We start from the raw sequence: 227,209 nt of genomic DNA, 5'->3' as shown, positions 1-227,209 counted from the left end.
TGCAGCTCGTCGGCACCGCGCCGACGGTGTTCGTCGATGCGGCGCACAACCCGCACGGCGCGCGGGCCCTGGTCGCCGCCCTCGACGAGTCGTTCGACATCGACGAGTGGGGCGCGGTGGTCGGCATCCTCGACGGGAAGGACGCTGTCGGCATCATGTCGGCGCTCGTGCCCGCCGTGGCCCGGGTGTTCGCGACGGCGCCCGACAGCGACCGCGCGACCGACCCCGACGTGATCGCCGACGTGGCCGAGGCCGCCGACCTTCCCGTGACGGTGCACCCGACCCTTGAAGACGCCGCCGACGCGGCGCGCGCGTGGGCCGCGGAGTCCGACCGCCGTGCGGTGGTCATCGCCGGATCCGTCGTCCTCGCCGGTGAGGCCCTGCGCTTGTCGGAGCTCGAGGACTGGAAGTCGGGGTGGCAGGCGTGAGCCCGCGCGAACCCCGTGCTCCCCGCGTTCGTCGTCAGCGCGGTGCGCAGGAGTCGCTCGGTGCCGTCGTCCTCGGCTTCGAGTCGATCATCGTGTTCCTCGGCGGTCTCGTCGTCTACGGCCTCAAGGTGCTCCCCGCGGGCATCGAGCCGTGGTGGGGGATCGTCGGCGGTGTCGTCATGGCGATCGCGATGGTGGCGGTGTCGGGATCGCTCCGGCACCGGTGGGCGTTGTTCGCCGGGTGGGCTCTGCAGGTGATCCTGCTGCTCGGCGGTCTGCTCGTTCCGGCCCTCGCCGTGGTCGCCGTCATTTTCGGTGGCATGTGGGCGTATGCGACGATCAAGGGAGCGGCGCTCGATCGGCAGAACGCACGACGCGCCGCTTCCCCCGACCTCTCGAACGGAGAATGACCCATGGCTACCGAAGAGACCCTCGTCCTGGTCAAGCCCGACGGCGTCGCCCGCGGCCTGACCGGCGCCATCCTGGCCCGTATCGAGGCTAAGGGCTACGCCCTCGTCGACATCCGCCTCGTCGAGCCCGACCGCGAGACCCTCGCCCAGCACTACGCCGAGCACGAGGGAAAGCCGTTCTACGAGCCGCTGCTCGAGTTCATGATGTCGGGCCCCTCCGTCGCGATCCGCCTCGCCGGCAACCGCGTCATCGAGGGCTTCCGCTCGCTCGCGGGCACGACCGATCCCACCGCCGCCGCCCCCGGCACGATCCGCGGCGACTTCGGCCGCGACTGGGGCCTCAAGGTGCAGCAGAACCTCGTCCACGGATCCGACAGCGTCGAGTCGGCCGAACGCGAGCTCGCGATCTGGTTCGCCTGATCCCGGATGCCGTGAAGGCCGCCGCCCCGCGAGGGTGGCGGCCTTCGTCGTTCGAGGGCGAGGTGGCTGAGCACCGCGAGGTCGCCGAGCCGGTCAGAGCAACGGGCCCCCGCGGGGCAGGTCCGTCAGGAGCGCGAGACGCGTGCCCGGCGTCCCGCCGCCAACCATGACACCGGTCCGAGTACGGGGACCACCGAGATCACCAGCGCCCACATGAGCACGACCGTCGACGGGAGGTGTCTCGCGCGCCGGGAGAGGCTCCCGATGGCCGACACGGCAAAACCGAATGCCACGAGCGCGACCGCCGACCAGACGAGATCGTACGCGGCGGGCATCAGTGGGTTCACGGCATCCATCCCTCGACGCGAGGACACGAGGGGCCGCGCCCACCAGGTCAGAGCTGGGCGAGAACGTTCAGCCGCACCTGCGCGATCACTGCGACCACTGCGAACGCCACGATCGTCATGAGCGGCACCCATGCCATGAGCCGGTCGGCGATCTCGCGGACCCGCTCTCGAGGGATCACGCCCTCGCGCAGCACGTGCAGCGTCACGACGAAGAACGACGGGATCACGACAGACCACGTCACCATGCACCAGGGGCACAGCGTCGACAGGACGAAGAGGCTCTGCGAGATGAGCCAGATGACGAAGGTCAGCGCGAAGGCGAAACCGACCCAGAACAGCGCCCAGAACCACTGCGCGAACCGCGCGCCGGCCAGCAGCGCCATTCCGACGACGATGGGCGCGATCCACGCGGCGAGTCCGATGATCGGGTTGGGGAAGCCGAACACGCTGCCCTGTGACGACTGCAGATTCGTCGAGCACTGGACCAGCACGCTGAAGTCACAGGATGCCGCGCTGCCCGGGTTCTCGAGCTGGTGGAAGCGCTCCATGGTGAGGGAGAACGCCGCCCACCAGCCCACGACCCCCGCGAAGATCAGCCAGATCGCGACCACGACCGGACGGCGGGGGGTGACGGTTTCACTCATGCCGCGATTCTCTCACCGACGCCCTATGGGGTCGCTTTGAAGGCGGTCGCTCCACCTTGGTTCGTCTGACGATGGACTCGCGCCGTCGCGGGGCCGGCAGGCGATGTCGCGTCCGAGCGCAGCAACGGTCCAGGAGCGCTCACTCATGAGTGCGGTAAACGATGTGGTCTACCACCTGCCCCGTGAATACGTCCATGTTGGGTGGTGGGCCGCCGAAGACCTCCGCATAACGCTCTTCCCATCTTTTGACTGAGGAGGTATACGCCGCGTTGTCATGCGCCGCTATCGGGCTGGCTGGCCCCTCGAGCAGGACGCGCTGAACGTTTTCGGGGGTCGATCCGTAGGGGTTGCCGTCGAGCATCGGAACGACGTCCGTCATGTGTTGAAACGCGTAGACAGGTATGTGCGACGGGATGTCGAAACTATCGCTAGGGGTTCCGTTGGTGACGATTCCGACCGTGTTGTATGGAAACTGCGAGTCGGACGCGAGACTAGCCGCCGTGATTCCTCCTTGGCTGAATCCCGCGAGGACGACATTGCTCCCCTGCGGGATCCCAGCATCCTGCATTGCTTCCAATACGGCACGTTCGTAGACAGTGCGCATGTCCGGGTCGTGCATGATCAGTGCAACGTTTGAGTCCCGGTCGTTGAGAGCGCCCGTGTCTGAGAACAATTGCCAGTCCTGCGTTGACGGTAGGGATACGAACCACTTCTCGGTGCCGTCAGGCCCAACGACCTTCTTGATGTCGATGACGGTGGCGTCCTCACCGCCCATCAGATCCGTCGTGCCGTTGACGCTTACGAGATCCGACAGCGACGTGATCTCCGTCACGTTCTGAGCTCGATCCCACGCGTCGCGTCTTGGTCCTGAGAGCAGCGATGGGTCGAGTTCCTCGACATCGGTAGACGGCTGTAGATAATTCTTGCCAGCGCCGCCGACCATTGAACCGACAACGCCGAGCGTCGGCCCGCCCAGAGCGGTCATTAGCAAAGCGCCGGCCGATGGCAACATTTCTGCGAGAACACGAGAAATCTCATCCTGACCCTTTCGCACAAGAGGGCCAAGCTCGGACATCAGCGCTCCGAGCGCGCACATTGCCTCAAGCAGTTCGATGACGAGTCGGCTAGCGGACTGCACGAGGTCAGCCGCAGCACGTGCAAACTGCTCGACTCTGTCCGCCAGATCGAAGGGGTTGAGCGTCCAAGAGAAGAGTTTCTCGGAGAACTGTACGAGTGAAACAAGGGCGTCGCAGACAAAAGATCGCGTTGCTTCTACAACGCGCGACGCAAGTCTCAGGGCTGCCGCGGTTGATGCCGTCCATTCCACAGCGTCAAGGGTCAAACGCTGCAGATCCTCACATCGTTCGCGTGAGGCGCGGACGGTTCTCCCGTCGAGTTCGTTTACGGACGTACGTGCCAGCTCAACGAGGTCGGAGGTCCTGGCGAGGGCTGCCGAAACGTCTTCCCAGGATGAAGCGGTCGCCGCGACAACTCCGGGCTCGCCCACGAGTTGGTCAAGCCAGTCGCGCAACGGCTGGACGTACTGCAACACGAGTCCAGAGATTCCGGGGAGCTGGGCACAGGCATCCCCACCTGTCCCGACAGTCGGCAAATTCGCGGCCCAGGTGCCTTCGGCGATTCGCGCCGCGAGAATCGTCGTCCCGCTCACAGGTCTGCTCTCGCGAAGTTCTCGACAGCTTGCTCTTCGACAGTGGCGAACAATTCGGCGGCTTTCTGGACACCCTCGGCTGAGCGTTCGGCCAGCGCCGCAGCCTTAGATAGTAGGCCGCGAGCCTCCGTCGCCAGGGCGGTCGCGAGGGGAGAGACCAGCCCACGGTTCAGCGCGCCGAATGCGTCGCCGGGTAAATCCGCGCGAACCTTAACGACGGACGCTTCTAAGACAGTCGCAGCCTCCTGCAATAACGCGGCTTGCTTTTTCAGTAGGCGCCCGTCTATTTCGATGTGTTGATTTGCCGCGGTCATCGGTGTTCGTCCTTTGCAATGCTCTTGGCGTCTTCCATCGAGATGGAGCCATCGCCTCTTACCGCCACGTCGAGTTCTTGGAATGTTGAGCTCAGATCGATGAGCGTGTCCTTCGAGTCTCGGAACGACAGCTGCAGGTAAGTGGAAGGAGGTGGCGTGTTGCTGAGCACGACGTCGATGACTTCGCCTACCAACTTGGTCGAGACGGCTTTGTTCGACTCCTCGGTGATCTCGAGGGTCCCTCCGACGTAAAGCGTTTCCACGAAACCCGATAGACCGACCTCAGCCCACGCTGCGGAGATTCCTAGCTCAGCTTCCTGCAGCGCGTCAGGGATCCGTGCCCTGTAGGACTCGTCGTGAAAAGGGAGTTGGCTACACCCTGCTACGGCGGCGCCGACCGTGAACAGGATTGCTGCGGCCACGATCATGCGCGCACGACGCCTCATGCGCTCACCCCCAAGCCGCGAGCGCCCGTCAGGTCTGCGTCGCTATAAGCGGTCGCGAGGTCATCGAGTTCTCCGCAGATCCGGGCGAGGAGTGTCGTGTGACCTGCAAGAAGAACGCTGAACTGGACCTGAGCTAATGCGTAGGCCCGCTGGGCTTCACCGCTCCACATCGTGCTCAGTACAGCGGTCTCACGCGTCAGTGTCTCGACGAGAGCGTCAATCTGAGCGCTGGCGGCCCTGATGCTCTGCGACGTAGTCGCTAACCGAGCTGGAACTACTTCCAGATGCTCCATCATGAGCGCCTCGTTTCCGAGGTCGGACCCGCGTTCTCATCGTCAATCCTCTGACGCGTAGCAGCAACGAGCAGCGATGTCTCGCCGAGGCATTCTGACATCCGGTGGAGAGCTGCGTCCGCCGCGTCACGCTGGGCCTCGCGGACGGTGTTGGTGACGATACGAGACAACGTCGCCGCGTCGAGGTTCATCGCATTCGATGAGATGTCGATGCGCTGTACTCGCCCTCCGGCTGATGCAGACACGCTCACCTCTCGGCGGGCCGAGCTTCGCGACGCGGTGGCGGTGCGGACATCGGCCGCCATCCGCGCGGTTTCCTCCGACATCGCGCGCACCTCAGCGGTCTGAGATTGAACGCGCGCACGCGCTCGCTCCAGAGCAGTGATCGAGTCATCAAATAAGGTCACGTTGGCCCCCTCGCCGGAGCTTCGAACATATCGATTGGGTCGGACGCACCAAAACCCCCTGTGGATAACATCGCGCCGACGTGCTTCGTGGGCGTTCTCGGCGGTTCGTGCGATAATGAAGGCTGATGTGACCGCGGCCGCGCCGCAGGAACATCACCCAGAAGACTTCGGGCGATGACCGCCCTTCGCAGCACGAGCCGCAGGCCGGCTGCAGACCGAGTGAGTTCGCGGCCCCGCCGGGTGCGGCGCTGCATGAGATTTCGTCGGACGACGCGCGGTGTCGTCCGCCAGGGAGTACCCCGACATGGCCGATGTGACAGACGAACAGAACCCCACCGACGAGACGCCGATCTCTCCGGACACCGCCACCTCCGACGCCACCCCCGCGGTCGACGAAGAAGAGGCGGCGGTCCAGGATGCCGAAGACGCGGCCGCCGACGACACCGAGGCGCCCGCGGTGCTCGACGTGGAGGACATCCCCGCCGCCACGGACGACCCGTCCGAGGTGGACGCGTCGGAGCTGTCCCCACCGGCCGCGGACAAGGTCGAGTCGATCGCGGAGGCCGAGGTGCCGGCATCCGGTTCCGTTTCGGATGAGTCCGCGTCCGCCGAGGCGGCGACGGAGCAGCCCGAGGTCAATCCCGCCGAGCCCGAGACTCCGGCTCAGCTCAAGACCCCTGCCGAGCCCGAGAAGCCCGCCCGTCCGACCGCCGTGTCGCTCGGCCTGCTCCCCGAGAACTTCGTGTCCGCCGTCTCGACGGCCCTGCACTTCTACGCGCCCGCGCTTCCGCCCGTCGTAATCCGCGATGACTTCGATGACCGCGACGACGAGGGCCCCAGCGAGCGCGTCTCGGCGAACGCCCGCCGTCGCAACCGCCGCCGCGGGGGACCGAACGACAACCGTGACGATGCCCCCGAGGCTCCCGCCGCGCCCCCCGTGCGTCAGCGCGCGGTCGAGGTCATCACCGAGCCCCAGCGGATCAAGGGTTCCACGCGCCTCGAGGCGAAGAAGCAGCGTCGCCGCGACGGTCGCGAGGCCGGGCGCCGTCGCCCCGTCGTCACCGAGGCCGAGTTCCTCGCCCGCCGCGAGGCCGTTGACCGCGTCATGGTCGTACGGTCCAAGGCCGGTCGCATCCAGATCGCGGTGCTCGAAGACAACGTGCTCGTCGAGCACTACGTCGCCCGCAACCAGGACGCCTCGCTCATCGGCAATGTCTACCTCGGCCGCGTGCAGAACGTGCTGCCCAGCATGGAGGCCGCGTTCGTCGACATCGGTCGCGGCCGCAACGCCGTGCTGTACTCCGGCGAGGTCGACTGGGACGGCGTGGAGACCAACAACCAGCCGCGTCGCATCGAGCTCGCCCTCAAGTCGGGCGACCGCGTTCTCGTGCAGGTCACGAAGGACCCCGTGGGCCACAAGGGCGCGCGTCTGACGAGCCAGATCTCGCTCCCCGGCCGCTACCTGGTCTACGTGCCCAACGGCACGATGAACGGCATCTCGCGCAAGCTCCCCGACACCGAGCGAGCGCGCCTGAAGAAGATCCTCAAGGAGGTGCTCCCCGAGTCGTCGGGCGTGATCGTGCGCACGGCCGCCGAGGGCGCCACCGAAGAGCAGCTGACCCTCGACGTGCAGCGCCTCACCTCGCAGTGGGAGCACGTCTCGAGCCAGGTCAAGACGATCCAGGCGCCCGCCCTGCTGCACTCCGAGCCCGATCTGCTGGTCAAAATCGTGCGCGATGTCTTCAACGAGGACTTCACCCGCATGCTCATCCAGGGCGACGAGGCGCTGCAGACGATCTCGTCGTACCTGCAGGGCGTCGCCCCCGACCTGCTCGAGCGGGTCGAGAAGTACGAGGGCGAGCAGGACCCGTTCGACGCGTTCCGCGTGACCGAGCAGATCGAGAAGGCGCTCGACCGCAAGGTCTGGCTGCCCTCGGGCGGCTCGCTCGTGATCGACCGCACCGAGGCCATGACGGTCGTCGACGTCAACACCGGCAAGTTCGTCGGCTCGGGCGGAAACCTCGAAGAGACCGTCACCAAGAACAACCTCGAAGCGGCCGAAGAGATCGTGCGCCAGCTGCGCCTGCGCGACATCGGCGGCATCATCGTCGTCGACTTCATCGACATGGTGCTCGAGTCCAACCGCGACCTCGTGCTGCGCCGCCTCATCGAGTGCCTGAGCCGCGACCGCACGAAGCACCAGGTCGCCGAGGTGACCTCGCTGGGGCTCGTGCAGATGACCCGCAAGAAGCTCGGTCTCGGCCTGCTCGAAACCTTCAGCGAGGCGTGCGAGGTCTGCGCCGGTCGCGGCGTCATCGTGCACCACGACCCGGTCGTCAAGCACCGTCCCGCGGGTTCGTCGAGCAACGGTGGCGGCAACGCGAACGGCGGATCGTCGAACCGTCGCGGACGCGGCGGCAACGGCGGCTCGAACGGCAACGCGTCGACCGGTGGCGCCAACGGCGTTAGCGCCGCGCAGGGCAACGGCGGGGCGAACGGCAACGGGGGAGCGGCGGCGCAGGTCGGCGGCACCCACGTCATCACCGAGGGCGTCAAGTCCGCTCTCGCGCAGATCGCCGCGTCGACCGTCAAGCCCACCATCGACGACCCGGCCCTCGTCGAGGCGGCGGTCGTGGCATCGGTCGAGGCCGTCCTCGAGGCGAAGACCGAGTCGGCGTCGGAGGCGCCCGCCCCGGCTCGCGAGAAGCGCCCCCGCAAGAAGCGCGAGCCCAAGGCGCCCCGCACCGAGAAGGACGCCCTGCTCGAGTCGGTCCTCGAGGCTCTGCCCGAGCCCAAGGCGCCCGGCCAGGGACGCTCGCGTCGTCGCGTCACCACCGCGGCCCTCACCGGCACCCCGGTGAACGCTCAGCCTTCGTCGGAGGCCTGAGCCCCGCTCATCCCGCGTGAGGGGTCGTTCTCCGTCGCCGAGCATCTCTCCCGGCGACGGAGATCGGCCCCTCACGCGTGTGTGCGAACGGGGACGGATGCCGCGGACTCGCTCCCGTCGTCAGGGATGAAGCCCGTGGAGCCGGACGCTCAGGGGTGAGGGCGGCGCTCACGTGCGGTGATCCGCAGTCCCGAGGCGCGCAGGCGCCGCACGAGCTCCTTGCCGCCGACGTACTCCGCCCCCGCGCGGATGAGGTCGGCGTGGCGCTCGTCGGGCACGTCATAATGGTCGAGGTCGAACGCACGGCGCGGGATTCCGGCCGCTGCGGCGAAGTCGTGCAGTTCGTCGAGATCGCTGTCGCTGACCAGGTGAGCCCACAAACGTCCGTGCGCGGGCCACTGGGGATCATCGATCAGGATTGCCATTCCGCGATCCTACGGTCGACACGCGGGTCGAATGCTTTTGCCGGATGCCTCCGGGTGAGCTAAACTTGACCCTTGGTGCGTCGCGTCCACTCCTGACAGGAGCGTGACCCCGCGGGCTCTGCTCGCCGGATCGCACCGAGACTTGGGTCGTCAGACCCTCCCGACGTCATCAGACAACCGGAGCTCCGCGCTCCCGAACGAAAACAGGTGTGAAGTGGTTTACGCAGTTGTGCGCGCCGGCGGCCGCCAGGAGAAGGTCCAGGTCGGCACGGTCGTCGTGCTCGACCGCCAGAAGGCGAAGATCGGCGAGAGCATCCAGCTGCCCGCCGTCCTGTTCGTCGACGGCGACGCGGTCACGACCGACGCCGACAAGCTCGCGAAGGTCTCGGTCACGGCCGAGGTGCTCGGCGAGGAGCGCGGTCCGAAGATCGTGATCCAGAAGTTCAAGAACAAGACCGGCTACAAGAAGCGCCAGGGCCACCGTCAGGACCTCACGCGCGTCAAGATCACCGGCATCAAGTAAGAGCCAGGAGACGCAGAGATGGCACACAAAAAGGGCGCAAGCTCCACCCGTAACGGTCGTGATTCCAACGCACAGCGCCTCGGCGTGAAGCGTTTCGGCGGCCAGGTCGTCCTCGCCGGCGAGATCATCGTCCGCCAGCGCGGCACGCACTTCCACCCCGGCGCCAACGTCGGCCGTGGTGGCGACGACACGCTGTTCGCCCTGGCACCCGGTGCGGTCCAGTTCGGCGCGAAGGGCGGCCGCAAGGTCGTCAACATCGTCACCGCAGCAGCGGAGTAATTCCCGCGCTTCGGCGCACGAGGGGGTGGGCGGCTGCCCACCCCCTCTTCTTTTTTCGAGTCGGCTTCGCCGGCCACACCCGGAAGGACCCGCCATGGTCACCTTCGTCGACCGCGTGACCCTGCACCTGCGTGCAGGAAAGGGCGGCAACGGCTGCGTCTCGGTGCGCCGTGAGAAGTTCAAGCCGCTGGCCGGTCCCGACGGCGGCAACGGAGGTAGCGGCGGCGACGTCGTGCTCGTCGCCGACCCGCAGACCACGACCCTGCTGTCGTACCACCACTCGCCGCACCGCTCCGCGGGCAACGGCGGGTTTGGCATGGGCGACCACCGCTCCGGTGCGCTCGGCGAGGACCAGGAGCTTCCGGTGCCGCTCGGCACGGTTGTCAAGGACGTGGACGGAAACGTGCTCGTCGACATGCTCACCCCTGGGATGCGCTTCGTTGCCGCTCCGGGCGGCCTGGGCGGCCTGGGCAACGCGGCGCTGTCGTCTCCGAAGCGCAAGGCACCCGGTTTCGCCCTGCTCGGAACCCCGGGATACGAGGGCGACATCGTCCTCGAGCTGAAGACCGTCGCCGACGTGGCGCTGGTCGGTTTCCCTTCCGCGGGCAAGTCGAGTCTGATCGCCGCGGTCTCTGCCGCGCGCCCCAAGATCGCCGACTATCCGTTCACGACGCTGCACCCGAACCTCGGTGTCGTGCAGGCGGGCGACGCGCGCTTCACGATCGCCGACGTGCCCGGACTCATCGAGGGCGCCAGCGAGGGCAAGGGCCTGGGCCTGGAGTTCCTGCGCCACGTCGAGCGGTGCACCGCTCTTGTGCACGTCCTCGACTGCGCCACTCTCGATCCCGGCCGCGACCCGCTGAGCGACCTCGACATCATCCTCGCCGAGCTGGCGGCTTACCCGGTTCCCGAGGGCCAGGTTCCGCTGCTCGACCGCCCGCAGATCATCGCCCTGAACAAGGTCGACGTCCCCGAGGCGCACGAGCTCGCCGACTTCGTGCGTCCGGATCTCGAGGCCCGCGGTTTCCGCGTGTTCGAGATCTCGACCGTCAGCCGCGCGGGCCTGCGCGAACTCACGTTCGCTCTCGGTGAGATCGTCGAGGAGCACCGCCTCGCCACGATCGATCAGACGCCGCCCGAGCGCGTCGTCATCCGCCCCCGCGGCGCCGAGAAGGACTTCACCATCAAGGTCGAGGGCGGCACGTACGGGCCGGTCTACCGGATCCTCGGCGACAAGCCCGTCAAATGGGTGCAGCAGACCGACTTCCAGAACGAAGAGGCCGTCGGCTACCTCGCCGATCGTCTCGCCCGTCTGGGCGTCGAGGATGGACTGTTCCGCGCCGGGGCGGTCGCGGGTGCGACCGTCGTCATCGGCCCCGGCGACGGCATCGTCTTCGACTGGGAGCCCACGCTCACCTCGGCCGCCGAGCTCATGACCGCGCCGCGCGGCACCGACCCGCGTCTCGTGCAGAACCCGCGCCGCACCTCGTCGGAGCGTCGCGAGCAGTACCACGAGCGGATGGATGCCAAGGCCGATGCCCGCGCCGAGCTCGAGGCCGAGCGCCGCGCGGCGCGTGCCGCAGGCATCACCCCCGACGGCGACTCCTCCCGGCTCGAGTTCGAGGACGAGGAGCGGTGACCGCGACGACGCGCGCCGACATCCCCGGCGCGGCCCGCGTCGTGGTGAAGGTCGGTTCGTCGTCGATCAGCGGCGACGGTGCCCACCGCATCGACACGATCGTCGAGGCCCTGTCGCGTGCGCACGGCGCGGGCACCGAGGTCGTGCTCGTGTCGTCGGGTGCCATCGCCACCGCACTGCCCCTGCTCGATCTCGAGGGCCGTCCGAACGACCTTGCAACGCAGCAGGCTGCGGCGGCGGTCGGTCAGAACGTCCTCATGTGGCGCTACCAGACCTCGCTCGACCGCTTCGGTCTGCTCGCGGGTCAGGTGCTGCTGACGGCGGGCGACCTCGAGAACGCCACGCACCGCTCCAACGCGCGCCGCGCGATGGAACGCCTGCTGGGTCTCGGCATCCTGCCCATCGTGAACGAGAACGACACCGTCGCCACCCACGAGATCCGTTTCGGCGACAACGACCGACTGGCCGCCCTCGTCGCCCAGTTGATCGGTGCCGACGTCCTCGTGCTCCTCAGCGACATCGAGACGCTCTTCACGCTCCCGCCCAGCGAGCCCGGCGCCCGACCCATCACCGACGTCGCGTGGGGCGATGACCTGTCGCAGTTCGAGTTCGGCGCGGGAGTGGTCAACGGCGTCGGCACCGGGGGAGCGGCGACCAAGGCGTCCGCGGCCAAGCTCGCCTCGACCGCGGGGGTGGGCGTACTCGTCACGAGCGCCGACCTCGTGGCATCCGCTCTCTCGGGCGAGGGTGTCGGCACCTGGTTCGCTCCCAATCCTGACCCCGTCACCCTGGCGACCGGCCCCGTGGGCGCCGTGACCCGCGCCGGTACACTGAGCGCATGACCGTGATCGCCGCCTCCGTCGACGAGCGCCTGCGTCTGGCCAAGGACGCGGCGCGAGAGATCGGTCTGCTCGATTCCGCGCGCAAGACGGCGCTCCTGCACGCGGTCGCCGACGCGCTCGAGACCTCTTCGTCGGAGATCGTCGCGGCCAACGCCGAGGATCTCGACAGAGGGCGCCACGATGCCATCGGCGAGGCGCTCCTCGACAGGCTGCGTCTCGACGACACGCGCGTGACCGCCCTCGCCGCGGCGGTCCGCGATGTCGCGGAGCTTCCCGATCCGGTCGGCCGCGTGCTCGACCGCCGGACCCTGCCCAACGGCCTGCAACTCGAGAAGGTCGCGGTGCCCTTCGGTGTGGTCGGGTCGATCTACGAGGCCCGACCCAACGTGACCGTCGACATCGCCTCGCTCGCCCTGCGTTCCGGCAACGCCGTGGTCCTGCGCGGAGGATCGGCGGCGCAGAGCAGCAATGCCACGCTCGTCCGGGTCATGCGCGACGCGCTCTCGCAACACGGGGTGAGCCCCGAGGCCATCCAGAGCGTCGACGACTTCGGTCGAGACGGGGCGAAGGCCCTGATGAACGCGCGCGGGCTCGTCGACGTGCTCGTGCCGCGGGGGAGCGCCGGTCTCATCGAGACCGTCGTCACCGAGTCGACCGTGCCGGTGATCGAGACCGGCGCCGGGGTGGTCCACGTCTACCTCGACGCCACGGCCCGCGACGACTGGGCCCGCGACATCGTCCTCAACGCCAAGACGCAGCGGCCGAGCGTCTGCAACGCCGTCGAGACCGTGCTCGTACACCGCGACGCCGCCGACCGGTTGCTGCCCGAGCTCCTGGCATCCCTCGTCGACGCCGGCGTCACGGTGCACGGCGACGCCGACACGCGCGCGCACGATGCGCGGGTCGTGCCGGCCACCGACGAGGACTGGTCGCTCGAGTACGGCACCCTCGACCTCGCCGTCCGCGTGGTGGACGACCTCGATGACGCCCTCGCGCACATCCGTCGCTACTCGACCCACCACACCGAGTCGATCATCACCGACGATTCCGCGGCCGCCGATCGTTTCCTCGCTGAGGTCGACTCCGCCGTGGTCCTGGTGAACGCCTCGACGCGCTTCACCGACGGAGGCGAGTTCGGCTTCGGGGCCGAGGTCGGCATCTCCACCCAGAAACTTCACGCCCGCGGACCCATGGGCCTCGCCGAGCTGACGAGCACCAAGTGGCTCGGGCGCGGCGACGGCCAGGTACGCGCCTGACCGCCTAAAATGAGACGCGCGCCTCGCGCAGACCTCTGATCGGAGCACTGATGACTTTCGTCGCACTTCTGGCCCAAGCCGCAGAAGAAGGCGCCCACCACGGTGGCAACGTGCAGGCCCAGACCTTCTGGTACGGCGCCGTCGCGTTCCTCACCTTCGTGGCCCTGAGCCTCGTGACGCTGTCGTACCGCAACGTGTCGAACCGTCACGCGCACAAGGCGGCGGCGTACACCCAGAAGCACGGGACGCCCACCCCCGAGGCGCACGGCCACTGAGGCCCACCGTATGTCGGTGACGCGCGCCCCTCGCATCGGGGTCATGGGTGGGACGTTCGATCCCATCCATCACGGTCACCTGGTCGCCGCCAGCGAGGTCGCCCAATCGTTCGATCTCGATGAGGTCGTCTTCGTGCCGACGGGGCGTCCGTGGCAGAAGGACGACGTCACCGAGAGCGAGCACCGCTACCTGATGACGGTGATTGCCACGGCATCCAATCCCCAGTTCACGGTGAGCCGCGTCGACGTCGATCGCGCGGGGCCCACGTACACGATCGACACCTTGCGCGACCTGCAGGAGCAGCGTCCCGGTGCGGAGCTGTTCTTCATCACCGGCGCAGACGCGGTCGCGCAGATCCTCAGCTGGCGCAACCACCAGGAGCTCTGGGATCTGGCGCACTTCGTGGCGGTGTCCCGGCCGGGTCACGTCCTCACGACCGAGGGGCTCCCATCCCAGAACGTGAGCCAGTTGGAGATCCCCGCCCTGTCGATCTCGTCCACAGACTGCCGCGCCCGTGTGCGCCGAGGCCACCCCGTGTGGTACCTCGTGCCCGACGGCGTCGTGCAGTACATCGCGAAGCACCACCTCTACCGGAGCACAGCATGAGCACTCCCGAGAACCCCGAGACTCCCGCGCTGACCCGCCGTCAGTTGCGCGAGCTCCGCCAGACCGGCGCGACGCCCATCATCGTTCCGCAGCCCGAGGGCGAGACTCCGGATGCCGAGACCCCGGCCGCTCCGATCGAGTCGGCCGAGGCGCCGATCGTCGATCGCGTGCCCGAGCGCGGCGCCGACGAGAGCGCGGGCGAGGAGCACGCCGCGTCGGACCACGCCGAGGCCGAGCCCGCGACGCCAGAGCACGAGCCCGCCGTGTCCGAGGAGCCCGCGCCCGTCGAGCAGCGCGACGAACCCTTCGCGCCCGCTCTGCGCCCCGACGCGTTTGACGGGTCCTTGGGCGACGGCGACTTCGGTGTCACCGGTCTCACGCGTCGACAGGTCCGTGCGCAGGAGAAGATCCGCACGGCCGCGGTCCCCGTCATCAGCTCCGACCTCGAGTCGTCGATGTCGCGCCAGAACACCGCTCCGGCACCGCAGGCCGAAGAAGAGTCCGCTCTGCCCGCCATCTTCCGTCCCGCCGCCCCCGACACCGCCGAGAGCCCGATCTCGTCGGACGAGACCGGACCCGGCGCCTCGGTCGTCAACCCCGCGCTCGGCTCCGAGCTGCTGGACGGGGCAAACCCCGAGGTCTCGCTCCCCGCGTCGTTCGATCAGCTCATCTCGCGCAACGCCGCAGCGAGCGGCGCCGTGTCGACCCCGAACGCGCTGATCCTGTCGCAGACCCCCGCCGGCGTTCCTCTGGTCGGTCCCGTCACGGCGACCGGTGAGGTCATGATCACGGGCACGTTCGAGCTGCCCGAGGGTCTGGGCTCGGTCGGTCACGCTCCCGGCACCACCGACGGCCGCGACGCCGACGCCGTGCTCCTCGACGGCGAGCTTCCGCCCGCCTCGTCCCCCACCCCGATTGCGGCGAGTGCCGCGATCAGCACCGTCAAGCAGCCCGGCGAGATCATCCGCCCGCCGGCGCCCGAGAAGGGGAGCAAGCTCCTCATCGGGCTCATCATCACGACCGGTGCTCTCTTCCTGGCGGTGGCCGTCACCCTCGGCCTCGCCTTCACGACAGGAGTCTTCCGATGACAGCCACCGACAACGGTCGCGAGATGGCGCAGATCGCCGCTCTCGCCGCCGACGCGAAGGGCGGCGACGACATCGTCGCGCTCGACGTGTCCGAACCCCTCCCGCTCGTCGACATCTTCCTCCTCGTCACCGGTCGCAACGAGCGCAACGTCGCCGCGATCGCCGACGAGGTCGAAGAGAAGCTCCTCGAGCACGGCCACAAGCGCGTGCGTCGCGAGGGCCGACAGGAGTCCCGCTGGGTCCTGCTCGACTTCGGAGACCTTGTCGTCCACGTCTTCCACGAGGAAGAGCGTGTCTACTACGGCCTCGAGCGGCTCTGGAAGGACTGCCCGGTCGTCCCGATCGAGCTGCCGACCCCGGCGAACGCCACCGACTGACGATCCTGCCGTCGACGCCCTCTGCCCCCGCGGCAGGGGGCGTTCTCGTTCGTACGCCGGATTCATAGACGCGACAGCGCATGCTGGGTCGGTGTCACCGACCTCGCACCGCGTCCGCCGCAACCGGCGTCGGCTCCTGCTCATCGTCGCCGCCGTCGTCACCACGGCCGTCGTGGGCGCCGTGGCCTTCGTCGCGGTCAATCTCGCCGGCGCGGCCAACGGCATCCATCATTCCGATGCCGAGCTGCCCACCGCCGCTCCGGGAGTCGCCCAAGACGAGGGCGAGCAGAACATCCTCATCATGGGCCTAGACAGTCGGGTCGACGAGGACGGCAAGCCGTACCCCCAGGAGATCTACGACGCGATCCACGCCGAGGACGCATCGGTGGGCGGCTACAACACCAACGTGCTGATGTACGTGCACATCCCCGCCGGCGGCGGGCAAGCGGTCGCCGTGTCGATCCCGCGCGACGACTACGTCGACTACGCGGGCGCTCCGGGTGGGACGAAGAAGGGCAAGATCAAAGAGGCGTACGGGCGGGCTTTCGCCGCGAAGAACGACGAGCTCCGCGCGGCGGGCGTCTCGGAGGACGACGCCTATCAGCAGGCCCGCGACGCCGCACGCACCGAAGAGATGCAGACCGTGTCGCAATTCTTGGGCGGCGTCCCGATCGACCACTTCGTCGAGGTGACGATGGCGGCGTTCTACCGGGTCGCACAGGCCGTCCAGCCGATCTCGGTGTGCCTCAACCACGCGACCGCCGACACCTACTCGGGAGCGGACTTCGTCGCGGGGGAGCAGCAGATCGACGCCGCACAGGCGATGGCGTTCGTCCGCCAGCGTCGCGACACGAAGTACGACGACGTCTTCCTCACCGACCTCGACCGCACGCGCCGTCAGCAGGCGTTCATGGTGTCGCTCGCGTTGAAGCTGCGCGACGCGCAGACCTTCACCGACTTCGGGCGCCTGCAGGACCTGCTCGACACCGCGAAGCAGTACGTGGCCGTCGACAAGGGCTTCGACCTGCTCAGCCTCGCCTCGACGGCCCAGCGCCTCGCCGGGGGAGACGTGACGTTCCAGACGCTCCCGGTCGAGCGCTTCGGCACGGTCGACGGCGAGAGCGTGAACATCGTCGACCAGAAGGCCATCGCGGCTCAGGTCGGTGCCCTGCTCCACCCGGCTCCCGCGGCGACGACGGATTCCGGGACGGATGCCACCCCGGACCCGACCGATGCGCCCGCGACGAGCGCTCCCGCGGCGTCTCCTTCCCCGACGTCGTCGGTGTACACCGACTCGCAGCAGCCGATGCGCGCGGGGTCGGTGCCCTGCGTGAACTGAGGCGTGCTCAGCCGTACCGCTCGCGGTACCGGAGCTCGGCGGCCGGGTGCAGGGCGATCGGCGAGGTGTCGATGAGACTCGCCGGCGTCAGATATTGGATGCCGAGCGCATCGGGCGCAACGAGCTCGGGGGCGTCGTCGATGAGTGCGTCGACGAGGGCGCGAGCGAGCGAATCGGCGAGGTCGGCGCGCGCGAGCAGGAGGTTCGCGACGCCGATTGTGGGGACGGCCCTGGTGGCGCCGTAGACGCCGGAGGGGATCGTCGTGGCGGCGTACACGTCCGGGAACCGCGCGCTGAGCGCCGCGAGAGCGGGGGTCGTGTCGATCACCGAGACCGGGACCTGCTCGGCGAGGGCGGCGATCTGCGGGGTCGGCACCCCGCCCGACCAGAAGAACGCGTCGATCCGTCCCGCGGCGAGATCGTCGACGGCACCGCGGAACGTGCGTTCCACCGTCCGGGGCCCCGCGCCGCTCGACGGGTCGAGTCCGGAGGCGTCGAGCACCCGTCTCGCCGTCGCCGCAGCGCCCGACCCCGGGGCGCCGAGCGACACCGTGCGCCCCGCCAGGTCGGCGAGCCGCGAGATCCCCGCGTCCGCGCGCACGATGCACTGCAGGTAGTTCTGGTAGACGCGTCCGATCGCGACGATGTCGTCCGCGGCATCCGCTGCCGAATCCACCAGCGAGAGCCCGAGGTCCACGCGGCGCTCCCGCAGAAGACGGAGGTTGTCGATGCTGCCCTCGCTCTGCAGCGGCGAGACCGAGACCGCGGTCGACGACGCGGTCGCGGCCGCGAGCAGTTGACCGAACTCGAGGTAGCTGCCGCCCGGCTCGCCGCAGCCGAGGACGAGGGGCGTCGATGCGGGCGTGGAGCACGCGGCGAGCGAGAGGGCGCCGGCACCCGCGACGACCGAGAAGAATGCGCGTCGGGTCAGAGCCGTCACCGCCGCCTCCACTCGAGTCGCGCGGCGAGGCCGCCCCTGGCCGAGCGCTCGAGGTGCAGGGTGCCGCCGGCCGCCCGCATCAGCTCGGCGACGATCGCCAGGCCCAGGCCGGTCCCCGGTGTCGACCGGTGGGCGCCCGCGCGCCAGAACCGGGTGCCCATGCTCTCGAGGTCGGCGTCGGCGAGATGCGCGCCCGAATCGTCGACGCGCAGTGTCACGCCCTCACCGTCGTCGTCCAGGGTCAGACCCACACGGGCTCCTCGCCCGGCGTAGTTGGCGGCGTTGTCGAGCAGTACCTGCACCATCTCGTCGAGGTCCGCTCGGCCGCACGGCACCGCGACGACCGTGTCGTCCGCGTCCTCCAGCGTCACGCCCGCCTCGTCGAGCCGCCACCGGTGCAGATCCCCGAGCTCGGATGCCGACACCCGGCACTCGCGCTCCGCCCCCTCGTCGCGCGCGGCGTCGTACCCCTGCCGCGAGGCCGAGGCCCGGTGCTCGGCGTTCGCGAGTGTCAGCATGCGTTCGACGGTGTGCTCCAGCCGATCGAGGTCGTGGTCGACCGCGGCAAGGTCGTCAGCGGCATCCGGATCCCGGGGGAGCGAGTCCACGCGCAAGCGGATGGCGGCCAGGGGAGTGCGCAACTGGTGCGACGCGTCGGCCACGAAGCCGCGCTGCTGCTCGAGTGTGTTCTCGACCTCGTCGGTCATGGTCGTGAACGCCCGGCTGAGCCGGCGGAGCTCGGGCGGCCCGGTCGGACGAAGGGGAACGGGCTCGCGGTGGGCGGTGAGCGCCGCGACCGCCGAATCGAGGGCGCGCACCGGCCGCAGGATCCACCGCGTCCACAGCAACGATGCCCCCATGAGCGCGGAGAGCAGGAGGAAGCCGACGACCGCCACGAGCGCCCACGCGGCACCGACATCGGCCTTCGCGCGTGCGAGGTCGACCTCGATCACCACCACACCGGTCGACAGATCGCCCGCGGCGATGACGGGGACGGCGACCAGTGCGGTGTCCGGCGCCCACGGGGTGACGCGCGGAAGAGACACCTGCGGGATGGCCCGCGACGCCGCCCCGGCGATGGAGCGCACATCGACGTCGGGCGAGAGGCCCCCGGCCGAGGCCACCGCGTCACCGCTCTCGTCGAGCACGAGCACGGCCTCGCCGTACACCGCGTGGAACCGGTCGACGTAGGTCTGCAGGCTCGATGTCCCGCCCTGCACGAGAGCCGTTCGGGCGCGCTGCACGACCTGATCGAGCGACGCCTGGCGCTGCAGGGCGACCTGCTGCGTCCGCGAGTCGGCGATCGACTGGGCGACGGGGATGAGCACCGCGATCACGGCGATGAGCCCGAAGACCAGCAACGGGAGCAGGACGCGCAGCTTCACCCGGCATCCTCGAGGCGGTATCCGAACCCGCGGACCGTCGTGATCGTGACCTCGGGGAGCTTCTGCCGCACCTGGCCCATGTGCACGTCGAACGATCGCGACGACGCCGCGTACGCGTCGCCCCACACCTCGTCGAGGATGACCCGGCGACTCACCACGGTCCCCGCGCGACGGGCGAGGGACAGCAGGATGCCGAATTCGTTGGGCGTGAGCGACACCTCGCGGTGTGCGACGCGGACGCGGCGGGCGTCGACGTCGATCGACACCTGGGAGGTCTCGACGCGCATCGGCTCCTCGGGCGGGCTGTACCGGCGTGTGACGGCAATCAGTCGGGCGAGGAGTTCGTGCAGACGCACGGGCTTGACCAGGTAGTCGTCGGCGCCGAGTGACAGCGCGCGGACCGTCGAGCGTTCGTCGCCTCTCGCTGTCACGACGATCACCGGGATCTGGGTGACCTCGCGCAGGTCGCGGAGCACATCGAGTCCATCGCGATCCTCGAGACCGAGGTCGAGGAGCACCGCCTGTGCGTCTCGGTGACGGAGGAGCACATCGCTGCCGCGTGACACCCGGGTGCACGTGTGACCGGCGCGGCCGAGGGCCGAGACGAGGGCCGCGGCGACGGAGCCGTCGTCCTCGGCGACGAGTACGTGCATGCTCCATCGTAGGCACAGGCTCCGCGGCCTCGCGGCCCACGAATGTAAGGCGACTGTAAGGATCTCGCCCGGCGGCGCCGGCGGCAGCAACGATGGCCGATACGCCTCGTCACCGCTGCCGGAGGCCTCTTCCGCCAGCGGTGACGAGACGACCAACGTCCCTCGACCGATCGGATTCCTCATGTCAACGACGACGACGATCCCCACGAGTCTGCGGCGTTCGATCTCGAACACGCTCAAAGGCTCGGCCGGCAACCTCGTGGAGTGGTACGACGTCTACGTCTACTCCGTGTTCGCGGTGTACTTCGAGTCGCAGTTCTTCAGTTCCGACGACAAGAACTCCACCATCTACGTGTGGGCGATCTTCGCCGTCACCTTCCTCATGCGGCCGATCGGCTCGTGGTTCTTCGGCCGCTTCGCCGACCGGCACGGTCGCCGTCTGTCGTTGACGGTGTCGGTGTCGCTCATGGCGTTCTGTTCGCTGGTGATCGCTTTCGCCCCCACGGCCGAGATGATCGGCGTCGGTGCCGTCATCATCCTCGTCTTCGCCCGTCTCGTTCAGGGCTTCGCGACCGGAGGCGAGTACGGCACGAGCGCGACCTACATGTCCGAGGCCGCCATGCCCGGTCGCCGCGGCTTCCTGTCGTCGTTCCACTACGTCACCCTCGTCGGCGGTCACGTGCTCGCACAGACCACGCTGCTGATCATGGTGCTCACCCTCGATGACGAGGCCATCACCGCGTGGGGCTGGCGCGTCGCCTTCGCGATCGGCGGTGTCGCCGCCGTGGCCGTGTTCTGGATGCGCCGCACGATGGACGAATCCCTCGAGAAGCACGTGCTCGACGACAACAAGGCGGGCCGCGCGAAGGACTCGGGCTCGATGCGCGATCTGCTCGTCAACAACTGGCGCCCGCTCCTGCTGTGCTTCGCGGTCACGGCCGGCGGCACCGTCGCTTTCTACACGTACTCGGTCACGGGGCCGAACATCGTCAAGACCGCGTTCTCGGGCGGCGATGTCGTCACCGGTACCGTGATCAATCTCATCGCGCTGACGGCCCTCATGCTCATGCAGCCGCTGGGCGGCTGGCTGTCCGACAAGGTCGGTCGCAAGTCCCTGCTCGTCTTCTTCGGCGTCGGCGGCGTGCTCTACACGTGGTTCCTCATCACGATGCTCCCGCAGCAGACCAACGAGTTCGCCGCCTTCGCGATCCTGCTCGGCGGCTTCGTCATCCTGACCGGCTACACCTCGATCAACGCGCTCGTGAAGGCGCAGCTCTTCCCAACGCACGTGCGAGCCCTGGGCGTCGGCCTCGGGTACGCGCTGGCCAACTCGCTCTTCGGCGGCACGGCGCCCCTGCTGTACGCCGGAGCGCAGTCGACCTCGCAGGTGCCGATGTTCATCGTGTACGTCACGGTCATCATCGCGGCGTCGCTCGCGGTCTACATCTTCGCCCTTCGCAACAAGGCGCCCAACTGGCTCGACGACGAGCTGGTCATGCGCGAGACGCACGAGGCGAAGTCCCGCGAGACGGTGTCGTCCCGCTGACACCTCCATGAGGGGCGCCTTCTCCGTCGAGGGGAGGCGCCCTTCTCCGTGCGCGTGCCCGGTGAGGCGGTTGTCGAGGGATGCCGCGTGCCCGGCGCACGGCGTGACCTCAGCGATCCGCGCAGAATCGGTGGCATCCCTCGCCTTCGGGCTGAGGGTGTGCGAATCGCCGAAGTTGTGCGGAGGGGAAGGATGCCGTGAGCTCCGCCCACCGGGACAGGCCGTCTCCGGAAAAGACGAAAGCCCCCGCCGAAGCGGAGGCTTTCTCTCGTGGTGGACCTGAGGGGACTCGAACCCCTGACCCCCTGCATGCCATGCAGGTGCGCTACCAGCTGCGCCACAGGCCCGTTTTTTGTTTTCCGCCCCGTTTGAGGCAACTCCATGAGCTTACAACACAGATCGCGGAGGCAAGAAATCGGCGCCGTCGGGCGTGTCGCCCGCTTCTGTTGCCGCGAAAACGACCGCCCGTCGAAGGGCCTGCCCGCGCTCGCTCAACGCGCGTTGGCGCACGACGTACTCGGCTTTACCCTCGGGGGTCTCGATCGCCACCGGCGCGTACCCCCAGTCGGTCAGGTCGTAGGGCGAGGCCTGCATGTCGAGCGCGCGGATGTCGCGCGCGAGCTCGAACGCGTCGAGCAGCACCGACCCAGGGACCAGGGGCCCGAGCTTCACCGCCCACTTGTAGACGTCCATCCCCGCGTGCAGACAGCCCGGCTGCTCCCTCGCCACCTGGTCGTCGCGACTGAGGGAGGTGCGGTTGAGCGGGACGGCCTCGGGCGTGAAGAAGCGGAACGCGTCGAAGTGCGTGCACGTGAGGTCGTGGGCGTCGACCACCGCGTCGGTGCCGTCGCGACCAAGGCGCAGGGGCACGGCGTGCCGCACCTCGTCGGCGCGGTAGGCCATCGCCCACTCGTGCAGACCGAAGCACCTGAACTTCGCGGGTCGATCGAGGGTGGCGCGCAGCAAGTTGACGATGCCGCGGTACATCGAACCCTTCTCGGTACGGAAGCGTTCGGCATCCACTCGCATGCCCTCGGGCTCGGCCCGATACCACCTCCACGCGGCGCGTTCGTCGGCCCCTTCGAGCACGACCCCGGGACCCGGGTGCCACCGCCGCAGGATGGCGGGCTTGTACGAGTAGTACGTGAAGAGGAAGTCTTCGACGGGATGCTTCTGCGCGCGGCTCGCGCGGGCGCGGTGATCGGCGGTGAGCGCGTCAGCGCGATGCGCGTGCTGTTCGGCGGCGTCCGTCCACTCCGCGCGCGTCAGGACGGTTCGGGTCGCGACCAGGGTCACTCGACCGGCTCGATGAGGTCGGGGGAGTCGTTGCGGACGTTGCCCACCGCCGCCGAGACCACGTGGTCGTCGAGCGTCTCGGCCATGTCGGGCGCGGCGTCGATGGCCGCGTCGAGGACGTCTCCGACGTTCTCGGTCGTGGGGTCGAGCCAGGCGTCGGCGAAGTCGGGATCCATGAACAGCGGCATGCGATCGTGGATGGAGCCCAGTCGTCCGATCGCATCGCGCGTGAGGATCGTGCAGCTCAGCACCCAGCGGGCGGGGTCGTCGTCGGCGAGGGCGGGGTTCTTCCACCACTCGTAGAGCGCCGCGAAGAAGAGCGGCGAACCGTCGGCGGGGTGGATGTAGTGGGGCGTCTTGCCCTCGTCGGTGGTCTTCCACTCGTAGTAGCCGGATGCCGGGATCACGGCGCGTCGCTTGATGAGGGCGTTACGGAACATGGGCTTGTCTTCGACCTCTTCGGACCGCGCGTTGAAGGCCCGTGCGCCGATCTTGACGTCTTTCGCCCACCCCGGGATGAGCCCCCAGCGCGCGACCTCGAGCCGGCGGACCGGGGGCTCGCTCTTGATCGAGTCGAGCACGATGCCGACCTGCGACGTCGGGGCGATGTTGTACGAAGGCCGGGGCAGCTCGTCGGCCTCGACGTCGACGCGCAGCACCCCCACGAGCTCGGAGGCCACATTGGCTACGACGAAACGACCGCACATGCTTCCACCGTACGCGCCACCTCCGACATCGGGCCTCGCGCTCGATGGCCTCCGCGCACATCCTCAGCGTTCCGCGCATCCTCAGCCGTGAGGCGCGGGATGCCGCTGACTTTGCGCGAATCGCTGACGTTACGCCGGACGCACCGAGGCCGCGGCATCCGGGATCAGGCCTCGTTGGATATGACGCCCGTGCTGCGCAGCCGCTCGAGGAGACCCGCGCCGTCCGAGGCCGTCACCCAGGGCACTTCGGCGGCGGAGTGGTCGTCGACGACCGTCCGCCCACCCGCGAGCACCGCTTCGGCGGGGAGCAGTCGCCGGATCGCGACGGCCGCGACGTTCTCGGGGTGCTCGATCGCGAAGCCGGTGTAGATCGCGTCGTCGTGCTGGCCGTCGTCGCCGACCAGGAGCCACTTCACGTCGGGGAACTCCGCGGCCAGGCGTCGGAGGTTCTGCTCCTTGTGCTCTCGGCCGCTGCGGAACCACCGGTCGTGGGTCGGCCCCCAGTCGGTGAGCAGGAACGACCCGGCGGGGAAGAGGTGGCGGCGCATGAAGCGGGTGAGCGTGGGCGCGACGTTCCAGGCACCGGTCGACAGGTAGACCACGGGTGTTCCCGGGTGTTCGCGCGTGAGGCGCTCGAGCATGACCGCCATCCCGGGGACGGGCTGTCGCGCGTGCTCGTCGACGACGAAGGAGTTCCACGCGGCGAGCAGGGGGCGGGGGAGCAGCGTCACCATGACGGTGTCGTCGATGTCGCTCACCACGCCGAAGCGCACGTCGGACCCCACGATGAACACGCGCGTCTCGGCCGGCTCGCTGCCTTCGACCGACATCGTGATGCTCTGCCAGCCGGGGCTGAGCGTCGCGGGGAGCTTGGCGTCGATCACTCCACCGCGGTCGGCGACCACACGATGCGTGACGCCGTCGATCGTGACGTCGACCTGTCCGAAGCCGACCGGCACGGCCGCGAAGCTTCGCCACCCGCGCAAGCTCGCGAACTCACCCGTCGACGTGCGCTTGATCGGCGGGGCGATGAGCACGCGGCCCAGCACGCGGACCCATTCCTCGGTCCCGTACCCCGGGAAACCCGTGACGGCGGGACGCAGTCCGCGGGCGCGCGCTCGACGTTCGCGCCAGCGGTGGAAACGGCGCTCGAGTCGGGCGAACCAGAGCACTTTGGCGCGAGGGGAACGAGGCATCGCCCTCAGTCTTTCACGTCACCGTCCACCGGTTCGAGAGGAGCGGTCTCGTCCGCGAGATGGCGACGTTCGAGCCGCTCGATGATCTTCTTGCCGACGAAGACCAGAACGATGAAGGCGACGAGGATGCCGACGAAGATGTACCCCGCACCGTGGATGCGGTCGGACAGCTCGCGGTACGTCCCCGCAGCGGATGCTGCGACCGTGACGTACAGGCTCGCCCACACGACGCACGCGGGGGTGGTCCAGGCGAGGAAGCGGCGATAGCTGTAGCCGCTCATTCCGACCGTGAGAGGAACGAGCGAGTGCAGCACGGGGAGGAAGCGCGACAGGAAGATCGCGGGTCCGCCGCGACGACGGAGGTACCGGTCGGCCCGCTCCCAGTTGCGTTCGCCGAGCTTCTGCCCGAGGCGCGAGGCGCGGATACGCGGACCGAAGTAGCGACCGAGCCAGAACCCGAGGCTCTCACCGAGCAGCGCGCCCACCACGATCGCCGCGGCCAGCACGACCCCTTCGACCGGGGAGGCGACGGCGGTGCCGGCCACGATGACCATCGTGTCGCCCGGGACGACCAGCCCCACGAGCACGCTGGTCTCGAGCATGACCGCGATCCCGGCGATGATCGTGCGCAGCACGGGGTCGACGTTCTGGACGACGTCGAGCAACCAGGTGAGGATCTCGTTCACCTCCGTCAGCCTAGGGCCGGATCCCCGCTCTAGCCTGAGAGCGTGCCCCACTCCGCCCCTCCGTTCACCCTGCCGCGGTGGGTCGACCCCGAGGCGGCTTTCCTGCACGTGTTCGCGACGGGCGGGGACGCGTTCTGGCTGGACGCCGGACGCGAGGCGCCGACGGGGTGGAGCTGGATGGGCTCGGGTCGCCTCGACGACGCGTCAGCACCCCTGCAGAGGGATGCCGCACCCGCCGGCGGACCCACGGATGACAGCGGCCCGTTCCGTGGCGGCTGGGTCGGCTGGCGCTCGTACGAAGGACGGGACGCCTGGCTGCGCGTCGCGGCCCTCGTCGCATTCGACCACGCCCGCCGCCGCGTCCACGTTTTCGGCGACGCCGACCTCGCCGCGCGGGTCGCGGGCGCACCGCCCCCGGTGACCGTGGGCGCGGCGGAGCCCCGGGGCATGGCATCCGGCCGAGTGGAGCCCGAGCGGTACGCCGACCTCATCGGCGCCTGTCGCGAGCGGATCCGCGAGGGCGACGCGTACCAACTGTGCCTCACCACCCGCTTCACCGTGCCCGGGCGGCACGACGCGGTCGCCGTGTTCCGCCGGCTGCGGCAGGCCTCGGCCTCGCACCACGCGGGTCTCATCCGCATCGGCGGCACCACCCTGGTCAGCTCGTCTCCCGAGCGCTTCCTCGAGGTGCGCGACGGTCGCGTGCACACCCACCCCATCAAGGGCACGCGTCCTCGCTCGACCGACCCGGACCGCGACCGGGCGCTCGCCGAGCACCTGCGAGCGGACCCCAAGGAGCAGGCCGAGAACGTCATGATCGTCGACCTCATGCGCAACGACCTCTCCCGGGTGTGCGACCCCTCGACGGTCGGGGTCGACCGGCTGCTCGAGGTCGAGACGTATCCCACCGTGCACCAACTGCTGAGCGAGGTGTCGGGGCGGCTCGTGCCGGGCACCACGATCGGCGGGCTGCTCGATGCCGCGTTCCCCGCCGGGAGCATGACGGGCGCGCCCAAGCAGTCCGCGATGCACATCCTCGCCGGGCTCGAAGGGGAGGAACGGGGGATCTATTCGGGAGCCTTCGGCTGGATCGGCGACGACGGGGCGGCGGATCTCGCGATGGTCATCCGGAGCGTCGTCGTGGAGCAGGATGCCGCCTGGGTCGGGGCGGGAGGCGGCATTACGTGGCGCTCGGTCGCGGCATCCGAAGTCGCCGAAGTGGGGATCAAGGCCCGGGCTCCGTTGGCGGCCCTGGGAGCCGAGGTCCCGCCCGGGTGGTGACCTGCGCGTCCGATAGCCTGGAGGTTGGCCCCCGCGGCCTCCCGACCTTCACGATTGGCTTCATCCGTGTCTCAGAACTCCGCACCAGACCCCCGCGAGGGGGGCTTCGACACCCACGCCATCCAGGCGAAGTGGCAGCAGGCTTGGGCCGAGAAAGACCCGTTCCGCGCCGGTGGCGACGACGACACGCGCCCTCGCAAGTACGTGCTCGCGATGTTCCCGTACCCCTCGGGCGACCTGCACATGGGTCACGCCGAGAACTACCTCTACTCCGACATCGTGGCGCGCTTCTGGCGCCACCGCGGGTACAACGTGCTCAACCCCATCGGGTGGGACTCGTTCGGCCTGCCCGCCGAGAACGCCGCCATCAAGCGCGGCGCCGACCCCGTCGAGTGGACCTACGCGAACATCGCCCAGCAGAAGGCGAGCCTGAAGGACTACGGCGTCTCGTTCGACTGGAGCCGCGTCCTGCACACGAGCGACCCCGAGTACTACCGCTGGAACCAGTGGCTGTTCCAGAAGCTGTACGAGAAGGGCCTCGCCTACCGCAAGGACGCCCTGGTCAACTGGGACCCGGTGGACCAGACCGTGCTCGCCAACGAGCAGGTGCTGCCCGACGGCACCAGCGAGCGCAGCGGCGCCGTCGTCGTCAAGAAGAAGCTGACGCAGTGGTTCCTGCGCATCACCGACTACGCCGACCGCCTGCTCGACGACCTCAACCAGCTCGAAGGCTTCTGGCCGAGCAAGGTCATCCAGATGCAGCGAAACTGGATCGGCCGTTCCGTCGGCGCCGACATCGCGTTCGAGATCGAAGGTCGCGACGAGAAGATCACGGTCTTCTCCACGCGCCCCGACACCCTGCACGGCGCAACGTTCTTCGTCGTGGCCCCCGAGTCCGACCTGGCCGCCGAGCTCGCGGCATCCGCTGATCAGGGTCTGCGCGAGAGCTTCGAGGCCTACCTCGCTCAGGTGCAGCGCGCGACCGACATCGAGCGCCAGGCGACCGACCGCCCGAAGACCGGCGTGTTCCTGGGCCACTACGCGATCAACCCGGTCAACGGCGAGAAGCTGCCCATCTGGGCCGCCGACTATGTGCTCGCCGACTATGGTCACGGCGCGGTCATGGCCGTACCCGCGCACGACCAGCGCGACCTCGACTTCGCCCGCGCCTTCGACCTGCCCGTCAAGGTGGTCGTCGACACGACCGCGCCGATCACCGGCGCGATCCCGGTGATCGAGCTCGACGACGAGGGCGTGCCGATCGACCCGCTCGGCGACATCGACGACCTGGATCCCGTCAAGACCGGCATCGCGCTCACCGGAGACGGTCGCATGATGAACTCGGGCTCGCTCAACGGGCTCTCGAAGCGTCACGCGATCGCCCGCATGATCGAGGAGCTCGAGGCCAAGGGCGTCGGCCGCGCCGCCAAGACGTACCGCCTGCGCGACTGGCTCATCTCGCGTCAGCGCTACTGGGGGACGCCCATTCCGATGCTGCACGGCGAGGACGGCTCGATCACGCCCGTTCCCGCCGACCAGCTGCCGGTGACGCTGCCCTCGGTCGAGGGGCTCGACCTGAAGCCCAAGGGAACCTCGCCCCTCGGCGCGGCCACCGACTGGGTGCAGGTGACCGACCCCGAGACGGGCCAGACGCTGCTGCGCGACCCCGACACGATGGACACGTTCGTCGACAGCTCGTGGTACTACCTCCGCTTCCTCTCGCCGAACAGCGAGACCGAGGCGTTCTCGGCCCGCGAGGCGAACAAGTGGGGCCCCGTCGACTTCTACATCGGCGGCGTCGAGCACGCGATCCTGCACCTGCTGTACGCGCGCTTCATCACCAAAGCGCTGTTCGACATGGGTCTGGTGGAGTTCACCGAGCCGTTCTCGAGCCTCATCAACCAGGGCATGGTCATCCTCGACGGCACGAAGATGTCGAAGAGCAAGGGCAACCTGGTGCTGTTCCAGGAGGAGCTCGACGCCCACGGCGCCGACGCCCTGCGCGTGGCCCTGGCGTTCGCGGGCCCGGTGGAGGACGACAAGGACTGGAACGACGTCTCGACCACCGGTGCGGCGAAGTTCCTCGCCCGTGCCCTGCGCATCGCGCACGACGTCGACAGCGAGACCGACGTGGTCTGGGCCGAGGGCGACGCGTCGCTGCGCCGAGTGACGCACCGCCTGCTGGCCGATGCCGCGAACCTCGTCGAGCAGACGAAGTTCAACGTCGTCGTCGCGCGCCTGATGGAGCTGGTCAACGCCACCCGCAAGGCCATCGACGGCAAGCCCGGTGCGAGCGACCCCGCCGTGCGCGAGGCCGCCGAGGTCATCGCGATGACCCTCGACCTGTTCGCCCCGCACACCGCCGAGGAGATGTGGGCGACGCTCGGCTACGACGGATTCGTCGGGCTCGCGACCTGGCGCCAGGCCGACCCCACGCTGCTCGTCGAGGACACCGTCACCGCGGTCGTTCAGATCGATGGCAAGGTGCGCGGCACGCTCGAGGTCTCGGCCAAGATCGGCGCCGACGAACTCGAGGCCATGGCCCGCGCCGACGAGAAGGTGCTGCGCGCGCTCGGCGACCGCGAGATCGTGCGCGCGGTCGTGCGCCCGCCGAAGGTGGTCAGCTTCTCGACGAAGTAGGTTCTCTGATTCCGGATGCCACGCCACCGGCGCTCTGCGGAGTGCGGGGGCGTGGCATCCGGCGTCTTCTGACCGTGTGGAGGCGCGGCGCTCGAAGAGACGTGCGCCTCGCCGAAACGTTGCGAGGTGAGTGCGCGCGGAGCGGTCAGCGGGCGCGAGAGTAGGCGCCGCCGTCGCGGGAGCGCTCGAGGAGCCCGGCGTCGACCAGATACCGGCGCATCGCCGCGACGTCGTCGACGATCGCCGCCAACCGGTCGTTGACCGCCCGTTCGGTGAGGATCTCGCCCGGCTCGCTCATTCGCCCGACGATGTGGAGGAGCACGGCGTCGCGGTCGGCGGCTCGAGAGGGGTAGACCGTGAGGCGGCCGTCGACGAAGAAGCGGTCGACGCCCGCCGCGCGGGGCGCGGCCGGTGCGGAGCGGAGGGCGTCGCGGAATACCTCGGGCTCGGTTCGCCATCCTGCGCCGTCAGGGGAGATGAGCCCTGCCGAGAGCAGCGTGTCGAGGACGCGTCGACGCTTTCCGGGTGACAGGGCGTCGAGGGCTTCATCGACCGGCTGGGCGAGCACGATCCGCGCGTACACGTCGCGTGCGCGATCGTCGGCGAGGGCTGAGATCACGGCGCGCCACGTGTTCGTAGACATCGCTCCAGGGTAGATGCGGGTTCTGCACAGCGCGGGGATCCTTCCGGCTGTCCACGAAAGAGCGATCTCGCGCCGCGCGACGGCAGCCTCGGTGCCTAGCGTCGTGGCGTGACCGAACCGTCCTCTTCCTCCCATCGCGAGGAGTCGCAGCGCACGGTGATGCGGGGAGCGTCGATGAAGCAGTCCCGTTCCCCGTCGAACGCGGGTGGCACGGAACCGGAGGAGCGCGACGCTGCGAATCCACTCCCGAGCGCTCTTCCCCCGCGAGCGCGCCTCGGCATCGGCGCGGTCATCGTCCTGGTGCTGCTCGCCTTCGCCGTGACGATCGGCATCGGCATGCTGCGGGGCGCCACCGGTGCCGAGATCGTCGACGAAACGGCATCCCCCTCCACGTCTTCCGCCGCCCTGCCCGCAGAGGCGGGACTGTACGTCCACGTCGCGGGAGCGGTGCGCGAGCCCGGGCTGTACCGGCTCGATGCCGGTGACAGGGTCGCCGACGCGATCGCCCGGGCGGGAGGCTTCGCCGACGACGCGCAACGCGACGGGGTCAACCTCGCCAGGCCCGTGGCCGACGGTGAACAGATCGTCGTCCCGGTGGTCGGGGCAGAGGCTGCTTCACCCGCCTCGGGCGGCGGCGGCAGCACGGGTGGCGCGCTCGACCTGAACACCGCGACGCGCGAGCAGCTCGACGAGCTCCCGCGCATCGGGCCGGCGATGGCCGACCGCATCCTCGCGTGGCGCGAAGCGAACGGTCGTTTCACGAGCGTGGACGATCTGCTTTCGGTGCCGGGGATCGGGGAGAAGATGCTCGCGGGCATCCGAGACCTGGTGCGCGTGTGAGGGGGCGTCCCGGCGCGCGCCGCCGATCCCTTCGGGCGGTCTCGGTCGCCGCGGCGACCTGGGCGACCGCGGGTGCGAGCACGATGATTTCGGATCCCACCCCGCTCGCGGTGGTCCTCGCCCTCGCTGCGTGCGCGACCACCGCGCTCGCGTGGCGGCGGTCGGCGGTGCTCGCGATCGTCGCGGTCGCGCTCGCCTGCTCGGCCGCGGCGGCGGGGACCGTGGCGACGGCGGGATCGACGCGGGCGCAGATCGCCGCCCTCGAGGCCGACGGAGGGCGCCACCTCGAGCTGGAGGTCACCGTCACCGGGCGCATCGACGGCTCTCCTGACGGCGGCGCGTGGTTCGACGCCGTCGCCACGCGGGTGCGCGCGGGCGCTCTCGCCGTCACGGGGAGGGTCCCCGCGCGGATCCTCGTCGATGCCGAGGGACGGTCGGCGCTGGAAGCGGCGAGCATGGGCAGCGAGGTGCGGCTGAGGGGGCGAGCCGTCCTCTCCGACCCGGGGGAGCGCGCCGCCCTCGTCGTCCGGACGAGTTCCGTCGAGTCGGCTTCGACCCCGGCGGGCGTGTGGGCGTTCTTCGAGGGACTGCGCGACGGCCTCGTCGCCTCGACCCGCGGCCTGCCCCAGCCGGGAGCGGGTCTGGTGCCGGGGCTCGCCGTGGGTGACACGACGAGCCTCGACCCCGACACAGAGGCCGCGATGAACGCCTCGTCGCTGTCGCATCTCACGGCCGTGTCGGGGGCGAACTGCGCGATCGTCGTGGGTGCGGCGTTCGCCCTGCTGGCGCTGTGCGGTGCGTCCCGCGGCGGGAGGGTGATGGGGGCGATGCTGGTGCTGGCGGCGTTCGTCGCGCTGGTGACCCCCGAGCCGAGCGTCATCCGCGCGGCCGCGATGGCGGCAGTGGCGATGCTCGCGCTCGCACTCGGGCGACCGGCGATCGGCGTGGCCGTCCTGTCCCTCGCGGTGACGATTCTGCTGATGGTGGACCCGTGGCTCTCCCGCTCGCTCGGCTTCGCCCTCTCGGCCGCAGCGACCGGGGCCCTCCTCGTGCTCGCGCGCCCCCTGGCCGGCGGATTGGAGCGATGGATGCCGCGCGCCCTCGCCCTCGCCCTCGCGGTGCCCACGTCGGCCCAGCTCGTCTGCGGCCCGCTGATCGTCCTCATCGACCCGCACGTTCCCCTTCTCGGTGTCGCGGCCAACCTCGTCGCCGACCCCGCTGCGGCGCCCGCCACGATCGCGGGAGCCCTCGCCTGCATCGCCCCGTTTCCCTGGCTGAGGGACGGTCTGACGGCCCTCGCCTGGGTGCCGGCCGCGTGGATCGCGGCTGTCGCGCACACGACCACGGCGGTGTCGGCCCAGAACCTGCCGTGGCCCGACGGTCTTGTCGGGGCGGCGTTGCTCGCCGGCGTCGGCGCGGCGGTCAGCATCGCCGTCGTCAGACCGCGCCGGTTGCCCCGGATCACCGCGATTTCATCCGCCGCCGTCGCCGTGGTCGTCGGCCTCGTCCTGGGGCAGACGGCGGTACGCACCGTCGCGGGGCCCCTCACCGTGCCCGCGGCGTGGCAGGTGGCCATGTGCGATGTCGGTCAGGGCGACGCGACGCTCTGGCGGTCCGGAGACGCCGTGGCGCTGGTCGACACGGGACCCGAACCCGAGGCACTGACCCGGTGCCTGCAGACGTTCGGGGTGGACCATCTCGCCCTCGTCGTCCTGACGCACTTCGACCTCGACCACGTCGGCGGGTCCGCGGCGGTGATGGGGCGGGTCGATCTCGTGGTGCACGGGCCGCCCGATGAGGCGGCCGACCGACGACTCCTAGACCGGTTCTCGAACGCCGGAGCGCACCTGCAGAAGGCGACGATCGGCATGACGGGCACACTCGGCGGCACGCGGTGGCAGGCGCTCGGTCCCGCCCCGAACGCCGAGGCCGGAAACGACGCCTCCGTCGCCCTCGACGTCGCCGGCGCGAGCTTTCCTCGCACGGTGCTACTCGGCGACCTCGGCGAGCAGGCGCAGTCCGCCCTCCGACGGCGGATCGATGTTCCGCGTGTGCAGGTCGTGAAGGTCTCCCACCACGGCAGTGCCGACCAGGATGCCGCGTTGTACCGGGCGCTGCACCCGGCGGTCGGGCTCATCGGGGTCGGTGCCGACAACGACTACGGGCATCCGACCGCGACGCTCCTCGACATCCTGGCGGCTCTGGGAAGCACTGCGGCGCGCACCGATCGGGACGGTGCGCTGGCGGTCTGGCTCGACGAAGAGGGGAGACTCACCCTGTGGCGCGAGCGCGCGGGGACGGGGGAAGGGGCTCGCGACCCGACCGGCGATGTCGGAGCCGGTCGGTAGGCTGGGGGAGTGACTCCGGTTCCCCGACGCTCCGCCCCCGCCAAGGCGAAGTCGGCCATTCCGCAGGTGTCGTGGCGTTCCCCTCAGCCCGCGCCGATCGTTCTGGTCTCGGGCCCCGAAGAGGTCTGCGCCGAGCGCGCGATCGCAGGCATCCGATCGATGCTCAAGAGCGAGGACCCGAGCCTCGAGGTCACCGACATCCGGGCCGACGACTACGCCGCCGGCACCTTGCTCAGCGTCACGTCGCCATCGTTGTTCGGCGAGCCCCGACTCGTCCGCGTCAGCGGCGTCGAGAAATGCAGCGACACCTTCCTCACCGAGGCGGTGTCGTACCTCGCCCACCCGCAGGACGGCGCGACGGTCGTCCTGCGCCACACCGGAGCGAGCGTTCGCGGCAAGAAGCTGCTCGACGGCATCCGCGCGGGTCAGGGCAGCGGCATCGAAATCGCCTGCCCCGCGGTCAAACGCGACTCCGACCGATTCGATTTCGCGGTCGGCGAGTTCAAGGCCGCGCAGAAGCGCATCGCCCCCGTCGCCCTCAGGTCGCTGGTCTCGGCCTTCGCCGACGACCTCACCGAGCTGGCCGCGGCATGCCAGCAGCTCATCTCCGACGTCCCCGGCGACATCGACGAGCGGATCGTCGAGCGCTACTACGGGGGGCGCGTCGAGACCTCTGCCTTCACCGTGGCCGACACCGCCATCGCCGGGCAGTACGGCCCCGCCCTGCTCGCGTTGCGACACGCGCTGGCATCCGGGGCCGATCCCGTGCCTCTCGTCGCCGCGGTCGCCATGAAGCTCCGCACCATGGCGCGCGTGGCGGGCACCCGCGAGTCGTCGTCGATGCTCGCTCAGCGCCTGGGCATGAAGGACTGGCAGGTCGACCGCGCCCGCCGCGACCTCGTCGGCTGGACCGGCAACACGCTCGGCATGGCGATCCATGCCACGGCTCGAGCCGACGCCGAGGTCAAGGGCGCGTCGAGAGACCCCGTGTTCGCCCTCGAGCGCATGATCACCATCATCGCCACCCGCGCGCCCTACGGGGGCTGAGCGGCAACCGAAGAGGCTTCGCTTGCCGCGCCGGTTGCGCACGCGGACCGTGCGCAGAGGTCACCCCACTCCGAGAACGACGAAGCCCGCCCCGCGATGCGGGACGGGCTGTCGAGAAGAGCTGCGGCTCAGAGAGCGGCGACCGACTTCGCGATGGCCGACTTGCGGTTCGCGGCCTGGTTCTGGTGGATGACACCCTTGCTCACGGCCTTGTCGAGCTTCTTGGTCGCGGTGGCGAGCGCCTTGAGGGCCGCTTCCTTGTCACCGGCCACGACGGCCTCCTTGGTGCGACGCACGTGCGTGCGGAGCTCGCTCTTGACGGCCTTGTTGCGCTCGCGCGCCTTCTCGTTGGTCTTGTTGCGCTTGATCTGCGACTTGATGTTCGCCACGTCGACGGTCTTTCGTTTGAGTGAGTATGGGATGTGCCGGGCGAGCGGTAGAGGGGCGCTGCACCGGCGATCGTGGAGGTCGGGAAAAACCCCACACGCAAGCCAAGGACCGAGTCTATCAGGTCGATGCCTCGATCGTGGTGAGCGCCACCTCCAGCAGCGCGTTGAAAACTCGCGGACGCATCGCCGTGACGAGATGCGTCGTGCGCGGAACCACGATGAGCTCCGCGTGCGGGGCGACGGCGAGGAACATCCGCTCGTTCATGCGGAGCTGATCCCACTGCCCGTTCACGAACCACAGGGGCACATCGATCCGGCGAAGCGATGCCACGATGTCGAGCTCCGCGAGAGACGACAGGGCCGTGTCCTGCGCGTCGAAGGCGTAGCCGCCGGCGCCGAAGTCGGGCCGCGTCTCGGGAGGGAGGGTGCGGTCGAGCACGCGGTTCGTGAGTCCCAGACCGCGATCGGGGAGGCTATCGAAACGCCGCGTGAAGAAGCGGTAGGCCGCCAGCCCGATGCCGCGGGGCAGCGACGTGCACGATGCCGCGACGAACCCGGCGACCGGGGGACGAGGCGCGGCGCCGACGTACTCGATCGACAACAGCCCGCCCATGGAGTGCCCCACCAGCAGCACGGGACCGCGGGTCGCGGCATCCTGTACCGCGTCATCGATCGTCACGAACGCCCCGTCGAGCGTGAAGGCCTGGTCGCGGCGCGTTCCGTGCCCCGGCAGGTCGACCGCGGTGACCGGGGTGCCTCGCTGTCGCAGATGCGCGACCTGCGCCCGCCACATCGTGGCGGACGTGCGGATGCCGTGCACGAGCACGACCTGGACCGCCATGGCATCCACTGTAAAAGCCTCCGGATGCCGTGGTGCCGAGCCTCCGGGGACGGCGATGTCGGCGCACCACCGTAGAATCGACGGAACATGTCACCGCGCGCCCTGAAGCCCCTCGAGCCGTCTGCCACTCCGCCGGAGCAGATCCGCAACTTCTGCATCATCGCTCACATCGACCACGGCAAGTCAACGTTGGCCGACCGCATGCTGCAGATCACCGGCGTCGTCAGCGACCGCGATATGCGGGCGCAGTACCTCGACCGCATGGACATCGAGCGCGAGCGCGGTATCACGATCAAGTCGCAGGCGGTGCGGATGCCGTGGGGCACCGGTGACGGCACGTTCGCCCTGAACATGATCGACACGCCCGGTCACGTCGACTTCACGTACGAGGTCAGCCGATCGCTGGCGGCGTGCGAGGGAGCGATCCTGCTCGTCGACGCGGCTCAGGGCATCGAGGCGCAGACCCTCGCCAACCTCTACCTCGCGCTCGAGAACGATCTGACGATCATCCCGGTGCTGAACAAGATCGACCTTCCCGCCGCCGACCCCGACAAGTACGCGGCCGAGCTCGCCGGTCTCATCGGCGGCGACCCCGCCGACGTGCTGCGCGTCAGCGGCAAGACCGGCATGGGCGTCGAAGAGCTGCTCGACCTGATCGTCGAGAAGATCCCCGCCCCCGTCGGCAGGGCCGACGCTCCGGCCCGCGCGATGATCTTCGACTCCGTGTACGACGCCTACCGCGGCGTGGTCACCTACGTCCGCATGATCGACGGTGCCCTGCAGCCGCGCGAGCGCCTGCAGATGATGTCGACCGGCGCGACGCACGAGGCCCTCGAGATCGGCGTCTCGAGCCCCGAGCCCGTCCCCACCAAGGGTCTCGGCGTGGGCGAGGTCGGCTACCTCATCACCGGCGTGAAAGACGTGCGCCAGTCGAAGGTCGGCGACACGATCACCACGCACCGCAAGCCCGCGACCGACGCGCTGCCGGGCTACACCGACCCGAAGCCCATGGTCTTCTCGGGCATCTACCCGATCGACGGCAGCGACTACGCCGAGCTGCGCGAGGCTCTCGACAAGCTCAAGCTCTCCGACGCCTCGCTGCAGTACGAGCCCGAGACCTCGGTCGCCCTCGGCTTCGGCTTCCGTTGCGGTTTCCTCGGCCTTCTGCACCTCGAGATCATCACCGAGCGCCTCTCGCGCGAGTTCGGTCTCGATCTCATCACCACCGCTCCGTCCGTGACGTACGAGGTCACGACCGACACCGGCGAGACGGTGTCCGTCACCAACCCGAGCGAGTACCCCGACGGCCGCGTCGCCTCGGTGTCGGAGCCGATCGTCAAGGTCGGCATCCTGCTGCCCAAGGACTACGTTGGCACGGTCATGGAGCTCTGCCAGACGCGCCGCGGCACGCTGCTCGGCATGGAGTACCTCAGCGAAGACCGCGTCGAGCTGCGCTACCACATGCCCCTCGGCGAGATCGTGTTCGACTTCTTCGACCACCTCAAGAGCCGCACGCAGGGCTACGCGAGTCTCGACTACGAGCCCGCCGGCCAGCAGACCGCCGATCTGGTCAAGGTCGACATCCTGCTGCAGGGCGACAAGGTCGACGCGTTCAGCTCGATCGTGCACCGCGAGAAGGCGTACGCCTACGGCACGCTCATGGCCGAGCGCCTGCGCAAGCTCATCCCGCGCCAGCAGTTCGAGGTTCCCATCCAGGCCGCGATCGGTGCGCGCATCATCGCGCGCGAGACGATCCGCGCCATCCGCAAGGACGTCCTCGCCAAGTGCTACGGCGGTGACATCACCCGAAAGCGCAAGCTCCTCGAAAAGCAGAAAGAGGGCAAGAAGCGCATGAAGATGGTGGGCCGCGTGGAGGTTCCGCAGGAGGCGTTCATCGCCGCCCTGTCGGGAGACGTCGAGACCAAGAAGTAACGCACCACACCGAGAGGGGTGAACCATGCGCAGGCAGAACTTCACCGATGACACGGTCGACTACGCGGCTGTCGGAGCCACTCAGGCGCACGATCTGATGCAGTACCCGCCCGAGAACTCGCTGCCGGCAGAAGACGCCTGGCGCATCGGCAGCGGCGAGGAGCGTTTCGCCGCGGCCGGAGAGCTCCTGCTGTCGTGGGCGCCCCTGCGCACCGGCGAACTGAGCATCAGCGACGTGCGCCCGGCGTCGGGTGAGGGCTACTCGGGCGTCGGCTTCGACGCCGACGGTGCTCCCGTCGCGCCCAGCAGCCTCGAGGCCGAGCAGCGCTTCGCCGCCGACGGAACGCCGTTCGTCAGCCCCGGCACCGGCGTGCGCCTGCACGGCAAGGTCGACGGCCACCGCGCCGACGCCGAGCTGCGCGTGATCTCGGTCTTTGAAGAGCCCCGTCGCGTGGGCTTCATCCTCGGCACCGTCGGACATTCGATCGTCAGCGGTGAAGAGCTGTTCGCGGTGGAGTGGCGCGACAACGACGAGGTGTGGTTCGTCGTGCGCGCCTTCGACCGCCCGACGGCCCCGTCGTACCGCCTGTTCTCGAGCCGCGTGCGCCGTCGGCGCAAGGCGCTATTCGCCCGCTACCTGCGCGCGATCTCGCCGCTGTACTCGTCCTGATGGGTGGTCCGCTCCCGCTCGGAGACCCGGCCCCCGCCGACGGACACCTGCCCGCCGACCTCGAGATCGACCCGACCGCCGATTTCGGTGTCTACCTGCACGTGCCGTTCTGCCGGGTGCGGTGCGGCTATTGCGACTTCAACACCTACACCGCCAGCGAGTTGCGCGGCGCCCGCCAAGACGACTTCGCCGACACGCTGGCCGCCGAGGTGCGTCTGGCGGGGGGAGTGATGGATGCCGCGGGTGGCCGCCGCGCGGCATCCACCGTCTTCTTCGGCGGAGGAACGCCCACCCTGCTGCCGCCGGGCGACCTGGCGCGCATGCTCGACGCGGTCCGCTCGGACTTCGGGATCGCCGACGGGGCCGAGGTCACCGTCGAGGCCAACCCCGACACCGTCGACGACACGGTCGCCCGCACTCTCGCCGACGCCGGTGTCACCCGCCTGTCGATCGGCATGCAGTCGGCCCGGCCGCACGTGCTCGCCGCCCTCGACCGCACCCACGATCCCGCGAACGTCGCCACGGCCGTCACCGCGGCCCGCCGCGCGGGTCTCGACGTCTCGGTCGACCTCATCTACGGCGCGCCGGGAGAATCGCTCGACGATTGGCGTGCCTCCCTCGAGGCCGCTGTGGCCCTCGAACCCGACCACATCTCGGCGTACGCCCTGATCGTCGAAGACGGCACGAAGCTCGCACGCCAAATCCGCTCCGGGGTCGTGGCCGAGCCCTCCGACGACCTGCAAGCCGACATGTACGAGCTGGCCGATGACCTGCTCGCCGCCGCCGGATACGACTGGTACGAGGTGTCGAACTGGTCGCGCGACGTCGCGCACCGCTCGCGTCACAACCTCGCCTACTGGCGGGGGACCGACTGGTGGGGCTTCGGGCCGGGCGCGCACAGCCACGTCGCGGGGCTCCGCTGGTGGAACGTGAAGCACCCCGCCGCGTACGCCCAACGCCTGGCCGCGATCGAATCGCCCGCGGCCGCGCGCGAGCGGCCCGACGAGACCGCGCGCCGGCTGGAGTCGGTGCTGCTGCGCAGCCGCATCCGCGAGGGTCTGGCCGTGTCCGAGATCCTCGGCGAAGGGCGGAAGGCCGTGGCATCCCTCATCGCCGACGGTCTGATCGAGGGCCGGGATGCCGTTCACGGGCGCATCGTGCTGACGCTGCGGGGACGACTCCTGGCGGATGCCGTGGTCCGGGCGCTCACGGTCTGACCGGCGACGCGGCCGGCGGACGAGTTCGTTCCGGTGCTCGCGTGCCGACCTCGATGAGGGGCTCTCGGGCGTTGAACGACGCGCCGCAGGGCGACTCCGCGAGCCGCCCGGCACCGTGCCGAGGCGATCCCGTAGAATTGGCACTCCGCAGATGCGAGTGCCAGACGGGAGGAGCAGCTCATGGTGTCGGAACGTGGCCTTCAGGTGCTCCGTGCGATCGTGCAGGACTACGTCGACACGCGCGAACCCGTCGGCAGCAAGGCGATCGTCGATCGACACGCCTTCGGGGTGTCGGCGGCGACCATCCGCAACGACATGGCCCTGCTCGAGGACGAAGAGCTCATCGTCGCCCCGCACACCTCGTCGGGGCGCGTCCCCACCGACAAGGGATACCGCGTCTTCGTCGATCACCTCGCCGAGCTCCGCCCGCTCTCGGGAGCACAGCGCAGCGCCATCACGTCGTTCCTCGACGAAGCGGGCGACCTCGACGACCTGCTCGCCCGCACCGTCCGCGCGCTCACGCAGCTGACCGGACAGGTCGCGATCGTGCAGTACCCGTCGTTCGCCCGCGCCAATGTCAGTCACGTCGAACTGGTCGCCCTCGGCGGCCCGCGCGTGCTGGTGATCCTGGTGACCGACACGGGCCGGGTCTCGCAGCGCATCGCCCTCGTGCCCGCAGAACCCGGCGAGACCGACATCGTGCAGCTGCGCGCTCGCGTCGGCGCGCTGCTCGTCGGGCGCAGCGTCGCCGACAGTTCGCAGCAGGTGCAAGCCGTGCTGACCGACGGGCCGCGCCCGGGTGTCACGCTGGACGTGCTCGCCGACGCGGTGCTGCGCATCGTGGGGGAGGAGCTCGAGGAGTTCCGTCAGGATCGCCTCGTCATGGCCGGCGCCGCGACCCTCGCCAAGCGCGAGTCCGACTTCCGCGGGAGCATCTACCCGCTGCTCGAGGCGATCGAAGAGCAGGTGACGCTCCTGCGTCTCATGAGCGAGATGGTGGCCGACGAGAAGGGGCTGTCAGCGAGCATCGGTCGTGAGAACGAGCCGTTCGGACTCATCGAGGCCTCGGTGCTCGCCAGCCGCTACGACGGATCCACCGGCGGGGCCCGCGTCGGGCTGCTCGGTCCCACCCGCATGGACTACTCCTCCAACCTCGCGGCGGTCCGTGCCGTCGCGCACTATCTGACCCGGATGCTCGAAGACGACGACGCGTCTCGCTGACGTCGAATCCCGCGAGCACCCCACCCGAGAACGACCCCGCGCAAGCGGACAGGAAGGCGATTGTGGCTGACCACTACGAGGTCCTGGGCGTCGAACGCGATGCCAGCCCCGAAGACATCAAGAAGGCGTACCGCCGACTGGCACGCCAGCTGCACCCCGACGTGAACCCCGGAGAAGACGCCTCCGAGCGCTTCAAGCTGGTCACTCACGCCTACGACGTGCTGAGCGACCCCGAGCAGCGCCGCCGGTACGACATGGGCGGCGACCAGAACCCCTTCGGCGGCGGGGGAGCGGCCGGCTTCGGCGGGTTCAGCGACATCTTCGAGACGTTCTTCGGTGGGGGCGGCCAGGGCGGCGGCGGACGGGGTCCGCGTCCGCGGTCGCGTCGAGAGCGGGGCCAAGACGCCCTGGTCCGCGTGACCCTCGACCTCGGCGACGTCGTGTTCGGCACCCACCGCGACCTCGAGGTCGACACCGCCGTGCTGTGCGAGACGTGCCAGGGCGCGTGCACGCAGCCCGGGACCAGCGAGGTCACGTGCGACATCTGCCACGGCTCCGGCCACGTGCAGCGCACGGTCCGCAGCCTGCTCGGGAACGTCGTCACCAGTGCCCCCTGCAGCGTCTGCCAGGGTCACGGGACCACCATCCCCTACCCGTGCGGGACGTGCCAGGGTCAGGGCCGCGTTCGTGCGCGCCGCACGGTCTCGGTCGACATCCCCGCCGGTGTCGAGTCGGGCCTGCGTCTGCAGCTGCCCGGGTCGGGCGAGGTCGGTCCTGCCGGCGGCCCCAACGGCGACCTTTACCTCGAGATCACGGTCGAAGCGCATGAGGCCTTCAGTCGCGAGGGCGACGACCTCGTCGCGACCCTCGAGGTGTCGATGCCGGATGCCATTCTCGGGACGAACACGTCGATCGAGTCCCTCGACGGCAGCGTCGACCTCGAGGTGCGCCCGGGCGTGCAATCGGGCGACGTCCTGACCATCAAGGGCCGCGGGATCACGCCGCTGCGCGGAAGTCAGCGCGGCGACCTGCGCGTCGGCGTGCATGTGGTGACCCCCACGCGTCTCGACCACAAGGAGCGCGCCCTCATCGAGGAGTTCGCCAAGCGCACGAAGGCCCCCAAGCCGCGGCTTGCCGAGCACCAGCAGGGCATGTTCAGCAAGTTCCGCGACCGCTTCCGGCACTGACCGTGGTGCTGCACTTCGTCACCGACGACGCCGGGAACGCGCACGCGGGCGACTCCGTCGTGCTGACCGGCGCCGAGGCGCACCACGCCGCCGCCGTGCGGCGCGTGCGCGTCGACGAGGGGGTGACACTGGGCGACGGTCGCGGAGCGTGGCTCACGGGTGTCGTCACCGCGGCGTCGCCGAAGCAGGTCGAGGTACGGGTGACGGGGCGGGAGGTCATCCCCGGACCCTCGCCGCGCTTCGTGCTCGTCCAGGCCCTGGCCAAGGGCGACCGCGACGAACTCGCCGTTCAGGCGGCGACCGAGCTCGGCGTCGACGCGATCGTGCCCTGGCAGGCCTCGCGCAGCGTCTCGCGCTGGGATGCCAAGGCCGACAAGGGCCTCGCCCGCTGGCGAACGATCGTCCGCGAAGCGGCCAAGCAGGCGCACCGGGCCTGGATCCCCGAGGTCGAGGGCGTGGCCCGCACGGCCGACCTCGTGCGTCTCGCCGCGACCTCGCTCGTGCTGGTGCTGGAGCCCTCGGCATCCGACCGTCTCACGTCCGTCGCGACGGAAGGCTCCCGCGGGCGCGACGTCGTGCTCGTGGTCGGCCCCGAGGGCGGCATCGCGCCAGAGGAGCTCTCGGCCTTGGCCGATGCCGGCGCCCGACTCGTACGCCTGGGCGACACGGTCCTGCGCACCTCCACCGCGGGGGCCGCGGCCATCTCGGTGCTGTCGGCGGCGCACGGGCGCTGGTGATCCGGGCCGCGCCTCGGCGCAACGGCCCCGCCTCGATGTCGGAGGCCCTCACTAGAATGGATGCCATGAGCGAGCCGTCGATCTTCACGCGCATCCTGCAGGGCGAGATCCCCGCCGAGATCGTCGCCGAGACCGAGAACGCCTTCGCGATCCGCGACATCGCGCCCCAGGCGCCGGTGCACCTGCTGGTGATCCCCAAGACGCAGCAATACCGCAACGTCGTCGAGCTGGCCGCGGGCGACCCCGACCTGCTCACCGAGGTCATCGGGCTCGCGAACTCCGTCGCCGCCGAGCACTCCGACGGCGACTTCCGTCTGATCTTCAACACCGGCGAGGGCGCCGGTCAGACCGTCTTCCATGTGCACGCCCACGTCCTCGCGGGCGGCCTGAACGAAAAGAGCCTGGGTGGCTGATTCCCCCGAAGAAACCGTCTCCGACCGCATCGAGGTCGACGGCGTGGCCATGGTGCAACTGCTCGGCCCGCAGGATCGCCTGCTGCGCGTCGTCGAAAAGGAGCACCCCGACGTCGACGTGCACGTGCGCGGCAACGAGATCACCCTCTCGGGCACGCCCGACGCGGTGCGCGCGGCCCGCGGCCTCGTCGACGAACTGCTCAGCATGACCCGCTCGGGTCACGGACTCGACCCGGCCGACGTGACCAGCTCGAATCGCATGCTGCGCTCCGACGGCGGACCCCGTCCGTCCGAGGTCATGGGCGAGGCGATCCTGTCGTCGCGCGGAAAGACCATCCGACCCAAGACCGCGGGTCAAAAAGAGTACGTCGACGCGATCGACGAGAACACGATCGTGTTCGGCATCGGCCCCGCCGGTACCGGCAAGACCTACCTCGCGATGGCGAAGGCCGTGCAGGCGCTGCAGCGCAAAGAGGTCAACCGCATCATCCTCACGCGTCCCGCCGTCGAGGCGGGGGAGCGGCTCGGGTTCCTCCCCGGCACGCTCACCGACAAGATCGACCCGTACCTGCGGCCGCTCTACGACGCGCTCAACGAGATGATGGACCCCGACATCGTCCCCAAGCTAATGGCGACGGGAACGATCGAGGTCGCCCCGCTGGCCTACATGCGCGGGCGCACGCTCAACGACTCGTTCGTCGTGCTCGACGAGGCGCAGAACACCACGCCCGAGCAGATGAAGATGTTCCTCACGCGCCTGGGCTTCGGCACGCGCATGGTCGTCACTGGCGACATCACGCAGGTCGACCTTCCGCAGGGCGCCTCGGGCCTGCGCCTCGTCACGCGGGTCCTCGACGACATCGACGACATCCACTTCTCGCGCCTGACCAGCGACGACGTCGTTCGACACAACCTCGTCGGCCGCATCGTCGACGCGTACAGCGAATACGACGAGAAGCGCCTGGCCGCTCGACGCGAACGCGACGAGGCCTCAGAATTCGCCACCCGTGCGGAGCGACGCGGCCCCGGTGCCGCCGGTCCCCGCGATCACCTCCCGAGACGAAACCGCTCATGACGATCGAGATCAACAACGAGTCCGACCACCAGATCGACGAGCAGGTCCTGCTGCGTCTGATGGAGTTCAACCTCCAGGAGCTGCACGTCAGCCCCGACGCCGACGTGGCCATCGTGCTCGTCGACGAGGGCGCCATGGAGTCCCTGCACGTGCAGTGGATGGACGAGCCCGGCCCCACCGACGTGCTGAGCTTCCCAATGGACGAGCTGCGTCCGGGCTCCGAAGACGCGCCGACCCCCGCGGGCCTGCTGGGCGACATCGTGCTCTGCCCGGCCGTGGCCGAGACCCAGGCGGTCGCCGCGAAGCACTCGACGCAGGATGAACTGATCCTGCTGACCACGCACGGCCTGCTGCACCTCCTCGGCTTCGACCACGCCGAGCCCGATGAGGAGCGCGAGATGTTCGGGCTGCAGCGCGAGCTCATCGCCGGCTTCCAGGCCGTCGAGCGCCAGCGCCGCGCATGACCGAGGCCCTCCTCCTCGTCGCCGCGTTCCTGCTCGTCGCCTTCGGCGGGCTGATGGCGGCGTTCGAGGCGGCCCTGGGCGTGACCTCGAGAGTCGATCTGATCGAGCTCGGATCGGGCGGCCGTAACGCTCGGGCACTGCGCCGCATCGGCGACGACACCAATGCCCACGTCACCGCCGTCTCGTTCATCCGCGTTCTGGCCGAGACGACCGCTGCCGTGCTCGTCGCCGCCGCGTTCATGCTGATCTTCGACAACATCCTGCTCGCCGTTCTGGCCGCGGCGGTGCTGATGACGGGCATCTCGTTCGTCGCCGTCGGGGCGAGCCCCCGCTCGGTCGGACGCCAGCACGCTCGGGGACTCCTCCGAGGCGGCGCGCCCGTCATCCGGGGGATGCGAATCCTGCTCGGACCTCTCGCACACGGGCTCGTGGCCGTGGGGAACCGCGTCACGCCGGGAGTCGCGCACTCGACGTCGTTCGCGTCGGAAGAGCAGTTGCTCAGCATCATCGACGAAGCGGCCGAGAACGAACTCATCGAAGAGGACGACCGCGAACTCATCCACTCGGTCTTCGACTTCACCGACCGCTATGTGCGCGAGGTCATGGTGCCCCGCACCGACATGGTGAGCGTGGACGCGACTGCCACCTCGCGCGAGGCCCTGGCCCTTTTCCTCGAGAAGGGCGTCTCGCGCATCCCCCTCGCCGACGACGAAGCCGACGATGTCGTGGGCGTGCTGTACCTGAAGGACCTCGTCCAGTTCGGCTTCCGCGACGAGGCCGGGTGGCGTGATGCTCCGATCCGTCGCATCGCGCGGCCGGCCGTCTTCGTCCCCGAGTCGATGAAGGCCGAGACGTTGCTGCAGCAGATGAAGAAAGACGCCGTGCACGTGTGCCTCGTCGTCGACGAGTACGGCGGCGTCGCGGGTCTCGTGACCCTTGAAGACCTCATCGAGGAGCTTGTGGGCGAGATCGCCGACGAGTACGACGCCCCCTCGACCGAGATCGTGGAGCTGCCCGACGGCCGATACCGCGTCAACGCGCGGCTGGGCCTCGACGAGGTCGGCGACCTGTTCGGTCTCGAGCTCGACGACGAAGACGTCGACTCGATCGGCGGGCTTCTGGGGAAGGCGCTCGGCCGTATCCCGCAGCCCGGCGCCACCGCCGAGCACTCCGGCCTCGTGATGACCGGCGGGGCCTCTCGCGGCCGCAACCGGGGCATCGCGACGGTGATCGTCGAACGGGCTGAGACGATGGACGATGAAGACGTCGAGGCCGACGCCTCGTCGCGTGAGAGGAACGACAGATGACCGACACCCGATCCGGTTTCGTGACCTTCGTGGGCCGGCCGAACGTCGGCAAGTCCACGCTGACCAACGCCCTCGTGGGCGAGAAGGTCGCCATCACGAGCGACAAGCCGCAGACCACCCGCCGCGCCATCCGCGGCATCGTCAATCGCCCGGGCGGCCAGCTCGTGGTCGTCGACACCCCCGGCATCCACCGCCCCCGTACCCTGCTCGGCCAGCGGCTCAACGACCTCGTCGAGCAGGTGCTCGGCGACGTCGACGTGATCGCGTTCTGCGCACCCGCGACCGAAAAGGTCGGCCCCGGAGATCGCCGGATCGCCGAGTCGCTCTCCGGCTACCCGCGGGCCAAGAAGGTCGCTCTGGTGACCAAGACCGACGCCGCGACGCGGGATCAGATCACCGAGCGCCTCATCGAGGTCGACGCCCTGCGCGAGGACTGGGCCGCGGTGATCCCGCTCTCGGCCGTGACGAACGACCAACTCGACGTGCTGAGCGATGAGTTGCTCGCCCTCATGCCGGTCGGGCCCGCTCTGTACGACGACGATGTGGTCACCGACGAGGCCCTCGACGACCGCATCGCGGAGATCATCCGCGAGGCCGCCCTCCACGGCGTGCGTGACGAGCTCCCGCACTCGATCGCCGTGACCGTCGACGACGTCGCCAAGCGCGAAGACAGCGACCTCACCGACGTGTGGGCCAACATCGTCGTCGAGCGCGACAGCCAGAAGGCGATCATCATCGGCAAGAAGGGCTCGCGCCTGGCCGACGTGGGTGCACGCGCACGCGCCGGCATCGAGCCGCTCGTCGGCGGACGCGTCTACCTCTCGCTCCACGTCCGCGTGGCCAAGGAGTGGCAGCGCGACCCGAAGCAGCTCGGCCGCCTGGGCTTCTGACCGACCCGGGCAGCACACCTCAGGCCGGGGGCTACGCTCAGCGGCGACGACGCGAAACGAAAGGCGTGACCATGGCCAAGAGGTGGACGGCTCCGGCTCCCGGGCCCATCGATCAGTGGAGCTTCGACGAGGTCGAGGTCGCACCCCCCGGCTCGGGTGAGGTGACGATCCGCGTGCACGCGGCGGGCGTGAACCCGGCCGATGCGAAGCACGTCGCCTCGGCGCGTCCCGGCGCGGAGTTCCCCGTGCCGATCGGCTACGAGCTGTCGGGCGAGGTGACGGCAGTCGGTCCGGATGCCGTGGGCGGCTCGGGGGAGCTGACGATCGGCGACGAGGTCGTCGCGTTCCGCGTGCAGGGCGCCTACGCGACCGACATCACGGTTCCGGCCCGCGACGTGTTCGCCAAGCCCGCGACCCTCTCGCACGCCGAGGCGGCGAACCTGCTGCTCGCGGGCACGACCGCTGCCGAGATGATCCAGGTCACCCGCGTCACCGAGGGCGAGACGGTTCTGCTGCACGCGGCCTCGGGCGCGGTGGGCGTGAGCCTGCTCCAGCAGGCGCGCGAGCTCGGCGTCCGCGTGATCGGCACGGTGGGGCCGGATGCCGAGGACTCGGCCGAACGCGTCCGTCGCTACGGCGGCATCCCGGTGGCCTACGGCGACGGCCTGCGCGGGCGCGTCGAAGAGGCGGCCGACGGCGCCCCGATCGCCGCCGCGTGGGATGCCGTGGGCAGCGACGAGGCCATCGACGTCTCTCTCGCCCTCGTGTCGGAACGCGACCGCATCGTCACGATCGTCGATCCCGAGCGCGCGAAAGCCGACGGGTTCCTCTGGATCGCCGGAGCGCGGCCCGAGAGCGCCCGTTTCCGCGACATCGCGCGTGCGCGGGTGCTCGAGCTTGCGGCATCCGGAGTCCTCGAGGTTCCCGTCGCGCGCACCTACCCCCTGGCCGAGGCCATCGCCGCTGTGCGCTTCGTCATGGACGGCCACCCCGGCGGAAAGGTCGCCCTGCTGCCGTGAGCGCGTCGCCGTTCGTCCTGCCGCCAGCGCCCGAGACCCTTGAGGTGACCAGCGAGCGGGTGCGCCTGCGCCCGTTCGAAGAGCGTGACCTCGAGGCCATGGCTGCGTACCGCGGTGACGCCGAGGTCTGCCGTTTCCTCCCGTTCGAGCCGCAGTCGCCCGACGACATCCGTGCCCGGAACGGCCATCTGATGGGCGGAACGAGTCTCGAGGGCGAGCGCGGCGGCGTGATGCTCGTGATCGAGCGCGTCGACGACGGCGCGGCGATCGGCGACCTCGTGCTCTTCCACCTCGATGCCGGAGCCGGGTCGGCCGAGGTGGGCTGGGTGGTCAGCCCCGCGGCATCCGGTCGAGGCCTCGCCACCGAAGCGGTGCGCGCGCTGATCGACACCGCATTCGACGTGTACGGACTGCGTCGGCTGACGGCGCAGATCGACGCCGACAACGTCCGCTCGGCGGCCCTCGCTGAACGGCTCGGCATGCGGCGCGAAGCGCACTTCGTCGAGAACGAGTGGTTCAAGGGCCGGTGGAGCGACTTGCTCGTCTACGCCGTGCTCGACCGCGAGTGGGCGGCCGCCCGACGGAGCGCCTCGTGAGGGACTGCTACGATCGCTCCATGCGCTTCGGTGGCCAGCTTCTTCTTAGTTGCCGCGACGAGTCCTCGATCTAAGGGCCTTCCTCGTCGCGGAGATCGTCGTCGGCCCCACCGAACGAATCTAAAGAAGCGACACATCATGAAGAACACCCAGAAGCCCACGTCCGCTCCGGTGCACAAGTACCGTCCCTTCCACGAGCAGATCCGGGTCGACCTGCCCGATCGCACGTGGCCGTCCACGCGCATCGAGGCCGCACCCCGCTGGTGCGCCGTCGACCTGCGCGACGGCAACCAGGCGTTGATCGACCCGATGAGCCCCGAGCGCAAGCGCGTCATGTTCGACCTCCTCGTGAAGATGGGCTACAAGGAGATCGAGGTCGGCTTCCCGAGCGCGAGCCAGACCGACTTCGACTTCGTCCGTCAGCTCATCGACGAGAACCTGATCCCCGACGACGTCACCATCCAGGTGCTGACCCAGGCGCGCGAGCACCTGATCGCCCGCACCTACGAGGCGATCGCCGGCGCCAAGCAGGCCATCGTGCACCTGTACAACTCCACGAGCGTGCTGCAGCGCGAGGTCGTGTTCCGCACCGACGAGCAGGGCATCGTCGACATCGCGCTCGAGGGCGCGCGCCTGTGCAAGAAGTACGAGGCGACGATTCCCCAGACCGAGGTCTACTACGAGTACTCGCCCGAGAGCTACACGGGCACCGAGCTCGAGTTCGCCCTGCGCATCTGCAACGAGGTGCTCGAGGTCTTCGAGCCGACCGCCGAGCGCAAGGTCATCCTGAATCTGCCCGCCACGGTCGAGATGGCCACGCCCAACGTCTACGCCGACTCGATCGAGTGGATGTCGCGCCACCTGAACCACCGCGAGAACGTCATCCTGTCGCTGCACCCCCACAACGACCGCGGCACCGCCGTGGCCGCCGCGGAGCTGGGCTACATGGCCGGCGCCGACCGCATCGAGGGCTGCTTGTTCGGCAACGGTGAGCGCACCGGCAACGTCGACCTGGTCGCCCTCGGCATCAACCTGCTGACGCAGGGCATCGATCCGCAGATCGACTTCAGTGACATCGACCAGGTCAAGCGCACGGTCGAGTACTGCAACCAGCTGCCCGTTCCCGAGCGCAGCCCCTGGGCCGGCGACCTCGTCTTCACCGCGTTCAGCGGGTCGCACCAGGACGCCATCAAGAAGGGCTTCGAGGCGATGGAGGCCCGCGCGACCGCCGAGGGAAAGACCGTCGACGAGATCGAGTGGGCCGTTCCCTACCTGCCGATCGACCCGAAGGATCTGGGCCGGTCGTACGAGGCGGTCATCCGCGTCAACTCGCAGTCGGGCAAGGGCGGCGTCGCGTACCTGCTGAAGGCCGACCACGCGATCGACCTGCCCCGCAAGCTCCAGATCGAGTTCTCGGGCGTCGTGCAGGCGCGGACGGATGCCGAGGGCGGCGAGGTCTCGAGCGCGCAGATCTGGGACATCTTCAACGACGAGTACCTGCCGTCGACCGTCGACGACCAGCGCTGGGGCCGCTTCGAGCTGCTGTCGACGCGCTCGTCGAGCGACATGTCGGGCGACGTACACCTCGACGTCTCGCTGCGCGACGGCGACACCACGCACCCGGCCTCGGCCGTGGGCAACGGTCCCGTCGCAGCCTTCCTCGAGATCGTGCGCGCACAGGGGTTCGATGTGACGCTGTACGACTACGTCGAGCACGCTCTCAGCTCGGGCGGCGACGCGCAGGCCGCGGCCTACGTCGAGCTGCAGGTCGACGACCAGCGCCTGTGGGGCGTGGGCATCGACGGCGACATCTCGACCGCGTCGCTCAAGGCGATCGTGTCGGGCGTGAACCGCGCGATTCGCACCCGTCAGGACTCCGGCGCCCTGGCCGGAGTCTGACCCGCGCGAAAGAGACGAAGACCGTGGCCTACGCCCACGGACACCACGAGAGCGTGCTGCGTTCCCACGCCGTGCGCACCGTCGCCGATTCGGCGGCCTATCTGGTGTCTTCGCTGTCGGCCGGCACCCGCATCCTCGATGTGGGCGCCGGCCCCGGCTCCATCACCGTCGACCTCGCCGACCGGGTCTTCCCGGGAGAGGTCGTCGGGGTGGATGCCTCGTCGGGCGTCGTCGAGGTCGCCCGCGCCGCCGCGGGGGAGCGCACGAATGTGACCTTCCGCACCGGCGACGCCTACGCCCTCGACGTGCCCGACGCTTCGTTCGACATCGTCCACGCCCACCAGGTGCTGCAGCACCTCGAGCGTCCCGTCGACGCCCTGCGGGAGTTCCGCCGCGTCGCCGGGCCCGACGGACTGGTCGCGGTGCGCGACGTCGATTACGGCGGCGTGATCTGGCATCCGCTCATCCCCGCCCTCGACGACTGGCTCGAGATCTACCACGGCGTGCACCGCGGCTCGTCGGGCGAGCCCGACGCGGGTCGGCGGCTCAAGGCGTGGGCCCGCGAGGCGGGGTTCACCCGCATCGAGGCCAGCGCGAGCGTATGGGTGTTCGACACCCCCGATAAGCGCGCGTGGTGGGGCGGCATGTGGGCCGATCGCGTTCTCGCCTCCGCGTTCGCCGGACACGCGAAGCGCCTCGGCCTGGCCGACGACGCGCAGCTGCAGCGCATCTCGGACGCGTGGCGCGAGTGGGCCGAGCACCCCGACGGGTGGATCCTGCTGCCGCACGGCGAGGTTCTCGCCCGCTGGTGATCGCGAGTGGGCGTCGATGCGAGGATGAGACCGTGATCCGTGTCGACGCCCTCTACCGCTACCCCGTGAAGGGCTTCACGCCCGAGGAACGCGACAGCCTCGTCATCCAGGACGACGGCCGTGTTCAGGGGGACCGCTCGCTCGTGTTCCGCTTCGCCGATGCCCTCGAGCCGGCGGATGCCACGTTCCCCAAGAGTCGCGGACTCGCGCTCATGACCTTCCCGACGTTGGCGCGCGTCGAGCTCGCCCTCGACGATGAGGCGCTGACGCTGCGGCTCCGGGTCGACGACATCGACGTCACCGCCGATCTCAGCGACGAGGGCCGCGCCCGACTCAGCAAAGCGGTCACCGCCTATCTGCGCACGACGAGCGATGCGAAGCTGCTCGAGGCCGACGGCATCCTGCCCCTGGGTCTTCTCGGTGACGGTCGCACCGCACGCTTCCAGGACCGCCCGCGCGGATTCATCTCGCTGCATGGCGCCGCCTCGGTCGAAGAGGTGGATGCCGCGGTGCCCGCGCCCGTCGACGATCGCCGCTTCCGCTCGAACATCGTCGTCGGCGGCACCGCGCCGTGGGGCGAACTCGAGTGGCGGGGCCGCGTGCGGATCGGCGAGGTCGAGTTCGAGGTGCAGAAGCCGATCGAGCGCTGCGCCGCGATCACCGCGAACCCCGACACGGGGGTGCGCGACGCCCGGCTGCTGCGCGTGCTGACCACGGAGTTCGGTCAGTCCGAGCCGACGCTGGGCATCCTGCTGCTGCCGGTCGCCGACGGCGGCACGATCCGCGTCGGCGACGACGTCACGCCCCTCGCCTGACGGCGCATCCCCGCGTGAGGGGTCGGAAACTGTCGCTTCCGCCTGTTCCAGGCGACACAAGATGACCCCCGCGCGCGCAGGCCCCGCCGCATCGCGTGAGGGGTCGGAAACTGTCGCTTCCGCCCGGGCCAGGCGACACGAGATGACCCCTCACGCGCGCGGCGCCTGGCTCACTCCGACTCGTCGACCCGGATGATCGGGATGCCGGTAGTCTCGACCGCGACCTTGCGGCGGTAGATCTTGCGCTGCTCGGGTAGCGAGAGGTCGAAGATCACGGCGAGAACGCGGATGATCGTCGTCACGATCACGCCGATCACCGCCGCGACCGGAAGCGGCACCCCGAACGCCGCGGTGGTCGCCAACACGACGCACCCGCCACCGGCGGCGACCGCGTACAGCGAACCGACGTGCATGATCGCGACCGGCAGCCCCATCAGCACGTCGCGCAGCACGCTGCCCCCGGCCGCGGCGAGCACGCCGACGAACACCGCGGGAACCGCCGGCATGCCGAGGGCGAGCGCCTTCGACGTGCCGAAGGCGCCGAACAGGCCGATCACCACGGCGTCGAGCATGACGATCGCGCGGTTCAGCCGCTGGAAGATCCCCGACAGCAGCATGCCGACGATCGAGGCGAGCGTCGCGGTGATCAGGTACCAGTTGCTCTGCAGCGTCGCGGGGGTGAGCCCCAGCAGCAGATCGCGGATGAGACCACCGCCCATGCCGAGCAGGATGCCGATGATCGCCACCCCGAGCAGATCGAGGCGCCGCTGCCCCTGGAAGCCGGACGCGAACAGCGCGCCCTGCACACCACCCAGGGCGACGGCGGTGAGATCCGCCCACAGGGGGATGACGAAGACCGAGGCGTTCACGGCATCCATTCTCCGGGAAGGGGTTCGAGCACGGGGGGAGGCGCGGCATAGTCTCCGCGTATGGACCCCGCGTACCTCCGCTCGGATGCCGCGACCCTTCTCACGGCGCTGACACCAGGGAAGAAGCGCCGATCGACGATTCGCGGCATCCTCTCGACGTGGGACATGGTCCAGGTGGGCATGCCGAGCCGGGAAACCCTCGAGGCCACCGCGGGAGCGCTCAGCGCGGCGAAACTGATAACCATCGATGACGACTGGCGGCTCAGTCTCACCGCCGAGGGTGCCGGATACGGGCGATCCCCTCCGGATGGGCGGGGATGCGCACATTGCCTTCGGTGATCGAGAAGCACCTCCCGCCCCTCGCCACCGACCCGCACGTGACGCTGCCCGCCGAGCTGTACGACAGCGCTCGCGCCGATCACCTGCGACCGAGGCGCGGAACGCCTCGCGGGCTGCGATGGTTCCTCGAATGGGGTCAGCCCAGCTGGCGGTGCAATCGCGACCGCTGAGCAGCGCGCGTTAGCACCGCGCGCGAGCCCACGTCCAGCGGTGACGCGCGTGACGAGTGTGCGGTTGTATCGGTGAGGGGGCTGATCCGATGCGCCTGGAGTGTCGAGGCGGTCAGCAACCGCGGAAAAGGAACGCACATGCACGGGGGGGCGAATTCGAGTGTGGCCGTCGCCGTACTCATCGCGGGAGTCATCACCACCATTGTCACCGCGATCATCAGGCGATCGCCTTCGCGCGCGACCGCGCGCGCCACCCGAGAGGGCGTGCTCTTCGTGGTCTCGACGCGGATGTGGCAGCGCGTGCTCATCCGCACCGTCGGCATCGCCGTCCTCCCGTTGGCGGTCATGCTCCTATTGGCGGCCGCCTTCGTCCGCGACCCTGAGATCGGAATGGTCATCGCGGGGGCGGCGATGCTCGTCGGGGGCATCCTGTTCACCCTCCTCGCCCGGGGCATGAAGCGGATGCGTCTCGAGGTCACCCCCGACTCCGTGTGGTCGTTCGGTCTGGTGCGCGGACCGAACGCGGTGCCGCTGGCCGAGATCACCCGGTTGGAGCCGAACCCCGGCGACCGGTTCGGCGGCATCCTCGCGAAGACGGAGGGCACGACCCGATTCGGTGCGACCCGACTCATGCTGGGCTACCCCCAGCTGATCGACTTCTTGCAGCACACCCGCCCCGACCTGCCGATTCCCGACGGGTCGTGGCCCCTTCAGCAGAGAGCGGCGACCGCCCGCTGAGCCTGGCGGCGCGCCAGGGCGACGCGCAGCCGCTTCCCGGGGGAGCGGGCGGATAATGGACTGTGCCCACCTACCGCGACGAAGTCGTGGTCCTGCGTACCCACAAGCTCGGGGAGGCGGACCGCATCCTCACCCTGCTCAGCCGCCGCAACGGCAAGATCCGCGCGGTCGCGAAGGGCGTGCGCCGCACCTCGTCGAAGTTCGGTTCGCGCCTCGAGCCGTTCATGGTCGCCGACGTGCAGCTGTTCAAGGGGCGCAACCTCGATATCGTGCAGCAGGCCGAGTCGCTCGGGTCGTACGGGGCCGAGATCGTGGCGGACTACGACGTCTACACCACGGCCAGCGCCATGGTCGAGACCGCCGATCGCCTCAACGAGGCCGAGGCGACGCCCCAGCAATACCTGCTGCTGGTCGGTGGACTGCGATCCCTCGCCCGCGGTGAGCATTCCGAGCGCAGCGTGCTCGACTCGTACCTCCTGCGCGCGATGGCGCTGTCGGGGTGGGCGCCCGGTCTGACCGAGTGCGCACGCTGCGGCACTATCGGCGACCACGATTACTTCCTCCCGCAGCTCGGCGGGGTCGTCTGCTCGACCTGCGCCCCCGCGGGCTCGCCGCGCGTCGCACGCGACACGGTCGACATGCTCCGCGCCCTGATGGCCGGGGAGTGGGAGACGATCGACGCCGCCCCCGGTCGCACGATCGCGGCGGCCTCGGGCCTCGTGGCCGCGTACGCGCAGTTCCACCTGGAGCGCGGCATCCGCTCCCTCTCGCACCTGGAGTCGCATCGATGACACCCAAGCCGTTCACGCACCGCGACGCCGTGCCGTACCGCCCCCTCGACTGGACGGGCGAGTACCCGCCGGCCTTCCCGAAGGGCGCGGTTCCCGAGCACGTCGCGATCGTGATGGACGGCAACGGTCGCTGGGCCAACCGGCAGGGCTTGACCCGTGTCGAGGGCCATCGCGCGGGAGAGGCTGCGCTGCTGGACGTCGTGGCCGGCGCCATCCAGGCGGGCGTGAAGCACCTGTCGGTCTACGCTTTCTCGACCGAGAACTGGTCGCGCTCACCCGACGAGGTGCGCTTCCTCATGGGATTCAACCGCGAGGTGCTGCACCGCCGCCGCGATCAGCTCAACGAGTGGGGTGTGCGCATCCGCTGGTCGGGTCGCAAGCCGCGCCTGTGGGGCTCGGTCATCAAAGAGCTGCAGCACGCCGAACGTCTCACCGAGGGCAACTCCACCCTGACCCTGACGATGTGCGTCAACTACGGCGGTCGCGTCGAGATCGTGGATGCCGTGCGCCGCATCGGCGACGACATCGCGTCCGGCAAGCTCAAGCCCTCGGCCGTGACCGAGAAGCTCATCCGCAAGAACCTGTACCAGCCCGACATGCCCGACGTCGACCTGTTCGTGCGCTCGAGCGGCGAGCAGCGCACCTCGAACTTCCTGCTCTGGGAGTCGGCATACGCCGAGATGGTGTTCCTCGACACCCTGTGGCCCGACTTCCGTCGCACGCACCTGTGGGAGGCCATCGGGCACTACCAGTCGCGCGATCGCCGGTTCGGCGGGGCTGTGGACAAGCCGACGACGTGATCGATGCCGTTGACGGAATAGATCGGCGATTCGAAAGGTTGCACGCGATATGACGGATGCCATCAAGATCGACGTGTGGAGTGACATCGCTTGCCCCTGGTGCTACATCGGCAAGCGAAACCTCGAGAACGGCCTGGCCGCCACGGCCGCTGACGACGACGCCCCGGTCGTCGAGATCGAGTACCACTCGTTCGAGCTCTCGCCCGACACCCCCGAGGACTTCGACGGGGGAGAGGTCGATTACCTCTCGCAGCACAAGGGCATCTCGCCCGAGTCCGCTCGCGAGATGCTCGACCGCGTGACCGGCGTCGCCGCCGATGCCGGCCTCGCATACCGCTTCGACATCCTCAAGCACACCAACACTGTGAAGGCGCACGAACTGCTGCACTTCGCGAAGGAGAACGGCAAGCAGCTCGAGCTCGCCGAGGTGCTCATGTCGGCGTACTTCCTCGAGGGAAAGCACGTCGGTCGCGACGACGACCTCGTCGCCCTCGCGGTCGAGGTCGGTCTCGACGAGGCGGAGGCCCGCGAGGCCCTCGCCTCGCAGCGCTTCCGCGCGGCCGTCCGCGCCGACCAGGAGCAGGCCCGCCAGTTCGGCATCACCGGCGTGCCCTTCTTCGTCATCGACGGCAAGTACGGCGTCAGTGGCGCGCAGCCGGTCGAGGCCTTCAGCCAGATCGCCCGCCAGGTGTGGGGCGAGCGTCGCGAGGCCACGGAGACCGCCGACGCGTGAGGCTCCTCCACAGCGGTGCCCGTTTCCGATTCGCCGGGAGCGGGCACCGCTGTCGTTATCCGTCTGGGAGAATGGTGAAGTGAATACGGTAATGGCTCCGACGCGGTCCCTCCGCATCGGCAACATCGAACTCGACGCTCCCGTCGTGCTCGCCCCGATGGCCGGCATCACGAACACGGCGTTCCGCCGCCTGTGTCGCGAGTACGGTGCCGGGCTCTACGTGAGCGAGATGATCACGACCCGCGCGCTGGTCGAGCGCAACGAGACGACGATGCGACTCATCCAGCATCATGAGTCCGAGACCCCGCGTTCGATTCAGCTCTACGGCGTCGACCCGTCCACCGTCGAGGCCGCGGTGCAGATGATCGTCGCCGAAGACCACGCCGACCACATCGACCTCAACTTCGGCTGCCCCGTGCCCAAGGTCACGCGACGCGGCGGGGGAGCGGCCCTGCCGTGGAAGACCTCGCTGTTCCGCGAGATCGTCGAACGCGCCGTCAAGGCCGCGGGCGACAAGCCGCTGACCATCAAGATGCGCAAGGGCATCGACGCCGACCACCTCACCTACCTCGAGGCCGGGCGCATCGCCGAGGGCGCGGGCGTCGCCTCGATCGCGCTGCACGCCCGCACGGCATCCGAGTTCTACTCGGGTCAGGCCGACTGGGCGGCGATCACCACGCTCAAAGAGACGGTCACGAGCGTTCCGGTGCTCGGCAACGGCGACATCTGGTCGGCCGATGACGCCGTGCGCATGATGGACGAGACCGGCTGCGACGGCGTCGTCGTCGGCCGCGGCTGCCTCGGCCGCCCGTGGCTGTTCGGCGACCTGGCGCGCGCGCTGGGGGGACCGGGTGCCGCCCACGGCGAGCCCGTCGACGCCACGCTCGGTTTCGTCGCGAAAGCCTTCCGTCGTCACGCCGAACTGCTCGTGGAGTTCTTCGAAGACGAGGGGCGCGGATGCCGTGACATTCGCAAGCACGTCGCCTGGTACTTCAAGGGCTACCCCGTCGGAGGCGAGCTGCGCGCGAGCCTCGCGACCGCGTCGACCCTCGACGAGATCGACGAGCTGCTGGCCACGATGGAACTCGACGCCCCGTACCCGGGTGCAGCGGCCGAGGGGCAGCGCGGTCGTGCGGGCACGCCGAAGCGCCCGGCCCTTCCCGACGGCTGGCTCGACTCCCGCGAGATCGGCCACGATGCCGGTCGCGCGCTCGCCGACGCGGAGTTGCACCACAGTGGCGGTTGAGGCGTCGCCGGCGGTCGCTCGACCGCTCGGCTACGACGACGTCGACGCGGCGCGCTTCCACGTCGAGAACCACCGCTCCCAGCGCGACGACTTCGCGCGCGATCGCGCCCGCGTGCTGCACTCCGCGGCGCTGCGCCGCCTCGCCGCGAAGACTCAGGTGCTCAGTCCCGCGAGCCCCGCCGACTTCGCCCGCAACCGCCTCACGCACTCGCTCGAGGTCGCGCAGGTGGGACGTGAGCTCGCGACGGCCCTGCAGCTGTCGCCCGACGTCGTCGACACCGCGTGCTTGAGCCACGACCTCGGACACCCGCCCTTCGGCCACAACGGCGAGCGTGCGCTCAACGAGTGGGCCGAAGACATCGGCGGATTCGAGGGCAACGCGCAGACCCTGCGCATCCTCACGCGCCTCGAACCGAAGTCGTTCGGCGCCGACGGCGAGCCGTACGGCCTCAACCTCACCCGCGCGAGCCTCGACGCCACGTGCAAGTACCCGTGGACGGTCGACGAGCCGGTGCCCGACCCGGGCGGCCGCTTGAAGTTCGGCGTCTACCCCGACGACGAGCCGGTGTTCCACTGGATGCGCGGCGGAGCCCCCGCCCGTCAGCGCTGCATCGAGGCCGAGGTCATGGACCTCTCGGACGACATCGCCTACTCGGTGCACGACTTCGAAGACGCGATGGTCAACCGTTACGTCGACCCGGCCCGCCTCGCCTCGCGCGTCGGTCGCGAGGGCCTGCTCGACGCGATCCAGCGCTGGGTGGGCTACGACTTCGTGCGCGACGACCTCGCCGCGGGCCTCGAGCGCCTCATGGCCATGCCCGAATGGATCACCACGTTCGACGGCACGCGCCCCGCGCTCGCGCGGCTGAAGAACCTCACGTCCGACTTGATCGGCCGCTTCGCACGCGCCGCCACCGCCGCCACGCGCGAGGCGTACCCCGCCGACGAGCTGACCCGCTACCGCGCCCACGTCATCGTGCCCGCCGAGGTCGAGGTCGAGATGGCGGTGCTCAAGGGCATCATCGGCGCCACCGTCGTGTCGATCGACGGCCGCAAGGTGCTGTACCGCGAGCAGCGCCACGTTCTCAAGCGCTTGGCATCCGCCCTCTGGGAGAACCCCGGCGCCCTCGACGCCCTGCACGCCCCCGACTTCGCCGCGGCCACCGACGACGCCGCGCGCCGCCGCGTCGTGGTCGACCAGGTCGCGAGCCTGACCGATCAGCTCGCGATCGCGTGGCACGGCCGGCTCGTGGGAGAAGTGGATGCCGCCGAGCTCGGCGTCTGGGCTCCCGGCGCCCGCGCCGCCCGGGGAGCGGATGCCTGATGCCCCGCATCCGCCAGTCCGACGTCGACGAGGTCAAGGCGCGGGTCAACATCGCCGATGTCGTCGGTGAGCGCGTCGCGCTGAAGTCGGCGGGCGTCGGGTCGATGAAGGGCCTGTGCCCCTTCCACGACGAGCGGAGCCCGAGCTTCCACGTGCGGCCGCAGGTCGGGTACTACCACTGCTTCGGCTGCGGCGAATCGGGCGACGTGTACTCGTTCCTCCGCGCGATGGACCACGTCTCGTTCACCGAGGCCGTCGAACGCATGGCCGCGCGCGTCGGATTCACGCTGCACTACGAAGACGGCGGGCCCGCGCCCGAAACGACCGGCCGCTCGCGCCTGTACGCCGCGAACGCGGCGGCGGCGGAGTACTTCCGCGCACAGCTCATGACGCCCGAGGCCGACACCGGCCGCCGCTTCCTCGGCGATCGCGGGTTCGACGCGGGCGCGGCCGCTCACTTCGGCGTCGGCTACGCCCCGAAGGGCTGGTCGCACCTCATGGACCACCTGCTCGCGCAGAAGTTCACCCGCGACGAACTGCTGCAGGCGGGGCTGGTCTCGCAGGGGCAGCGCGGCGTCTACGACCGCTTCCGCGGGCGGCTCGTCTGGCCCATCCGCGACGTCACCGGGCAGGTCATCGGCTTCGGCGCGCGCAAGCTCTATGACGACGACCAGGGCCCCAAGTACCTCAACACCCCCGAGACGCCGATCTACAAGAAGGCGCAGGTACTGTACGGCCTCGATCTCGCCAAGCGCGACATCTCGCGGTCGCACCGGGTCGTCGTGGTCGAGGGCTACACCGACGTCATGGCCTGCCATCTCGCGGGTATCACCACCGCGATCGCGTCGTGCGGTACCGCCTTCGGCAGCGACCACATCACGGTGCTGCGGCGAGTGATGGGCGATGACAGCTCGTCGGGCGAGGTCGTCTTCACCTTCGATCCGGATGCCGCGGGGCAGAAAGCGGCGCTACGCGCCTTCGCCGATGAGAAGCGCTTCGCGGCGCAGACGTACGTCGCCGTCGCCCCCGAGGGCCTCGATCCGTGCGACCTGCGCCTGCAGCGCGGCGACGGAGCCGTGCGCGCGTTGATGGAGAACAAGGCGCCCATGTTCGAGTTCGTCATCGATCAGCGCCTCAAGGACTTCGACCTCTCCAGCGTCGAGGGTCGGGCCGGCGCCCTGCGCGCGGCGGCGCCCATCGTGGCCGACATCCGCGACCCCGCGCTCCGCCCGGGATACGTCCGCGTGCTCGCACGCCGCCTCGGTCTCGACATGCCCGAGGTGCAGTCGGCCGTCGAGCGCGCGGCCCGCGGCGCCGACCGCGCCGAGAAGCGCGAGACGCGGAGAGACAGCGAGCCCGCACCGATCGCGATCTCGGTCACGATGGCATCGCTCCCGAACAATCGCGATGTCGCCCTCGAACGCGGCGCGATGATGGCCTTCCTCCAGTACGGCCACCGCATCGAGCCGGACGTGTTCCTGCGGGCGCTGCAGACGCCATTCAGCCATCCCGCGCTCGAGGCCGTTCGCAGTGCCCTGGCATCCACCGACCTGTCCCAACCCGGCTGGGCCGTCGCCGCGGTCGAGGCCGTCCGCGAGCCCTTCCGGTCGCTCGCGGCGGAGTTGCTGACCGCCGAGTTCCCGGCGCGCACCGAAGAGGGAGCTGTCGCCTCGGCGAACGACCTCGCGCGGGGCCTGCTCGTGCGCGAGCTCGAGCGCGAGAAGAACGAATTGCTCCGCGGCATCCAGCGGGTTCCCGCCGATTCCGACGAGGGCAAGAGACTGCGCTTCCGCCTGCGCGAGCTGGACGCCGATCGTCAGCGACTCGTCGCGACCTGACGGCTTGCTGCCGCGCGCCGCTGGCATCGCTCGTGCTCGTCGGGGAGGATGAGGGAATGCCCCGGACCCTCGACACCGACGTCGCCCTTCGAGCCGACGACCTGTCTCTGGCGCGCAGCGGCGTGCGCGTGATCGACGGGATCACCTTCACCCTGCCCGCCGCGCGCACGATGATCGTGCAGGGAGCGACGGGATCGGGCAAGACCTCGCTCGTCTCGCTCCTCGCGGGCCACCCCGACGACGGGCTGACGGTGGTCGGGGGAGACGCGCGCGTGCACGGCATCTCGGCCCGCAGACCCGGCCGCGCCCGCCGCGAGTGGGTCTTCCACACCGGCTACCTGCCGCAGGGGGCCGGAGCCGCGCTTCCCTCGCGCTTGACCGTGCAGGACGTGATCGCCGAGCCCATCACGAGCCGCGACCGCAAAGTCAACTCGCGGGCTCTCGCGGTGCGCGTGGCCACGCTGCTGGACGAGATGGAACTGCCGCTCGGCACGGCGCCGAAGTACCCCTACGAGCTCAGCGCCGGCATGCGTCAGCGCGTCGCTCTCGCTCGCGCCCTCGTGCTCGAGCCGCGTCTGTTCGTCGCCGACGACCTGTACGCCAACCTCGACCTCGAGGTGCGCGCCGCGGCTCGCGCGTCCATCACGCGGCGTCGCGACGAGCGCGGCATGGCATCGCTCATCGTGACGAACGACGCAGAAGCGCCGAAAGACCTGGATGCCGATGTCCTCGTGCTGCACGCCGGTCACGCCGTCGGACTCGGTCATGGCGACCAGGCCGTGCAGTGGACACCCGACGGCACGCCCGAGAGGCGGATTTCGGCCGGTTGATTTTTCCGCCGCCCCCGCGTGCTGTTAGTATCGTGGGGTTGCCCGCCGCAAGGTGAGCCTGATCCTCGGTAGCTCAATTGGCAGAGCAATCGGCTGTTAACCGATAGGTTCTTGGTTCGAGTCCAAGCCGGGGAGCCAACGCAAGGCCCGACGCATCAGCGTCGGGCCTTCGCCGTTGCACGAGGCCTTTCGAAACGGCAATGAGCTCTGGAGTGCCCAGAGGTCACCGCCGAGCGCGGCTCGACACGCGAATCGCATGACGGCGCGAGCGGAAGGCGCGCCTTTGAGCGGACCGGGGAATCCGCTAGTTCGCCGGGACGTCTGCGATCTGCCCTGCGCCTGGCCCCTTGCCGTTGTTCGCGCCGTTCCCCTTGCCGTTGCCGTTCCCGTTGCCTTTGCCCGGTGCGCCCGCGCCCGGCGCCGTGCCGGTGCTCGCTCCGGGGGAGGGGGAGGTGCTCGGCGTCGGGACCGCGGTGTCGCCGCCCGGTGCAGGGGTGTCGGGCGCCGGATCGACGACGGCGGAGCCACCGGAGCCGGGCGAGCCCTGACCGGGCTGCGAGACCCCGCCACCCGGCGCCTCGACGACGGGCGGGGCGGGGGACGGCTGCGTGGGCTGGGAGGTGCCGGGGTCTTTCGCCGGCGGCGGGGTCTCGGCATCCGTGTTCGACACCGGCTCGACGGACGAGGGGACGTTCTCGGCCACGACGGGGCCCGGCGTCGACGAAGGCGCCGGGGTCGAGACACGGTCCGTGGTCATGTCGGATCCGGCGCCGAGCGAGAAGGCCATGACGTGCCCACCGATGACGAGGGCAGCGCCTGCGGCGGCTCCGGCCCACAGCACGCGGCGTCGCCGCGAACGGGGGGCGCGAGCCGACGTCGCGGGTACGCTGCCGGCTCCCACCGACGCGGCGGCCGACACCGGTGCGGTCGTCTCAGCGTTGGAGCGCGGGAGAGTCGTCGACATCGCAGCCGCGCCCACCGGCGCCACCGGCTCGGCGCGCGCGGCAGGCGGGGTGACGGGGGCAGTCGTCAACGCGGTCGGCATCGCCCATGACGCCGCCGGCGCAGCAGTCACGGTCTCACCCGTCTCGAAGGCCAGGGCCTCGGCGCGCTCGACCACGTTCGCCGCGGTGGGCCGTTCGTCGGGATCGAAAGCGGTCATGGACGTCAGCAGGGACTGCCACTCGAAGCCGTACGACCCCGGAATCTCGGGCTGACGAGCGAGGCGAGCCAACAGTGTCTCTTGCAGCGTCCCTCCCCCGAAGGGGTGCAGGCGCGTGAGCGCCTCGATGGCGAGGAGCCCGAGCGCGTAGACGTCCGACGCGGCACGGGGCGCCTCCCCGCGTACCTGCTCCGGGGCCAGATAGGCGGCCGTCCCGATGACGGTTCCGGGGGTGGTCAGTCGTGTCGCGCCGATCAGACGTGCGACGCCGAAGTCCGCGAGCACGGCCTCGTGCGAACGCACCCCGCCTCGCACGGGCCGCAGCAGCACGTTGGACGGCTTGACGTCACGGTGCACGATGCCCGCGTCGTGCACCACCGTGAGCGCCGCCGCGAGGTCGGCCACGATCCCCGCGACCTCGGCGGATGCGAGAGGGCCCTGCTCGATGCGCCGCTGCAGCGACGGGCCGTCGACGAGCTCCATCACGAGGTACACCTGGTCGTCGCCAGTGAGTCGAGCGTCGTACAGGGTGACGAGCGAGGGGTGCGCGAGGGCCGCGAGGGCGCGCGCCTCCGACATCCGGCGGAAGGGTTCGGGTTCGTCTGCGGCGTCGGCGTAGAAGATCTTGATGGCCACGTCGCGCGCGAGCACCTCGTCACGCGCGCGGAAGACGCGCCCCATCCCGCCGGCGCCGATCCGCTCGCGCAGGATGTAACGGCCGCCGAGGATGTCGCCCGCGTGGGGCATCGCGTGGTCGGACGAGAGGCTCATCGATTCCTTCGAGCAGGACCGCCTGACGGCGAGAGGGAGGGATGCCGGGACGCATGCGTCGAGTCGGACACTATGCCCGCGCGGCCCCTCGCAACCGGGGGTGGCGGGGTTCCACTCCGACGCGCATAATGGTGGCTCGGTTCGGGGGCAGGCTCTGCGTTCCCCGTCCCGTGCGAGTGCGCGAGGGGGCTGTGCCTCGGCACCGTGGGAGCGGTTCCACTAGGCTCTTTCCGGCCGCCGACGCCGGCCCGAGAGGATCCGACGTGCCCGCCCCCGCCTCTCGTGTGCGTCGCGACCTGCAGGGGCTCCGCGCCATCGCCGTCGTCGCTGTCGTCGCCACGCACCTGACGGCGTGGCCCCGTGGTGGTTTCGTGGGCGTCGACGTGTTCTTCGTCCTCTCGGGGTTCCTCGTCACGGGAATCCTCCTCTCCGACCTGGACCGCGAGGGCACGGTTCGACTCGGAGCCTTCTTCGCGCGACGGGTGAAGCGGCTGCTCCCCGCCGCGCTGGTCGTCCTCACAGCCGTTGTCGGCGCCGCCTTCTTGGTCTTCTCGCCCGTGCGGGCCGAAAGCACCCTGACCGATGCCCTGTCTGCGGCGGGCCTCGTCTCCAACTGGCACTTCGGCCTCGGGGGCCGCGACTACTTCGCCTCAACGGATGTCTCGCCCCTCCAGCATTTCTGGTCGCTGTCGGTCGAAGAGCAGTTCTCTGTGGCCTGGCCCTTGCTCGTCCTCCTCGCCGTCGCCGCTCTTCCGGCCGCCGCGCGCCGCGCACGAGGGGGACGCGTGGCGGTGGGACTCCTCGCCGGGGTGGTGGTCGTGGCATCCGGGATCGTCGCCGTCGTCCAGACGCCGGCCGATCCGAGCCTGGCGTACTTCTCCACGCTGACCCGGGCGGGTGAACTCGCCACGGGTGCCGTGATCGCTTCGGCCGCTCCCGTGCTTGCGCGCATCCCGGCGGCGGCCCGCGGCCTGCTCGCCTGGGCCGGGGTGGCCGTGATCCTCGCGGCGTTCTTCGTGATCGACCCGGCGGACCCCTTCCCTGCGCCCGCCGCCGCGCTCCCGGTGATCGGTGCGGCGCTCGTGATCGGCGGGGGGATCGGCGGCGATCCCCGTCACCGGCACCTCTTCGTGCTCACAAACCCCCTCGCCGTCACCCTCGGCGACCTCTCGTACTCGCTCTACCTCTGGCATCTGCCGGTGATCGTCTTCGCGGGCGTCCTGCTCGCGCCCGGGCCCGCCGCGACGGCGATCACGATCCTGGCCATGCTCGTCCTGACGGTCGCGACGTACCTCGGCGTCGAGCAGCCGTTCCACCGTTCGCCGTGGGCCGCGCCGCGCGTCGCGGAGCCGACGTCTCCGGCCCCGGCGGCCCCCGAAGCGATCCCGGCGTCGCGCCGCCCGAGCGCGCTCGCCTCGCGACCCGCCGGGTACGTTCCCGGTCAGCGGTACTACCCCGGATCCCGCGCCGCCGCGGCCCCGGTCGAACCCGCCCCCGCAACGGTCGTCGCCCCCGCGCCGCTCCCGACGCCGGAAGAAGAGCGGATGCCGGCACCCGCGGCATCCCTCCCCACCGAGGCCGCACCCGCGTGGGCCGCCTGGCGCGCGCGCTTCGCCCCGCGCGTGGCGATGGCCGGCGCCACCCTCGCAATCGGCTCCGGCGCCACCGCCCTCGCCGTGATGTTGGCGTACGGAGCCCCGACACTCCCGGGACTGCCGGTGGCAGCCCCCGCCGCGGTCGACGTCGCCGCCCAGGCCGGTGACGCCCTCAGCGCGCTGCAGGCGGAACTCGCGGCCGCGACCACCGCCACCTCGTGGCCCGACCTACACCCCTCGCTCGACGAGGTGCAGCGCGCTTCATCATCGGCGAACCGCGCGCACGACTGCTTCACCCCGGGGGTCGCTCTCGACGCCGGCCGGTGCACGTGGGGCTCCGCCGACGCCCCGCGACACCTGTACCTCGTGGGCGACTCGAGCGCGATGGCGTACGCGCCCGCGTTCGCGAAGCTCGCCGACGACAGCGGGGGAGCGTGGCGCGTCACGACGGTCGGAATGTACGGATGCCGTTTCACCGATGTGCTCGTCGAGAGCCGCGATCCGTCGGTCATGGCCGGCTGCGCCCAGCGCAAGGCCGACGTCGCGGCGATGATCGCCGCCTCGCCCGCCGACCTGCTCGTGGTGTCCAACGCGTTCACGCTGGGGCGTGCGGTCGATGGACGCGATCTGAGTGCCGGTGATCTGGCATCCGCCATCGCCTCCGAGGTCACGGGCTGGGCGCCCGCGGGCCACACCGTCTACCTCGCGCCTCCGCCCCACGGCGTCGACCTCGGCCGCTGCGTCTCTCCGCTCACCGGCCCGTCGGCGTGCCTTGCCGGCGTGGACGATGTGTGGACGCAGATGGAGGCCGCGACCGAGGCCCATGCCGCGACCACGGGTGACGCGGCGATCAGCTCGCTTGCCTTCAGCTGCTGGCAGGGCATCTGCCCCGCGTTCGCGGGCGACACCCCCGTGCGGTACGACGACACCCACCTGACCCCGGCGTTCGCGGAACGATTGACGCCGATTCTGCGGGGCGAGCTCGCGGCGCGCGGACTGTACTGAGGGAAGCGGCCCCGGTCCCGCGCGGAACTGCGAGGCTGGGGGAGTGATCTCGCCTCCCGACGCCCCGACCGCCGACCTCGACGCATTGCGGTCACGCCTGCTTCCGGAGCGCGGGGGACAGGTCGACGACAGCATCCCGCAGCTGGCCGACGCCGACCCCGACTTCTGCGCCCTCGCCCTCGTCCTGCCCGACGGCTCGGTGCGATCGAGTCGACAGGCGGACGTTTCGTTCAGCGTGCAGTCCGCGGTCAAGCCGTTCCTGTTCGCGCTGGCGCTGCTCGACACCGACGGCGCGGCGCTGGATCGCGTGGGCATCGAACCCACCGGCGAGTCGTTCGACGCCCTCAAACTCGAAAGCGGCACCGGCCGGCCGCCGAACCCCATGGTCAACGCCGGGGCGCTACTCACGGCCTCGCTGGTCGAGGGTGCCGATGCCGAGGCGCGCATGGTCCGCATCGCGCGCGGGCTCGCCGCCTTCGCCGGACGCGAGCTCGACGTCGATGAGGACGTGGCGCACAACGAACATCTCCTCGGCGATCGCAACCACGCCCTCGCCCACCTCATGCGCGCGGAGGGCACCCTCGAACCGACGGCCGACGACGCTGTCGCGGTGTACGCCCGCGCCTGCGCGACCCTGGTGGATGCCGAGACCCTCGCCGTCATGGGCGCCACTCTCGCGCTCGGCGGAGTCAATCCCCGAACGGGGGAGCGCGCCGTGCCTGAGCGCGTCGCGCGCGACGTCATCTCGGTCATGGCGACCTGCGGCGTCTACGACGGATCAGGACGGTGGATGCGAGCGGTCGGCATCCCGGCCAAGTCGAGCGTCTCGGGTGCGATCGTGCTCTCCGTTCCCGGGCGTCTCGGCGGCGCCGTCGTGAGCCCGCCGCTCGACGAGCAGGGCACGAGTGTGCGGGGGCGTCTCGCGAGCGAAGCCCTCAGCGACGACCTCGCGCTGCACTCCTTCGGGGCGGGCTGACGACACCCGCCGAGGGATGTGTCGAGCGCGACCCCCACACGCCTAGGCTGACGCTATGGGGGCACGGGGGATCTATGTCGCGACGACCATCCGCGCGACGCTCGACCAGGTGTGGACGGCGACGCAGGACCCCTCGCAGCACGTGCGGTGGGACGTGCGCTTCTCGCGCATCACACCCACCACGAGCGACGCGGACGGCGCCGCGCGCTTCGTTTACGAGAGACGCACACCCGTCCACACCGTCCGCGGCGACGGCATCAGCATCGGCGAGAGCTCACGCCCCGACGGCAGCCGTACCTCCGCTCTGCGGTTCACCACGGCCGACCGCCTGTCGCCCTTGCGCGACGGTCGCGGCTACTGGCGGTACGAGCCGGTGGACGGCGGCATCCGGTTCTCCACGGGCTATGACTACGCGGCGGGGTGGGGCCCGCTCGACGTGATCGTCCGGCCCCTCGTGGGTTGGGCCACCGCGTGGAGCTTCGACCGCCTGCGCCTGTGGCTCGAAACGGGTGTCGAACCGGAGCACTGGTCGCTCGTGCATGCCGTCGCCTTCTGGCGGAGAGATCGCCCCCGCGCGTCGCGCTGCGAGAGGATCCCCCCGCACCGACGGCGTGCGCTCGACGACGCACCCGCCACGCTCGCCGCACTGCCCGCGCCGGGAGACCAACGATGACCTCGATCTTCGCGCGGGCCATGGGCTCTGACTTCCACCGCCTTCACCCGATGATGCAGCGGCGCTTCGGCGTCGGCCTCGACGACGGTGAGGCGTGCGTCGGCCGCGGTGTCATGAGCGACATCCGGCGCGGACCCTGGTGGACGGTCCCGTTCCTGCAGTTCGGAAAACTGCGGAACATCCTCGTCCCGGCGGTCGGCGACAACGTGCCCTTCACCATCTGGAACAGCCCGTACCTCGACCCCTTCGGTCGTGAGACCGTGACCTTCGTCCGGGAGTACGAGGTGGGCGGACGCTCCGCGCGGTTCGACGCGACGATGATCCTGCACGAGGGCCGGGTCATCGACTACCTCGGCACGCATCAGCATCTCGCCGTCGACCTCGACCTGAAAGTAGACGACGACGGCGGACTGCTCCTGCGATCGGGGGAGCAGCGCTTCTACGAGGGGCCGGTCGGCTTCCGGTTCCCGATGCTCTTCAGCGGCCGCGCCACCCTGCGCGAACGTTTCGACGACACCGACGGCCGGTTCCACGTCGACATGCGGGTCGACAACGACCGCTTCGGTTTCCTCTTCGGCTACCGCGGCAGCTTCACCTGCGAATGGATGCCGGCCTCCGGCGCCCCGCCCCACGTTTTCCCGCGGCGCCACGAATCCCGCGTCTGACATCGCCCGCACGCGGGTGTGAGAACATCGGCGCAGTGTCGCCGGATCGACACCTCCGAAGGAGTCCCCTCATGCAGCCAGTCGTGCGTCGTCGCGCGTCGCGCACCGTCACCGTCGGCGTCGTCGCCGCCCTCGCCGCCACCCTCACCGGGTGCGGTCAGGGGACGAACGTCTCGGACGACTACGCCCAGATCTGCCGGGACAATTCCACCGAGAAGCGACTTCCCGACGACGATTGCAACAACCACGGCGGCAGTGCGCACTGGTACTACCTGCCGCTCGGCTCCAGCAGCCGGACGGTTCCCGCGGTGGGGCAGCCGGCCACCGGTGGTTCCGACAGCCTTCCTTCGGGCAAGACCGCTGCCCGCGGCATCTCGAGCGACGGAGACAGCGTCTCGCGCGGCGGCTTCGGCGGCTCGGGCTCCGACGGAAGCCACGGCAGCTGATGCGGCGCATCGAGCTCGACCCGCGTCCCGACTGGGAGCGCACCATCAAGCAGTCCGGCCTGATCTATTCGCACTCCGTCCGCGACGACGGGACGGCGGTGGAGTACTGGAACGACGGCGCCGCCTATGTGTTCACCCTCCCCGAGGTCGAAGAGCTCGAGAAGCAGACCGAGGAACTGCACCGCATGAGCCTCGAGGCGGCCCGGTACATGGCATCCGGCGCACTCGGTCATCTCGGGCTCAGCCCGAGGGCGTTCGAACTCGCGCAGTGGTCGCTCGAGCAGGACGAACCCGACGTCTACGCCCGCTTCGACCTCGCCTATGCCGGCGACGGCTCACCCGCCAAGATGCTCGAGTACAACGGCGACACCCCCACCGGTCTCATCGAGGCGTCGGTCACGCAGTGGTTCTGGTTGCAGGACCGGATCAAGAGCGGGGCGCTGCCTGCCGACACCGACCAGTGGAATGGACTGCACGAGGCCCTGGTGGAGCGCTGGCGAACCCTGCTGCACCGCTCGTTGAACGAGGGGGAGGGCGGCCGACTGTTCGTCGCCCACTCGGATGCCGACACCTACGGCGAAGACTGGGACACCGTCGCCTACATGCGGGACGTCGCCGGCGAAGCCGGGTGGGAACACACCGGCATCGAGATGAAAGAGATCGGCTGGCACCATGGTGCGCGGCAGTTCGTCGGCGTCCCGGAGCCCTGGGGCTCGTCGCGGAGCATCGCGGCGCTGCCCGGCGACACCCCGGGCACGCAGTATCCCGTGATCCGCAATCTCTTCAAGCTCTACCCGTGGGAAGACCTCGTCTCGGGGGAGGACCGCGTCGTCGGCGACCAGGAGTTCGGGGCCCTGCTCATCGCCGGTCGCGGACTCTTCGGCCGGTGGTACGAGCCGGCGTGGAAGATGTTCCTCTCGAACAAACTCCTCCTCGTCGCCCTCTGGCGATTGTTCCCCGGCCACCCGAACCTGCTGCCGGCCTATGCCGACGGCCCCAACGGCATGACCGACTTCGTCGTCAAACCCGTCTTCGGTCGAGAGGGTGACGGCATACAGGTGCATCGCCGTGACGGCAGCGTGACCTCGAACGGGCAGGAGTACCGCCGCGAGGGCGCGGGTCGCGAGCGCGTCTGGCAGCAGTACCACGAACTGCCCGACTTCCCGGGGGCGCAGGGGAGCAACCACCCCGTGCTCGGGTCGTGGGTGATCAACCAAGAAGCGTTCGGCGTCGGCATCCGCGAATCCGACGGACCGATCACCGACTACTTCTGCCGGTTCGCTCCGAACATCATCGAGAGCTGACGACGCCGCCCCGCGGCTGGCCGTTCACGCGTCGATGTCGTCGACGCCCGGCATCCACGAGATGCCCGGCTTGCCCCACTTGCGCTTCTTCGCGATCTTGGCCGCCACCCGGCTGTCCTCCTCGTCGAGACGATCCACATACAGGATGCCGTCGAGGTGATCGAACTCGTGCTGGAGGATGCGCGCACGCCAGCCCGTGACCTCGATGCGGACCGCGTGACCGTCGAGATCCGTGCCGGTGAGCAGCGCCGCCTCCGACCGCCGCAGCGGGAAGCGTTCGCCGGGGAACGAGAGGCATCCCTCGCTCTCTTCGTCGGGGTCGGGGTAGCCGGGCTCCATCGGACGGATCCACAAGTCGGGGTTGATCACCACGCCCCGCCAGGGTCGACCCTCGTCGTCCTCGTACGTGTACGTGAAGATGCGCAGGCCCACTCCCACCTGCGGGGCGGCGAGACCCACGCCGGGGGCGGTGTCCATCGTCTCGAACATGTCGGCGACGAGCGTGCGCACCTCATCGGTGATCTCGTCGACACGGGCAGCGGGAGCGTGCAGCACGGGATCACCCATGATGCGAATCGGGAGTACGGCCACGTCACCAGCCTAACCAGCGGACGGCGGGCTATCGTCGGAGGGTGATCCCGCTCGATGCCACCCTCAGCGACGGAATCGACCAACTCGTCGGTGTCTTCCGCGATCCCCGTATCCTCCTCGGCATCCCGCTGGCGCTCCTCGGGGCGGTGTTCATGTCATTCGGCGCGCAGTACCAGCACCGCGGGGTGCAGAAGGTCGAGCGCCTCTCGGGCAAGACCACCGGTGGCCTCTCGCGCAAGCAGCTCACGTCTCTGCTGACACGCCCCTCGTGGGTCGCGGGCACCGTCATGCTCGGACTGGCGATCGTGTGCCAGCTCTCGGCGCTGTCGGTCGCGCCGCTCATCCTCGTTCAGCCCCTCGGCGCGATCGCGCTCGTGATCACGACGGTGTTGAACGCCCGCGTCTCGGGGCAGAAGCCGACGCGGCAATCCCTGATCGCGATCGCCCTGTGCGTGGGCGGCATCTTCATCTTCGTGACGATCGCCGCGTTCTTCGCCACCGAGCACGTGGTCACCGAGCGCGAACTGTGGATCATCCTCGGCATCCTCGCCGTCGTGGTCATCGTCTTCGGCGTGTTCTGGGTGCTCGTGCGTCGCCGGGCGCAGGCACTCTTCTACATCATGGCCGCGGGGGTGATCTACGGCTTCGTCGCGACCCTCGCGAAGGTCGTCATCAGCCGCGCGCAGGCCGGCAACTTCGAGTGGCTGACGATGCTGTGCCTCGTCGCTCTGCTGGCCGCGGTGGCCGTGGGCGCGTACTTCGTGCAGACCGCGTACTCGGTCGGCCCGCCCGACCTCGTCATCGCGGGGCTCACCGTCATCGACCCGATCGTCGCGGTGTTGATCGGTCTTCTCGTCCTCGGCGAGGCGTCGACGGCCCCTGCGTGGGCGCTCATCGGGTTCGTCATCGCGGGCGCGATCGCCACCTGGGGCGTGATCCAGCTGACCAAGCATCACCCTCAGGTCACCGCGGACGGAAAGCCGGCGAAGCCTCGGGTGAAGTAGGCCGTTAAAGGGGACGTGGCGTGCCCGGAGCTGTACTGCTGGTCGGTATCGGAGTAGCGCTCGTCACACGGAATGACGCGGAACCAGAACGGTCACCATTCCCTGATGTCTCGCAGATCGGACTGCAGGAGCCCGAGCGACTTGCCCTGCACAGCGTCTTCCAAACCAAGCTCGCGTGCGGCAGAGGCGAGTGACACGTCCTGACCTTCCGGGTCCTTTGTGAACGGATCCATGGATCCTAAGCGCATGTCTTCTGTGCCGCGAGCGATGTTTTCGAGGATCGGCCGCAACGTCTCCGCAGACACGTCCCCCCACTCGTCATCCGATTCATCCAGGGTGACGCGCAGGGCCATCGTGCTCGAGATCGATCCTGTGTAGTCCGCAGTGGCCTCGCGAACACCGAAATTGCCCGACTCAAGTTCCGCCGCCAACTGGTCCGCACGCTCCTGCCCGGTGGGTCCGAACCCGACACAACCGGCGATCAAGATGGTGCATGTAGCGACCAGCACCATGAGAGTGGTCGCGCGCACGGTGTTTCGCATCGTTCTCCTCATCTCTCAAGGTAGTCGCCGCTCTGCCGGCATTCAGCGGGTCATTCCGCGGCGAACGCGCCGAGCTCAGCCTTCGAGAGCGAGAGGGATCCATCCGAGCCTGTTTCACTCAGCCCTAGCTGCCGTGCAGCCTCCGCCGTACTCACATCAGCGCCGTTGCCGTCCTGTGTGTAGAGAATCGCGTAACCGACGTTCGTGCCCGTCGCTTCGCGGCCCACGACCCGCAGAATGCCTTCCAGACCATCAGCGGAGACCGCGGGACCGCTCTCGAGGACGTCGGCCTCCAAGATCACCGTCACGATGAGACTCCCACTGAACGAGGCGGGAGCAGTGGCTTCCGCCCGTGTAACCCTCAACCCACCTTCCTCGAGCGAAGCCTCAAGGTGCGAGGCCCGTTCTTTGAGCGACGGACCGAAGCCGAAGCAGCCCGAGAGGCCAGCGATCATCGCCACCGCGATCACGGCGACGGCAATGCATCTGCGTGTGCTCGCGACAGTTCTCGTGTCGGGTAGGGGAGGAAACCTCATCGCAGCTCCACTCGTTCGAAAAGGGCCAATCCCCGGGTCTGCAACGTCATCAGGCGGACGCCGCCAACGGAGAGCCTGCCTCGCTTTCGGTGGCGCTCCGCAGCCACTCACACAAAACGGCGCGCGATGGACTCGTACTCGCATCACTGTTTCGCCAGAGACTCGAGTCGTTCGCCGGTGAGAGAGAGTGACCGGCCATTGACGGCTTCAGCGATGCCGAGGTCCTCCGCCGCCGTTTTTAGCGAGATCCGGATTCCCCCTTCTTCCTTCGCGTAGAAACCGACTCCGCCGACTCCCATTTCTTCTGCGCTTCGGGCGACAACGCCCAGGATCGGGCCGAGAGTCTTGGCCGACACCGAGTAGCCGGGCTTCAGCACGTCTGGTTCCAGGATCACCGACACGGTGAGGTCGCCCGAGAACGACGACAGGTAAATGGCTTCCGCGCTGTGCACGCCGAGCCCTCCGTTTTCGAGCTGCCTCGCAAGGTCATCGGCGCGCTCTTGCCCGGTCGGTCCACCTATGGAGCAACCGCCGAGCGCGGTGGCAAGGACGAGGCTCGACACGGCTAGCACTGCTCCGCGTTTTCGAACGTTCATCGTGACCCCATCGCCCGACGGACTGCCGCGTTACGCTTGAGCGAGGTAGGACTGGTCACTACTCCAGGCACACGTTCGAATTGCATCGAACCCGTGACGAAAGGAGTCGGAACGTCCTCGGTCACTTCCCGGCGTAAGAGGTCCATTGCTCCGCTACAAGCGTCAGCGAATCGCCATTGAGGGACTTCTCAAGCCCTAGCTCGGTCGCGGCATCTCGGAACGACAGGTCTTTCCCAAATTCGTCATCCGCGTAGAGATACAGACTTGTCACTTTCATGTCTGCAGCGTTGTCTGCCGTGAGCGCAAGGAGGCGTGTCAGGGTCGCGGCGGCGACCTCGCGGCCGCCCGGCTCCAAACCATCGGAGGAGAGCTTCACTGTGACGGTCAACCCGCCCGCGGCAGAGGGAGTCGTAACCACTCTCGCGCCCACGACACCGCTGCCCGCGGATTCGAGCGCCGCTGTCAGTCGCGCGTCCTTGTCGCCGGCACTGGGCCCGCCTAAGCAGGCGGTCAGCCCGAGCAAGAGCGCAACAGCCAGGACCGACAGTCCTGCACGAAGAGGACGGATCACTTTCTGGAAAGCGTCTCGAGGCGCTCGGGAGTGAGGAGGAGTGCACTTCCGTCGAGGGCCTCAGCGATGCCGAGGTCCTCCGTCGCCCGCACCATCGAGACGTCTATTCCTTGCTCATCTTCCGCGTAAAAAACAACTCCGCCCACATTCATCTCTTCGGCGCTTCGCGAAACGATTCCCAAGACCGGACCGAGAGTCTCCGCTGTGACCGTGTAGCCAGGCTGCACGACGTCGGGACTGAGAACAACCGTCACGGAAAGATCGCCCGAGAAAGAGGATTGAAAGATTGCCTTCGCGCTGCGCACGCCGAGCCCCGAATTCTCCAGCTGATTCGCGAGCTCATCGGCACGATCTTGCCCCGTTGGTCCACCTATCGCACAACCGCCGAGTGCCGCAGCGAGGAGAAGCCCCGCTACCGCCAGCCCGGCGGCACGCATGAAGGTACCCATCATGATCCCAACGCCCGCGCAGCTGCCAGGTCACAGTTGTCATACACATCAGCAAGCTTGATGAGCGTGTCTGCATTTCGGCGTAACCGGTTGATACGACGAGTGGCCTCAGCCGAGGCTTCTTGACTTGACGTGATCGCGGCAACAGAAGCTTCTCCATCTGTGGTTGCTCGAAGCGACGCGATAGCTCTCTCGAGATCAGCCACAGTGCCATCCAATTCTGTCGCCTGCGCTTTTAATCGCATGGCTTGATCGGTAAGGTCCCCGACGCGGACGTCCAATCTCGGCGTCATCGTGCGCCTCTGTTTTCGTGAGTGGTGTGCAATTGCACGACGAATGGTGACGATTCCCCAAGCACCGGCGCGGCTATGAGCGCGGCCTCCTCACGGGCTTTTTCTTGCGCTTGTGCAATGGTGCGAACTAGGAGCGACTCGAAACTCGCGCTTAACTCTATTTCTCGAGCGAATGCAATTTCGAGCACAGCCCCGTCAGCCGACGCGGTGACCTCACATTCGCCCCTTGCGCTCCTAACGGACACGCGCACCCGCCTGATGTCGTCGATACGTGCTTCGAGAGCTGCTCTTGCAGAACGGGAGCCCTCCACCTGTGCGTCTATCCTCGCGAGCGCGGCCTCGACCCGCGCTTCTAAATCCTGATTCATCGTCACTCTCCCGTTCTCGCCACGTAAACGTCCTCAACGCTCCCGTCGAGGAAACTCCAGTCATTCTTGAACTGACCGCCATCACGGACATAGCCCGAAAAGTCACTTTCGTACGTGACTGCACTGTGGGTTTTGGTCGGGTCCAGTGAACCGCCCGGATTGGGCAGCTGGATCCAATCCTTGTTCGGCGGCACCTCGCCTGGGCCAGTCGCAAGCGGGCCGCGCGGACCGCCGTACATTCGAGGCTGTCTTACTTCAGGCGTTCGTCCGTCCAACATCGGCACAGGGTCCGAGGCGTGCTCCACCTGCAAGACGGGAATGTGGTCCGGGATGTCAAACCCATCGACGGGAGCACCATTGGTTACAACGCCGACCGTGTTATACGGCAAGCTACTGTCCGCAGCGAGGTTGCCAGCCATGATCCCACCTTGGCTGAAACCGGACCACACGACATCTGACCCAGGCGCGACTCCAGCATCTTCCAATGCTTGCTTCACCGCTCGCTCGTACTGAGTTCGCAACACGGGGTTGTCCATCAGCATCAGCGCAATGTTGCTGTCAAGATCATTGAGAGGCGGTGCATCGCGGTAGGTGTCCGCGAAGTCCTTCCCCATGAAGCCTTTGAGGGCCCCCCAGTCCTGGGTGGAGGGAAGATTAACGAGCGTATAAGTTGAGCCGTCCGGTCGACGGACGGTGCTGACACTAATCGCTGTCTGAGAATCACCGCTTATGGCATCGATGATGCGATTACGCTTGATGAGGTCGGCTGGCGAAGCGATTTCCCCGCTCTCCATGAGCTCGTCGTAAGCGGACGAATTCGCTGCCTTACTCGGGTCAAGTTCGCTGACTCGTGGATCGGCTCGCAGCGGGTCAGCAACGCCTCCCGCCAGCATGTAACCGAATGGTCCGCCACCGAGCGCATTAGCGATCCCGGGGAGCATTCGGGCCATGAGGTCCACCAGGACCTCGACTCCGCGCTCAACAATGGGCGCGAGTTCCGCGAGGAGCCCGGCGAGCTGCCCGAGCGCCGTGAGGAGCTGTTCGATCAGGTCCCGCGCCAAGACGATGATGTCCCACGCCGCGTCCGCGAATTCACGGATGGCGTCGAGCTTGTCGAATGGGTTCAGGGTGAAGCTGGTCAGCGAGTCCGCCAAACGCGCCAGGGCGTTCAGCAGGCCGCAGATCGCGTCGCGGCAGGCGGTGACGAGAGTCGACGCGAGGGCCAGCGCGGACGATGCGGCACCCGCCCAGTCCTGCACGTCCGTCAACACCCGCGAGACGTCTTCGTACCGCTGGCGCAGGGCGCGCACCGTTCGGCCATCGAGGTCGTCGAGAGCCCGCGCGGCGGACGCGAGGTCGAGCGTCAACTCCGACACCGACGACTCGACCGTGCGCCATTCCGACGACCGCATCGCGACGGCGCCCGGGTCGCCCTGCAACTCGTCCATCCACTGGGGCAGCGGCTGAACGTAGGTGATCAACCAGCCGACGAACCCGGGGATGCCATCGCAACCCCCGCCCGAAGATCGAGATGCGCCCGCAGCCCACGACTCGCTGCGCAACTGGGCAGCGACGGCGGCAGCGCCGCTCACGACTCGAACTCCTGCATGACCGCGACGGCCTGCTCTTCGACGTCGTCGAAGGATTCGCGCGCGACCTGGACGCCCTTCTGCATCGTGGCGACGAGTTCACGCGCGCTCGACAGCAGTTGCGCGGTGTTGCTCGCGAGGCCGTTCGCGGCTCCCACGACGATTCCCGACGCCAGGACGCCGAACGCCGACCCGGGAAGTGGTGCGCCGGCGGCGGCAGCCGCGGCATCCAGGGAATCGCTCACGCGTCCCAGTGTCGACGCCTGTTCCGCCAGGACGTCGGTGTCCATGATGATGTGCGTTCTTCCCGCCACGTGGCCCCCGCTCGTGTCAGCTTTTCCAACACCATAGCGAAAGCCCTCGCGGCCACGCACGGCCCCGTACGGATTGTGGATAACCGGATGCCGGTAGGCTCGATGTCGCTGGGGGCGGTGGCCAAGCTGGTGAAGGCAGCGGGCTCATAACCCGACGATCGTGGGTTCAAGTCCCACCCGCCCTACAACAGACGGGCACGCGGCGCCGCCGTGCTCGCCGTCGCTGGACCCGCGCAGCCCCCACCGGCCTCGCAGGACCGGCGGAGCGAGCGCGAGGCCCGTTCGACGCTCCCGTCGCTTCGCGGCCGGATCAGCAGGTGCTCATCGCGGATTCGTAGACCGCGATGATCGGGTCGACCCGTTGCTCGATCTGAGCGCGTCCCCGGATCATGGCCGCGCTTGCCGCCGTGATCATGTGGGGTTCCCTCCGGATTTTCGCCACGAGAGCGCTGATCCCCGCGGCATCCGGTGTATCGGTGAGGAAGCCACCGCCCGGCGGCACCACCTCGCCGAGATCCGGGTCGCAGAACAGCACGGGAAGACCGGATGCCGCTGCCTCGAGCATCACCATGGGCTGGTTGTCGAAGTCGTACGAGCTCGACACCAGCAGGTGGCTCGCCCGCATCGCATGGAGCACCTCCTGCTGGGAAACCGACCCGTGCAGGGCCAGCCGGGTACCCCTTCTCTCGATCGACCGCCGCGAGAGACCGTCGCCGTAGACGTCCACCGCGACGTCGCGCGCGAAGGTGCGCGCGGCGTCGGCGAGCACCGCGGGACGTTTCTCCGGCGACAGTCGCCCGACCCACACGAGACGGAGGGTCTCCCCGGGGGAGAGTCGACGCTCGAGTGGTGCGCCGATGCGGTCGAGCACGCTCGGTTCAAGCCCGTTCGGCACGACCGAGATGGGCGTCTGAACCCCCTGCTGGGTGAGCTTGCGGGCGAAATGCGTCGACGGGACGATCACGTGGTCGCTCGCGCGGGACTGAGCGAGCATGAGTCGCCACATGCTCCTTGCCGCCGGGGTGGCGGTATAGGGGGAGTCGGGGCGCAGGCGCAGGCCGCGGTGGCTGATGTGGCGGGCGTGCAGGGCGGCCAGCAGGGGAACGGTGACGCGGGGAAGAGGAAGGACACTCGTCGTGTACACGTCCACCCTTCCGTGCATGGTGTGAACGATCGGGAGACCTAGATCGCGCGCCGCACGCACTCCCGCGAGGGCGGCGAACATCTCGGAATGCGTGTGCACCACGTCGATCCGGCGCTCGACGAACTCTCGACGCATCAGCGCCGCTGCGTCACGCGGTGGCCAGGTGAACGGATAGCCGTCGGGACGAAACGCCCGGGAGGTGGACAGCGCGACGATCGACGGATCAGCACTCGGCTGAGCCAGGGGGCAGAACACCGCCACCTCGTGCCCGGCTCGGGTAAGCGCTTCGCGGAGCGACTTGACCGCGGTCTGCACGCCGCCGAGCGTGGGCAGGTAGTAGTCCGTCACCAAGGCGATGCGCATATCCCGAAGCATAGAGACCGGCGGCTCTAGACTCTGCCGGATGAGGGAACGGGCAACAGAGGGCGGCACTCCCGGCGTCGCGCCCCGCGGGGAAACGGCGCTCGTTACCGGCGCGAGCGGGTTCCTGGGCGGGTACGTCGTCCGCGACTTGCGCGCCCACGGGTACGACGTGATCGCGTCGGGTCGGAACGCGGCCGCTCTGCCCGCGGGGCAGACCTTGGTCGGCGACCTCGACGAGCTCGCGCGGGTCGACCTCGGCCGGACGGTGGACGTGATCGTGCACTGCGCGGCGCTGTCCTCGCCGTGGGGTCGCTGGGCCGAGTTCGAGCACGCCAACGTGACCGGCACCGCGCGAGCGCTGGAGTTCGCGCGACGCGCCGGAGCACGCCGGCTCGTCCACATCTCGTCCCCGGGAATCTATGCCGCCCCCCGCGACCGGATCGGCATCCGCGAGGGCGACGTCGATCCGCGGCACCCGATGAATGGTTACATCCGGTCGAAGCTCGAGGCGGAAGCCCTTCTGCAACGCGCGGCCGCGGAGGGGTCGGCGCCGGAGATCGTCATCCTCCGACCTCGCGGAATCATCGGTCACGGCGACCCCAGCCTCGTCCCCCGGATCCTCCGCGTGCGCGAGCGGTTCGGCATTCCTCTGATGCGCGGCGGCCGAACCCTTGTCGATCTCACCGCTGTCGAGAACGTCGCTCTGGCCGTGCGGCTCGCGGCCGAGGCGCCCGGCGTGCACGGCCAGGCGTTCAACATCACCAACGGGGATCCTCGTCCCTTCCGCTCAGTGCTCGAACAACTGCTCGAGGGGCTCGGGCTCGAGCCGCGGTACCGGCGGGTGCCGACCGCGGTCGCATATCGGGTCGCGGCGCTGCTCGAGGCGGTGAGCGGAGTTCTGCCCGGACATCCCGAGCCACCCGTCACCCGGTACACCGTGACGACGATCGCCCATTCGCAGACGCTCGACATCTCGCGCGCTCGGGATCTGCTCGGCTATCGACCCGAGACTTCGCTCGACCAGAGTCTCGCGAGTTACACGCGTGCCTGAGCTCACGTACTTCGCGTGCGGCGCGACCTCCCACGAGATGAGCCGGTTGCTGCGCGGTACCGCTCGGGAGCGGCGTCTCTTCCCGGCCGGAGCTTTCCTGTACCGCTCGGGCGCTCGGCGCGTGCTCTTCGACACCGGCTACGCTCCCCAGCCGTGGCGCGCCGGACTCGGGGCATGGGCGTACCGGAGGATGCTTCCCCCTCGTGTCGAACCGGGTGACACGATCGCCGAGCAGATCGACCCCGCCACGATCACGCACGTCGTCCTCTCCCACCTGCACCCGGACCACATCGGCGGCGTTCGGTTCTTCCCGAACGCCGCTTTCGTCCTCAGCGACGGGGCGCGTCGCACCCTCGAGCGATCGCGACTCCGCGACGGGCTGCTCCGCAGACTGCTGCCCACGTGGTTCCCAGCGGCGACGGTGCTGCCCTCTCCCGTGTTCACGTCCGGTCCGCACGGGTTGCGTACCGCGGACCTGTTCGGCGACGGGTCCTACCTCCTCGTCGATCTGCCGGGTCACGCCCGAGGTCACCTCGGTGCCCTCGTCGAGCAGAAGGTGCTCCTCGCCGGAGACGCCGCCTGGGGGCGCGATCTGCTCGGCGCCGAGCACCGTATCCGGCGCCTCCCGCGACTGGTCAGTCACGACATGACCCGGCAGCGCCACACCGCGCGGATGCTCTTGTCAGCGGAGCAGGACGGCCTGCGTCTCCTCTTCAGCCATGATCACCATCCGACCGGGCAGAACCTGCTGTGACCATGAGGAGGACAGGGATGCCGCAACATCGACCTACCGGACGGAGCCCTCAGCTTCGGCCGTGCCGGCTGGCGGGATGGGGAACGTACCTCCCGGATCGGGTGGTCACGTTCGGAGAACAGAAACGTCACCGCATCCCCGATGGCATGTCGCAGCTCGACATGCTCGCCGCGGCAGCCGAGGACGCCCTCCGACGAGCCGGGCTTCGTGCTGACGACATCGACTGCATCATCGCGGCCTGTGCGGCGGGCGTGCAGCCGATCCCCTGCACGGCGGCGCTCGTGATGGAGCGCGTCGCCCCTCACGCCGGCGCCGCCGCCTTCGATGTCAATTCGACCTGCACGAGCTTCATCACGGCGGTGGACATCGCGTCGCGGTACCTCGCCGCCGGCGACTACGAGCGGGTGCTCATCGTGTCGGGCGACGTCGGGACCCGCTTCCTCGACGCCGGCCAGCGAGAGAGCTTCGAGCTCTTCTCCGATGCGGCCGCCGCTGTCGTGCTGACGCGTGGAGTTGACGGAGAGAGCGATGCCGCTGCGCCCGGAGTGCTCGGTAGCCTGCAGCAGACGTGGCCCGAGCACGCGCACGACACGGAGCTTCGCGGCGGGTTGTCGCTGCACCCGGCCCAGTCCTACGCCGACGGCGACCCCTCCGACTACGTGTTCGCCATGGACGGGCGGCGGGCACTCCTCGGTATGTTGGCTGTGCTGCCGGATTTCTTCGCCCGGTTCTTCGAACGAGTGAACCTCCGTCTCGACGAGATCGACCTGGTCGTGCCGCATCAGGCGAGCAGGGCACTCAGCATCGCGATGCGTCGGATCGGCATCCCGAGGGACGCGTACATCGACCGCGTCGCCGAGTTCGGCAACATGGTGTCGTCGTCGGTGCCGTTCATGCTGGCGACCAGTCTCGACGAGGGGCGGATCGGCCCCGGAGACACCGTCGTCCTGTGTGGCACCGCCGCGGGCTTGACCGCGAACGCCCTCGCGCTCAGGCTCTAGCGAGCCACGCTGGCAATGTGCATCGGAGGGATGCCGAGGCCCCACCGTCGAAGCCGGGTCCCGTCGAGGCGGTGCCGCGGCTGGCCCTCTTCACCCACGGATGAGGCGGCCACGCCGGTCGGGCAGCGGGCTCGAAACTCGACGACCGTGGGTAACCTCGCACCCGCTCTCCGCGAGACCCTCGAACGGCTCCGCCTGGTCGGGGGTCATTTGCATGCGGCGGGCAGCTCAGCTCGCGATCGGCGTCCGGATGAACAGGAACTGCGAGAAGAACAGGGTCGCCGTCGCGAGAATGATTCCGATCGCGAGGTAACCGACGACGAGTCCGACGACAGCCATCACGCGACCGACTCCGTAACGCTGGGCGGCGCGCAGTCCGAAGTGCCCGAGAATGATCGTCGCCACGGCGAGAGGGAACGCGGCGAACACGGCGACGAAGCCGATGAAGGGCAGCGGTACGAAGGCCGAGTTGAAGAGTGCGATCGGTCCCACGATCACCGAGGCGATCGCGGTGCCGTTGGTGCTGGGGTCAGCCCGCGGCGGCGACGGAGGAGCGAACGGCGGCTGGTGCGGCGGCACGGCGGGCATCGTCATGCCCCCGACCCTAGTGGCAGGACGCGTCTCCGAAAGCCCAACGGATGCCGATGTCGGAGGTGCCGTCTACGGTCGCTGGCGTGGCGGAGAGAGTGCAGGCATGGTGGGCCCGGCGACAGTGGTCGAAGGGGCGGGAGGTGCCCTACGCCGTCGGCGCGTACCGAGACTCGTGGGCCGCCTTTCCGGCGCTCATCCGTCAGTACCACCCCGATCTGAACGCGGGGATCGCACTCAGTCAGGTGCCGCCGGCCGCTGACGTCTTCCTGCTCTGGCAATGCGATTCAGGTCACCGTTTCGCGGCCACGCCCGAAGAGCAGCGACAGCGCCCCGGGAGGGAGCGCCGGCGCAGCGCCTGGTGCCCGGAGTGCAGCGAGCAGGCTAACCCGACACGCGCGATCGCTCTGCCCATGCGCGAATCGGTCTCGGCGCCGCCCGTCGCCGGGAACGCGGTACTTCGGCCCCGCCGACGTGCCACACGCGCCCCGATCTGCCAGAAGACCCCAGACGTTCCCGTCGGCACGGCCTTCCTCTCACCGTGCGCGCCGCAGCCCGCCTCGGCCGTGGAGGATCGCGTTCGCGCCGACCTGCGGCAACGCCTCCTGCTGAGCGACGGATCCAACGCCATTCGGATTGCCAAACCGTTTTTCCACCATCTCGAGGTGTGGCCCGACATCGTGTTTCCCGAGCTGCGCATCGCCCTCGAATACGACTCGATCGGCCGTCACGGCCTCGAACACGTGGGAAAGCGTGAGGCGGCCGACCGCCGGAAGGACAGGGCTCTGCGCACAGCCGGATGGGAAGTGGTGCGGTTGCGAACCGGGAAGCTCGAACCTCTCGGCCCGCACGACCTCCAGCTCGCGGCCTGGAATCCGGCCGCACTGGACCGGCTGGTCGAGGCATTCCGCGACATCCGGGGATCTCTGCTCGTGGACTCGTACCTGCGATGAGCCGTGCGCCTGGCGCCGGCTCTTTCTCGGAAGCCGACGACAAACGGGGCGCGATCCATGCACCGGGTCCATCGAAAAGCGACCCCGTGCACGGTCCGCGCCCCGGAACAACCTCCGAGATCGACGCCGCGCGGCTACGAGCCGTGCGCCTCCTCCGACACGGGCTGCCACTCGCGCCACGTTTGCAAGCGCGACTCGTAGTCGCGCTCGGCGATGCCGAGGGGCGCCTTGCCGAAGAAGATGCGCAACGGCGGGGTCGCGGCATCCACCACCTTCAAGATCGCCGCGCGAGTGGCTTCAGGCTTGCCGGGGTCGGCGGCGGAGGGGCGCTTCGCCGCCTGCTCGCGCACGTCGGCGTAGGCCTCGATCTCGTCGCTGCGCTGCGCCGAAGGGCCCGACCAATCGGTCGAGTACCCGCCGGGCTCGATGAGAGTGACGTGGATGCCGAACCCGGCGACCTCCTGCGCGAGCGACTGCGACAGGCCCTCCAGGGCCCACTTCGACGCGTGGTAGGCACCGACCGTGGGGAAGGCGCTGATCCCGCCGATGCTCGACACCTGGATGATGTGGCCCGAGCCCTGCGCGCGCAGGATCGGAAGAGCTGCCTGCGTCACCCAGAGCGCCCCGAAGAAGTTGGTCTCGAGCTGAGCGCGGACCTCGTCCTCAGTGAGTTCTTCGACCATGCCGAAATGCCCGTAGCCGGCGTTGTTGACGACCACATCGAGTCGTCCGAACTTCTCGTGCGCCTTCGCGACGGCGTTGAAGTCGGCCGAGCGGTCGGTCACGTCGAGGCTGAGGGGAAGAAATGTGTCGGGGTAGTTCTCGACGAGCTCCGAGACGTCGTCGATGTTGCGGGCTGTGCCGGCGACGTTGTCGCCGCGTTCGAGGGCCGCCTCGGCCCACTCGCGGCCGAAGCCCTTCGACGCGCCGGTGATGAACCAGGTCTTGCTCATGGGTGTCCTCCGAAGAGATGTGGGGGTGAACGCGAGCGACGGTACGCCGCGCTCCTTAGCCCGTTCGATGGCTTGACACTCGAACCCGCCGCGCGACTGCTCACCCGTGACGAACGCCTGCCGCATCGAGGCACGCTCGCGAGGAGCGCTCCCGAACGCGGCAGGCGTTCATCGCGAGATCAGGTCAGGCGGCAGACCCACCCTGTGCCGCGGCCAGCTCGCCCGGGCCCGGCAGAATCTCGCGCAGCAGGTCGTCGAGAGTCACGACACCGAGCAACTGCTCGCCCGCCACCACGGTGGCCAACTGCACGCGTCCGCGACGCATGCGAGCGAGCGCGTCGTAGGCCGAGGCACTCGGCTCGAGCACGAGCGGTTCGCGCGCGATCTCGAGCGCCGGGGTGTCTGGGTCGACGGTCAACGTGTCACGCACGTGCGCAACGCGAGAGTCCGCGCCCGAGCCCACGAGGATGCGCAGGTGCGTCGACGAGGCGGCGACAGCCTGGATCTCGGCGACCGTGGCATCCCTCGGCACCGACGTCGGGGAACGATCCGTTCGCACGATGTCTCCCACCGTGAGCGTGCCCAGGGCGATCGCCTGAGCGATCGGCTCCGAGTACTGCTTCTCGAGCGTGCCCGCCTGGCGCGAATGCGCGACGAGCTCGCGGATCGTGTCGGCGTCTTGCCCGCCGGCCGCGGCCTTTTCGACGGGCTCGACACCCGATGCCTTCACGAGCCGGTTCGCGATGTGGTTGATCCACAGCAGGAACGGTCGCAGCGGCCAGGTGAGGGCGCGAGCCAGGATGCCGGTGGCCTTCGCCGCCGTCTCGGGATGAGCGATCGCCCAGGACTTCGGGGCCATCTCGCCGATCACGAGGTGCAGGAACGTCACCACGATCAGAGCCAGCATGAACGCGATGATGTCGGCGAGCACGTAGGGCAGACCCCACGCCTCGAACACGGGAGCGAGCGCGTAGTCGATCGCGGGCTTGGTGATGGCGCCGAGCAGGAAGGTGCACGCGGTGATGCCGAGCTGAGCGAACGCCAGCATGACGGTGAGCTCGTTCACACCGCGCAGGGCCGCACGCGCCGAGGCGCTCGTAGCGGCCTGCTCCTCGAGCCGGTGGCGGCGCGCGGCAAGCAGAGCGAACTCCACGATGACGAAGAACGCGCTCGCGATGATGAGCGCCGTGGTGATCAGGGCGACGGTCCAGCCGTTCATCGGGCCACCTCCTCGTCGATCGTCGAGACCCCGTCGGCAGGCTCGGCATCCCGGTCCACCTCGTGCAGATGCACAGCCAGCTGGGACGGCACGTGCCGATCGACCTCGACGACCTCGATGGCGAGCCAGCGCTCGATGTCGAGGCCCTGCACGGTCTCGGACGCACGCTCGGGAAGGTCGACGCGCACGACACTGCCGATGGCGGGCAGGTCACCGTGGGTCTCGATGACGAGACCCGCGACGGTTTCGACGTCGCTCTCGGCGAGGTCGTACCCGATCAGGCGCTCGAGCTCGTCGAGGTGCAGATCGCCGGGCACCGTCCAGGCGTCGTCTCCGTCCGCAGAGACCTCGGCGACCTCCACGTCGTGCTCGTCGGACAGCTCGCCGATGACCTCCTCGGTCAGGTCTTCGATCGTCAGGATGCCGTCGAAGTTGCCGTACTCGTCGACCACGCACGCGAGCTCGTTGCGCGAGCGACGCATGCGGTCGAGGGCGACAGGCAGGAGCATCGAGGTCGGGATGACGACGGCGGCGCGCATGACGGATGCGACGGGCGCATCGTCCGCGGGCCGCTCGCGCAGCACGTCGATCAGTTCGACGACACCGACGGGGGAGTCCTCGTCACCGATCACGGGGTAGCGGGTATGGCCGGTGGCCATGAGCGCGCGGACCTCGCCGACCGTCGTGTCCGGGGTGACCGAGTCGATCTGCGACCGGGGAATCATCGCGTGTTCCACATCGCGCTGCGGGAAGTCCAGGATGCGGTCGATGATCATCGACAGATCGTCGGGGAGGTCTCCGCTCACGCGCGACTCCTCGATGATCGCCTCGAGGTCTCGCGCGGTGGCGCTTTCGTCGACGTCCTCGAGGGGCTCGATCCGCAGCAGTCGCAACAACGCGTTCGCCGCCACGTCGAACACGGTGATGAGCCACCCGAACAGCAGCAGGTAGATCCGTGTCGGAACAGCGAGAGCACGGGCGAGGGGCTCGGGACTCGCGATCGCGAGATTCTTCGGGTACAGCTCGCCGAAGATCATCGTGACGATGGTCGCCAGCAGCAACGCGCCGATGGTGCCGATCAGCACCGAGACGGTCGGGTCGATGCCGACGCCGCCGAGGAGGGTCCCCAGCGACTCACCGATCAGCGGTTCGGCGACGTATCCGATCAGGAGGCCCGTCACGGTGATTCCCAGTTGGGCGCCCGACAGCATGAACGACGTCCGCTTGGTGATCGCCAGCACCCGCTTGGCCTGCGCGTCGCCCTTCTCGGCCTTCGCCGCCATGCGCGAGCGATCGACCGACATGTAGGCGAACTCCTGCGCGACGAAGAATCCGCAGGCCGCGATGATCGCCAGAGTCACGATGATCCCCAACAGCAGTGTCAGGGCCGCAGCCAGCATCAGATCTCACCCCCTCTCGAGAAGAGGGGGCTCGAAGATCGGCCCTCCTGGTCGGTGGAGGTGCGGTGATGGCTCACGGGTTTTCTCTCTCGTGGGTCGGTGATCACTGATCCCTTCGACTGTATCCAGCGCGATTCCGCCCAGGCTGGGGATTCACCCCGACCGTGCGCTCACCCCGGTTGCGTGATCTTCTGGTCGGTGTTCGTGTACACGATCGAGTCGGCCGTGGTGCCGACCAGGCCGAGGGTCACGCGCGCGAGCCCCGGTGCGATCCCGTCGGCCGGTGGGGGAGTGTCGGCCCCGAGGGTGAGGGTCTTGCCGTCGGCGGTGGTCGCCGACAGCGAGTTCAGGTAGACCGAGACGTGCCCAGACAGCGTCATGCGGTCGGCTGTCGTGACGAGGGCGGGACCCGTCGCCCGCCGCACGGTGAGGGCGAACCCGTCGATGGTGATCTCGTCGGCCGTCATCTTCAGCACGGTGATGCGCGTGCCGTCGGCGAGCGGCACGGTGACCACGCTGACGAGAGGGATCCCCCGGAACGACAGGGACTGGGCGCCCAACTGGGCCGACGGTTGCGTGAAGACCGGTGAGTTCTCATCGACCACGGCGGCCTGCGCAGGCGGGGTGGTGGAGTCCTGCGGAGGCGGGGTGGGCGCCGGCGACGTCGGGGTGGCGGGCGTCGGATCCGGCGCCGGGACGCCCGGCAGCGTCGGCAGAACGGATCCCGCCGTGGGTGTGGGGCTGGGCGTGGGCGACGGAGACGGGTCGCTGCACGGGAGCAGGATCGGGATGCATAGGCGCGCCGGCCGCGTGCCGTCGTCCGCCCACGCGGCTCCGGCGCCTGTCGCACCGCCCAGCAGGAGCATCGCTGCCGTCAGCGCGGCCGCTGCTCGCGCGCGCTTCATCGCCCGGCTCCCGTGATCGCGCTCTCCGCCTCCTCGGCCGTCGGCGCCGGATCGTCCTGCGACCGGGGCGGCGCCCACGACACCGCGATGATGCCACCCACCGTGCTCAACAGCATCCCGAGCAGGAAACCTCCGAGGTTCACCCCGACGAGCGAATAGACGGCCACGGCAAGGGCGATGACCCCGTAGAAGATCCGGTGCGCGGGCATCGAGATGAGCAGGATGCCGAGGAGCACCAGGACGAGGGGGATCACCGTCGCCTGGAGGCCTTCGATTCCGAGCTGGATGTGCAGCTGACCGATGTCGAGTTGGCCCGAGAAGAACATCTCGATGCCGCCGAGAGCGACGAGCAGTCCGCCCACGAGGGGGCGACGGCGGCGCCATGCGCGAAAGCGCGCCCGCGCGGTGAGGTCGGGGGAGGTCATGGCGGCGCCGATCAGAAGCACGTCTTCGAGCCGTCGGTCAGCTCGAGCTTCATGCCGGTGAGAGTGAAGACCGACGCCTGCGTGCTCCACGCGGTCTGCTTGAGGTTCGCGATCGAGATGGTGTCGGCATCCTGCGCGAAGTCACCCGCGGTGCCCTTCGCGGACGTGTTGACGGTCGAGGCGTCCACGCCGATGCGGATGTTGCCGAACGAGGAATCGCCCTGCAGGCCCGTCATGCCGATCTGCAGGTCGGAGGCCGACGCGGGGGAGCCCCCGCCGCCCGCGGTGATGAGGACGCCGACCTTGCCGAGCGGGGTCTCGCTGACGACCGATTGGCAGAGGTCGGCGAGCGTCGCCGACGTGATGTTCGCGATGGCGACGTTGTGCTCCCCGCCGGCGGTGTCGTTGGTGACGCCGGCGTACTGCGAGAAGCCGGTGCCCTCGAGCTGCGAAGCACTGATCTGGAATTGGCTGCCCGAGACGGAGAACGACACGGGCACAGCGCCCTGGGCGACACCGGTGAGAAGAAGACTCGCCACGGCGGCGACGGGGACGGTGGCGAGGGCCACACGGCCGGTACGGGAGCGGGTCAGGTCACGGAACTTCATCGATCCTCCTGCGGAAGCGGGCCCGGCGACGGCGCCGAGCGACCTCAGGCTACGCCTCATTGACAGAGTGTCAATAGATCGCCGGCGCATCGCTTCGTTAGAGTTTCCTCATGTCGAGCGACCGGCGAACGCGCCTCACTCCCGATCAGCGGCGCGCCCAGCTCGTCGCCTCGGGCGTGGCGTTCCTCGTCGAGAAGCCGCTCGACGACCTCACGATGGAGGTGCTGTCCGAGCGCGTCGGGGTCTCGCGGGGCCTGCTCTTCCACTACTTCGGATCACGTCAAGGACTCCATCGCGAGGTGGTGGGCACCGCCGCGGCGGCACTGCTCGCGGCATCCGTCCCGCGTGAGGATCTCGCTGCCCGGGAGCGGCTCGACGACACGCTGGCGCGCATCGTGAGCTTCGTCCGCGAGCACCGCGGCACGTTCTTCTCGCTCGTGCGCGGCGTCGCGTCGGGCGACACCGAGGTGCGGCACGAGGTGGATCGCGCGCGCGACGTGACCGCCGGATGGGTCACCGACGGGTTCCTCGAGCTCGGCGCCGAGGACTCGCCCCTGTTGCGCGTCGCGCTGCGTTCCTGGGTGAACTTCGCCGAAGAGGTTCTCGTCGAACTCGCCCTCGGCACCGAGATGCCCGCGGTCGACATCGTCTCGTTCCTCTCGCGCTCGGCCTTCGGCGTCGTCGACTCGGTCGGAGCGGATGCCGAGCAGGCTCCCCGCACCTGAACGCCCGTGCACGTCCTCCCGGAAACCGCCCCCGAGGCGGGGCCGGGTGGCACAATGAAGAGGCCCCCATTGCTGCGCCCCAGCGCGGTCCCCACGAAACACGGTTCGATTCGTCGAGCCAGAAAAGGACCTGTGATGGGACGTCTCATCTATCGTGACCGCGCGTCGTTCGACATCGACGACCGCATCCTAGCCCACCTCCGCATCGTCGTGATGAACAAGCTCCGGCGCAACGAGGGCTTCATGCTGCAACTGCCCGTCAACGAAGGCGTGCGCCAGGCCAGCCTCTGGATCCACGCCTCGAACGCGCTGGTCCTGCAGTTCTACGGTGGCCGGGAGCCGGCGATCGACCGCGCCCTGGTCGACCAGATGATGCACGACGCCAGTGGCGCCGACGGGCTCACGCTCACCGCCGCGGGAATCGCGCCGGCGACCACGGCGCCGCCGCGGCAGCCGGTGGGCGGTCGCTCGGCCTGAGTTCCGGAGTCACCCTGCTGCTCGCTGCTCGAGCGGCAGGGTGACCTCGAAGCGCGCACCGCGATCGCTGTCGACGCATCGCACGTCGCCGCCGTGCGCCCGCGCGATGCCGCGCGCGATCGGCAGCCCCAGGCCCACCCCTCCGAAGGCCGCGCGCGCATCGTCGAGGCGGACGAGACGCTCGAAGATGCGCTCGCGGTCCGCCGGTGGCACGCCCGGCCCGTCATCGGTGACGGCCACGACCGCGGTGGACCCCCGCCGTTCGACGGCGATCGTGACCCGTCCGGTGCGATCCGTGGCACGAGCGGCGTTCTCGATGAGATTCGAGAGCACCTGCGCGACGCGGTCGGGGTCCGCGTGGACGGGAACCGTGGCATCCAAGATCTCCGTCCGGATGCGCAACGAGGGGTGCACGAGAGGAACGCGCTCCGCCTCGGCGGTGACGAGGGAACGCAGATCGAGGTCGGCCCGGGAGAGCTCGAGGCCGCGGTCGACGCGCGCCATAGTGAGCAGGTCGTCGACGAGACGCGACGCACGCGCGGCCTCGCGGGCGACGTGCGCGGCGAGCACCTCGCGTTCGGGTCCGGCGAGGTCGGCGCGGACGAGGGTGTCGGCGGCGGCACGGATGCCGGCGACCGGCGTGCGCAGTTCGTGCGCGGCGTCGGAAAGGAAGGCACGCAGCCGCTGCTCCGCGTCGACGGCCGCCTGCTCGGCCCCCACGACGTCGTCGAGCATGTCGTCGAGGGCGGTCGCGACGCGCCCGATCTCGGTGTCGGGTCGCGTGGGGTGCAGGCGCCTCTCGCGCTCTCCGGAACCGATGGCGCGCGCCACCCGCGACACCTGGTCGAGGGGGCGCAGGCTCCGGCGCACCACCAGGGTGACTGCCCCCGCGGCGAGAACGAGAACCCCGATGGACGACAGGGCCATGATCCACCGCACCTGCACGAGCGTGTCGTCGATCCCCGCCGCCGATGCCGTCAGCGTCAACGTCGAGCCGTCGCTGAGGGTCGAGCGGAGCGTGACCAGGTCGCTGTCTCCCGTCACCTCCGAGGCGACGACGCTGACGTCGCTCGAGCCGGTGGGCTGCGGAGTGGACCGGGCACCCGGCCCTCCGCCTGGACCGCCGGGGCCGCCCGGAGGGCCGTCGCGCAACTGCTCGGGGCTGGGTCCGGCGACGACGGAGTCCCCGCTCGCGCCGTCGATGCGCACGGCGAGTCCCTGGTCGGACAGTCGCTCGGCGAGGTCGGAGTCGTCGACGGTGCCCACGAGGGATGCCGCCGCGGCGGCGCGATCGCGAAGACGGTCTTCGATCTGACCGCGCAGGCGCGCACCCAACGCCACGTCGACGACGATCGCGAGCACGACGAGCAGGAGCGCGACCAGGGCGACCACCGCGACGATCGTGCGGCGACGCAGCGACCCCGATCTGAGCGGGGGAGAGATGCTCATCGTTCCTCGCTCAAGCGATAGCCGAGCCCGCGGACGGTGTGGATCAGCCGGGGGCCGCGCTGCTCCATCTTGCGCCGGAGGGCGCTCAGGTGCACCTCGACGAGATTGGGGTCGTAGTCCTCGTAGCCCCACACTTGCGTGAGGATCTGCGCTTTCGAGAGCGTGCGTCCGCGGCTCTCGGCGAGAAGCTGCAGCAGCCGGAACTCGGTGGCCGTCAGCTCGAGCGACACCCCGCCGCGATGCGCCGTCGCCGCGTCGGGATCGACGACGAGATCGCCCACCGACACGGTCTGCGGCAACCGCCCGCGACGGCGGAGGACCGCGCCGCTACGCGCGACGAGCTCGGCCATCGTGAACGGCTTGACGACGTAGTCGTCGGCCCCTTCCGCGAACCCGCGCAGGCGATCGTCGACCTCGTCCCGAGCGGTCAGCATGATCACCGCCGTGTCACCGGCGGCTCTCACGAGCGGAAGCAGACGGATGCCACTCGGCCCGGGCATCATCCAGTCGATGATCACGAGGTCGGGGCGGAACGAGGCGAGACGGTCGCTGAGATCGGTCCCGTCGGGCGCCGCCTCGGTGAGGAAACCGTCGGCGCGCAGGGCCGTGGTGACGGCGATGCGGATCGTCTCGTCGTCGTCGAGGACGAGCACGCGGGCAGCGAAGGACATCCGGGCGACGATACGGACGCGGGCTGTACGCCGGTTATGGCTTACCTATGCGAAGCAGGCGGGTGCGCGGGCTTCAGGTTCGCTTCAGTCCCGGCTCAAAGTCTGGTCTCAGAGCCGGTGACCGACACCGGACGGGAAGAGAATCATGAACGACGACAACCCCACGCTGCCGCTGCCGCGACAGGACGAGACCCCCGAACCCCGCCGCCGCTCGTGGCGCGGACCGGCGCTGATCGCTGGCGCCGTGATCGTGGCCGCCGGCCTCACCGGCGGAACCGCCGCCCTCGCGGCGCAGAGCAACGGCGCGGGGTCCCTCGCCGCCTCGTCGACCTCGGCGCCCAGCGCCGACGGCGGATCCACCGGACCGGGTAGCACCCCCGGTACCACCCCGACCCCGGGGGCCTCGCCCACAACCCCGGCCGACGGCACGGCTCCGACGCCTCCCGCGGACGCAACCGCTCCGGCGGCACCCGCCGATGGCAAGGAACCCGGCGCGTGCGGACCTACCGGCCCCGGTGGGCCCGGCGCCCCGAAGGGCGACGCTGCCAAGCCCGCACCGCCCGCCGACGGCACGGCGCCCACCCCTCCCGCCGACGGGCAGAAGCTCACGCCTCCCGCGCCTCCGGCCGATGGCACCGCTCCGACCCCGCCCGCGGAGGGAACCGCTCCGACTCCTCCCGCAACGCCGGGCAGTTGAACAGCGCCCCGCGCTGACCGCGCGCCACGCCCTGCGCGTGCAGCACGCGGTCAGCGCGGTGGGGCACGATCGTTCGGTGGCGAGAACTCGGACGCGCCGACGGCGGACGCCCCGGCAACGGCTGATCCGGCGACGACGCATGACGTTCGCCGCGGTCGCCATGGTCCTCGTGGGCCTGATCGCTCTGGCGGTCATCCCCCTCGTCTCCCTCACCGCCGCGTGGAACACGGAGGCCCGGCGCGAGGCCATCGACCTCACCTCGTTCGATCCCGGCCACCTCATCGACGACGAGCAGTTCTACGACGGCGACGCCATGACGGCCGATCAGATCCAGTCCTTCCTCGACGACGAGGTGGGGGAGTGCCGCAACGACTCCTGTCTCTCGGTTCTGCGGTCCGACCTGCCCGCGCGGGGACCGATCGTCTCGGATGCCACGGGCCGCACGATCTGCGAGGGCTACGACGGGGTACAGCTCACCGCCGCCCAGATCATCGATCGCCTGCAACGCGCGTGCGGGATCTCGGCCAAGGTGCTGCTCGTCACCCTCCAGAAGGAGCAGAGCCTCGTGTCGGGCCGAACGGCGCGCGCCCCGTCACCCCAGCAGCTCGGTGCAGCAATGGGGGCGAGATGCCCCGACACCGCCCCGTGCGACGCCGGTGCCGCCGGATTCGGCGCCCAGGTCGCCCAGGCCGCCACCGATCTGAAGTCGTACAGCGCCTCGGACTTCATGCGGCAGCCGGGAACGCACTATCTCGCCTATTCACCGGATCCCTCGTGTGGGGGTTCAGACGTGACGATCGCGAACGCGGCCACCGCGGCGCTGTACAACTACACGCCGTATCAGCCGAACCCGGCGGCCCTCGCCGCGCGATGGGGGACGGGCGACGCCTGCTCGGCGTACGGCAACCGCAACTTCGCGCTCTACTGGGCGCTGTGGTTCGGCTGACACCCGCTGGGCCGATCGCGCGGCCGCCCCGCGGGACGCGCGGAGGAATCACAGTGTTGTGATTTCGTTATGCACGGGCGATAATGGCCGGACAACCGAACAATCGCCGGCACTCCATCACAGGTCGTAGGGGAAGACGTACCTGACGAAGGAGAAACCATGGCGATCACGTCTTCGCGCGGAGTGATCCTGATCCACTCCGCGCCCCGCGCGCTGTGCCCCCACCTCGAGTGGGCGGTCGGACGCGCTCTCGGCCGCGCCGTCAACTTCGACTGGGCCGAACAGCCCGTGTTGACGGGCAGCCGTCGCGCGGAGTTCTACTGGGAGGGCCCCGTCGGTTCCGGCGCAGCACTCGCGAGCGCGATCCGGGGGTGGGAACACCTGCGCTTCGAGGTGAGCGAGGATCCCACGCCCCGCAGCGACGGCGGACGCTGGATGCACACGCCGGGTCTCGGCATCCACTTCGCTCAAACCGATTCGGCCGGCAACGTCGTCATCGCCGAGGATCGCGTGCGCTACGCGATGGAGGTCGCGGCCGGCGACCCCTTCGAGCTGCAGCGCGAACTCGACGTCGCCCTGGGCTCGGCCTGGGACGAGGAGCTCGAGCCCTTCCGCCACGCCGGAGACGACCAGCAGATCGTGTGGCTGCACAAGGTCGGATGAGCCCGTCGAGTGGGGGAGGCGCCACTACCGGAGGTCGGTGAACACACCCGGCACCGGGAACGCGTATCCCTCGCTTGACGAAACGAGAGCCCCCTGGCATCCCCGATCGCAGTCGGGGGGATGCCAGGGGGCTCTCGTCGTGACGGGGAACGCGCTCAGACCGAGGCGATGGCGACGACGGCGTTGTGCCCGCCGAAGCCGAAGGAGTTGCTGATCGCGAGCTGGTCTCCCGCGCCGAGCTCGACGGGCGATCCCGAGAGCGCGAACGGAACCTCGGGGTCCTGCTCGGTCAGGTTGATCGTGGGGGGCGCGACGCGGTTCTGCAGGGCGAGAACCGTGAAGATCGCCTCGAGGGCTCCGGTGCCGCCCAGAAGGTGGCCGGTGGAGGCCTTTGTGGCCGAGACGGGGATCTCGTCGACCCGATCGCCGAAGACGGCGCGCAGCGCCTTGTACTCGTTCGGGTCGCCGACCGGCGTCGAGGTGGCGTGCGCGTTGATGTGCGTGACGTCGTCGACCGACGCGCCCGCCATCTCGAGTGCCATGTGCACGGCGCGAGCGGCGCCATGACCCTCGGGGTCGTTCGCGGTGATGTGGTACGAGTCGGCGGTGACGCCACCGCCCACGATCGACGCGTAGATCTTGGCGCCGCGGGCCTTGGCGTGCTCCTCGGTCTCGAGGATCAGCACGCCGGCGCCCTCGCCCATGACGAAGCCGTCGCGGTCGATGCTGGCCGGACGCGAAGCGGTCTCGGGCGAGTCGTTGCGCTTCGACAGCGCCTGCATCGACGCGAACGAGGCGATCGTGATCGGGTGAATGGCCGATTCGGTTCCACCCGCGATGACGACGTCGGCGAGGCCGTCGCGGATGTGCTGCACCGCGTTGACGATCGACTCGGTGCTCGAGGCGCACGCCGATGCCACGGTGCGCGCGAAGGCGCGGGCGTTGAAGTGCAGCGAGAGGTTACCGGCGGCCGCGTTCGGCATGAGCATGGGCACCGTCATCGGCATGACGCGACGCGGGCCCTTCTCGCGCAGGGTGTCCCAGGCGTCGAGCAGCGTCCACACGCCGCCGATGCCGGTGGCGAAGTCGACGCCGAGGCGGTCGGGGTCGATGTCGGGCGAACCCGCGTCTTCCCACGCTTCTTTGGCCGCGACCATGGCGAGCTGCGACGAGGGGTCGAGCCGCTTGGCGACGGGTCGCTCGAGCACGGTCTCGGGGCGCACGAGCGCCTCGGCCGCGAAGGTGACGGGCAGGTTGTACTGCTCGACCCACTCGTGCTCGAGGGAACGGGCGCCGGAGGTACCGGCGAGCAGGGCGGACCAGCTTTCGGGGGCCGTACCGCCGATGGGCGAGGTGGCGCCGATGCCGGTGACGACGATGCGGGGTGTGCTCATGAGCGAAGAATCCTTGGTGCGGCCGACAGGTCGTGACCGGTGGGGGCCGAAGCCCCCACCGGGAGGTGTCAGGACTGGTTCGACGTGATGAAGGTCACGGCGTCGCCGACGGTCTTGAGGTTCTTGACCTCGTCGTCGGGGATGGTGACGCCGAACTTCTCCTCGGCGTTGACGACGATCGTCATCATCGAGATGGAGTCGATGTCGAGGTCGTCGGTGAACGACTTCTCGAGCGCGACCTCGTCGGCCGAGATACCCGTCTCGTCGGTGATGAGCTCGGCAAGGCCGGCGAGAACCTCGTCGTTGGTGAATGCCATGATGTCTCCTGTTTCTTGGGGGCGGGCCTGTCAGGCCCCGATCAGTCTAGGGTTCGGTGTCGCCGCGTCAGGGCAGCACGACGACCTGCGCGCCGAACACCAGTCCGGCGCCGAAGCCGATCTGCAGCGCGAGGCCGCCGCTCAGCTCGGGGTGTTCCTCGAGCAGGCGGTGGGTGGCGAGGGGGATGGATGCCGCGGAGGTGTTGCCGGTCGTCTCGATGTCGCGACCGATGACGACGGTCTCGGGCAGGCCGAGCTGCTTGGCGAACTCGTCGATGATGCGCATGTTCGCCTGGTGCGGCACGAAGGCGGCGAGGTCGGCGGGCTCGATGCCCGCGGCCTCGATCGCCTGACGGGCGACCTTGACCATCTCCCAGACGGCCCAGCGGAAGACGGTGGGGCCCTCCTGGCGCAGGGTCGGCCACGGGGCGACGCCGTCGCGGAAGTCGGTGAGCGTGGCGTTCATGCCCACGGCGTCCGCTTTCGAACCGTCCGAGCCCCACACGGTGGGTCCGATGCCGGGGGTCTCGCTCGGTCCGACCACGACGGCGCCCGCGCCGTCGCCGAGCAGGAACGAGATGCTGCGGTCGGTGGGGTCGACGACGTCGCTGAGCTTCTCGGCGCCGACGACGACGACATGCTTCGCCAGGCCCGCCCGCACGAGGGCGTCGGCCTGACCGACGCCGTAGGCGAAGCCGGCGCACGCGGCGTTCAGGTCGTAGGCGGCCGCGGGGTTCGCCCCGATGCGGTCGGCGACGATGGCCGAGGCCGAGGGGGTCTGCTTGGGGTTGCTGATCGTCGCGACGATCACGGCGTCGATCTGGTCGGGGGCGATGCCCGACTTCTCGACGGCTTCGCGCGCGGCCTCGGTGGCCAGATCGATGGCATCCGTGTCCTTGTTCGCGCGGACGCGCGTGACGATGCCGGTGCGCTGGCGGATCCACTCGTCGCTGGAGTCGATGGGCCCCACGAGGTCGTCGTTGGGCACGAAGTTCTCACCGCGCGCGGCACCGTAGGCGTAGATGCGCGTGTGAGCGGCTCCCTGCAGCTGACGGAGGGTGGGGGTGCTCATGCCTGGTCTTCTTTCAGGAGTGAGACGGCCGCGTCGAGGTCGTCGGGGGACTTGACTGCCACGGTGGGGGTGCCGCGCAGTGCTCGCTTCGCAAGGCCCGTGAGGGCACCGGCGGGCGAGAGTTCGATGATGCCGGTCACGCCCTGCTCGGCGAACGAGGCCATGCAGCGGTCCCAGCGCACGGGCGACGAGACCTGGGCCACCACGAGGTCGAGAGCGCGGCGGCCCTCGGTCACGACGGAGCCGTCGGAGTTGGTCCACAGCGTCGTGGCGGGGTCGCTCACCTGCACGTCGTCGGCCGCGGCGTGCAGCGTCTCGACGGCAGGCTCCATGAAACGGGTGTGGAAGGCGCCCGCGACCTGCAGCGGGATGACGCGAGTGCCGCGCGGGGCCTCGGCGGCGAGCTCGGCGAGGGCGGGGAGTTCGCCGGCGGCCACGATCTGCCCGCCGCCGTTGTAGTTGGCGGGGGTGAGTGCGAGCGCCTCGAGGCGTTCGAGCACAGCGGTCTCGTCGCCCCCGACGACGGCGCTCATGCCGGTCTCGACGGTGGCGGCGGCCTCGGCCATCGCACGGCCGCGCAGTCCGACCAGGCGCAGCGCGTCCTGGTCGGAGAGCACTCCGGATGCCGCCAACGCGGCGATCTCGCCCACCGAGTGCCCCGCGACACCGGCGACGGAGGTCGTGGCGCGATCGTTCAGCGCAGTCCACGACAGCAGGCTCGCAGCGACGATCAGCGGCTGGGCGACGGCGGTGTCGCGGATCTGATCGGCATCCCATTCGGTGCCGGCGGCGACGAGGTCGACGCCCGCCTGCTCCGAGAAGGCCCCGAGACGCTCGCGCGCTCCGTCGAGTTCGAGCCACGGCGAGAGGAAACCGGGGGTCTGAGAGCCCTGCCCGGGGAAGACGGCGATGATCACCGTTCCATCCTGCCAACGATCGAGCCCACGCTTATGGAGATATCGACACAGATATACGGCGTGTCTTTGTGCGCGCCGTGCATCAGCGCGCCAGGGGCGACCGTCGACCCACGGGTCCGCGACGGCGCGTGGCATCCGTTCCGATCGATCCCAGGATCAGCGCGGTCTGCAGGATGAGCGCCTCCCGGGGGCCCGTGGCATCCCATCCGATGACCTCCGACACGCGCTTCAGGCGATAGCGGACCGTGTTGGGGTGCACGTACAACTCGCGCGCCGTCGCCTCGAGCGAGCGCCCGTTGTCGAGGTAGCTCCACAGCGTCGCCACCAGATCGGCGCTGTGCGCCTGCAGCGGCTGGTAGACGCGATCCACCAGCGTCTGCTTCGCAACGGCGTCGCCAGCGAGGGCGCGCTCGGGCAGAAGATCATCGGCCTCCACCGGCCGCGGGGCATGACGCCACGCGCGGGCGACGGCGAAGCCGGCGAGGGCGGCACGAGCGCTCTGCCCGGCGTCGACCAACGCGGGGACCGCCGGTCCGAGGACGAGATGGCCCGACCCGAAACCGGGCTCGAGACGCTTGGCGATCTCGGGGAAGGGCAGTTCGGCGGAATCCTCTCCACCGCGCGCCGGCAGGTCGGCACGACCGACCACAAGCACCAGGCGCGAGCCCTGCACGCCGATGAGCACGTCGACGCCGAGCTTGCGCGCGGTGCGACGCACCTGGTCGACGTCGAGTTGCGGGGGAGTGGTGCCCACGAGCACCGCGACCTCTCCGTGGCCGTGCCAGCCGAGCGCGGCGATGCGGCTGGGGAGTTCGTCGTCGGCCTCGCCGGTGAGGATCGAGTCGACCACGAGCGCTTCGAGGCGAGCGTCCCAGAGGCCCCGGGCCTCGGCGGCGCGTGCGTAGACGTCGGCCGCGGCGAAGGCGACTTCGCGCGAGTACGACAGCATCGCCTCGCGCACCTTCTCGCTGCGTCCGGCGACGCGCTCTTCCATCACCTCGACGGTGACGCGCACGAGCTGCAGGGTCTGCGTCAGGCTGACGCTGCGCAGCAGCTCACGAGGGGCCGCGGCGAAGATGTCGGCGGCGATCGCCGGAGTGGATGCCGGCTCCTCGAACCACTGCAGGAACGAGGTGATGCCGGCCTGGGCGACGAGCCCGACGGCGGACCGCCGGGCTGGCGGCATCTCGGCGTACCAGGGAAGCGTCTCTTCGAGGCGCTGGATGGTCGCCGTCGCGAGATCGCCCGAGATGCGCCGCAGCCAGGTGAGGGTGTCGGCCTTCTCCTGCGCGGCGGCCGCGACCGCGCCCGCAGACCGGTCGGGCCCGGCCCCGCCCATGGAGGCGGAACCGGACCCGTCGGTGGTGCTCGTCACGCGCTCAGGCCTCGCCACCCGCGTTGCCGCTGGTACCGGCGTTGACGTCGTGCAGGCGGTACTTCTCGATGGCCTGACCCACGACCGCGCCGTCGACCTTGCCCTCGGCGGCCAGCGCCTGCAGGGCACGGACGGCGAGCGACGGACCATCGATCTTGAAGAAACGACGGGCCGCGGCACGCGTGTCCGAGAAGCCGAAGCCGTCGGCGCCGAGGGTCCAGTAGTTCTGGGGGACCCACTGGCGGATCTGGTCCTGCACCGCGTGCATCCAGTCGCTGACGGCGACCACGGGGCCGTCGGCTTCCTTCAGCTTGTCGGTGAGGTAGGCCACGCGGGGCTCTTCCTCGGGGTGCAGGAAGTTGTGCTCGTCAGCGGCGAGACCGTCGCGGCGCAGCTCGCTCCACGAGGTGACCGACCAGACGTCGGCCGTCACGCCCCAGTCGTCCTTCAGCAGACGCTGGGCCTCGAAGGCCCACGGCACACCGACGCCCGAAGCGAGCAGCTGCGTCCGGGGACCATCGCCCTCGCCCGCCGAGATGTGGTGGATACCGCGGACGATGCCGTCGACGTCGACCCCCTCGGGCTCGGCCGGCTGCACGTACGGCTCGTTGTAGACCGTCATGTAGTACATGACGTTGGGGTCGGGGTGGTTGCCGCCGTACATGCGCTCGATGCCCGAGCGAACGATGTGCGAGATCTCGTAACCGTAGGCCGGGTCGTACGACACGGTCGCCGGGTTCGTCGAGGCGAGCAGCTGCGAGTGGCCGTCGGCGTGCTGCAGGCCCTCACCGGTCAGGGTGGTGCGACCGGCTGTGGCGCCGATGATGAAGCCGCGAGCCATCTGGTCGCCGGCCGCCCACTGGGCGTCGCCCGTGCGCTGGAAGCCGAACATCGAGTAGAAGACGTAGACCGGGATCAGCGGCTCGCCGTGGGTCGAGTACGCCGTGCCCGCCGCGGTGAACGCCGCGAGGGCGCCCGCCTCGTTGATGCCGACGTGGATGATCTGACCCTGCGGGCTCTCCTTGTACGCCAGCAGCAGCTCGCGGTCGACGGAGGTGTAGTGCTGACCCTTGGGGTTGTAAATCTTCGCCGTCGGGAAGTACGCGTCCATACCGAACGTGCGCGCCTCGTCGGGGATGATCGGCACGATGCGGTGACCGAAGTCCTTGACCCGCAGCAGGTCCTTCAGCAGACGCACGAACGCCATGGTCGTGGCGATCTCCTGCGTCCCCGATCCCTTCTTGGGCAGCGCGTACGCGGCGTCACCGGGCAGCTCGAAACCGACGTGCGTGGTGCGGCGCTCGGGCAGGAACCCGCCGAGCGCGCGACGACGCTCGAGCATGTACTTGATCGTCTCGTCCTGCTCACCGGGGTTGTAGTACGGCGGCTGGTACGGATTCTCGTCGAGCTGCGCGTCGGTGACGGGGATGTCCATCGCGTCGCGGAACGACTTGAGGTCGTCGAGTGTCAGCTTCTTCATCTGGTGGGTCGCGTTGCGACCCTCGAAGTGCGGACCGAGGCCGTAGCCCTTGATCGTCTTCGCCAGGATGACGGTGGGCTGACCCTTGTGCTCCTTGGCCGCCTTGAACGCCGCGAACACCTTGCGGTAGTCGTGGCCACCGCGCTTGAGGCCCCAGACCTGCTCGTCGGTGTAGTCCTTGACGAGCTCGAGGGCACGCGGGTCGCGACCGAAGAAGTTCTCGCGCACGTAGGCGCCGTTCTCGGCCTTGTAGGTCTGGTAGTCGCCGTCGGGGGTGCTGTTCATGAGGTTGAGCAGCGCGCCCTCGGTGTCGCGGGCGAGCAGGTCGTCCCACTCGCGGCCCCAGACGACCTTGATGACGTTCCAGCCGGCACCACGGAAGAAGCTCTCGAGCTCCTGGATGATCTTGCCGTTACCGCGCACCGGGCCGTCGAGGCGCTGGAGGTTGCAGTTGACGATGAAGGTCAGGTTGTCGAGGCCCTCGTTCGCCGCGACCTGCAGCTGACCGCGGCTCTCGACCTCGTCCATCTCGCCGTCGCCGAGGTAGGCCCAGACGTGCGAGTCGCTGACGTCTTTGATGCCGCGGTTCGACAGGTACTTGTTCGACATCGCCTGGTAGATCGCGTTGATCGGGCCGAGGCCCATCGACACGGTAGGGAACTGCCAGAACTCCGGCATGAGGCGCGGGTGCGGGTACGACGGGATGCCGTTGGGCGCCTGCGACTTCTCCTGACGGAAGCCGTCGAGCTGCGCCTCGGTGAGACGGCCCTCGAGGTAGGCACGGGCGTAGGCGCCGGGGGAGGCGTGGCCCTGGATGAAGATCTGGTCGCCACCCGACGGGTCGTCGAGGCCGCGGAAGAAGTGGTTGAAGCCCACTTCGTAGAGCGCCGCCGACGAGGCGTAGGTGGAGATGTGGCCGCCGACGCCGATGCCGGGACGCTGAGCGCGGTGCACGGTGACCGCGGCGTTCCAGCGGATCCACTTGCGGTAGCGGCGCTCGAGCTCCTCGTCACCGGGGAACTCGGGCTCGTTTTTCTGCGAGATCGTGTTGATGTAGTCGGTGGTCGGAACCATCGGCACGTTCAGGTGCAGTTCTTTCGAGCCCTTGAGCAGGCTCAGCATGATCTCGCGAGCGCGAGCCGGACCCTTCGCCTGGACCAGCTGGCGCAGGGATTCCTGCCACTCCCCGGTCTCTTCCGGGTCGCTGTCCTGCGGCCCCTGCGAATACGGATCCTGGTCGTGAACAGTCACGGAAGACCTTTCGTCGTCTGGCAGGTCATGCCAGAGAATCGCCATACGAGTGCGGCAACCCTTGTTCGCTCCGCACAATCAACCAGCGTCCAGCCTAGCGAGTCGGAACGGGATCGGATGCGCGGCGGGCGCGAGCGATCCTCGCCCTGCGCGCAGACGGTTCGATGTCGAGACGAGTGGATGCCCGTCGAGAACGCCTGCAGCCCCCGCGCCGCGACAAGGCGCTCGAGGACGCAGGTCTACCCTGAGCCCGTGAGTACCCATGAGCGCGAGGGCTTCCGCACCCGGCCGGAGCATCGCTGGCCGGTCCTGATCGCCCTGGCCGTCGGTACGGGGCTGTACGCGGTGCTGCCGAATGAGGCGTCCGGCGTGCTCCGCTACGTCGTCGTCATCGCCGGCGTGCTGTGCGCCATCCCCATGGTCGTGACCAACCCCTCCCGACTGTCGCGCGAGTCGGCGGTCGGGAGGGGGTTCGCGCTGGCGTTCACCGCCGTGCTGCTCGTGGCGAACCAGGTCGCGTTCTTCCTGCTCATCCAGCAGCTGCTGCGAGGGGAAGGAAGCGGGGCCGGCACCCTGCTGGGGGCTGCGCAGGTATGGGCGATCAACGTCATCGGCTACGCCGTCGTCTACTGGGAGATGGACCGCGGAGGGCCCATCGCTCGCCGTCGCGACGCACGCGACGAGCTTCCGCCCGCGGACTTCCAATTCCCGCAGGACTCCGACCGCGACGCGGTGAGCGAGGTTGCCCGCCGTTCGTCCGACACCGAGGACTGGGCGCCCGGGTACGTCGACTACCTGTACTTCTCGGCATCCAACGCCATGGCCTTCAGCCCCACCGACGTCATGCCCCTCAGCACGCGCGCGAAGCTGTTCATGATGGTGCAGGCGGTGTCGGGGTTCATCCTTCTCGCGCTGGTGATCTCGCGCAGCGTGAACATCCTGAACTAACGCGACGCCGTCAGCCAGGTCGGGGCGCCCATCAGGTCCTCGAGCTCGGTGACCAGTCGGGCCGCGTGGAATCCGTCTGCGACCGCGTGGTGGAGCTGCAGGGAGAGGGGCATGAACAGGCGCTCGCCGCGCTCGACGTACTTCCCGATGGTGACGATGGGGGCGAGGTGCGACGCGCCGTTCTCGATGTTGAGGGTGAAGCCCGTGAAGCTCGTCCACGGCACGCTCGATACGTCGAAGGTGTTGCGGGGCGGCTCACCCTGCGGGAAGAAGTCGAGACTGTTCGCGTGCGCGGCGATGGTCTGTTCGGCGCTCGCGTGGAAGGCCGCGAAGTCCGAGTCGTACGGCACCCAGAGACAGGCGAACGTCTCCCGCTCCGCGTGGAAGACCGTGAAGGCCGGGTGGACGACGTTCCAGACGGCGGGCGCGCCCGCTTCGTCGACGCGCATTCGGAATTCCGGATGCCGGTTCACGATCGACGCGATGGCCCAGATCTGCGCGATGGAGGTGCGGCACCCCGATGCGCGCCGAACCGCCACGAAGTCGGTGACGTCGATCTCGACGGTCATCGCGTAGGTGCAGGGCGACGAGCGCAGGTAGTGCTCGAAGTGCTGACGTCGGGGCCACGTCTCGAGGTCGATCGGAGTGAGCTGGTCCATCCGCCCATGATCCCAGGAGAGAAAAGACAGTGCGACTGAAAGGGGTGGGCCCTGCCGGGATCGAACCGACGACATCCACGGTGTAAACGTGGCGCTCTACCAGCTGAGCTAAAGGCCCTGGTCCGTCCGATCCTAATCGGCCCCGTCGATCCACCGAGACGGGAACCTTGTAATATGGCACGTAGTACATATTGGAGGGCGCGTGACGACCGCGACACCGCTGCTTCGCGCCGCTCGCAAGAGCCGCAATCTCACGCAGAAGGCCATCGCCGATCGGCTTCACGTCGATCAGGGGCGCATTTCGCGCGCCGAGAGTGCGGGCGAGCTCGAGTATGGAACGGTCGAGCGCATTCTCGGCGCGACCGGCCACCGGTTGTACTCTGCCCCCACTCGTCGCGACGATGTCGCGACTGCCGCGTCGTCCATTCGCTCGCATCTGCGGCGCGGCGATCGACACCGCGCGCTTCGCGCGTTCATCCAACTCAGCGACGACCTTCAGGCCGAACGCGGGCTCATCCGTGGAGTGCTGGTGGTGGCCGAGCCGGAGCCCACCGGGGAAGCCGTGTGGGACTCCGCGCTCGCCGCGCTCGTCTCTCTTCGCCTCAATGAAGAGAATCTGCCGCATCCGGAATGGACCAAGACACCGAACCGGCACCTCCCGTCACCGAGGACACTGGAGGTAGACCCCGCCGACCCGCGCCCTGGCCCCGGCGACGTACCGGAAGAATTCCTCGAGCACGGTGTCCTCATCTGGAGCGACACCCTCGCGAGCGTCTGAGGTGCCCATCCTCGGGCGGGACGACATCGTCGCAGCATTGCGCGATCTCGTCGAAGAACTCGTCGCCAGCGGGGATCGCGTCGGCATCCGCCTCGTCGGGGGAGCCGCAATCGCGCTCCGCCATTTCGAACGGGAATCCACAAACGACCTGGATGCAACAGGGGTGACGAGCCAGGACGATCATGCCGTCGCCGAGGCGGCAGCGCGCGTCGCCGAGCGACGCGGATGGCCGAAGGATTGGTTGAATTTCGAGGTCGACCAGCTCGGAGCAACTCCCTGGATCGGTCGCCCTGCCGAATGGGAGAACCTCTACGACGCCGATGGTGTGGTCATCGAGGTCGCTTCGGCGGAGACGCTGCTGGCGATGAAACTTCGAGCAGGACGCCCCGGTCGCGATGTCAATGACATACGTCGGCTGCTTCATCTGTGTGTAGTCGGCACCATCGATGCGGCGGAGGACCTTTATGAGGGGTACTACCCCGGCGACAGCATGAGCGCACGGACGCGGGGATAGTTGAGCGGATCCTCGAAGAAGCCTCGCCACCACCGCTCCACCCGGTCGACCCGATTCGGTGGTGACCGCGCACCAGGTACGCGTACCGCGGATGTCCGAGGCCCGGGGTAGCGTGGGGGACGTGAATGCCGATCCCGCCGACCAGCGCAAACTGCTCGACCTCGCCGACCTCGACGCGCGTATCCACCGTGACGAGAAGGTCGCCGGCAACCCACCGCAGGCCGACCGCGTGCGCGAGCTCATCGCGCAAAGGGCGACGCTCACGCAGGAGCTTTCGACGCGCGCCAACGTCCGCGACGACATCAACGCCGAACTGAAGCGCCTCGAGTCCGACGTCGCCGTGGTCGACGCCCGCATCGCCCGCGACACCGAGCGACTTGCCGCGTCGTCGAACCCCAAGCAGGCCCAGGGCTTCGAGAGCGAGCTGACCTCGCTCAAGCGGCGCAAGAGCGACCTCGAAGACATGGAGATCGCGCTCATGGAGCGGCTCGAGGCAGCTGATGCCGCTGTCACCGAGCAAGAGGCAGTGATCGCCGACACCAACGCGCAGGGCGCTCAGCTCAGCGCCGAGGCCAAATCCACCGTCACCGACGCGACCACGCGACTCGAGGGCGCGCGCCGTGATCGTGAGGCCGTGGCCGCTTCGGTTCCCGCCGACTTGCTCGGGCTCTACGAGCGGCTCGCCTCGCGCGGCAACGGTGCCGGACTCCTGCGTGCCGGGGCGTGCGAAGCGTGCCGCATGGTGCTTCCGCCGAGCGATCTCGCCGTCGTCCGCCGCGCGCAGACAGACGAGGTCGTGTTCTGCCCCGAGTGCGGCGCGATCCTCGTCCGCACCGAAGAGTCCCGATGACCCGAGACGGCCGTGGCCTCTGACACGGTCGTCGTCGCCCGCGCGGCATCCGGTTCCCCCGTCCTGATCGAGCTCGACGCCGACGCGAACCCGCTTCGCTCGACCGAGGTCGACGAGCTCGTCGCGGCCGTCCGTGCGCGCGAGCACGCGGGCGACGTGCGCTGGGTCTGGCCCGACACCACCACCGCCTACCCAGAGCTGCTCAATGCAGGCGTACGCGTCGCGCGAGCGTGGGACCTTCGGCTGGTGCACGCGATCCTGCGCGACGCCGTGGCCGTCACCGACGACGCCGGGCTCCGCCGCGCGACCGCCTGGGATGCCGCATCCACCCCACCCGACGCGGGCGACGCCCTCTTCGACCTGGGGGAATCGGCATCCGGAGTCCCCGAATCCGCCGACGAAGCGGTCGCCGAATACCGGCGCCAGCATGGCGCCATCGCCGCCGCAGCGACACCCGGCGCCCTGCGGCTGCTGGCCGCCGCCGAGTCGGCCGGTGCGCTCATCGCCGTCGAACTGCACGCGGCGGGCGTGCCGTGGAGTGTCGAGGCGCACGAGCGCCTGCTGGAGACCGAGCTCGGGCCGCGGCGCGGCGGCGGGCTCCCGGAGCGCATCGAGCAGACCGCCGCCGTCGTCCGCGACGCGCTCGGCGACCCGAAAGCCTCGCTCGACTCGCAGCCGCGACTGCTGCGCTCCCTGCACCGCGCCGGCCTGCTCGTGCAATCGACGAGCCGCTGGGAGCTGTCCGAGCACGACCACCCCGCCGTCGCCCCGCTGATCGCCTATAAAAAGCAGATGCGCCTCTACACCGCGAACGGCTGGGCGTGGCTGGCCGAGTGGGTGCGCGACGGTCGGTTCCGTCCCGTCTACGTGCCGGCCGGCGTCGTCACCGGGCGGTGGGCCTCGTCGGGCGGGGGAGCCCTGCAGATCCCACGCGCCCTGCGGACCGCGGTGCGGGCCGACCCCGGCTGGACGCTCGTCACCGCCGACGTGGCCCAGCTCGAACCCCGTGTCCTCGCCGCGATGGCACGTGACACGGCGTTGGCCGAGGCGGCATCCGGTCGCGATCTCTATGCCGGCATCGTCGAGCGCGGTGCCGTCGCCACCCGCGCCGAAGCGAAGCTCGCGATGCTCGGGGCGATGTACGGCGCCACCACCGGAGAGAGCGGACGGCTTCTCCCGCGGCTGCGGAGCACGTTCCCCTGCGCGATGCAACTGGTCGACGACGCGGCGCGCACGGGAGAGGACGGCGGGGTCGTTCACACCTGGCTCGGTCGGACGTCCCCCACTGCTGGGGAGTCCTGGCGCGCGCTGCAATCTCGGGCGAGCGACGCTGCGGCATCCGGGATCGACGAAACCCGCGCGCGCCGATCCGCGCGCGACCGCGGACGCTTCACACGCAATTTCGTGGTCCAGGGCACGGCAGCCGAGTGGGCGCTGGCATGGCTGGCCGACCTCCGCTCACGTCTCGCGAAATTCCCCGAGGTGGATGCCGCCCACGCGGCGCCTGCGTCGGGACCGGTGTTCCACCGGGCGCCGCACCTCGCCTTCTTCCTGCACGACGAAATCGTGGTGCACACCCCTCTTGCGCACGCGGATGCCGTGGCCGACGCGGTGCGGGAGGCGGCGGCATTCGCCGGGCGCTTGCTCTTCGGAGCGTTCCCCATCGACTTCCCCCTCGACCTCCGCGTCGGCACGACCGCAGACAAGGGCTGACAGGCGCTCGGTACGCTCGAGGGGTGATCGAGCTGCCGCCGTACCCGCGACGCGCCTCGAATGCCGCGGTGAGGGACGCCGATCCGCTCGCCTACCGCCTGGCCGCGTCGGGCGTGGGGACACTCGCCCTCGGAGTCCTGCTCCTGGTCGGGTGGGCGCTCGTGCAGTTCGAGGTCGTCAGAGCCGCATGGCTCGACACGCTCGCGGGACTGGTCGCTGTCGTCCTACTGTGGGCGGGTGTCCTCGGGCTGGCGCTCGGGGCCGCACTGGTCGCCTATCCGGCCGGAGTGCGGCGCGAACTCGCCCTGCACCGCTTCGCGCGTTCTGTGGGGTTGTCGTACGCGCGATTCGGCGCACCTCTCGAGATGGGCGGAGTCTTCTTCGCCGAGCGGGCCCCCGGTGCCGATCCCTCGTACGGGAGCGCCTTCGAGCTGTATCGGCCACCTTTCGACGATGCCCCGCTTCGCCTGGGCGTCGCCACGTTCGAGGGGGGACGGGATGCCGCGCGCGGGCCGCGCCACGCTTTTCGCTTCCTCGCTCTCCGGCTGCCCCGCCCGATGCCGCACATCATGATCGACTCGGTGCGCAACGGACGCCTCCGAGCCGAGCTACCGGGCGCGCAACGGGTGTCCCTCGAGGGCGAGATGGATCGCCACTTCGCGGTCTACGCTCCTCTCGGCTACGCGCGCGACGCTCTCCAAGTCCTCACACCCGACGTCCTCGTCTGCCTCCTCGAGCACGGACGGAACTGGGACGTCGAAGTCGTCGACGACCTCCTGCTCGTGGCATCCACCCGATTCCGGCGGGGCCGGGATGCCACGGAAGTGCCCGCTCTGCTGCGCTTCGCGACCCTCCTGGGTGCCGAAATCCGCACGCAGGTCGTGCCGTACACCGACCCCCGCGCTGTGTTCCCCCGCACGCAGGTCGCCGCCGCGGGGAGACGTCTGCGGCGGCGTTCGGTCTGGTGCGACATCGCCATTCTGCTCGGGCTCGTCATCGGAGTGCCCGCGGCGATCCTCGGTGGCGTCTTGCTCGTCGCCCGGTGACGGTGTCGGCGCGGCACGGCCCCGTAGACTAGCGAGCGCGAATGGGTCGGCTGGACGGTCGCGTCACGGGTTCGCCCGTGCCGAGGAACGTCCGGGCTCCACAGGGCAGGACGGTGGGTAACGCCCACCCGGAGCAATCCGCGAGACAGTGCCACAGAGAGCAGACCGCCCCGTCCCCTCGGGGTGCGGGGTAAGGGTGAAAGGGTGGTGTAAGAGACCACCGGGGTCGTGGTGACACGACCCGCGAGGTAAACCTCGTCCGGAGCAAGGCCAGACAGGGGATGACGACGCGGCTCGCCGAGTCCCCGGGTAGGCCGCTGGAGCGGCACGGCAACGTGTCGCCGAGAGAGATGACCGTCCACGGGGTTTCGACCCCCGGACAGAACCCGGCGTACAGGCCGGCCCATTCGCCCCTCGGGATCGCACGCCGAAAACCAGTAGTCCGGTCGGCATCTGAGCGCCGTGCGGCTCCGAAGACCTGTCGTGGCACAAGACGACGCACGGGACTTCCTGGTCAATCTCATCGATCGGGCGGACGCGACAGGACGACCCTTCTGGGACGCGACCGCCGACGAGCGGGCGATCGCGCGTGCGCGCTTCGGCACGCCCGCGGCCGCGCTGCAGACGACGCGCAGCCGCGACGGCGATTCGGGGGCCGTCGGCGCGGCCGATCTGTTCCTCGGCACGGCGATCCTCGTCGAGGTCGCGGCGGAGCTCCTGCAGGCGCCGAGCAATGGGCGCACGCGCCAGCAGGCCGTCGCCGCCATGCGCGACCGGGTGCATCTGCTGCTCGGCTAGACGCGCTCGCGGGTCACCCCCGATGCCGAGTGTCGGACATATGTTCTACACTCGACCACGGCCGGGGAAGGGGTCCGGTGCATGGGTTCGACGAGAGTCAGCGACGAGATGGTCGCTCGGGTATTGGCATCCATCGCCCCCTGCACGTTGCAGCCCGAGACCTGGGGAGCGCGGCCCATCGAGTGGTACGCGCAGAAGCGCCCCGTATGGGCGTGGGTGACCTGGCCCAACCGGGCCGCCACCCGCGAACCCGCGTGGGCGACGGGTGGCAACGACCGCGTGGTCATGCTCGAGGTGCCGTGCGAGGGCGGCCACTGGGCACCCGTCGTGTGGCGCAACGCGGTCAGCCTGCGTCGGGCAGACGCCGCCTGAAAGGTTTCCGGATGCCACGGCACCGGCCCCGGATCTACTTGACCGCGGGCAGCGCCTCGGGCACCGGCACCGCGAGCGACGCGGCGCCGATGATGCCGGCGTTGTTGCGGTGCTTCGCCGGGACGATGGGAGCACGCAGCTTCAGCAGGGGGAGGAAGTTCTCGGAGTGCTTCGACACGCCCCCGCCGACGACGATGAGGTCGGGGCTGAAGAGGAACTCGACGTAGTCGTAGTACCACTGCAGGCGCTTCGCCCACTTGTCCCACGACAGTTCCTCGCGCTCCATGGCCGAGTAGGCCGCGAAGTGCTCGGCGTCCTTCTTGTGCCCGGCGCGCTGCAGGTGACCGAGCTCGCTGTTGGGAACGAGCACGCCGTCGTAGATCATCGCCGACCCGATGCCCGTGCCGAGCGTCGTGAGGATGACGAGACCGTTCACGCCCTTGGCCGCGCCGTAGCGCACCTCGGCGATACCGGCGACGTCGGCGTCGTTGGCGAAGTGGATGTCGCGCGACAGGCCGTGCTCGAAGAACTTCTCGGCCTCGAAACCGATCCACGACTTCGAGACGTTCGCGGCCGAAAGGGTGCGGCCGCCCTTCACGATCGAGGGGAACGCGACGCCCAGGGGAAGATCCGCGGGGGCCTCCAGAGTCTCGAGCACCTGCTTCACCGCAGCGAGGACGTCGGCCGGCTCTGCACCCTCGGGCGTCGCGACCTTCACCCGGTCGCTGATCAGCTCACCGGCATCCAGATCCACGATCCCGGCCTTGATGCCGGTTCCGCCGATGTCCACTCCGACCGCACGAGACGCATTCGTTGCCATACCCCTCAGCCTATCCAGCCGCACGGTCGGGATCAGTAGGATCGGGGGAGCACCGGCGGTTCGCGCCGAGACGCGAGATCCACGTGAGGAGCGATCGTGAGCGACGATGACAAGAAGTACTGGTACAACCTCGAGACCGGCAAGGTCGAGCAGGGATACGAGTCGCCCGCGGTGGATCGCGCCGGCCCCTTCGACACCGCCGAAGAGGCGGCCAACGCGCCGCAGCTCATGAAGGAGCGCTCGAAGCAGTGGGCCGAAGAAGACGCCCGCGACGACTGGGGCTCCGGCTCCACCCGCTGAACGCCCACCGAAACGAGGGATGACGATGGACAAGCAGCGCGATTTCGTCTTGCGCACGATCGAGGAGCGGGGCGTCAAGTTCGTCCGCCTCTGGTTCACCGACGTGGTCGGCACGCTCAAGTCGGTGGCGATCGCCCCGGCCGAGGTTGAGGGCGCCTTCACCGAGGGGCTGGGCTTCGACGGCTCCGCGATCGAGGGACTGACGCGGTCGTACGAGTCCGACCTGCTCGCGCACCCCGACCCCACGACCTTCCAGATCCTGCCGTGGCGCGGTGAGATCGACCCGACCGCGCGCATGTTCTGCGACATCACGACGCCCGACGGGCAGCCGGCCGTCGCCGACCCGCGTCACGTGCTCAAGCGCACGCTCGCAAAGGCGGCCGACGCCGGGTTCACGTTCTACACGCACCCCGAGATCGAGTTCTACCTGTTGAAGTCCTCGCAGCTGGGTGCCGACGGTCGCCCGCAGCCGGTCGACTCGGCCGGGTACTTCGACAACGTCCCCGGCGGCACGGCGCACGACTTCCGTCGCCGGTCGGTGCGCATGCTCGAAGACCTCGGCATCTCGGTCGAGTTCAGCCACCACGAGGGTGGACCCGGCCAGAACGAGATCGACCTGCGCTACGCCGATGCGCTGACCACGGCCGACAACATCATGACGTTCCGCACGGTCGTGAAAGAGGTCGCGATCGAGCAGGGCGTGTACGCCACCTTCATGCCGAAACCGATCAGCGGCCAGCCCGGCAGCGGTATGCACACGCACCTGTCGCTGTTCGAGGGCGACATGAACGCGTTCTACGAAGAGGGCGCGCAGTACCAGCTGTCGAAGGTGGGCCGTCACTTCATCGCGGGCCTGCTGCGTCACGCGAACGAGATCTCGGCCGTGACCAACCAGTTCGTCAACTCGTACAAGCGCCTGTGGGGCGGCGACGAGGCTCCCAGCTTCATCTGCTGGGGCCACAACAACCGCTCCGCTCTCGTGCGCGTGCCGCTGTACAAGCCGAACAAGGGCCAGTCGACGCGGGTCGAATACCGCGCGCTCGACTCCGCCGCCAACCCCTACCTGTCGTACGCGCTCATGCTCGCGGCGGGCCTCAAGGGCATCGAGCAGGAGTACGAGCTCCCGGCCGAGGCCGAGGACAACGTCTGGTCGCTCAGCGACGCGGAGCGCCGCGCGCTCGGCTACGCACCGCTGCCGGCGAGCCTCGACCACGCCCTCGAATACCTCGAGGAGTCAGAGCTTGTCGCCGAGACGCTCGGCGAGACGGTCTTCAAGTACGTGCTGCTCAACAAGCGGCGCGAGTGGCAGCAGTACCGCGCTCAGGTGACGCCGTTCGAGCTCGCGAGCAACCTCGAAGCGCTCTGACAGTCGTCCCATGACCTCGGGCGATCGTTCCACCGCGCTCACCGCCCTCGCCCGCACCGGCTTCTCACGGCTCGCCGAAGCAGACACCCTGCTCTCCGAGCTCGAGGAGTCGGTGGGGGTGGAGCGGGCGGATGCCATGCAGCTCGCGCAGCGCGTGGCCGACCCCGACCGTGCCCTGCTGTCGATCCTGCAGGTCGCCCGCCGTGATCGCGAAGCGGTTCGCGCGGCGGCGGCGGACGCGGGAGCGTGGCGCGCCCTGTGGGACATCGTGGGCGCCTCCGACGGCTTCGCGGAGTTCTACCTGCGCCACCCCGATGAGCTCGCGCATCTCTCGGGTGCGGGCCTGACCCTGCCCGACGAGCCCTTCATGCGCGCCGAGCTCCTGGCATCCGTCGGCGACGTCGAGGGCTTCGCGTCGGATGCCTCGGATGCCGCGTGGGTGGCGTTGCGCGTGCGCTATCGGCGACTGCTGGCCCGGATAGCGGCCTACGACCTCGGGCAGGACGACCCCGCGGGCGCGATTCCCGCCGTGGCCTCGTCGTTGGCCGACCTGGCGGGAGCGGCCCTCGAGGCGGCTCTCAGCGTGGCGAGGGCGCGGGTCAGCGGGCCCGGGCCGGGATCGTTCGCTCGTGAACAGGTGGAGGCGACCCGGTTCGCGATCATCGCGATGGGCAAGACGGGCGCGCGTGAGCTGAACTACGTCAGCGACGTCGACGTGATCTTCGTGGGGGGATCGGCCGATGAGGACGCCGTCACCGAGGCGCGCGCGATCGACATCGGCACGCGGCTCGCCGTGCAGACGATGCGCGGCATCTCGGGTCCCGAGATCGAGCCGCCCCTGTGGGAGGTCGACCCGAACCTGCGCCCCGAGGGCAAGCAGGGCGCGCTCGTCCGCAGCCTCGCCTCGCACGAGCAGTACTACGCGCGGTGGGCGAAGAGTTGGGAGTTCCAAGCCCTGCTGAAGGCCCGGGCGATCGCCGGGGACCCGACGTTGGGGGCCGAGTACGTCGCCGCCGTCCAGCCCCTGGTGTGGCACAGCGCCGCGCGAGAGAACTTCGTCGAGGGCGTCCAGCGCATGCGCGAACGCGTCACCGATCACATTCCGTCCGCGGAGGTCAATCGACAGCTCAAGCTCGGGCCCGGCGGCATCCGAGATGTCGAGTTCACCGTGCAGCTCCTGCAGCTGGTCCACGGTCTGACCGATGAACGGATCCGCCAGCGCGGCACGCTCGAGGCGCTCGACGCGCTGGTCGCCGAGGGGTACATCGGGCGGTCCGAGGCCGAGGCGTTCGGTCGCGACTATCGCCTCCTGCGTCTGCTCGAGCACCGCCTCCAGCTTCGCGGTCTCCGCCGCACGGCGCTGTTGCCCGAGAAGGACGACGACCTGCGGGTCCTCGCACGAGCGTCGCGACTGGCCGACTCGGCATCCGGGGTGCAGGCCGTGTGGGAGGGCATCAAGCGCGAGGTGCGCGACATCCACGTGCGCCTGTTCTACCGCCCCCTGCTGTCGGCCGTGGCCGCCCTTCCCGAGGGGGAGCGCACCCTGTCGACCGGGCAGGCGCGCGATCGCCTCGCCGCGATCGGCTTCCGCGACCCGGCCGGAGCGCTCCGCCACATCGCCGCGCTGACCAGCGGCTTGAGCCGCAAGGCGACGATCCAACGGCACCTCATGCCGATCATGATCCGGTGGTTCGCCGACGGCGTGGATCCCGATTACGGCCTGCTCGTCTTCCGCCGCATCAGCGAGCGGCTCGGCAACACCCCCTGGTTCCTGCGGATGCTGCGCGACTCGGCCGGGGCCGCCGAGAGCCTCACGCGGGTGCTCTCGGGCTCGCGGTACATCGGTGAGCTCATGGAATGGATCCCCGAGTCGGTGGCCTGGCTCGACGACGACGCGCTGCTGCGCCCCCGTTCGGGAAAGGCGCTCGAAGAAGAGGCGCGGGCCATCCAGACCCGCTGGCAGAACATCGACGACGCGATGCGTTCGGTGCGGGCGCTGCGCCGGCGCGAGATGCTGCGTGTCGCGATGGCCGCGGTTCTCGGAACGGTCTCGCTCGAGGAGCTCTCCGACGCCCTCAGCACCATCACCGAGGTCACCATCCAGGCCACCCTGCGCGCCGTGCGCCGTGTCGTCGTCCCGCCCGAGGACGACGATCTCGACTTCGCGGTCATCGCGATGGGACGCTTCGGCGGACGCGAGATCGGTTTCGGATCGGATGCCGACGTGATGTACGTCTATCGCGCGAACGGAATCGACCCGCAGCGGGCCAGTCAGCTCGCGCTGAAGCTCGTCGCCGGCCTGCGCGAGCAGTCGGAGGACCACCGTCTGCCGCTCGACCTCGATGCGGAGCTCCGACCCGAGGGGCGGAGCGGTCCTCTCGCCCGCTCCCTCGACGCCTACGCCGAGTACTACCGGCGGTGGTCGTTGTCGTGGGAGGCGCAGGCGCTCCTGCGCGCCCGTGGCGTGGCCGGCAGTGTCATGCTCATCGGGGCGTTCCTCGAGCTCGCCGACGAGGTGCGGTATCCGGTGTCGGCCGATCAGAACGGGCTCCGCGAGATCCGGCGCATCAAGGCGCGCGTCGAGAACGAGCGTCTGCCGCAGGGCGCCGACCCCGCTCGGCACCTCAAGCTCGGCCCCGGTTCGATCAGCGACGTGGAGTGGCTCGTGCAATTGCTGCAGCTCCAGCACGCGCGCGCGATCCCCGCGATGCGGACGACGTCGACGCTCGAGGCGTTGGATGCCGCTGTCGACGAGGGGATCATCGAGGCCGACGCGGCCGAGAAGCTCGCCGCGGCTTGGCATCTCGCGAGCCGTCTTCGTTCGGCGAACACGCTGTTGTCGGGCCAGACGAGCGATGTGCTTCCCGTGGACCGAGCGAAGCTCGACGGTATCGGTCGCATCCTCGAATATGCTCCGCGCTCGGCCACGCAGGTCGAAGAGGACTACCTGGGCACCACGCGCCGCGCGCGCCGCGTCTTCGACAAGCTGTTTTACGGATGACCGTGAGCGGAAGGGATGCCGCCCGCTCGCGGCATCCCTTCCGCACAGCTCACGACATGAGACGTTCGCGCACCTCGCGTCGCTGGACCTTCCCGATGAGGGAGCGGGGCAGGTCGTCGACCACGACGACACGACGCGGCACTTTGTAGGCCGCGAGGCGCGCCTTGCAGAAGTCGCGGATCGCGTCGGGTTCGACGTGGACGCCGTCGCGCAGCACGATCGCCGCCGCGACGTCTTCTCCGCCGCTCGACTTGGGTAGGGCGACGACCGCCGCTCCGGCGATGTCGGGGTGCGAGGTCAGGACGTCTTCGACCTCGCTGGGCGACACGTTGAACCCGCCCGTGATGATGATCTCTTTGAGACGGTCGACGATGGTGACGAAGCCGTCCGGTGAGACCGAGGCGATGTCGCCCGTGCGCAGCCACCCGCCGTCGAGCAGTGTCGCCGCCGTGTCGGAGGGGCGGTTCCAGTACCCCTGGAAGACCTGGGGACCGCGCAGGAGGAGCTCTCCGGGCTCGCCGAGGGGCCGGTCGACGGTCGGGTCCTCGGGGTCGACGACGCGGATGTCGGTGCTCGGAAAAGGCACGCCCACCGTTCCGGGGCGGCGGGACGGGCCGATGGGGTTGCCGAGGGCGACCGGCGACGACTCGGTCATTCCGTACCCCTCGACGAGAAGACCCCCGGTGGCGGCCTCCCACCGATCGACGGTGGCGACGGGCAGGCTCATCGCCCCCGAGATCGCGAAGCGCACGGTGCTCAGGTCGAGCGTGCCCCGGGCTGCGGCGCGCGCGAGCTGGTCGTAGATGGGGGGAACGGCGGGAAGGAAGGTGGGCGGGCTCTTCTTCGCCGCCGCCGCGACCAGCTCGAGGTCATACTTCGGGAAGAGCACGAGCTTCGCCCCGATGCTCATGGCGAATGTCAGGCAGAGCGTGAGCCCGTAGGCGTGGAACAGGGGGAGGACCCCGTAGAACGTCTCTTCACCGTCGCGAAGGCCCGGTACCCACGCGCGGCCCTGCATCGCGTTGGCCCGCAGGTTCGAGTGGGTGAGGACGGCGCCCTTGGGGCTGCCCGTGGTGCCGCTCGTGTACTGCAGCAGTGCGATGTCGTCGAGAACGGGGCCGGGGTGCTTTCGAGACAACGTGCCGTGCGTGAGGAGCTTCTCCCACGCCTGCGGACGCTTGGACCGCGGCGCGCTGGTGAGCTGCTCGCGCGCGGCCTTGGCTTTCGCCACCGGGAGGCGCAGCGCGAGGCGCTTCGCGAAGGGGAGGGCGGTCGTGATGTCGACGCTGATGATCTTCTCGAGCGCCAGGTCGGCCGGGAACTCGGCGACGGTGTCGGCCAGCTTGTCCCACACGATGGCGAACCGGGCGCCGTGGTCCTCGAACTGATGACGCAGTTCGCGGGGCGTGTACAGCGGGTTGTGCTCGATGACGATCGCGCCGAGGCGCAGCGCGGCATAGAACGCGACGACGTGCTGCGGCGAGTTCGGCAGGACGAGGGCGACGCGGTCGCCGGCCCGAACCCCCAGTCGACGCAGGCCCTCTGCTGCGCGGGAGACCTGGTCGCCGAGCTCGCGATAGGTGGTCGGCGCACCGAAGAACTCGAGGGCGGTCTTCTTTCCGTACCGCGCGACCGAGGCCGCCAGCATCTCGGGCAGTGTCTGCGAGGGCTCGTCGATCTCGAGGGGCACCCCCTCGGCGTAGGAGGTGGACCACGGACGCGACGCGTATGGGGACTCGGCCATGCTCCCATCCTCCCGTGCCCCTCCGACATCGCGGCGGAGGTTCACCTGAAGGGATGCCGGGAAGCCGGCGACGAGGCGAAAAACTGACGACCCTCGCAACCGGCGGCCGATCGGCCTAACCTGGCCCGCATGTGCCGCAATATCGTTCCCCTGCACAACTTCACGCCTCCGGCGACGGATGCCGAGTGCCACGACGCGGCGCTCCAGTTCGTCCGCAAGATCGTGGGGACGACGACGCCATCGCGGGCCAACCAGGATGTCTTCGATCGCGCCGTGGACGAGATCGCGGCATCCGTCCGGAATCTGCTCGACGACCTGGTGACGAAAGCCCCGCCGAAGGTGCGCGAGGTCGAGGCGGCGAAGCGGCAGGCCCGCTCGGCCGAGCGCTACGAAGCCATCCGCGTCTTCCAGGAGCAGAAGCGAGCGTCACGCGCCGGATGATCCGCAGGCGAACGACGATGCCCGCCCCCGCGAAACGGCGGGGACGGGCGTCGACGTGGAGGATCGGGCGATCAGACCCCGAAGTACAGCTCGTACTCGAAGGGGTGCGGGCGCTGGGCGATCGGCTGGATCTCGTTCTCGATCTTGTACTCGATCCAGGTGTCGATGAGCTCCTGCGTGAACACGCCGCCGGCGAGCAGGAACTCGTGGTCGGCGCGCAGAGCCTCGAGCGAGTCGAGCAGCGAGTTCGGAACCTGCGGGATGTTCTTGGCCTCTTCGGCGGGGAGCTCGTAGAGGTCCTTGTCGACGGGCTCGTGCGGCTCGATGCGGTTCTTGATGCCGTCGATACCGGCCATGAGCTGAGCCGCGAACGCGAGGTACGGGTTGCCCGAGGCGTCGGGAGCGCGGAACTCGATGCGCTTTGCCTTGGGGTTGGTACCCGTGATCGGGATACGGATGGCCGCGGAGCGGTTACCGGCCGAGTACACCAGGTTGACCGGAGCCTCGAAGCCCTTCACCAGGCGGTGGTAGCTGTTGAGGGTCGGGTTGGTGAACGCGAGGACCGCGGGGGCGTGCGCCAGCAGACCGCCGATGTACCAGCGGGCGACGTCGGAGAGTCCGCCGTAGCCGGTCTCGTCGTAGAACAGCGGCTTGCCGTCGTTCCACAGCGACTGGTGCGTGTGCATGCCGGAGCCGTTGTCACCGAAGAGCGGCTTGGGCATGAAGGTCGCGACCTTGCCCCACTGCTCGCAGGTGTTCTTGACGATGTACTTGAACTTCAGGATGTCGTCGGCCGCGTGCAGCATCGTGTCGAAGCGGTAGTTGATCTCCTGCTGACCACCGGTGCCGACCTCGTGGTGCGAACGCTCGAGCGCAAAGCCCGCCTCGATCAGCTTGAGGGTGATGTCGTCGCGCAGGTCGGCCGTCTTGTCGACCGGCGAGACGGGGAAGTATCCACCCTTGTAGGGGGTCTTGTTGGCGAGGTTTCCGCCCTCCTCTTCGCGTCCGGTGTTCCAGGCGCCCTCTTCGGAGTCCACCGAGTAGAAGCTCGAGTTCTGCTTCACCTCGTAGCGGACGTCATCGAAGATGTAGAACTCGGCCTCGGGGGCGAAGAACGCGGTGTCGGCGATGCCGGTGGAGGCGAGGTACTTCTCGGCCTTCTTGGCGACCTGACGCGGGTCCTTGCCGTAGATCTCACCATTACGCGGGTTGTAGATGTCGAAGATCATGACGAGGGTCTTAGCCTCGCGGAACTGATCGACGTACGCGGTGGTCACGTCGGGGATCAGCTGCATGTCCGACTCGTGAATGTTCGCGAACCCGCGGATCGACGAGCCATCGAACAGCTGTCCGACGGTGAAGAACTCCTCGTCGACGGTCGAGGCGGGGATGTTGAAGTGCTGCTGCACACCAGGAAGATCCGTGAAACGGATGTCGAGGAACTTGACGTCCTCGTCCTGGATGAACTTGAGCACCTCGGACGAATCTTTGAACATGAAGACTCCAGAGGTAGAACATTCGGGATCATGCCGGCCTCGGCCAGCCTCCTCGACCCTACCCAGAACCGGTGTCCCGGTCATATCTCGCATGTTTCGGGGATGTTACGCGGCGCCGATTACGCTGGATGCCGTGAGCGTCCCCGCCGAGAACGAGTATCCGGGCCAGCGGCTCGGCCTTCCCCGCGAGGGTCGCGGCTCCATCGCCCGCCCAGGACGCCGCATCGCGGCCCTGCTCATCGACGTCGCGAGCGCCGGCCTCATCGGCTACGCGTTCTTCTCCGCACCCGACCCGGTGACGGGCGTGCCGTTCGCGAATCCGATCGCGACGAACCTGATCTTCTTCGCCGTCCAGATCCTCTTCATCCCCCTCCTCGGCGGCAGCCCCGGACACCGGATCCTGGGGATGCGCCTGGAGCTGGCATCCGGGGGCTGGGTGGGCCTCTGGCGCCCGATCGTGAGAACCGTCCTCCTCGCCCTCATCATCCCCGCGGTCGTGTGGGACGCCGACCAGCGCGGCCTGCACGACAAAGTCGTCGGAACGGTCCTCGTGCGTTCCTGAATCCCCGATCCATGGAAAAGGCCCCCGCCGGAGCGGGGGCCTTTCTCATGAGATCAGCGGGGACGCGGGGAGCGCATCTTCGTCGGGTCGACGCCCTTCGGGATCGGCAGCGACGACAGGCCCTGCGACACCGAGGACACGCGCTTGATGACGGCGGCCATCGTCGAGCGGTCGACCTTCTTCGGGAGCGCCTTGATCGTCGAGGCGAGCTTGGCGATCGGCACCTCGTCGTCGCCGTGTCCGACGTAGAGAACGGTGACGGGCACGCCGGCGGCGACGCGCGTCACACGGGAGCGCTCCTCGCCGACGAGACGCGTCAGACGGCTGCGGTTACCCTCGCCGATGAGGACGACACCGCCGCGGCCGATGGCCCGGTAGACGGCCTCCTGCGTGCGCGGGTTGACGCCGATCGGAGCCTCGGAGGCCTGCCAGTTGCGCCCGAGCGACGACGACAGCACGTGACCGGTGGCGCCGGGCATGCCGTCGATCTTCTTGTACATCGCGGTCGTCGACAGACGCGTCATCGTGATCATCGACGCCAGGATGCCGGCCAGCAGGCCCGTGACACCCCAGAGGATGATGCTCCAGGCCGCCAGCGGCGGGATCAGGAAACCGATGAGCACACCGAGGGCGATGCCCACCAGCACGATTCCGGCCAGCAGGAACGGCAACCACCGGTACTCCTTCTGGGTGAAGGTGTACAGGGTTTTGATCTGCGAGAAGAAGCCCGGACGCTTCTCGGGCGTGGTGGTGCGAGCGGCCATGAGAATGATTCTATCTTCGCCGCGAGTCCTTCCTCCCCAGGCGGCGGATCCCTCGTTCGCTCCCCACTTCAGGGGCGACGCGCCCTCGAGGGGCGGCGGGTTCGGCCACCATCGCGGAATGAGCAGCTCCACGGCATCCGTTCTCGCCGAACCCCTCGACGCGTACCTCAGACGTCGAGCGCGCAGCACCCTTCCCCTGACGCCGGGGGAGGCCGTCACGGCAGCCGTCGGCCTCCTTCGCGGATGCCGCGCATCCACCACCGCGGCGGACGGGAAGACCTGGTGGCTCACCGCGACCGGGTGCCCCGTGGCGATCGACGACCCGGACGGACCCGACGCGATCGCAGCGACCGCCGAGACGCTTGCGCACCTCGCTAACATCGCCGACGACACGCCCACGCGCGAGATCGTCGGTCGCGCACGAGAAAGCGTGTTGACGCGCCCTCCACGCGATTGGGAGGCGGTCGAGAGGCGTCTGTTCGCGCACGCGACGCCCGTTCCGCTCGTGCTCGGCCCGTTGTTCCCGGCAGCGGAACCCGTCGCGGATCCGCCGACGCGCGAGCAGGACGGCCCGGCGATCCGGGTGCTCGACCTCGTCGATGCCGACCTCGCCGACGCGACCCGACAAGCGCTCGAGCGTGTCCGCGGACACTGGCGTCGGTCTCGCGTGTTCCGCATGTCCACGTTGAGCGCGAGCATCGGGGTGATCGCCGTGCTGGCCTTCTGCCTGATCCCCGGAGACCGCGCAACGCCGCAGCCTTCTACCGGCCAAACCGTCGTCGATCCCGCGCCGACCTCGACGACGCCGTGGCTGTCGGACCCGCTGCCGGTGGACGAGCGCCGTCCGCTGTCCGACGACGTGGAACAGATCGCCCGCACACTGTTCACGGAGCTGCAGGGATGCCGAGGCGACGCGGCCTGCGTGTCCAGGTACGAAGAGAACTCCGCCTTCCCACGGGAACCTGTAGCGGCTGGGGCGGCGGCAGGAAAGATCACCGTCGTCGACGACTTCGGGGGAGTGACCGTCGTGCGGGTCGATGCGGCAGAAGCGACGCAGTACGTCACCCTCGTGCGCCAGAACGAGCGATGGCTGGTCCGCGCCGTCAGAACGGTCGCGGACCAGCCATCATGAGCCGGTGCTCGGTGGGATCAGATTCCGAGGTCACCCTCGAACTGCGCCGCCTCGAGGCGAGCCTTGACCGTGCCGAGGAAGCGAGCGGCGTCGGCTCCATCGATGATGCGGTGGTCGTACGACAGCGCGAGGTAGACGTACGAGCGGACCGAGATCGCGTCCTTGCCGTCGACCGAGACCACACCGGGCTTCTTCACCACGGCACCGAGGCCGAGGATCGCCGACTGCGGCAGGAACACGATGGGCGTGTCGAAGAGCGCGCCGCGCGAACCGGTGTTGGTCAGCGTGAACGTGCCGCCGGCGAGCTCGTCGGGCTTCAGCTTGTTGTCGCGCGTGCGGGCGGCGAGATCGGCGATCTCGCGCGCCAGCTGCGCGATGTTCTTGTCGCCGGCGTCCTTGACGACCGGGGTGAGCAGACCGCGCTCGGTGTCGACGGCGATCGACACGTTCTCGTGAGCGGGGTAGACGATCTCGTCACCCTCGACCGTGGAGTTGATGATCGGGTACGCCTTGAGACCCTCGATGGCCGCGATGGCGAAGAACGGCAGGAACGAGAGCTTGTCGCCCGTCTTCTGCTGAAACTCGCCCTTCATGCGGTCACGCAGAGCCGCGAGCTTGGTCACGTCGACCTCGACCACCGTCGTCAGCTGAGCCGTGGCCTGCATCGACGCGACGGCGCGCTCGGCGATGACCTTGCGCAGGCGCGACATCTTCTGCGTGGTACCGCGCAGGGGCGAGACCTCGACCGACGCGTGGGCGGCCGCCGGGGCCGACGCGGCAGCGGGAGCCGCAGCGGCGGGAGCGGACTTGGCTGCCTCGGCGGCCTTGAGCACGTCTTCCTTGCGGATGCGTCCACCGACGCCGCTGCCCTTGACCGAAGCCAGGTCGACGCCCTGCTGCTGCGCCAGGCGGCGCACGAGCGGGGTGACGTAGGTCACGTCGTCGTTGGACGAGGCGGCCGGAGCCGCGGCGGGAGCGGGCTGCTCGGCCGGCTTCTGCTCGGCGGCGGGAGCGGGCTGCTCGGCCGGCTTCTCCTCCGCCGCGGGGGCGGGTTGCTCGGCCGGCTTCTCTTCGGCGGCCGGGGCGGCGGGCGCCTCGGGCTGCGCGGCCGGGGCGGCACCACTGCCGATGCGCGCGAGGGCGGCACCGACGTTGACCGTCTCGTCTTCCTGAACCAGGATCTCCTGCAGCGTGCCGGCGACCGGCGAGGGAATCTCGGTGTCGACCTTGTCGGTCGAGATCTCGAGCAACGGCTCGTCGACCGCGACATCGTCGCCGACGGCCTTCAGCCAGCGGGTGACGGTGCCCTCGGTGACACTCTCGCCGAGCTCGGGGAGCTTCACCTCGGTGGAGTCGCCACTCGCGGCGGGCGCGGACTCGGCAGCGGGCTGCTGGGTGGCGGGCTGCTCGGGAGCGGCCTCGGCGGGGGCCGCCTCTTCGGCGGGAGCAGACTGCTCCTCGGCCGGGGCGGCCTGCGGGGCGTCGTCGGACGAGGCGGCGCCGGAGCCGTCACCGATCTTCGCGAGGACCGCTCCGACCTCGACGGTCTCGTCTTCCTGGACCAAGATCTCCTCGATCACGCCCGAGACGGGCGAGGGGATCTCGGTGTCGACCTTGTCGGTCGAGATCTCCAGCAGACCCTCGTCCTCCTGGACGGTGTCACCGACCTGCTTGAGCCAGCGGGTGACCGTTCCCTCGGTGACGCTCTCGCCGAGAGCGGGGAGGACGACGGAAGTGCTCATGGATATGTCTCCTTCGTACCGGATGCGGTACCTAGCTTAGTGACCGGTTTGCGGTCAGAGTGCGTGCAGGGGCTTGCCGGCGAGAGCCAGGAAGGCTTCGCCGAGCGCCTCGCTCTGGGTGGGGTGTGCGTGGACGAACGGCGCAATGTCTTCGGGGTGGGCTTCCCACCCCACGGCGAGCTGCGCCTCCGAGATCAGTTCACCGACGCGATCGCCCACGAGGTGGGCGCCGACGACGGGGCCGTCGACACGTCGGACGATCTTCACGATGCCCGAGGTGCCGATGATCTCGCTGCGTCCGTTTCCGGCCAGGTTGTACTCGTACGCGTTCACGGCATCGGATCCGTAACGATCCTGCGCCTGCGCCTCGGTGAGCCCGACGGACGCGACCTCGGGGTGCGAGTAGGCGACGCGGGGGACGTCGACGTCGGGGACCAGCACGGGCGCCAGCCCGGCTATTTCCTCCGCCACGAAGATGCCCTGCTGGAAGCCGCGGTGCGCGAGCTGCAGGCCGGGGACGATGTCGCCCACCGCCCACACGTGGTCCGCGGCGGTGCGCAGACGCTCGTCGGTCTGGACGAAGCCGCGGTCGAGGACGACGCCGGCTTCTTCGTAGCCGAGTCCGGCGGTCACCGGGCCCCGGCCGACAGCGACCAGGACGTAATCGGCCACGAGCTCGGAGCCGTCGTCCAGGGTCACGGTCGCCGAGTCCGCGGACTGCGAGAGGGAGGCGAACCTCTTCCCGAGCTGGAACGAGATCCCGCGCTTTCGGAACGCGCGCTCGAGCGCCTTGCTCGACGCCACGTCCTCGGCCGGCAGCAGGTGGGGGAGTGCCTCGACGATCGTGACGTCGACGCCGAACGAACGCCACACGCTCGCGAACTCGACACCGATCACGCCACCGCCCAGGACGACCACTCGCTCGGGGATCACATCGAGGTCGAGGGCCTGCTCGCTGGTGAGCACCCGCCCGCCGATCTCGAGGCCCGGCAGGCTCCGGCTGTACGAGCCGGTGGCGAGGATGACATCGGTTCCGCGGTACACGTCGTCGCCGACGCGAACCGTCGGCCCCGCCGCGAGCACCCCTTCGCCGTGGACGACACGGATGCCGCGAGCCGAGATCAGGCCCTCGAGTCCCTTGAACTTCTTCGCGACGATGCCTTCGCGGTACGCCCGCACGCGCGCCGGATCGATGCCCGAGAAGGTCACATCGACGCCGATGTCGGCCGCGCCACGGGCGGCATCGGCGACCTCGCCGGCGTGGAGGAGCGCCTTGGTCGGAATGCACCCCCGGTGCAGGCAGGTGCCGCCGAGCTTGTCCTTCTCGACGAGCACGACGTCTTTGCCCAGCTCGGCGAGGCGGAGGGCGGCGGCGTAGCCACCGCTTCCACCGCCGAGCACGACGACGTCGGCGGAGTACTCGGTCACCGTACGCCGTCCGTGGCCAGCATCTCGACGAGCGAGCGGACCGTCGCTCCCGTCACGCCCTTGTCGGTGTACCCGAAGGGCGCGGACTTGTTCATGCCCACACCGGCGATGTCGAGGTGCACCCAGGGGATACGCGGAGCATCGGCGTCCGACGAGACACGACCCACGAAGTGGCGCAGGAACAATCCGGCGAACAGCGAGCCGCCCGCGGGATCGCCGATCTTGGCGTTCTGCAGGTCGGCGATGGGGGAGTCGAGGTCGTCGACCATGTGGTCCGGGAGCGGCAACTGCCAGGCGAGCTCTGCCGTCCGCGAAGACGCGGCCAGGTACGTCGCGACCGCCTCGTCGTCTCCCATCACACCGGTGTGGCGGTTGCCGAGCGCGACGGTGATCGCCCCCGTCAGAGTGGCCACGTCGACGATGAGATCGGGGTTCTCGCGGCTGGCCGCGGCGAGGCCGTCGGCGAGCACGAGGCGACCTTCGGCATCGGTGTTCAGCACCTCGACGGTCGTGCCGTCGAGGGTGCGCAGTACGTCGCCCGGGCGCGTCGCGCGACCCGAGGGCATGTTGTCCGCGATGCAGAGCCAGGCGCTCACGTGCACGGGCAGACGCATCTCGGCCGCGGCCTTGAGGACGGCGAGCACTGTCGCGGCGCCGCACATGTCGTACTTCATACCGACCATGGATGCCGGCGGCTTGAGCGAGAGGCCACCGGTGTCGAACGTGATGCCCTTGCCGACGAGGGCGACGTGACGCTCCGCGTCGGCGGGCGCGTAGTCGAGGCGCACCATGCGCGGCGGGCGGTCGGATCCCTGCCCGACTCCGAGGATGCCGCCGTATCCGCCCTCGCGAAGGGCGTTCTCGTCGAGCACCTCGACCTCGACGGGCAGGCCCTCGACAGCCTTCACAGCGGCGTCGGCGAAGTCGGCGGGCCCGAGCCACTCGGCCGGGGTCGTCACCAGGTCCTTCACCAGCGCGACCGCACCGGCGACGGCCGCGACCGCAGCGGTGTCGCTGTCGGCGGGCGCCTCATCGGCGACCACCGTCACGCGGGTCGCGCGCACCTTCGCCGCCTTCTTCTTGTAGTCGGCGAAGCGGTATCCGCCGAGAGCGGCACCCTCGGCGATCGGACGCCACGGGGAGGCGACGAGCGACTGCACGGCGACGTGCTCGAAGCCGGTCAGCTGGCGGAGCCCCGTGCCCGCGGCGTCACGCAGAGCCGCGTCCGCCGGGTTCGAGCCCGCACCGGCCACGGCCACGGGGGTGGAGACGCCCGGGACGTGCACCCGCTGGAACGAGCCCGCCGCGCCGGTGAAACCGACGGCGGACAGCGACGCCATCAGTCCCTCCCAGCCGGCCGGATCCGGAGCCCCCTCCGAAACAGTGGGGACGATCAGAAGGATCGCGTCGGCGTCGGACTCGAGAACGGGGGCGTCGGTATACGCCACGGAGGGAAACGGCATGGCATCCATCCTAGGTTCGAGCGTGTTCGCTAGGAGCGGGACGCACCGCGGCCGACGCAACCGGCACGCTCGTAGAGTGGAGGTATGCGTTCCTCCGCCCCGCTGTACGACCGCGCCCCTGCGGCGCCCCCCGTGCCGTCGGGCCTGCCGCTCGTGATCGCCCTCACCGGCTTCACCGATGCCGGTGGCGCGGTGACCCGTCTCGTCGAGTACTTCCGAAACGACGTGCAGCCCAACGCCCTCTTCGTCTTCGACAACGACGCGCTGCTGGATTACCGCGCGCGCCGACCCGCGATCACGTTCGTCGAGGACCACCTCACGGACTACCGACCCGCGCGCCTCGAGCTGTCGCTCGCACACGACTCCCTCGGGCAGCCCTTCCTGCTCCTCGCGGGATACGAGCCCGACTTCCTCTGGGAGGCCTTCGCCGAGACCGTCCTCGAGCTGTCGGCGGGACTGCAGGTCTCGTCGATCTCGTGGGTGCACGCGATCCCCATGCCGGTCCCGCACACGCGCCCCATCGGCACCACCGTCAGCGGAACGCGCCCCGACCTCGCCGAGGCCCACTCCGTCTGGCGCCCTCACACCCAGGTGCCCTCCACGGCGGGCCACCTTCTCGAGTACCGCTTCGCCGAAGCCGGCGCCAAGGTGGCGGGCTTCGCCCTGCTCGTTCCCCATTACCTGGGCGACACGGAGTACCCCGCCGCAGCCCTCGCCGCTCTCGACAGCTTGACCGTCGCGACCGGTCTGGTGTTCTCGGGAGAAGTGCTGCGCGAAGAGAACCGCGAGTTCCTCGAGAAGGTCACCGAGCAGGTCGAAGGCAGCGACGAGCTGACCCGCATGCTCGAGAACCTCGAGGAGCGTTACGACGCATACATGGCGGGTTCGACCCAAGCCACGCCGATCATCCACACGGGCGATCTGCCGAGTGCCGACGAGCTCGCCGCCGAGCTCGAGCGCTTCCTCGCCTCGCGCCCCGGCGACGACGATCGTCGCGGCAAGCTCGGCTGACGGCATCCGACATCCGCGTCGACGGGATGCCGAGGAGTCGGCATCCCGGGAATGTCCCATCGGGCGCGAGCGTTGTCTACGCATAGATCCCCGGTCCACGTCAAGTCCCGGTCCGGGAATGTGAGACAATGAAGAACCTGACCCGTTGTCAACCGGACCAGGAGCCCCCGCTCCTCGGTTCGGGACTTGACAAGGGTCTTACTAGTGTCCGAGAACGACCGGTGGCCGTGCAGCGTACGTTCCCGGTGAAAGGCGAAACGTGGCAGACACGACAACCAAGACCCGCTCCCGGAGTGCGAAGGACACCGAGCTCGAGAACTCCGAGGAGACCGTGACGGCGTCGAAGACGACGACCGCCAAGAAGGCCCCCGCGAAGAAGGCTCCGGCAAAGGCCAAGGCGACCCCCGCCAAGGCGAAGGCCAAGGCCAAGAAGGACGACGACCTCGAAGAGGACGACGAGGTCGAAGAAGGCGACGTCGAGATCGACGAGACCGACGACAGCGACGACTCCGACGACGCGGCCAAGACCGACGCGAAGAAGACCGACGACGACGATGACGACGAGACACCGGCGGCGCCCGCCGAGGCACTTCCCACCGGCGCCATCGTCATCTCGTCGAGCGACGAGGACGACGTTCCCGTCTACTCGGCGCAGATCACCGGCGCCACCGCCGACCCGGTCAAGGACTACCTGAAGCAGATCGGCAAGGTCCCGCTGCTGAACGCGGCCGAAGAGGTCGAGCTCGCGATGCGCATCGAGGCCGGTCTGTTCGCCGAAGAGAAGCTGTCGAACATGTCGGCGGCCGAGAAGACGAGCCAGCTCGGACTCGACCTGCAGTGGGTCGCCCGTGACGGTCAGCGCGCCAAGAGCCACCTGCTCGGCGCCAACCTCCGCCTCGTCGTCTCGCTCGCCAAGCGCTACACCGGCCGCGGCATGCAGTTCCTCGACCTCATCCAGGAGGGCAACCTGGGCCTGATCCGTGCGGTCGAGAAGTTCGACTACACCAAGGGCTTCAAGTTCTCGACCTACGCCACCTGGTGGATCCGTCAGGCCATCACACGCGCGATGGCCGACCAGGCCCGCACCATCCGCATCCCGGTGCACATGGTCGAGGTCATCAACAAGCTCGCGCGCGTCCAGCGTCAGATGCTGCAGGACCTCGGTCGCGAACCCACGCCCGAGGAACTCAGCCGCGAGCTCGACATGACCCCCGAGAAGGTCATCGAGGTGCAGAAGTACGGCCGCGAGCCGATCTCGCTGCACACGCCTCTCGGTGAAGACGGAGACAGCGAGTTCGGTGACCTCATCGAGGACACCGAGGCCGTCGTCCCCGCCGACGCGGTGGGCTTCACCATGCTGCAGCGTCAGCTGGAGTCGCTCCTCGACTCGCTCAGCGAGCGAGAGGCGGGCGTGATCCGCATGCGCTTCGGCCTCGGCGACGGTCAGCCCAAGACCCTCGACCAGATCGGCGACACGTTCGGTGTCACGCGCGAGCGCATCCGCCAGATCGAGTCGAAGACCATGGCGAAGCTGCGTCACCCCAGCCGCTCGCAGTCGCTCCGGGACTACCTCGAATGAGCGGCGAGGCCAACGCCGGCAAGGCGCTCACCGTCACCGTCGAGGGCACGTCGTACGCCCGCATCCCGATCCGCACGCGGGTCGTCATGCCGGGCGACGACCTCGACGCGTTCATCCTCGAGTACGCGAAGGATGCCGTGCAGCCGGGCGACCTGCTGTTCGTCACTGAGAAGATCGTCGCGATCACGCAGGGCCGGTCGTTCAAGCTCGACACGATCAAGCCCCGCAAGCTCGCGCTCTTCCTGTCGAAGTACGTCACCCGCACGCCCTACGGCATCGGTCTCGGCATGCCCGAGACGATGGAGATGGCGCTGCGCGAGTGCGGAACGCCCCGCATCCTGTTCGCCGCGGCCGTCTCGGCCGTGACCAAGGCGTTCGGACGCAAGGGCGACTTCTACCGCATCGCCGGCGACAAGGCGCGCGCGATCGACGGCCCCACCAAGGGCACGATCCCGCCGTACAACCAGGCCGTCGTGCTCGGACCCGAGCGTCCGCGCGAGGTGGCCGCCCGCCTCAAGTCGCTGCTCGGCGGCGACCTGCAGGTGGCCGTGGTCGACATCAACGACCTGGGTGGCAACATCCTCGGCTCGACGATGGACAAGGCCGGCGAGAAGCGCCTCGTCGCGATCCTCAAGGACAACCCGCTCGGTCAGGGCCACGAGTCGACGCCGCTCGGCATCGTGCGCCACACCTGAGACACCTCGTCGAGAGGCCCGTCCCGTTCTCGGGGCGGGCCTCTCGCGTTCCCGGATGCCGCCTCCCAACCGCCCGCGCCCGTCACCCAGATGTCTCGCCCCGGTTGCGCGGCGACGGCCCCGCCGGGCGCCCACTTGCGGCAAACGAGCGGCTCGAGGCGCCCACGCACGGCGCTCATGTGCCGCAGATGCACGCCACCGGCCACTCCAGGCGCCCATTTACGGCAAACGAACGGCCCGCGGCGCTCACGCAGCGCACGACTTTCATGTGCCGCAAATGCACGCCACCGGCCACTTCCGGCGGCCCTTTGCGGCAAACGAACGGCTCGCGACACTCACGCGCGGCTGCGGCGTGTGGGGCGTACTCACCACGCGGCCCCGGTAGGTGTTCACGCCGCGCGCCACCGGGCGGGGGACCGAGGGAGTGAGCATCTTTCGCGCCGACGGAATACAGCAGAGGCCCGCCCCCACGCGGGGGACGGGCCTCTCGGCATCTGGGATCAGAACCCGATGGCGGCCTGGTAGCGCGGCTTGTGCCCGGTGCGGATTCCGGTCACGCTCGGCTTGTTCTCGTAGACACCGGCGCCCCAGTTGCCCTCGACGAGTACGGGGCCGTCGGGGCCGACGACGATGTCCCAACCGACGTACTGCACCTGGGGGACGACGCGGGCGACCTGGTCGACGAACGCCTTCACCTCGTCGATCATCGGCAGCTGGAAGTCGGCGATGCGCACGCCCGAGTCGGGGTGCAGCTCGTGCACGTGACCGTGCGAGTCGTAGCCGGCGCCGAGCGCATGGCCGTTCTCGTCGAGCATCGTGTAGAAGCCGCCGAAGGTCATCTGGTCGCTCACCGCGCCGCGGCCGAACTTCTGCGCCATTGCGAGGATGTGGGTCTTCTGTCCGTCGAAGAACGCGGTGACGCGCGTGGTGTTGACGGTGCCGGGGCAGACGGCCGCGAGGTCGTCGTGCTGGCGGATGACCTCTTCGACGAGGATCTCCCCGCGCTCGAGCAGTCCGCGGTGGAAGGCGCTCCAGTCGTCGACCTCGGCCGCGTGATACCGGTGCACGCCGGTGCCGGCCTGACCGACCGGCTCCTTGGTGACGATGGTTCCAAGGCGCTCGGTGAAGGCGCGCAGTTCGTCGGCGTTGCCGGCATCCACCACCATCCAGTCACGACGGAGGAACTCGCTGAAGGTCTTGTCGAACTCGACCTTGTCCTGGAACAGGCCGCGGTAGTCGGGGTGGTCGTACTTCTGCGAGATCTGGTTCGAGACCGGGTGCGTCATGTACGTCGCGCGCTCGGCGGGGGTGAGGATCGCGAAGTCGTAGTCGATGTAGTCCTGGAAGCCGACGTTCTTGACACCGGCCTGGAAGAGCATGTCCGCGACGACGAGTGGCAGGGCCTTGCCGTGCTGCGCGGAGGCCTCTTTGGCTCGTTCGACGACGGATCCGACGTCGATGCGGCGGGCCCGCCCGGCGAGGTAACGCAGGCGTGTGACGGGGGAGAAACCCTGTTGAGGCATGAGGCTCCGAGGTCGGGGACGAAGGACCCCGTTAGTCTAAAGGGGTGACCTCCACGCTCCCTGCCCGCTTGCCCGCGGCCGGCGGAGTGGCCCCGGTGGCCCTCGTCTCCGAATCGGCCCTGCGTCGCAACGCGCCCCTCGCCCTCGCCGCCGGCACCGCGAGTGGCGCCGACGACGTTCTCGCCGCCGACGCGTGGGGGCACGGCGCCGAGTGGGTGGCATCCGTGCTCTCGGATCTCGGGATGGATGCCGCGCCCCTCGACGCAGCGGTCCTGTTCGGCCTGCCCGGCTCGCACGCACAGCCCGTGATGTCGCTGCGCGGACGCGCTCTGGGAATCAAGCCGCTCCTGCGCGGCGAGGGCGTCTCGTACGGCTACACGCACCGCGCTCCTCACGACACCACCGTGGCCCTCGTCACCGGCGGCTACGCGCAGGGCGTGGTGCGCTCGCTCGGGAACGCCGCCACGGTCGCGATCGATGGGCGCCGGCACCGCATCGTCGGGCGCGTGGCCATGGACGTCTGCGTCGTGGACGTCGAGCACGCCGCTGTGCCGCGCGGAGCGGAGGTCGTCTACTTCGGCGACCCCGCAGAGGGGCACCCCTCGCTCGAGGAGTGGACGGATGCCACGGGGCTCGGTGCCGCCGAGATCGTCGCCGTCGTGGGCGTCCGCGCCGATCGGCGGGTGACCGCGTGAGCGCCGTTTACCGCGTCGACCTCGACGCCTTCGCTCGCAACCTCCGTCGCGTGCGAGAGGCCGTGGCCCCCGCGGCGCACATGCTCGTCGTCAAGGACGACGCCTACGCCCACGGTCTGGAGCCGATCGTGACGCGGGCCGTCGCGGAGGGCATCCGTTGGATCGGCGCTTTCGACGTCGTCACCGGGGCGGCCGTTCGCCGCATCGCCGGTCCCGACGTGCGCATCTTCGTGTGGCTGATCGGCGGATCCGACGATCTGGCCGCGGGCATCGCGGCCGACCTCGACCTGGGCATCGGCGACGAAGCGCTCCTCGACGACCTGTCCCGGCTCGAGGCCCACCGGCCCGCGCGCGTGCACCTCAAGATCGACACGGGCCTTCACCGCAACGGCATCCGTCCCGAACGATGGGAGGCCGCTCTCGCGCAGACCTCGGAGCTCGTCACCGCGGGCCGGGTGGCCTTCGAGGGGATCTGGTCGCACATCTCCGAGGCCTCGGATGCCGACGACGACGACGCCCGAGCGGTGTTCCTGGCCGCGCGCGAGACGGCGCGCGCCGCGGGGCTCGACCCGCGTTTCTCGCACTTGGCCGCCAGTGCGGCAGGGTTCGCGCGCGACGAGTTCCGCGAAGACATCGTGCGGGTCGGGGCGTTCTCGTACGGCATCCGTCCCGCCGGCGGCCCGGGGGAGCGGGAGCTCGGCATCGAGCCGATCGCGACGCTGTCGGCCACGGTGACGGCGGTGGATGCCGCGGGCGTGCACCTCGACCTCGGAAGTCTGCACGGGTTGCCCAGCGCCCTGGGCGGGCGATTCGACGTTGTCACCCCCGGGGGGCCGCGACGGGTCGAGGCGATCGCGGCGACCGAGACGGTGCTCGCCCCGTGGGGCGCTCAGCCCGGCGACGAGATCGCCCTGTTCGGTCCCGCGGCTCTGCACACGGCGACCGATCTGGCCGAACTGATCGACACGATCGGCGAGGAGATCGCGCTGCGCGTGTCGCCGACCGTTCCGCGCGACTACACCTCCACCGACGCCTGAAACGCGGAACGGGCCCCGACGCACTTCGTGCGTGCGGGGGCCCGTTTCGAGGTGATGGTCTCAGTCGGCGGCGTTGAGTCGCGCCGTCTCGTCGTGCCACGAGGTGGCGACGCTGCGGAGCTTCTCTTCGTACTTGCGGCCGTGGTGCGCGCAGAACAGCAGCTCGCTGCCGTTCACTTCAGCGGCGATGTACGCCTGTGCGCCGCAGGAGTCGCAGCGATCGGCCGCCGTCAGGCGGTGATCGAGGACGGCTGACGCTTCGGGTGCAGTCGTGGTGGTCATGTCGGGTGCCCTCCTCAGGTGGTCGTGGGCGAGTCTCCATATACAACCACGCGGATGTTTCCCCTATGCCGCGGCTTGATCACATTTCGCTGTGCGCGTACGCGACCCGACCTTGCTGTGTGTCTGGCAGGCGATGTCGGTGCCCCCGATTACGCTGGGAGATCGTGACGTCCGAGTACTCCGCCCATCATCTGCAGGTCCTCGAGGGCCTCGAAGCCGTGCGCAAGCGCCCGGGCATGTACATCGGGTCCACCGACTCCCGTGGTCTCATGCACTGCCTGTGGGAGATCATCGACAACTCCGTCGACGAAGCCCTCGGCGGCTTCGGCTCGCGCATCGACATCGTGCTGCACGCCGACGGCAGCGTCGAGGTGCGCGACCGCGCCCGCGGCATCCCGGTCGACGTCGAACCTCGCACGGGTCTGACGGGTGTCGAGGTCGTCTTCACCAAGCTGCACGCCGGCGGCAAGTTCGGCGGTGGCTCGTACGCGGCATCCGGCGGTCTGCACGGCGTGGGCGCGTCGGTCGTCAACGCGCTGTCGGAGCGCCTCGACGTCGAGGTCGACCGCGGCGGCAAGACCTACGCGATGTCGTTCCACCGCGGCGAGCCCGGTCTCTTCTCGGGCGACACCCCCGATTCGACGTTCACCCCCTTCGAGCGCAGCAGTGAGCTGCGCGTGATCGGCAAGGCGCCGCGCGGAGTCACCGGCACGCGCATCCGCTACTGGGCCGACCGACAGATCTTCACCAAAGACGCGACCTTCGGGCTCGACGAGCTCGTGCAGCGCGTGCGCCAAACGGCGTTCCTCGTGCCGGGGCTCGAGATCGTCGTGCAGGACGAGCGGAGCGACGAGCGCGTCGAGACGAGCTACCGCTTCGACGGCGGCATCTCGGAGTTCGCCGACTTCCTCGCGCCCGACGCGGCGGTCACCGACACCTGGCGTCTCACCGGCACCGGCACCTTCACCGAAACCGTGCCCGTGCTGCAGCCCGGCGGATCGATGATCCCGACCGAGGTCTCGCGCGAGTGCGAGGTCGACATCGCGGTGCGCTGGGGCACGGGCTACGACACCACGACCCGCTCATTCGTCAACATCATCGCCACGCCCAAGGGCGGCACGCACCAGCAGGGCTTCGAGCAGGGGCTCATGAAGGTGCTGCGCGCGCAGGTCGAGCAGAACGCCCGCAAGCTCAAGGTCGGCAACGACAAGATCGAGAAGGACGATCTGCTGGCGGGTCTCACCACGGTGCTCACCGTGCGTCTGCCCGAGCCGCAGTTCGAGGGCCAGACCAAAGAGGTGCTCGGCACCCCGGCGGTACGCCAGATCGTGGCATCCGTCGTCCAGAAAGAACTCGCGGCCCGCTTCGCCTCGCCCAAGCGCGACGACAAGGCGCAGACGGCTCAGCTGCTCGAGAAGATCGTCTCCGAGATGAAGGCGCGCATCTCCGCGCGCACCCACAAAGAGACCCAGCGACGCAAGAACGCCCTCGAGTCGTCGTCGCTGCCCGCCAAGCTGGTCGACTGCCGCTCGAACGATGTCAACGATTCCGAGCTGTTCATCGTCGAGGGCGACTCCGCGCTCGGCACGGCCAAGCTCGCGCGCAACAGCGAGTTCCAGGCGCTGCTGCCCATCCGCGGCAAGATCCTCAACACGCAGAAGGCTTCGATCAGCGACATGCTGTCGAACGCCGAGTGCGCCTCGATCATCCAGGTCATCGGTGCGGGCTCCGGACGCTCGTTCGATCTCGACGCCGCCCGCTACGGCAAGATCATCCTGATGAGCGACGCCGATGTCGATGGCGCGCACATCCGCACGCTGCTGTTGACGCTGTTCTTCCGGTACATGCGGCCGCTGGTCGAAGAGGGGCGTGTCTTCGCCGCCGTCCCGCCGCTGCACCGGGTGATCGTCATGAACCCGGGCACCAAGCCCAACGAGACGATCTACACCTACAGCGAGCAGGAGCTGCACGCGCTGCTCGCCAAGCTCAAGCGCGGCAACAAGCGCTGGCAGGAGCCGATCCAGCGCTACAAGGGTCTCGGCGAGATGGATGCCGATCAGCTCGCGACCACGACCATGGATCGCGCCGGCCGCATGCTGCGCCGCGTGCGCGTGCAGGACATGGAGGCCGCGGCATCCGTGTTCGACCTGCTCATGGGCAGCGACGTGGCCCCGCGCCGCGAGTTCATCATCGACTCGAGCGACCGGCTCGCGCGCGAGCGCATCGACGTCTGAGCCTGCCGGCCGCTGGGGCCATCACGTCCCACCCGAGCACAACCGCGGATGCCACGACCGACACGCCGCGCGCGGCTCGGCCCCACCGGCGCGCCGCCCGAAACTCCCGCCATCGCGCACGCCCCAGGGACGCGCACCGGCGGAGGCGCCTCAGCGGACGACGGTGCCGATCGCGCCGACGACGGCGTCGAGGGGCTGACCCGAGGCGTCGCGTTTCGCGCCGACATCCGGAAGCGCACGCACCGAGCCGTCGGGCCCGACCGCGCGCGGATCGGTGCCCACCCAGGCGAGCACGAGGCCGTCTTCGCCGCGCAACAGGCGCTGGGCGCGCACGCCTCCGGTGGCGCGCCCCTTCGCGGGGAACTCCGTGAAAGCCGAGACTTTAGCGCTGCCCGCGTCGGTGCCCGGCAGGGCGGCAGACGAGCCGGCGATGGTCACGACCACCGCGTCGAAGGCCGAGGCCCCGACGACGGCGAAGTCGATCACCCGGGCGCCGTCGGAGAGGCGGATGCCGGCCATCCCGCCCGCGGATCGGCCCTGGGGCCGCACGGAAGAGGCCTCGAAACGCAGCAGCTGCGCGTCGCTCGCGACGAAGACGAGCTCGGCGTTGTCCCCGGCCGGAGCCGCGCCTACCACCCGGTCGCCGTCGCGTAGGGAGATGATCTCGATCTCGTCCTTCGTGCCGAGCTCGGTGGCCGCGACGCGCTTGACGACACCCTGCTCGGTGCCGAGCGCGATGGTGGGGGAGTCGATCAGCGGCACGAGGGCCACGACCTTCTCGCCCTTCGCGAGCGGAAGGTACTGCTCGACCTTCGTGCCCGCGGCGACCTGGACGGAGTTCGCAGGGACCGACGGCAGGTCCACCGGCGAGAAGCGCACGAGACGACCGGCCGAGGTCACGGCGCCGATGTCGCCGCGCGTGGTCGTATCGACCGAGGAGCGGATCGCGTCGTGCTTTGAGCGGCGCGCGGGCGGAACGACCCCACCGGCGGGCGCGTCGGCGATCAGCTCGGCGCGGACCATGCGTCCGGTGGCCGAGAGGTACACGCGGCAGGGGGCATCGGCGATCTGCAGGTCGGCGGCAGCGGCCGCGGCCCGCGCCGAGCGGGGCTGCACGGGCCCACCGTTCAGCAGCATCGTGCGGCGAGGGGTGCCGTACGCGTCGGCCGCGGCATCCAATTCTCTGGCCACCTGCTGACGGAGCAGCGTCTCGCTGCCCAGCAGCTCGACCAATTGTGCGATCTCGGCGTTCAACTGATCGCGCTCGGCCTCGAGCTCGATGCGCGAGAACTTCGTCAGGCGGCGCAGGCGCAGTTCGAGGATGTACTCGGCCTGCAGGTGCGAGAGGTCGAAGACCTCCTGCAGCTTCGTGCGGGCCTGCTCACCGTCGTCCGAGGAGCGGATGACCTGGATGACCTCGTCGATGTCGAGGATCGCGATGAGCAGACCCTCGACCAGGTGGAGCCGCTCGCGCTTACGCGCCAGGCGGAACTCGCTGCGCCGCGTGACGACACGGATGCGGTGATCGATGTACACCCGCAGCATCTCGCGCAGGCCGAGCGTCTGCGGCTGACCGTCGACGAGGGCGACGTTGTTGATGCCGAACGAGTCCTCGAGCGGGGTGAGGCGGTAGAGCTGCTCGAGCACGGCCTTGGGGTCGAAGCCGGTCTTGATGGCGACCACCAGGCGCAGGCCGTTGTTGCGGTCGGTGAGGTCGGTGACGTCGGCGATGCCGGTCAGCTTCTTCGCCTGCACCGCGTCTTTGATCTTCTCGATCACGCGCTCGGGGCCGACGAGGTAGGGCAGTTCGGTGATGACGATTCCGGTGCGGCGCGGGCCGAGCGACTCGATCGACGCCTTCGCGCGGGTGCGGAACGTGCCGCGGCCGTTCGTGTACGCGTCCTTGATGCCGTCGAGACCGACGATGATGCCGCCCGAGGGCAGGTCGGGGCCGGGCACGAACTCCATGAGTTCTTCGACGGTGGCGTCCGGATGCTGGAGCAGGTGGATCGCGGCGGCGACGACCTCGATGAGGTTGTGCGGGGCCATGTTCGTGGCCATGCCGACCGCGATGCCCGTCGCGCCGTTCACCAGCAGGTTGGGGAAGGCCGCCGGCAGCACCTCGGGCTGCTGGAATTGCCCGTCGTAGTTGGGGATGAAGTCGACGACGTCTTCGTCGAGGTTCTCGGTCAGCGCCATCGCCGGGGCGGCCAGGCGCGCCTCGGTGTAGCGGGGCGCGGCGGGACCGTCGTCGAGCGAGCCGAAGTTGCCGTGGCCGTCGACCAGCGGCACCCGCAGCGAGAAGTACTGCGCGAGGCGCACGAGGGCGTCGTAGATGGGGGCGTCACCGTGGGGGTGGAGCTTTCCCATCACCTCGCCGACGACGCGAGCGCTCTTGACGTGCCCGCGGTCGGGTCGCAGCCCCATCTCCGCCATCTGGTACAGGATGCGGCGCTGCACCGGCTTGAGTCCGTCGCGGGCGTCGGGAAGGGCCCGCGAGTAGATGACCGAGTAGGCGTACTCGAGGAACGACCCCTGCATCTCGGTCGAGACATCGACGTCTTCGATGCGCTCGACGACGGGTGACGTCGCGGAGGAGGAGGAACGGGAATCGGGCATAGGTACGGCCTCGGGTCGGGCGGGCGTCGCGTCTCGACGGGGATCGGGGCTCCTGTGGGAGACTGGGCCCGATGTCACTCAGCCTACCGGCGGACCCGCCGCGCTCCCGGAGCCTCACCGGTGTGGTGGAGCAGTCGATCGCCGCGCTGACCGGCGAATCCGAGTGGTTCGCGCCCGCGCGCAGCGCGATCGTCATGCTCGTGGACGGCCTCGGCTCGCACAACCTGGCCGCCCGTCGCGGGCACGCGCGCTTCCTCGGCTCGGTCGGCGGTCGGCGCGATGTCGCCCGAACCGTCTTCCCCTCGACCACCGCCGCGGCCCTGTCGAGTCTTCTGACCGGTACCGGTCCGGGCGTGCACGGCATCGTCGGCTATCGCGCACGCATCCCGGGGACCGACAAGGCCCCGAACCAGCTGCACGGGTGGGAGACCGACGGTCTCGACCCGCACACCTGGCAGCGCTCCGAGCCGCTGTTCGCCCGCCGCGCCGCCGCGGGACGACCGAGCTTCGTGGTGTCGCGTCCCTCGTACACGGGCACCGGTTTCACCGAGGCGACACTGCGCGGGGCCGAGTTCTTCCCCTCCGACGACCTCGACGAGCGTGTGCGTCTCGCGGCCGACCTGGCGGCACGGCATCCGGGATCGGTCACCTACCTGTACGCCCCCGAGCTCGACACGGCCGGTCACCGCGACGGGTGGGAATCCGATCGCTGGACCGACGCCCTCGAGCGGGTGGATGCCGCGGCCCGACGCCTCGCCGACGGGATCGACGCGCACACGGGCGTCCTGATCACCGCAGACCACGGCATGGTTGACGTCCCCGCCCACAAGCATGTGCTGCTGCGCGAGGGCGATCCGCGCCTCGACGGCGTCGCCCTCCTCGGCGGCGAGCCCCGCATGCTCCACCTCTACACGGACGAGGGACGAGCGGATGCCGTGGCCTCCCTGTGGCGCGAGACCGAGGCCGCACGGGCCTGGGTGATGACGCGCGATGAGGCGATCGCGGCGGGCCTCTTCGGGGCCGTCGACAAGGACGTGCGTCCCCGGATCGGGGACGTCCTGGTCGCCGCGCGGGGGCGCTTCGCGTACTACGACGACCGCGAGGCGGACAAGCGTCCGCAGCGGATGGTCGGCCAGCACGGTTCGCTCACCGACGAGGAACGCACCGTTCCGCTGCTGCGTCTCGGCGCGTTCGCCTGAGCCTGTCGGAGTGCGCCGGATGCCGGCATCCGGCCCCCTCACTCCGAAGGGGCGTCTGCGGCGCCGTGAGCCGGGGGAGGACCCGCGTCAGCTCTCGTCGGAGCGGGCCCCGAAGACGATCTCGTCCCACGAGGGCATCGACGGACGTCCCTTCGTCCGGCGGCCGTTGTCGGACGAAGGTCGCTCGGGTTCGCCCGCGGACTCGTCAACATCGTCGGCGTACCCCGGCTCGACGGCGTCGAACAGGGCCACGGGGGCGCTCGACGAGGGGCGCGGCTCGGGCTCGATCTCGGTCGCGCCGGGCAGAGGTTCGCGCTGTCCGCGTCGACGACGCAATGCCTCGAGCAGATCGGCGGTCTCGGCCGAGGTGACGGGGGCATCGGGCGCTCGCTTGATCGCCGCAGCCTGAACGGCCGGGGCGACGGGACCGGTCGCCTCGACGCCCGGCTCGTCGTCGATGTCGATGCGGCGGGGCCCGAAGGCTCCGCTGTCGAACCGCGAGTCGTCCTTCGAGACGTTGTCGAGAGCGCGCAGACGGGGGATCAGCCCCTCGGGGAGCGATCCCTGCCGCGACAACTGGATCGCGTCGGCGTTCTGCGGCGAGAGGATGCTGCGGCGCGGGTCGAAGCTCCAGCGCGCGTCGTGGTCGATGCCGTTGGCGGTGAACTCGAGCTTGACGGACCAGCCCGACGACTCCTTCCAACTCGTCCATCGCTCGGCGGAGGCACCGGCCTCGGCGAGCTTCGCCCGGACGGCCGCACCGAAGGTGATGGGGGAGTCGTGCTCGAGAGTGCCACCCAGCAGGACCGGGACGGCCAGCGCCTGGGCGACGACGTGCTCGCGCTCCGCGAGCACGGGTCCCTCGAAACGCTCGACGTCTTCGACGCGGGCGTTCAGCAGCGTCGCCACCTCGCGCGCCGACAGGCCGGCGCGGATGTGCGCCTGGATCTCTCGGGGGCTCGGGCGCGGGGCGCGGTCGTCGTCCTCACGGTCCCGACGCGCACGGCGCGCCTCAGCGCGCAGCACCTCATCGAGCGCGAGGGCGAAGCGTTCGCCCGCCTGCGTCGCCACGACGAGGACGTCATCTTCGGTTCCGATGACTTTGAGCTGTTCCATACGAAACACCCCTCCGATCTGCGGTCAGCGTTCATGCTGACACGCTCACGGTCCGCATCCGGGAATATCGCGGGCGCGCCGCGAGTTTCCCGTCAGGCCTGACACGCACGCCCGTCTCGGAGCATTTGCTTATCGAGGACGGGTCATGCAAACTATGGCCGCCCGATCGGGCACCCGATGGGGCACAGCACCACGAAAACCGGAAGTAGAGACCTGCACGCATGGCAACCGATTACGACGCACCGCGCAAGACCGAGGACGACAGCGAGTCGATCGAGGCCCTCAAGGAGCGCGTGCCTGACAAGGCGTCGGGGTCGATCGACAACGAGGATGCCGATAACCCCTCGGGCTTCGAACTGCCCGGCGCCGACCTTTCCGACATCGAGCTCGATGTCGTCGTGCTTCCCCCTCAGGAAGACGAGTTCACCTGCATGAACTGCTTCCTCGTGAAGCACCGTTCGCAGATCGCCGAAGAGAGCGGCCCCGGCTTCATCTGCCTGGAGTGCGCAGCCTGACCTGAGCGCGCTGGATCGCCGCCACCAGGCGGTCCGGCGTGCGGGTGGACACCACCCACGACGGAGTCGGATCATCGGGATCGATCACGGGAACCGTGACGATCCCGTCGATCCCGCCCCGGATGACATGCCACGCCCGGTGGTCGAGACCACTCCCACGGGCGGTACGCGCTTCTTCGGCGATGACGCCGGTGGGAACGCCCAGAAGATCGACCGGGATGTGCGCCCGTCCCGCTCGGAACTCCCCGTCACGGATCTCGATGACCGGTGCGAGCGCGAGAAGGCCCGTCACGATCGCCACCGACACGAGCAGCCCGATGAAAAGGGCCAAGGTCGTGTCGAGCGGGGAGAAGACGACGGCCGCCATGGGGCCGCACACGGCTGCGGCGACCAACGCCCACAGCGACGGGCTCAGACGCTCTCGATACTCGGCTGCGGTGCGGATGCCGCACCCCCTCTTCTGCATTACCCTCGTGGGGTGACCGAAACGGTGGACGTCCTCATTGTCGCATCCGAGCCTCCGGTCTTCGCCCACCCCGGCGACGCCGGAGCCGACCTGACCGCCGCCGAGGCGGTACGCCTGGAGCCTGGGCGACGCGCTCTCGTCTCGACGGGTGTGCGCATCGCACTTCCCGAGGGATACGCCGCGTTCGTCGTGCCGCGCAGCGGCTTGGCCGCCAAACACGGCATCACGATCGTGAACGCGCCCGGCACGATCGACGCCGGGTACCGCGGCGAGATCAAGGTCGCCCTGTTGAACACCGACCTCGACGAGGCCTATGACATCGCGGTCGGAGACCGCATCGCCCAGCTCATCGTGATGCCCGTCCCGGCCGTGCGCTTCGTCCCCGTCGACGAACTGCCCGACAGCGTGCGCGGTCAAGGCGGCTTCGGATCGAGCGGATACCAGACTCTGCAAGGGAGCACCCGATGACCGACGACGAGTCGCAGACCACGCCCGACACCGCCGACCAGCCCGGAAACGAAGCGGTGCAGGCGCTCAAGAGCGCCCCCACCGATCGCGAGACCGCGGGTCCGTTCGACGAGGCCGAGGCGAACCCCGTCCGCCCCTACATCGACCTGGGTGGCATCAAGATCCTCCCGCGCGAGGGGCTGAACCTCCGCCTGGAGGTCGAGGAGCAGACCAAGCGCATCGTGGCCGTGGGCCTCGACTACGCCGACTCCACCCTGCAGGTGCAGCCCTTCGCCGCGCCGCGCTCGAGCGGCCTGTGGGAAGAGACGCGGGAGCAGATCCGCCAGCAGGTCAAGCAGCAGGGCGGCCGCGTCGAAGAGCGGGAGGGCCCGCTCGGTCCCGAGCTGCTCGCCGAGGTGCCCGTCATGGCCGGCGCGGACGGCGCCGCCAAGCGCCTCGCGCGTTTCGTGGGCGTCGACGGGCCCCGCTGGTTCCTGCGCGGGGTCGTCGGGGGAGCCGCGACCAGCGACGTCGAGGCAGCCGCCGCCGTCGAGGACCTCTTCCGCTCGATCGTCGTGGTCCGCGGATCGTCACCGATGCCGCCGCGCGACCTCATCCCCCTCCGGATGCCGTCGAGCCCCGGAACCGCATGAGCGACGACTCCGCACGCCCGGCGCGAGAAGACGACCGCGTCCCCCTCGACCCGCCGTCCGCGGCGGACAGCGTCAGCGCGGCTCTCGGCAACGCCGCGCGCCGCGCGGGGCTCGACCCTTCGAAGCACACCTCGACCGGGGCCGCCGTGTGGTCGGCGATGGGCGGGGTGCGCGGCATCCTGGAATCCGTCCTGCCCTCGCTCGCGTTCGTCGTGCTCTTCACCGTCACGATCGACCCCGAGACACGCCAGGGCAACCTGTGGGTGAGCCTCGGGGTGTCCGTCGGGCTCGCCGTCGTCTTCACCCTCGCGCGTCTGATCGCCAAGTCGCCCCCGAGCGCCGCGATCGGCGGACTCCTCGCGACCGCGGGCGCCGCCGTCCTGTCGCTGGTGACGGGCCGCGGGCAGGACAACTTCGTGCTGGGCTTCTTCACGAACGGCGCGTACGGAACGGCGTTCCTCGTCTCGGCCCTCATCGGCTGGCCGCTGATCGGTCTGGCCGCCGGGTATCTGCTCGGCGAGGGCACGCGCTGGCGCGCCGACAAGCGCAAGCGCCGCGCCTACACGTGGCTCTCGATCGCCTGGGCCGCCCTGTTCGTCGCACGACTCGCCGTGCAGCTGCCGCTGTACTTCGCGGGAGACGTGACCGCGCTCGGCACGCTCAAGATCGTCATGGGCCTGCCGCTGTTCGCCCCGATGCTGGCGGTGACGTGGCTCGTGGTGCGGGCTCTCCACCCTCGCCGAGAGTCCTGATAATATCTTGACATCAAGATAAATCCGCAGCTCCGAGCGGTTAGGTCGACCTTCCTGGAATCGACCTCTCCGCGCGGGGAAGATGGAGAAATGCGGGCTGACGCCTGCGCATTCGCCGACGAAGGAGACGATCGTGTCCACGGTTGACAGCTTCGGTGCCAAGAGCACCCTGACGGTCGGCAGCACCGACTACGAGATCTTCCGCATCGACACGGTCGCCGGTCACGAGAAGCTCCCGTTCAGCCTCAAGGTGCTGCTCGAGAACCTTCTGCGCACCGAGGACGGCGCCAACGTCACCAAGGAGCAGATCGAGGCCCTCGGCTCGTGGGTCCCCACGGCCGACCCCGACACCGAGATCCAGTTCACGCCCGCTCGCGTGGTCATGCAGGACTTCACCGGTGTGCCCTGCATCGTCGACCTCGCCACCATGCGCGAGGCCGTGACCGCCCTGGGCGGCGACCCCAGCAAGATCAACCCGCTCTCGCCCGCCGAGATGGTCATCGACCACTCGGTCATCGCCGACCTGTTCGGCAGCGAGAACGCCCTCGAGCGCAACGTCGAGATCGAGTACGAGCGCAACGGCGAGCGGTACCAGTTCCTCCGCTGGGGCCAGACGGCCTTTGACGACTTCAAGGTCGTCCCCCCGGGAACGGGAATTGTGCACCAGGTCAACATCGAGCACCTCGCCAAGGTCATCTACGACCGCTCGGTCGACGGCGTGCTCCGCGCCTACCCCGACACCTGCGTCGGCACCGACTCGCACACCACGATGGTCAACGGCCTGGGCGTGCTCGGCTGGGGCGTCGGCGGCATCGAGGCCGAGGCCGCGATGCTCGGCCAGCCCGTGTCGATGCTGATCCCGCGCGTCGTCGGCTTCAAGCTCTCGGGCGAGATCCCCGCCGGCGTGACCGCGACCGACGTCGTCCTCACCATCACCGACATGCTGCGCAAGCACGGCGTCGTCGGCAAGTTCGTCGAGTTCTACGGCGAGGGCGTCGCCTCGGTGCCGCTGGCCAACCGCGCCACCATCGGCAACATGAGCCCCGAGTTCGGCTCGACCGCCGCGATGTTCCCCATCGACGACGTGACGCTCGACTACCTGCGCCTGACCGGCCGCGACGAGCAGACCGTCGCCCTGGTCGAGGCGTACGCCAAGGAGCAGAAGCTCTGGCACGACGCCGACCGCGAGCTCGTCTTCAGCGAGTACATGGAGCTCGACCTGTCGACGGTCGTCCCCTCGATCGCCGGTCCGAAACGCCCCCAGGACCGCATCCTGCTGTCCGAGGCCAAGAATCAGTTCGAGAAGGACATCCTCAACTACGCGGGCGCGTCGGTCTCCGACTCGATCGTCGACCTCGAGGTCGACGGGACCTTCCCCGCATCCGACCCGGGCTCGGTTCCCGGCGAAGAGCACGAGGACGTCACCGAGAGCGAGGTGCTGATCTCTTCGGGTCACCCCGCCAACGCGTCGAACCCCGTCAAGGTCACCACCCCCGACGGCCAGTCGTACCTGCTCGACAACGGCGCGGTCACGCTCGCGGCCATCACCTCATGCACGAACACCTCGAACCCCTCGGTCATGATCGCGGCGGGCCTGCTCGCCAAGAACGCCGTCGACAAGGGCCTCAAGCGCAAGCCGTGGGTCAAGACGACGCTCGGCCCCGGCTCGAAGGTCGTCACCGACTACTACGAGAAGTCCGGCCTCGACAAGGCGCTCGAGGGTCTCGACTTCTACACCGTCGGCTACGGCTGCACCATCTGCATCGGCAACTCGGGACCCCTCATCGAAGAGGTCTCCGAGGCTATCAACGAGAACGACCTCGCCGTCACGGCCGTCCTCTCGGGTAACCGCAACTTCGAGGGGCGCATCAGCCCCGACGTGAAGATGAACTACCTCGCCTCGCCGCCGCTGGTCGTCGCCTACGCCCTCGCCGGCTCGATGAACTTCGACTTCGAGACCGACGCCCTGGGCACGGACCAGAACGGCGACGACGTCTTCCTGAAGGACATCTGGCCGGCCCCCGACCAGGTGCAGACGATCATCGACGCCTCGATCTCGCGCGAGCAGTTCATCCAGCAGTACGCCACCGTCTTCGAGGGCGACGAGCGCTGGAAGAACCTGCCCACCCCGACCGGCCCGATCTTCGAGTGGGATGCCGACTCGACGTACGTCCGCAAGGCCCCGTACTTCGACGGCATGACCATGCAGCCCGATGCCGTGCGCGACATCACCGGCGCACGCGTCATGGCGACGCTGGGCGACTCGGTCACGACCGACCACATCAGCCCGGCCGGAAACATCAAGGCGGGTACCCCCGCCGCGCAGTACCTGATGGAGCACGGCGTCGCGCAGAAGGACTTCAACTCCTACGGCTCGCGTCGCGGCAACCACGAGGTCATGATCCGCGGGACGTTCGCCAACATCCGCCTCAAGAACGAGCTCACGGCAGCGGTCAACGACGGCACGGTCGTCGAGGGCGGCTACACCCGCGACTTCACCCAGGAGGGCGGCCCGCAGTCGTACATCTTCGACGCGAGCCAGAACTACCAGGCGCAGGGCACCCCGCTCGTCATCTTCGGCGGCAAGGAGTACGGCTCCGGCTCGTCGCGCGACTGGGCGGCGAAGGGCACCAACCTGCTGGGCGTCAAGGCCGTCATCACCGAGAGCTTCGAGCGCATCCACCGCTCGAACCTGATCGGCATGGGCGTCGTTCCGCTGCAGTTCCCCGCCGGCGAGAGCTGGAAGTCGCTGGGCCTCGACGGCACCGAGATCGTCTCGATCGAGGGCCTGGAGCAGCTCAACGAGGGCGTCACACCGAAGACCGTGAAGGTCACCGCCGAGCCGAGCGAGTTCTCGCCCGAGGGCAAGCAGGCCGTCACGTTCGACGCCGTGGTCCGCATCGACACCCCCGGTGAGGCCGACTACTACCGCAACGGTGGCATCCTGCAGTACGTGCTGCGTTCGCTGGTCTGACCCGCTTCATCGATGTGCCCCGGGAGCCTCGCGCTCCCGGGGCACATCGCGTTCGCAGACAGTACACGGCCCCGGCGCGCAACCCGTTGCCGGGCCTCTCGCACCCTCGGAGACTAGAATCGACCCGTACGCGCGGCCCCCGCGCGAATCGCACGAGAGGAGTCTCATGGCTCTCCTACCCGGCATTCACGGCCCCCGTGACCTCGACGGACTGAACCCCGACCAGCTACGACAGCTGGCCGCGGAGGTCCGTTCGTTCCTCGTCGAGAACGTCGCCCGCACCGGCGGGCACCTCGGTCCGAACCTCGGCGTCGTCGAGCTGACGATCGCCCTGCACAAGGTCTTCGATTCACCGTCCGACCCGATCATCTTCGACACCGGGCACCAGTCCTACGTGCACAAGATGCTCACCGGTCGGCAGGACTTCTCGGCTCTCCGCTCGCGCGGCGGCCTCGCGGGCTACCCGCAGCGTTCCGAGAGCGAGCACGACGTCGTCGAGTCCTCGCACGCGTCGAGCTCGTTGAGCTGGGCGGACGGCGTGTCGCGCGCGTTCAGCCGCACCGGTCGTCGAGACCGTCATGTGATCGCCGTCGTGGGCGACGGCGCCCTCACCGGCGGCATGACCTGGGAGGCCCTCAACAACATCAGCGACGACAACGAGCGCAACCTCGTGATCGTCGTCAACGACAACGGCCGGTCCTACGCCCCGACCATCGGGGGCATGGCGCGCTACCTCAACCGCGTGCGCACCAACGACGCCTACCGGACGCTGCACCGCGGCTCCGACACGCTCTTCCGTCGCCTGGGCCCCGCGGCGCGTGCCGTGTATCGCGGCGTCCGCGGCGGCACCCACGGCTTCCTGTCGCGCTTCACCAACAACGAGGCGCTGTACAGCAACCTCGACATCAAGTACCTCGGTCCCATCGACGGCCACGACTTCGAGTCACTCATCGAGACCCTCGAGCTCGCGAAGTCGTACGGTGCTCCGGTCATCGTGCATGCCATCACCGACAAGGGCAGCGGCTACGCCCCGGCGATGAGCGACGAGGCCGACCAGTTCCACGCGGTGGGCAAGATCGATCCGATCACGGGCGAAGCCCTGGGCTCGGGCGGCGGTCTGCAGTGGACCGACATCTTCGCCGAAGAGCTCGTGAGGGTCGGCACCGAGCGCCAGGACATCATCGCGATGACCGCGGCCATGCTCCGCCCCACGGGTCTGCAGCACTTCGCCGAGAGATTCCCCGAGCGCGTGTACGACGTCGGCATCGCGGAGCAGCACGCCGTGGCATCCGCCGCCGGTCTGGCCTTCGGCGGCCTCCACCCGGTCGTCGCCATCTACGCGACGTTCATGAACCGCGCGTTCGACCAGGTCATGATGGACGTCGCCCTGCACAAGGCCGGCGTCACGTTCGTGCTCGATCGCGCCGGCGTCACCGGCCCCGACGGCCCGAGTCATCACGGCATCTGGGATCTGGCCATGCTGCAGCTGGTCCCCGGCATCCGCATCGCCGCCCCGCGAGACGCCGCGCGCCTGCGCGAGGTGTTCCGCGAGGCCACCGCGGTCGAAGACGCGCCCACCGTGGTGCGTTACCCCAAGGGCAAGGTCAACGACGACGTCGAGGCGATCGAGCGCCTCCACGACGGCGTCGATGTGCTGAGCCGCGGCTCGAGCGAAGACGTGCTGCTGGTCGGCATCGGTCCGATGGTGCACCTCGCCCTCGAGGTCGCCGAGCGTCTCAAGGCGCAGGGCATCGGCGCGACGGTCATCGACCCGCGCTGGGCGATCCCGGTGCAGCCCTCGATCGTCGAGTTGGCGCGCGAGCACCGTCTCGTGATCACGATCGAAGACGGCATCCGCGTCGGCGGCGTCGGCACGCGCGTGCGGCAGGTGCTGCGCGAGGCGGGCGTCGACACGGCCGTCGACGAGCTCGGCATCCCCGACGAGTTCATCGACCACGCGACGCGCGAGCAGATTCTCGAGGATGCCGGCCTGACGGCCTCGAAGATCGCACACGACGTGGTCGCCCAGGTGCTGGGCACGCGCATCCCCATGGCGCGTCAGACGCCGACCGGCTCGATCCCCACGATCGAGGAGTGGGAGAAGTCGCGCCCGTAGACCCGCACGAATTACAACGGCGCCGCCCCTCGGGACGGCGCCGCTGTCGTATCCGGGGTCAGGCCCCGATGCCTCGGATGGGCGGGTGGTGGAACGTGTCGCCGAAGGCGCGCTCCGACGCCCCCTCGCGGTCGAGGTAGGGCGAGGCGCCACCATCGATGAAGGGCCAGCCGGCGCCGAGGATGAGGCACAGGTCGATGTCCTGCACCTCGGGGACCACGCCCTCGTCGAGCATGATCTTGATCTCCTGTGCGAGGCCGTCCTGTACGCGGGCGAGGATCGTCTCAGGCGCAACGGGCGTCTTGCCGGTGACGAGAACCTTCTGCGCGGCCTTCGTCCAGCCGGTCACGCGGCCGCCCTTGTCCTTCTCGACGACCTCGGGGAGCGCGGCGAGCTCGTGGAAGTTCTCCGAGGCGAAGAACCGGTCGGGGAACGCGTGCGCCATCGTGTCCTGCACGTGCGCGGCGACCTTCCAGCCGACGAGGTCGATGAGCTGGAACGGCCCCATCGGCAGGCCGAGGGGCGCGAACGCCTTCTCGACCACCATGATCGGCGTTCCCTCGTAGACCGCGCGAGCGGCTTCGCCCATGACCTTCGCCAGTAGGCGGTTCACCACGAAGCCGGGTGCGTCCGCGGTGAGCACGGCGTTCTTGCCGAGACCCTTCGCGACGACGAAAGCCGTCGACAGTGCAGCGTCGGAGGTGGCATCCGTCTTCACGACCTCGATGAGCGGCATGACCGCGACGGGGTTGAAGAAGTGGAAGCCCACCAGGCGCTCCGGGTTCTGCAGCACCGAGCCGATCTCGGCGACCGAGAGCGACGAGGTGTTCGTGGCGAGGATGGCGTCGTCGGCGACGATCTTCTCGATGGCCGAGAACACCTCCTGCTTGACGCCCACCTCTTCGAACACGGCCTCGATGACGAAGTCGCAGTCGGCGAACTCAGACCGGTCGGTCGTGCCGTGCACGAGCGCACGCAGCTGGTTGGCGGTGTCGCCGTCCAGGCGGCCCTTGGCCTCCAGCTTGCCGATCTCGTCTCGAATGGATGCCACGCCCTTGTCGACCCGCCCCTGATCGAGGTCGGTGATGATCACGGGCACCCGCAGCTTGCGCACGAACAGCAACGCGAACTGCGAGGCCATGAGGCCCGCGCCGATGACGCCGACCTTGGTGACCTTCTTCGCGAGAGCCTTGTCGGGGGCCCCGACCGGACGCTTGGCGCGCTTCTGCACGAGGTCGAAGGCGTACATGGATGCCGCGAACTGGTCGCCCGTGATGAGCTCGGCCAGCGCCTCGTCTTCGCGCGCGAAGCCCTCGGCCTTGGTGCCGCCCTTCGCCTTGTCGAGCAGGTCGAGCGCGACGTAGGGGGAGCGGGGCACGGTGCCGATCTTCGACTCGAGCATGCCGCGGGCCATCTTGATGGCGATGGGCCACTTGGTGAGGCGCTCGAGCTTGCCCGGCTCGTTCTTGCGCTCGACGCGCACCCGACCGGTGAGCACGCCATCGGCCCACCGCAGCGAGTCCTCGAGGTAGCTGGCCGCCGGGAAGATGGCATCCATAATCCCGAGATCGAAGGCCTGCTGCGGCTTGAGCATGCGGTTCTGCTTGAGCGGGTTCGAGATGACGACCTCGAGCGCGTTCTCGATGCCGATGAGGTTCGGCAGCAGGTAGGCGCCTCCCCAGCCGGGAATGATCCCGAGGAACACCTCGGGCAGCGCGATCGCCGCGGCGGAGGAGTCGACCGTGCGATAGGTCGAGTTGAGCGCGATCTCGAGACCGCCGCCGAGGGCGAGGCCGTTGACGAACGCGAACGAGGGGACGCCGAGCTCCGACAGCGACCCGATCACCTGGTGTCCGCGCTGTGCGATGAGGCGCGCGACATCTTTCGAGGGCAGCTTCGCCACGTCGGACAGGTCGGCGCCCGCCGCCAGGATGTACTGCTTGCCGGTGATCGCGACGGCGTGGATCTCGCCGGCGTCGGCGCGCTTCTTGAGCGTCTCGAGCGTCTGCCCGAGCTCGGCGAGGGTCGCAGGTCCCAGCGTGTTGGGCCGGGTGTGGTCGCGACCGTTGTCGAGGGTGATCAGCGCGAGCACGTTGCCCGAGGGCAGACGCACGTCGCGGACGGGGGAGTGGGTCACCACCTCGTCGCCGGTGAGGGCGTCGAGGGGCGTGAAGTCGATCGAGGTGTAGTTGCTCACGTGCGCTTCTTCTTTCCGTCGAAGAACGGGTTCTCCCAGATGACCGAGCCGCCCTGACCCAGGCCCACGCACATGGCGGTGAGGCCGTAGCGCACGTCGGGTCGCTCGGCGAACTGCGCCGCCAGCTGGATCATGAGACGCACTCCGGATGCCGCGAGCGGGTGGCCCAGGGCGATGGCGCCACCCCAGGGGTTCACGCGCGGGTCGTCGTCGGCGATGCCGAAGTGGTCGAGCAGCGAGATCACCTGGATGGCGAAGGCCTCGTTGAGCTCGAACAGACCGATGTCGTCGATCGTGAGGCCGGCCTTCTTGAGGGCCTTCTCGGTCGAGGGGATCGGGCCGATGCCCATGATCTCGGGCTCGACGCCGGCGAAGGCGAACGACACCATACGCATCTTGGGCGCGAGGCCGAACTCCTTCACGGCGCCGGCTCCGGCGAGCAGGCTGATGGTCGCACCGTCCGTGAGGGGCGACGACGTACCGGCCGTGACGCGCCCGTGGGGGCGGAACGGCGTCTTGAGCGTCGCGAGGCCCTCGACGGTGGTCTCGGGGCGGCGCCCCTCGTCCTCCGTGGCGAGACCCCACGCGCCCTCGGCGTCCTTGACGGCGACCGAGACCAGGTCGGGCTGGATCTTGCCCGCCTCGTAGGCGGCCTGCACCTTGTGCTGGCTGGCGGCGCCGAAGCGGTCGGCGCGCTCCTTCGTCAGGTGCGGGAAGCGGTCGTGGATGCGTTCGGCGGTGACGCCCATGTTGAGCGCGCCCGGGTCGACGAGCTTCTCGGCCACGAAGCGCGGGTTGGGGTCGACGTTTCCGCCGATGGGGTGGCGTCCCATGTGCTCGACGCCGCCGGCGAGGGCGATGTCGTACATGCCGACGCCGATCGAGGCGCCCATCGTCGTGACGCTCGTCATGGCGCCCGCGCACATGCGCTCGATCGCCAGGCCCGGCACCGTCATCGGCAGACCCGCGAGGATCGCCGCGGTGCGCCCGAGGGTCAGTCCCTGGTCACCGGTCTGCGAGGTCGCGGCGATCGCCACGTCGTCGATCCGGTCCTTGGGCACGTCGCCGTTGCGTTCCATCAACCCGATGATCGCCTTGACCACGAGGTCGTCGGCGCGGGTGTTCCAGTACATGCCTTTTTCGCCGGCGCGCCCGAAGGGGGTGCGCATTCCGTCGACGAAGAAGACGTCCGTCATCTCGGCCACTCTGCCTCCATAGTTTGGGATGACCCCAGCCTAGGAAGAGGCGAATCCGCCGCAGAATCGGTTGTCCGAACCTACGAATCCGTTCCGGACACGTCGTCATCGGCATTGAGGGAAGCTACAAAACTATCGGCGATCACCTGTGAGGTCCGGTCAATCTGCCACGGCCGCGCCCCCAGCTGCGCGAGAGCCTCCCCGATGGCCTCGGCGGTCGTCTCGGCGGGCGGCGCCCAGGCGAGACGACGCAGCGTCTCGGGCGTGAGAAGGTTCTCGGTCGGCATCCGGAGCTCTTCCGCCCGCGCCTCGACGGCCGGACGCGCCTTCTTCAGCCGGCGATCGGCCTCGGGATTGCGATCGGCCCACGCGCGCGGCGGAGGCAGCGTGTCGCTCGGGACGCGGTCCGCCGGCAGGTCCGTCGCCTCGCGTCCGGCGACGATCGCGTTCCACCAGCGATCGAGCTGCGTGCGGCTTGCCCGGCCGTTGAATTCCTTGACGCCCGCGAGAGCCTGTTTGCTCGCGGGATCGGCGAGGACGGCGGCCACCAGCGCGCGGTCGGGCACGAGACGCCCGGGGGCGACATCCTGCTCGCGGGCGTAGTCCTCGCGCGCCTGCCACAGCGAACGGGCGACGGCCAGCGACCGGCGACCGCGCACGCTGTGCAGGCCGCTCAGGCGCCGCCACGGGTCGTCACGAGGAGGCTTCGGCTCGCGATCGAGCACGGCCTGGAACTCCTGCCTCGCGATCTCGGTCTTGCCCTGCTCGGTGAGCTCGGCATCCAGCACGTCACGCACGTCGATCAGGTGCTCGACGTCGAGGGCCGCGTATTCGAGCCAGGATGCCGGCAGGGGGCGCGTCGACCAGTCCGCGGCCGAGTGGGCCTTGGCCAGGGTGATGCCCAGCGTCTGCTCGACGACGGCCCCGAGACCGACCCGCTCATGCCCGAGAAGGCGCGAGCCGAGCTCGGTGTCGAAGATGCGCGGCGGCTCGAGACCCCGCTCGCGCAACGACGGCAGGTCTTGGCTCGCGGCGTGGAACACCCATTCGACGTCGCCGATGGCGCGCTGCAAGGGCGAGAAGTCCTCGATCGTGGAGGGGTCGAAGAGGAAGACCCCGGCCTCGCGCCGGAACACCTGGATCAGGTACGCACGCTGCGAATACCGGAACCCCGAGGCACGCTCGACGTCGACCGCGACGGGACCGCTCCCCGCGGCCAGGGTCTCGCACGCGGCGAGGAACCCCGCGGCATCCTCGATGACGATGTACTCAACCACGCGTGGGCCTCCGGGCTCCGAGAACAGCGACGCCCTCCGACCCCGGGGGGAGGCCGGCGAGCATGCACACGAGCTCCGCCCACGCCTCGAGGTGCGGGCGGAAGGGACCGCGCGGCGACCATGACGCGCGAAGTTCGATCTGCGACCCCTCACCCTGGGCTGCCAGGGCGCCGAAGCCGGTGGAAAGGGTCTTGGTGGCGGTGCCCGACTCCGAGTGGCGCTGCGCCCCGCGCGAATCCAGCGCGTCGATCAGCCACGACCAGGCGACCTCGGCCAGCAGGGGGTCGACCCCGATCTCGGGTTCGAGAGGGGCCTGCGCGAAGCACACGATGCGCCACGCACCGCCCCACGGTTCGGGCTCTTCGGGGTCGTGGAGCAGGATGAACCGTCCCGTGCCGAAGGGGGAGTCGGTCGCGTGCTCCTCGGGGCGGACATCGCCGGCGAGAGCGAGCGAGAAAGGAGCCAAGCCCGAGGGCGAGGGGATCTGCCGGACGACCAGATCGTCGCGGAAAGCCGTGTCGCGCACCTCTTCGACGGCTCGCGCGAAGGGGCTGTCGGCCTCCGCCGGGCGCTGGTCACTCACGGCCACAGACTAGAGTGAGGCCTCGATGAACGCTCCCAGGCGCGCCGCGGGTCCTCGCGCATCGCAGCGCACGAACCCCGGCCTCCGCGTCACGCTCTCCGCTCTCGGCGTCGCCCTCGCGGCCTCCGCGACCGCTCTCGGGGCGGTCTCGCTGCGCGTCGCACGAACGGTCGTCCGTCCCGCCGGACGACGCCCCGACACGCGCATCGTGCGTCTGGACGCCGCCGCGCAGACCATCACGCTCGGGCGCTCTCCCGACACGGTGCTGCCCGGTCGTTACGGTCTCTTCACCGTCGGATCGGCCGACTACCTGCGGGTCGGCTCGATCGTCGGCGAGGACGAGGACACCGTCACCCGCAAACTCCTCACCCACGTACCCGCGGACGGAGACCTCGCCGCCGAGGCGGCCTTCAGCGGGTGGTACTTCGACAAGCCGGACGACCTGCTCCTGCCGTTTCAGTCGATCGACATCGACACCGGAGTGGGCGCATGCCCCGCGTGGGAGTTCCCCGCCCACGGCGACACCGACGTCTGGGTCATCCAGGTGCACGGCCGCGGCACGACCAGGTCCGAGACCCTGCGCGCCGTCCCCGTGTTCCACGCGCTCGGCATCTCGAGCCTTGTGGTCTCGTACCGCAACGACGGAGACGCCCCGCGCAGCCCGTCCGGCACCTACGCCCTCGGCGCGACCGAATGGCGCGACATCGACGCGGCGATCGGCTACGCCCGCCGTCACGGGGCTCGCCGCGTGCTGCTGATGGGCTGGTCGATGGGCGGAGCGTTGTCGCTGCAGGCCGCGCTCGAGTCGCCGCACGCCGACGTGATCGCCGGCCTCGTCCTGGATTCGCCGGTGGTCGACTGGCGGACGGTGCTGAACTTCCAGGGGCGCGCGATGCGCCTGCCCGCACCCGTCATCGCGCTCGCGGAACGCACGCTCGCCTCGAACTGGGGAGCCACGGCGCTACGCAGCGGCGAGCCCATCCCTCTCGACCGTCTCGACGGGGTCTCCCGGGCGGCCGAGCTGCGGCATCCTGTCCTCATCCTGCACAGCGACGACGACGGCTTCGTCCCCGCCGACGCCTCGCACGCGCTGGCGCAGGCGCGCCCCGACCTCGTCACGATGGAGACGTTCACGGTCGCCCGCCACACCAAGCTGTGGAACTACGACGAGACCCGGTGGACCTCCGCCATCCAGGAATGGATCCGCGGACAGGGCCTCGCGCGGGACTGATCCGGGATGCCGGGAACCCGGCAACCCGCGCGGCTCAGGCGTCGCGCTTCGCGCGCACCTGGCGTTTGGCGCGCATGAGCATCCCGGTCATGCCCGCGATGCGCAACGGACTCACGGCGCGCGTCAGACCGATGCTCTGCGGGAAGTCGTCGGGCACCGCGAGCACCTCGTCGGCGGACAGCCCCGTGAGCCCCTGCGACAGGATGCTCGCGAAGCCGCGCGTGGTCGGCGCCTCGGCGGGGGCCGTGGCGTGCATCGCGACCCGGTCGGCGTCGTCGACGGTGACGATGATGTACATCGGCGACTGGCACTCGACGACACGCTCACGCATCTCGGGGTGGTCGGCGTACTCCGCCGGAACCTCGGGCAGCTCCTGCGAGAACTCGAGCAGCAGCTGCAGGCGATCGGGCTCGTCGAGCTCGAGGAACTCGTCGCGGATCTCGGCGAGGCGGGCGGGGAGGGCGTTGTCGGACATCACCGTCATCCTCCCACGCCCGCGTCGACCGGGATCAGCGCGAGGGGACCTCGCCGGGCTCGGCACCCGCGACGATCGGCACGCGGACCGCGCTGCCCCACTCGGTCCACGAGCCGTCGTAGTTGCGGACGTCGTCGAAGCCCAGCAGGTGCTTGAGCACGAACCAGGTGTGGCTCGAGCGCTCACCGATGCGGCAGTACGCCACGATCTTGTCTCCGTCGGCCAGGCCGGCGCCGTCGCGGTAGATGGCATCCAGCTCTTCACGCGACTTGAACCCGCCGTCCTCGGCCACGGCCTTGCCCCACGGCACGCTCTGCGCGCTGGGGATGTGGCCGGCGCGGAGAGCGCCCTCTTCGGGGTAGGCCGGGGCGGTGGTGCGCTCGCCCGAGTACTCCTCGGGGGAGCGGACGTCGATCAGCGGGTTGCCGAGGTGGGCGAGCACGTCGTCCTTGTACGCGCGCAACACCGAGTCGTCGCGCTCGACGACCGGGTAGTCGGTGGGTTCGAGGACCGTCTTGTCGGTCGTGATCGGGCGGCCCTCGGCGATCCACTTGTCGCGGCCCCCGTCGAGCAGGCGCACGTCCTCGTGACCGAAGAGCGAGAAGACCCACAGGGCGTACGCCGCCCACCAGTTGTTCTTGTCGCCGTAGATCACGACGGTGTCGTCGCGCGAGATGCCCTTGCGGCTCAACAGCTCGGCGAATCCCGCGCCGTCCACGTAGTCACGGACGACGGGATCGTTGAGCTCGGTGTGCCAGTCGACCTTCACGGACCCGGGGATGTGCCCCGTCTCGTAGAGCAGAACGTCTTCGTCGGACTCCACGACCACGAGTCCCGGCTGCCCGAGACGCTCCTGGAGCCACTCGCCCGTGACGAGACGGCCGGGCTCGGCGTAGTCGGCGAACTTGGGGGACGTGGTGTCGAACTCGACGGTCACGGAGACTCCTCGGTCAAGGCGGTGGATGGCGCGGCATAGGGTGGACACCGCACCATCGACCCTAGATCCGCGGCATGGGGCACGCACCCTCCCCGTAAGACTTGGACACAGGACGGCCATGACCTCCACTCCCGCCACGACCGGCCTCATCCACCTCACCGAACGCGAGCCCGCCGTCTCGGGCGCCGACATGGTGAACGCCCTCGTTCCGCCTCCCCAGTTCGATGGAGCGACCTTCGAGTCGTACCGCGCCGACGACGCCTACCCCTCGCAGCAGGAGGCGAAGGAGCTGCTGCAGGAGTTCGCCGGTCGACAGGCGGCGCCGGCCAAGAAGGGCGGCTTCTTCCGCCGTGCCGAGAAGGTGGCCCCCGTCAAGCCGGGCGTCTACCTCGACGGCGGATTCGGCGTCGGAAAGACCCACCTCCTCGCGGCGATCTATCACGCGATGCCCGCCCGCCGGAAGTACTTCGGATCGTTCATCGAGTACACGGCCCTCGTGGGGGTCCTCGGCTACGCCAAGGCCGTCGAGCTGTTCCGCGGTTCGGACCTCCTCTGCATCGACGAGTTCGAACTCGACGACCCGGGCGACACGATGGTCATGACGCGCCTGCTCGGCGAGCTCGTGGCATCCGGAACCCGGCTCGCCGCGACCTCGAACACCCCGCCGAACGCGTTGGGCGAGGGGCGCTTCGCGGCGCAGGACTTCTTGCGCGAGATCCAGTCGATGGCCGACAGCTTCCGCACGATCCGCATCGACGGCACCGACTTCCGTCAGCGCGCGATCGACGGAGAAGCGAAGGTCCTGTCCGACGAGGGGTATCGACAGGCGATGGATGCCGCCGCCGGCGGCGCCGTGGCATCCGACGACTCCTTCCTCGACCTCGTCGGCCACCTCGCACGGGTCCACCCGTCGCGCTTCATCCGCCTGATCGACGGGGTCGATGTGATCGGCCTGCGCGACGTGCAGGTCCTACACGATCAGTCGGCCGCGCTGCGCCTGGTCGCGTTCGTCGACCGCGCCTACGACGCGCAGATCCCGATCCGGGCGACGGGCGTGCCCCTGAACACGGTGTTCAGCGAAGAGATGCTCGGCGGCGGATACCGCAAGAAGTACCTGCGCGCGGTCTCGCGACTCGTGGCGCTGACGCACTCCTGAGGCGAGTTCATCGCCGGTTCGCGGGCGCAGGAAACGCGATGTTTACCGGAGCGGCCCGCCTGTAACGCCCCCGAAACACGGGGCGAACGGCGGCGGAACCGAGGCTGTGGACACTGAGGGGACCCGACGCTTTACCTGCGTCCCTGCAGAGAGGTTCCCTCCGAGATGGATCAAGGCAACACCGCATTCATCCTGATAGCAGCGGCACTCGTGCTGCTCATGACGCCAGGACTCGCGTTCTTCTACGGCGGTCTCGTCAAGGCCAAGAGCGTCATCAGCATGATGATGATGAGCTTCGGCGCGATGGGCCTCATGGGCGTCCTGTGGGTGCTCTACGGCTACGCGATCGCGTTCCCCGCGACCGACGCCGGGGTCACCAACGCTCCGTGGCACATCGACGGCACCGACTTCGGCCTCGCCAACGTGCTCACCACCCCCGAGGGCGCCGCGTACCCGCCGCTCGCCTTCGTCGCCTTCCAGGCCACGTTCGCCATCATCACCGTCGCCCTCGTCTCGGGCGCGATCGCCGACCGCGCCAAGTTCGGCGCGTGGATGATCTTCGCCGGCATCTGGGCCACGGTCGTCTACTTCCCCGTGGCGAGCTGGGTCTTCAACTTCGGCCTCGCCGAGGACGGCACCTTCAGCTACGGCGGCTGGATCACGCACGGTCTGCAGGATGTGTTCGGCGTCGGCGCGATCGACTTCGCCGGTGGTACCGCGGTCCACATCAACGCCGGTGCGGCTGCCCTCGCTCTCGCCCTGGTGCTCGGGAAGCGCGTCGGGTTCCAGAAGGGCGCCCACGTCCCTCACAACCCGCCGTTCGTCCTCCTCGGTGCGGGTCTGCTGTGGTTCGGCTGGTTCGGCTTCAACGCCGGTTCCGAGCTCGCCGCCGACAACACCGCCGCCCTGGCCTTCGTCAACACGATCGCCGCTCCCGCCGCGGCCCTTCTGTCGTGGCTGATCGTCGAGAAGATCAAGGACGGCAAGCCCACCTCGGTCGGCGCCGCCTCCGGTGCCGTCGCGGGTCTCGTCGCGATCACCCCGGCCTGCGCCGCGCTGACGCCGATCTGGGCCATCGTGCTGGGCCTGCTCGCCGGCGCGATCTGCGCCCTCGCCATCGAGCTGAAGTTCAAGCTCGGCTTCGATGACTCGCTCGACGTGGTAGGCATCCACCTCGTCGGTGGTCTGCTCGGAACGCTCTACCTCGGCATCTTCGCCAACACGAGCGGCCTCATCTACAGTGGCTCGTTCAACCAGCTGATCGTCCAGGCCATCGCGGCCCTCGCGGTGCTGGTCTACTCGTTCGTGCTGGCCTTCATCATCGGCTTCGCGATCGAGAAGACGATCGGCTTCCGCGTGAAGAACGAGGACGAGATCGCCGGCATCGACACCGTCGTGCACGGCGAAGAGGGCTACGTCCTCTCCGACGTCCGCGCCTGATACCCGCCCGACCCCGAACGGGGCGTCGCCGATTCGTCGGCGGCGCCCCGTTCCGCGTGCCTAGGGTGTGGGTATGGGAACCGCTTCTCGTCTGCTGTCCGCCGTGCTGGGCATGTTCCGGTCGACGCCGGCGGCTCCGACCGTTCGTCGTTCCGCCCCCGTCACGCCGACCGCGCGCCCCTCGGCCCCGAGCGGGAGCGAGACCGTCGAGATCGATCCGCCGCGGCGGCTCACCCTGTCGTACGCGCCGAAACGCGACAACGCCCCCGACGGGGGCGAGATCGTCTGGACGTGGGTTCCCTACGAGGAGCGCGACGGGCGTGGAAAGGATCGGCCGGTCCTCGTCATCGGTCGAGCGGATGCCACCCGCTCCTACGCCGTGCGACTCACCAGCAAGCCGCACGACGGCGACCGGCAGTACCTGTCGCTGGGCACGGGGGAGTGGGATCCCCAGCGCCGTCCCTCGTGGATCGACATCGACCAGCTGTATCTGGTCCATGACGCGGGGATGCGCCGGGAGGCGGCGGCCCTGGACCGCGCGCGGTTCGACGCCGTCGCCGCCGCTCTCGCCGCGCGCTACGGGTGGTCGCGCGGCTGACTCTCTGCGTCCATCGCCGAACCGGACGAGGAACTGTTCGTGAGAGCTACGTGAGATTCCTCTCATCTACCGGGCTTTCTTGACGGGAACCGTTCGTTCTCGGCGCCCGGGTCGCTAAATTTCTGCCGTGCCGTTGGATCCGGAAGAGTCGTTCGCGCAGGTCGAAGCCGACGTTCGTCGTGCCGAGCTGCGCGCCGCGCAGATGCCGGCCTTCGAGGCGACGGTCGCTTCGGTGCGCGGGACCGGTCGCTCTCGTGGTCGCGACGTCATCGCCCAGGTGGACTCGGGCGGCCGGGTCGTCGATCTGCGGCTGAGCGAGGCAGCTCTGGCCCGCGGCGCGCAGCGGCTGTCCGCCGAGATCCTCTCGACCATCCGTCACGCCGAGGCCGACGCCCGCGAGAGTACTCTCCGCGCGGTGAGCGAGCTGCTCGGTGCCGACGATCCCATCGTCGCGCAGTTGCGCGACACCGAACCCGCCTCACCCGAGAGGACTCTTCATGGCCGATGACATCGCCGTCGACTTCGATCGACTCCGACAGCACGCCGCATTCGTCGATTCCCTCGTGGGAGACGTCGGATCGGCGCTCTCCGTCCTCCGCGGCGGAAACCTGCTCCCCGAAGCCTTCGGACTCCTGTGCGCTTTCCTCGTTCCCCCCGGACTCGCGCTGTCGGCAGCCGCCACCGGCCTGCTCGGCGAGGACCAATCACTGCTCATACGAACCGCCGGAGAGCTGCGGCAGACCGCCGACCAGTGGGAGCAGTTCGAGAGCGACACCATCGCGACCATCCGATCGCTCGAGTCTGCGATGGGGGTCTGATGAGCACCGCCGTCGCCCCCGGCACCACCTTCTCGGGGAGCCGCGTCATTGAGTCGGGTCGAGCCCTCGCCGACGCCGTCAAGAGCGGCAACTGGCTCGACGGAGGAATGGCCTTCCTCGACACCCTGGGTGATGCGGCCGCTGCCCTCACCGACCCCATCGGCACGTTGACCGCGTGTGGTCTCGGATGGGTGATGGAGCACCTCAAGCCCCTCAGCACCTGGCTCGACCAACTCGCCGGCAGCGCCTCCAACGTCGCCTCCGTCGCGTCGCAGTGGGTCTCCGCCGGGTCGTCGATGCGACAGGCGGGCGCCGACCTCACCCGCCGGTTGAGCGACCTCGAGGGCATGACCGGCGGCAGCATCACCGCCTACGTGCGGTTCGCCACCGACGCGGCGAAGCACCTCGGCGCGTCGGGCGAGTGGGCCGAGGCCGCGGCGAGCGGACTCACCTCCGCCTCCACCCTGGTGACGAAGATGCAGGGTGTCGTCAAGTCGGCGATCTCCAAGGTCGTCGCCACCGCGATCGAGGCCATGGCGGTCGTCGCCGCCTCGTTCGGTCTCGGCATGGGCTACGCCATCGCGCGCGTCGTGATGAAGGTCAACGAGATGGTGAACAAGGTCGTGCGGCCCCTGCGCGCCGTGCTCGGCTCGGTCAAGGCCCTCACGGGGCTCGTGCAGCAGCTTCGCGGCGTCTTCGACCGCACTTCGACCACGACCGCTGCGGCCCTGCAGAACAGCGCCCAGACCATCCGCATCGACTCGGGGACCGTCGTCGACGCATCGGACGCCACCCGCTACGGAAACAACGCGGCCCACGACCTCACCGTCAAGGGTCGGCGTGCCGACGGGGTCGTCTACCGCCCCTTCGCCGTTTCGGGCGAGCACGCCTCGGGGGACTTCCACCTCAGCAGCTCCGGAGGCCTATCCGGCGCCCCCACGCCCGATGGGGCGGTCATCGGCCAGGCCTCCCTCGGCGGGTCCGGCGGCGCGGGCGGCTCGCTCGGTGGGCTGACCGGGCTCGACGCGAAAATGTTCGCCGGCGTCCACAGCGGAAGCACCGGCGCCCTCATCGGAGGGACAACCGGGGGAGCGGCCATGGCCGCGACCTCGATGTCGGCCGCGCAGGGCACCGGCCCCGGTGGTCTGCGGCCCCCGATGACGGGGGCGGGTACTCAGCACGGAACGGGGGCCGGCAGCCGACAGAAGCTCGGTCAGCGCCGCCGCGATCTTCGCGTGGTCATCGAAGACGACTGACCCGCGATTCGACGACGCCCCGGCGTCCGGCCTCACGACGGCCGGGTGCCGGGGCGTTACCCCGTGGGGCGCGAATCGGCAGGGGCCGACGAGCGGTCGCCCCGACCGGCACGGGTCCACGGCCAGTTGGCCCGGGACGCCGAGCGGGCGGTGCTCCGACGAGCTGCGACCACGGGCGCCAGCCCGGGGAAGAAACAGAAAACCCCCGGAAGGACCGGGGGTGAAACTGTGGGCGATGCCGGACTCGAACCGACGACCTCTTCCGTGTGAAGGAAGCGCGCTACCAACTGCGCCAATCGCCCTCATCCCGAACGGGACTCATCGATCGTACCGGATGCCGAGAGATGCTTCGAACCACGAGGAGAGGACACGCGCGGGGCGCGCGCCGTTTTGCACCCGCGCTCAGATCGGGTAATGTCTTACGAGTGCTCGGGGCAAGCCCCGGGAACGAAATGCGGATGTAGCGCAGTTGGTAGCGCACAACCTTGCCAAGGTTGGGGTCGCGAGTTCGAGTCTCGTCATCCGCTCGAGTGGAGGGATCTCCGTCTGGGAAACCGACGGAGAATCACGACACGTGGGTCGAACCACATCACGGTGGCGTGGCCGAGCGGCTAGGCACCGGCCTGCAAAGCCGTTTACACGGGTTCGAATCCCGTCGCCACCTCAACTCATAAAAGAACAGCCTGTACAGGCGCGATTGGCGCAGCGGTAGCGCGCTTCCCTGACACGGAAGAGGTCACTGGTTCGATCCCAGTATCGCGCACCACCTGAAGAAGCCCCCGGTTCGCCGGGGGTTTCGTCGTTTCCGGACCATCTCGCGCAGGCCGCCCGCAGCTCAAGCGGTCGACCGGCACACATGCGGCCGTCGACCCTCGACACGAAGACACGCCAGCGGGCACGCACGGGCCCGACAGCGCGGCGGGTCGCCGTTCGCATCCCGAAGCACGGGGCTTCTCGCCGCTCCGCTCACTGCGCACGGGCCAAGGAAGGGCCGAGAGGTGCGCCGGGCGGGGCGAAGATCCGGGGTGGTCGTTCCCGCCGCCAGTAAGGGGGGCTGCGGAGTGCCTGGCGACGGGAACGAGACGAGATTATGCCGTGTCCACCGTTTGGGGGACACGTTCGGCGCAGTCTTGCGCTGTCCTTGCGCTGATCTTGCGCTGGCTTTGAGGTCCGCGGACCGGCTTGCACAGCGGGGCCATGGGTGCGGCTCAGTAGGGTGGCCAGACGCCTCCGCCACCCCCGCGGCAGGCGCGACGCACCGCTTCGGCGGAACAGGAAGCGAGAACGCGTGACGAGCGAAGCCCCCCTCTTCACCCCGCCGACGGGCCCCATCCGCGGACGCCGCGACGGTGCGGTGCTGCGGGCCAGTGGCATCCCGTATGCACGCGCGGAGCGCTTCGGTCGTCCCCTCCCTCTGCCGGACCGGGCTGACGACGACGTCTTCGAGGCCCTCGAGCCCTCGCCCGCCGCCCCGCAGGCACCCACTCCGCTGATCGACGCTCTCGGCGACCAGACCGGCGGCCTTCCGCTCCGCGAGGAGTGCCAGCACCTCTCGATCACCGTTCCGGCCGACCGCGGCGACACGGACGCCGCGCTGCCCGTGATGGTGTGGGTGCACGGCGGTGGCTACACCAGCGGTGCGGGTGATCTGCCCGTCTACGACCCCGCCGTCCTCGCGGCCGAGCAGCACGTCGTCGTCGTCACGGTCACCTACCGGCTCGGCGTACTCGGCTATCTCGGTGACGGAGCGGAGCGTCCTGCCAACCTCGGGCTCCTCGATCAGCTCGCCGCCTTCGAGTGGGTCCAGCGCAACATCGCGGCGTTCGGGGGAGACCCGGCCCGCGTGACGGCGTTCGGACAATCCGCGGGCGCCGACGCCGTGCTCCACCTCATGGCCGTCGACCGCGCTCGGGGGCTGTTCTCGCGCGCCATCGTGCAGAGCGCACCCATGGGCACCATGGGTGCGCGCGCCGGCCTCACGGCGGCGATGAGCGCGGCGACCGCGCAGCTTAGCCCGGCGACCCCGTCGGACGATCTGATGCACCTCCAGGCGGACGCGATGCAGGCCGCGCGCGGTTTCGGACGGTTCTCCCTGATGCCCTTCGCTCCGCAGCCCGGGTTCGACCCCCTGCCTCCCCACGGCGAGATCGCCGAGAGGTGGCTCGAGGGGGCCGCACGCATTCCCCTGCTGATCGGGGTCACCGCCGAGGAGACGCGGCTGTTCCTTCCCGGCGTGACGGCCCTGGACGGGTTGCGCGCCGTGCCGCTGCTGCACGCCCTCGCCTCCACGGTCCTCGACACCGCGATGAACGCGGTCGTCTACGGCCGCCCGGCCCGTCGCCTCGCCCGCGACTACCGCAGGGCGGGAGGGACGGCGCTGCGCTACGTCTTCCGGTGGCGGGCGAACGACCTCTACCGCGCCTCCCACGCGATCGAGGTGCCCTTCGTCTTCGGTACCGAGTCGACCGGGCCGCAGCTCGCGCCCTACGCCGGCGCGCGCCCCGACGAGCTCACCGCTGTCGGCCGGAGCGTCCGTGCGCTCTGGGGCGGCTTCGCACACGGGCGCATCGAGGAGATGGCATCCGTTCCCGGGGTTCTCGATCTGTTCGGACCTCGCGGCGGGCCGTCGGCGCAACCCATCGCCGCCGCTGCGACCGCCCAGTACGGTGAGACCATGACCGTCCCCGACACCCTGTGGCGCGAGATCGCGGCCTCGTCCTTCGTCTCGCTCGGCACCTATCGCCGCAACGGAGCCCTCGTGGCGGTCCCGGTGTGGGTCGCGCGCGACGGCGACGAGCTGGTCGTGACGAGCGAGCGGTCCACGGGCAAGGTGAAGCGTCTGCGCAACGATTCGCGCGTGACCCTGCAGCCCTGCAGCAGGATGGGCGCCGTCGAACCGGATGCCATCCGCGTCGAGGCGCACGGCCGGATCGCCGGCCCCGCCACGGACGACGCTCGCGCCGACGCCGCCCTCAAGCGCAAGTACGGCTTCCAGTACCGCGCGATCCTCGGCTTCGAGGCGTTCGTGCGTCGTCTGCAGCGCGAACCCGGCGACCGCGTCATCATCCGCATCTCGCGCGACACCTGATTCGCGGCATCCCTCCGCTTTTCTCCCGGCTTTATCCCGAAACCGCAATCTCCCGCAAGGGGGTTTGCGTGAACGTCGATTCCGAGGGACGGTGCACGCAGAGAAAGCGGTCGCCGCCCCCCGACCTCCGCGTTCGACTTCTCGCCGAGAGGCGCCGGGCCGCGGGCGGCACCGACGGGAGTCACCATGGGCAAGTTCATCTACGACGGCAACATCAAGGTCGATTTCGAGGACCGGCTGCTCGCGCACCTGCAGGCGGTGATCATGGCGAAAGTGCGTCGCGGCGAGAGCTTCCCGTTCACCTGGAAAGACGACATCAGCACGGGCGGGGGGCGCACGACGGTCTACATCCACCCGTACGTGTCGCTGGTGTTCAAATTCCACGGCAGTCGAACTCCGCAGCTGAGCACCGCGTGGCTGCACGCGCTGACCTACAACGCGAACTCCGGCCGCGGCCTGTACGTCGTCACCGAGCCCGACGAATTCGTTCCGCGCGAGAGCAGCCGCCGCGAGGAAATGGTCTTCAGCGAGGTGCCGAACGATCAGGCCCCGCATTCCGTCGGGTCCTGACCGGGGAATGGATGCCGCCACCCCGGCTGTTGCACCGAGCATGAGCGACTGGACCCGCACCAAGCCGTACTTCGAGACCGACGCCGTCGCGCACCTCGCGACGCTCATGCGCGACGGGTCGCCGCACTCGATCCCGCTCTGGGTCGGAGTCGACGGGGACCGCCTGATGCTGTTCACCGAGGTCGACACCCTGAAGGACCGCAACCTTCAACGTGACCCGCGCGTGGCCGTCTCGGTCACCGCCGCCGACAACAGTTACTCGATGGCGTTCGTGCGCGGGGTGGCCGTCGAACGGATCGACGGCGACGAGGCCCTGCCCTACGTCGACCGGATCTCGCGGCTGTACACCGGCGAGGCGTACGGTCTGCGAACGGGCCTGGCCGTGTGGTTCATCGAGCCCCACAAGGCCTGGTCGCGAACGTACGAGGACTGACACTCACCAGACGAGCGGCAGGACCCCGAGGAACAGGATCAGCGGCGCGATGATCGCGCCGAGCAGGATGAACCGACTCCACCGCACCTCGATGCCCGCGGCGACCAGGCGGTCGTGCCAGAGGAGGGTGGCCAGTGACGCCCACGGCGTGACGATCGGCCCGGCGTTCACGCCGATCAGCAGCGCCGCGAGGCGCGCGGGGGAGCCCGCCACCGACTCGAGGGCGAGGTAGGCGGGGAGGTTGTTGATGCCGTTCGCCGCGAGGGCTCCGACACCCGCCAGCTGCCACAGCGACACCAGGTCATCTCCGGAACCGGCGAGCACCGAGGTGATGCGCCCGATCCCCAGGGCCTCGAGCGCCCCGACGGCGAGGAACAGGCCCCCCGCGAACACCAGCAGCGACCAGGGCACCAGACGGATGCCGAGAGCTCGCGGCGCGCGCCAGGCGAACGCCGCGATGAGCACCACCGCGGCGGCCGTGGCCGGCATCCACGGTTCGAGCCCGACGACCAGCAGGGGCAGCAATGCAACCGTCACCACCGCGGAGATGCGCAGGAGGACGCGGTCGGACACGTCCGGGGCGGTCGCATCGGGGTAGGTCTTCGGCAGCCGGCGGAGGAACACGACCGTCAGCACGACGACCGAGACCACGATCGCGATGAGCGCCGACGGCCCGAGGAGCGCGAGGAAGGCGATGGGGTCGTGGCCCCCGCCCAGGGCATCGGATGCGAGCAGGTTGGTCAGGTTCGACACCGGCAGCACCAGAGACGCGGTGTTCGCGAGCACGACGGTGACGAACGCGAAGGGGAGCGGATTCAGCTTTCGCGCCACCGCCATCGCCACCACCACGGGGGTCAACAGAACAGCGGTGGTGTCGAGGGAAAGGAACGCCGTGGCGACGGTGGCCAAAGCCACGACCAGCACCCACAACAGCGCGGTGCGCCCGCGGGCGAGCTTCGCCAACCGCGCGGCCACGACGTCGAAGAGCCCCGCCTTCGAGGCGAGTTCGGCGACGATCGTCACGGCCACGACGAACAGCAGGATGGGCCAGACGCGGTCGGCGACGGCGAGAGCGGCGTCGGCGGGGAAGACGCCGGTGAGCAGCGCGATGATCCCGAGGACCCAGAGCACGCCGCCGATGATGGCCAAAGTCACCGCTCCACTATGGGGCACGTTGCGTGCCGTCGAGACCACGCCCGCCCGGTAGCCTGGAAACGACCCCTTTCAGGAGATGTTCTGTGACTGATTTCCCCGCCGATGGCTTCGCCCTCTTCCCCGACCGTTCGGTCGTCGCTCTGCGCGTCAACGGGGAGTTGAAAGACCTGGCCACGACCGTGACGGCCGACGACCAGGTGGAGCCGGTCACGATCGACAGCGCCGACGGCCTCTCGATCCTGCGCCACTCGACCGCACACGTCCTCGCGCAGGCCGTGCAGCGTGTCAAGCCCCAGGCCAACCTGGGCATCGGCCCGCCCGTCACCGACGGCTTCTACTACGACTTCCAGGTCGACGAGCCCTTCACCCCTGACGACCTCAAGGTCATCAAGAAGGAGATGGAGCGCATCGTCCGCGAGAACCAGCGCTTCGTGCGTCGCGTCGTCACCGACGACGAGGCCCGCGCCGAGCTGGCCGACGAGCCGTTCAAGCTCGAGCTCATCGGGCTCAAGGGCGGCTCGGCCGAGGCCGCGGAGGGCGCGTCCGTCGAGGTCGGCGCCGGCGAGCTGACCATCTACGACAACGTCACCCGCGACGGCGAGACCGCGTGGAAAGACCTGTGCCGCGGACCCCACGTGCCCGGCACGCGCCTCATCGGCAACGGCTGGGACCTCACCCGCATCGCCGGCGCCTACTGGCGCGGCAGCGAGAAGAACCCCCAGCTGCAGCGCATCTACGGCACCGCATGGCCCACCAAGGACGAACTGCGCGCCTACCAGCACCGCCTCGAAGAGGCGGCCAAGCGCGACCACCGCAAACTCGGCAAGGAGCTCGACCTCTTCTCGTTCCCCGACGAGATCGGTCCGGGGCTGTCGGTGTTCCATCCCAAGGGCGGCATCATCCGCCACGAGATCGAGCGTTACATGCGCGAGCGCCTGCTCGCGAGCGGCTACGAGGTCGTGAACACCCCGCACATCACCAAGGGCGACCTGTTCATGACGAGCGGCCACCTGCAGTGGTACGCCGACGGCATGTACCCCCCGATGGTGCTCGACGAGGTGACGGATGCCGACGGGCACGTCTCGCGCGAGGGCCAGGAGTACTACCTCAAGCCCATGAACTGCCCGTTCCACAATCTGATCTTCCGCTCGCGCGGACGCAGCTACCGCGAGCTGCCGCTGCGCCTGAGCGAGTTCGGATCGGTGTACCGCTACGAGAAGAGCGGAACTCTCTCGGGCCTCACGCGCGTGCGCGGCATGACCCAGGACGACACCCACATCTACGTCACCGCCGACCAGGTGAAGGGCGAGCTGACCCACAGCCTCGACTTCGTGCTGCAGACCCTGCGCGACTACGGCCTGAACGACTTCTACCTCGAGCTGTCGACGAAGGAGGAGGGCAACCCGAAGTTCATCGGCGACGACGCCCTCTGGACCGAGGCGACCGAGACACTCCGCGAGGTCGCCGAGGCGTCGGGCCTCGAGCTCGTGCCCGACCCGGGTGGGGCCGCGTTCTACGGCCCCAAGATCTCGGTGCAGGCGCGCGACGCGATCGGGCGCACCTGGCAGATGTCGACCATCCAGCTCGACTTCAACCAGCCCGAGCGCTTCGAGCTCGAGTACACCGGCCCCGACGGCGAGAAGCACCGCCCCGTGATGATCCACCGCGCCCTCTTCGGCTCGGTCGAGCGCTTCTTCGCGATCCTGCTCGAGCACTACGCTGGCGCGTTCCCGGTGTGGCTCGCCCCCATGCAGGTCGTGGCCGTTCCGGTGGCCGCCGAGTACGGCGACTACCTGCAGGGCATCGTCGCCGACCTCAAGACCAAGGGCGTGCGCGCCGAGGCCGACCACAGCGACGACCGCATGCAGAAGAAGATCCGCACGCACACCACGCAGAAGGTGCCGCTCATGCTGATCGCTGGAGAGCAGGACCGCTCCAACGGCACGGTCTCGTTCCGCTTCCGCGACGGCACGCAGCTCAACGGCATCCCGGTCGATGAGGCCGTCGCGCGCATCACGGGCGCGATCGCCCAGCGCACCCTCGTGAACACCGCGGAGGACCTGGCGTGATGAGCGATCCGGATGCCGTCGGGGCGGGCTCGTCGTCGGATTCCGCTACGACGCGCGCCGTCGACGGGTCCGGATCGCACACGACCGATGCGGAACTCGTCGACGCCGCGACCCTTCCCGGCGTGCCCGACGAGTTCCAGCGCCTGTGGACGCCGCACCGCATGGCCTACATCTCGGCCGGGCGCGAGCCGATGGAGAAGACCTGTCCGTTCTGCGCCGCGCCCGACAAGAGCGACGAGGACGGGCTGATCGTCGCGCGGGGGAAGACGGCGTACGTGCTGCTGAACCTGTTCCCGTACAACTCCGGTCACCTGCTGGTGTGCCCGTACCGCCACATCGCGACGTACGACCAGGCCACCGACGAAGAGGTCGCCGAGATCGGCGCGCTCACCCAGCGCGGCATGAGGGTGCTGCGCGCGGTGTCGAACTGCGACGGCTTCAACCTCGGTATGAACCAGGGAGCGATCGCGGGGGCGGGTGTCGACGCGCACCTGCACCAGCACATCGTTCCCCGGTGGGCGTCGGATGCCAATTTCTTCCCCATCATCGCGAAGACCAAGGCCCTGCCGCAGCTGCTCGGCGACGTTCGCCAGGCGGTCGCCGACGCCTGGGAAGTGTGAAACGGGTTATCCACAAGCCCCACTCCCGGGCCGGGCGTTCTCGCTACCGTGACGGTATGAACGCTCGGACTCGCCCTCTGGTTCTCTCCCTCACTCTCGCTGCCGTGCTCCTCGCGACGACGGCGTGCATCCCGCTGCCGAGCCCCCTGGGGCCGGACGGTGCCGAGGGGCGGCCGACGTCCGCTCCGGACGCGGCGCAGAGTCCCGCGCCCGAGGAGTCGACCACGGTCGACCCCGACGACGTCGGCGACGTCTTCGCGGAGCGCGAGGAGTACTTCCGCGAGCAGCAGCTCCCGATGGACGGTTCCCCCCTGGTCGCGGTGACGCCCGCCCAGAAGGAGTTCATCGCCGAGCAGCGCGCCTACGTCGAGCAGCAGGGGTCGACGTGGACGGCGACTGACGAGAGCCTCGCCCTCGCCCTGGCGGGCGACGCGTGCGAGACGGCGATCCTGAATCGCCACCAGATCGACGCCACGACCATGAGCACGCACGTGGCCACCTCGCCGCTGTTCGCCCAGCTCATTCCGAGCGACCTCCAGGGCGCCGCGCGCACGCAGGCCGAGAAGCCGATCGCGAGCGTCATGGTCTTCGGCGCGACCTTCATGTGCCCCGCGGACGGCGAGCAGTGGCTCGCCGCCTACCAAGAGGTCTACGGGGGCTGAGCCTGAGGTCCGGCGCTCGCGCCTCGGCTCAACGCACCTGACGGACGGCGAACTGCAGGCGCGGGTGCGCGTACGCCTCCTGCGATTCCACGAGTCGGAGTTCGCGCGAGCCGGCCTCGAACGTGTTCGAGAGCAGGTCGAAGACGCTGGATGCCGTGCGCGCGAGCGCATCGGCTGCGTCGCCGGTGCGGCGGTAGTGCGCCGTGAACAGCGCCGCCGTGACGTCCCCCGAGCCGTTCGCCTTCATGGGGATCAGGGGCGTCTGCACGATCCACGCCCCGGCATCGTCGACGACCATCATCTCGATGGTGTCGGGCGCGCGGTCGGGGCGCTCAACGCTCGTGACGAGCACCGTCCGCGGGCCGCGGGCGCGCAGCATGTCGGCGGACTCGAGCGTCGAGTCGATGCTGCCGGGCTCGGTGTCGGTGAGGAAGCCGAGCTCGAACTGATTCGGGGTCAGGATGTCGGCGACCGGCACGACGCGCTCGCGCAGCAGCACCGGGATCGCGGGCGCCACGAAGCACCCCGATTTGGCGTTGCCCATGACGGGGTCGCAGGCGTACACGGCATCCGGGTTCGCCTTCTTCACCCGCGCGACCGCGTCGATGATGACGTCGGCGATGCCCTCGCCGCCCTGGTATCCCGAAAGCACCACGTCGATTTCGGGGAAGACGCCGCGGTCTTCGATGCCCTGGATCACGGCGGCGACGTCATCGGGGGCGATGAGCGGACCGCGCCACGCGCCGTAGCCGGTGTGGTTGGAGAAGTTCACGGTGTACACCGGTAGCACCTCGACGCCGATGCGCTGCAGGGGGAAGACGGCGGCGGAGTTGCCGACGTGTCCGAACGCGACGGCCGACTGGATCGAGAGAACCTTCATGCGTCGATCCTCCCACTTCCTCCTGATCCGCGAAGCACGCCCGCGGCACGCGCGAGGTCGTCGGCAAGGGCTTCGGCCGAGGTCTCGTCGAGGTCGTGGACGGTCAAGCGCAGGAACGCGCCGGCCGGGTCGGGGGAGAGGAAGAACGGATCCCCCTCGCGCACCAGCCATCCGCGGCGCATGAGCTCTTCACGCACCACCGCGGCCGGAACCGGCAGCGGCACCCACAGGTTGAGACCGTCGCCCGGGGACACCGGTAGCCCCCGCTCGGTGAGGGCGGCCGCGAACGCCGCGTTGCGCGCGGCGTAATGCTCGGCGGCCGCCTCGATTCCGGCGCGCACGGCGTCGTCGGTGACGAGGGCGAGGGTCATGCGCTGCAGGATGTGGCTCACCCAGGTGGTGCCGGGCGTGAGGCGTACGGCGAGGCCGTCGGCGGTGTCGGGATCGGATGCCGTGACGGCGAGGCACGTGTCGGGTCCGAGGAACTTCGACATCGAGCGGATACGCGCCCATCGGCGCTGCGCGGGCCCGATGACGGAGTGCAGGGGAGCGCGGGACAGCAGGGAGAAGTGGTCGTCCTCGATCACGAGGACGTAGGGGTGCTCCGCGAGGACGTCGCGCAGCGCCGCGGCGCGTTCGGCGCTGAGACTGGCCCCCGTGGGGTTGTGCGCGCGGGGCGTGCAGATCACCGCGCGAACGCCGGCGTCCAGGGCCGCGCGCAGCCCGTCGACGGTCATGCCCTCGGCATCCACCGCCACCGGAACCGCACGGTACCCGCCGGTGCGGACCGTGTGCAGGGCCGAGAGGAAGCACGGGTCTTCGAGCGCCACGGCGTCGTCGCGCTGCAGGGCCTGGGCGAGCAGGCGCTCGATCGCATCGCTCGCGCCGCTCGTCACGGTGATCAGCAGGTCGTCGTGGGGGAGGTGGTCGGACATCCAGCCGCGGGCCCACGCCTCCAGGCCCGGGTCGATAACCGGCTCGCCGTAGAGGACCGGTCGGGCTGAGCGCGCCAGGGCGGCCGTCGGGTCGGGGATGAGTGCGGGGTCGGGGTTGCCGGTGCCCACGTCGCGCAGCACCGTGTCGGGCGCGTACCCCTCCTGCGCGACGGCCGTGCGGTCCGCAACGCGCGTGCCGCTTCGGCCGCGAGCCTCGACTAATCCGGCCTGGGCGAGTTGCCGGTAGGCGGCGACGACGGTGTTGCGGTTGACGCCGAGGTCGCCGGCGACGGCGCGCACGGAGGGCAGCAGCGTGCCTGGAGGGAGCTCGCCGCGCTCGATGCGCTCGCGCAGATCAGCGGCGATGGCCGATGCCGAACGCCCGGTGATGTCGATGGTCATAGGCCCCCCTGGGTCACGAACAGCCTATGTCCTGAGCCGTGCTACGGTTTGGCCTAAGCCAATGATCGCGCCCCGAAGCGCGGAAGCACGCGCCGCACGGCGCGGAACGGAGTGGACATGACCGACACCGGAACCTCCCGCGTCAAGCGCGGTCTCGCCGAGATGCTCAAGGGCGGCGTGATCATGGACGTCGTCACCGCCGAGCAGGCGCGCATCGCCGAAGACGCCGGCGCCGTCGCCGTCATGGCGCTCGAGCGCGTGCCCGCCGACATCCGCGCCCAGGGCGGCGTCGCGCGCATGAGCGACCCCGACCTGATCGACGACATCATCGCCTCGGTCTCGATCCCCGTCATGGCGAAGGCCCGCATCGGCCACTTCGTCGAGGCGCAGATCCTGCAGGAGCTCGGCGTCGACTACATCGACGAGTCCGAGGTGCTCTCGCCCGCCGACTACGTCAACCACATCGACAAGTGGAACTTCACCATCCCCTTCGTCTGCGGGGCGACCAACCTCGGCGAGGCCCTGCGTCGCATCACCGAGGGCGCGGCGATGATCCGTTCCAAGGGCGAGGCCGGCACGGGCGACGTGTCGGAGGCGACCAAGCACATCCGCACGATCCGCAGCGAGATCAACGCCCTGCGCGCCAAGACCAAGGACGAGCTCTACGTCGCGGCGAAGGAGCTGCAGGCGCCCTACGACCTCGTCGCCGAGGTCGCCGAGACCGGCGAGCTGCCCGTCGTGCTCTTCACCGCCGGGGGAGTGGCCACTCCGGCCGACGCCGCCATGATGATGCAGCTCGGCGCCGACGGCGTGTTCGTGGGCTCCGGCATCTTCAAGTCGGGCAACCCCGCACAGCGCGCAGCGGCCATCGTGAAGGCGACGACCTTCCACGACGACCCCAAGGTCGTGGCCGAGGCGTCGCGCGGACTCGGCGAGGCGATGGTCGGCATCAACGTCGCCGACCTCCCCGCCCCGCACCGCCTGGCCGAGCGTGGTTGGTAACACCCCTCGCGTCGGAGTGCTCGCGCTGCAGGGCGACGTGCGCGAGCACCTCGCCGTGCTGCGCGGGCTCGGCGCCGACGCGCAGCCCGTGCGTCGACCCGACGAGCTCGCCGCCGTGGAGGGCCTGGTCCTCCCCGGCGGCGAGTCGAGCGTGATTGACAAGCTCGCCCGCGCCTTCGGTCTGTTCGACCCGATCCGCGCGGCGATCGCCGACGGCATGCCCATGTACGGCACGTGCGCGGGGCTCATCCTGCTCGCCGACCGCATCGACGGCGCGATCACGGGCCAGCAGACGTTCGGCGGCATCGACGCGCGCGTCGCGCGCAACGCCTTCGGCAGCCAGACCGCGTCGTTCGAGACCGAGCTCGACGTGCCCGTCCTGGGCGAGCCGCCGATGCACGCAGCATTCATCCGGGCGCCCGCGGTCGTCGAATGGGGACCGGATGCCGAGCCCCTGGCATCCCTCCCCGATGGGCGCGTCGTGGCGATCGAGCAGGGCGTGCTGATGGGCACCGCATTCCACCCCGAATCGACGGGGGAGACGCGCTTCCACGAGCGGTTCCTGGACCACGTCACGAGCAGACGCGGGATGAGCGTGCCCGCGCTCTAGACTGGAAGCTATGTCCGGACACTCCAAATGGGCCACGACCAAGCACAAGAAGGCGGTCATCGACTCCCGTCGCGCCAAGTCGTGGGCCAAGCTCATCAAGAACATCGAGGTCGCGGCGAAGCTCGGTGGAGCCGACCTCCAGGGCAACCCCACCCTCTTCGACGCCGTCCTCAAGGCGAAGAAGACCTCGGTCCCCAAAGACAACATCGATCGCGCGATCAAGCGCGGTGCCGGTATCGGCGGCGAAGCCGTCGAGTACTCGTCGATCATGTACGAGGGATACGGCCCCAACGGCGTCGCCTTCCTCATCGAGTGTCTGACCGACAACAAGAACCGCGCCGCGGCCGAGGTGCGCACCGCTCTCAGCCGTAACGGCGGCACCCTCGCCGACCCGGGCAGCGTCGCCTACAACTTCAGCCGCAAGGGCGTCATCGTCGTCCCCTCCGAGGGCACCACCGAAGACGACGTCATGCTCGCCGTCCTCGAGGCGGGCGCCGAAGAGGTCGAGCCGCACGGCGACGGCTTCGGCGTCATCACCGAGGCCTCCGACCTGGTGTCGGTGCGCTCCGCCCTGCAGGATGCCGGCATCGAGTACGACTCGGCCGACGTCGAGTTCGTGCCCTCGCTCAAGGTCGAGGTCGACGCCGACACCGCTCGCAAGGTGTTCCGCCTCATCGACGCCCTCGAAGACAGCGACGACGTGCAGAACGTCTACACCAACTTCGACATGAGCGCCGAGGTGCAGGCCGAGCTCGAGAACGACGAGTAAGGGCGCGCCCTCGATCTCGACACGGCCCCTGCGCTTAGCGTGGGGGCCGTGTCTCGTTCCCTCCGCGTCCTCGGCATCGACCCCGGCCTGACCCGATGCGGCCTCGGTGTCGTCGACGTCTCGCCGAACCGCACGGCCTCGCTCGTGCACGTGGGCGTCGCCCGTTCCGCACCCACCGATCCGATCGAGAAGCGTCTCGCGGCGATCGCCGCCGGCATCCGCGACGTGCTGGTCACCCATCAGCCGCATGTGGTCGCCGTCGAGCGCGTCTTCGCGCAGAACAACCTCCACTCGGTGATGGGCACGGCCCAGGCCAGCGGCATCGCGCTGCTGCTGGCGGCCGAGCACGGATTGACGGCCGCGACGCACACCCCCAGCGAGGTCAAGGCCGCGATCACCGGGTACGGCTCCGCCGACAAGCTGCAGGTGCAGACGATGGTCGCCCGCGTGCTGCGCCTCGACGCGCTTCCCCAGCCGGCGGATGCCGCCGACGCTCTCGCGATCGCCCTCTGTCACGCCTGGCGCGGGGGAGCAGCCGCCGCCTCGGCCCATGACGCGCTGACCCCCGCTCAGAAGGCCTGGAGGGATGCCGAGAAGAAGCGGACCCCGCCGAAGCGTGTCGCTCGAACACATGTACGAACAGGCGCGTAGGCTGGCCGGATGATCTCCTCGCTTCACGGCACGGCGGCTCACGTCGCCGACGACTCGCTGGTCATCGTGGTCGGGGGAGTCGGCTTCTCCGTCGCGGTCACCGCCCAGCTCGCGCGCACGGTGCACGTCGGCGACGACATCCACCTGCACACGAACCTCATCGTGCGCGAGGACGCCCTATCGCTCTACGGCTTCGAGGCTCGCGAAGAGCTGACCGTCTTCATCCAGCTGATCAGCGTGACCGGCGTCGGTCCGAAGTCCGCACTCGGGGTGCTGTCGTCGCTCACGGTGCCGCAGATCGCCCAGGCCGTGGCCGACGACGACGACGCCCCGTTCCGACGCGTCTCCGGCATCGGCCCCAAGACGGCCAAGCTCATCGTGGTGCAGCTCGCCGGCAAGCTCCAGGTCGCGCCCTCCGCGGCTCCCGCCACCGCCTCGGCGCACGGCCAGGTGCCCCTGCAGGTCACGCAGGCCCTCGTGGGCCTGGGCTGGACGGAACGGACGGCGGCCGAGGCCGTGGCATCCGTCGCCGAATCCGCCTCCGAGGCCGACCGCGCCTCGGTCCAGTCGTTGCTCCGACTCACGCTCGCCCTGCTGGGCCCGGCCCGCAAGGAGAGCGTGAGTGGCTGACGTCCGAGACGCCGGGACCCCCGACGACGAGGTCGAACTCGCGATCGAAGGGGCCCTGCGCCCCACCTCCCTCGCCGAGTTCGTCGGTCAGCAGAAGGTTCGCGGCCAGCTGCAGCTCCTGCTCGACGCCGCGCGCATCCAGCAGCGCTCTCCCGACCACATCCTGCTCTCCGGCCCTCCCGGGCTCGGCAAGACCACCCTCGCGATGATCGTCGCGCACGAGAGCGGGCGGCCGCTGCGCTTGTCGAGCGGGCCGGCGATCCAGCACGCGGGCGACCTCGCGGCCCTGCTGTCGTCGCTCACGCCGGGGGAGGTGCTCTTCATCGACGAGATCCACCGCATGGCACGCTCGGCCGAAGAGATGCTGTATCTCGCGATGGAGGACTTCCGCATCGACATCATGGTCGGCAAGGGCGCGGGAGCGACCAGCATCCCCCTCGACCTGGCCCCCTTCACCCTGGTGGGAGCCACGACACGCGCGGGCCTCCTGCCGAACCCCCTGCGCGACCGCTTCGGTTTCACCGCGCACCTCGAGTACTACGAGCCTGAAGAGCTCGAGAGGGTGGTCTCACGCTCGGCATCCATGCTCGATGTCGGCCTCCCGGGCACGGCGCGCTCCGAGATCGCCCGGCGCTCCCGGGGAACGCCCCGTATCGCGAACCGTCTGCTCCGGCGTGTCCGGGACTATCTCGTCGTGAACGGTCCGTCGACCGGCACCGACGAGGGCCACGCCGACGTGCGGACGGTGGGCGCCGCGCTCGATCTCTACGACGTGGATGCCATCGGGCTCGACCGCCTCGACCGAGCCGTCCTCGACGCCCTCGTCCGCCGCTTCCGCGGGGGACCGGTGGGGCTCAGCACCCTCGCCGTGGCCGTGGGAGAAGAGCCCGAGACCATCGAATCGGTCGTCGAGCCCTACCTCGTGCGGATCGGATTCATGGGCCGCACTCCCCGCGGACGCGTGGCGACTCCGGAGGCCTACGACCACCTCGGAGCCCCTCACCCGGACGGCATGCTCCGGTTCAGCCAGGGGTCATGACCTATACTCGGCGAGGGATTCCCCGACCCACGCTAGGCAGTGCCGCACGGCGCGCCTGATCTGAAAGGTGCACCGCCTCCATGGACTCCAGTTTCCTCCTGCTCATTCTGTTCGCGGGCCTGCTCGTCTTCATGTTCCTGAGCTCCCGCCGTCGCATGAAGAAGCAGAAGGCCGAGCTCGAGCAGAAGGCCCGCGAGACGGTCCCCGGTGCCGAGGTGCTGCTGCAGGGCGGCCTCTACGGCACGATCGTCGAGTACGACGGTGAAGACCTCGACAAGCCCGCGCACGTCGAGATCGCTCCCGGCGTCGTCATCAAGGTGCACAGCCAGGCCATCCTCCGTATCGTCGACTCGGCTGCCGGCACCGTGACCGAAGACGAGTACATCGAAGCCGAAGAGACCGAGGCCGAGTACATCGCCGGCGTCGCCGACGGTGACATCACCTCGATCAGCGACGACCAGCGTGCCGCCCGCCAGCACGCCGCCGACGCCGAGCGTGACGACAAGGACCGCCCCGCGGTCTGATCGCCCCCTCCCGCCTTTTCGTTCACCGCCGCACAGAAAGCCGACTCCGTGGCGCCCTCGACTCCCGTCCGTCACGCCTGGCGCGTTTTGACCGGATTGCTCGCCATCACCGGCGTGCTCTTCGGCATCAACGCGCTGGGCGTGTACGTGTTCAATGCCAGCTCCTGGACCCCCGAGCTCGCGCTCGACCTCCAGGGCGGCACGCAGATCATCCTGCAAGCCCAGACCACCGACGGCGCCGCGCCCGACAGCGAACAGCTGGCGCAGGCCGTCACGATCATCCGCCAGCGCGTCGACGCGTCGGGCGTGGGTGAAGCCGACGTGGCCACCGAGGGTGGCCGCAACATCGTCGTGCAGATCCCCGGCCAGGCAGACGATGCCACGCGACAGCGCATTCAGTCCTCGGCTCAGCTGCAGCTGCGCCCGGTGCTGTTCACCGGTTCGCCGGCGACCACGTTCGTGGGTCAGGACGGCGTGACCACGCCCTACCCGACACCCGACCCGAACCTGCCGTCGACGCCCACCGCATCGCCCACCAACGCGAGCGACCCGGCGTACATCACCCCGGCCCTGCAGGCGCAGTTCCTCGCGTACGACTGCGCGAACCCGCCGAGCAACCCGGCGCAGGCCCCGGCCGACCAGCCGATGATCACGTGCGGGACGAACGACGGGCAGAAGTACATCCTCGGCCCCGTCGAGCTCGACGGCACCGACATCTCGAACGCCACCAACGGCCAGGAGCAGAACACCGGGCAGTGGGCGGTCAACCTCGTCTTCAACGACCAGGGCACGCAGAAGTTCGCCGAGATCAGCCAGCGCCTCTACGGTGCACAGCCGCCGCTGAACCAGTTCGCGTTCGTGCTCGACGGGTCCGTCCTGTCGGCGCCGTCGATGAACGGCATCATCGTCGACGGTCGCCCCAGCATCACGGGATCGTTCACGCAGGAGTCGTCCAAGGCCCTCGCCGACCAGCTGAAGTACGGCGCGCTGCCGCTCAGCTTCCAGGTGGTCAGCTCCGACACCGTGTCGGCGACGCTCGGCTCGCAGCAGCTGCAGGTCGGTTTCATCGCCGGTCTCATCGGCCTCGGGCTGGTGGCGATCTACTCGCTGATCGTCTATCGAGCGCTCGGCACGGTGATCATCGCTTCGCTCGGCGTGATGGCCGTCCTGACCTATCTCGCCCTGTGCATCCTCGCGTGGCGTGCCGGCTTCCGACTCTCGCTCGCGGGTGTGGCCGGCCTGATCGTCACCATCGGCTTCACGGCGGACTCCTTCATCGTCTACTTCGAGCGAATACGAGACGAACTGCGTGACGGCAAGTCGATCACGGCAGCCGTCGAAGACGGATGGTCGCGCGCCAAGCGCACGATCTACATCTCGAAGTCGATCAACATCCTCGCGGCGGTGGTGCTGTACATCCTCGCGGATGCCACGGTGAAGGGCTTCGCGTTCACCCTGGGTCTCACGACGGCCATCGACATCCTCATCTTCATCCTGTTCACCCACCCGGTGATGCAGCTGCTCGCTCGCACGCGTTTCTTCGGCTCGGGTCACCCCCTGTCGGGCATGGACCCGAACGCGCTCGGCGCCGTCTACCGCGGACGCGCGCAGTTCCGCGCCCCCGTGGTCGAGGCGGGCCGGGTGAAGAAGTCGCGCGGCGAGGCGCAGCGTCGACAGACGATCGCCGAACGCAAGCAGGCCGAGCTGGCCGCCGCCAGCCGCGGCGATAGCCGCTCCACGAAGGAGGGAGACGACTGATGCGCTCCATGTCGCAGCTCGGTAACGACCTCTACTCGGGGAAGACGTCCTTCCCGTTCGTGCAGCGTCGGCGCCTCTGGTTCATCATCGCCGCGGTTCTGGTCATCGGTGCGGCCCTCGTGCCGTTCATCCGCCCCGTGCAGTTCTCGATCGAGTTCACGGGCGGCTCGCAGTTCACGGTCTCGAACCCGTCGACGTTCGATCAGGGCCTTGCGACGCAGGCCGTGACGTCGGTGGTTCCGGACGCGACGACCCGCGTCACCACGATCAGCGACCAGTCGGTCCGCGTGCAGACCGACCAGTTGGACAACGACCAGACGCAGGCCGTCTCCGCAGCCCTCGCGACCGCCTACAAGGTGCCGGCATCCGAGATCACCAACTCGTTCATCGGACCGACCTGGGGCAACGACGTCACGCGCCAGTCGCTCTGGGGTCTGTCGATCTTCCTCGCGTTGACGTTCCTCATCCTCGCGCTGTACTTCCGCACCTGGAAGATGTCGGTCGCCGCGATCATCGGCCTCGTCGACGTCCTCGTCATCACGATCGGCGTCTACGCCGTCTTCGGATTCGAGATCTCGCCGGCTGCCGTCATCGGCTTCCTCACGATCCTGTCCTACGCGCTGTACGACACGACGGTCGTCTTCGACAAGGTGAGGGAGAACACCAGAGAGGACGGCGAGATCTCCGGACGCACGTTCTCGGAGTCGGTGAACCTCGCCGCCAACCAGACGCTGATCCGCTCGATCAACACCACGGTGGTCGCCATCCTGCCGGTGGGCGCGATCCTCTTCATCGGTGTGCCGCTCGGTGCGCGCACGCTCAGCGATATCTCGCTGTCGATCTTCGTCGGCACGATCGTCGCCGCGTACTCGACGCTGTTCGTCGCCGTGCCGATGTACGCGCTGCTGCGCGAGAAGGAGAAGCCGATCGCTCTGCGCGACGCCCGCGTCGTGTCGGCCCGTGAGAAGGCGGGCGTCCCGGCCTGACGGCCGGGGCTCCCGCCCCTCGGGCCCGCACCTGGGACCCCCGCCGCGAGGCATAGAATCGATCTACTGGCCGTAAGGAAGGGGTAGCGATGACCGAGACCGCTTCCTCCGCGCCGCCGCCGTCCTCTCTGCGACGGCTGGTTCCGCGAATCTTCTCGCGCGCGGCCCGTCGTGACGACGTCGACAAGCTGCTCCGCACGGTCCGCACGCATCACCCCAAGGGCGACCTCGCGATCATCGAGCGCGCCTACGCCGTGGCCGACAAGGCGCACGACGGGCAGAAGCGGCAGAGCGGCGAGCCGTACATCACGCACCCCCTGGCGGTCGCGCAGATCCTGGCCGAGCTCGGCCTCGGCCCCAAGGCGATCGCCGCCGCGCTGCTGCACGACACCGTCGAAGACACGGGCTATCCGCTCGACGAGCTCGCCGCCGACTTCGGCGACGAGGTCGCGATGCTCGTCGACGGCGTCACCAAGCTCGACAAGGTCAAGTACGGCGACAGCGCGCAGGCCGAGACGGTCCGCAAGATGATCGTGGCGATGTCGAAAGACATCCGCGTGCTGCTCATCAAGCTCGCCGACCGACTGCACAACGCGCGCACCTGGGGATTCGTGCCGCCGCACAAGGCCGCGAAGAAGGCCACGGAAACCCTCGAGATCTACGCTCCGCTCGCGCATCGCCTCGGCATCCAGGCGATCAAGAGCGAACTCGAGGACCTGTCGTTCGCGGTGATGCACCCCAAGCTCTACGCCGAGATCGACAGCCTGGTCAAGCAGCGCACGCCCCAGCGCGAGCAGTACGTGCAGAACGTCATCGACGCCGTCGACGCGGACCTACGCGAACTCCGCGTTCGCGGCCGGGTGATGGGCCGACCCAAGCAGCTGTACTCCGTGTACCAGAAGATGGTGGTCCGCGGTCGCGAGTTCGACGACATCTACGACCTCATCGGCATCCGAATCCTGGTCGGCACCGTGCGCGATTGCTACGCCGTGCTCGGTGCGATCCACGCGCGGTGGACACCGCTGCCTGGCCGTTTCAAGGACTACATCGCCACGCCCAAGTTCAACCTGTACCAGTCGCTGCACACCACGGTGATCGGCCCCGGCGGGCGCACGGTCGAGATCCAGATCCGCACGCACGAGATGCACCAGCAGGCGGAGTTCGGCGTCGCCGCGCACTGGAAGTACAAAGAGCGGATGGCGGGCGGGAAGGCCGACGCCAAGGCCGTCGACGCCGACATGGCGTGGATCGCTCACATCTCCGACTGGCAGGCCGAGACCGCCGACCCGGGGGAGTTCCTCGACTCGCTCCGCTTCGAGATCGGCGCGAAAGAGGTCTACGTCTTCACCCCGAAGGGACGCGTGGTGGGCCTTCCCACCGGCGCGACCCCGGTCGACTTCGCGTACGCCGTGCACACCGAGATCGGTCACCGCACGATGGGCGCCAAGGTCAACGGCCGCCTGGTGCCGCTCGAGTCGACCCTCCAGAGCGGCGACGTCGTCGAGGTGTTCACCTCGAAGAACCCCGATGCCGGCCCCAGCCAGGACTGGCTCGGTTTCGTCAAGAGCACCCGCGCGCGCAACAAGATCCGCGGCTGGTTCACGAAGGAACGCCGCGAAGAGGCCATCGAGCAGGGCAAGGACTCGATCGCCCGCGCCATGCGTCGGCAGAACCTGCCCCTGCAGCGCCTCATGAACCAGGATTCGTTCACCGAGGTCGCCCGACTCTTCCACTACGAGGACGTCTCCGCGCTCTACGCCGCGGTCGGCGAGGGGCACGTCTCCACGCAATCGGTGATCGAGAAGGTCACCGCTCTCGTCAACGTCGAAGAGACCAGCACCGGCCCCATCGACATCCCCGTCGGCCGCACCCGTGCTCCGCGTGGCGGCGACTCCGGCGTCCTCGTGCGTGGAGCCCCCGACATCCTCGTCAAGCTCGCCAAGTGCTGCACCCCCGTTCCGGGCGACGAGATCGTCGGTTTCGTTACGCGCGGCAGCGGGGTGTCGGTCCACCGCGGCGACTGCACGAATGTGAAGTCGCTGAAGGAGGAGCCCGATCGTCTGATCGACGTCGAGTGGGCGCCGACGACGAAGAGCGTCTTCCTGGTGCAGATCCAGGTCGAGGCCCTCGACCGCTCGGGGCTGTTGAGCGACGTCACGCGCGTGCTGAGTGAGCACCACGTGAACATCCTCTCGGCGACCGTGTCGACCACGAACGATCGCCTCGCGCTCAGCAAGTTCGTGTTCGAGATGGGCGACACCGTGCACCTCGACCGTGTGCTCAACGCCGTGCGGCGCATCGACGCGGTCTACGACGTGTACCGCGTCACCTCGTCGTAGCACGGGGGACGGATCACCTCTGCGCCGCGACGTCGGCCAGGAGCGCTGCGCCCCTCCTCCCGTACGGGAACGTCGGGTGCCGGGCCAGCCATGCCTGGGCCTCGTGTCGCGATTCGACATCGGATGCCGCCCACTCGATCGCCGCGGCACGCTCATCCTCGTCGTCGGAACGCGCGAGGTCGGCGAGCGTTCGCCCCGGTGTGCTGAGGTGAACGCCCGCCACGAGGGTCGTGTCGGCGGCCGGGAGTCTCACGTCGTGGAACACCGCCCGGGTCGCGTCACGCGCGCGCGTCCGCGTCGGCCCCACCCGCTGGAGGTGATGCCGTCTCGGCTCGGTCGCCGTGCCGCCGTGCACCCACGCCGCCGTCAGCCGCACCCCGGCCCACCGTTCGCCGAGCAGAGGAGACAGGCTCCGTGCCCGCATCCAGACCGTCTCGACCGCGTCGGCCGGCATGAAACCCTCGCCGAGCGGCACCAGCAGGCCGTCGAGGCACGCCGCGCTGAGCTCGGTCAACGCGAGACGCTCCCCGGGGAAGAACAGAAAGGGCGACACCATCCCGTCAGTGTGACGGAGCGGTGTCGCCCGTGACGGTCGAACCGTCGAACTGTGGAGAACCCGATCAGCCGCCGAGGGCGCGCAGCCAGGTGCGACGCGCTTCGAGCGCCTCCGACGCCTGCGCGGCGGCACGCTTGTCGCCGCGCGACTCGGCCTCGGCCAGCTCGGCCTCGAGCTTGTCGATCGCGTCGGTGAGCTGACGCGTCATGTCGTTGGCGCGGGCCTTCTGCTCGGGGTCGTTGCGCTTCCAGTCGGCGTCTTCGCGGGTGCGCACGCTCTGCTCGATCTTGCGGAGCTCGTCGTCGAGGACGCGCTCCTTGTCGCGCGGGAAGATGCGTCCGATCTCGTCCCACTGACGCTGGATGGCGGTCAGCTTCTGACGGGCCGTGGCGAGGTTCTTCTCGTCGACGATCGGCGCGGCCTGCTCGAGGAGGGCGCGCTTCTGCTCGATCTTCTCCTTCGAGGCCTCGGCGTCGGCGGACTCGCGCTCGATGCGGGCTCCGTAGAGCGCGTCGCCGGCGGCCTTGAACCGAGCCCACAGCGCGTCATCGACCTTGCGGCCGGCGCGGCCCGAGGCCTTCCACGCGTCGAGGAGGTCGCGGTACGCCCCGATCCCGTCTTCGCCACGCGGGGCGAGGGCCTCGGCGCGCTCGACGAGACGCGTCTTGGCCTCGCGGGCCGCCTTGTGGGTCTCGTCGAGCGACGAGAAGAACTCGCGGCGATGACGATCGACTGTGGCGCGCGCGTCGCGGAAGCGGCGCCACAGCTGCTGCGCGGTCGACTTCGACAGGCGGGGACCGTTCTGCTGGTGGGCCTGCCACCGGTCGAACAGCGCCGTCATGTCGGCGGTCATCTGCTTCCACTGGACCGTCTGCGGGTCGCGGGCGGCGAGGGCCTCGGCCTCTTCGACGATCGCGGTGCGCTCGCGCACGGCCTCTTCAGTGGCCTGCTTGGCGGCGACGGCCTCGGTCTCACTCGCTTCGGCGAGCTCTGCGGTGAGGGCGTCGACGCGGGCGATGAGAGCGGCGAGGTCGCCCACCGCGGCCGCACCCTCGAGCTTGCCGCGAAGGGTCTTCGCCGTCGAACGCAGATCCGACGCCGACGCGCCTCCGCGACGGTGGCGCGTCTCGATCAGCGTGACCTCACCGGCCAGGTCCGAGAACTTGCGCTGGAAGTAGGCCAGCGCCTCGGCCGGCGTGCCGTCGGGGTACTGACCCACGACGCGCCAGTCGTCGCCCTCGCGGACCGAGACGGTTCCCTCGTCGTCGACGCGGCCCCAGGGCTGGGTGGCCGAGGTGGACGCGGTCTTGCCGGGAGGGGGTCCGGGCAGTCGCACGCCGGGACGCGGGGCGGCGGGCTGCGCGGCGACGGACTGCTCGGCGGGAGCGGCGTCGCCCTCAGACGTGGCGGCCTCTTCGTCTTCGGCCGACGCTTCGGCAGCCGGCGCATCGGCAGCGAGCTCTTCGGCAGCGGGCTCCTCAGCGGTGGGCGCGGCGGGGGGCGCGGGGTCAGCGGCATCCGTCGACTGCTCGTCGAGCGACGGGTCGTCGGACGAGGCGTCGGCGTCGGGAGCGGAGGGGTCCTCGGCTGGAACGGCGTCGGGAGCGTCGGTTTCCGCCTCGACCGGGGTCGTGGCGGTGGGATCGACCTCGGCGGTGCTCGCGTCGTCGCGCGGGTCGGAGGTCTCGGGAGTGGGAGCGGAAGTCACGGGTAGCACCTCATCGCGGCAGAACCGCCTGGGGGAGAAGGACCCTCCGAGCCTAGTACGCGCGACCGCTCCGACACAGGATCGTCGTTCCCGCCCCGCCACGCCGCCGATCCGGCGGCGCGGGAGGATCGCTCAGGGTGCGGTCGACTCCGAGGGAAGCGGGGCCGGGATCTCGGTCGGGACGGGGGTCTCGGGGCTGACCGTCGACGACGGTTCGGGGGTCGGCGCTCCGGGGCCGGTCACGAAGTACGCCGTCTGCAGGGCGATCGCCCCGGCGATCACGAGGAGCCCGACGATCAGGCCGACGAGGTTGTCACGGGTGCGGCGGCGTCCCTGACGGTCGTGGAGCTCGAGTCGAGCCTGGTAGGCGCGCGCACGCTCGCGCTGCTCTCGGGTCCGCCGGTCTTTCCCACGCGCCGCCACATCGACCTCCTCCGCCCGTCCGGGCCCCTCGATCCTACAAACAGCGGTCGGGGTGTCTCGGATCGCGGCGGGGGCACGGGAGGTCCCCGTGTCGGAGGCCCCGGTTAGCCTGGACACGTGACCCCTTCCTCCGCGCTCTTCCAAGGCCAGACGCCGCTGGCGGTGCGCATGCGGCCGGTGAGCCTCGACGAGGTGGCCGGCCAAGGACATCTGCTGCGCCCCGGGTCGCCGCTGGTCACTCTCGCGACGACCGACTCCTCGGCATCCGTCTCGGCCGCCTCGGTCATCCTGTGGGGTCCGCCCGGCACCGGCAAGACCACGCTGGCGCAGGCGATCGCCCGGTCGTCCGGGCGGCGTTTCGTCGAGCTCTCCGCCATCACGGCGGGTGTCAAAGACGTGCGCGAGGTCATGCAAGAAGCGCTGACGCAGCGAGATCTGTACGGCCAGTCGACCATCCTCTTCCTCGACGAGATCCACCGCTTCACCAAGGCGCAGCAGGACGCCCTGCTGCCGGGTGTCGAGAACGGCTGGGTCGTGTTGATCGCCGCCACCACCGAGAACCCGTCGTTCTCGGTCATCTCTCCCTTGCTTTCGCGCTCTCTTCTCCTCACCCTCCGCCCGCTCGGCGACGACGACCTCGGTGCTCTCGTCGACCGGGCCGTGACCGACCCGCGTGGTCTGGCCGGTCGGGTGGTGCTCGACGACGACGCCCGGGCGGCCCTGGTGCGTCTAGCCTCGGGTGACGCGCGACGCGCTCTCACCGCCCTCGAGGCCGCGGCTTCGGTCGCGGGTGACGACGCGGGGGCCCCGGCTCCTGCGGCCCGCGACGATGACGACGACGAAGACGAAGACGACGACGAACAGGACCCCGGCCCGTTCACGGGCGAGGGCGACGAACTGCCCGTCATCACCGCCGACCACATCGCCCAGGCCGTCGACCGCGCCCTGCTGCGCTACGACCGGCAGGGAGACGAGCACTACGACGTCATCAGTGCCTTCATCAAGTCGGTGCGGGGGTCGGATCCGGATGCCGCGATCCACTACCTCGCGCGCATGATCGAGGCGGGGGAGGACCCCCGCTTCATCGCGCGGCGCCTGGTCATCTCGGCCGCCGAGGACATCGGCATGGCCGACCCGCAGGCCCTGCAGATCGCGGTGGCCGCGGCCGACGCGGTGGCGTTCATCGGCATGCCCGAGGGGCGGATCCCGCTCGCCGAGGCCACGGTGTACCTGGCCACGACCGCAAAGTCGAACGCCGCCTACAACGCCATCAACGCCGCGATCGCCGACGTGCGCGCCGGCGGCTTCGGTCGCGTGCCGATGCACCTGCGCGACGCGCACTATCCCGGGGCCAGACGCCTCGGACACGGCAAGGGCTACAAGTACGCGCACGACAGCGACATCGGCATCGTCACGCAGCAGTACCTGCCCGACGAGCTCGTCGGCAAGCGGTACTACGAACCCACCAGTCACGGTGCCGAACGCGACGTCTCGGCACGCCTCGAGAAGATCCGTCGCATCCTCGAGGGTCGGTGACACGGCATCCGGAATGCGCCCGGCCCGCTCTGATAGCATGAATCGGCTCGAAACAGGGTTTTCGGGCATCCCCTCCTTCCTGTGATCACCTTCCGGTGCGCCCCGGCGTGCGCTTCGGATCGGGCGGAAGGGGGCGATACGCCCGTGAGCCGTGAAAGGCGCGGCCACGTCATCGGAAGGAGAACTTCGTGACCACGAAGTCTCAGGACCGCCGCAAGGTGCGTCTGTCGCGCGCCCTCGGCGTCGCACTCACCCCCAAGGCCGCCCGCTACCTCGAGAAGCGTCCCTACGCTCCCGGCGAGCACGGCCGCACCAAGCGCAAGGCCGACAGCGACTACGCCGTCCGTCTCCGTGAGAAGCAGCGTCTGCGCGAGCAGTACGGCATCCGCGAGAAGCAGCTTCGCATCGCGTTCAACGAGGCCCGCCGCACCGACGGCCTGACCGGTGAGAACCTGGTCGAGCTGCTCGAGATGCGTCTGGACGCCCTTGTCGTGCGTTCGGGCTTCGCCCGCACCACCGCGCAGGCTCGCCAGCTCGTCGTGCACCGCCACATCATGGTCGACGGCCAGCTCGTGGACCGCCCGTCGTTCCGCGTGAAGCCGGGTCAGCTGATCCACGTCAAGACCAAGAGCGAGGGCCTCGAGCCCTTCCAGGTCGCCGCCGCCGGTGGGCACGCCGAAGTGCTGCCCCCCGTTCCGGGCTACCTCGAGGTCGACCTCTCCACGCTGCAGGCGAAGCTCGTGCGTCGCCCCAAGCGCGCCGAGGTGCCCGTCACGTGTGACGTGCAGCTCGTCGTCGAGTACTACGCCGCCCGCTGATCGCAGCGAGCACACGAAGGGCGTCGGGTTCTCCCGGCGCCCTTCGCCGTTTTCGGGGCGTGCTCTCGCGCGGCCCTTCGCCTTTTTCGGGTCGCGCTCTCGCGCGGCCCTTCGCCGTTTTCGGGTCGTGCTCTCGCGCGGCCCTTCGCCTTTTTCGGGTCGCGCTCTCGCGCGGCCCTTCGCCGTCCCGGGGCGCGCTCTGCTCGCGCTGGATTCGTTTGCCCCAGACGGCGGGTCTTGCCCGGCCCCGATGACCGTTTGCGGCGATCGAATGCGCACGCCGTGAAGTCATCTGCCCGAGATGGCGCATGCTCCGCCGAGCCGTCCACCATAGGCGGCAACCGAACGCGCACGGCGTTGATTCGTGTGCCCGAGATGGCGCATCTCCGCCGAGCCGCCGACCGCCGAGCCGCCGACCATACGCGGCAATCGAACGCGCACGGCGTGGATTCGTGTGCCCGAAATGGCGCATCTTCGCCGAGCCACCGACCATACGCGGCAACTGAACGCGCACGCCGTGGATTCGTGTGCCCGAGACGGCGCATCTCCGCCGAGCCGCCGACCATACGCGGCAACCGGCCGCGGGGGAGTCGATGCGGCTGTCCCGGACGGTGCCGGCGCGGGTGCGCGATGGGGGCCGTCGGCGGGATGGACGCCGGAGACGCGGCATACACAGGTCTGCCTTGTGCGTAGCGCGGGGCCCCTCGCCTACGATGGGGAATGCCGTGATCGCGGCGTCGTATCGAGGAAGAAGTGGTGATCGTGAAAAGCCTCGTCTGGTTCGCGCTGGGTATCGCCGGCGGTTTCGTCGCCGCCCATCTCGTCAACAAGGACCCCCGCGGTCAGGAGCTGCTCGCGCAGCTCGACTCGCGCATCGGTGAGTTCACCGACCACATGAGCGACGCCTACCACCAGCAGGAGAACCGTCTCTCCGAGATCATCGACGACGCCAAGGGCGTCGCCTCCTCAGCTGTCGACAAGACCGGCGACGCGGTGGAATCCGCCGCCGCCGCGGCCAAGAAGGCCGTTTCCTCCTCCGACTGACCCCCTCCGGCCTCCCGCCCCCGGCACGTGGGGCGGATCCGCATGCGTACGGAAAGACCCGCCATGAAAACCGCCGAGATCGCCCAGCGCTTCCTCGACTTCTTCGAGAAGAAGAACCACACGATCGTCCCCTCGGCCTCGCTCGTCACCGACGACCCGGCCCTGCTGTTCACCGTGGCGGGCATGGTGCCCTTCATCCCGTACCTCAGCGGTGTCGTCCCGCCGCCGTACCCGCGCGCGGCCGACGTGCAGAAGTGCATCCGCACCAACGACATCGAAGAAGTCGGCAAGACCCCGCGTCACGGCACCTTCTTCCAGATGCTCGGCAACTGGTCGTTCGGCGACTACTTCAAGGAAGACGCGATCCGCTTCGCGTGGGAGCTGCTCACCGCGCCCGAGTCGGAGGGCGGACTCGCCTTCGACCCGAAGGACCTGTGGGTCACCGTCTACGAAGAGGACGACGAGGCGCGCGACCTCTGGCTGAAGCTCAGCGCTCTGCCCGACGAGCGCATCCAGCGCCTCGGCAAGGACACGAACTACTGGTCGACCGGCCTGCCGGGCCCCGCCGGCCCCTGCTCGGAGATCTTCTTCGACCGCGGCCCCGCGTACGGCATCGACGGCGGTCCCGCGACCGACGACGACCGCTACGTCGAGATCTGGAACCTCGTGTTCATGCAGTACGAGATCACAAACGTGCGCTCGAAGTACGACTTCGACATCGTCGGCGAACTCCCCGCCAAGAACATCGACACCGGCATGGGCCTGGAGCGCATCGCGTTCATCAAGCAGGGCGTCGACAACATGTACGAGACCGACCAGGTGCGCCCCGTGCTCGACCTGGCCGCGAAGCTCGCCGGCAAGTCGTACGGCCAGGAGTCGCACGACGACGACGTGCGGCTGCGCATCGTCGCCGACCACGTGCGCTCCTCGCTCATGCTGCTCGCCGACGGCGTGACCCCCTCGAACGAAGGCCGCGGCTACATCCTCCGCCGCATCATGCGCCGCGCGATCCGCTCGATGCGTCTGCTGGGCGTCGAAGGCGCGACCTTCCCCGAGCTGTTCGCCGCCTCGCGCGACGCGATGAAGGAGTCCTACCCCGAGGTCGAGGCCGACTACGCGCGCCTCTCGGCCTACGCGATCGCCGAGGAGCAGACGTTCCTCCGCACGCTCGCGGCCGGGTCCGCGATCCTCGACCAGTCGGTCGTCGAGGCCAAGAACGGCGGCGGCACCACCCTGTCGGGCTCCGAGGCGTTCCTGCTGCACGACACCTACGGCTTCCCGATCGACCTCACCCTCGAGATCGCCGAAGAGGCCGGGCTGTCGGTCGACCGCGCCGCCTTCGACACGCTCATGCTCGAGCAGCGCACGCGCGCCAAGGCCGACGCCCGCGCCCGCAAGGGGGCGATCGCCGACCAGAGCGCGTACCGCGAGTTCCGCGCGCTCGGTGAGACGGTGTTCACCGGCTACACCGAGATGCAGACGGAATCGAAGATCCTCGGCATCCTCGTGCAGGGCCAGGGCACCGACCGCGCGTCGGAGGGCCAGATCGCCGAGGTCATCCTCGCCGAGACCGCCCTGTACGCGGAGTCGGGCGGACAGGTCGCCGACAAGGGCGTCATCGTCGGCCCGGGCTACGAGCTCGAGGTGCTCGACGTGCAGCGCCCCGTTCCGGGCCTGGTCAGCCACACCGTCGAGGTCACCTCGGGCGAGGTGTCGGTCGGCGCCCCCGCGACGACGGTCGTCGACGCGCTGAACCGCCACGCCGCCCAGCAGGCGCACACCGCCACGCACCTCGTGCACGCGGCGATCCGCGACACGCTCGGCAAGACGGCGACGCAGACCGGTTCACTCAACCGCGCCGGCTACATGCGCTTCGACTTCAGCTGGGGCTCGGCGCTGTCGCCCGAGACCCGCACCGAGATCGAGGACATCGCCAACAACGCCGTCCGCGACAACCTCGAGGTCACCACGCGCGTGATGTCGCTCGACGAGGCGAAGGCCGCCGGCGCCATGGCGCTGTTCGGCGAGAAGTACGGCGACACCGTGCGCATGGTCGACATCGGCGGCCCCTGGTCGCGCGAGCTGTGCGGTGGCACCCACGTCGCCCGCAGCGCGGAGATCGGCCTGGTCAACCTCGTCGGCGAGCAGTCGGTCGGCGCCTCGAACCGCCGCGTGGAGGCCCTGGTCGGCCTCGACGCCTTCCGCGACCTGGCAGCGGAGCGCGCGATCGTCTCGCAGCTCAGCTCGAGCCTGAAGACCCCGCGCGAGCAGCTGCCCACGCGCATCGCGGAGCTGGCCGCCAACCTCAAGGCCGCCGAGAAGAAGATCGCGGCCTTCGAGGCGCAGGCCCTGACCGGTCGCCTGCCGCAGCTGGTCGAATCGGCCGTCGCCGTCGGTACCGTGCGCGTCGTCGCGCAGAGCCTGGGCGAGGGCGCGTCGGCCGACGACGTGCGCTCGCTCGCCCTGCAGGTGCGCGACCGCCTGGGCACCGACCCGGCGGTCGTCGCTCTCGCGAGCGTCGCGGGTGGCCGTGCGACGGTCGTCGTCGTCACCAACGACGCCGCGCGCGAGCGGGGTCTCGCCGCCGGTGCCCTGGCGAAGAACGCCGCGGGCGTGCTCGGCGGCGGCGGCGGCGGACGTCCCGATGTCGCCCAGGGTGGCGGGACGGATGCCACGGCTCTGCCGCAGGCGCTCGACGGCATCGTCGCGGACGTGCGGGCGACCACCGCGTGACGGCGTTCCGGCGCGGCATCCGGTTCGGTATCGACGTCGGGCGTGCCCGCGTGGGCGTGGCACGGTCGGATCCGGACGGGGTGCTGGCCGTTCCGGTCGAGACCGTACCCCGCAAGGGGGAGCCGCTCCGCCGGATCGCGGCTCTCGCGGCGGAGTACGAGGCCTTCGAGATCCTGGTCGGGCTGCCCCTCAACCTGCGCGGGGAGGACACGGCATCGACCACCGACGCCCGGACGTTCGCGGCTGCTCTGGCGGAGGCGCTCCCCATGCCCGTGCGGCTGGTCGACGAACGGCTGAGTACGGTCTCGGCGCACGGCGTGTTGAGAGAAGCAGGGCGTTCCCAGCGGGATTCTCGTAGCATTGTGGACCAAGTCGCCGCTGTGGTCCTTCTGCAGCAGGCGCTCGACGTGGAGCGACAGTCTGGCGAGCCGGCCGGACCCACCGTCACACCGGGACAGGAGCCCGCCTGACATGCCCGAGAACCAGCCCCCCGAGAACGATCCGTTCGCGGATCTTTACGGTCGCCTGCCCGACCCCCGCACCGGCGCCCGCAGTCCGCGGGAGTCCGCACCGCAGCCGGATGCCGCGCCTCCGTCGCGCCGAGCAGCTCGAGAGGCCCGCCGGGCCGCGACGGAAGCGACCCCGATCATCGGGTCGGAGCAGGCCGCTCGCCCAGCGGACGAGAACCCCACCCCGTCTGCCAAGGCGCCTCGCCCGACCGAATCCCTCCCGGCCGCATCGGCGCCCGCGCCGGCCCCCCGCGCGGCCGATGAGCAGCAGGCTGCGCGCCGGATCGAGCCTTCGTCGTCGCCCCGACCCGCCGCCTCCTCGATCCCGTCCGAGCGCTCGACTCCCGCGGCCCGCCGATCCGAGGACGCTCCCGGTCCGCGCCGCGGCGGCGACACCGTTCGCGGCCCCCGTCGCACGGGCGCCCCCGCCGTAGCCGGAACCCCCGCCGACGCACAGCCGGCCCGCGACACGCAGTCCGCCGCGTGGCAAGCCGCAGCCCGCCGACCCGACGCCCCGCGCTCCGCCGAGACTCCGCGCCCCGCCGAAGCCCCGCGCTCCGGAGCGAACGCCCGCCGCACGGAGCCGTCGCGCCATCGCGAGCCCGTCCTCGTCGTTGCCGGCGCCGGCGCGGCCGCCTCCGCAGCGTCCGGCACGGGCGCGGCATCCGGCTCCCTCGAAGACCTGTTCACCGGCGAGACCACCACGCAGCAGATCGGGTGGGCGCCGCAGAATCCCCCGAAGCGGCGCCGGTCCGTCGGTCGCTGGATCGCCCTGGCGATCGTGCTGATCCTCGTCGGTGGTGTCGCCGGCGGCGGTATCGCGCTGTGGAACACCTACGGTGACCGCGTGCAGGCGTTCCTCGGCAACGGGGAGTCGCTCGAGTACGAGGCGGGCCAAGCCACCGGCGAGGCCCGCGTGACGATCGTGGCGGGCGACACGGGGGAGTCCGTCTCGCCCAAGCTCTTCGAGGCGGGGGTGACGAAGGCCTCCAACTCGCTCTACAAGTACATGGTCGACAACGCCGTCGGTTTCACGTTCCAGCCCGGCGTCTACAAACTGCAGCAGCAGATGACCTCGGAGGCGGTGCTGGCCGCCCTGAAGGATCCGGCGAACAGGCTCGACAACTCCGTGCAGCTGCGCGAGGGCCTGACCCTGAAGCAGTCGCTCGACATCATCTCCGAGCAGACGAGCATCCCGCGCGCCGACCTCGATGCGGCGGTGGCGACGCCCTCGACGTACGGGGTGACGGCTCCGACCCTCGAAGGCTGGATCTTCCCCGCCACCTACGACTTCGACGACGGCGTCACCGCCCAGCAGGTCATCGACCGCATGGTCAAGCGCACGATCGAGTCGCTCGACAAGGCTGGTGTCGCACCCGAGGACCGGGAGCGCATCCTGACGATCGCCTCGATCATCGAGCGCGAGGCGCGCAGCAGCGAAGACTTCTACAAGGTCTCGCGCGTGATCGAGAATCGCTTGCAGCCCGACAACACCGAGACGCACGGTCTGCTGCAGATGGACTCCACCGCGCAGTACGGCGCGAACGAACTCGACGCCGGATCGTCGTCGTCGAGCGCGAACGCCCTGAACGGCGACAACCCGTACAACACGTACAAGTACCCCGGGCTGCCGGTCGGACCGATCGCCAACGCCGGAGACCTCGCGATCGATGCCGCGATGCATCCGGTCGACGGACCCTGGTACTACTTCACGACCGTGAACCTGTCGACGGGCGAGACGGTGTTCTCGACCACCTACGCCGATCAGGAGAAGGCGGTCGCGCAGTTCCAGCAGTGGTGCCGCGAGAACCCGAACGGCGGATGCTGACCGCCCCACGCCGCCTCGCCGTCTGGGGCGACCCGATCGCGCACTCGCGGTCGCCCCGGCTGCACGCGGCCGCGTACGGCGTCCTCGAGCTCGATTGGGAGTACGGGCGCAGGCAGGTCGACGAGGCGGGCTTCGACAGTGCCTGGAGGAGTCTGGATCCCGACTGGCGCGGCCTCTCGCTCACCATGCCGCTCAAGCACGCCGCCGCGCGCGACGCGATCTCGCTCGACGACGATGCGCGCCTCACCGGCGCCGTCAACACCTTCCTGCTGAGCGAGGACGGACCCCGCGGCTTCAACACCGACGTGGGCGGCCTCGCGCGTGCTCTCGACGAGTTCGGGGTGCGGGAGCCCCACGCCATCCGCGTGCTCGGCGCGGGGGCCACCGCGACCTCCGCGGTCGTCGCGGCAGCCCGCGCCGGTGCCCGGACCGTCGAGGTGCGCGCCCGCCGTCCCGAGGCCGCCGCGCCGATCGCCGCTCTCGGCGACGACCTGGGCGTGGCGATCCAGGTCGCCGCCCTGGACCAACCGCTCCTGGCACCCGTCGACGCCACCATCGCGGCTTTGCCCGGGGGCACCGACCTCGGCCGCGTCGCCGACGATCTGGCATCCGTCTCGGGTCCGCTCGTCGACGTCGTCTACGGGGGCTGGCCGACCCCGCTCGCGCGGGCGTGGGAGCGCGCGGGAGGGGAGGCGCACGACGGTCTCGCGATGCTTCTGCACCAGGCCCTGCTGCAAGTGCGCGTCTTCGTCGGGGGAGACCCCGGGGTCGCCGTCGAGCGCGAGGCCGAGGTGCTGGCCGCAATGCGCACCGCGCTCATGGGAGACTAGGACCATGCTTCGCGTTCTCACCGCCGGCGAGTCCCACGGCCCCGAGCTGATCGCCCTCATGGAAGGGATGCCGGCAGGCGTCCCCATCTCTTCGGCCCAGATCCGCGCCGAACTCGCGCGTCGTCGCCTCGGCTACGGCCGGGGCTCGCGCATGAAGTTCGAAGAGGACGAGCTGTCGCTGTCGACCGGCATCGTGCACGGCTTCACCATCGGCAGCCCCATCGCGCTGCGCATCGGCAACACCGAGTGGCCCAAGTGGACCGAGGTCATGAGCCCCGAGCCCGTCGAACTCTCCGACCGCTCGCGCGGCCGCGGGGCCGCTCTCACGCGCCCGCGTCCCGGACACGCCGACCTCGTCGGCATGCAGAAGTACGGCTTCGACGAGGCCCGACCGATCCTCGAGCGGGCCTCGGCCCGCGAGACCGCCGCACGCGTCGCCCTCGGCGCCGTCGCGCGGTCGTTCCTGAACGAACTCGGCATCCGGCTGGTCAGCCACACGCTCTCAATCGGTCCCGTGCGCGTCCCCGACGACGCGGAGTTCCCGACGCCCGACGACGTCGACCGTCTCGACGCCGATCCGCTGCGTTGCTTCCACGCCGAGACGAGCGCCGCGATGGTCGCCGAGGTCGACGACGCGAAGAAGGCCGGCGACACGCTCGGCGGCGTCGTCGAGGTCCTCGCCTACGGCCTCCCGCCCGGACTGGGCTCCCACGTGCAGTGGGATCGTCGACTGGACGCCAAGCTCGCTCAGGCCCTCATGAGCATCCAGGCGATCAAGGGCGTCGAGGTCGGCGACGGCTTCCTCACCACGACCCGCCGTGGATCGCAGGCGCACGACGAGCTCTTCGCGACCGGCGACGGGATCACCCGGTCCTCCGATCGCGCGGGCGGCACCGAGGGCGGCATGTCGACCGGCACCGTGCTGCGCGTGCGCGCCGGCATGAAGCCGATCGCGACGATCCCGAAGGCCCTGCGCACGGTCGACGTCGCCACGGGCGACACCGCTGCCGCGCACCACCAGCGCTCCGACGTCTGCGCGGTCCCCGCCGCCGGCGTCGTCGCCGAGGCCATGGTCGCGATCACCCTCGCCGACGCCGTCCTCGAGAAGTTCGGCGGCGACAACATCGTCGAGACCCGCCGCAACGTCGAGACCTACCTCGCGAATCTGCCCGAGACGCTGCGCACGACCGACGCGTCCGACGCGGCGCTCCTCGCGCATGACCTCGCCTGACGCCGCTTCCGAGACCGCGTCCGCGGGTCCCGCCGTCGTACTCATCGGGCCGATGGGGGCGGGAAAGACGAGCGTGGGCCGTCGCGTGGCGCGCGCGCTCGGAACGCCGTTCACCGACACCGACAAGCTCGTCGTGCGCGACCACGGTCCGATCCCGGCACTGTTCGTCGCCCACGGCGAACCGCACTTCCGCGCCCTGGAGCGCGACGCGGTCGTCGAGGCCCTGGCCCGCGGCGGTGTCGTGGCGCTCGGCGGGGGAGCAGTGCTCGACCCGCTGACGCGCGAACGCCTGCGCGCGCATCACGTCGTGCTGCTGACGGTGGCGCCGCATGTCGTGGCATCCCGGATCCACGGCGACGAGCGGCCGTTGCTCGGCGGAGAAGACCCCGTCGCACGCTGGCAGCGCATCTTCGACGAGCGACGACCCGTCTACGAGCAGACGGCCGACATCGCATTCGACACCTCGTCCGGCCCGCTCTCGCGGGTCGTGGACGACATCGTGGCCTGGGCACGCCGTGTGCCGGCCGGAGAGACGGCATGACCGACACCACCACCATCAGCGTCGCCGGCGACCCCGGCTACGACATCACGATCGGTCGGGGCCTGCTCGCCTCGCTCGGCGAGACGCTCCCCGCGGGGGCGCAGAAGGTGCTCGTCGTGCACCCGCCGACGCTCGCGAAGCAAGCCGAGGAGCTGCGGTCGCAGCTGATGGGCGACCGGCAGGTGCTGCTCGCCGAGATCCCCGACGCCGAGGCCGGAAAACGCGTCGAGGTCGCGGCCTTCTGCTGGCAGGTCATGGGACAGGCCGACTTCACCCGCACCGACGTCGTCGTCGGTTTCGGCGGGGGAGCGGTTACCGACCTCGCGGGCTTCGTCGCGGCGACCTGGTTGCGCGGCGTCGCGCTCGTGCAGGTTCCGACGACCGTGCTCGGAATGGTGGATGCCGCGGTGGGCGGAAAGACCGGCATCAACACCGCCGAGGGCAAGAACCTCGTCGGCGCGTTCTGGCCCCCGGTCGCCGTGGTGTGCGACCTGGACCTGCTCGACACGCTGTCGAAGAACGAGGCGACCGCCGGGTTCGCCGAGGTGGTCAAGGCGGGCTTCATCTGGCATCCCGAGATCCTCGACCTCATCGAGGCCGACCCTGAGGGGATCGTCGATCCGCGCGGAGAGGGCTTCCGCCGCTGCGTCGAGCTCGCGATCGACATGAAGGCGCGCGTCGTCGGCGAGGACCTGCGCGAGGCCGGGCTGCGCGAGGTGCTGAACTACGGCCACACGCTCGGCCACGCGATCGAGCACGCCGAGCGCTACCGCTGGCGCCACGGCGCGGCGATCTCGGTCGGCATGGTGTTCGCGGCCGAGCTGTCGCGCCTCGCGGGCCGCCTGTCCGACGACGTCGCTCAGCGCCACCGCACGGTGCTCGAGTCGCTGGGGCTCCCCACGACCTACCGCGCCGGCGCGTTCCAGACGCTCAAGGCGACCATGCAGCGCGACAAGAAGAGCCGCGGCAGCATGCTGCGGTTCATCGTGCTCGACGACCTCGCCCGCCCGACGGTGCTGCAGGCGCCCGACGAGTCGCTGCTGTTCGCGGCGTACCAGGAGGTCGGTGCGTGAGCACCGCCCGACGGGGGACACCCGTCGACAACGCCCCGTTCGTCAGCCGCAACCGGACCCGGGCGGGACGCGCCCCGCGCCCTGCACCCACGGGCGGGGTGCGGGAGTGACGATCGGCGTGCGCCGGGTGCGCGCGGGCGAAGGCGCACGCGTGTGCGAACTGCGGCTGCGCGCGGTGAGCGACCCGGTGGCATCCATCGCTTTCCTCACCACCCGCGAGCAGGAGCTCGAGCGCGAGCCCGCGTTCTGGGACGAACGAGCCGCCGGCGGAGCCTCCGGCGGCTCGACGGCGATGTTCGTGGCCGAAGACGGCGACACGTGGGTCGGGTCGGTGACCGTGCTCGTGCGTCGCGCGGGCGAGATCGACCACACCGGGCGGAGGCTGCCCCACGGCCGCGCCGACGTCGTGGGCGTCTACGTCGCGCCCGAAGCGCGGGGCAGCGGCGCGATCGACGCTCTGCTCGACGCCGCCGCGCGGTGGACGGCCGAGCAGGGCTTCGAGACGCTGTCGCTCGACGTGCACGTCGACAACCACCGCGCCCAGGCCGTCTATCGTCGCGCCGGGTTCGTCGCGACGGGCGAGACCTTCACCGGCCCCATCGGCGCCGAGCTCGCGATGGGCAGGTCTCTGCGCAGGCTCTGACGCGTACAGCCGACGGCATCCGCCCCTCGTCCTCTCTCGTGCGAGGCCGCACCCCGCGGACACGAAAGCCCCGCGCACGCGGAAGCCCCGCCTCCCGAAGAAGACGGGGCCTCTGCGTGACAGGTCAGACCGTGGCCGGGACGCGACGCTCGGCCGCGAGACCCAGCTGGTCGGTGGGCACGTCCTTCGTCTCGCGAGCGGTGAGCGCGCTCACCGAGGCGATCACCGCGATGACCGCGGTGAAGACGCTGATCACGACCCAGCCGCCGGCGGACCCTCCGCCGAGCGCTGCGACGATGCTCGGCGCGAACCCGGCCATGAGAAAGCCGAGCTGCGTGCCGATCGCCATGCCCGAGAAACGCACGCGAACGCTGAACATCTCGCCGTAGAACGACGGCCACACGGCGTTGGCCGCGGCGTACCCGCACGAGAAGGTGAGGATCGCGAGACCGAAGGTGACGAGCGTGTTCCCCGCCCCCATCGACAGCATGTAGAACGGCATGAACACCGCCGACGACAACGCCCCGTAGATGAAGACGGGCTTGCGGCCGATCCGGTCGGCGAGCTTGCCGAACAGGGGCTGGGTGAGCAGGGCGACGACGTTGGCCACGACGACGAGCCACAGGGTGACGCTGGCATCGAGTCCCTGCTCCTTGCCGTACGCGATGGCGAGCGTGCCGAACACGGTCGACACGGCGGCGATGAACGCGCAGCAGATCACGCGCAGCACGTCGCGCCAGTGGTTCTTCAGAAGCGGCACGAGCGGCATGCGGGCGATCTGGCCGTCGGCTTTGGCCTGCTCGAACTCGGGCGTCTCGTGCAGGCTCCGGCGGATGAAGAACGCCACGACCACGACGACCGCGCTCAGCCAGAACGGCACGCGCCAGCCCCACGAGAACTTGATCTCATCGGGGAGGGCGACGACCGGGATGAAGATGAGGGCCGCGAGGATCTGCCCGCCCTGGGTGCCGGTGAGCGTCCACGACGTGAAGAACGAGCGGCGCGAGTCGGGGGCGTGCTCGAGGGTGAGCGACGACGCGCCCGCCTGCTCGCCGGCGGCCGAGAGCCCCTGCGCGAGGCGGCACAGCACGAGCAGGGCCGGAGCGAACCAGCCGATCTGCGCGAAACCGGGGAGGCAGCCGATGACGAAGGTCGAGAGCCCCATCAGCAGCAGGGTGAACATCAGCACCTTCTGTCGACCGATGCGGTCACCGAAGTGGCCCAGGATGACCGCGCCGAAGGGACGCGCGATGTACGCGAACCCGAAGGTCGCGAACGACATCACGAGGGCCGCCTGGTCACCCGACGGGAAGAACACGGTCGGGAAGATGAGGGCGGCGGCCGAGCCGAACAGGAAGAAGTCGTAGTACTCCACGGCGCTTCCCATGAAGCTGGCGGTGGCCGCCTTCACGGGAGTCTTCCGCGTCGTTGCGGTGGTGGTCATGGACGAGTGCTCCTTAGCGGGAGAGGGCCGGGCCGACGGGGAGGTCGGCGGTCGGGCCGGGGGTGACGAGGTCGAGGAAATGGGCGGTCATGCGGTCGGGATCGGGTCGCGTCCCGGTGATGAGGGCGAAGGCGTCGACGGCCTGGTGGACCGCCATGCGTCCGCCGCTGAGGGTGCGGCATCCGCGCTCGCGCGCGGTGACGAGGAGTTCGGTGTCGAGGGGCCGGTAGACGATGTCGGCGACCCACAGCTCGGGCCGCAGCAGGTCGGCGTCGAGGGGGAGTCCCGGGTGCTGGGCCATGCCGACGGGGGTGCAGTGCACGAGGCCGTCGGCGTCGGCGAGCACGGCGGGCAGGTCGGTGGGGGAGGCGGTGTCGACGAGGGCGAGCGGATGCCGTGCGGCGAGGTCGTCCGCGAGGCCCCGCGCTCGCGACGGGTCGAGATCGACGATGCTCAGCCGGGCGGTGCCCAGGCGCAGCAGCGCGTCGGCGACGGCCGACCCCGCCCCGCCGGCGCCGAGCTGGACGACGTGCCGGGTCTCGGCATCCGGAAGCCCATCGGTGAACGCGGCGGCGAAACCGGTCGTGTCGGTGTTGTGTCCGACGCGCCCGGTGGGGGTGAAGAGCACGGTGTTGACCGCGCCGAGGGCCGCGGCGACCGGATCGATGCGGTCGAGGCGGGCGAGCACGCTCTGCTTGCAGGGGTGGGTGACGTTGACGGCGTCGTAGCCGAGACGTTCGGCCCAGGCGAGCACGTCGCCGATGCGGTCGGGATCGATGCCGAGAGCGGTCAGATCGAGCGGGCGGTAGACGTAGGTGAGCCCGAGCGCGCGGGCCTCGGCCATGTGCATGTGCGGCGTCAGCGACGGGAGCACGCCCGTGCCGATGAGGCCCACGAGATAGGGGTGCGAGTCGATCACGGTACTCCTTCGTCTCCGCGACACCGGCTTATGTACTAACCGGTACGTTCAGAGGAAACCACGATCGCGCGGTGGTGTCAACGACAAGATTCCGCACGCTGTGGACCCGGGGCGCCGCGCGGGTATCCGGTGGCTTCGACGGGCTCAGCCACCCGTGTCGCGAGATCCCTGAGGGTGCCGAAGGGTCCGGGGACCGACATGCCCCCTCCGTGCGATCAGCGCGCGGGAGCCGTGAGCCAGCCGACGACCACGTCGCCGATCACCGCGCGCAGGTGCGGGCGGCGGTCGGGGGAGGAGAGGTCGACGTCGAACAGGTGCCCGAAGGTGTACCGGTTCGCGACCTGGAACACGCAGTAGGAGCTGATCACGAGGTGCACGTCGATCGCGTCGACGTCGGCGCGGAAGATGCCGTCGGCGCGGCCGCGCTCGAGGATCTCGTCGAGCAGACCCTTGGCCGGTTGCGACAGGGTGCGCAGTCCCTCGATCTGGCGGATGAAGGTGCCGCGGTGGATGTTTTCGATCGCCACGAGACGAATGAAAGCGTCGTGCCCGACGTGGTGGTCGTAGGTCAGCTCCGCGAGGGCGCGGATCGCGTCGACCGGGTCGGCGTGATCGACGTCGATCGAGCGCTCGGCCTCGCGGATCCCGCGGTACGCCTCTTCGAGGACGGCCCGGTAGAGCCCCTCTTTGCTACCGAAGTAGTAGTAGATCATCCGCTTCGTGGTGCGCGTGCGGGCGGCGATCTCGTCGACGCGGGCGCCCGAGAAGCCGTCTTCGGCGAACACCTCCGTCGCCACCGCGAGCAGTTCGGAACGCGTGCGTTCGGCGTCTCGACGTGCCTCGGCCATGGCTTCAACCTACTGGACGGGGGAGTGGACCCCGTTTGTACTAACTGGTACATTCGGCCGCCATGAGGACCTCGATGGCGACCGTCTGCATCAGCGGCACCCTGGCCGACAAACTCCACGCGTGCGCCGACGCCGGTTTCGACGGCGTCGAGATCTTCGAACCCGACCTGCTGGCGGCCCCCGAGAGCCCCGAGGAGATCGCCGCGCTCGCGGCCCGCCTGCACCTCACCCTCGACCTCTACCAACCGATGCGCGACGTGGAGGGCGTCGACGAGGTTGCGTTCTCCGCCGTTCTCCGCCGCGCCGAGGCCAAGTTCCGTCTCATGAACCGCCTCGGCATCGACCTCGTGCTGTGCTGCAGCAACGTCGCGACCGCGACGATCGACGACGACGAGGTGTCGGCCGGGCAGTTGCGCCGGCTCGGAGACCTCGCACAGAGGCACGGCATCCGGATCGCCTTCGAAGCCCTCGCGTGGGGCCGTTTCGTCGACGACTACCGCCGCGCCTGGCACATCGTCGAGCTCGCCGCTCACCCCGCGGTGGGGGTCTGCCTCGATTCGTTCCACATCCTCTCTCGCGGGCACGACCCGGCCGACATCTCCCGGATCCCCGCCGAGAAGATCTTCTTCGTCCAACTCGCCGACGCCCCACGCCTGAGCATGGACGTGCTCTCGTGGAGTCGCCACCACCGCCTCTTCCCCGGCGAAGGAGACTTCGACCTCGTGGACTTCACGGCGAGGATCGTGGATGCCGGGTACTCGGGCCCGTGGTCGCTCGAGGTGTTCAACGACACCTTCCGACAGACCGACGCGCTGCGCACGGCCCGCCACGCGCGGCGGTCGCTGCGCTGGCTCGAAGACGCGGTGGCGCGCGCCCGACCGACGGCGCCGGCCGCGCTGCGCATGCTTCCCGACTCCGCGGCCCCCTCGGGGGTGGACTTCGTCGAGATCAAGGCGGAGGACACCTCCGCGGTCGAGGAGCTCCTAGGGCAGCTCGGCTTCACCTCTCGCGGGCGCCACCGTACGAAGCCCGTGATCCTCTGGACCGCCGGGAACGCGCGCGTCGTGCTGAACGAACAGCACGCGCGGGGATGGGAGCCGCGACTCGCGGCGATCGGTCTCGAGGTCGACGACGCCGAAGCGGTCGACCTGCGCATGGACGAGCTCCGCGTGCCGCGCGCCTGGCGCCGCACTTACGCGAGCGAGGAGCGACTCGACGGCGCCGTTGCTCCCGACGGCACCGAGGTGTACTGGGCCCAGGCCGCCGACGAGGGCGAACCGGCGTGGGTCGCGGAGTTCGAGCACGGCGAACCCGAACGCCCGAGCGAGGTGATCGGCGTCGACCACGTGAGCCTCTCGCAGCCCTGGCAGGCGATCGAAGAAGCCACCCTCTTCTACACCGCCGGGTTCGCCCTGCGCGTCGACAGCAGCACCGAGGTGCCCGGGCCGCAGGGCCTCGTCGCCAGCCGCGTGCTCGGCGCCCCCGGCGGCGGAGTGCGACTGCCCCTCAACGTCGCACCGCCGATCCTCGCGGGCGAGCGCGCCGGCGCCGCCCTGCCGCAGCACGTCGCCTTCGCCTGCACCGACGTGCGCGCCCTGGCGCGCGCCGCACGGGCGCGGGGTTTCGTCCCCCTCGCGATACCCCGCAACTACTACGACGACCTCGCCGCACGGTTCGAGATGACGGATGCCGCGGTCGACGAGCTGCGCGAGCTGCATCTCGGCTACGACCGCGACGCCGCGGGCGAATACCTGCACTTCTACACGCGCACGATCGGCGAAGTGTTCCTCGAGTTCGTCCAGCGCGTGAACGACTACGCCGGATACGGCGCGGGGACGGCCCCGGTCCGCCTGAGCGCGCAGGGTCGGCGCTGATAGCGTGCCGAGCATGACCACGCCCCGCCGCCTGCTGCTCGTCAACGGTCCGAACCTCAACCTGCTCGGCACCCGGCAGCCCGAGATCTACGGTCGCGACACCCTCGCCGACGTCGAGCGCGTGACGAGCGAGACAGCGGCTCGTCACGGCCTCGAGGTGCGCGCCGTCCAGAGCAACCACGAGGGCGTGCTGATCGACGAGATCCACACCGCGCGGCTCGACTGCGCCGGGATCGTCATCAACGCCGGAGGGCTGACGCACACCTCCGTGTCGTTGCGCGACGCCCTGGCATCCGTCGACCTTCCCGTCGCCGAAGTGCACATCTCGAACATCCTCGAGCGCGAGAGCTTCCGACATTTCTCGTACATCCACGACGTCGCCGCGGTGCACGTCATCGGCGAGGGAGTACCCGGCTACGCGCGCGCCGTCGACCTCCTCGTCGAGGTGATCTCGGGTCTCGCAGACGGCTGACGGCGGGGATCGCGTAGACTCTGACGTCGGGCTCTCGCCCACTTCGACTCACGAAACGGAATATCGGCACTCATGGCATCCACCGCAGACATCAAGAACGGCGTCGTCCTGAACATCGACGGTCAGCTCTGGAGCGTCGTGGAGTTCCAGCACGTCAAGCCCGGAAAGGGCGGCGCGTTCGTCCGCACGAAGCTGAAGAACGTCATGAGCGGCAAGGTCGTCGACAAGACCTTCAACGCCGGCGCCAAGATCGAGACCGAGAACGTCGATCGCCGCGACTTCACCTACCTGTACAACGACGGCGACGGCTTCGTGTTCATGGACGTCGCCGACTACGACCAGATCACGGTCGGCGCGGCCACCGTCGGCGACGCCGCGAACTTCCTGCTCGAGAACCAGCAGGTGCAGATCGCCCTCAACAACGGCAACCCCCTCTACGTCGAGATGCCGCCGTCCGTCATCCTCGAGGTGACGTACACCGAGCCCGGCCTGCAGGGCGACCGTTCGTCGGCCGGCACCAAGCCCGCCACCGTTGAGACCGGCTACGAGATGCAGGTTCCCCTGTTCCTCGAGACCGGCACGAAGATCAAGGTCGACACTCGCACCGGCGAGTACCTCGGCCGCATCAGCTGACCTTGAGCGCCCGTACCAAAGCGCGCAAGCGCGCCCTCGACATCCTCTTCCAGGCAGACGTCCGCGGCGAAGAGCTCGCGATCATGCTCGCCACCGAAGCGAAGCGCGCCGCCTCCGAGCCCGCCCGCGAGGCCTCGTGGCTCTACGCCCGCGACATCGTCGACGGAGTGATCGACAACCGCGACGCGATCGACGAGCAGATCACCACGTTCGCGAAAGACTGGTCGCTGCAGCGCATGCCCGCCGTCGACCGTGCGCTGCTGCGCATGGGCACGTGGGAAATCCTCTACAACGACGAGGTCCCCACCGCCGTCGCGATCGACGAAGCGGTGGAGCTCGCGAAGGAGTTCTCGACCGACGACTCCGGCTCGTTCGTGCACGGCGTGCTGGCGCGGATCGCGCGCTCGTCCTGAGCCCTATCGACGTGTCTCGACGCGGCCCCGACCCTCGGTCGGCGGTCGCGTCGCGTCGTTTCCCGAGCGGGGCGGATGCCGCGCACGTGCGGATCGGCGGACTGGCGGTGGGTCGCAGAGTTCGGCTCCGTCGCGATTCTTCGCCTGTGGACGCTGTCGGCGCCGAAGACAGCGAAAAACTCGCGTTCACGCGCGTCAAGACCGTTTCTGCGTGTGGCGGGGGCCGCTGCGCGCCGCGCGGGCGGGCGTCGATGTCGGAGGTCCGCGGAAGGATCGCGGCGTGACGTCGTGGCGTGAGCTGATCCCCGCGAGCGGCGCCGAGCCGCACGCGGCGCTCGCGCTGGGCATCGAGCTGCGCCAGCGCGAGGCGTACGACCCCGCACGGTGGGAAGCCCGCGCGGTCGTTCCCGTGACGCCGCGTCTGCTCGCACAGCGGCAGGACGACCTGCAGCTCGCTGCCCGTCCGCTCGTTCGCGGGGCGCGCGACGCCTGGATCCGGGCGGATGCCACGTGGGAGACCGTACGACGATCGGCGGGGCGGTTCGACCCGGCGCACGTGCAGTGGTTCGCCGAACTGTTCGCCCTCGCCCAAGCGTTCCGGACCACGGGACCCTTCGCCCCAGCCGGCGACACGGTGGCCCTCGACGCCGTGTCCTCGCCCCTGCTGTGGCCGCACCTGGACGCGGCGGCGGAGCTCGGCATCCCGATCGTGTCGATGAACCCCCAGCAGAGCGTGCGTCTCGCGGGCGAAGCGACCGCACGGGTCGCGCTCGACGCCGTGGGTGGGGGAGCGTTGCGCATCTCGGCCGACCTCACGCTCGAAGGCGACACCGTCGACGCGACGCGAGCGCGCGCGATCGGCGAGTCGGGACTGTTCGTGTTCGAACTCGACCGCGACCCCGTGCCGATCGTTCTCGCGCCCGTGGCGTTGCCCGCACCCCTCCCGACGCTCCTCGGCACCGCGGGCGTCGATGTGCCGCGCACGGAGGCCGACGAGTTCGTCGCCGAGGTGTACCCGCGACTCGCACGGCGCGCGCCGCTGTCGGTCGGAGCAGGGGTCCCGGCCCCGCCGCCCGATCGCCCGACGCTCGAGGTCGCGGTGGCCTACGCCGATGACGACGTCGCCTATCGACTCGAGTGGGTGTACCCGGGTGCTCGTCGCGTCGCGTACGACGCGACCGACGACGCCGAGCGCGACCTCCGCGCCGAGGCGCAGATCGGCGAGCGGTTCGAGACGGCGTGGATGGCGGCATCCGATCTCCCCGTGGCGCCCCGCGCGAACCTGCACGACGCGGATGCCGCCGTGTTCGCGACCCGGGTGCTCCCCGCGATCGACGTGCTCGACGAGGTGCGGGTGCGCACGACCGGCACGGCGCCGACGTTCCGCGAGCTGAGGGGTGACCCGTCGCTGCGGATCACGGCGGTCGAGTCGCTCGATCGCGACTGGTTCGACCTCGGCATCGTCGTGACGATCGAGGGGCGCACGATCCCGTTCGGAACGCTGTTCTCGGCGCTGTCGCGGGGGCGCACGCGCATCAAGCTCTCGGACGGCGCATGGTTCTCGCTCGCGCATCCGGCCCTGCAGCGGCTTCGCGACCTGCTTGAAGAGGCGGCGGCGCTCGACGAGTGGGAAACCGGTCCGCGGCTTCCGCGCACGCACCTCGCCCTGTGGGCGGAGTTCGAAGACCTCGCCGACCAGTCCGAGGCAGCCGTCGAGTGGCGCGGCCTGGCGCGCGCGTTGCGGGCAGTCGCCGAGGTGCCCGAGGTGCCGACCCCATCCGGGTTCCGCGCCGAGTTGCGCCCGTACCAGCGCGAGGGTCTGTCGTGGCTCGCGCTGCTGCACCGGCACCGGCTCGGCGGGATCCTCGCCGACGACATGGGTCTCGGCAAGACCCTGCAATTTCTGGCCCTGATCGCCCATGCGAAGGCCGCGGGGGAGCGGCGCCCCTGGCTCGTCGTCGCGCCCACCTCGGTCCTGCCGACGTGGCGAGACGAGGTGGCGCGCTTCGCACCCGACCTGCGGGTCGCGATGGTCGAGGCGACGGCCGTTCGCCGACAGTCCGCGATCACCGACATCGCGGGGGGCGTCGACATCGTGGTGGCCCCCTACGGGGTCGTGCGGGCGGATGCCGCGGAGTTCGCCGAACCGCACTGGGCGGGCGTCGTGCTCGATGAGGCGCAGTTCGTGAAGAACCCCGCGACGCGTATCCATCGCGCGATCGCGGCGTTGCAGACCGACGCGGTGTTCGCCGCGACCGGGACGCCGATCGAGAACGGTCTCGACGACCTGTGGGCGCTGCTCTCGCTCACCGCTCCGGGGCTCTTCCCCTCGATCCGGCAGTTCCGCGAGGACTACACCCGGGCGATCGAGCAACTGCCGTCCGATGCCCCCACCGCACTGTCGGCGGCCGCGGCGAGCGCGCACCGCGAGAAGACGCTCGATCGTCTGCGCCGTCGGGTGCGGCCGTTCCTGCTGCGTCGCACGAAGGACGTCGTGGCATCCGATCTGCCTCCCAAGCAGGAGCAGGAGATCGCGGTTCCCCTCGGTCCCGCGCACCAGGAGCTGTACGACCGTGTGCTGCAGCGTGAGCGGCAGAAGGTGCTCGGGTTGCTCGACGATCTCGATCGGCAGCGCTTCATCGTCTTCCGCTCGCTGACCCTGCTGCGAATGCTGGCCCTGGCCCCGGGTCTCGTCGACGACCGCGACGCGCATCTGGGCTCGGCGAAGCTCGACGTGCTGCTCGACCGTCTCGTGGAGGTGGCGGCCGAGGGGCACCGTGCGCTGGTGTTCAGTCAGTTCACGTCGTTCCTCGATCTGGCTGCGGAGCGACTGGATGCCGCGGGTCTCGCGTACGCGCACCTCGACGGGTCAACGGCTCGCCGAGGCGAGGTGATCGACGGGTTCCGCAAGGGGGATGCTCCCGTGTTCCTCATCAGCCTCAAAGCCGGCGGTTTCGGTCTGACCCTCACCGAGGCCGAGTACGTGTTCCTGCTCGATCCGTGGTGGAATCCCGCCGCCGAGAATCAGGCGATCGATCGCGTGCACCGCATCGGTCAGACCAAGAGCGTGTTCGTGTACCGCCTCATCGCCGCGGGAACGGTCGAAGAGAAGGTGCGAGCGCTGCAGCACCGCAAGGCGGCTCTGTTCGACGCGGTGATCGATGATGACGACGCGTTCGCCGCAGCCCTCGACGCGGACGACATCCGGGGCTTGCTCGGGCCGTGACCGGGGTGCCGGCGTCCGATCATGGCGCGCTCCGCGGTCGGGCGAGGTGTCGCGGGATGCGCGGGAAGCGGCATCCGGGATCTCAGCCGAGCTCGCCCGTCAGGAACTGCGCGGTGCCGTGACCGAACGACCAGTCGGCGTCGCCGTTCTCGGTGATGCTCACGACGAGGTCCTCCCCGCCGATGTCGAGGCGGTCCTTCAGGTTGCGAGCGAGAGCGCGGTACAGGGTTCGTCGGTTCGTCGGGCACGGTACTCCGCGACGATATGGACGAGGGCGGCTTGACGACGACATCTCGACACCCCTGCACTCCCCGGGCTCTCGCAGTCGCCCCCGCGTAGACTCGTGTGGTTCGCCAACGACACAGGAGCGACATGAAGATCACCGGCCTCGGCCACGCGGGAATGTTCATCGAGACGCGCGGCGGCAGCATCATCTGCGACCCCGTCATCGGTCCGAGCTTCTTCGGCTCGTGGTTCCCGTTCCCCGACAACCGCGCCCTGGACTGGGAGCGCTTCGGCGCGGCGGACTTCCTGTACATCTCGCACCGCCACCGCGATCACTTCGATCCGGCGATGCTCGAGCGGTACGTGTCGAAGGACATCAAGGTGCTGCTCCCCGAGTACCCCACCGATGACCTCGAGCAGGACCTCATCGCGCTCGGCTACACCAATCTCGTTCGCACCGAAGCGGGCGTTCCCCTGCAGTTCGGCGAGCTGAAGCTCATGGTGACGCCGCTGCGCGCGCCCTCCGACGGACCGATCGGCGACTCGTCGCTCTCGCTCGACGACGGGACCGCCTCGATCCTGAACCAGAACGACTCGCACCCGCTCGATCTCGAGAAGCTGTTCGACTTCGGCAAGCCCGACGCGTACTTCACCCAGGTGTCGGGAGCGATCTGGTGGCCGATGGTCTACGACCTGCCGCAGGACGCGAAGCAGAACTTCGCCAAGCTCAAGCGCGACGCGCAGAACAAGCGCGCGATGTACTACATCGACAAGGTCGACGCCGAGCACGTGTTCCCGATGGCGGGTCCGCCGATGTTCCTGCGCGAGGAGCTGTTCCGTTACAACGGCACCGGCATGGACGACGACTCGATCTTCACCGACCAGCGCGAGTTCCTCGCCCACATGAAGGAGCAGCGTCCCGACCAGAAGGGGTACCTGTTCCTTCCGGGCACCGAGGTCGAGGTGCAGGGGTCGGATGTCACGGTCACCCAGACCCTGTACACGGATGCCGAGATCGAACGCGTCTTCGGCGACAAGTGGAACTACCTGGCCGAGCAGCGCGACAGCCGCCAGGCCGAGGTCCAGGCCGAAGAGGCGACGCGTGCCGAAGTCATCCCGCCGGCCGAGATGCTCGCTGCTCTGAAGGAGTGGTGGGAGCCGCTGCTGCGTCGCGCCCGCACGATCCGCAACGGCGTGGGCGGCATGGTGCGGTTCCGCATCGGAGAGCTCGACATGGTCGTGGATTTTCCGAAGGCGAAGCTGCGCGAGTACGCCGGCGAGGAGTGCATCTACTGGTACACGATCCCCGCCGATCTCGTGTCGACGAACATCCGCGATCACGAGATCGACTGGTCGAACTCGATCTTCCTGTCGATGCAGTTCGAGGTGGGTCGTTCGGGCAAATTCAACGAGTTCCTGACGACGTTCCTGAAGTGCCTGTCGCGCGACCGCATCGAGTACGTCGAGAACTGGTACGCCGAGCAGTCTGACCAGACCGAGGATGCCGAGATCGACGGCTGGACCGTTCAGCGTCGGTGCCCGCACCTCCGTGCCGACCTGACGAAGACCGGAAAGATCGAGGACGGCGTGCTGACCTGTTCGCTGCACGACTGGAAGTGGGACCTCGCCTCGGGCCGGTGCCTGACGACGACCGGTCACCCGATCCGCTCGTCCCGCGTGCGCACCACCCCGAGCGGAGAGCGCGCCGCCGCCGAGGTCGCTGCGGGCTGACACCACCGACGTGAGTTCTCGCGACCTCCGGCGGCGGCGGCCCTCACGCGCACGAGAGCACCCGAACCGCGCGAGGCGACATGCGGCGTGCAGGCCGGGACGTACGACCTCGATCCGCACGTGTGCTGTCGGGCTCGGCGGCACCGCACCGTCCGCGCGCCACGCGAAGGCCCGCTCCGGCAGCTAGACTGGAAGTCGAACCACAGCAACCTTTAACCCCGTCCCGTGAGGCGGAGAAGGGAGCGGCGGATGAATACGCGCACCGTCATGCACGATGCCGATATCGCCCGCGCTTTGACGCGCATCTCGCACGAGATCCTGGAGTCCAACAAGGGACCGGAAGGACTCGTCCTCCTCGGCATCCCGACCCGCGGCGTCACGCTCGCGAACAGGATCGGCCCCCTCGTCAGCGACTTCGGCGGCGCAGCCGTGCCGGTCGGCTCGCTCGACGTGACGATGTACCGCGACGATCTGCACCGCAATCCCACGCGGGCACCGCGCCGCACCGAGATCCCCGCCGGCGGCATCGACGGCAAGGTCGTCGTGCTCATCGACGACGTGCTGTTCTCGGGTCGCAGCATCCGCGCCGCCCTCGACGCGCTGCAGGACATCGGTCGCCCCGCCGCCGTGCGCCTGGCGACGCTGATCGACCGCGGCCACCGCGAGCTGCCGATCCGCCCCGACTTCGTGGGCAAGAACCTGCCGAGCGCCCGCGACGAGCGCGTCAACGTGCGCCTCGCCGAGATCGACGGCATCGAGGAGGTGACGATCGAGTCATGAGGCACCTTCTCGACACCCAGCACCTCTCGCGCGCCGACGCGCTCGAGATCCTCGACGTCGCCGAAGACATGGCCGACACGCAGCGCCGCGAGGTCAAGAAGCTCCCCACGCTGCGGGGCAAGACCGTGGTCAACCTTTTCTTCGAGGACTCCACCCGCACGCGCATCTCTTTCGAGGCCGCCGCCAAGCGCCTCTCCGCCGATGTCATCAACTTCTCGGCGAAGGGCTCGAGCGTCAGCAAGGGCGAGTCTCTGCAGGACACGGCGCAGACGCTCCAGGCGATGGGGGCGGATGCCGTGGTCATCCGCCACGGCGCGTCCGGCGCCCCGCGGACCCTGGCGACCTCCGGCTGGATCAGCGCCGGCGTGGTGAATGCGGGCGACGGCACCCACGAGCACCCGACGCAGGCCCTGCTCGACGCCTTCACGATCCGCAAGCGCCTGTTCGGCGACGACAGCCGCGGCCGCGACCTCGACGGCATCCGGGTCACGATCGTCGGTGACGTGCTGCACTCGCGCGTCGCGCGCTCGAACGTGTGGCTGCTGCACACCCTCGGCGCGCATGTGACGCTGGTGGCTCCGCCGACGCTGGTGCCGCAGGACGTCAGCCGTTGGCCCGTCGAGATCGACTTCGACCTCGACCACGCGATCGCGGCCGGTCCTGACGCGCTGATGATGCTGCGCATCCAGCTCGAGCGGATGTCCGCGGCGTATTTCCCGACTGAACGGGAATATTCCCGCCGCTACGGCCTGGACGCGCGGCGTTTGCAGGCTCTGCCGGACGGTAGCATTGTCCTGCACCCCGGCCCCATGAACCGGGGTCTGGAGATCTCCGCCGAAGCCGCCGATTCGCCTCGCTCGACGGTGCTCGAGCAGGTCACGAACGGTGTCTCCGTGCGGATGGCCGTTCTGTACCTGCTCCTGGCGGGTGAACGGCCCCACACCGAGAAAGAGGACCTCCGATGAGCCACGCCCCCGCTCAGACCCTTCTGGTGCGCGGCGCGCGCATCGAGGGCCGGGATGCCACGGACCTCCTCGTCCGCGACGGGATCATCGCCGAAACCGGCTCCGGTCTCTCGCACGCGGGTGCGACGGTCGTGGACGCCGAGGGTCTCGTCGCCCTGCCGGGCCTCGTCGACCTGCACGTGCACCTGCGCGAGCCCGGGTATGAGGCATCCGAGACGATCCTCACCGGTTCGCGGGCCGCCGCCGCCGGTGGATTCACCACCGTCTTCGCCATGCCGAACACCTCTCCGGTCGCCGACACGGCGGGCGTGGTCGAGCAAGAGCTCGCCCTGGGCGAGGCCGCCGGCTACGTGCACGTGCAGCCGATCGGCGCCGTGACCGTGGGGCAGAAGGGCGAGCGCCTCGCCGAACTCGGCGCGATGGCCGACTCCCGCGCCCGCGTCCGCGTGTTCAGCGACGACGGCTTCTGCGTCTTCGACCCGCTGATCATGCGGCGAGCGTTGGAGTACGTGAAGGCGTTCGACGGCGTCATCGCGCAGCACGCGCAGGACCCGCGCCTCACCGAGGGCGCGCAGATGAACGAGGGCGCCGTCTCGGCCGAATTGGGCCTCACCGGCTGGCCGGCCGTCGCCGAGGAGTCGATCATCGCGCGCGACGTGCTGCTGGCCGAGCACGTCGGCTCGCGCCTGCACGTGTGCCACCTGAGCACCGCGGGCTCGGTCGACATCATCCGCTGGGCCAAGAAGCGCGGCGTCAACGTCACCGCCGAGGTCACCCCGCACCACCTCCTGCTGACCGATGAACTCGTGCGCGACTACGACGCACGGTTCAAGGTCAACCCGCCGCTGCGCCGCGAAGAAGACGTGATGGCCGTGCGCGAGGGTCTGGCCGACGGCACGATCGACATCGTCGCCACCGACCACGCCCCGCACCCCACGGAGGCGAAGGCCTGCGAGTGGGCGGCCGCGGCGAACGGCATGGTGGGCCTCGAGAGCGCGCTGCGCGTCGTGCACCACGCCATGGTCGAGACCGGCCTGCTCGACTGGGCCGACGTCGCCCGCGTGATGTCGGCGAACCCCGCCCGCATCGGACGCCTCGACGGACACGGCACCCCCGTGGCCGCGGGGCAGCCGGCGACCTTCACGCTCTACGACCCGCGCCCCTCCCGCATGTTCGGCCTCGACGACCTGCGCGGTCGCAGCACCAACTCGCCCTACCTCGGCCGCGAGCTGCCCGGCGAGGTGCGCTGGACCGTGCGCGCCGGCGTCCCGACCGTCGTCGACGGTGCCGTGCTCGACGCTCCCGGGGTGCTCGCATGAGCCGCGAGGGCGCCCTCGTCGTGATGATCGGCGTGGCCCTCGTGCTGCTGGCCGTGCTCGCGTGGGCCTGGGTGCGACGAACGCGGCGCGATGCGCGCTACACGGCTCCGGTGGGGGAGCTGCCCGCAGACGCCGTCGAAACGGCGGTGTTCTCGGGGCTCTACGTCGCCACGACCCGACACGACGAGCCGCTCGAACGTCTCGCCATCAAGGGTCTCGGCTTCCGCTCCCGCGTCGACGTCACGGTCACCTCGGCCGGCGTCGCCCTCGACCTGCAGGGCCAGCCCCGCATCGCGCTCACCCGCGACCGCCTCGTCGACGCAGCTCAAGCCACGGTCGCCATCGACCGCGTGGTCGAGCGCGACGGCCTGACGCGCGTCAGCTGGCGCATCGACGACGACACGATCGTCGACACCTACCTCCGTCCTCAGGAGGCCTCGGCCAAAGCACTGGCCGACGCCATCCGCCCCCTCACCTCGACAGGAAGCGACGCATGACCGCCCTGATCCCTTCCTCGCGCCTCTCGCGCGACCCGGCCGTCCTCGTGCTCGAAGACGGCACCCGCTACACCGGCCGCGCCTACGGCGCTCGCGGCGAGACCCTCGGCGAGGTCGTCTTCGCCACCGGCATGACCGGTTACCAGGAGACGATCACCGACCCCTCGTACGCGGGCCAGATCGTCCTGCAGACCGCGCCCCACATCGGCAACACCGGCGTGAACGACGAAGACCCCGAGTCGCGTCGCATCTGGGTCGCCGGCTACGTCGTGCGCGACCCCTCGCGCATGGTGTCGAACTGGCGCGCGAACCGCTCGCTCGACGACGCGCTCGTCGAAGACGGCATCGTCGGCATCTCCGGCATCGACACCCGGGCCGTCACCCGCCGCATCCGCTCCGAGGGCAGCATGCGCGGCGGCGTCTTCTCGGGCGAGGCCGCGAACCTCGACGCCGACGAGCAGCTGCGCCGCGTGCGCGAGGCCCCGGGCATGGCGGGTCGCAACCTCTCCGCCGAGGTGTCGGTCAGCGAGGTCGAGGTGACCCCCGCGACCGCGGAGCGTATCGGCAACCTCGCCGTGCTCGACCTGGGCGTGAAGCAGTCCACGATCGACAACCTCGCCGCGCGCGGTTTCGACGTGCACGTGTTCCCGCAGTCCGCGACGATCGACGAGATCCGCGCGATCGAGCCGGTCGCGGCGTTCTACTCGAACGGCCCCGGCGACCCCGCGGCATCCGATCAGCACGTCGAACTGCTGCGCGCCGTGCTCGGCGACGGGCTGCCCTTCTTCGGCATCTGCTTCGGCAACCAGCTGCTGGGTCGCGCCCTCGGCTTCGGCACCTACAAGCTGCCCTTCGGTCACCGCGGCATCAACCAGCCCGTGCTCGACAAGACCACCGGTCGCGTCGAGATCACCTCGCAGAACCACGGCTTCGCGGTCGAGGCGCCCCTCGATCAGATCGTCGACAGCCCCGCCGGCTTCGGCCGCGTCGAGGTCAGCCACATCGGCCTGAACGACAACGTGGTCGAGGGCCTGCGCGCCCTCGACATTCCGGCGTTCAGCGTGCAGTACCACCCCGAGGCCGCCGCCGGCCCGCACGACGCCAACTACCTGTTCGACCGCTTCCGCGACATGGTGATCGCGACCCAGGAGACCAAGACCAATGCCTAAGCGCGACGACATCCACTCCGTCCTCGTCATCGGCTCCGGCCCGATCGTCATCGGTCAGGCCTGCGAGTTCGACTACTCCGGCACCCAGGCGTGCCGCGTGCTGCGCGAAGAGGGCGTGCGCGTCATCCTCGTCAACTCCAACCCGGCGACGATCATGACCGACCCCGACTTCGCCGACGCGACCTACATCGAGCCGATCACCCCCGAGGTCATCGAGTCGATCATCGCCAAAGAGAAGCCGGATGCCGTTCTCCCCACGCTCGGCGGACAGACCGCTCTGAACGCGGCGATCCAGCTGCACAAGCGCGGCATCCTCGAGAAGTACGACGTCGAGCTCATCGGCGCCGACTTCGACGCGATCAACCGCGGCGAGGATCGCCAGATCTTCAAGGAGCTCGTGCTCGAGGCGGGCGCCGACGTCGCGGCATCCGTCATCTGCCACTCGATGGACGAGCTGCTCGCCGGCGCCGAGAAGCTCGGCTACCCGCTGGTCGTGCGCCCGTCGTTCACCATGGGCGGCCTCGGCTCGGGCTTCGCGTACGACGAGGCCGACCTGCGCCGCATCGGCGGCGCGGGCCTGCACGACTCGCCCACCAACGAGGTGCTGCTCGAGGAGTCGATCCTCGGGTGGAAGGAGTACGAGCTCGAGCTCATGCGCGACACCGCCGACAACACGGTGGTCGTCTGCTCGATCGAGAACGTCGACCCGGTCGGCGTGCACACCGGCGACTCGATCACGGTGGCGCCCGCGCTGACCCTGACCGACCGCGAGTACCAGAAGCTGCGCGACATCGGCATCGACATCATCCGCGCGGTGGGCGTGGACACCGGTGGCTGCAACATCCAGTTCGCCGTCGACCCGAAGACGGGCCGCATCATCGTCATCGAGATGAACCCGCGCGTCTCGCGCTCGTCGGCGCTGGCGTCGAAGGCCACCGGCTTCCCGATCGCCAAGATCGCCGCGAAGCTCGCGATCGGCTACCGCCTCGACGAGATCCCGAACGACATCACCAAGGTGACCCCGGCGAGCTTCGAGCCCACGCTCGACTACGTCGTGGTCAAGGTGCCGCGCTTCAACTTCGAGAAGTTCCCGGCCGCCGACACCACGCTGACCACCACCATGAAGTCGGTCGGTGAGGCGATGGCGATCGGCCGCAACTACACCACGGCCCTGCAGAAGGCGCTGCGCTCGCTCGAGAAGCGCGGGTCGAGCTTCCACTGGGGCGAGGAGTCGCGTTCGGTCGACGAACTGCTCGAGATCGCGAAGACTCCGACCGACGGCCGCATCGTCGTGCTGCAGCAGGCGCTGCGCAAGGGCGCGACGCCCGAGCAGGCGTTCGACGCCACGGCGATCGACCCCTGGTTCATCGACCAGATGGTGCTCATCAACGAGGTCGCGGAGTTCATCGGCGCAGCCGAGAGCCTGGATGCCGACACCCTCCGCGTCGCGAAGGAGCACGGTTTCAGCGACGCCCAGATCGCGCAGATCCGCGGGCTCGACGAGACCGAGGTGCGCGAGAGCCGCTACGCGCTCGACGTGCGCCCGGTCTACAAGACGGTCGACACCTGCGCGGGCGAGTTCCCGGCCCTCACGCCGTACCACTACTCCTCGTACGACGCCGAGACCGAGGTCACCCCCTCCGACCGCACGAAGGTCGTCATCATCGGCTCGGGCCCCAACCGCATCGGTCAGGGCGTCGAGTTCGACTACTCGTGCGTGCACGCCTCGTTCGCCCTGTCGGACGCCGGTTACGAGACCGTCATGGTCAACTGCAACCCCGAGACCGTGTCGACCGACTACGACACCTCCGACCGCCTGTACTTCGAGCCGCTGACGCTCGAGGACGTGCTCGAGGTGCTGCACGCCGAGAGCCAGTCGGGCACCATCCTCGGTGTCGTCTGCCAGCTCGGCGGCCAGACGCCGCTGGGCCTGGCCAAGGGGATCGAGGCCGCGGGCTACACGATTCTCGGCACCAGCCCCGAGGCGATCGACCTCGCTGAGGAGCGCGAGCTGTTCTCGCGCCTGCTCGACGACGCCGGTCTCGTGGCGCCCCGCAACGGCACCGCGATCGACGTCGAGGGCGCCGTGACCGTGGCCGAGGAGATCGGCTACCCCGTGCTGGTGCGTCCGAGCTTCGTGCTCGGCGGGCGCGGCATGGAGATCGTCTACTCGACCGAGGCACTGCGCGATTACTTCGTGCGCGTCGCCGACCAGGCGATCATCGGACCCGGCCTCCCGCTGCTCGTCGACCGCTTCCTCGACGACGCGATCGAGCTCGACGTCGATGCGCTGTTCGACGGCACCGACCTGTACATCGGCGGCGTCATGGAGCACCTCGAGGAAGCCGGCATCCACTCCGGTGACTCCTCGTGCACCCTCCCGCCCGTGTCGCTCGGTCGCACCGAGGTCGACCGCGTCCGCGAAGCGACCCTCGCCATCGCGAAGGGCGTGGGCGTGCGCGGCCTGCTGAACGTGCAGTTCGCGATCTCGGCGGGAGTCCTCTACGTCATCGAGGCGAACCCGCGCGCGAGCCGCACGGTGCCGTTCGTGTCGAAGGCGCTGGGCATCCCTCTCGCCAAGGCCGCCAGCCGTATCATGGCCGGGAACACGATCGCCGAGCTCATCGCCGAGGGCATGCTGCCCGAGCAGGACGGCTCGCGCGTGCCGCTCGACGCCCCCGTCGCCGTCAAGGAGGCCGTGCTGCCGTTCAAGCGGTTCCGCACCGCCGACGGGCACACGGTCGACTCGGTCCTCGGACCCGAGATGCGTTCGACCGGTGAGGTCATGGGCATCGACCGCGACTTCCCGACCGCGTTCGCGAAGTCGCAGGAGGCCGCGTACGGCGGCATGCCGACCTCGGGAACCGTGTTCATCTCGGTCGCCGACGCCGACAAGCGCGCCGTGATCCTGCCGGCCCACCGCCTGCAGGAGCTCGGCTTCTCGTTGCTCGCGACCGAGGGCACCGCCGAGATCCTGGCGCGCAACGGCATCCGGGTGAAGGTCGTCGAGAAGTACTCCGAGACGCAGGGGTCCGACCAGCAGAACGTGGTCGACCTGATCAACGCGGGGGAAATCGACATGATCGTCAACACCCCCTCGGGCGGCACGGCCCGTGCCGACGGCTACGAGATCCGCGCCGCGGCCGTGGCCGCCGACAAAGCCCTGTTCACCACGATGGCCGTTCTCGGCGCCGCGGTGAGCGCCCTGGGTGCGATGAAGAACGGCTTCGAGGTGCGCAGCCTGCAGGAGCACGCCTCGGATCGCGCGGGACGCCTGTGAGCGAGACGTTCGGTCAGCGGCTCTCCGCCGCCCTCGGCCTGCACGGCGCTCTGTGCGTCGGCATCGACCCCCACGCCGCACTGCTGTCGGCGTGGGGGCTGGATGCCACGGCCGAGGGCGCGCGGGAGTTCGGCCTGCGCACCGTCGAGGCCGCCCGCGGCCGGGTCGGCGTGGTCAAGCCGCAGGTCGCGTTCTACGAGCGCTACGGCTCCCGCGGATTCGCGGCGCTCGAAGACGTGATGGCCGCCGCGCGCGATGCGGGCCTGCTCGTGATCGCCGACGCCAAACGCGGTGACATCGGCACGACCATGGAGGGCTACGCCCACGCCTGGCTCGCGCCCGGTTCTCCTCTCGAAGCGGATGCCGTGACCCTGTCGCCCTACCTCGGCGCCGACTCGCTGCGCGAGGCGCTGGCGTTGGCCGTGCACCACGGCAAGGGCGCGTTCGTGCTGACCGCGACGAGCAACCCCGAAGCTCGGGCTCTGCAGAGCGCGATCGTCGACGACGCCCTCGCGGTGGGCGACCACGAGTTCGTCGCCGCGCGCGTGGCGCACGACGTCAATCAGGCCAACATCGGCGCCCCCGGGGCGCTGGGTCCGATCGGCGTCGTGGTCGGCGCGACCGTCGACCGCTCGGCGTTCGGATTGAGCGACATGGCTCTGGCGGGCATGCCGATCCTCTCTCCCGGCTTCGGCGCGCAGGGGGCAGCGCCCGCCGACCTGCGCCGGTTGTTCGGGTATGTGGCATCCGCCGTCGTCGCGAACGAGAGCCGCAGCATCCTCGCGGTCGGACCCGACCGTCTCGCCGCCCGTATCGATGAGCGTGCCGCGCTCTACCGGGAGTCTTCGAATGGCTGAAACCCGCCGTCCGCCCGAGGTCGACCGCGCAGCCGCCTCGCGCCGCGCCGTCGAGGCCCGTCGCGAGCGCGCCGCGCTCAAGCGCGACGTGTCGACCCGTGTGATCTCGCCGCAGGAACTGCTGCGCCGCGGCCTCGCCGACCCGCTGTCGGCGGCCGGGGCGATGCGCGTGACCGAGTTCCTCACCGCGATCCCCGCGATCGGCGAGAGCAAGCGCGATCGCATCCTCGCCTCCCTGTCGATCTCTCCGGTGAAGCGCCTCGGCGGTCTCGGCACGCGGCAGCGCGACGCACTGCGGCAGTACCTCGACTCGCGCTGGCCGGAGCCGGGCCCCCGAGAGGGTCGCAGTCGCCTCATCGTGCTCGCCGGCCCCACCGCCGTCGGCAAGGGGACGGTCGCCGCCCACATCAAAGAGAACTACCCCGAGATCCACCTCTCGGTGTCGGCGACCACCCGGTCGCCCCGCCCCGGCGAGGTCGAGGGGGAGCACTACTACTTCGTCGACGACGCCGAGTTCGACCGTCTGGTCGCGGCGGGGGAGTTGCTGGAGTGGGCCGTCGTGCACAACAAGAGCCGCTACGGTACCCCGCGCGCTCCCATCGAGCGCGTGCTCGCCGAGGGCGGCACGGCACTGCTCGAGATCGACCTCCAGGGCGCGCGCCAGGTGCGCGCGGCCGACCCGTCGGCGACCCTGGTGTTCCTGCTTCCGCCGAGCTGGGACGAGCTCGTCCAGCGCTTGGTCGGACGGGGGACCGAGGATGCCGAGGAGCGCGCGCGACGCCTGCGCACGGCCCGCGTCGAACTCGCCGCGCAGAACGAGTTCGACTATCGCGTCGTGAACGACGAGGTGGCTCACGCGGCCGCCCAGGTCGTGGCGCTCGCCTCGGCGCAGCACTGATCCGACCCACCCGACGCCCCTCGGCACAGGCCGCGCCGGCGTCGGCTAGAATAAGAGGATGCTTCGGCGCTCGAGCGCCGCATCCACCCCATCCCGCCGAACCAGGAGGTTCCCCATGGCCGGACGTGACAAGGGCATCATCGACCCGCCCATCGACGCTCTGCTCGACAAGGTCGACTCGAAGTACCAGCTCGTGATCTACGCGTCCAAGCGCGCGCGCCAGATCAACGACTACTACTCCGACCTGCACGAGGGAAACCTCTTCGACAACGTGGGACCGCTGGTCGACTCCACCGTCGAAGACAAGCCCCTCACGATCGCGCTGCACGAGATCCACGAAGACAAGCTGCGCCTGCGCGCTGCGGAGTGATCCGCAGCCGACGCATTTCGTGATCTGTTCACACATGTGACGATGCCCCGGGCGGCCCACCGCCGCCCGGGGCATACTTGTGCCCGTCCCAGCCCTCAATCCTCCCGGAGTCGTCTTGACCGACCTGCGCCTGTTCACGTCCGAGTCCGTGACCGAAGGACACCCCGACAAGATCTGCGACCAGATCTCCGACAGCATCCTCGACGCGATCCTCACCGACGACCCCACCGGTCGCGTGGCCGTCGAGACGCTGGTCACCACCGGTCTCGTGCACGTCGCCGGCGAGGTCTCCACCCGCGCCTACGTCGAGATCCCCGCGATCGTGCGCGACGTGGTCAACCGCATCGGCTACACCTCGAGCGACACCGGGTTCGATGGCGAGTCGTGCGGGGTGAGCGTGTCGATCGGCGCGCAGTCGTCCGACATCGCCGCCGGCGTCAACAAGGCGTTCGAGCAGCGCGAGCGCGGCTCCGTCGACCCGCGCGACCTGCAGGGTGCGGGCGACCAGGGCATCATGTTCGGTTTCGCGACCAACGAGACCCCGCAGCTCATGCCCATGGCCGCCTGGACCGCTCACCGTATCGCCGAGCGCCTGGCATCCGTACGCAAAGACGGCTCGCTGCCGTTCCTGCGTCCCGACGGCAAGACCCAGGTCACGCTCGGCTACGAGGGGCACGTTCCCCGCACGGTCGACTCCGTCGTGCTGTCGACGCAGCACCACCCCGACATCTCGCAGGAAGACCTGCGCGCCGAGGTGCAGGCCGCGGTCATCGACCCGGTGCTCGCCGAGACGGGGCTCGAACTGCCCGACGTGAAGTACTACATCAACCCGGCCGGTCCCTTCGTCATCGGCGGCCCCAAGGGCGACGCCGGCCTCACCGGTCGCAAGATCATCATCGACACCTACGGCGGCGCCTCGCGGCACGGCGGCGGCGCGTTCAGCGGCAAGGACCCGTCCAAGGTCGACCGCTCGGCCGCGTACGCCATGCGCTGGGTCGCGAAGAACGCCGTCGCCGCGGGTCTCGCCGACCGCCTCGAGGTGCAGATCGCGTACGCGATCGGCAAGGCCAATCCGGTCGGCCTGTACGTCGAGTCGTTCGGCACCGCGCACGTGGCCGACGACGTGATCGTCAAGGCGATCCGCGACGTGTTCGACCTGCGCCCGGCAGCGATCGTCGACCAGCTCGACCTGCTGCGCCCGATCTACGCGCAGACGGCGACCTACGGCCACTTCGGCCGAGAGCTGCCCGACTTCACCTGGGAGCGCACCGACCGCGTCGACGATCTGCGTACCGCTGCCGGGCTCTGAGAGTGCGTGGGGGAGTGCGCCCCGGCACCACTGATGGCCACCGCACCCGGGGGAGGATCACGTGAGCGAGCGTCGTGTGGCGCGCGTGCAACTCGAGTCGCCCGTCCCGCAGCTTGATCGGCTGTTCGACTACGCCGTTCCGCATCCGCTCGTCGCCGACATCGCACCCGGCGTGCGGGTGAAGGTGCCGTTGCGTTCGGCCGGTCGCATGATGGACGCCTTCGTCATCGAGGTCGTGCCCGATGACGGCACCGAACGCCCACTGTCGGCGGTCGAAGCGGTCGTCTCTCCCATGCCCGTGCTGCCCGAACGCCTCTACACCCTCGCGCGCCGCGTCGCCGATCGGGCCGCGGGGTCGGTGAGCGACGTGCTGCGCCTGGCGGTCCCCAAACGCATGGTGCGCGCCGAGAAGGCGTGGGCCGCAGCCCCCGCGCCCGTGGCGCACGAGGTCGTCCCGGCGGCGTCCGAACGGGCCGCCGCGCTGCTCGCCCCCTACGCGGGCCTCGCGGCCGCCCTTGACGCGGGGGAGCGGATCGCTCTCGACGCCCCTCCCCACCCGCATCCCGAACTCCCGCGCGGGGCATGGGCCGATCTCCTCGCCGCCGCCGCAGTGCACACCCTCGCCCGTGGGCGCAGCGCCGTCCTCGTGGTTCCCGACTACCGCGACCAGGCACAGCTCCTCGCCGCACTCGGCGAGCTCGTGAGCCCGGATGCCATCGTGCGCGACGACTCCGACCAGTCCGGTCCCGCGCGCTACGCCCAGTACCTGCGCACCCTCGCGCCGGTGCCCTGCATCGTCGTCGGACGCCGATCGGGTGTCTACGCTCCCGCACACGACACCGGTCTCGTCGCGATCTGGGACGACGGCGACACCCTGCTCGCCGAGCCCCTCGCGCCGGGCGTGCACGCGCGCGACGCCGCGCTCGTGCGCCAAGAGATCGAGGGCTCCGCCCTGCTCTTCGCGGGACACACGCGAACGACCGACGTGCAGCGCCTGGTCGACGTCGGGTACGTCCGCGACATTCCGCAGACGCGGCGGCCGAGCCCCCGTGTGGTCCTGAGCGCCACACGCGAGGGCGAGCAGCGGCAGTCGCGCGTGCCCTCGTCGGCGTTCGCCGCCGCGCGCGAGGCGTTGCAGAGCGGTCCCGTCCTGGTGCAGGTCGCCCGCCCGGGATACGCCCCCTCGCTCGTGTGCGCCGACTGCCGTCGACCCGCGCGCTGCCCGCACTGCGCCGGTCCCCTTCGGGCGGCCCGCCCCGGCGCGACGCCCGTCTGCGCCTGGTGCGGTCGCAGCGCCCACGCCTGGGCCTGCGGTCACTGCTCGTCGACCAAATTGCGCATGGCGTCGTCGGGAAGCGAGCGCACGGCCGACGAGCTCGGTCGCGCCTTCCCGAACACGCGCGTGATCGTCGCCGACGGCGCCCATCCCGTCGCCGAGGTCGACGGCGTCCCCGCGCTCGTGATCGCCACCCGGGGCGCCGAACCCCTCGCCCGGGGCGGATACCGCGCCGTGATCCTGCTCGACGGCGACCGGATGCTGCAGAACGAGGCCCTCCGCATCGGCGAGCACTGCTTGCGCTGGTGGTCGAATGCCGCCGCCCTGGCGGCCCCGGGCTCCCCGGTTCACCTCGTGGGCGTCGCCGGTCCCGTCGCGCGTGCTCTGGCGACCTGGACCCAGCCGGCCTACGCCCGTGCCGAACTCGTCGATCGCGCGCCCCTCCGAATGCCCCCGGCGGTGCGCGTCGCCAGCGTCGACGGACACGCCCGGAGCGTCGATGTCCTGCTGGAGTCGATGCGGGACAGCGTCCCGGATCTCGACCCGATGGCGATCCTCGGCCCCGTCGACACGTCGACGGACCCCGACACGTCCACCTCGCGCGCCCTCGTGCGCTTCGACTACGCGCACGGTCGCGCCGTGGCCGAGGCCCTGCGCGCCGGGGTCATCGCCGACGCCCTGCGCGCGCGCAAATCGCGCAAGGATCGCGGCCCCAGGCCGCGCAGTACGCTCAGAGTCCGCCTCGACATCCCCGAGCCCGACCTGTGACCGGGTCACGCACCCGTCCGCTTCCCCGAGTCTGAGGAGACCCATGCGCCTCGTCTTCGCCGGCACACCCGCTGTCGCCGTCCCGTCGCTCCGCGCTCTGGCGGCCGGTCCGCACGAAATCGCCGCCGTCATCACCCGAAGCGACGCGCCCCTGGGGCGCAAGCGCGTACTGACCCCCTCGCCGGTTGCACAGGTCGCTGATGAGCTCGGCATCCCGGTCATCAAGGCCGACCGTCTCGACGCCGAGGTGACCGCCCGCATCGCGGAACTCGAGCCCGATCTCGGGGTGATCGTCGCGTACGGCGGGCTCGTGCGCGAGCCGCTGCTGTCGACGCCCGCGCACGGCTGGATCAACCTGCACTTCTCGTTGCTCCCACGCTGGCGCGGTGCGGCTCCCGTGCAGCGCGCGCTCATGGCGGGCGATGCGGTCACGGGCGCGAGCGTGTTCCAGCTCGTCGCCGCGCTCGACGCCGGAGACGTCTTCGCCGAGGAGCGCTACGAGGCGCCCGCCGGGGCGACCTCGGCCACGGTGCTCGACGACCTCGCCGAGATCGGCGCTCCGCTGCTGGCGGGCGTGGTCGACGGCATCGCCGACGGCTCGGCGGTCGCGACTCCGCAGCAGGGCGAACCGACCCTCGCCCCCAAGCTGACCCTCGACGACGGTGCCCTCGACCTGACCCGGGATGCCGACACCCTCCTGCACCAGATCGCCGGGGTCACGCCCGAACCCGGCGCGCACACCACCTTCGACGGCGCGCGCTTCAAGGTGCTGCGCGCCGCCCCCTCCGATGCGCCGCCGTTACCGCCGGGCCGGGTCGCGGCATCCGGAAAAGACGTCGTCGTGGGCACGGGCACCACGCCGCTGCGCCTCGACACCGTGCAACCCGCCGGAAAGGGAGCGATGAACGCGAGCGACTGGTTCCGAGGCCTGCGCACCGACGAGCCGGAGCTCGGATCATGACCGTGCAGGGAGCCCGTGCCGTGGCCTACGAGGTGCTGCGCGCCGTCTCGGGAGACGAGGCCTATGCCAACCTGCTGCTGCCGCACGCGATCGGCCGACAGAAGCTGGATGCCAAGGACGCCGGGCTCGCGACCGAGCTGACCTATGGCACCCTTCGCCGCCGGGGCACCTACGACGCCATCATCGCCGCGGCCGCCGACCGCACGGTCGACCGCATCGACCCGGCCGTCCTCGACGCCCTCCGTCTGGGCGTGCACCAGTTGCTGTCGACCCGCGTCGCCTCGCACGCCGCGGTGAACGAGTCCGTCGAGCTCGCGCGGCGGCACGGTGGGGGACGAGGGGCCGCCGGCTTCGCCAACGCGGTGCTCCGCCGCGTCTCGCGCGACAATCCGGGGCGGTGGATGCAGACCATCTCAGCCGCCGCGCGCAGCGACGACGAGCGCATCGGGCTCACCACCTCGCACCCGGTGTGGATCGTGCGGGCGCTGCGCCGCGCCCTCACCGCTGAGGGGCGCGCCGACGAACTCGAGGGGCTGCTCGAGGCCGACAACGTCGCTCCGCGCGTCGCGATGATCGCCCTGCCGGGCCTCGCCGAGGTGCCCGACGACGCGACGCCCACGCGTTACGCCCCGACGGCGTTCACCACCCGCGGGGGAGACCCCGAGGGGCTCATCCGTTCATCTGGGGGCACGATCCGCGTGCAGGACGAGGGGTCGCAACTCGCCGCCCTCGCTCTCAGCCGCGCCCTCCCTGTGCGCGAGGGCGAGCGCTGGCTCGACCTGTGCGCGGGCCCCGGCGGTAAGACGGCGCTGCTCGCCGCCGAAGCCCTCGCCCACGGGGCGACGCTCGACGCCAACGAGATCGCCCCGGCTCGAGCGGGGCTGGTTCGCCAGGCCGTGGCATCCGTGCCCCTTGAGGTCGAGGTGAGCGAAGAGGACGGGCGCGAGCGCGCAGCCCGGATGCCGGGGGAGTACGACCGCATCCTCGTCGACGCGCCGTGCACCGGCATCGGCGCCCTGCGACGCCGTCCCGAAGCGCGTTGGCGCAAGACGCCGGCCGACGTGCCCGACCTGACCGCCCTGCAGCAGGAGCTCGTGCTCGCGGCCTTCGAGGCGCTGAAGCCCGGGGGAGTCGTGGCCTATGTCACGTGCTCGCCGCACCTGGCCGAAACCTCGGGCGTGCTGGCCGAGGTCAAGCGCGCACTCGGCGACGCGGCCGAAGAACTCGACGCCCGCGCGGTGGTCCGAGCGATCGCGAACGACGAGATCGACCTACCCGATCAGGCCGACGGGTCGCTCCGCGCCCAGCTGTGGCCGCACCGCCACGGTACCGACGCGATGTCGATCGCCCTGCTGCGCAGGCGCTGAGACCGCACTCGCGCACTCGCGCGTGAGGGGTCAGTTCTTGTCGCCTGGACCAGCTCTCAGCGACACTTTCTGACCCCTCACGCGATCGGCGCAGGCGACCCGGCGCCCATAATGGTCGGGTGCCTACCGACGCCCCGCGCATCAACCCGAGCATCCTCGCCGCCGACTTCGTGAACATGGAGGCCGAGCTCGCGCGCATCGCCGGCTCCGACTTCGTGCACGTCGACGTGATGGACAACCACTTCGTGCCGAACCTCACGTTCGGACCGCAGATGGTGGGCCGCATCCAAGAGACCAGCCCCGTGCCGCTCGACGTGCACCTCATGATCGACGACCCCGACCGGTGGGCTCCGGCGTACGCCGAGCTGGGTGCGGCATCGGTCACCTTCCACCTCGAGGCCGCGGCCTCACCCGTGGCGCTCGCCCGGCAGCTGCGTTCGATCGGCGCCCGCGCCGGGGTGGCCGTCAAGCCTGGGACGCCGGTCGAGAACCTCTTCGATTCACTGAACGAGTTCGACCAGATCCTCGTCATGACCGTCGAGCCGGGCTTCGGGGGGCAGTCGTTCATGCCCGAGACCATGCCGAAGCTCCGCTCGCTCGCCGACGAGGCGAAGCGCCGGGGATCGAGCGTCTGGCTCCAGGTCGACGGCGGCATCGGCGAATCGACGATCGCCCAGGCCGCCGAGGCCGGGGCCGACACGTTCGTCGCGGGGTCCGCGGTGTTCGGCGCCGACGACCCCGACCGTGCGATCCAGTCGCTGCGCGCCTCGGCCGCCCGCCACCGCCACTGAGCCCGCGGACAGCCCCACCCCCGCCGACCCGATACCCTGGAACCGTGAAAACTTTCGACGACCTGTTCGCGGAACTCAGCGCCAAGGCCGTCGAGCGACCCGCCGGCTCCGGCACCGTCGCTCAGCTGGATGCCGGCGTGCACGCCATCGGCAAGAAGATCGTCGAAGAGGCCGCCGAGGTGTGGATGGCCGCCGAGTACGAGTCCGACGAGGCCGCGGCCGAAGAGATCTCGCAGCTGCTCTACCACCTGCAGACGCTCATGCTCGCGAAGGGCCTGTCGCTCCAGGACGTCTACCGACATCTCTGAGCCGCGCTCGCCCTCCCCACGCTCACACAACACGAAAGCCCCCGTCATGCTGCGAATCGCCGTGCCGAACAAGGGGTCGCTCGCCGAGACCGCCGCCGAGATGCTCTCGGAGGCCGGGTATACCGGACGTCGCGACTCGAAAGACCTGTACACCGTCGACCCCGTGAACGAGGTCGAGTTCTTCTACCTCCGTCCGCGTGACATCGCGACCTACGTCGGCTCGGGCGCGCTCGACGTCGGCATCACCGGCCGCGACCTGCTGCTCGACGCCCGCATGCCCGGCGCCCGCGAGGTCGAGTCACTCGGCTTCGCCGGTTCCACGTTCCGCTTCGCCGGTCGACCCGGTCGCTTCACCGACATCGCCGACCTCGAGGGTCTGCGCGTCGCGACCGCCTACCCGGGCCTGGTCGACGCCTTCCTCGACGAGCGCGGCATCGCCGTCGACATCGTTCCCCTCGACGGGGCGGTCGAATCGGCCGTGCAGCTCGGAGTGGCGGATGCCGTGGCCGACGTCGTCTCGACCGGAACCACGCTGCGCCAGGCCGGTCTCGAGATCTTCGGGCCGGTGCTGCTCGAGTCCGACGCCGTGCTGATCGCCGGTCCCCAGGAGGCCGAGGGCACCGAGACGCTGCTGCGCCGCCTGCGCGGCGTGCTCGCCGCCCGCACCTACGTGCTGATCGATTACGACCTGCCCGCTCACCTGATCGAGCAGGCCGTCGCCGTGGCCCCGGGCCTGGAGTCGCCGACGATCTCGCCACTCCGCGACCCCGAATGGGTGGCCGTGCGGGTCATGAGCCCGCGCCGCGACGTCAACCAGGTCATGGACGCCCTCTACGCGATCGGCGCGCGAGCGATCCTCGTCACCGAGATCCTCGCCGCGAGGCTCTGATGACCCTCGCGCGTCGCGTCATCCCCTGCCTCGACGTCGCCGCGGGCCGCGTCGTCAAGGGCGTCAACTTCCTCGACCTGCGCGACATGGGCGATCCGGTCGAGCTCGCGAAGCTCTACTTCGAGCAGGGGGCCGACGAGGTCACCTTCCTCGACGTGACGGCGACGGTCGACGAGCGCTCCACGACCTACGACGTCGTGCGCCGCACGGCCGAGCAGGTCTTCATCCCGCTCACCGTCGGCGGGGGAGTGCGCTCGAGCGACGACGTCGCGCGCCTGCTCGCGGTCGGTGCCGACAAGATCGGCGTCAACTCGGCCGCGATCGCACGGCCTGCCCTGATCGACGAGATCGCCGACCGCTTCGGCGCGCAGGTGATCGTGCTCTCGCTCGACGTCAAGCGGGCGGCATCCACCCCCTCGGGCTTCGTCGTGACCACTCACGGCGGCCGCACCGAGACGACCCTGGACGCCCTCGAATG

219 protein-coding genes, 8 tRNA genes and 1 other RNA gene (2 of these 228 cut by a window edge) are annotated in these 227,209 nt (G+C 69.7%); 151 read left to right on the top strand and 77 right to left on the bottom strand.

The features are described from left to right. The 3 genes in view from BLS25_RS08170 to ndk are tightly spaced (at most 3 nt apart) and all read left to right on the top strand, a layout consistent with a single transcriptional unit that may run on beyond the window. Window positions 1-428, top strand: the 3' end of a protein-coding gene (locus BLS25_RS08170) for a bifunctional folylpolyglutamate synthase/dihydrofolate synthase (protein ID WP_074695039.1). 925 nt of this gene lie to the left of the window's left edge; the window shows 428 of its 1,353 coding nt (coding positions 926-1,353); its start codon lies beyond the left edge, outside the window; its stop codon occupies window positions 426-428. Next, window positions 416-838, top strand: coding sequence for a DUF4233 domain-containing protein (locus tag BLS25_RS08165; protein WP_056231124.1), 423 nt, complete (start codon window positions 416-418; stop codon window positions 836-838). Before BLS25_RS08170 ends, BLS25_RS08165 begins: the two co-directional genes overlap by 13 nt. 3 nt (window positions 839-841) lie before the next feature. Next, the gene (ndk, locus tag BLS25_RS08160) at window positions 842-1,258 is read left to right on the top strand and encodes a nucleoside-diphosphate kinase (protein ID WP_074695038.1); all 417 of its coding nucleotides are present in this window, start codon (window positions 842-844) and stop codon (window positions 1,256-1,258) included. A 125-nt stretch (window positions 1,259-1,383) separates the two neighbouring features. Here ndk and BLS25_RS08155 read toward each other — a convergent pair whose 3' ends face one another. From BLS25_RS08155 to BLS25_RS08125, 7 genes are all read right to left on the bottom strand, one after another. Continuing rightward, window positions 1,384-1,614 (bottom strand): PLDc N-terminal domain-containing protein, encoded by a 231-nt coding sequence (locus BLS25_RS08155; RefSeq protein WP_074695037.1) that lies wholly within the window; start codon window positions 1,612-1,614, stop codon window positions 1,384-1,386. 38 nt (window positions 1,615-1,652) lie between these two features. Continuing rightward, window positions 1,653-2,249 carry a vitamin K epoxide reductase family protein gene (locus tag BLS25_RS08150; protein WP_074695036.1) on the bottom strand — a complete coding sequence of 199 codons (597 nt, stop codon included), beginning with the start codon at window positions 2,247-2,249 and terminating at the stop codon, window positions 1,653-1,655. A gap of 139 nt (window positions 2,250-2,388) precedes the next feature. Next, a complete protein-coding gene (locus tag BLS25_RS16625) occupies window positions 2,389-3,918 on the bottom strand; it encodes a hypothetical protein (RefSeq protein ID WP_143017868.1) in 1,530 nt (509 codons plus the stop codon). Continuing rightward, window positions 3,915-4,232, bottom strand: a complete 318-nt coding sequence (locus BLS25_RS08140) for a hypothetical protein (protein WP_074695034.1) — start codon at window positions 4,230-4,232, stop codon at window positions 3,915-3,917. Before BLS25_RS08140 ends, BLS25_RS16625 begins: the two co-directional genes overlap by 4 nt. Next, the gene (locus tag BLS25_RS08135) at window positions 4,229-4,660 is read right to left on the bottom strand and encodes a hypothetical protein (RefSeq protein ID WP_074695033.1); all 432 of its coding nucleotides are present in this window, start codon (window positions 4,658-4,660) and stop codon (window positions 4,229-4,231) included. Before BLS25_RS08135 ends, BLS25_RS08140 begins: the two co-directional genes overlap by 4 nt. A 14-nt stretch (window positions 4,661-4,674) precedes the next feature. Next, window positions 4,675-4,971, bottom strand: coding sequence for a WXG100 family type VII secretion target (locus tag BLS25_RS17270; protein ID WP_371129327.1), 297 nt, complete (start codon window positions 4,969-4,971; stop codon window positions 4,675-4,677). Beyond that, on the bottom strand, window positions 4,971-5,378 hold the full coding sequence (locus BLS25_RS08125; RefSeq protein ID WP_074695031.1) for a YbaB/EbfC family nucleoid-associated protein: 408 nt from the start codon (window positions 5,376-5,378) through the stop codon (window positions 4,971-4,973). Before BLS25_RS08125 ends, BLS25_RS17270 begins: the two co-directional genes overlap by 1 nt. 304 nt (window positions 5,379-5,682) lie before the next feature. Between BLS25_RS08125 and BLS25_RS08120 the strand changes: the two genes are divergently transcribed. Then, window positions 5,683-8,265 (top strand): Rne/Rng family ribonuclease, encoded by a 2,583-nt coding sequence (locus tag BLS25_RS08120; protein WP_176786337.1) that lies wholly within the window; start codon window positions 5,683-5,685, stop codon window positions 8,263-8,265. Window positions 8,266-8,414: 149 nt separating this feature from the next. Here the strand turns inward: BLS25_RS08120 and BLS25_RS08115 are convergent, their stop codons facing one another. Next, on the bottom strand, window positions 8,415-8,690 hold the full coding sequence (locus tag BLS25_RS08115) for a DUF4031 domain-containing protein (RefSeq protein ID WP_074695030.1): 276 nt from the start codon (window positions 8,688-8,690) through the stop codon (window positions 8,415-8,417). A gap of 214 nt (window positions 8,691-8,904) precedes the next feature. Between BLS25_RS08115 and rplU the strand changes: the two genes are divergently transcribed. The 10 genes from rplU (at window position 8,905) to BLS25_RS08065 (ending at window position 16,915) form a co-directional block, all read left to right on the top strand. Next, window positions 8,905-9,213: a 50S ribosomal protein L21 gene (gene rplU / locus BLS25_RS08110; RefSeq protein WP_055836929.1), complete on the top strand. Its 309-nt coding sequence runs from the start codon at window positions 8,905-8,907 to the stop codon at window positions 9,211-9,213. Window positions 9,214-9,231: 18 nt separating this feature from the next. Continuing rightward, window positions 9,232-9,492, top strand: a complete 261-nt coding sequence (gene rpmA / locus BLS25_RS08105) for a 50S ribosomal protein L27 (protein WP_055836932.1) — start codon at window positions 9,232-9,234, stop codon at window positions 9,490-9,492. Between the two features lie 94 nt (window positions 9,493-9,586). Further along, entirely contained in the window at window positions 9,587-11,131 is a 1,545-nt protein-coding gene (gene obgE, locus BLS25_RS08100; protein WP_056231150.1) for a GTPase ObgE, read from the top strand. Further along, entirely contained in the window at window positions 11,128-11,973 is an 846-nt protein-coding gene (proB, locus tag BLS25_RS08095) for a glutamate 5-kinase (protein WP_074695029.1), read from the top strand. The genes obgE and proB overlap by 4 nt, the downstream gene beginning before the upstream one ends. Beyond that, on the top strand, window positions 11,970-13,229 hold the full coding sequence (locus BLS25_RS08090; RefSeq protein ID WP_074695028.1) for a glutamate-5-semialdehyde dehydrogenase: 1,260 nt from the start codon (window positions 11,970-11,972) through the stop codon (window positions 13,227-13,229). Before proB ends, BLS25_RS08090 begins: the two co-directional genes overlap by 4 nt. Before the next feature lie 50 nt (window positions 13,230-13,279). Continuing rightward, window positions 13,280-13,504 (top strand): hypothetical protein, encoded by a 225-nt coding sequence (locus BLS25_RS08085; RefSeq protein ID WP_056231158.1) that lies wholly within the window; start codon window positions 13,280-13,282, stop codon window positions 13,502-13,504. Between the two features lie 10 nt (window positions 13,505-13,514). Further along, complete coding sequence (gene nadD, locus BLS25_RS08080) at window positions 13,515-14,111, top strand: nicotinate-nucleotide adenylyltransferase (RefSeq protein ID WP_074695027.1); 597 nt, start codon at window positions 13,515-13,517, stop codon at window positions 14,109-14,111. Then, the gene (locus BLS25_RS08075) at window positions 14,108-15,199 is read left to right on the top strand and encodes a hypothetical protein (protein WP_074695026.1); all 1,092 of its coding nucleotides are present in this window, start codon (window positions 14,108-14,110) and stop codon (window positions 15,197-15,199) included. Before nadD ends, BLS25_RS08075 begins: the two co-directional genes overlap by 4 nt. Next, the gene (rsfS, locus tag BLS25_RS08070; RefSeq protein WP_056231168.1) at window positions 15,196-15,576 is read left to right on the top strand and encodes a ribosome silencing factor; all 381 of its coding nucleotides are present in this window, start codon (window positions 15,196-15,198) and stop codon (window positions 15,574-15,576) included. The genes BLS25_RS08075 and rsfS overlap by 4 nt, the downstream gene beginning before the upstream one ends. 91 nt (window positions 15,577-15,667) lie before the next feature. Further along, window positions 15,668-16,915, top strand: coding sequence for an LCP family protein (locus tag BLS25_RS08065; protein ID WP_074695025.1), 1,248 nt, complete (start codon window positions 15,668-15,670; stop codon window positions 16,913-16,915). Window positions 16,916-16,922: 7 nt separating this feature from the next. Here BLS25_RS08065 and BLS25_RS08060 read toward each other — a convergent pair whose 3' ends face one another. Genes BLS25_RS08060 through BLS25_RS08050 form a run of 3 tightly spaced genes read right to left on the bottom strand, consistent with a single transcriptional unit; the run spans window position 16,923 to window position 19,893 of the window. Next, entirely contained in the window at window positions 16,923-17,855 is a 933-nt protein-coding gene (locus BLS25_RS08060) for a TAXI family TRAP transporter solute-binding subunit (RefSeq protein ID WP_176786336.1), read from the bottom strand. Further along, a complete protein-coding gene (locus BLS25_RS08055) occupies window positions 17,852-19,240 on the bottom strand; it encodes a sensor histidine kinase (protein ID WP_074695024.1) in 1,389 nt (462 codons plus the stop codon). Before BLS25_RS08055 ends, BLS25_RS08060 begins: the two co-directional genes overlap by 4 nt. Further along, window positions 19,237-19,893 carry a response regulator transcription factor gene (locus tag BLS25_RS08050; protein ID WP_056231182.1) on the bottom strand — a complete coding sequence of 219 codons (657 nt, stop codon included), beginning with the start codon at window positions 19,891-19,893 and terminating at the stop codon, window positions 19,237-19,239. The genes BLS25_RS08055 and BLS25_RS08050 overlap by 4 nt, the downstream gene beginning before the upstream one ends. Before the next feature lie 181 nt (window positions 19,894-20,074). Here BLS25_RS08050 and BLS25_RS08045 point away from each other — a divergent pair, with 181 nt between their 5' ends. Beyond that, window positions 20,075-21,439, top strand: a complete 1,365-nt coding sequence (locus tag BLS25_RS08045; RefSeq protein WP_074695023.1) for an MFS transporter — start codon at window positions 20,075-20,077, stop codon at window positions 21,437-21,439. A 271-nt stretch (window positions 21,440-21,710) separates the two neighbouring features. Here the strand turns inward: BLS25_RS08045 and BLS25_RS08040 are convergent. The 5 genes from BLS25_RS08040 to BLS25_RS08020 all read right to left on the bottom strand — a co-directional run bounded on the left by BLS25_RS08040 (window position 21,711) and on the right by BLS25_RS08020 (window position 25,324). Continuing rightward, window positions 21,711-21,786: transfer RNA gene (locus BLS25_RS08040), tRNA-Ala, on the bottom strand. Between the two features lie 40 nt (window positions 21,787-21,826). Beyond that, on the bottom strand, window positions 21,827-22,735 hold the full coding sequence (locus BLS25_RS08035; RefSeq protein ID WP_074695022.1) for a 3-methyladenine DNA glycosylase: 909 nt from the start codon (window positions 22,733-22,735) through the stop codon (window positions 21,827-21,829). Next, window positions 22,732-23,442 carry an SOS response-associated peptidase gene (locus BLS25_RS08030; protein ID WP_056231192.1) on the bottom strand — a complete coding sequence of 237 codons (711 nt, stop codon included), beginning with the start codon at window positions 23,440-23,442 and terminating at the stop codon, window positions 22,732-22,734. Before BLS25_RS08030 ends, BLS25_RS08035 begins: the two co-directional genes overlap by 4 nt. A 164-nt stretch (window positions 23,443-23,606) precedes the next feature. Continuing rightward, a complete protein-coding gene (locus tag BLS25_RS08025) occupies window positions 23,607-24,638 on the bottom strand; it encodes an App1 family protein (protein ID WP_056231197.1) in 1,032 nt (343 codons plus the stop codon). 5 nt (window positions 24,639-24,643) lie between these two features. Continuing rightward, a complete protein-coding gene (locus BLS25_RS08020; RefSeq protein ID WP_074695021.1) occupies window positions 24,644-25,324 on the bottom strand; it encodes a DedA family protein in 681 nt (226 codons plus the stop codon). A 42-nt stretch (window positions 25,325-25,366) separates the two neighbouring features. Here BLS25_RS08020 and BLS25_RS08015 point away from each other — a divergent pair, with 42 nt between their 5' ends. Both BLS25_RS08015 and leuS read left to right on the top strand, forming a co-directional pair. After that, a complete protein-coding gene (locus BLS25_RS08015) occupies window positions 25,367-26,605 on the top strand; it encodes an anthranilate synthase component I family protein (protein ID WP_074695020.1) in 1,239 nt (412 codons plus the stop codon). Between the two features lie 66 nt (window positions 26,606-26,671). Next, window positions 26,672-29,245, top strand: coding sequence for a leucine--tRNA ligase (gene leuS / locus BLS25_RS08010; protein WP_143017866.1), 2,574 nt, complete (start codon window positions 26,672-26,674; stop codon window positions 29,243-29,245). A gap of 145 nt (window positions 29,246-29,390) precedes the next feature. On the opposite strand, the gene BLS25_RS08005 is transcribed toward leuS, so the two are convergent. Further along, a complete protein-coding gene (locus BLS25_RS08005) occupies window positions 29,391-29,888 on the bottom strand; it encodes a DUF2087 domain-containing protein (protein WP_074695019.1) in 498 nt (165 codons plus the stop codon). A gap of 108 nt (window positions 29,889-29,996) precedes the next feature. On the opposite strand from BLS25_RS08005, the gene BLS25_RS08000 reads away from it, so the two are divergent. From BLS25_RS08000 to holA, 3 genes are all read left to right on the top strand, one after another. Next, the gene (locus tag BLS25_RS08000; RefSeq protein ID WP_326493365.1) at window positions 29,997-30,728 is read left to right on the top strand and encodes a ComEA family DNA-binding protein; all 732 of its coding nucleotides are present in this window, start codon (window positions 29,997-29,999) and stop codon (window positions 30,726-30,728) included. A gap of 83 nt (window positions 30,729-30,811) precedes the next feature. Then, window positions 30,812-33,076, top strand: a complete 2,265-nt coding sequence (locus BLS25_RS07995; protein WP_074695166.1) for a ComEC/Rec2 family competence protein — start codon at window positions 30,812-30,814, stop codon at window positions 33,074-33,076. Between the two features lie 9 nt (window positions 33,077-33,085). Next, window positions 33,086-34,123 (top strand): DNA polymerase III subunit delta, encoded by a 1,038-nt coding sequence (gene holA / locus BLS25_RS07990; RefSeq protein WP_074695018.1) that lies wholly within the window; start codon window positions 33,086-33,088, stop codon window positions 34,121-34,123. Between the two features lie 128 nt (window positions 34,124-34,251). Here the strand turns inward: holA and rpsT are convergent, their stop codons facing one another. Both rpsT and BLS25_RS07980 read right to left on the bottom strand, forming a co-directional pair. Further along, window positions 34,252-34,512, bottom strand: a complete 261-nt coding sequence (gene rpsT / locus BLS25_RS07985; RefSeq protein WP_056231218.1) for a 30S ribosomal protein S20 — start codon at window positions 34,510-34,512, stop codon at window positions 34,252-34,254. A gap of 118 nt (window positions 34,513-34,630) precedes the next feature. Then, the gene (locus BLS25_RS07980; protein ID WP_074695017.1) at window positions 34,631-35,353 is read right to left on the bottom strand and encodes an alpha/beta fold hydrolase; all 723 of its coding nucleotides are present in this window, start codon (window positions 35,351-35,353) and stop codon (window positions 34,631-34,633) included. A gap of 87 nt (window positions 35,354-35,440) precedes the next feature. Between BLS25_RS07980 and lepA the strand changes: the two genes are divergently transcribed. From lepA to BLS25_RS07900, 16 genes are all read left to right on the top strand, one after another. Beyond that, window positions 35,441-37,285, top strand: coding sequence for a translation elongation factor 4 (gene lepA / locus BLS25_RS07975; RefSeq protein WP_056231225.1), 1,845 nt, complete (start codon window positions 35,441-35,443; stop codon window positions 37,283-37,285). 25 nt (window positions 37,286-37,310) lie between these two features. Next, a complete protein-coding gene (locus BLS25_RS07970) occupies window positions 37,311-37,955 on the top strand; it encodes a DUF1990 family protein (protein ID WP_074695016.1) in 645 nt (214 codons plus the stop codon). Continuing rightward, the gene (gene hemW / locus BLS25_RS07965) at window positions 37,955-39,172 is read left to right on the top strand and encodes a radical SAM family heme chaperone HemW (protein WP_074695015.1); all 1,218 of its coding nucleotides are present in this window, start codon (window positions 37,955-37,957) and stop codon (window positions 39,170-39,172) included. Before BLS25_RS07970 ends, hemW begins: the two co-directional genes overlap by 1 nt. A 180-nt stretch (window positions 39,173-39,352) precedes the next feature. Beyond that, the gene (gene hrcA / locus BLS25_RS07960) at window positions 39,353-40,393 is read left to right on the top strand and encodes a heat-inducible transcriptional repressor HrcA (protein WP_056231235.1); all 1,041 of its coding nucleotides are present in this window, start codon (window positions 39,353-39,355) and stop codon (window positions 40,391-40,393) included. A gap of 62 nt (window positions 40,394-40,455) precedes the next feature. Beyond that, window positions 40,456-41,580, top strand: coding sequence for a molecular chaperone DnaJ (gene dnaJ, locus BLS25_RS07955; RefSeq protein WP_074695014.1), 1,125 nt, complete (start codon window positions 40,456-40,458; stop codon window positions 41,578-41,580). A 2-nt stretch (window positions 41,581-41,582) separates the two neighbouring features. Continuing rightward, window positions 41,583-42,317 (top strand): 16S rRNA (uracil(1498)-N(3))-methyltransferase, encoded by a 735-nt coding sequence (locus BLS25_RS07950; RefSeq protein WP_056231246.1) that lies wholly within the window; start codon window positions 41,583-41,585, stop codon window positions 42,315-42,317. A gap of 65 nt (window positions 42,318-42,382) precedes the next feature. Then, a complete protein-coding gene (locus tag BLS25_RS07945; RefSeq protein WP_056232343.1) occupies window positions 42,383-42,730 on the top strand; it encodes an HIT domain-containing protein in 348 nt (115 codons plus the stop codon). Between the two features lie 49 nt (window positions 42,731-42,779). Continuing rightward, on the top strand, window positions 42,780-43,805 hold the full coding sequence (locus BLS25_RS07940) for a PhoH family protein (RefSeq protein WP_235557024.1): 1,026 nt from the start codon (window positions 42,780-42,782) through the stop codon (window positions 43,803-43,805). Beyond that, entirely contained in the window at window positions 43,802-44,269 is a 468-nt protein-coding gene (gene ybeY, locus BLS25_RS07935) for an rRNA maturation RNase YbeY (protein ID WP_074695013.1), read from the top strand. The genes BLS25_RS07940 and ybeY overlap by 4 nt, the downstream gene beginning before the upstream one ends. Next, on the top strand, window positions 44,266-45,576 hold the full coding sequence (locus BLS25_RS07930) for a hemolysin family protein (RefSeq protein ID WP_074695012.1): 1,311 nt from the start codon (window positions 44,266-44,268) through the stop codon (window positions 45,574-45,576). Before ybeY ends, BLS25_RS07930 begins: the two co-directional genes overlap by 4 nt. Continuing rightward, window positions 45,573-46,466, top strand: coding sequence for a GTPase Era (era, locus tag BLS25_RS07925; RefSeq protein WP_056231267.1), 894 nt, complete (start codon window positions 45,573-45,575; stop codon window positions 46,464-46,466). The genes BLS25_RS07930 and era overlap by 4 nt, the downstream gene beginning before the upstream one ends. A 71-nt stretch (window positions 46,467-46,537) precedes the next feature. Beyond that, window positions 46,538-47,485: a quinone oxidoreductase family protein gene (locus tag BLS25_RS07920; RefSeq protein ID WP_074695011.1), complete on the top strand. Its 948-nt coding sequence runs from the start codon at window positions 46,538-46,540 to the stop codon at window positions 47,483-47,485. Then, entirely contained in the window at window positions 47,482-48,081 is a 600-nt protein-coding gene (locus BLS25_RS07915; RefSeq protein WP_081349741.1) for a GNAT family N-acetyltransferase, read from the top strand. The genes BLS25_RS07920 and BLS25_RS07915 overlap by 4 nt, the downstream gene beginning before the upstream one ends. 138 nt (window positions 48,082-48,219) lie before the next feature. Beyond that, window positions 48,220-49,980, top strand: a complete 1,761-nt coding sequence (leuA, locus tag BLS25_RS07910; RefSeq protein ID WP_074695010.1) for a 2-isopropylmalate synthase — start codon at window positions 48,220-48,222, stop codon at window positions 49,978-49,980. Window positions 49,981-50,003: 23 nt separating this feature from the next. Next, window positions 50,004-50,792 carry a methyltransferase domain-containing protein gene (locus BLS25_RS07905; protein ID WP_081349740.1) on the top strand — a complete coding sequence of 263 codons (789 nt, stop codon included), beginning with the start codon at window positions 50,004-50,006 and terminating at the stop codon, window positions 50,790-50,792. A 32-nt stretch (window positions 50,793-50,824) separates the two neighbouring features. Continuing rightward, window positions 50,825-51,607 carry an MOSC domain-containing protein gene (locus tag BLS25_RS07900; protein WP_074695009.1) on the top strand — a complete coding sequence of 261 codons (783 nt, stop codon included), beginning with the start codon at window positions 50,825-50,827 and terminating at the stop codon, window positions 51,605-51,607. Between the two features lie 170 nt (window positions 51,608-51,777). Here the strand turns inward: BLS25_RS07900 and BLS25_RS07895 are convergent, their stop codons facing one another. Beyond that, window positions 51,778-52,485, bottom strand: a complete 708-nt coding sequence (locus BLS25_RS07895) for a trimeric intracellular cation channel family protein (protein WP_056231286.1) — start codon at window positions 52,483-52,485, stop codon at window positions 51,778-51,780. Window positions 52,486-52,793: 308 nt separating this feature from the next. Here BLS25_RS07895 and BLS25_RS16620 point away from each other — a divergent pair, with 308 nt between their 5' ends. The 10 genes from BLS25_RS16620 to BLS25_RS07845 all read left to right on the top strand — a co-directional run bounded on the left by BLS25_RS16620 (window position 52,794) and on the right by BLS25_RS07845 (window position 61,423). Beyond that, window positions 52,794-52,985 (top strand): hypothetical protein, encoded by a 192-nt coding sequence (locus tag BLS25_RS16620; RefSeq protein ID WP_143017864.1) that lies wholly within the window; start codon window positions 52,794-52,796, stop codon window positions 52,983-52,985. A 162-nt stretch (window positions 52,986-53,147) separates the two neighbouring features. Beyond that, window positions 53,148-53,723 carry a hypothetical protein gene (locus BLS25_RS07885; protein WP_074695007.1) on the top strand — a complete coding sequence of 192 codons (576 nt, stop codon included), beginning with the start codon at window positions 53,148-53,150 and terminating at the stop codon, window positions 53,721-53,723. 62 nt (window positions 53,724-53,785) lie between these two features. Then, window positions 53,786-54,514, top strand: coding sequence for a DNA repair protein RecO (gene recO / locus BLS25_RS07880; RefSeq protein WP_056231295.1), 729 nt, complete (start codon window positions 53,786-53,788; stop codon window positions 54,512-54,514). Next, window positions 54,511-55,314 (top strand): isoprenyl transferase, encoded by an 804-nt coding sequence (locus BLS25_RS07875; protein ID WP_074695006.1) that lies wholly within the window; start codon window positions 54,511-54,513, stop codon window positions 55,312-55,314. The genes recO and BLS25_RS07875 overlap by 4 nt, the downstream gene beginning before the upstream one ends. A 49-nt stretch (window positions 55,315-55,363) precedes the next feature. Continuing rightward, the gene (locus BLS25_RS07870; protein WP_056231304.1) at window positions 55,364-56,047 is read left to right on the top strand and encodes a DsbA family oxidoreductase; all 684 of its coding nucleotides are present in this window, start codon (window positions 55,364-55,366) and stop codon (window positions 56,045-56,047) included. 91 nt (window positions 56,048-56,138) lie between these two features. Beyond that, window positions 56,139-57,293, top strand: coding sequence for a tRNA dihydrouridine synthase DusB (dusB, locus tag BLS25_RS07865; RefSeq protein WP_056231307.1), 1,155 nt, complete (start codon window positions 56,139-56,141; stop codon window positions 57,291-57,293). Continuing rightward, on the top strand, window positions 57,244-58,617 hold the full coding sequence (locus tag BLS25_RS07860) for a deoxyguanosinetriphosphate triphosphohydrolase (RefSeq protein WP_371129320.1): 1,374 nt from the start codon (window positions 57,244-57,246) through the stop codon (window positions 58,615-58,617). Before dusB ends, BLS25_RS07860 begins: the two co-directional genes overlap by 50 nt. Further along, window positions 58,617-60,455, top strand: a complete 1,839-nt coding sequence (gene dnaG, locus BLS25_RS07855; RefSeq protein ID WP_074695004.1) for a DNA primase — start codon at window positions 58,617-58,619, stop codon at window positions 60,453-60,455. Before BLS25_RS07860 ends, dnaG begins: the two co-directional genes overlap by 1 nt. 56 nt (window positions 60,456-60,511) lie before the next feature. Next, window positions 60,512-61,285, top strand: coding sequence for an ATP-binding cassette domain-containing protein (locus tag BLS25_RS07850; RefSeq protein WP_074695003.1), 774 nt, complete (start codon window positions 60,512-60,514; stop codon window positions 61,283-61,285). A 62-nt stretch (window positions 61,286-61,347) separates the two neighbouring features. Further along, window positions 61,348-61,423: transfer RNA gene (locus tag BLS25_RS07845), tRNA-Asn, on the top strand. 166 nt (window positions 61,424-61,589) lie between these two features. Here the strand turns inward: BLS25_RS07845 and BLS25_RS07840 are convergent. Then, complete coding sequence (locus BLS25_RS07840) at window positions 61,590-63,218, bottom strand: serine/threonine-protein kinase (protein WP_074695002.1); 1,629 nt, start codon at window positions 63,216-63,218, stop codon at window positions 61,590-61,592. A gap of 263 nt (window positions 63,219-63,481) precedes the next feature. Between BLS25_RS07840 and BLS25_RS07835 the strand changes: the two genes are divergently transcribed. The 6 genes from BLS25_RS07835 to BLS25_RS07810 all read left to right on the top strand — a co-directional run bounded on the left by BLS25_RS07835 (window position 63,482) and on the right by BLS25_RS07810 (window position 69,882). Next, entirely contained in the window at window positions 63,482-65,818 is a 2,337-nt protein-coding gene (locus BLS25_RS07835; protein ID WP_256335556.1) for an acyltransferase family protein, read from the top strand. 43 nt (window positions 65,819-65,861) lie between these two features. After that, entirely contained in the window at window positions 65,862-66,794 is a 933-nt protein-coding gene (glsA, locus tag BLS25_RS07830) for a glutaminase A (protein ID WP_235557011.1), read from the top strand. 55 nt (window positions 66,795-66,849) lie between these two features. Further along, complete coding sequence (locus tag BLS25_RS07825) at window positions 66,850-67,467, top strand: SRPBCC family protein (RefSeq protein WP_074695001.1); 618 nt, start codon at window positions 66,850-66,852, stop codon at window positions 67,465-67,467. Further along, complete coding sequence (locus tag BLS25_RS07820; RefSeq protein ID WP_074695000.1) at window positions 67,464-68,132, top strand: DUF4166 domain-containing protein; 669 nt, start codon at window positions 67,464-67,466, stop codon at window positions 68,130-68,132. The genes BLS25_RS07825 and BLS25_RS07820 overlap by 4 nt, the downstream gene beginning before the upstream one ends. 71 nt (window positions 68,133-68,203) lie before the next feature. Beyond that, window positions 68,204-68,578: a tRNA-dihydrouridine synthase gene (locus BLS25_RS07815; RefSeq protein WP_074694999.1), complete on the top strand. Its 375-nt coding sequence runs from the start codon at window positions 68,204-68,206 to the stop codon at window positions 68,576-68,578. After that, entirely contained in the window at window positions 68,578-69,882 is a 1,305-nt protein-coding gene (locus BLS25_RS07810; RefSeq protein ID WP_074694998.1) for a glutathionylspermidine synthase family protein, read from the top strand. Before BLS25_RS07815 ends, BLS25_RS07810 begins: the two co-directional genes overlap by 1 nt. Window positions 69,883-69,906: 24 nt before the next feature. Here the strand turns inward: BLS25_RS07810 and def are convergent, their stop codons facing one another. Then, window positions 69,907-70,473: a peptide deformylase gene (def, locus tag BLS25_RS07805; RefSeq protein ID WP_074694997.1), complete on the bottom strand. Its 567-nt coding sequence runs from the start codon at window positions 70,471-70,473 to the stop codon at window positions 69,907-69,909. A 41-nt stretch (window positions 70,474-70,514) separates the two neighbouring features. On the opposite strand from def, the gene BLS25_RS07800 reads away from it, so the two are divergent. Continuing rightward, window positions 70,515-71,477: a DMT family transporter gene (locus BLS25_RS07800; RefSeq protein ID WP_174799693.1), complete on the top strand. Its 963-nt coding sequence runs from the start codon at window positions 70,515-70,517 to the stop codon at window positions 71,475-71,477. 92 nt (window positions 71,478-71,569) lie between these two features. On the opposite strand, the gene BLS25_RS07795 is transcribed toward BLS25_RS07800, so the two are convergent. The 8 genes from BLS25_RS07795 to BLS25_RS07760 all read right to left on the bottom strand — a co-directional run bounded on the left by BLS25_RS07795 (window position 71,570) and on the right by BLS25_RS07760 (window position 76,711). Continuing rightward, complete coding sequence (locus tag BLS25_RS07795; protein ID WP_143017863.1) at window positions 71,570-72,019, bottom strand: hypothetical protein; 450 nt, start codon at window positions 72,017-72,019, stop codon at window positions 71,570-71,572. 50 nt (window positions 72,020-72,069) lie between these two features. Next, entirely contained in the window at window positions 72,070-72,555 is a 486-nt protein-coding gene (locus BLS25_RS07790) for a hypothetical protein (protein ID WP_074694996.1), read from the bottom strand. Between the two features lie 143 nt (window positions 72,556-72,698). Further along, on the bottom strand, window positions 72,699-73,118 hold the full coding sequence (locus BLS25_RS07785) for a hypothetical protein (RefSeq protein ID WP_143017862.1): 420 nt from the start codon (window positions 73,116-73,118) through the stop codon (window positions 72,699-72,701). 154 nt (window positions 73,119-73,272) lie between these two features. Further along, entirely contained in the window at window positions 73,273-73,527 is a 255-nt protein-coding gene (locus BLS25_RS17055) for a hypothetical protein (protein ID WP_143017861.1), read from the bottom strand. A gap of 191 nt (window positions 73,528-73,718) precedes the next feature. Further along, on the bottom strand, window positions 73,719-74,171 hold the full coding sequence (locus tag BLS25_RS07775) for a hypothetical protein (RefSeq protein WP_143017860.1): 453 nt from the start codon (window positions 74,169-74,171) through the stop codon (window positions 73,719-73,721). 289 nt (window positions 74,172-74,460) lie between these two features. Continuing rightward, window positions 74,461-74,832 carry a YbaB/EbfC family nucleoid-associated protein gene (locus BLS25_RS17265; protein ID WP_074694993.1) on the bottom strand — a complete coding sequence of 124 codons (372 nt, stop codon included), beginning with the start codon at window positions 74,830-74,832 and terminating at the stop codon, window positions 74,461-74,463. A gap of 2 nt (window positions 74,833-74,834) precedes the next feature. Then, window positions 74,835-76,424: a hypothetical protein gene (locus BLS25_RS07765; RefSeq protein ID WP_074694992.1), complete on the bottom strand. Its 1,590-nt coding sequence runs from the start codon at window positions 76,422-76,424 to the stop codon at window positions 74,835-74,837. Continuing rightward, on the bottom strand, window positions 76,421-76,711 hold the full coding sequence (locus tag BLS25_RS07760; protein WP_056231366.1) for a hypothetical protein: 291 nt from the start codon (window positions 76,709-76,711) through the stop codon (window positions 76,421-76,423). The genes BLS25_RS07765 and BLS25_RS07760 overlap by 4 nt, the downstream gene beginning before the upstream one ends. Window positions 76,712-76,846: 135 nt before the next feature. Here BLS25_RS07760 and BLS25_RS07755 point away from each other — a divergent pair. Then, window positions 76,847-76,920 (top strand) — tRNA-Ile (locus BLS25_RS07755). Window positions 76,921-77,045: 125 nt separating this feature from the next. Here BLS25_RS07755 and BLS25_RS07750 read toward each other — a convergent pair. Further along, window positions 77,046-78,242 carry a glycosyltransferase gene (locus tag BLS25_RS07750; protein WP_074694990.1) on the bottom strand — a complete coding sequence of 399 codons (1,197 nt, stop codon included), beginning with the start codon at window positions 78,240-78,242 and terminating at the stop codon, window positions 77,046-77,048. A gap of 40 nt (window positions 78,243-78,282) precedes the next feature. Here BLS25_RS07750 and BLS25_RS07745 point away from each other — a divergent pair, with 40 nt between their 5' ends. Genes BLS25_RS07745 through BLS25_RS07735 form a run of 3 tightly spaced genes read left to right on the top strand, consistent with a single transcriptional unit; the run spans window position 78,283 to window position 81,048 of the window. Next, window positions 78,283-79,293: an NAD-dependent epimerase/dehydratase family protein gene (locus BLS25_RS07745; RefSeq protein WP_074694989.1), complete on the top strand. Its 1,011-nt coding sequence runs from the start codon at window positions 78,283-78,285 to the stop codon at window positions 79,291-79,293. Then, entirely contained in the window at window positions 79,286-80,047 is a 762-nt protein-coding gene (locus BLS25_RS07740; protein WP_074694988.1) for an MBL fold metallo-hydrolase, read from the top strand. Before BLS25_RS07745 ends, BLS25_RS07740 begins: the two co-directional genes overlap by 8 nt. A gap of 2 nt (window positions 80,048-80,049) precedes the next feature. After that, window positions 80,050-81,048, top strand: a complete 999-nt coding sequence (locus BLS25_RS07735) for a 3-oxoacyl-ACP synthase III family protein (RefSeq protein ID WP_371129319.1) — start codon at window positions 80,050-80,052, stop codon at window positions 81,046-81,048. Window positions 81,049-81,276: 228 nt separating this feature from the next. On the opposite strand, the gene BLS25_RS07730 is transcribed toward BLS25_RS07735, so the two are convergent. Continuing rightward, window positions 81,277-81,642: a hypothetical protein gene (locus tag BLS25_RS07730; protein WP_074694986.1), complete on the bottom strand. Its 366-nt coding sequence runs from the start codon at window positions 81,640-81,642 to the stop codon at window positions 81,277-81,279. 80 nt (window positions 81,643-81,722) lie between these two features. On the opposite strand from BLS25_RS07730, the gene BLS25_RS07725 reads away from it, so the two are divergent. After that, complete coding sequence (locus BLS25_RS07725; RefSeq protein WP_081349738.1) at window positions 81,723-82,589, top strand: zinc-ribbon domain-containing protein; 867 nt, start codon at window positions 81,723-81,725, stop codon at window positions 82,587-82,589. Between the two features lie 134 nt (window positions 82,590-82,723). On the opposite strand, the gene BLS25_RS07720 is transcribed toward BLS25_RS07725, so the two are convergent. The 6 genes from BLS25_RS07720 to BLS25_RS07695 all read right to left on the bottom strand — a co-directional run bounded on the left by BLS25_RS07720 (window position 82,724) and on the right by BLS25_RS07695 (window position 88,099). Beyond that, the gene (locus BLS25_RS07720) at window positions 82,724-83,542 is read right to left on the bottom strand and encodes an SDR family oxidoreductase (protein WP_056231377.1); all 819 of its coding nucleotides are present in this window, start codon (window positions 83,540-83,542) and stop codon (window positions 82,724-82,726) included. A 184-nt stretch (window positions 83,543-83,726) separates the two neighbouring features. Next, on the bottom strand, window positions 83,727-84,761 hold the full coding sequence (locus BLS25_RS07715; protein ID WP_056231380.1) for a CNNM domain-containing protein: 1,035 nt from the start codon (window positions 84,759-84,761) through the stop codon (window positions 83,727-83,729). Next, complete coding sequence (locus BLS25_RS07710; RefSeq protein ID WP_074694984.1) at window positions 84,758-86,161, bottom strand: hemolysin family protein; 1,404 nt, start codon at window positions 86,159-86,161, stop codon at window positions 84,758-84,760. Before BLS25_RS07710 ends, BLS25_RS07715 begins: the two co-directional genes overlap by 4 nt. A gap of 170 nt (window positions 86,162-86,331) precedes the next feature. Next, entirely contained in the window at window positions 86,332-87,066 is a 735-nt protein-coding gene (locus tag BLS25_RS16870; RefSeq protein WP_074694983.1) for a hypothetical protein, read from the bottom strand. Then, a complete protein-coding gene (locus BLS25_RS07700) occupies window positions 87,063-87,491 on the bottom strand; it encodes a DUF6114 domain-containing protein (protein ID WP_256335555.1) in 429 nt (142 codons plus the stop codon). The genes BLS25_RS16870 and BLS25_RS07700 overlap by 4 nt, the downstream gene beginning before the upstream one ends. A gap of 11 nt (window positions 87,492-87,502) precedes the next feature. Then, on the bottom strand, window positions 87,503-88,099 hold the full coding sequence (locus BLS25_RS07695; RefSeq protein ID WP_074694982.1) for a DUF6230 family protein: 597 nt from the start codon (window positions 88,097-88,099) through the stop codon (window positions 87,503-87,505). Window positions 88,100-88,209: 110 nt separating this feature from the next. Here BLS25_RS07695 and BLS25_RS07690 point away from each other — a divergent pair, with 110 nt between their 5' ends. Then, complete coding sequence (locus tag BLS25_RS07690) at window positions 88,210-88,824, top strand: TetR/AcrR family transcriptional regulator (protein WP_074694981.1); 615 nt, start codon at window positions 88,210-88,212, stop codon at window positions 88,822-88,824. A 135-nt stretch (window positions 88,825-88,959) separates the two neighbouring features. After that, window positions 88,960-89,301: a DUF7882 family protein gene (locus tag BLS25_RS07685; RefSeq protein WP_074694980.1), complete on the top strand. Its 342-nt coding sequence runs from the start codon at window positions 88,960-88,962 to the stop codon at window positions 89,299-89,301. A gap of 9 nt (window positions 89,302-89,310) precedes the next feature. Here BLS25_RS07685 and BLS25_RS07680 read toward each other — a convergent pair whose 3' ends face one another. Both BLS25_RS07680 and BLS25_RS07675 read right to left on the bottom strand, forming a co-directional pair. Continuing rightward, a complete protein-coding gene (locus BLS25_RS07680) occupies window positions 89,311-90,750 on the bottom strand; it encodes a sensor histidine kinase (RefSeq protein WP_074694979.1) in 1,440 nt (479 codons plus the stop codon). Beyond that, window positions 90,747-91,421, bottom strand: coding sequence for a response regulator transcription factor (locus tag BLS25_RS07675; RefSeq protein ID WP_056231404.1), 675 nt, complete (start codon window positions 91,419-91,421; stop codon window positions 90,747-90,749). Before BLS25_RS07675 ends, BLS25_RS07680 begins: the two co-directional genes overlap by 4 nt. Before the next feature lie 145 nt (window positions 91,422-91,566). Between BLS25_RS07675 and BLS25_RS07670 the strand changes: the two genes are divergently transcribed. From BLS25_RS07670 to BLS25_RS07660, 3 genes are all read left to right on the top strand, one after another. After that, window positions 91,567-92,118, top strand: a complete 552-nt coding sequence (locus tag BLS25_RS07670) for a hypothetical protein (protein WP_074694978.1) — start codon at window positions 91,567-91,569, stop codon at window positions 92,116-92,118. A 139-nt stretch (window positions 92,119-92,257) separates the two neighbouring features. Then, a complete protein-coding gene (locus BLS25_RS07665) occupies window positions 92,258-93,064 on the top strand; it encodes a hypothetical protein (RefSeq protein ID WP_081349737.1) in 807 nt (268 codons plus the stop codon). A 159-nt stretch (window positions 93,065-93,223) separates the two neighbouring features. Further along, entirely contained in the window at window positions 93,224-93,727 is a 504-nt protein-coding gene (locus tag BLS25_RS07660) for a DUF3145 domain-containing protein (protein ID WP_056231415.1), read from the top strand. Window positions 93,728-93,882: 155 nt separating this feature from the next. Here the strand turns inward: BLS25_RS07660 and BLS25_RS07655 are convergent, their stop codons facing one another. From BLS25_RS07655 to aceE, 6 genes are all read right to left on the bottom strand, one after another. Next, window positions 93,883-95,121: a beta-ketoacyl-[acyl-carrier-protein] synthase family protein gene (locus BLS25_RS07655; protein ID WP_056231419.1), complete on the bottom strand. Its 1,239-nt coding sequence runs from the start codon at window positions 95,119-95,121 to the stop codon at window positions 93,883-93,885. Between the two features lie 68 nt (window positions 95,122-95,189). Beyond that, window positions 95,190-95,438: an acyl carrier protein gene (locus BLS25_RS07650; protein ID WP_022880558.1), complete on the bottom strand. Its 249-nt coding sequence runs from the start codon at window positions 95,436-95,438 to the stop codon at window positions 95,190-95,192. 67 nt (window positions 95,439-95,505) lie between these two features. Then, window positions 95,506-96,510: a beta-ketoacyl-ACP synthase III gene (locus tag BLS25_RS07645; RefSeq protein WP_056231429.1), complete on the bottom strand. Its 1,005-nt coding sequence runs from the start codon at window positions 96,508-96,510 to the stop codon at window positions 95,506-95,508. Then, window positions 96,507-97,427 carry an ACP S-malonyltransferase gene (locus BLS25_RS07640; protein ID WP_074694977.1) on the bottom strand — a complete coding sequence of 307 codons (921 nt, stop codon included), beginning with the start codon at window positions 97,425-97,427 and terminating at the stop codon, window positions 96,507-96,509. The genes BLS25_RS07645 and BLS25_RS07640 overlap by 4 nt, the downstream gene beginning before the upstream one ends. A gap of 82 nt (window positions 97,428-97,509) precedes the next feature. Further along, window positions 97,510-98,766, bottom strand: a complete 1,257-nt coding sequence (locus BLS25_RS07635) for a PucR family transcriptional regulator (RefSeq protein ID WP_056232370.1) — start codon at window positions 98,764-98,766, stop codon at window positions 97,510-97,512. A gap of 40 nt (window positions 98,767-98,806) precedes the next feature. Continuing rightward, entirely contained in the window at window positions 98,807-101,533 is a 2,727-nt protein-coding gene (aceE, locus tag BLS25_RS07630; RefSeq protein WP_074694976.1) for a pyruvate dehydrogenase (acetyl-transferring), homodimeric type, read from the bottom strand. A 252-nt stretch (window positions 101,534-101,785) separates the two neighbouring features. On the opposite strand from aceE, the gene BLS25_RS07625 reads away from it, so the two are divergent. Continuing rightward, on the top strand, window positions 101,786-102,481 hold the full coding sequence (locus tag BLS25_RS07625; protein ID WP_056231440.1) for a DUF1345 domain-containing protein: 696 nt from the start codon (window positions 101,786-101,788) through the stop codon (window positions 102,479-102,481). Here BLS25_RS07625 and BLS25_RS07620 read toward each other — a convergent pair. Further along, complete coding sequence (locus tag BLS25_RS07620) at window positions 102,478-103,140, bottom strand: CatA-like O-acetyltransferase (RefSeq protein WP_074694975.1); 663 nt, start codon at window positions 103,138-103,140, stop codon at window positions 102,478-102,480. The two genes, BLS25_RS07625 and BLS25_RS07620, sit on opposite strands and share 4 nt — an antisense overlap. A 45-nt stretch (window positions 103,141-103,185) precedes the next feature. Then, window positions 103,186-103,258: transfer RNA gene (locus BLS25_RS07615), tRNA-Val, on the bottom strand. An 84-nt stretch (window positions 103,259-103,342) separates the two neighbouring features. Here BLS25_RS07615 and BLS25_RS07610 point away from each other — a divergent pair. From BLS25_RS07610 to BLS25_RS07575, 8 genes are all read left to right on the top strand, one after another. Further along, complete coding sequence (locus tag BLS25_RS07610; protein ID WP_056231447.1) at window positions 103,343-103,918, top strand: helix-turn-helix domain-containing protein; 576 nt, start codon at window positions 103,343-103,345, stop codon at window positions 103,916-103,918. A gap of 1 nt (window position 103,919) precedes the next feature. Further along, window positions 103,920-104,432, top strand: a complete 513-nt coding sequence (locus BLS25_RS07605) for a hypothetical protein (RefSeq protein WP_056231451.1) — start codon at window positions 103,920-103,922, stop codon at window positions 104,430-104,432. Window positions 104,433-104,553: 121 nt separating this feature from the next. Beyond that, on the top strand, window positions 104,554-105,282 hold the full coding sequence (locus tag BLS25_RS07600) for a zinc ribbon domain-containing protein (RefSeq protein WP_056231456.1): 729 nt from the start codon (window positions 104,554-104,556) through the stop codon (window positions 105,280-105,282). Window positions 105,283-105,294: 12 nt separating this feature from the next. Further along, window positions 105,295-106,995, top strand: coding sequence for a bifunctional 3'-5' exonuclease/DNA polymerase (locus BLS25_RS07595; RefSeq protein WP_081349734.1), 1,701 nt, complete (start codon window positions 105,295-105,297; stop codon window positions 106,993-106,995). 23 nt (window positions 106,996-107,018) lie between these two features. Then, complete coding sequence (locus BLS25_RS07590) at window positions 107,019-108,041, top strand: hypothetical protein (protein ID WP_074694974.1); 1,023 nt, start codon at window positions 107,019-107,021, stop codon at window positions 108,039-108,041. 42 nt (window positions 108,042-108,083) lie between these two features. Beyond that, an RNA gene (rnpB, locus tag BLS25_RS07585) (RNase P RNA component class A) lies at window positions 108,084-108,451 on the top strand. 73 nt (window positions 108,452-108,524) lie between these two features. Then, on the top strand, window positions 108,525-108,839 hold the full coding sequence (locus BLS25_RS07580; protein WP_074694973.1) for a hypothetical protein: 315 nt from the start codon (window positions 108,525-108,527) through the stop codon (window positions 108,837-108,839). Window positions 108,840-108,920: 81 nt separating this feature from the next. After that, window positions 108,921-109,211: a hypothetical protein gene (locus BLS25_RS07575; RefSeq protein WP_143017854.1), complete on the top strand. Its 291-nt coding sequence runs from the start codon at window positions 108,921-108,923 to the stop codon at window positions 109,209-109,211. A gap of 34 nt (window positions 109,212-109,245) precedes the next feature. Here the strand turns inward: BLS25_RS07575 and ppgK are convergent, their stop codons facing one another. Next, window positions 109,246-110,031: a polyphosphate--glucose phosphotransferase gene (gene ppgK, locus BLS25_RS07570; protein ID WP_056231476.1), complete on the bottom strand. Its 786-nt coding sequence runs from the start codon at window positions 110,029-110,031 to the stop codon at window positions 109,246-109,248. Window positions 110,032-110,127: 96 nt separating this feature from the next. Here ppgK and BLS25_RS07565 point away from each other — a divergent pair, with 96 nt between their 5' ends. From BLS25_RS07565 to BLS25_RS07555, 3 genes are read left to right on the top strand one after another with little or no spacing between them, the layout of a single operon-like run. Beyond that, the gene (locus BLS25_RS07565) at window positions 110,128-110,331 is read left to right on the top strand and encodes a hypothetical protein (protein ID WP_056231480.1); all 204 of its coding nucleotides are present in this window, start codon (window positions 110,128-110,130) and stop codon (window positions 110,329-110,331) included. Between the two features lie 25 nt (window positions 110,332-110,356). Next, a complete protein-coding gene (gene glnA, locus BLS25_RS07560) occupies window positions 110,357-111,697 on the top strand; it encodes a type I glutamate--ammonia ligase (protein ID WP_056232374.1) in 1,341 nt (446 codons plus the stop codon). Between the two features lie 10 nt (window positions 111,698-111,707). After that, window positions 111,708-114,698, top strand: coding sequence for a bifunctional [glutamine synthetase] adenylyltransferase/[glutamine synthetase]-adenylyl-L-tyrosine phosphorylase (locus BLS25_RS07555; RefSeq protein WP_074694972.1), 2,991 nt, complete (start codon window positions 111,708-111,710; stop codon window positions 114,696-114,698). 49 nt (window positions 114,699-114,747) lie between these two features. Here the strand turns inward: BLS25_RS07555 and BLS25_RS07550 are convergent, their stop codons facing one another. Then, window positions 114,748-116,442 carry a long-chain-fatty-acid--CoA ligase gene (locus tag BLS25_RS07550; RefSeq protein WP_056231486.1) on the bottom strand — a complete coding sequence of 565 codons (1,695 nt, stop codon included), beginning with the start codon at window positions 116,440-116,442 and terminating at the stop codon, window positions 114,748-114,750. Window positions 116,443-116,571: 129 nt separating this feature from the next. Between BLS25_RS07550 and BLS25_RS07545 the strand changes: the two genes are divergently transcribed. Beyond that, complete coding sequence (locus BLS25_RS07545) at window positions 116,572-116,883, top strand: DUF2277 domain-containing protein (protein WP_056231489.1); 312 nt, start codon at window positions 116,572-116,574, stop codon at window positions 116,881-116,883. Between the two features lie 71 nt (window positions 116,884-116,954). On the opposite strand, the gene glnA (BLS25_RS07540) is transcribed toward BLS25_RS07545, so the two are convergent. Continuing rightward, the gene (gene glnA, locus BLS25_RS07540) at window positions 116,955-118,379 is read right to left on the bottom strand and encodes a type I glutamate--ammonia ligase (protein ID WP_056231492.1); all 1,425 of its coding nucleotides are present in this window, start codon (window positions 118,377-118,379) and stop codon (window positions 116,955-116,957) included. A 133-nt stretch (window positions 118,380-118,512) separates the two neighbouring features. Between glnA (BLS25_RS07540) and BLS25_RS07535 the strand changes: the two genes are divergently transcribed. After that, a complete protein-coding gene (locus BLS25_RS07535) occupies window positions 118,513-118,941 on the top strand; it encodes an RDD family protein (RefSeq protein WP_256335554.1) in 429 nt (142 codons plus the stop codon). 53 nt (window positions 118,942-118,994) lie between these two features. On the opposite strand, the gene BLS25_RS07530 is transcribed toward BLS25_RS07535, so the two are convergent. Next, the gene (locus BLS25_RS07530; RefSeq protein WP_056231496.1) at window positions 118,995-119,705 is read right to left on the bottom strand and encodes a DUF4191 domain-containing protein; all 711 of its coding nucleotides are present in this window, start codon (window positions 119,703-119,705) and stop codon (window positions 118,995-118,997) included. A 118-nt stretch (window positions 119,706-119,823) separates the two neighbouring features. Here BLS25_RS07530 and BLS25_RS07525 point away from each other — a divergent pair, with 118 nt between their 5' ends. Continuing rightward, window positions 119,824-120,837 (top strand): hypothetical protein, encoded by a 1,014-nt coding sequence (locus tag BLS25_RS07525; protein WP_074694971.1) that lies wholly within the window; start codon window positions 119,824-119,826, stop codon window positions 120,835-120,837. Window positions 120,838-120,854: 17 nt separating this feature from the next. On the opposite strand, the gene sucB is transcribed toward BLS25_RS07525, so the two are convergent. Genes sucB through BLS25_RS07510 form a run of 3 tightly spaced genes read right to left on the bottom strand, consistent with a single transcriptional unit; the run spans window position 120,855 to window position 125,470 of the window. Beyond that, window positions 120,855-122,579: a 2-oxoglutarate dehydrogenase, E2 component, dihydrolipoamide succinyltransferase gene (gene sucB / locus BLS25_RS07520; protein ID WP_074694970.1), complete on the bottom strand. Its 1,725-nt coding sequence runs from the start codon at window positions 122,577-122,579 to the stop codon at window positions 120,855-120,857. 54 nt (window positions 122,580-122,633) lie between these two features. After that, window positions 122,634-124,007: a dihydrolipoyl dehydrogenase gene (lpdA, locus tag BLS25_RS07515; RefSeq protein ID WP_074694969.1), complete on the bottom strand. Its 1,374-nt coding sequence runs from the start codon at window positions 124,005-124,007 to the stop codon at window positions 122,634-122,636. Beyond that, on the bottom strand, window positions 124,004-125,470 hold the full coding sequence (locus tag BLS25_RS07510; protein ID WP_074694968.1) for a leucyl aminopeptidase: 1,467 nt from the start codon (window positions 125,468-125,470) through the stop codon (window positions 124,004-124,006). Before BLS25_RS07510 ends, lpdA begins: the two co-directional genes overlap by 4 nt. 84 nt (window positions 125,471-125,554) lie before the next feature. On the opposite strand from BLS25_RS07510, the gene BLS25_RS07505 reads away from it, so the two are divergent. The 3 genes from BLS25_RS07505 (at window position 125,555) to BLS25_RS07495 (ending at window position 128,755) form a co-directional block, all read left to right on the top strand. After that, a complete protein-coding gene (locus BLS25_RS07505; protein ID WP_056231507.1) occupies window positions 125,555-126,481 on the top strand; it encodes a proteasome assembly chaperone family protein in 927 nt (308 codons plus the stop codon). Window positions 126,482-126,740: 259 nt separating this feature from the next. Next, window positions 126,741-128,060 (top strand): RNA polymerase sigma factor, encoded by a 1,320-nt coding sequence (locus tag BLS25_RS07500; RefSeq protein ID WP_074694967.1) that lies wholly within the window; start codon window positions 126,741-126,743, stop codon window positions 128,058-128,060. Next, window positions 128,057-128,755: a coenzyme F420-0:L-glutamate ligase gene (locus tag BLS25_RS07495; protein ID WP_056231515.1), complete on the top strand. Its 699-nt coding sequence runs from the start codon at window positions 128,057-128,059 to the stop codon at window positions 128,753-128,755. The genes BLS25_RS07500 and BLS25_RS07495 overlap by 4 nt, the downstream gene beginning before the upstream one ends. Window positions 128,756-129,255: 500 nt before the next feature. Here BLS25_RS07495 and BLS25_RS07490 read toward each other — a convergent pair whose 3' ends face one another. Further along, window positions 129,256-130,278 carry a sugar-transfer associated ATP-grasp domain-containing protein gene (locus BLS25_RS07490; protein ID WP_074694966.1) on the bottom strand — a complete coding sequence of 341 codons (1,023 nt, stop codon included), beginning with the start codon at window positions 130,276-130,278 and terminating at the stop codon, window positions 129,256-129,258. Window positions 130,279-130,322: 44 nt separating this feature from the next. Here BLS25_RS07490 and BLS25_RS07485 point away from each other — a divergent pair, with 44 nt between their 5' ends. Together BLS25_RS07485 and BLS25_RS07480 are read left to right on the top strand one after the other, a co-directional pair. Beyond that, the gene (locus tag BLS25_RS07485; protein ID WP_074694965.1) at window positions 130,323-130,973 is read left to right on the top strand and encodes an alanine racemase C-terminal domain-containing protein; all 651 of its coding nucleotides are present in this window, start codon (window positions 130,323-130,325) and stop codon (window positions 130,971-130,973) included. Then, entirely contained in the window at window positions 130,970-132,010 is a 1,041-nt protein-coding gene (locus BLS25_RS07480; RefSeq protein WP_074694964.1) for an alanine racemase, read from the top strand. The genes BLS25_RS07485 and BLS25_RS07480 overlap by 4 nt, the downstream gene beginning before the upstream one ends. A 60-nt stretch (window positions 132,011-132,070) precedes the next feature. On the opposite strand, the gene BLS25_RS07475 is transcribed toward BLS25_RS07480, so the two are convergent. Continuing rightward, on the bottom strand, window positions 132,071-132,292 hold the full coding sequence (locus BLS25_RS07475; protein ID WP_056231527.1) for a DUF7455 domain-containing protein: 222 nt from the start codon (window positions 132,290-132,292) through the stop codon (window positions 132,071-132,073). Between the two features lie 161 nt (window positions 132,293-132,453). On the opposite strand from BLS25_RS07475, the gene BLS25_RS07470 reads away from it, so the two are divergent. Beyond that, on the top strand, window positions 132,454-134,526 hold the full coding sequence (locus tag BLS25_RS07470) for a DNA gyrase/topoisomerase IV subunit B (protein ID WP_143017885.1): 2,073 nt from the start codon (window positions 132,454-132,456) through the stop codon (window positions 134,524-134,526). 150 nt (window positions 134,527-134,676) lie between these two features. Here the strand turns inward: BLS25_RS07470 and BLS25_RS07465 are convergent, their stop codons facing one another. After that, a complete protein-coding gene (locus tag BLS25_RS07465; RefSeq protein WP_074694962.1) occupies window positions 134,677-137,145 on the bottom strand; it encodes a DNA gyrase/topoisomerase IV subunit A in 2,469 nt (822 codons plus the stop codon). 71 nt (window positions 137,146-137,216) lie between these two features. Between BLS25_RS07465 and BLS25_RS07460 the strand changes: the two genes are divergently transcribed. Further along, entirely contained in the window at window positions 137,217-138,344 is a 1,128-nt protein-coding gene (locus BLS25_RS07460; RefSeq protein ID WP_074694961.1) for an alkaline phosphatase family protein, read from the top strand. Window positions 138,345-138,431: 87 nt separating this feature from the next. Here BLS25_RS07460 and sepH read toward each other — a convergent pair whose 3' ends face one another. Beyond that, window positions 138,432-139,460 (bottom strand): septation protein SepH, encoded by a 1,029-nt coding sequence (gene sepH, locus BLS25_RS07455; RefSeq protein WP_074694960.1) that lies wholly within the window; start codon window positions 139,458-139,460, stop codon window positions 138,432-138,434. A 221-nt stretch (window positions 139,461-139,681) separates the two neighbouring features. Here sepH and BLS25_RS07450 point away from each other — a divergent pair, with 221 nt between their 5' ends. Then, entirely contained in the window at window positions 139,682-139,975 is a 294-nt protein-coding gene (locus tag BLS25_RS07450; protein WP_056231545.1) for a DUF4193 domain-containing protein, read from the top strand. Here the strand turns inward: BLS25_RS07450 and BLS25_RS07445 are convergent. Next, window positions 139,950-140,441 (bottom strand): DUF3093 domain-containing protein, encoded by a 492-nt coding sequence (locus BLS25_RS07445; RefSeq protein ID WP_056231549.1) that lies wholly within the window; start codon window positions 140,439-140,441, stop codon window positions 139,950-139,952. The genes BLS25_RS07450 and BLS25_RS07445 overlap by 26 nt on opposite strands. Before the next feature lie 12 nt (window positions 140,442-140,453). Here BLS25_RS07445 and dut point away from each other — a divergent pair, with 12 nt between their 5' ends. The 5 genes from dut (at window position 140,454) to dxs (ending at window position 147,383) form a co-directional block, all read left to right on the top strand. Then, window positions 140,454-140,909: a dUTP diphosphatase gene (dut, locus tag BLS25_RS07440; protein WP_056231552.1), complete on the top strand. Its 456-nt coding sequence runs from the start codon at window positions 140,454-140,456 to the stop codon at window positions 140,907-140,909. Continuing rightward, window positions 140,906-141,541, top strand: coding sequence for a DUF3710 domain-containing protein (locus BLS25_RS07435; RefSeq protein WP_056231555.1), 636 nt, complete (start codon window positions 140,906-140,908; stop codon window positions 141,539-141,541). Before dut ends, BLS25_RS07435 begins: the two co-directional genes overlap by 4 nt. Further along, window positions 141,538-142,293 carry a DUF3159 domain-containing protein gene (locus BLS25_RS07430; protein ID WP_074694959.1) on the top strand — a complete coding sequence of 252 codons (756 nt, stop codon included), beginning with the start codon at window positions 141,538-141,540 and terminating at the stop codon, window positions 142,291-142,293. The genes BLS25_RS07435 and BLS25_RS07430 overlap by 4 nt, the downstream gene beginning before the upstream one ends. A 133-nt stretch (window positions 142,294-142,426) precedes the next feature. After that, a complete protein-coding gene (gene acnA / locus BLS25_RS07425; RefSeq protein ID WP_074694958.1) occupies window positions 142,427-145,267 on the top strand; it encodes an aconitate hydratase AcnA in 2,841 nt (946 codons plus the stop codon). A gap of 166 nt (window positions 145,268-145,433) precedes the next feature. Further along, window positions 145,434-147,383 (top strand): 1-deoxy-D-xylulose-5-phosphate synthase, encoded by a 1,950-nt coding sequence (gene dxs, locus BLS25_RS07420; RefSeq protein ID WP_074694957.1) that lies wholly within the window; start codon window positions 145,434-145,436, stop codon window positions 147,381-147,383. 58 nt (window positions 147,384-147,441) lie between these two features. Here the strand turns inward: dxs and BLS25_RS07415 are convergent, their stop codons facing one another. The 4 genes from BLS25_RS07415 to BLS25_RS07400 form a co-directional block, all read right to left on the bottom strand. Then, the gene (locus tag BLS25_RS07415; protein ID WP_056231575.1) at window positions 147,442-149,580 is read right to left on the bottom strand and encodes a 3-hydroxyacyl-CoA dehydrogenase NAD-binding domain-containing protein; all 2,139 of its coding nucleotides are present in this window, start codon (window positions 149,578-149,580) and stop codon (window positions 147,442-147,444) included. Then, window positions 149,577-150,785 carry a thiolase family protein gene (locus BLS25_RS07410; RefSeq protein WP_074694956.1) on the bottom strand — a complete coding sequence of 403 codons (1,209 nt, stop codon included), beginning with the start codon at window positions 150,783-150,785 and terminating at the stop codon, window positions 149,577-149,579. Before BLS25_RS07410 ends, BLS25_RS07415 begins: the two co-directional genes overlap by 4 nt. A gap of 71 nt (window positions 150,786-150,856) precedes the next feature. Further along, window positions 150,857-152,053, bottom strand: coding sequence for a ribonuclease D (locus BLS25_RS07405; protein WP_056231585.1), 1,197 nt, complete (start codon window positions 152,051-152,053; stop codon window positions 150,857-150,859). Continuing rightward, window positions 152,046-152,636 (bottom strand): DUF3000 domain-containing protein, encoded by a 591-nt coding sequence (locus BLS25_RS07400; RefSeq protein WP_056232378.1) that lies wholly within the window; start codon window positions 152,634-152,636, stop codon window positions 152,046-152,048. The genes BLS25_RS07405 and BLS25_RS07400 overlap by 8 nt, the downstream gene beginning before the upstream one ends. 25 nt (window positions 152,637-152,661) lie before the next feature. Here BLS25_RS07400 and BLS25_RS07395 point away from each other — a divergent pair, with 25 nt between their 5' ends. Continuing rightward, complete coding sequence (locus BLS25_RS07395) at window positions 152,662-153,867, top strand: alpha/beta hydrolase family protein (protein WP_074694955.1); 1,206 nt, start codon at window positions 152,662-152,664, stop codon at window positions 153,865-153,867. A gap of 34 nt (window positions 153,868-153,901) precedes the next feature. Here BLS25_RS07395 and BLS25_RS07390 read toward each other — a convergent pair whose 3' ends face one another. Beyond that, the gene (locus BLS25_RS07390) at window positions 153,902-154,342 is read right to left on the bottom strand and encodes a SufE family protein (protein ID WP_074694954.1); all 441 of its coding nucleotides are present in this window, start codon (window positions 154,340-154,342) and stop codon (window positions 153,902-153,904) included. A 34-nt stretch (window positions 154,343-154,376) separates the two neighbouring features. Next, window positions 154,377-155,279: a sulfurtransferase gene (locus tag BLS25_RS07385; protein WP_056231601.1), complete on the bottom strand. Its 903-nt coding sequence runs from the start codon at window positions 155,277-155,279 to the stop codon at window positions 154,377-154,379. 118 nt (window positions 155,280-155,397) lie between these two features. Here BLS25_RS07385 and zapE point away from each other — a divergent pair, with 118 nt between their 5' ends. The 6 genes from zapE (at window position 155,398) to BLS25_RS07355 (ending at window position 160,547) form a co-directional block, all read left to right on the top strand. Next, window positions 155,398-156,435 carry a cell division protein ZapE gene (gene zapE / locus BLS25_RS07380; protein WP_056231604.1) on the top strand — a complete coding sequence of 346 codons (1,038 nt, stop codon included), beginning with the start codon at window positions 155,398-155,400 and terminating at the stop codon, window positions 156,433-156,435. 165 nt (window positions 156,436-156,600) lie between these two features. Then, a complete protein-coding gene (locus BLS25_RS07375; protein ID WP_056231608.1) occupies window positions 156,601-157,875 on the top strand; it encodes an ammonium transporter in 1,275 nt (424 codons plus the stop codon). Window positions 157,876-157,948: 73 nt separating this feature from the next. After that, on the top strand, window positions 157,949-158,473 hold the full coding sequence (locus BLS25_RS07370) for a type II toxin-antitoxin system PemK/MazF family toxin (protein WP_081349731.1): 525 nt from the start codon (window positions 157,949-157,951) through the stop codon (window positions 158,471-158,473). A gap of 127 nt (window positions 158,474-158,600) precedes the next feature. Beyond that, complete coding sequence (locus BLS25_RS07365; protein WP_056231611.1) at window positions 158,601-158,981, top strand: YbaB/EbfC family nucleoid-associated protein; 381 nt, start codon at window positions 158,601-158,603, stop codon at window positions 158,979-158,981. Further along, entirely contained in the window at window positions 158,971-159,291 is a 321-nt protein-coding gene (locus BLS25_RS07360; RefSeq protein ID WP_056231614.1) for a type VII secretion target, read from the top strand. The genes BLS25_RS07365 and BLS25_RS07360 overlap by 11 nt, the downstream gene beginning before the upstream one ends. Next, window positions 159,291-160,547, top strand: coding sequence for a hypothetical protein (locus tag BLS25_RS07355; RefSeq protein WP_074694953.1), 1,257 nt, complete (start codon window positions 159,291-159,293; stop codon window positions 160,545-160,547). Before BLS25_RS07360 ends, BLS25_RS07355 begins: the two co-directional genes overlap by 1 nt. 229 nt (window positions 160,548-160,776) lie before the next feature. Here BLS25_RS07355 and BLS25_RS07350 read toward each other — a convergent pair. Continuing rightward, window positions 160,777-160,849: transfer RNA gene (locus BLS25_RS07350), tRNA-Val, on the bottom strand. A 152-nt stretch (window positions 160,850-161,001) separates the two neighbouring features. On the opposite strand from BLS25_RS07350, the gene BLS25_RS07345 reads away from it, so the two are divergent. The 6 genes from BLS25_RS07345 (at window position 161,002) to BLS25_RS07320 (ending at window position 164,638) form a co-directional block, all read left to right on the top strand. Beyond that, a tRNA-Gly gene (locus tag BLS25_RS07345) sits at window positions 161,002-161,074 on the top strand. Window positions 161,075-161,140: 66 nt separating this feature from the next. Next, window positions 161,141-161,211, top strand: a tRNA-Cys gene (locus BLS25_RS07340). A gap of 27 nt (window positions 161,212-161,238) precedes the next feature. After that, window positions 161,239-161,313, top strand: a tRNA-Val gene (locus BLS25_RS07335). A 522-nt stretch (window positions 161,314-161,835) separates the two neighbouring features. Next, window positions 161,836-163,635 carry a PPOX class F420-dependent oxidoreductase gene (locus BLS25_RS07330; RefSeq protein WP_074694952.1) on the top strand — a complete coding sequence of 600 codons (1,800 nt, stop codon included), beginning with the start codon at window positions 161,836-161,838 and terminating at the stop codon, window positions 163,633-163,635. A gap of 186 nt (window positions 163,636-163,821) precedes the next feature. After that, window positions 163,822-164,205, top strand: coding sequence for a DUF7882 family protein (locus BLS25_RS07325; protein ID WP_056231622.1), 384 nt, complete (start codon window positions 163,822-163,824; stop codon window positions 164,203-164,205). Between the two features lie 40 nt (window positions 164,206-164,245). Beyond that, window positions 164,246-164,638, top strand: coding sequence for a TIGR03618 family F420-dependent PPOX class oxidoreductase (locus BLS25_RS07320; protein WP_074694951.1), 393 nt, complete (start codon window positions 164,246-164,248; stop codon window positions 164,636-164,638). A gap of 3 nt (window positions 164,639-164,641) precedes the next feature. On the opposite strand, the gene BLS25_RS07315 is transcribed toward BLS25_RS07320, so the two are convergent. Next, window positions 164,642-165,793, bottom strand: coding sequence for an SLC13 family permease (locus BLS25_RS07315; RefSeq protein ID WP_143017853.1), 1,152 nt, complete (start codon window positions 165,791-165,793; stop codon window positions 164,642-164,644). A gap of 83 nt (window positions 165,794-165,876) precedes the next feature. Here BLS25_RS07315 and thrS point away from each other — a divergent pair, with 83 nt between their 5' ends. From thrS to BLS25_RS16865, 3 genes are read left to right on the top strand one after another with little or no spacing between them, the layout of a single operon-like run. Next, window positions 165,877-167,862 (top strand): threonine--tRNA ligase, encoded by a 1,986-nt coding sequence (gene thrS, locus BLS25_RS07310; protein WP_074694950.1) that lies wholly within the window; start codon window positions 165,877-165,879, stop codon window positions 167,860-167,862. Continuing rightward, complete coding sequence (locus tag BLS25_RS07305) at window positions 167,862-168,482, top strand: HIT family protein (protein WP_074694949.1); 621 nt, start codon at window positions 167,862-167,864, stop codon at window positions 168,480-168,482. Before thrS ends, BLS25_RS07305 begins: the two co-directional genes overlap by 1 nt. Before the next feature lie 56 nt (window positions 168,483-168,538). Then, window positions 168,539-169,144 (top strand): hypothetical protein, encoded by a 606-nt coding sequence (locus tag BLS25_RS16865; RefSeq protein ID WP_074694948.1) that lies wholly within the window; start codon window positions 168,539-168,541, stop codon window positions 169,142-169,144. Between the two features lie 28 nt (window positions 169,145-169,172). On the opposite strand, the gene pdxY is transcribed toward BLS25_RS16865, so the two are convergent. Together pdxY and BLS25_RS07290 are read right to left on the bottom strand one after the other, a co-directional pair. After that, on the bottom strand, window positions 169,173-170,024 hold the full coding sequence (pdxY, locus tag BLS25_RS07295; protein WP_056231639.1) for a pyridoxal kinase PdxY: 852 nt from the start codon (window positions 170,022-170,024) through the stop codon (window positions 169,173-169,175). Beyond that, the gene (locus BLS25_RS07290; RefSeq protein ID WP_074694947.1) at window positions 170,021-171,361 is read right to left on the bottom strand and encodes an aminotransferase class I/II-fold pyridoxal phosphate-dependent enzyme; all 1,341 of its coding nucleotides are present in this window, start codon (window positions 171,359-171,361) and stop codon (window positions 170,021-170,023) included. Before BLS25_RS07290 ends, pdxY begins: the two co-directional genes overlap by 4 nt. A 117-nt stretch (window positions 171,362-171,478) precedes the next feature. Here BLS25_RS07290 and pdxS point away from each other — a divergent pair, with 117 nt between their 5' ends. The 10 genes from pdxS (at window position 171,479) to BLS25_RS07240 (ending at window position 181,669) form a co-directional block, all read left to right on the top strand. Next, window positions 171,479-172,363, top strand: a complete 885-nt coding sequence (gene pdxS / locus BLS25_RS07285; RefSeq protein WP_074694946.1) for a pyridoxal 5'-phosphate synthase lyase subunit PdxS — start codon at window positions 171,479-171,481, stop codon at window positions 172,361-172,363. After that, window positions 172,353-172,973 (top strand): pyridoxal 5'-phosphate synthase glutaminase subunit PdxT, encoded by a 621-nt coding sequence (gene pdxT / locus BLS25_RS07280; protein ID WP_074694945.1) that lies wholly within the window; start codon window positions 172,353-172,355, stop codon window positions 172,971-172,973. Before pdxS ends, pdxT begins: the two co-directional genes overlap by 11 nt. A 10-nt stretch (window positions 172,974-172,983) precedes the next feature. Next, window positions 172,984-173,742: a YebC/PmpR family DNA-binding transcriptional regulator gene (locus tag BLS25_RS07275; protein ID WP_056231653.1), complete on the top strand. Its 759-nt coding sequence runs from the start codon at window positions 172,984-172,986 to the stop codon at window positions 173,740-173,742. A 48-nt stretch (window positions 173,743-173,790) separates the two neighbouring features. Continuing rightward, entirely contained in the window at window positions 173,791-174,393 is a 603-nt protein-coding gene (ruvC, locus tag BLS25_RS07270) for a crossover junction endodeoxyribonuclease RuvC (protein ID WP_074695160.1), read from the top strand. A 9-nt stretch (window positions 174,394-174,402) separates the two neighbouring features. Then, window positions 174,403-175,023: a Holliday junction branch migration protein RuvA gene (ruvA, locus tag BLS25_RS07265; protein WP_074694944.1), complete on the top strand. Its 621-nt coding sequence runs from the start codon at window positions 174,403-174,405 to the stop codon at window positions 175,021-175,023. Further along, the gene (gene ruvB / locus BLS25_RS07260) at window positions 175,016-176,062 is read left to right on the top strand and encodes a Holliday junction branch migration DNA helicase RuvB (RefSeq protein WP_056231660.1); all 1,047 of its coding nucleotides are present in this window, start codon (window positions 175,016-175,018) and stop codon (window positions 176,060-176,062) included. Before ruvA ends, ruvB begins: the two co-directional genes overlap by 8 nt. 80 nt (window positions 176,063-176,142) lie before the next feature. After that, window positions 176,143-176,586 (top strand): preprotein translocase subunit YajC, encoded by a 444-nt coding sequence (locus BLS25_RS07255; protein WP_056231662.1) that lies wholly within the window; start codon window positions 176,143-176,145, stop codon window positions 176,584-176,586. Window positions 176,587-176,634: 48 nt separating this feature from the next. Continuing rightward, on the top strand, window positions 176,635-178,344 hold the full coding sequence (gene secD, locus BLS25_RS07250) for a protein translocase subunit SecD (RefSeq protein ID WP_074694943.1): 1,710 nt from the start codon (window positions 176,635-176,637) through the stop codon (window positions 178,342-178,344). Further along, window positions 178,344-179,330: a protein translocase subunit SecF gene (secF, locus tag BLS25_RS07245; RefSeq protein WP_056231669.1), complete on the top strand. Its 987-nt coding sequence runs from the start codon at window positions 178,344-178,346 to the stop codon at window positions 179,328-179,330. Before secD ends, secF begins: the two co-directional genes overlap by 1 nt. Window positions 179,331-179,419: 89 nt before the next feature. Beyond that, window positions 179,420-181,669 (top strand): RelA/SpoT family protein, encoded by a 2,250-nt coding sequence (locus BLS25_RS07240; RefSeq protein WP_074694942.1) that lies wholly within the window; start codon window positions 179,420-179,422, stop codon window positions 181,667-181,669. Between the two features lie 13 nt (window positions 181,670-181,682). Here the strand turns inward: BLS25_RS07240 and BLS25_RS07235 are convergent, their stop codons facing one another. The 3 genes from BLS25_RS07235 to BLS25_RS07225 form a co-directional block, all read right to left on the bottom strand. Then, complete coding sequence (locus BLS25_RS07235) at window positions 181,683-182,225, bottom strand: type IV toxin-antitoxin system AbiEi family antitoxin (RefSeq protein WP_074694941.1); 543 nt, start codon at window positions 182,223-182,225, stop codon at window positions 181,683-181,685. A 64-nt stretch (window positions 182,226-182,289) separates the two neighbouring features. After that, a complete protein-coding gene (locus tag BLS25_RS07230) occupies window positions 182,290-183,933 on the bottom strand; it encodes a DUF349 domain-containing protein (protein WP_081349730.1) in 1,644 nt (547 codons plus the stop codon). Window positions 183,934-184,065: 132 nt separating this feature from the next. Beyond that, window positions 184,066-184,356: a dioxygenase gene (locus BLS25_RS07225; RefSeq protein ID WP_074694940.1), complete on the bottom strand. Its 291-nt coding sequence runs from the start codon at window positions 184,354-184,356 to the stop codon at window positions 184,066-184,068. 117 nt (window positions 184,357-184,473) lie between these two features. On the opposite strand from BLS25_RS07225, the gene BLS25_RS07220 reads away from it, so the two are divergent. The 11 genes from BLS25_RS07220 (at window position 184,474) to BLS25_RS07170 (ending at window position 197,142) form a co-directional block, all read left to right on the top strand. After that, a complete protein-coding gene (locus BLS25_RS07220; protein WP_143017850.1) occupies window positions 184,474-185,892 on the top strand; it encodes a replication-associated recombination protein A in 1,419 nt (472 codons plus the stop codon). A gap of 188 nt (window positions 185,893-186,080) precedes the next feature. Next, window positions 186,081-186,710 carry a 30S ribosomal protein S4 gene (rpsD, locus tag BLS25_RS07215; protein ID WP_056231683.1) on the top strand — a complete coding sequence of 210 codons (630 nt, stop codon included), beginning with the start codon at window positions 186,081-186,083 and terminating at the stop codon, window positions 186,708-186,710. 756 nt (window positions 186,711-187,466) lie between these two features. Then, on the top strand, window positions 187,467-187,754 hold the full coding sequence (locus tag BLS25_RS07210) for an ATPase (RefSeq protein ID WP_074695157.1): 288 nt from the start codon (window positions 187,467-187,469) through the stop codon (window positions 187,752-187,754). A 63-nt stretch (window positions 187,755-187,817) separates the two neighbouring features. Then, a complete protein-coding gene (gene alaS, locus BLS25_RS07205; RefSeq protein ID WP_074694939.1) occupies window positions 187,818-190,487 on the top strand; it encodes an alanine--tRNA ligase in 2,670 nt (889 codons plus the stop codon). Next, complete coding sequence (gene ruvX / locus BLS25_RS07200; protein WP_056231693.1) at window positions 190,484-190,957, top strand: Holliday junction resolvase RuvX; 474 nt, start codon at window positions 190,484-190,486, stop codon at window positions 190,955-190,957. The genes alaS and ruvX overlap by 4 nt, the downstream gene beginning before the upstream one ends. A gap of 1 nt (window position 190,958) precedes the next feature. Next, window positions 190,959-192,824: an endolytic transglycosylase MltG gene (mltG, locus tag BLS25_RS07195; RefSeq protein WP_074694938.1), complete on the top strand. Its 1,866-nt coding sequence runs from the start codon at window positions 190,959-190,961 to the stop codon at window positions 192,822-192,824. Then, on the top strand, window positions 192,818-193,654 hold the full coding sequence (locus BLS25_RS07190; protein WP_074694937.1) for a shikimate dehydrogenase: 837 nt from the start codon (window positions 192,818-192,820) through the stop codon (window positions 193,652-193,654). The genes mltG and BLS25_RS07190 overlap by 7 nt, the downstream gene beginning before the upstream one ends. Before the next feature lie 4 nt (window positions 193,655-193,658). Next, window positions 193,659-194,885, top strand: a complete 1,227-nt coding sequence (aroC, locus tag BLS25_RS07185) for a chorismate synthase (protein WP_056231703.1) — start codon at window positions 193,659-193,661, stop codon at window positions 194,883-194,885. Beyond that, entirely contained in the window at window positions 194,872-195,426 is a 555-nt protein-coding gene (locus tag BLS25_RS07180; protein WP_056231708.1) for a shikimate kinase, read from the top strand. The genes aroC and BLS25_RS07180 overlap by 14 nt, the downstream gene beginning before the upstream one ends. Further along, window positions 195,423-196,499 carry a 3-dehydroquinate synthase gene (gene aroB / locus BLS25_RS07175; protein WP_056231713.1) on the top strand — a complete coding sequence of 359 codons (1,077 nt, stop codon included), beginning with the start codon at window positions 195,423-195,425 and terminating at the stop codon, window positions 196,497-196,499. The genes BLS25_RS07180 and aroB overlap by 4 nt, the downstream gene beginning before the upstream one ends. 151 nt (window positions 196,500-196,650) lie before the next feature. After that, entirely contained in the window at window positions 196,651-197,142 is a 492-nt protein-coding gene (locus BLS25_RS07170; RefSeq protein ID WP_256335553.1) for a GNAT family N-acetyltransferase, read from the top strand. A 124-nt stretch (window positions 197,143-197,266) separates the two neighbouring features. Here BLS25_RS07170 and BLS25_RS07165 read toward each other — a convergent pair whose 3' ends face one another. From BLS25_RS07165 to BLS25_RS07155, 3 genes are all read right to left on the bottom strand, one after another. Continuing rightward, window positions 197,267-198,586: an MFS transporter gene (locus BLS25_RS07165; protein ID WP_056231723.1), complete on the bottom strand. Its 1,320-nt coding sequence runs from the start codon at window positions 198,584-198,586 to the stop codon at window positions 197,267-197,269. A gap of 13 nt (window positions 198,587-198,599) precedes the next feature. Further along, window positions 198,600-199,505, bottom strand: coding sequence for a shikimate dehydrogenase (locus tag BLS25_RS07160; protein WP_074694935.1), 906 nt, complete (start codon window positions 199,503-199,505; stop codon window positions 198,600-198,602). Window positions 199,506-199,720: 215 nt separating this feature from the next. Next, window positions 199,721-200,353, bottom strand: a complete 633-nt coding sequence (locus BLS25_RS07155; RefSeq protein WP_056231733.1) for a TetR/AcrR family transcriptional regulator — start codon at window positions 200,351-200,353, stop codon at window positions 199,721-199,723. Between the two features lie 62 nt (window positions 200,354-200,415). Here BLS25_RS07155 and BLS25_RS07150 point away from each other — a divergent pair, with 62 nt between their 5' ends. The 5 genes from BLS25_RS07150 to BLS25_RS07130 all read left to right on the top strand — a co-directional run bounded on the left by BLS25_RS07150 (window position 200,416) and on the right by BLS25_RS07130 (window position 206,971). Beyond that, window positions 200,416-202,227, top strand: coding sequence for a sugar phosphate isomerase/epimerase and 4-hydroxyphenylpyruvate domain-containing protein (locus BLS25_RS07150; protein ID WP_074694934.1), 1,812 nt, complete (start codon window positions 200,416-200,418; stop codon window positions 202,225-202,227). Between the two features lie 13 nt (window positions 202,228-202,240). After that, a complete protein-coding gene (locus BLS25_RS07145) occupies window positions 202,241-202,699 on the top strand; it encodes a type II 3-dehydroquinate dehydratase (RefSeq protein WP_074694933.1) in 459 nt (152 codons plus the stop codon). A gap of 72 nt (window positions 202,700-202,771) precedes the next feature. After that, window positions 202,772-203,332: an elongation factor P gene (efp, locus tag BLS25_RS07140; RefSeq protein WP_056231743.1), complete on the top strand. Its 561-nt coding sequence runs from the start codon at window positions 202,772-202,774 to the stop codon at window positions 203,330-203,332. Between the two features lie 2 nt (window positions 203,333-203,334). Beyond that, window positions 203,335-203,745, top strand: coding sequence for a transcription antitermination factor NusB (nusB, locus tag BLS25_RS07135; RefSeq protein ID WP_056231746.1), 411 nt, complete (start codon window positions 203,335-203,337; stop codon window positions 203,743-203,745). 280 nt (window positions 203,746-204,025) lie between these two features. Continuing rightward, on the top strand, window positions 204,026-206,971 hold the full coding sequence (locus BLS25_RS07130; protein WP_074694932.1) for a DEAD/DEAH box helicase: 2,946 nt from the start codon (window positions 204,026-204,028) through the stop codon (window positions 206,969-206,971). A gap of 82 nt (window positions 206,972-207,053) precedes the next feature. On the opposite strand, the gene BLS25_RS17050 is transcribed toward BLS25_RS07130, so the two are convergent. After that, on the bottom strand, window positions 207,054-207,263 hold the full coding sequence (locus tag BLS25_RS17050; protein ID WP_056231754.1) for a tautomerase family protein: 210 nt from the start codon (window positions 207,261-207,263) through the stop codon (window positions 207,054-207,056). An 80-nt stretch (window positions 207,264-207,343) separates the two neighbouring features. Here BLS25_RS17050 and BLS25_RS07120 point away from each other — a divergent pair, with 80 nt between their 5' ends. The 18 genes from BLS25_RS07120 to hisF form a co-directional block, all read left to right on the top strand. After that, window positions 207,344-208,927 carry a Rieske 2Fe-2S domain-containing protein gene (locus BLS25_RS07120; protein ID WP_056231758.1) on the top strand — a complete coding sequence of 528 codons (1,584 nt, stop codon included), beginning with the start codon at window positions 207,344-207,346 and terminating at the stop codon, window positions 208,925-208,927. A gap of 249 nt (window positions 208,928-209,176) precedes the next feature. Next, window positions 209,177-209,707, top strand: coding sequence for a bifunctional pyr operon transcriptional regulator/uracil phosphoribosyltransferase PyrR (pyrR, locus tag BLS25_RS07115; RefSeq protein ID WP_056231760.1), 531 nt, complete (start codon window positions 209,177-209,179; stop codon window positions 209,705-209,707). Continuing rightward, window positions 209,704-210,672, top strand: coding sequence for an aspartate carbamoyltransferase catalytic subunit (locus tag BLS25_RS07110; protein ID WP_056231763.1), 969 nt, complete (start codon window positions 209,704-209,706; stop codon window positions 210,670-210,672). Before pyrR ends, BLS25_RS07110 begins: the two co-directional genes overlap by 4 nt. Then, the gene (locus BLS25_RS07105; RefSeq protein ID WP_056231766.1) at window positions 210,669-211,991 is read left to right on the top strand and encodes a dihydroorotase; all 1,323 of its coding nucleotides are present in this window, start codon (window positions 210,669-210,671) and stop codon (window positions 211,989-211,991) included. Before BLS25_RS07110 ends, BLS25_RS07105 begins: the two co-directional genes overlap by 4 nt. Beyond that, window positions 211,988-212,488 (top strand): PH-like domain-containing protein, encoded by a 501-nt coding sequence (locus BLS25_RS07100; RefSeq protein WP_056231769.1) that lies wholly within the window; start codon window positions 211,988-211,990, stop codon window positions 212,486-212,488. Before BLS25_RS07105 ends, BLS25_RS07100 begins: the two co-directional genes overlap by 4 nt. Then, window positions 212,485-213,657, top strand: coding sequence for a glutamine-hydrolyzing carbamoyl-phosphate synthase small subunit (gene carA / locus BLS25_RS07095; RefSeq protein ID WP_056231771.1), 1,173 nt, complete (start codon window positions 212,485-212,487; stop codon window positions 213,655-213,657). The genes BLS25_RS07100 and carA overlap by 4 nt, the downstream gene beginning before the upstream one ends. Continuing rightward, complete coding sequence (gene carB / locus BLS25_RS07090) at window positions 213,650-216,937, top strand: carbamoyl-phosphate synthase large subunit (RefSeq protein ID WP_074694931.1); 3,288 nt, start codon at window positions 213,650-213,652, stop codon at window positions 216,935-216,937. The genes carA and carB overlap by 8 nt, the downstream gene beginning before the upstream one ends. Further along, window positions 216,934-217,794: an orotidine-5'-phosphate decarboxylase gene (gene pyrF / locus BLS25_RS07085; protein WP_074694930.1), complete on the top strand. Its 861-nt coding sequence runs from the start codon at window positions 216,934-216,936 to the stop codon at window positions 217,792-217,794. The genes carB and pyrF overlap by 4 nt, the downstream gene beginning before the upstream one ends. Next, window positions 217,787-218,692: a guanylate kinase gene (gmk, locus tag BLS25_RS07080; RefSeq protein WP_056231782.1), complete on the top strand. Its 906-nt coding sequence runs from the start codon at window positions 217,787-217,789 to the stop codon at window positions 218,690-218,692. The genes pyrF and gmk overlap by 8 nt, the downstream gene beginning before the upstream one ends. 115 nt (window positions 218,693-218,807) lie before the next feature. Further along, a complete protein-coding gene (gene rpoZ, locus BLS25_RS07075) occupies window positions 218,808-219,062 on the top strand; it encodes a DNA-directed RNA polymerase subunit omega (RefSeq protein WP_055837405.1) in 255 nt (84 codons plus the stop codon). A 115-nt stretch (window positions 219,063-219,177) separates the two neighbouring features. Beyond that, complete coding sequence (metK, locus tag BLS25_RS07070; RefSeq protein ID WP_056231786.1) at window positions 219,178-220,371, top strand: methionine adenosyltransferase; 1,194 nt, start codon at window positions 219,178-219,180, stop codon at window positions 220,369-220,371. 61 nt (window positions 220,372-220,432) lie between these two features. After that, window positions 220,433-222,415, top strand: coding sequence for a primosomal protein N' family DNA-binding protein (locus BLS25_RS07065; protein ID WP_074694929.1), 1,983 nt, complete (start codon window positions 220,433-220,435; stop codon window positions 222,413-222,415). A 43-nt stretch (window positions 222,416-222,458) separates the two neighbouring features. Continuing rightward, window positions 222,459-223,376 carry a methionyl-tRNA formyltransferase gene (gene fmt / locus BLS25_RS07060; protein ID WP_074694928.1) on the top strand — a complete coding sequence of 306 codons (918 nt, stop codon included), beginning with the start codon at window positions 222,459-222,461 and terminating at the stop codon, window positions 223,374-223,376. Beyond that, entirely contained in the window at window positions 223,373-224,743 is a 1,371-nt protein-coding gene (locus BLS25_RS07055; RefSeq protein WP_074694927.1) for an RsmB/NOP family class I SAM-dependent RNA methyltransferase, read from the top strand. Before fmt ends, BLS25_RS07055 begins: the two co-directional genes overlap by 4 nt. Window positions 224,744-224,862: 119 nt before the next feature. Beyond that, entirely contained in the window at window positions 224,863-225,534 is a 672-nt protein-coding gene (gene rpe / locus BLS25_RS07050) for a ribulose-phosphate 3-epimerase (RefSeq protein ID WP_074694926.1), read from the top strand. 44 nt (window positions 225,535-225,578) lie between these two features. After that, window positions 225,579-225,842 (top strand): phosphoribosyl-ATP diphosphatase, encoded by a 264-nt coding sequence (locus BLS25_RS07045; RefSeq protein ID WP_056231808.1) that lies wholly within the window; start codon window positions 225,579-225,581, stop codon window positions 225,840-225,842. A 46-nt stretch (window positions 225,843-225,888) separates the two neighbouring features. Then, window positions 225,889-226,731 carry an ATP phosphoribosyltransferase gene (gene hisG, locus BLS25_RS07040; protein ID WP_056231810.1) on the top strand — a complete coding sequence of 281 codons (843 nt, stop codon included), beginning with the start codon at window positions 225,889-225,891 and terminating at the stop codon, window positions 226,729-226,731. Next, window positions 226,731-227,209, top strand: partial view of an imidazole glycerol phosphate synthase subunit HisF gene (hisF, locus tag BLS25_RS07035; RefSeq protein WP_074694925.1) — the 5' portion only. Its footprint extends 286 nt past the window's final position; the window shows 479 of its 765 coding nt (coding positions 1-479); the start codon lies at window positions 226,731-226,733; its stop codon lies off the right edge, out of view. Before hisG ends, hisF begins: the two co-directional genes overlap by 1 nt.

Origin of the sequence: Microbacterium testaceum StLB037 (assembly GCF_900104345.1) — a bacterium.
GTDB lineage: Bacteria > Actinomycetota > Actinomycetes > Actinomycetales > Microbacteriaceae > Microbacterium > Microbacterium testaceum_A.
The sequence above is the reverse complement of the archived record's forward strand: the minus strand, read 5'-3'. Positions and strand labels throughout refer to the sequence as shown.

Bases quoted from the DNA above. Each gene is read 5' to 3' on its own strand.
- ndk (WP_074695038.1), top strand. From the start codon at position 842: ATGGCTACCGAAGAGACCCTCGTCCTGGTCAAGCCCGACGGCGTCGCC.
- BLS25_RS08155 (WP_074695037.1), bottom strand. From the start codon at position 1,614: ATGGATGCCGTGAACCCACTGATGCCCGCCGCGTACGATCTCGTCTGG.
- BLS25_RS08150 (WP_074695036.1), bottom strand. From the start codon at position 2,249: ATGAGTGAAACCGTCACCCCCCGCCGTCCGGTCGTGGTCGCGATCTGG.
- BLS25_RS08140 (WP_074695034.1), bottom strand. From the start codon at position 4,232: ATGACCGCGGCAAATCAACACATCGAAATAGACGGGCGCCTACTGAAA.
- BLS25_RS08135 (WP_074695033.1), bottom strand. From the start codon at position 4,660: ATGATCGTGGCCGCAGCAATCCTGTTCACGGTCGGCGCCGCCGTAGCA.
- BLS25_RS17270 (WP_371129327.1), bottom strand. From the start codon at position 4,971: ATGGAGCATCTGGAAGTAGTTCCAGCTCGGTTAGCGACTACGTCGCAG.
- BLS25_RS08120 (WP_176786337.1), top strand. From the start codon at position 5,683: ATGGCCGATGTGACAGACGAACAGAACCCCACCGACGAGACGCCGATC.
- BLS25_RS08115 (WP_074695030.1), bottom strand. From the start codon at position 8,690: ATGGCAATCCTGATCGATGATCCCCAGTGGCCCGCGCACGGACGTTTG.
- rpmA (WP_055836932.1), top strand. From the start codon at position 9,232: ATGGCACACAAAAAGGGCGCAAGCTCCACCCGTAACGGTCGTGATTCC.
- obgE (WP_056231150.1), top strand. From the start codon at position 9,587: ATGGTCACCTTCGTCGACCGCGTGACCCTGCACCTGCGTGCAGGAAAG.
- BLS25_RS08090 (WP_074695028.1), top strand. From the start codon at position 11,970: ATGACCGTGATCGCCGCCTCCGTCGACGAGCGCCTGCGTCTGGCCAAG.
- BLS25_RS08085 (WP_056231158.1), top strand. From the start codon at position 13,280: ATGACTTTCGTCGCACTTCTGGCCCAAGCCGCAGAAGAAGGCGCCCAC.
- nadD (WP_074695027.1), top strand. From the start codon at position 13,515: ATGTCGGTGACGCGCGCCCCTCGCATCGGGGTCATGGGTGGGACGTTC.
- BLS25_RS08075 (WP_074695026.1), top strand. From the start codon at position 14,108: ATGAGCACTCCCGAGAACCCCGAGACTCCCGCGCTGACCCGCCGTCAG.
- rsfS (WP_056231168.1), top strand. From the start codon at position 15,196: ATGACAGCCACCGACAACGGTCGCGAGATGGCGCAGATCGCCGCTCTC.
- BLS25_RS08050 (WP_056231182.1), bottom strand. From the start codon at position 19,893: ATGCACGTACTCGTCGCCGAGGACGACGGCTCCGTCGCCGCGGCCCTC.
- BLS25_RS08045 (WP_074695023.1), top strand. From the start codon at position 20,075: ATGTCAACGACGACGACGATCCCCACGAGTCTGCGGCGTTCGATCTCG.
- BLS25_RS08030 (WP_056231192.1), bottom strand. From the start codon at position 23,442: ATGTGCGGTCGTTTCGTCGTAGCCAATGTGGCCTCCGAGCTCGTGGGG.
- BLS25_RS08025 (WP_056231197.1), bottom strand. From the start codon at position 24,638: ATGCCTCGTTCCCCTCGCGCCAAAGTGCTCTGGTTCGCCCGACTCGAG.
- BLS25_RS08005 (WP_074695019.1), bottom strand. From the start codon at position 29,888: ATGTCTACGAACACGTGGCGCGCCGTGATCTCAGCCCTCGCCGACGAT.
- BLS25_RS07995 (WP_074695166.1), top strand. From the start codon at position 30,812: ATGATTTCGGATCCCACCCCGCTCGCGGTGGTCCTCGCCCTCGCTGCG.
- BLS25_RS07980 (WP_074695017.1), bottom strand. From the start codon at position 35,353: ATGGCGGTCCAGGTCGTGCTCGTGCACGGCATCCGCACGTCCGCCACG.
- lepA (WP_056231225.1), top strand. From the start codon at position 35,441: ATGTCACCGCGCGCCCTGAAGCCCCTCGAGCCGTCTGCCACTCCGCCG.
- BLS25_RS07970 (WP_074695016.1), top strand. From the start codon at position 37,311: ATGCGCAGGCAGAACTTCACCGATGACACGGTCGACTACGCGGCTGTC.
- hemW (WP_074695015.1), top strand. From the start codon at position 37,955: ATGGGTGGTCCGCTCCCGCTCGGAGACCCGGCCCCCGCCGACGGACAC.
- hrcA (WP_056231235.1), top strand. From the start codon at position 39,353: ATGGTGTCGGAACGTGGCCTTCAGGTGCTCCGTGCGATCGTGCAGGAC.
- BLS25_RS07945 (WP_056232343.1), top strand. From the start codon at position 42,383: ATGAGCGAGCCGTCGATCTTCACGCGCATCCTGCAGGGCGAGATCCCC.
- BLS25_RS07940 (WP_235557024.1), top strand. From the start codon at position 42,780: ATGGTGCAACTGCTCGGCCCGCAGGATCGCCTGCTGCGCGTCGTCGAA.
- ybeY (WP_074695013.1), top strand. From the start codon at position 43,802: ATGACGATCGAGATCAACAACGAGTCCGACCACCAGATCGACGAGCAG.
- BLS25_RS07930 (WP_074695012.1), top strand. From the start codon at position 44,266: ATGACCGAGGCCCTCCTCCTCGTCGCCGCGTTCCTGCTCGTCGCCTTC.
- era (WP_056231267.1), top strand. From the start codon at position 45,573: ATGACCGACACCCGATCCGGTTTCGTGACCTTCGTGGGCCGGCCGAAC.
- BLS25_RS07920 (WP_074695011.1), top strand. From the start codon at position 46,538: ATGGCCAAGAGGTGGACGGCTCCGGCTCCCGGGCCCATCGATCAGTGG.
- leuA (WP_074695010.1), top strand. From the start codon at position 48,220: ATGAAGAACACCCAGAAGCCCACGTCCGCTCCGGTGCACAAGTACCGT.
- BLS25_RS07895 (WP_056231286.1), bottom strand. From the start codon at position 52,485: ATGGATGCCGTGAACGCCTCGGTCTTCGTCATCCCCCTGTGGGCGGAT.
- BLS25_RS16620 (WP_143017864.1), top strand. From the start codon at position 52,794: ATGCGCACATTGCCTTCGGTGATCGAGAAGCACCTCCCGCCCCTCGCC.
- BLS25_RS07875 (WP_074695006.1), top strand. From the start codon at position 54,511: ATGACACCCAAGCCGTTCACGCACCGCGACGCCGTGCCGTACCGCCCC.
- BLS25_RS07870 (WP_056231304.1), top strand. From the start codon at position 55,364: ATGACGGATGCCATCAAGATCGACGTGTGGAGTGACATCGCTTGCCCC.
- dusB (WP_056231307.1), top strand. From the start codon at position 56,139: ATGGCTCCGACGCGGTCCCTCCGCATCGGCAACATCGAACTCGACGCT.
- BLS25_RS07860 (WP_371129320.1), top strand. From the start codon at position 57,244: ATGCCGGTCGCGCGCTCGCCGACGCGGAGTTGCACCACAGTGGCGGTT.
- dnaG (WP_074695004.1), top strand. From the start codon at position 58,617: ATGCCCCGCATCCGCCAGTCCGACGTCGACGAGGTCAAGGCGCGGGTC.
- BLS25_RS07850 (WP_074695003.1), top strand. From the start codon at position 60,512: ATGCCCCGGACCCTCGACACCGACGTCGCCCTTCGAGCCGACGACCTG.
- BLS25_RS07840 (WP_074695002.1), bottom strand. From the start codon at position 63,218: ATGAGCCTCTCGTCCGACCACGCGATGCCCCACGCGGGCGACATCCTC.
- BLS25_RS07825 (WP_074695001.1), top strand. From the start codon at position 66,850: ATGGGGGCACGGGGGATCTATGTCGCGACGACCATCCGCGCGACGCTC.
- BLS25_RS07820 (WP_074695000.1), top strand. From the start codon at position 67,464: ATGACCTCGATCTTCGCGCGGGCCATGGGCTCTGACTTCCACCGCCTT.
- BLS25_RS07815 (WP_074694999.1), top strand. From the start codon at position 68,204: ATGCAGCCAGTCGTGCGTCGTCGCGCGTCGCGCACCGTCACCGTCGGC.
- BLS25_RS07810 (WP_074694998.1), top strand. From the start codon at position 68,578: ATGCGGCGCATCGAGCTCGACCCGCGTCCCGACTGGGAGCGCACCATC.
- BLS25_RS07795 (WP_143017863.1), bottom strand. From the start codon at position 72,019: ATGCGAAACACCGTGCGCGCGACCACTCTCATGGTGCTGGTCGCTACA.
- BLS25_RS07790 (WP_074694996.1), bottom strand. From the start codon at position 72,555: ATGAGGTTTCCTCCCCTACCCGACACGAGAACTGTCGCGAGCACACGC.
- BLS25_RS07775 (WP_143017860.1), bottom strand. From the start codon at position 74,171: ATGGGTACCTTCATGCGTGCCGCCGGGCTGGCGGTAGCGGGGCTTCTC.
- BLS25_RS17265 (WP_074694993.1), bottom strand. From the start codon at position 74,832: ATGAATCAGGATTTAGAAGCGCGGGTCGAGGCCGCGCTCGCGAGGATA.
- BLS25_RS07760 (WP_056231366.1), bottom strand. From the start codon at position 76,711: ATGGACACCGACGTCCTGGCGGAACAGGCGTCGACACTGGGACGCGTG.
- BLS25_RS07750 (WP_074694990.1), bottom strand. From the start codon at position 78,242: ATGCGCATCGCCTTGGTGACGGACTACTACCTGCCCACGCTCGGCGGC.
- BLS25_RS07745 (WP_074694989.1), top strand. From the start codon at position 78,283: ATGAGGGAACGGGCAACAGAGGGCGGCACTCCCGGCGTCGCGCCCCGC.
- BLS25_RS07735 (WP_371129319.1), top strand. From the start codon at position 80,050: ATGAGGAGGACAGGGATGCCGCAACATCGACCTACCGGACGGAGCCCT.
- BLS25_RS07730 (WP_074694986.1), bottom strand. From the start codon at position 81,642: ATGACGATGCCCGCCGTGCCGCCGCACCAGCCGCCGTTCGCTCCTCCG.
- BLS25_RS07720 (WP_056231377.1), bottom strand. From the start codon at position 83,542: ATGAGCAAGACCTGGTTCATCACCGGCGCGTCGAAGGGCTTCGGCCGC.
- BLS25_RS07715 (WP_056231380.1), bottom strand. From the start codon at position 84,761: ATGAACGGCTGGACCGTCGCCCTGATCACCACGGCGCTCATCATCGCG.
- BLS25_RS07710 (WP_074694984.1), bottom strand. From the start codon at position 86,161: ATGCTGGCTGCGGCCCTGACACTGCTGTTGGGGATCATCGTGACTCTG.
- BLS25_RS16870 (WP_074694983.1), bottom strand. From the start codon at position 87,066: ATGAAGCGCGCGCGAGCAGCGGCCGCGCTGACGGCAGCGATGCTCCTG.
- BLS25_RS07700 (WP_256335555.1), bottom strand. From the start codon at position 87,491: ATGACCTCCCCCGACCTCACCGCGCGGGCGCGCTTTCGCGCATGGCGC.
- BLS25_RS07695 (WP_074694982.1), bottom strand. From the start codon at position 88,099: ATGAAGTTCCGTGACCTGACCCGCTCCCGTACCGGCCGTGTGGCCCTC.
- BLS25_RS07690 (WP_074694981.1), top strand. From the start codon at position 88,210: ATGTCGAGCGACCGGCGAACGCGCCTCACTCCCGATCAGCGGCGCGCC.
- BLS25_RS07685 (WP_074694980.1), top strand. From the start codon at position 88,960: ATGGGACGTCTCATCTATCGTGACCGCGCGTCGTTCGACATCGACGAC.
- BLS25_RS07680 (WP_074694979.1), bottom strand. From the start codon at position 90,750: ATGAGCATCTCTCCCCCGCTCAGATCGGGGTCGCTGCGTCGCCGCACG.
- BLS25_RS07675 (WP_056231404.1), bottom strand. From the start codon at position 91,421: ATGTCCTTCGCTGCCCGCGTGCTCGTCCTCGACGACGACGAGACGATC.
- BLS25_RS07670 (WP_074694978.1), top strand. From the start codon at position 91,567: ATGAACGACGACAACCCCACGCTGCCGCTGCCGCGACAGGACGAGACC.
- BLS25_RS07665 (WP_081349737.1), top strand. From the start codon at position 92,258: ATGACGTTCGCCGCGGTCGCCATGGTCCTCGTGGGCCTGATCGCTCTG.
- BLS25_RS07660 (WP_056231415.1), top strand. From the start codon at position 93,224: ATGGCGATCACGTCTTCGCGCGGAGTGATCCTGATCCACTCCGCGCCC.
- BLS25_RS07655 (WP_056231419.1), bottom strand. From the start codon at position 95,121: ATGAGCACACCCCGCATCGTCGTCACCGGCATCGGCGCCACCTCGCCC.
- BLS25_RS07650 (WP_022880558.1), bottom strand. From the start codon at position 95,438: ATGGCATTCACCAACGACGAGGTTCTCGCCGGCCTTGCCGAGCTCATC.
- BLS25_RS07645 (WP_056231429.1), bottom strand. From the start codon at position 96,510: ATGAGCACCCCCACCCTCCGTCAGCTGCAGGGAGCCGCTCACACGCGC.
- BLS25_RS07635 (WP_056232370.1), bottom strand. From the start codon at position 98,766: ATGGGCGGGGCCGGGCCCGACCGGTCTGCGGGCGCGGTCGCGGCCGCC.
- BLS25_RS07620 (WP_074694975.1), bottom strand. From the start codon at position 103,140: ATGGACCAGCTCACTCCGATCGACCTCGAGACGTGGCCCCGACGTCAG.
- BLS25_RS07575 (WP_143017854.1), top strand. From the start codon at position 108,921: ATGGGTTCGACGAGAGTCAGCGACGAGATGGTCGCTCGGGTATTGGCA.
- ppgK (WP_056231476.1), bottom strand. From the start codon at position 110,031: ATGGCAACGAATGCGTCTCGTGCGGTCGGAGTGGACATCGGCGGAACC.
- glnA (WP_056232374.1), top strand. From the start codon at position 110,357: ATGGACAAGCAGCGCGATTTCGTCTTGCGCACGATCGAGGAGCGGGGC.
- BLS25_RS07555 (WP_074694972.1), top strand. From the start codon at position 111,708: ATGACCTCGGGCGATCGTTCCACCGCGCTCACCGCCCTCGCCCGCACC.
- BLS25_RS07550 (WP_056231486.1), bottom strand. From the start codon at position 116,442: ATGGCCGAGTCCCCATACGCGTCGCGTCCGTGGTCCACCTCCTACGCC.
- BLS25_RS07545 (WP_056231489.1), top strand. From the start codon at position 116,572: ATGTGCCGCAATATCGTTCCCCTGCACAACTTCACGCCTCCGGCGACG.
- glnA (WP_056231492.1), bottom strand. From the start codon at position 118,379: ATGTTCAAAGATTCGTCCGAGGTGCTCAAGTTCATCCAGGACGAGGAC.
- BLS25_RS07530 (WP_056231496.1), bottom strand. From the start codon at position 119,705: ATGGCCGCTCGCACCACCACGCCCGAGAAGCGTCCGGGCTTCTTCTCG.
- BLS25_RS07525 (WP_074694971.1), top strand. From the start codon at position 119,824: ATGAGCAGCTCCACGGCATCCGTTCTCGCCGAACCCCTCGACGCGTAC.
- sucB (WP_074694970.1), bottom strand. From the start codon at position 122,579: ATGAGCACTTCCGTCGTCCTCCCCGCTCTCGGCGAGAGCGTCACCGAG.
- BLS25_RS07510 (WP_074694968.1), bottom strand. From the start codon at position 125,470: ATGCCGTTTCCCTCCGTGGCGTATACCGACGCCCCCGTTCTCGAGTCC.
- BLS25_RS07505 (WP_056231507.1), top strand. From the start codon at position 125,555: ATGCGTTCCTCCGCCCCGCTGTACGACCGCGCCCCTGCGGCGCCCCCC.
- BLS25_RS07495 (WP_056231515.1), top strand. From the start codon at position 128,057: ATGAGCGGCGAGGCCAACGCCGGCAAGGCGCTCACCGTCACCGTCGAG.
- BLS25_RS07490 (WP_074694966.1), bottom strand. From the start codon at position 130,278: ATGCCTCAACAGGGTTTCTCCCCCGTCACACGCCTGCGTTACCTCGCC.
- BLS25_RS07475 (WP_056231527.1), bottom strand. From the start codon at position 132,292: ATGACCACCACGACTGCACCCGAAGCGTCAGCCGTCCTCGATCACCGC.
- BLS25_RS07465 (WP_074694962.1), bottom strand. From the start codon at position 137,145: ATGCCCGATTCCCGTTCCTCCTCCTCCGCGACGTCACCCGTCGTCGAG.
- BLS25_RS07460 (WP_074694961.1), top strand. From the start codon at position 137,217: ATGTCACTCAGCCTACCGGCGGACCCGCCGCGCTCCCGGAGCCTCACC.
- sepH (WP_074694960.1), bottom strand. From the start codon at position 139,460: ATGGAACAGCTCAAAGTCATCGGAACCGAAGATGACGTCCTCGTCGTG.
- BLS25_RS07450 (WP_056231545.1), top strand. From the start codon at position 139,682: ATGGCAACCGATTACGACGCACCGCGCAAGACCGAGGACGACAGCGAG.
- BLS25_RS07445 (WP_056231549.1), bottom strand. From the start codon at position 140,441: ATGCAGAAGAGGGGGTGCGGCATCCGCACCGCAGCCGAGTATCGAGAG.
- BLS25_RS07435 (WP_056231555.1), top strand. From the start codon at position 140,906: ATGACCGACGACGAGTCGCAGACCACGCCCGACACCGCCGACCAGCCC.
- BLS25_RS07430 (WP_074694959.1), top strand. From the start codon at position 141,538: ATGAGCGACGACTCCGCACGCCCGGCGCGAGAAGACGACCGCGTCCCC.
- dxs (WP_074694957.1), top strand. From the start codon at position 145,434: ATGGCTCTCCTACCCGGCATTCACGGCCCCCGTGACCTCGACGGACTG.
- BLS25_RS07395 (WP_074694955.1), top strand. From the start codon at position 152,662: ATGAACGCTCCCAGGCGCGCCGCGGGTCCTCGCGCATCGCAGCGCACG.
- BLS25_RS07390 (WP_074694954.1), bottom strand. From the start codon at position 154,342: ATGTCCGACAACGCCCTCCCCGCCCGCCTCGCCGAGATCCGCGACGAG.
- zapE (WP_056231604.1), top strand. From the start codon at position 155,398: ATGACCTCCACTCCCGCCACGACCGGCCTCATCCACCTCACCGAACGC.
- BLS25_RS07375 (WP_056231608.1), top strand. From the start codon at position 156,601: ATGGATCAAGGCAACACCGCATTCATCCTGATAGCAGCGGCACTCGTG.
- BLS25_RS07370 (WP_081349731.1), top strand. From the start codon at position 157,949: ATGGGAACCGCTTCTCGTCTGCTGTCCGCCGTGCTGGGCATGTTCCGG.
- BLS25_RS07360 (WP_056231614.1), top strand. From the start codon at position 158,971: ATGGCCGATGACATCGCCGTCGACTTCGATCGACTCCGACAGCACGCC.
- BLS25_RS07355 (WP_074694953.1), top strand. From the start codon at position 159,291: ATGAGCACCGCCGTCGCCCCCGGCACCACCTTCTCGGGGAGCCGCGTC.
- BLS25_RS07325 (WP_056231622.1), top strand. From the start codon at position 163,822: ATGGGCAAGTTCATCTACGACGGCAACATCAAGGTCGATTTCGAGGAC.
- BLS25_RS07320 (WP_074694951.1), top strand. From the start codon at position 164,246: ATGAGCGACTGGACCCGCACCAAGCCGTACTTCGAGACCGACGCCGTC.
- BLS25_RS07305 (WP_074694949.1), top strand. From the start codon at position 167,862: ATGAGCGATCCGGATGCCGTCGGGGCGGGCTCGTCGTCGGATTCCGCT.
- BLS25_RS16865 (WP_074694948.1), top strand. From the start codon at position 168,539: ATGAACGCTCGGACTCGCCCTCTGGTTCTCTCCCTCACTCTCGCTGCC.
- pdxY (WP_056231639.1), bottom strand. From the start codon at position 170,024: ATGAAGGTTCTCTCGATCCAGTCGGCCGTCGCGTTCGGACACGTCGGC.
- BLS25_RS07290 (WP_074694947.1), bottom strand. From the start codon at position 171,361: ATGACCATCGACATCACCGGGCGTTCGGCATCGGCCATCGCCGCTGAT.
- pdxS (WP_074694946.1), top strand. From the start codon at position 171,479: ATGACCGACACCGGAACCTCCCGCGTCAAGCGCGGTCTCGCCGAGATG.
- BLS25_RS07275 (WP_056231653.1), top strand. From the start codon at position 172,984: ATGTCCGGACACTCCAAATGGGCCACGACCAAGCACAAGAAGGCGGTC.
- ruvA (WP_074694944.1), top strand. From the start codon at position 174,403: ATGATCTCCTCGCTTCACGGCACGGCGGCTCACGTCGCCGACGACTCG.
- BLS25_RS07255 (WP_056231662.1), top strand. From the start codon at position 176,143: ATGGACTCCAGTTTCCTCCTGCTCATTCTGTTCGCGGGCCTGCTCGTC.
- secF (WP_056231669.1), top strand. From the start codon at position 178,344: ATGCGCTCCATGTCGCAGCTCGGTAACGACCTCTACTCGGGGAAGACG.
- BLS25_RS07240 (WP_074694942.1), top strand. From the start codon at position 179,420: ATGACCGAGACCGCTTCCTCCGCGCCGCCGCCGTCCTCTCTGCGACGG.
- BLS25_RS07235 (WP_074694941.1), bottom strand. From the start codon at position 182,225: ATGGTGTCGCCCTTTCTGTTCTTCCCCGGGGAGCGTCTCGCGTTGACC.
- alaS (WP_074694939.1), top strand. From the start codon at position 187,818: ATGAAAACCGCCGAGATCGCCCAGCGCTTCCTCGACTTCTTCGAGAAG.
- mltG (WP_074694938.1), top strand. From the start codon at position 190,959: ATGCCCGAGAACCAGCCCCCCGAGAACGATCCGTTCGCGGATCTTTAC.
- BLS25_RS07190 (WP_074694937.1), top strand. From the start codon at position 192,818: ATGCTGACCGCCCCACGCCGCCTCGCCGTCTGGGGCGACCCGATCGCG.
- aroC (WP_056231703.1), top strand. From the start codon at position 193,659: ATGCTTCGCGTTCTCACCGCCGGCGAGTCCCACGGCCCCGAGCTGATC.
- BLS25_RS07180 (WP_056231708.1), top strand. From the start codon at position 194,872: ATGACCTCGCCTGACGCCGCTTCCGAGACCGCGTCCGCGGGTCCCGCC.
- aroB (WP_056231713.1), top strand. From the start codon at position 195,423: ATGACCGACACCACCACCATCAGCGTCGCCGGCGACCCCGGCTACGAC.
- BLS25_RS07165 (WP_056231723.1), bottom strand. From the start codon at position 198,586: ATGACCACCACCGCAACGACGCGGAAGACTCCCGTGAAGGCGGCCACC.
- BLS25_RS07155 (WP_056231733.1), bottom strand. From the start codon at position 200,353: ATGGCCGAGGCACGTCGAGACGCCGAACGCACGCGTTCCGAACTGCTC.
- BLS25_RS07150 (WP_074694934.1), top strand. From the start codon at position 200,416: ATGAGGACCTCGATGGCGACCGTCTGCATCAGCGGCACCCTGGCCGAC.
- BLS25_RS07145 (WP_074694933.1), top strand. From the start codon at position 202,241: ATGACCACGCCCCGCCGCCTGCTGCTCGTCAACGGTCCGAACCTCAAC.
- efp (WP_056231743.1), top strand. From the start codon at position 202,772: ATGGCATCCACCGCAGACATCAAGAACGGCGTCGTCCTGAACATCGAC.
- BLS25_RS17050 (WP_056231754.1), bottom strand. From the start codon at position 207,263: ATGTCGTCGTCAAGCCGCCCTCGTCCATATCGTCGCGGAGTACCGTGC.
- BLS25_RS07120 (WP_056231758.1), top strand. From the start codon at position 207,344: ATGAAGATCACCGGCCTCGGCCACGCGGGAATGTTCATCGAGACGCGC.
- pyrR (WP_056231760.1), top strand. From the start codon at position 209,177: ATGAATACGCGCACCGTCATGCACGATGCCGATATCGCCCGCGCTTTG.
- BLS25_RS07110 (WP_056231763.1), top strand. From the start codon at position 209,704: ATGAGGCACCTTCTCGACACCCAGCACCTCTCGCGCGCCGACGCGCTC.
- BLS25_RS07105 (WP_056231766.1), top strand. From the start codon at position 210,669: ATGAGCCACGCCCCCGCTCAGACCCTTCTGGTGCGCGGCGCGCGCATC.
- BLS25_RS07100 (WP_056231769.1), top strand. From the start codon at position 211,988: ATGAGCCGCGAGGGCGCCCTCGTCGTGATGATCGGCGTGGCCCTCGTG.
- carA (WP_056231771.1), top strand. From the start codon at position 212,485: ATGACCGCCCTGATCCCTTCCTCGCGCCTCTCGCGCGACCCGGCCGTC.
- carB (WP_074694931.1), top strand. From the start codon at position 213,650: ATGCCTAAGCGCGACGACATCCACTCCGTCCTCGTCATCGGCTCCGGC.
- gmk (WP_056231782.1), top strand. From the start codon at position 217,787: ATGGCTGAAACCCGCCGTCCGCCCGAGGTCGACCGCGCAGCCGCCTCG.
- rpoZ (WP_055837405.1), top strand. From the start codon at position 218,808: ATGGCCGGACGTGACAAGGGCATCATCGACCCGCCCATCGACGCTCTG.
- fmt (WP_074694928.1), top strand. From the start codon at position 222,459: ATGCGCCTCGTCTTCGCCGGCACACCCGCTGTCGCCGTCCCGTCGCTC.
- BLS25_RS07055 (WP_074694927.1), top strand. From the start codon at position 223,373: ATGACCGTGCAGGGAGCCCGTGCCGTGGCCTACGAGGTGCTGCGCGCC.
- hisG (WP_056231810.1), top strand. From the start codon at position 225,889: ATGCTGCGAATCGCCGTGCCGAACAAGGGGTCGCTCGCCGAGACCGCC.